The sequence below is a fragment of the Pseudomonas sp. PK-RTE-24 genome, assembly GCF_054052265.1.
Genome location: NZ_CM133224.1, coordinates 4130643 through 4361328 on the forward strand (window position 1 = coordinate 4130643; position 230686 = coordinate 4361328).

The window sequence follows — 230686 nt, forward strand, 5'->3', positions numbered from 1 at the left end:
CCGTCTCGACATCGACCCGCTGCTGCTGGAAAAAGAAGTGGTTCAGGCCTGCCGCAGCTGGCAGGACGATTACGCCGCACTGACCGTCGAAAGCTTCGGCGAAGCCCACGGCACCAACGTGCTGGCCGACTTCCCGAAAGGCTTCCCGGCCGGTTACCGCGAGCGTTTTGCCGCGCATTCGGCCGTGGTCGACATGCAGCACCTGCTGAGCCTCAACGAAAAAAATCCGCTGGTGATGAGCTTCTATCAGCCGCTCGGTCAGGTCTCCGGCCAGCGCGAGCTGCATTGCAAGCTGTATCACGCCGACACGCCGCTGGCGCTGTCCGACGTCCTGCCGATTCTGGAAAACCTCGGCCTGCGCGTACTGGGTGAATTCCCGTATCGCCTGCGCCACACCAACGGCCGCGAATTCTGGATTCACGATTTCGCATTCACCGCCGCTGAAGGTCTCGACCTCGACATCCAGCAACTCAACGACACCCTGCAGGACGCGTTCGTGCACATCGTGCGCGGCGATGCCGAGAACGATGCGTTCAACCGTCTGGTGCTGACCGCCGGTCTGCCATGGCGCGACGTGGCGCTGCTGCGTGCCTACGCCCGCTACCTGAAGCAGATTCGTCTGGGCTTCGATCTGGGTTACATCGCCAGCACTTTGAACAACCACACCGACATCGCTCGCGAACTGACCCGGTTGTTCAAGACCCGTTTCTACCTGGCGCGCAAGCTCGGCAGCGACGATCTGGAAGACAAGCAACTGCGTCTGGAACAAGCGATTCTGACTGCACTGGACGATGTTCAGGTGCTCAACGAAGACCGCATCCTGCGTCGTTACCTCGACCTGATCAAAGCCACCCTGCGCACCAACTTCTATCAGACGGATGCCAACGGCCAGAACAAGTCGTACTTCAGCTTCAAGTTCAACCCGCATGCGATCCCTGAGCTGCCAAAGCCAGTGCCGAAGTTTGAAATCTTCGTTTACTCGCCACGCGTCGAAGGCGTGCACCTGCGCTTCGGCAACGTTGCTCGTGGTGGCCTGCGCTGGTCCGACCGTGAAGAAGACTTCCGTACCGAAGTGCTCGGCCTGGTAAAAGCCCAGCAAGTGAAAAACTCGGTCATCGTGCCGGTGGGTGCGAAGGGCGGCTTCCTGCCGCGTCGCCTGCCACTGGGCGGCAGCCGAGACGAAATCGCGGCCGAGGGCATCGCCTGCTACCGCATCTTCATTTCCGGCCTGTTGGACATCACCGACAACCTGAAGGACGGCGCCCTGGTGCCGCCGGTCAACGTCGTGCGTCATGACGATGATGACCCGTACCTGGTGGTCGCGGCGGACAAGGGCACTGCGACCTTCTCCGACATCGCCAACGGCATCGCCATCGACTACGGCTTCTGGCTGGGTGACGCGTTCGCCTCCGGTGGTTCGGCCGGTTACGACCACAAGAAAATGGGCATCACCGCCAAGGGCGCGTGGGTCGGCGTACAGCGCCACTTCCGCGAGCGCGGCATCAATGTCCAGGAAGACAGCATCACCGTGGTTGGCGTCGGCGACATGGCCGGCGACGTGTTCGGTAACGGCCTGTTGATGTCCGACAAGCTGCAACTGGTCGCGGCATTCAACCACATGCACATCTTCATCGACCCTAACCCGAACCCGGCGACCAGTTTCGTCGAGCGTCAGCGTCTGTTCGACCTGCCGCGTTCGGCCTGGACCGACTACGACACCAGCATCATGTCCGAAGGTGGCGGTATCTTCTCGCGCAGCGCGAAGAGCATCGCGATCTCGCCGCAGATGAAAGAACGCTTCGACATCCAGGCTGACAAGCTGACCCCGACCGAACTGCTCAATGCCTTGCTCAAGGCGCCTGTGGATCTGTTATGGAACGGCGGCATCGGCACCTACGTCAAGGCCAGCACCGAAAGCCACGCCGATGTCGGCGACAAGGCCAACGATGCACTGCGCGTCAACGGCAACGAGCTGCGCTGCAAAGTCGTGGGCGAGGGCGGTAACCTCGGCATGACCCAACTGGGTCGTGTGGAATTCGGCTTGAATGGCGGCGGTTCCAATACCGACTTCATCGACAACGCCGGTGGCGTGGACTGCTCCGACCACGAAGTGAACATCAAGATCCTGCTGAACGAAGTGGTTCAGGCCGGTGACATGACCGACAAGCAACGCAACCAGTTGCTCGCGAGCATGACCGACGAAGTCGGCAATCTGGTGTTGGGCAACAACTACAAGCAGACTCAGGCCCTGTCCCTGGCGGCGCGCCGTGCTTACGCGCGCATCGCTGAGTACAAGCGTCTGATGAGCGATCTGGAAGGCCGTGGCAAGCTGGACCGTGCCATCGAGTTCCTGCCGACCGAAGAGCAACTGACCGAGCGCGTCGCTGAGGGCCACGGCCTGACCCGTCCTGAGCTGTCGGTGCTGATTTCCTACAGCAAGATCGACCTCAAAGAGCAGCTGCTGGGCTCGCTGGTGCCGGACGACGACTACCTGACACGCGACATGGAAACGGCGTTCCCGCCGACCCTGGTCAGCAAGTTCTCCGAAGCCATGCGTCGCCACCGTCTGAAGCGCGAGATCGTCAGCACGCAGATCGCCAACGATCTGGTCAACCACATGGGCATCACCTTCGTGCAGCGACTCAAAGAGTCGACCGGCATGAGCCCGGCGAACGTGGCTGGCGCTTACGTGATCGTGCGCGACATCTTCCACCTCCCGCACTGGTTCCGTCAGATCGAAGCGCTGGACTACCAGGTTTCCGCTGACGTGCAGCTGGAGCTGATGGACGAGCTGATGCGTCTGGGCCGTCGCGCCACGCGCTGGTTCCTGCGTGCCCGCCGCAACGAGCAGAACGCTGCCCGTGACGTCGCGCATTTCGGTCCGCACCTGAAAGAACTGGGTCTGAAACTCGACGAACTGCTCAGCGGCGAAATCCGCGAGAACTGGCAGTCGCGCTATCAGGCGTACGTCGAAGCCGGTGTGCCGGAATTGCTGGCGCGTATGGTTGCGGGTACTTCGCACCTGTACACGCTGCTGCCGATCATCGAAGCCGCCGACGTCACCGGGCAGAACCCGGCCGAAGTGGCCAAGGCCTACTTCGCCGTCGGCTCTGCGCTGGACATCACCTGGTACCTGCAACAGATCAGCGCTCTGCCGGTAGAAAACAACTGGCAGGCTCTGGCCCGTGAAGCGTTCCGTGATGACGTCGACTGGCAGCAACGGGCGATCACCATCTCCGTCCTGCAACAGGGCGACGGCTCCCAGGACGTTGAAGCACGCCTGGCGCTGTGGATGGCCCAGCACGAAAGCATGATCGAACGCTGGCGCGCCATGCTGGTGGAGATCCGTGCTGCGAGCGGTACGGACTACGCCATGTACGCGGTGGCCAACCGTGAGCTGCTGGATCTGGCGTTGAGTGGGCAAGCGATCGTGCCTGCGATCACTGCGAACGCCGAGCTTGAACTGGCGTAAGTAGTGGCTGAATGAAGAAGCCCCGCTCTCGAAAGAGGCGGGGCTTTTTCTTGTCTGTCATTCAGAACGTATCGGCGCAGCGAAAGGCGAAGCTACCGACGCCGTCCGTACGGGGCAGGGATGTTCCGGCTACGACAAGCTGATTGTTCTGAATGGCAAGGCCTCCCGCCATGTCGAGCACGGCGGTCAGATTGATGACCAGCACACCGTCGTCGGCAAAATCGCGATCTGGATAGCCGTCCGATTTGAACTGGGCAATGACGATTTCCGAGTCTTGTTCGCCGTGGGTGCTGGAAAGCACGACGATGTGTCCGTCCCTCAGCGTGCCAGCAGTCCATTGGATGCCCAAAAGGGCTTTCGGATAGGACGTCAGGACTGGCCTCCCTTCATTGAAATCGATGGCGTATTTCCCATGCCTGTCGACGCATACCAGGAGGCCCCTGTTAACGAAATCAATGGAGCGGGCGCTACCTATGCCAAGGATGTTGCCGCCTGGCATTTCGACCAGTTGGTTGATCTGACTGAGCTTGTCCAGGCGGTCGAACAGGGCAAAACCGTTATCGCCAAAGCTGCTGACAGGTTTACCTGCGGCGTCGAAGAGGGCGATCATTGCGCGGTAGCCGACATTGCTTGAGACGCTGCCTGCGATGGCGAATTTGCCGTCCTGGAGCCGGATCAGTGAGCCAGCCCACGTGAAGTTGGCCAGGTATCGAATCACGACGTAACCCTTTCCCTGGCCAAACGCAGTGTCCAGAGCCCCGTTGCTTTGCAGTCTGATCAAAAGACCGCATTGGTCATTGGGGGAATATCGATGGTTGCTCAATACCATCAGTTTTCCGTCGTCCAGTTCAATGGCATGGCCACTGTAATCGGATGCCGTAGTGCGTTTTTGCCCAAGTTCGATCTCGGACGACGTGAGCGCGGGCACCGGAATCGGATCAACGAAGACTACGCCGTTGACGCCAAATGCGGTCTCGGGCGTTCCGTCATTGCGAAACATTGCCAGGCAGCGTTGTGGCTGTGCGTATTCGTGTAGATAAAAGGCACCCTGAAGCAACAGATTTCCGTTCTTGAGGATGCTGATGCTGCCACCCGTGGATTTATAGCCCGGAGCGAAAACCCCGCTGGCCACGCCATCCCGGGCAAACGAAGTGTCCTGTGTGCCATCAGTCTTCAATCGCACAATGGCGAACTTGTTGCCCGGACTTGCGGCGATCAGCAGCTTGCCGTCCGCCGCGACGGCAACTGCGTTGGCGAAGCCGTTTTCCTGATCGGGATATTTAAACCAGGTGAGGCCATTTTTGTCGGGGCCGAAAGTGGGGTCCAGGTTATGCACAGCGGTGTCTTTTACTTCAGTCATGGTCTGCTCCTCGAATACGCTGTTTTTGCGTAAAGCGATCAGTCGATAGGGACCGGCAAATCAACGCAGTGCTGGTATTTGGGGAGCTTTCGGTCGCGCTGTCCACTGTCAGACCTGACAGTGGACAGCGGCGGATGATTGTGGATTTGGAAGACGGGATGGCCTGTCTTGCCGGGGATTTAATGTCTGAGGGATTTTGTGGTGTCCGGTCTGGCGCCTTCGCGAGCAGGCTCGCTCCCACGGTTGATCGCATTCCAAATGTGATCAGGCAGCCATCAGTTTTCCAGCGGGATCAGCACCTGCTCGTTCGGGGCCATCACCATGAACACCAGCAACCTGGCAGGCTTGGTTGAGCTGGCATTTTTCGACACCAGATGCTCGGAGCCGGCCGGCTCGTACCAGAACTGGCCCTTTTTGTAAGTGATCGCCTGTTCGCCTTTGACTTGGGAAATCACTTCGCCGTCGAGCACGTAAGCCATCGCCGTGCCTTCGTGCTTATGGGCGATCGAGGATTGCCCGGGCTGGTAGTCGACTTCGATCATCATGGCTTTCTTGCCGGGGGCGTTTTTCAGCAGTTGTTCCTGCAGGACGGTGATTTTTTCGGATGGATCGTGGGCCATTGCCGAAGCGGAGAAGGTGAAGGCGAGGGCTGCGGCGACGAGGTGCAGGGCTTTCATGGCGGGTTACCTGTGATGGTGGGGGTGTGCTCACAGTAGGCCGCAATGTGGCCGGTTCAAACGGCCAATATTCGCGAAGATCAGGTGACCAATTCTGGTTCAAAAGCAAAGATCGCAGCCTTCGGCAGCTCCTACAGGGGAACGCATTCCAGAGTAGGAGCTGCCGAAGGCTGCGATCTTTTGATCTTGCTTTTAGACGATAGGGAAGCTGTTGAAATCGACGCTATTGGCCAGGCGGCTATCGATCAGGTCGATAAACCCCTGTGCCTCGGGCCGGTTGAAATGCGCCTGCATCGCCGCTTCCGACTGCCAGCGCGCGCTGACCGTCCAGCGGTGGCTGTCCTCGGGGCAGCGGTCGACCAGGTAGGAATCGCAGCCCGGGGTTTCGCGCAGGGTGTCGACGATCTTCTGCAATTGCTTGCCGAGCTCTTCCGAGCGGCCCGCAACAGCCTTCACCTGAACCGTGTTGATCACTTCGTTGGACATTGCTCACACTCCTGAATCAGGCCGGACGAATCCTGCTCACTGAGGGATAACGCCTGTGCAGAATAGGCCTGCCGCCGTGAATCACCAATAACCAATCGGCGGTAAAAGCCTTATACCAACGGCTCATGACAGCTGTTCGAGGATGTCGCGCAGGCGATCGAGGGCGATGTCGATGTCGAGGGTTTCGATGGCGCCGAAACCGAAGTAAAGGCCTTCTTTCGCCGGCTGCTGGTAGTAGAAACAACTGATCGCATAGAGACCGACCTCGACCTTTTTCGCCAGCTCGATGACCAGCGGCAAGTCGACCTGCACCTTGCAGAGCACCGCCATGTGAAAACCGGCGCTGGCCGGCACGGCTTGCAGCCACGGTGCAAGGTCGGTCGCCATGCGCGCCAGGATCCGCTCGCGGCGTTGCGCGTAGATCGTGTGGCATCGGCGGATGTGCTTGAGCAGGCAACCCTCGGCGATGAACTTGGCCAGCGCCCATTGCGGCAGAGTCGAGGCGTGCAGATCGGTGAGCTGTTTGGCGCGGATCACCGCCTCGATGATCGACGGCGGCAGGATCGCATAGCCCAGGCGCAACTCCGGCAGCAGGGTTTTCGAGAAGGTGCCGACGTAGGCGACGATGCCGCGCTGATCGAGGTTGTACAGCGAATCGGTGGGTCGGCCCTCGTAGCGGAATTCGCTGTCGTAGTCGTCCTCGATGATGATCGCGCCGAGCTCGTGGGCACGGACGAGCAGGGCCTCGCGGCGCGCCTGACTCATCGCCATGCCCAGCGGAAACTGATGCGATGGCGTCACATAGATGAGCCGGGTGCCATCGGGAATGTGCTCGACCTGAATGCCCTCGGCATCCACCGGCACCCCGACCACCTCCGCGCCATGCGTGCCGAACAACAAGCGCGCGGGCGGATAGCCGGGGTCTTCCATGGCCACCAGACTGCCGGGACGGGTCAATACGCGGGCAATCAGGTCCAGCGCCTGCTGCGCGCCGTTGCATACGACGATGTCCTCGTCCTGACAGTTGATGCCACGGGAAAACGCGATGTGCCGAGCGATCGCATTGCGCAGCGCCGGCAAGCCTTCGGCGACGCTGTAGAAACCTTTCGACTGCGCCATCTGCCGCATCGCGTGGGCGACGCAGCGGCGCCAGTCGTCGTGGGGGAACTGGCCTTTGCTGGTGGCGCCGCCGATGAAGTCGTAGCGCAGCGAACCTTGCAGCGTCGGGTGACGGAGGAACACCGGCAGATTGCGCCAGCTCTCGATCACCTCGGCACTGGCCAGCTCGGTGTGGCTCTGCTTGCGCTGCACCTGTGCCGGGCGGGCGTTGACGTAGGTGCCTTTGCCGATCACGCCGGTGAGGAAGTTTTCGTAGGTCAGCTGCGCATAAGTGTCGGAAATGGTCTTGCGCGAAATGCCCAATTGCTCGGCCAGCAAGCGGCTCGGCGGTAACTGCGTACCCGCCGCCAACCGCCCGGATTCAATCGCCGCGCGCAGCTGCTGATACAACTGACCGGCAAGATCCTTGCGGCCGTTGATCACGACATGAAGTTCCATACCGACGAGGCTCCCGGGTGTTGAGTGAAGTGTCGGTCAGATTAGCGTTGTTGGGCTTTTGGCAGTAGTTGCGTGGAGTAAAAACCGCAAATTGGCGCAAGTCCCTGTGGGAGCGAGCCTGCTCGCGAAGGCGGTGTGTCATTGAACAGATTCGTTGTCTGACACTCCGCTATCGCTGGCAAGCCAGCTCCCACAGTTTTTGCGGCGTGCACAAATCGTGTGAACGACGTTAAACCTTGTGGGAGCTGGCTTGCCAGCGATGGCGGTGGTGCAGTGGATGAATATTTGTCTGGGAAACCGCTTTCGCGAGCAGGCTCGCTCCCACAGGTATTGCGTTTGGCCGAGGTTCATTGGTGTAGCCGGAATTCATGGAATTGGGGCTGTAACACAGCCTGCACAGCCCTTACTGTGAAACTCATCATTCCGCCTGCCGAGAGCCGCGCCATGTCCCTGCGTCTGGATTACTACAACGCTTCGCCCAAGGCGATGAAAGCGATGATTGCCATGGAGGCGCTGACCACACACTTGAGCATCGAAGCGCCGCTTCTGCAATTGATCCGGATCCGCGCTTCGCAACTCAACGGCTGCGCATTCTGCACTGACATGCATTCGGTGGACGCGCGGCGGGCCGGGGAGAGCGATCGGCGCCTTTACGCGATCGCGGTGTGGCGCGACAGCAACTTCTTCAATCCCCGCGAACGGGCGGCGCTGGCCTGGGCCGAGGCAGTGACGCTGTTGGCCGAAAGCCACGTGCCGGATGACGTCTACCAGCAAGCGCGCGAGCAATTCGATGAAGGCGAACTGGTGGACCTGACGGTTGCAGTCAGCACCATCAACAGCTGGAATCGTTTGGCTGTCAGCTTCCGTCAGACCCCGAGTGACTGAAAGCACCCATCCCTGTGGCGAGGGGATCTGATCGTTCCCACGCTCCGCGTGGGAATGCAGCCCGGGACGCTCTGCGTCCCATTGGAACGCGGAGCGTCCCTTGAGGCATTCCCACGCGGAGCGTGGGAACGATCGAAAGACCTTGCCTAATTCGGCGGCCGCTGCGGTTTCACCGAGGTGCCAAACGTATTCCCCATCCGCGTACTGGTCGCAGCCGGGGTCGCCAGCCCGACCTGATTCGGCGCGCGCTTGTGCACCGGCACGTTCAACGCTTCCATGTTCTTCTGCGCCGCCGCCGCGCCGTCGGGATTGTTGCCCATCTGCTGGCTCAGGCAATCGTAATTCGGCGCCTTGTAACCGCCGACCGTGACCTCGACACAGCCCAGCGGCTCTTCGGCCTGCGCCGCGCCCACCGTCATCAGCAAGACCCACATACACCGCGTTTTCATGTCCGCCTCCTGGCCCGCCCGAATGGGCCGCTCTGGCTTTGAGTCTAGTGCAAGCGCGGCGCAAAACCCGTGATGGTTTTTTTGCACCGCCCGTCATACCAGAGTCATAAATGCCCCGCAGGATAGCGATTTTCAGGGGTGCGCCAGTCGTGCAGCGAGGCAGTTCGCGGATCAGTCTTCAGCGCTCGGCGACGCTTGTGCGCCGCGCGGGTCTGGGGTGGCTGCTCGGTCTGCTGGCCAACGCGGCCAATGCAGATCCAGCAGCGGCGGATATGCGCCTGACCTTGCACATCCCGGCGCAGGAACTCGCTCGGGCGCTGGATCAATACAGCCGCGCCACGGGCGTCGCGGTGCTGGTCGACAGCCAGTTGAGCCGGGGCCGCCGCTCCCTCGCCGTGGATGGCGAATTCACCGCCGCCGATGCCTTGCGCCATTTGCTCGGCGGCACCGGGTTGATGGCGCGCTATGCCCGCGCCGACGCGTTCACCTTGCAAGTGGCGCAGGTGGAAGATCTGCCGGTGCCGACGGACAAACCCACGCCGGCCGCTGTCGCGGTCAACCGCAGTTACGCGACGGCGGTGCAAGCGGCGATCGAGCGCAAGCTGTGCCGCTCGCCGCTGACACGGCCGGGCAGTTATCGCGCGGTGTTGCAGGTGTGGGTCGGGCGCGACGGCGTGGTGCAGCACAACCGGTTGGTCACTTCGACCGGCGATGTACGGCGCGATAACGCGCTGGTGGAAAGTTTTCGCAACCTCACAATCGATCGGCCGACGCCCAGCGCCTTGCGCCAGCCGGTCACGTTGCTGTTGTTACCGGAGTCGTCAGGGAAGCGCATGGAATGCACGAGATGGGAAGGAGTTTCCGGGGGATGAAAGACGCCGGACAAAGCGTGATGGGCCAGCTGTTCCTCAGCTCCTACGAGGACTTTCGCGTGCGCCTGCGCCGCCGCCTCGGTTCCGAGGATCTGGCCAATGACGTGCTGCACGAAACCTGGCTGCGGGTCGATCGCATGGAGACCCCGCCGAACCTGCTCAAGCCCAACGCCTACCTGTATCGCATGGCCCTGAACATCGCCGCCGACCGCCGTCAGGCCGATGCGCGGCTGCTCACCGGTACTGAGGTCGAAGAGCTGCTGCAACTGGGCGACGAAGCGCTCGACCCGGCGCGGGTGGTCGGCGGGCAAAAGGAAATGCAGGCCCTGCTCAGCGCCTTGTACGAACTGCCCGCACGACGTCGGCGGATCTTCATCGCCGCGCGGCTGGAAGAAGCGCCGCACCTGGAAATCTCCCAGCGTTTCGGCATTTCCACGCGCATGGTCGAGAAGGAAATCAAAGCCGCGCTGGGCTTCTGCGCAGCAAAACTGGAAAGAAAAGTGTTTCAGCGGTTCGGTCGCGGGGCCGGAAAACCGTCTAGCGAATAGTGACCCGATTAATCCGTTGAGAATTTGCGCGTTTGAACATCTTTCGACTGAAACCCGCCGAGCCTTCGGCCACCGAGTCTCTGCACAGCGAAGCCCAAGATTGGCTGATCCTGCTGACCTCGGGCCGCGCCACCGTCGCCGACGCCCGCGCCCTGCGCGAATGGTGCGCGCAGAGTGGCGAACACGCCCGGGCCTTCGAAGAGGCCAAGCGGCTGTGGCATCACCTGCAACCGGCCGCCGAAGCCGTGCAGGGCCGACGCAGCTTCGGTCGACGGGCATTTCTCGGCGGCGCGATTGCCGCATCCGCCGCATTCCTGCTGGTGCGCGGCACGATTCCCGGCGGCTTCGAAGGCTTGGGCGCCGACTACATCACCGAAGTCGGCCAACAGCGCCGAGTCGAACCGGCGCAAGGCGTCAGCCTCGAGCTCAACACCCAGACCCGCATCAACCAGCGCAGCGTCGAAAACGGCGTGCAGGGCTTCGAACTGGTCAGCGGCGAAGTCGAAGTGCAAACCGCACGCCTGCCGCTGGCGATGCAGGCCGGAGCAGGGTGGTTGCGCGCCAGCCAGGCCCGCTTCAACCTGCGTAACACCGACCAGCAAGTCTGCGTGACCTGCCTCGACGGCACGGTCGACGTCGCCATCGAAGGCCGCAACCTGCGCCTCGAAGCGGGCCAGCAAGTCACCTACGACGCACGGCAAATCGGCAACGTACAAACTGTCGACACCGCCGCCGTGATGAACTGGCGCCAACAAGTGCTGGTGTTCAACGGCGCCACCCTCAGCCAGATGATCGACGAAATCAACCGCTACCGCCCCGGCATGCTCCTGCTGCTCAACCGCGAACTCGGCCAACGCCGCGTCCAGGCCCGCTTCAACCTCGACCAACTCGCCGGCGTCGCCTTGCTGATCCGCGACGCCTACGGCGTCAAATGCACCGAACTCCCCGGTGGCGTGGTCGTTCTCAGCTAACCAAAGCCCAGCGCGATCCAAATGTAGGAGCTGCCGGAAGGCTGCGATCTTCTGATCTTGATCCTGCCTTCTGTGGGAGCTGGCTTGCCAGCGATGACGGCCTAACAGCCACCCAATCCCCAACTGCCTACACCCAATCCAACTGTAGGAGCTGCCGAAGGCCGCGATCTTCTGATCTTGCTTTTGCTTTCTGTGGGAGCGAGCCTGCTCGCGAAAGCAGTTTCCCAGCTGACCAATATCTTCCGGTCGCACTCGAACCCTGTGGGAGCTGGCTTGCCAGCGATGACGGCCTAACAGCCAACCAAGCTAAACCTGACTGCCCCCAATTCAATTGTGGGAGCGAGCCTGCTCGCGAAAGCGGTCTACCATCTGACCAATATCTTCCGGTCGCACTCGACCCCTGTGGGAGCTGGCTTGCCAGCGATGACGGCCTAACAGCCAACCAACCTGCAACTGACCGCCCCCAACCCAATTGTGGGAGCGAGCCTGCTCGCGAAAGCGGTCTACCAGCAACAACAATATTGACTGACCCACCGCAATCGCGAGCGGGCTCACTCCTACAAAAAACTGCGGTGACCCCAGCTATTGCAACAACCCAATCACCTGCCGATACCGCTCAACCCCCTGCGCCGTCTGCCGACTCAAACGAATCTCCAACCCCAACGGATCCTCCCGCCGATTCCCGCTCAACTGCCGCCATCCCTTATCCACCTCCCAAACCCGAACCTGCACATCACTCACCTCACTCAACACCGCCACCCCATTCCCAGGCGCCGGCAACGGATAGCGACTGCGCGCCTCAGCCACCGCCCGATACAACGTATCCCCCTTGACCCACCAGCGAACCCGCTGCAACGCCCCCGGCTGATCCGCCGCGCTACGAATAATGTCCAGCCGAAACCCCTTGCTATCACTACTGCGCACCGTCACCGCCGGCGGCGCGGTCGGCGCCTCATCCTCAGCCCCGACCTTGCGCGGCTCGCTCAACTCCACCCCCGCGCGCAGGTCCACATCCCGCTGCAACTGATTCAACACCCGCAACAACCCATCGCTCTGCTCACTGCTCGCCTGCAAATGACTGTCCGCCCGCGTCACGCTGTCCAGCCCGCGCCAGGCAATCAGACTCACCACCGCCATCAGCAGAATCGCGACCATCACCTCAATCAGAGTGAACCCTTGCTGAGTCTTCATTGAATACTGATCCGCCCACTGCCATCGCGCAGCACACTCAGCCGATTGGCCCCATCAGACAAAATCAGCCGCAACGGCGGATTGATCCACTCGGCATTCAGCACCACCGTCTGCCGCGGCTCCACCCGCACCTCCACCTTCGGGCTCTGCCACGCACGCGGGCGCAACTGCGCATCCTCCTTGAACGACTCAAACCCCACGCCATCATCCCCACGCCGGCCAAACCGAAACCCCTTGGCATCCGCCACCCACACAATCGGCCGCCCATCGGTGCGAGCCTCCGCCTGCGCCACCTGCAACAACTGCGCAACCCGCTCGGCATCCTTGCGCAACAACTGCAACGGATCGGGCCTGATACTCAAACTGATCGCCGCACTGGCAATGCCAATAATCACCAGCACCACCATCAACTCGATCAACGTAAAACCCTGCTGCCTGCTCATCACCCGCGCGCTCCTTGGCGTCCCACCCCATCGTGCCCGGCGAACATGTAAGGCATGTGAAATAAAACGGAGAGAATTGCCGCGTAGGCTGGCAACAGGGACAACAAGGAGCGACAACCCATGAAATTCACCACACGGATTACCCCGGCACAAACCGTCCAGGCCCTGGCACTGCTCGCCGCCCTGGTGGGCGTCGCGACATGGTCGTCGCTGCTGCTGACCACGGCGGAATCCCACACACCCGCAGCCGCCCCGCAAGTGCTCGCGGCGAGGAGCGATAGCCCGGCGTTGCAGTGGTTCTCCAATGAGACCGCACCGGTGGATATCAAGGTGAGCGGGGTGATCGCGGGCGGGAGTGGGACGGTGGCGATATTGAGTTTGAACGATGGCGCGCCGAGGAGTTTTTTGGTGGGGGAGAAGGTTGGGGTTGGGGTGAAGTTGGTGGGGGTTGAGGGGGATGGGGTGGTGATTGAGCGGGGTGGGGAGAGGGTGAGGTTGGGGGTGGAGAGGTTGGGGGAGGGGGTGGTTTTGCCTAGGTTGGTGAGGCCTTGAATTGAAAGATCGAGTCAGCCATTTTGCTGCTGCCCCTCTTGGCCTGCCCGTTCAAGCGGCTCGACGAGAGAGTAAGGTGAATAAACAAAGCATTTGATTGCTTTCGGCAAGAGCAATCATGTCACGACGTACCGCTATCCTACAGAAAAGCAATCTACTCATTGATGGGACCTTGAAGGCAGTCCTACATGCGTTTTAGCAGCCATTTTCTTAGTAGAACATCCTTGAAGGGTTGGAGGAACGCGTAGTGGAAAACTTTAATGTGCGCCAAAAAGCAGGCTACATTTGTAATGAGATAGACGTATTTTTCATTTTTCTGTTCGTAGATTACAGGGTAAAGGGGAGAGGGAATGTCGATAAAGACCGGTGAAGCAATAAGTGGGGTTTACAGTGACGCAAATAACTTTCTGATAATTGGCCTGACGGGGCGTACTGGTTCAGGATGCTCTACGGCCGCTAGCAAGCTGGGCGGCACAAGTTTCGAATTTCCTGCGGACGGCTATGAAGGGCTCACGGAGAACGAGTTAAAAAAACATAAAATAATTCATAAGTACTTAAAGGGTAATGACTGGACTTCTTTTTATAAGATCGAGGTGCGATCCTTAATTACATATCACCTATTGCTTTTAGAAAGAGAACCGTTTGTCTCGTACTTAGTAGGGGTCTCGGGTGCAGGCATTAAGCAAGAGTCCGCAACAGCGATTTATGATGACTCAAATAAGGTGCGAGAGGAAATTCTCCGGCTTCATTCGTTTAATGGGAAGGTTGATCCTAGCGAGTTAGAGTCATGGATAGAGCTTTATTTTTCAACCTTGCCGCGTGTTGCTGAGAGTTTAAGGGAAAGCTTAGGTGGGGCTGGTTTTACCAAGCTTTACCAAAACTCTGGTGACAATATTAGATCCTCAGGTCTTGCAAATAGTAATATCTTTGATGCCGGCAAGATATTTAATTTTCCAAAGCATTTAAATTTTTTGATTAAGCTTGTTCGAAAATCCACAATAGCAAAAGGAGTTCCGTGCAGGGTTGTTATAGATGCGATTAGAAATCCGTATGAGGCATTCTTTTTAAAAAGGAGGTATGCAAACTTCTATCTGATATCCGTGAATACGCCTAATTCGAAAAGATTGAGTAGTTTGCATGAATATAGAAAGCTTTCAATAAGGGAGATTTCGGATCTCGATAACAAGGAGTATCCTGGAAAACTTTCCGGGGCGAATAAATTTATCGCGCAAAATATTCAGGCTTGTATCGAGATTGCTGATATTCATATTCACAACTCCAAAACTAGCGAGTTCAATCAAAATGACTTGGTGAGTCAGCTAGCATGGTACCTAGCGCTTATGATGCATCCTGGGTTAGTGATGCCGACGTCAGTTGAAAACTGTATGCAAATAGCTTATACGGTCAAGCAAAGCTCTGGCTGTATTTCGCGACAGGTTGGGGCTGTGGTAACAGATACTGGTTACAGTGTAAAGAGTGTCGGCTGGAACAGCACTCCCCAAGGACAAACTCCATGCCTGTTAAGAAGTGCCGAGGACTTACTGAGCGGAATTAATGGTGCCGATTATAGTGAGTATGAAAAAAACGATAATGTGTTCCGCAAAGCTTTAAGTGATAAGTATTTTGATTTGATAAGAACTGGCGCCACTCAAAAACGAAATATCCCGTTTTGCTTCAAAGCGCTACAAAATGAAATTGAGGGTGAAAAGAATCAAGTTCACACGAGATCACTTCATGCAGAAGAAAATGCTTTTTTGCAAATTGCAAAATTTGGTGGGCAAAAACTTATAGGGGGTGTTTTGTTTACTACCGCTAGCCCCTGTGAACTTTGTGCAAAAAAAGCGTATCAACTGGGTGTCACTAAAATAATATACATCGATCCCTATCCAGGTATTGCTACTGATCATATTCTTTCTGTCGGCGCAAGGAAGCCAATACTTGAACTATTTCGAGGAGCAGTAGGGCGTGCTTTTTATCAACTTTATCAGCCTTTGATGCCTTATAAGGATGAGTTGGAGTTGTTGTGTGATATTCCTTCTTATCATAACCCTGAGAGTCCATCGAAAAGCTTCCTAGTGAATGAGAATGAAAGGTTGCACGCTCAGGTCGATGCTTTAAAAAATGAATTACGCAAATCAAAAGAAAATTAGAAGGTTGGAGCGGATTTGCTCTCTGGAAGCAAATCCAAGACCTTTCGCGTTGGCGTCAATTTATTTGCCGAAAAGTGAACGCCTGTAAATTGATTTGCACATTTTTTATTGTGTTGTCCGTTTTAGAGGCAAAATATTTTTTGAATCCATTCTTCATCCTTTCCAAGTTTGGAGAAAGGGCCATGAATTGAGGCCGCGCAACCTCTTAGCGGAACGTTGCGATCTTTAATGTCTGAAATAATCCAGTCAACATAGATTCTCCATTCGGAAATATCTACGTCTTTAACTTTCCCTATTGCAAGGATTGCCATTTCTGATGATCCTTTCCCTAGTAAGCGTTTGACTGCAATACGATCACCTGTCTTTACGTGCGTAAATCGTTCTTGTTGATTTTTTATGGAGTTTCCTACTCCGGCCTCCTCATTCTCGAATTTATTTGCATCCCAGCAATACCAGTATCCCCGTTGTAAAAATTTAGGTAGGACGTCTTTTGATCCTCCCCATGTAGCACCTACAAGCCAGTAATTTGTCGTCATTTTGTACTCGGATCTAGAGTTTGGGAGGAAATGTGACGTGTCTGGAGATTTTTATACTGAGACTTTTCTATCGGGAACGGAGGCTGACTTGTTGTCTGGTAATATATCAGTCCCCTTGGAGTGCTCTTCTTGTTTGCATAATCTTAAATGTGATGGGCGCGCTTCAGTTCACGCAAGTTAGCGCGTGAGCGTTTTTTTATATACAACTCACTACGAATTGTTTTTACTTTACCGCAGAAGCAATCCGCGAAAGCTAAAAGCTAGCAAATAAATCAGAATGGAATATCTGTGTCGAAATTAACTGTACCTACTTTTTTATTTGCCTTGTGGAGCAGCTCCTCATTTTCAAGAAGATAATCTATCCCGTCGGCAGTTATTGAGAATGCATAATATTCAGAGCCGTTATACTCTTCGTCGATAGCGATGCTCTTATCTAGAAAGCCTACTCTTTCTAGCTTAATCGCCGCTAAACTCAGTATCCCTTGCTCAACACCTTTCAGGTCGTTGAATGTACTCCATACAGATACGCCATTCGGTGAGCTGGCGTAACTTTCAAGAACTTTTGCCAAAAGGCGATGTTCCACGTCACCCAGTTTATAATTGTATCCAGCCTTTCTGCGCGGCTTTTTCTGAATATTTAGATCTTGTGAAAGCAAGCTTAAATTTGCAACTTCCTTCTTGATTAGTACGCACGGGTGATTTACAGCGGCCTCCAAATTTCCATCAGACCTTTCGCCATTGTAATCCGCGGGTGTAAGTCCCAAAAGATCAGTCGGGAAATGCAACTCGGTGTCTCTAGGTTTAACGATGAAGCATCTCTCTTTACCTAGCGTACCGACAAATAGGCCAAGTTCAAAAAGCACATTATCTCGTACGATGTGCTTTTTTTGGTCTCTGATTTCTGCGATATCATCTGGTGTAAAAATAAAAATTGCGAAATCCACGGATTCCGCCATTTTTACCAGAGAGTCAATAGTGTTCTGAGAAAGGTTAAAACCATGCTTCCAAACCGTTACCTCTGCCTGATGATCTAGGTTTACGTTGAACGCATCAGCCACATCCAAGCTCTCTACTGCTGAAGCTATAAATATTCTTGGCTTTCTCATATGACTTCCTTAAAAACTCGACCTAGGCTGACCGCAAATTTTGAGCTAACCAGCAGAAAAAAGCGCAGCTTTTGGGCGTCCAGTGAGCGATTTTTATCCGCATTGTCACACGTTGACCTTGCCAAGAATAAACGCAAGCGCTCCATGAAGTATACATACCGCTAGGTGGGGTCCTGGTTTACGCATGGCCTCCACCCTTGACGCTTCGAGCGACCTGGCTAACCAGATTTTTATCAGGCCTTTTAAGTCGAATCCGGTCGATACAGACTACGCACCTCGGCTAGCAATTCGCCGGCCTAAGTGCAGCGCCGCTTAGCCTAGCCCAGCTCTGAGTTGAACGAGAGGCCGTACGTCTTGCTGGACTTTAGGAATTACGCGGCGCTTCTACGATTGCAAGGGTGGCGGTGGCGGAGGGGCTGGCACAAGTCCCATCAGATCAACAATTTGACTTGCGAGATCAGGCTCAACAGCTGTTAGAAACTCGTTCGCTAGCTTCACATAAAAGTCATAAACATCGTCATCGGAAATTATCCACCCCACTTGAGCGTTTTCTAAGGCCGCATTGAAAAGCTTAGTTGCGTCGGACACATCAAAATATCCAAAATATTGGGAAAGTTTAGAGATGGCCATATGAGTTGTAGAGAAGCTGCCACTTTCTTTTAGGTATTCAATCGCTTCATTTTTCTGATTAATAACAGCTAAATGCTCTGGGCTTTGTAATTGGTCCAGCGCTCTCTGTAGTTCACCAGCCGCTGCCAATCCATGCACCGGAGGCGGAGGTGGAACAGGGATTGGGATTGTTGGCGGCGGTGCGTCAAGTTCCACCGGCGGCGGCTCTGGGAGCTCAGGCTGTTGTACTAGTTTTTTATAATGTGCAATCACAGACTTGATATTTGTATAGATATGGAGAGATCCATCTTCTTTTTTCTTTGACCACTCCTCGGCAAGGTAGCGCTTGGCTTTGACTGTCCTTTTGTCTAGGTTTGCGAGAGGTGATGCATAGTCACCGTCCTTAGAGACGATATGTAGATCTCCCGCTGGCACATGCTTAAGTAAAACCTCCCAATTGTATCTGTCGCCAACGCTTTCTCCTTTGCCCGGAGGATTGCCTCGTTGGGAGCGCTCAATCGCAAGTTTAAAGCTGGCATCATCTTCGCCGTATTTTTGTGATTTACTGAAAATTTCGGTTATTTTTTTGTCGACAGGTAAGTCATTCTGCAGTGCTAAACCTGTGGCGTTCGCTATTAAAGTCTTCTTCGCCGACTCTGCAATTTTTATAGCTTCCTGATAATTTCGCGCGACCTCCGTTCCTCGCATGTGGTTTGGAACCGCATTAGGGAACTTGCTACTCTGGAATTCTGTAACAGCACCATGAAGCTTTGACTCTCGGTTTCGCTCAAATTCATTTTCTACCTGTTTTGGAAGATGCAAAACTATCTTGTTCGGACCGATATTCTCTAATAATTCATCTATGACTCCGTCGTCGTCGTCGGGGTAGGTATAGAAATTCAAGAAAATATTTGTATCTATGAACAAATGCATCACAGGCATAAGCAGTCCCTTCGCTTGGAGTATCAGTCGATAGCTTCGATCATTTCACAGCACTTCCCATCTGACTACGGGGTTTAGGCGTTCTGCAGCATACCAACAACGACCGGGTTGTCTCGCTGAACCTCGTCCCGTAGCGCTGGTGGATCATGTTGCCGTTGTGTCCCTAGTGATCCAGCCGTAACCAATCTTCAATATATATACATAGAATCCACACGGCGTGAGCTTGCAGAAGGGCGTACGGTCGAGACCTGAACGTCCGCTTTTGGCCGAAAGCTATCGTCGTTTTCATCCGTTGAAGGTGGCTCAGAGGGTGGGATACGGGATGGATTTATCCGGTGTGTACGCGACGCAATGGCGCCTATAAACACAAATGTTTAAAAAGACATCTCCAAACACTCTCTCAGGCTACACATCCTTGCGCCTTTGCCTACAGCTACGCCAGAATCCGCCGGCTTGTGTGCCTAGTGGCCGGGTTCTATTGTGGTCGGGTCGCTGACGAATCAGCGATCGGGTTTGGTAGCCCGGTTTAGACTTGGCGCATAGCGTCACCCGATTCAGTCCTTTTTGGGGCTGTGTCTTTATGGTGGCCATGCGCAGGGCGTCTTCGGGCGCGCCGGTTTTCCAAGTCACCGGTCTACCAACCTTCGTATGGCCACCACCCCTTCGTTTGGTAGCGAAAAGATGATGGCTCCTTTTCTATGATTTGGAGATTCACTCATGATCAAACCAACACCCAACCCACCCGAAACCGATCCCACGTCTCCCTACGAATCCCTCGATTCCAACAAACTTCACGAAGCCGCCGACCGCGCGCTCGATCATTACCTGTCACCAAACAATCTCCTGCCTCCGCCGCGCAAGGCGCGTGGGATGTATGCGGTGACGGCGGATACCAAGAATGAAGAACTGCTGGCTGATGCGAGTGAAACGCTTGCTTCGGCGAAGACGATTGCTCAAGACATTTCCAGTTTGTTGCCGGCGCCGCAGCGGCGGGCGTTGTTGGGGGTTGCTCAACTGATCATGCTGGGGGAGCTGGCGGTGAATCGGGTGATGGATAATTTGGAGGTGGCGGGGTGATGTCGTTGGCCTTGTTCCGGCGCTGGGCCTTGGGATTTTAGGTGCGGCAGAAAAGCCCCTCACCCCAGCCCTCTCCCGGAGGGAGAGGGAGCCGACCGAGGTGTTTTGCGTTGTGCATCGACCTGGACGAGCGTGTTGATTATGGATTTTTGATGCTTATGCACCGCAGCAGAAGAGCCCCTCACCCCAGCCCTCTCCCGGAGGGAGAGGGAGCCGACCGAGGTGTCTTGCGTTGTGCATCGACCTGGACGAGCGTGTTGATTATGGATTTTTGATGCTTATGCACCGCAGCAGAAGAGCCCCTCACCCCAGCCCTCTCCCGGAGGGAGAGGGAGCCGACCGAGGTGTTTTGCGTTATACATCGACCTGGAAGACCTTAGCGACTATGGCTTTGCTGGGCTTCAGCGATGCTGGATTCAGAGCGATACGTTCAGGTCGGCGTATCTCTCGAATATCCCCGTATCGGTTCCCTCTCCCTCGGGAGAGGGCTAGGGTGAGGGGCTTCCTGGCCGTGACAACAGGGTCTCCAGTCTGGCCAACGGCGGCGCATCCTGGTTGCGGTCGAATACTTGAATTCCAACCTTGAGCAGTCGTCCATTCTCTGCGCTGGCGATTACCTGTTCACAGCGCAACATAAGCCGTCCTTGATCACATTCAACAGCCTTCACCCCATTCGGCAATCGACCTTCCAGCCGTAGCTCAGCCATCCGGCTCTGCGCGGCAATCAGCGCGATCGATCGATCCCGCAACACCCCATTACTCTGCGTCATCAACCCCGCGACGCGCACGGCGGCGGACATGGCGACGGCGATGATCGCCAGTGCCACCAGCACTTCAATCAGGGTGAATCCTTCCTCTCGCGTTTGCGCGCGCATACATGGCCCAAAACCAAAACCCAGCCCTCGACGCTAACCCCCGTCCTTGACGGCTTGACGACGGAAACACCCGAGGATTTTCAACATCCCTGACATATCTTCTTGCAACACTGCGCGTCGAATTCGGATCAAGCCAGGGAATGTCGAGATGGATATCGCACCTTTTAAAACGCTCAGTCAGTCGCCGCGCATGCCGCGTGGGCAGCAGGGTTTTACCTTGATCGAGATCATGGTGGTGGTGGTGATTCTGGGGATTCTGGCGGCGATGGTGGTGCCCAAGGTGCTCGACCGGCCGGATCAGGCGCGGGCGACGGCGGCGAAGCAGGATATTGGTGGGTTGATGCAGGCGTTGAAGTTGTATCGCCTCGATCACGGCACGTATCCGAGCATGAATCAGGGGCTGAAGGTGTTGGTCGAGCGGCCGGCGGATGCGAAGAACAGCAACTGGCGTTCGTATCTGGAGCGTTTGCCGAATGACCCGTGGGGCCGGCCTTATCAGTACCTCAACCCGGGCGCGAACGGTGAGGTCGATATCTTTTCCCTCGGCGCCGATGGCCAGCCGGACGGCGATGGCGTGAATGCCGATATCGGTTCCTGGCAGTTGTAAGGCCGGCCGTGAACACAGGTTCGCTCAACGGGGCGAAGCAACGGGGCATGGCGATTATCAGCGCGTTGTTGATTGCCGCCGTGGTGGCGGTGATTGCGGCGGGGATGTTAACGCGTCAGAGCGTAGCGACCCGGGCGCTGGGGGCCGATCAGCAGCGGGTGCAGGGGCGTTGGGTGGCGCAGGGTGGTCTGGAGATCAGCCGGCAGTTGCTCTGGGATGCGCGCCTGCGTGATCCGTTGACCCGGCGTGATCAGCCTTGGGCGCAGCCGTTGCTGGCGGCGGGTTTTGCCGGGCGGCTGGAGGACGAGCAGGGCAAGTTCAACCTGCGCAATCTGGTCGCCAATGAGCGAATCGATGAGGCGCAGGTGCAGGCGTTCGAGCGGTTGTGCGAGTTGATCGGTGTGAGCGCCGTTGTCGGCCAGCGCATCCGCCAACGGGTGATTGCCGGTTACCCGCATCTGCTGAATGCGCAGATTGGTGCGACGGGCAAAGCAGGTTTCGACAGTGGCCGCGCGACTTCGCCCGATGCCGATCACAAACCGCCACCGCCGAAGGTGCCGATGCTGCGCACACTCGATGACTTGCGCAGCGTCGAAGGCGTGACCGATGCGCTGATCGGCCAACTGGCGCTGTACGTGACGGTGATTCCGGCGACGACGTGGATCAACGGCAACACCGCCACGGCGCAGGTGCTGGCGGCGTATGTGCCGGGGCTTTCGCTGGAGCGGGCGACGGCGTTGATTGCCGAGCGTGACGCGGGGCGCTGGTTTATCAATCGCGGCGATTTTGTGAACCGCTTGCGCATGCCGCAGTTGGAAGTGAGCAGCGTCAAGGTCGGCATCACCAGTGACTGGTTTCGTTTACGTGGTGAGGCGCGGCGGGATCAGCGCCGGGTCAGCCTTGATGCTTTGTTGCATCGCAGCGAGGATCGGCTGCCGCAGGTGATCTGGTCGCGGGTGGGCGCATGAGCCAGTTGCGCGTCGCGTTGCCACCGCTGGCGGAGCTGGAGTTGCACAGCGAAGTGAGCTGCGCCTGGCAGGATCGTCAGGGGCAGGTCATTCGTGAGGAACGGCTCACTTTGAGTCAGTTGGGGCAACGGCCGAAGCAACCACCGCTGCTGTGTTTTCTGCATCCGGCCGACAGCCTGCTCGCCAGCATTGATCTGCCGCCGCTGCCCGCGAACAAAACGGCGGCCGCTGTGCAGTGTGCGGCGCAGGCGTTGATGCTCGGTGACAGCAGCCAAATGCATATCGGCCACAGCCCTCGTGATGCGAGTGGGCAGGTGCAAATCGCCTGGGTGGCGCGGCAGCACTTGCAGCGTCTGGCTGCGGTGCTCAAGCAGGCAGGTTTGAGTCTGCGCGGCTTGTATCCGGCGCCGTATAGCCTGCCAGTGGCGCCCGGTGTTGTCGCTTGCGTGGCGGACGGTCATTTGCTCCGGCGCGAGAGTTCGAACAGTGCGCAGGTTGAGCCGTTGCTCGGTGACGAAGTTGATGAGGCATCGTTTGAAGCCGGATCAGCACAACGCTGGATCGGCCCCTTGCCAGGTTGGGGTTTGCACGGAGGTCTGCAACAAACCGGCGGCGAGCAACGCGGCTGGGGGCGCGCTGTCGGGTGTGTGGCTTTGGCCGTGGCAGTCTGGGTGATCGGGCTGAATATGTACGCCGCCCGCGAAGCGCGGCAGGGCCAGCAACTCAAGGCGCAGATGAGTCAGCGGGTGAAGCAGGCCTTCCCCGAATTGCCGGTGATTCTCAACCCGCTGCAACAGGCGCGTCAGCAACTCGAGCAGCGGCAAAAAGGCGCGGTCGATGACCCGGCGCAAAATTTCAATCGACTGGTGTTGCAGGCCGGCACCGGCATGCCGTTCATGGCTGGCAGTGTCGAGCGTCTGACCTATCGCGACGGCGTCTTGCAGCTGGCCTTGCTAAGCGATGCAAACCGTGGCGGCAACGACAAGGACTGGCAAAGCACCTTGGCCCAGGCCGGCATCAGCGTCACTGCCGATGACGCAGGCTGGACCTTGCGCCCGAGCGATGAATCCAGCGCCAACACCAACGCAGACGACGACAGCGGAACAGACGATGAGTAGGGCGACGCTGGCGATTTACCGTGGACGCTGGCAGCGCTTCAGCAGTCAGTTGCAGGCGCGTTGGCAGCCGTTGGCGTTGCGTGAAAAACGCATGGTCGGCGGCATGGCGCTGGTGCTTGTCGGTCTGCTGATCTGGCTGACGCTGGTCAAGCCGCCGCTGGCCAGGATCACTTTCTGGCAGAGCGAGACGCCCAAGTTGCGCGCGCAAACCGAGGCGCTGGAAGTGCTGTTGCGCAGCGTCAATGTGCGGCCACAGGGGCAGAGCGTTGACCAGTCGCTGGAGCAAAGTCTGCAAGCGGCGGGGCTCACCGGGCATTACCAATTACAAGCGGCGGAGGGCGGTGCGTGGCAGTTGAATGTCGACGCCGCGCCGGCCGATGCGCTGCTCGACTGGCTGCTCAGCCAGCCATCACAACTTTCTCTGCAGGTGGTCGAGGCGCAGTTGCAACGCGCAAGCGCGGCCTCGACCGATGTCACCGCCGGCACTTTGTCAGGCACCGTTCGCATGGATCAGGCGCAGGGCGCTAAGGAAGCTTCATGAAGGAGTCACGCTGCAAACCGGCACGTCTGGCGCTGCCGTTGTTGCTGATGGCATTGAGCGCGTGCAACAGCACTACGGCGCCGCAGAATCAGCCGCCGCTATTGGTCGACAGCGAACTCGGGCGGCCGCTGGCCAACACCCAGCGCAGCGGCGATGCGGTGGCCGATCGCGAACGGGCGCAGGCTCAGGCGCGGCCGGTGCCAAAGCAATTGCACAACATCAGTCAGCGTGGGCGCAGTGCTGGCGCGGCGCCGAGCAATGCGATCCCGCGCAATCCGTTGGGTGAGCAACCGGTGACGCTGAATTTTGTCGAGGCAGATATTCAGGCGGTGGTGCGGGCGCTGTCGCGGGCCACCGGGCAGCAGTTTCTCGTCGATCCACGGGTCAAGGGCAATCTGACCTTGGTCTCGGAAGGTCAGGTGCCGGCCCGCCAGGCTTACGACATGCTGCTCGCGGCGTTGCGCATGCAAGGCTTCAGCGTGGTCGATGTCGGCGGCGTGGCGCAGGTGGTTCCCGAGGCCGACGCGAAACTGCTCGGCGGGCCGATCTACAGCGCTGACAAACCGGCCGGCAACGGCATGCTCACGCGCACGTTTCGCCTGCAATACGAAAACGCGGTGAATCTGATCCCGGTGCTGCGCCCGATCGTTTCGCCGAACAATCCGATCAACGCCTACCCGGGCAACAACACCGTGGTCATCACCGATTACGCCGAGAACCTCACCCGTGTCGCGCAGTTGATCGAGAGCATCGACACGCCGAGCGCGATCGACACCGATGTGGTGCAGATCCAGAATGGCATCGCCGCCGATATCGCGCCGATGGTGGCCGACTTGCTCGACGCGCCGGGCAATGATCCGACGCAGAAAATCGCCGTGATCGGCGACCCGCGCTCCAACACCATCATCATCCGCGCCGGCAGCCCCGAGCGTACCGAGCTGGCGCGCAACCTGATCTACAAACTCGACAACGCGCAGAGCAATCCGAGCAATCTGCACGTGGTTTATCTGCGCAACGCCCAAGCGGCGAAACTGGCGCAGGCGCTGCGCGGTTTGCTCACCGGCGAAAGTGATAGCGGCAGCAGCGACGCGGCGCGGTCGGTGCTCAGCGCGATGGGCAGCAGCACCGGCGGCAATGCCGGGCAGAACGGCCAGAGCAGCACGCCGAGCACTGGCACTTCAACGACGACTGGCAGCGGCGCAACCGGCGGTAGCTATGCGCAGGGCAGTGGCGGCGGCAGCAGCAGTGGCGGTACGCAGAGCAGCGAACAGAACGTTGCTTTCAGCGCTGGCGGTGTGACGATTCAGGCTGACGCCACCACCAACACACTGCTGATTTCCGCGCCGGAACCGCTGTATCGCAACCTGCGTGAGGTTATCGATCTGCTCGACCAGCGCCGTGCGCAAGTGGTGATCGAGAGCCTGATCGTCGAGGTTGGCGAGGACGATGCTAGCGAATTCGGTGTGCAATGGCAGACCGGCAATCTTGGCGGCAAGGGCGTGATCGGTGGCGCCAATCTGGGTGGCGCGGGTCTCAATACGGGAGCTAAGAACAGCATCGACGTACTGCCGCAGGGTTTGAACCTCGGCTACGTCAACGGCACGGTCGACATCCCCGGCATCGGCAAGATTCTCGACCTGAAAGTGCTGGCGCGGGCGCTGAAGAGCAAGGGCGGTACCAACGTGCTGTCGACGCCGAACCTGCTGACCCTGGACAACGAAGCGGCGAGCATTTTTGTCGGCCAGACCATCCCGTTTGTCAGCGGCAGCTACGTCACCGGCGGCGGGGGCACCAGCAACAACCCGTTCCAGACCGTGACCCGCGAAGAGGTCGGCCTCAAGCTCAACGTGCGCCCGCAGATTTCCGAGGGCGGCACGGTGAAGCTGGATATCTATCAGGAAGTCAGCAGCATCGATGAGCGCGCATCCAACAGCGTGACCGCCGCCGGCATCGTCACCAACAAACGGGCGATCGACACCAGCATTCTGCTCGACGATGGGCAGATCATGGTTCTCGGCGGGTTGCTCCAGGACGGTTACAGCCAGAGCAGTGATGCAGTGCCGTGGCTGGGCAGCCTGCCGGGCATCGGCGCGCTGTTTCGCAACGAACGCCGGGCGATCACCAAGACCAACCTGATGGTGTTCCTGCGCCCGTACATCATCCGCGACAGCGAAGCAGGGCGCAGCATCACCCTCAACCGCTACGACTTCATGCGCCGCGCCCAGGGCGGCTTGCAGCCGGAACGCAGCTGGGCGATGCCCGACATGCAGGCGCCGCAATTGCCGAGCGCTGCGCAAGGCGTGCCGGCGCCGGGGGCGGGGCCGGGGCCGACATCAGGCCCACGCGCCACGATCAAAGCCGTACCTATTGAAGGGAGCACCCGGTTTTGACTGAGATGATGACTGTGGTAAGGGGATTTATCCCCGCTCGGCTGCGCAGCAGTCGTAAAACCGGTATACGGGATTTGCCTGTAGAAACCGGTTCTCAAGGTTTGGGTCTGCTGCGCAGCCCAACGGGGATAAATCCCCTCGCCACAGGGGATCGCATTGCTACAGGGGATCTCATTGCCACGGTACCGATCGAAGGGAGCACCCGGTTTTGACTGGAATGATGACGGTGGCGAGGGGATTTATCCCCGCTCGGCTGCGCAGCAGCCGTAAAACCGGTACACGCGATTTGCCTGGAGAAACTGGTTCTCAAGGTTTGGGGCTGCTTCGCAGCCCAACGGGGATAGATCCCCTCGCCACAGGGGGGCTCATTGCCCCAGAGGATTTCATTGCCCCAGAGGATCCCATTGCCACAAGGGATCCCATTGCCACGGTTTCGATTGAAGGGAGCACCCGGTTTTGACTGAGAGGATGACGGTGGCGAGGGGATTTATCCCCGCTCGGCTGCGCAGCAGTCGTAAAACCGGTACACGCGACTTGCTTGTAGAAACCGGTTCTCAAGTTTTGGGTCTGCTTCGCAGCCCAACGGGGATAAATCCCCTCGCCACAGGGAATCGCATTGCCCCAGAGAATCTAATTGCCACAGAAGATCGCATTGTCACTGAGGATCCCATTGCCACGGTACCGATCGAAGGGAGCACCCGGTTTTGACTGAGATGATGACTGTGGCGAGGGGATTCATCCCCGCTCGGCTGCGCAGCAGTCGTAAACCGGGCACATGCGATTTGCCTGGAGAAACCGGTTCTCAAGTTTTGGGTCTGCTTCGCAGCCCAACGGGGATGAATCCCCTCGCCACAAGGGATCTCATTGCCACAGAGGATCGCATTGTCACTGAGGATTCCATTGCCACGGTACCGATCGAAGGGAGCACCCGGTTTTGACTGGGATGATGACGGTGGCGAGGGGATTTATCCCCGCTCGGCTGCGCAGCAGTCGTAAACCGGGCACATGCGATTTGCCTGGAGAAACCGGTTCTCAGGTTTTGGGTCTGCTTCGCAGCCCAACGGGGATAAATCCCCTCGCCACAGAGGTTCCCATTGCCAGAGGGGATCTCATTGCCACTGAGGATCGCATTGCCTCAGAGGCTCCCATTGCCACGGTACCGATTGAAGAGAGCACCCGGTTTTGACTGAGATGATGACTGTGGCGAGGGGATTCATCCCCGCTCGGCTGCGCAGCAGCCGTAAAACCGGTACACGCGATTTGCCTGGAGAAACTGGTTCTCAAGGTTTGGGGCTGCTTCGCAGCCCAACGGGGATAAATCCCCTCGCCACAGGGGATCGCATTGCCACAAGGGATCTCATTGCCACAAGGGCTCCCATTGCCACGGTACCGATTGAAGGGAGCACCCGGTTTTGACTGAGATGATGACTGTGGCGAGGGGATTTATCCCCGCTCGGCTGCGCAGCAGTCGTAAATCGGGCACACGCGATTTGCCTGGAGAAACCGGTTCTCAAGTTTTGGGTCTGCTTCGCAGCCCAACGGGGATAAATCCCCTCGCCACAGGGGATCGCATTGCCCCAGAGAATCTCATTGCCCCAGAGGATCCCATTGCCACGGTCTCGATTGAAGGGAGCACCCGGTTTTGACTGAGATGATGACTGTGGCGAGGGGATTTATCCCCGCTCGGCTGCGCAGCAGTCGTAAACCGGGCACACGCGATTTGCCTGTAGAAACCGGTTCTCGAGTTTTGGGTCTGCTTCGCAGCCCAACGGGGATAAATCCCCTCGCCACAGAGGTTCCCATTGCCACAAGGGATCTCATTGCCACGGTGGATTCTGGGGAGGATGGACGATGAGTGTATTGCCGTACGCCTGGGCCAAGGCGCAGCGCATTCTTTTGCGCGATGGCGTGTTGACGGTGTGCCCGTCGACGCCCGGCTGGTCGATCAGCGAAGTGCGTCGGCAGTTCGGTGCGACGCGGATCGAGCGGGTGCGCGATGACGAGCTCGACGGGCTGCTCGCCAGTGCTTACGCCGATACCGGCAGTGCGGCGGCGGTGGTCGGCGCGGCGGAAAACGAAGTCGACCTCGATCGGCTGATGCAGGACATGCCGGAAATCACCGACCTGCTCGACACCCAGGACGGCGCGCCGGTGATTCGCATGATCAACGCCTTGCTCACCCAGGCCGCGCGCGATGAAGCCAGCGACATTCATATCGAGCCGTTCGAAACCCATTCGGTGGTGCGCTACCGGGTCGACGGCACCCTGCGTGATGTGGTCTCGCCGCGCAAGGCGTTGCACGGTGCGCTGGTGTCGCGGATCAAGATCATGGCTCAGCTCGACATCGCCGAAAAACGCTTGCCGCAGGACGGTCGCATTGCCTTGCGCGTAGCGGGGCGGCCGATCGATATTCGTGTGTCGACGGTGCCCACCGGCCACGGCGAGCGCGTGGTGATGCGCCTGCTCGACAAACAGGCCGGGCGCTTGCATCTGGAAACCTTGGGCATGGATGCGCAGGTGTTGGCCAAACTCGACCATTTGATTCGCCAGCCCCACGGCATCGTGCTGGTCACCGGGCCGACCGGCAGCGGCAAAACCACCAGCCTCTACGCGGCGCTGGCGCGGCTGGATGCGAGCACCAGCAACATCCTCACCGTGGAAGATCCGGTGGAATACGATTTGCCGGGGATCAGCCAGATTCAGGTCAACGCCAAGATCGACATGACCTTTGCCCTCGCGCTGCGGGCGATTCTGCGGCAGGACCCGGACATCATCATGATCGGTGAGATCCGCGATCTCGAGACTGCGCAAATCGCCGTGCAGGCCTCTCTTACCGGGCATCTGGTGCTAGCGACGCTGCACACCAACGACGCAGTGTCGGCGGTCAATCGCCTGGTCGACATGGGTGTAGAGCCGTTCTTGCTCGCGTCATCGATGCTCGGCGTCCTTGCGCAACGCCTGGTGCGGCGCCTGTGCAATCAATGCAAACAGGAAGACCCGGCCACGCCCGGCACCTGGCGCCCGGTCGGTTGCGCTGCGTGCAATCACACCGGTTACAGCGGCCGCACCGGCATCCACGAATTGTTCTGCATCGACGACGACATCCGCACGCTGATTCACCAAGGGGCAGGGGAGCAGGCCCTGCGCGCGGCGGCGTCGAAAGCGGGGATGTTCAGCTTGCGTGAGGACGGTGAGCGCTGGATTCGCAGCGGTGCCACCGCGCCGGAAGAAATCCTTCGTGTGACACGGGACGCCTGATGAATCGCTATCGCTTTGAAGCGGCGGATGCCACCGGGAAAATCGAGTCCGGGCACCTTGAGGCGGACAGCCAGAGCGCGGCGTTCAGTGCCTTGCGCGGGCGTGGCCTGACGGCGCTGTCGGTGCACGAGGAAAGCAATGTCGCCCGACACGGTGGCGGCGGTTTGTTCAGCGCCAGACTCTCCGACAACGACCTCGCCTGGGCCACCCGGCAACTGGCGAGCCTGCTCGGCGCCAGTCTGCCATTGGAAGCAGCACTGAGCGCCACGGTCGAGCAGGCCGAGAAAAAGCACATCGCCCAGACCCTTAGCGCCGTGCGCGCCGATGTGCGCAGCGGCATGCGTCTGGCGGAATCGCTGGCGTCGCGGCCAAGGGATTTTCCCGAGATTTACCGCGCGCTGATTGCCGCTGGCGAAGAGTCCGGCGATCTGGCCCAGGTGATGGAACGGTTGGCCGATTACATCGAGGAACGCAACAACCTGCGCGGCAAGATTCTTACCGCGTTCATCTATCCGGGCGTGGTCGGGCTGGTGTCGATCGGCATTGTGATTTTCCTGCTCAGCTACGTGGTGCCGCAGGTGGTCAGCGCGTTCTCTCAAGCGCGGCAGGATTTGCCGGGGTTGACCCTGGCGATGCTCACCGCCAGTGATTTCATTCGCGCGTGGGGTTGGTTGTGTGCGGCGCTCATGGCCGGGGCGTTCTGGAGTTGGCGTTTGTATTTGCGCAATCCGGCGGCGCGCTTGAGCTGGCATCACCGGGTGCTGAAGTTGCCGCTGTTCGGGCGTTTCATTCTCGGCCTGAACACCGCGCGATTCGCGTCCACGCTGGCGATCCTCGGCGGCGCCGGGGTGCCGTTGTTGCGTGCGCTGGAAGCAGCGCGGCAGACCTTGTCCAACGACCGCTTGAGCCTGAGCGTCAGCGAGGCCACGGCAAAGGTGCGCGAAGGCGTCAACCTCGCCGCCGCGCTGCGGGTGGAGAATGTGTTTCCGCCGGTGCTGATTCACCTGATCGCCAGCGGCGAGAAAACCGGTTCGCTGCCGCCGATGCTCGAGCGCGCGGCGCAGACGCTTTCCCGGGACATTGAACGACGGGCGATGGGCATGACCGCGCTGCTGGAGCCGCTGATGATTGTGGTGATGGGCGGGGTGGTTCTGGTGATTGTGATGGCGGTGTTGTTGCCGATTATTGAGATCAATCAGTTGGTGCAGTAGCCCAGTCTGATGTTGTCTGATCGGGCCTCATCGCTGGCAAGCCAGCTCCCACAGGGAGCAACACAAATCCTGTGGGAGCTGGCTTGCCAGCGATGAGGCCGGTCAGGGCAATAAATCATTCAGTTTTTTTTCACCAGTCTCAGCACCACCCGAGCCCCAATCCGCCCATCCTCGGGTTCTCCATTCTGTCATCTGCAACCACCCGCCAACGGCTCCAGCCCGATTCAGCCAAACCCCCGATCCAGACGCGCCGCAACCCACCGCAAACACCCGAGAAATCCGCACCAAAATCCCCGCGCAGCTCCCGAGGTTTTTTCCTTTATCTGTCACCGGAAGCTGCGAATTTCTCCCTGCGGCTCCACTGCGGTGGACCCTCCCGGTGTCATGCAAGCCTTCCGAAACCTGTGTTCCAAACCAAGTTGAAAAGGAGATTCTTCATGTTCAAGCGCACTCTGATCGCCGCCTCACTGACCGTCGCCGCTCTGGCTTCCGCCCAGGCCATGGCCGTAACCGGTGGTGGCGCCTCGCTGCCTGCCGCGCTGTACAAAGGTTCTGCCAACAGCATCCTGCCAGCCAACTTCAGCTACGCCGTAACCGGTAGCGGCATTGGCAAAAGCGCTTTCCTGACCAACAACGCTGCCCAGTTCAGCACCACCGGTACTGTGCACTTCGCCGCTAGCGACTCGATCCTCAGCGCTTCAGAACTCAGCACCTACACCAGCAACTTCGGTGCTTCGTACGGCCCGCTGATCCAGCTGCCATCGGTGGCCACTTCGGTTGCCATTCCGTACAAAAAATCCGGTCAGACCGCGCTCAACCTGACCAGCGCTCAACTGTGCGATGCGCTGTCGGGCACCGCCACCACTTGGGGCGCTCTGCTGGGTAACGCCGACAGCACGCCGATCCGTGTGGTTTACCGCAGCGTGTCCAGTGGCACCACTGAGATCCTCAGTCGCCACCTGAACGCTGTTTGCCCAGGCAAATTCGCCGTCAACTCCACCTTCACCAACGCTCGTTTGCCGGCCGGTTCCGCGCTGCCATCGACTTGGGTCGGCGTAGCCAACACCGCTGATGTGGCCACTGCGGTGAACGCCGTGGACGGTTCGATCGGCTATGTGGGTCCGGACGGCGTGAACGCCACCAGCAACGCTGTGGTTGCCCGCGTCAATGGCGTCCAGCCAACCAACGCTAACGTGACGCTGGCGCTGAGCACTGCACCGGTGCCAAGCGCACCTGCCAACCCGGCTGGCTGGGCCCCGGTCGTGCCTAACCCGGCAAGCGGTTACCCGATTGTGGCTTACACCAACTTCATCTTCGGCCAGTGCTACAAAGATGCAGCCGTGGCCACCGCCGTGCGCAACTTCCTGACCACCCACTACAGCAACCCGGGCAACAACGTCGCCACCGTCGCCCACAGCTTCACGCCGGTTCCCAACAACTGGAAAACCGCTGTGACCGCCAACTTCATCACCAACACCTCGGGCAATAACCTGGACATCAACAACGCCAACGCCTGCAACGGCATTGGTCGTCCTTTGTAAGCCTTGTCTCAACTGCAATGAAACGGCAGCAGCCTTCGGGCTGCTGTTTTTTTTTGCCGATTTACTCCTCGAACATGAAGTTTGTGTGACATCCGTTCGGTCGTGAGGCTCGCCAACTGCCTATGTCGTAACAGCAGGGCTGATCCGACCTGCCACCCAAAAGGACCTGTAGTGATGCTTGCTCGCACCTCCCGTCACAATAACCGTATCCGGCCGATCAAACGTGGCGCGGGCGATCCCGCACAGTGGCTGCTCAAGCCATTGGCGCAAGCCGTCGCCTTGTGTCTGGTGGCGGGCAGTGCCGAGGCGGCGACAGCGTTCAGTTCCACCTGGTTTGCCGCGAAGGGCTCAGCGCAGCAGGCTTCGGCGTCGCGTCCGGGTGGTAGCGGTCTGCCGGGGATGACCCCACCGCTGGCACAGCAGCAACGGGCCAGCCAGCAGTTGCAGCGCTCTTTGCAGACACTCAATAACACCGTGGCAGCGATTGCCGCTCAGCAGGCCGCACAAGCCGCTGGACGTGCCGCCGCATTGGGCAGTGTGCAAGTGGTTCCGGACGGATTGGGCGAGGGCGGCCTGAAGGTCGATAACAGCCTGAGCCAGGGCTGGATGAACGCCAAAGGCCCGCAACAAACCCAGGCCGACGGCAAGACCACGGTGAAGATCGAGCAGACCGCCGACAAGGCGATTCTCAATTGGGAAACGTTCAACGTCGGCCGCAATACCACAGTGGAATTTGCCCAGCAGGCCAACTGGGCGGTGCTCAATCGCGTCAACGATCCGAGCGCACGGGCCAGCCAGATTCAGGGGCAGATCAAAGCGGACGGCACGGTGATGCTGATCAACCGCAACGGCATCGTCTTCAGCGGTGGCAGCCAGGTCAATGTGCGAAATCTGGTAGCGGCAGCCGCGAACATGACCGATGCACAATTTCGCGATCGGGGTCTGTATTTCGACAGCACCGGCAGTCAGCCAACCTTTACCGACGCTGCTGGCAAAGTCCTGGTGGAGCGTGGCGCAGCCATACAAACGCATCAACCTGCGCTCTCCACCGACGCCGGCGGCTATTCCTTGCTGCTCGGCCAGGACGTGCAGAACGACGGCTCGATCAGTACGGCCAAGGGTCAGACGGTGCTGGGTGCGGGGGACCGTTTCTATATCCGCAAGGGTTCGGGCACCGACGGCAATGGTTATTCAACCACCTTCGGCAGTGAGGTCATTCCCGGTTTCAAGGCTGACAGCTCGGGCAAAGTCAGCAACACCGGCCTGATCCAGGCATCCACCGGCGACATCACCCTGACCGGCCGCGATGTTGTGCAAAACGGTGTGCTGCTGGCGAGCACTTCGGTGGCGACGCGCGGCACCGTGCATTTGCTCAATCCGGCCAGCGATGCCCAAGGCCGTGTGACCCTGGGCGAAAATGGCGTCAGTGCGATTCTGCTCGACAGCAGTGATCTCACCGCCCTGGACAGCCAGCGCGAGGCCGCGCTGACCGGCGTCAATGCCAACAACCGGATCCGCAGCGATCAGTCACGCATCGACATCGGCAGTGGCGGCACCGTCGAATTCAAAAGCGGCTCGATCACCCTTGCCACCGGTGGGCAGGTGGCAGTTGCCGCCGGACAGCGCAGTCTATTGCGCGAGGGGGCGGTGATCGACGTGTCCGGCGCCCTCGGCGTCAAAGTGGCGATGGCAAACAACAACATCAAGATCAACGTCCAGGGCAACGAGCAGCGTGATGCGCCGGTCAATCGCGAGAACGGCGCGCTCAACAGTAACGACATCTGGGTCGATGTCCGTGAGCTGGTATTCGTGCCGGCGGGCACCAACGGTTACGCCACCGACCGCTGGTACACCGCCGGTGGGTTGTTGGAGGTCGGCGGATACCTCGGCACTCAGGGCCATGGCGTTGGTGAATGGATGGCGCAGGGCGGTGAGGTGCGGTTTTCCGGAAAGGACGTGATCAGCGAAAAAGGTTCGCTGATCAATGTGTCCGGCGGCACGCTTGATGTGCAGGGCGGCGAGATTCGCCAGAGCTGGCTGCGCGGTGCGGACGGGCGGTTATACGAAGTGTCGCGTGCGCCGGGCGATATTCTCTACAACGGCCTTTACAAAGGTTACGAAAGTCACAGCGAGCGCTGGGGCCAGACGGATTATTTCTATAGCCCGCTGATCGCGCCGACGCGTCGCCAGGAAGCGGGTTACACCGTTGGCCGGGATGCCGGCCAGTTGGTGATCGCCACGGGCAACGCCGTGCTGGAAGGCCAGCTGTTGGGTGAGGTGTTTCAGGGCGAACGGCAAATCCAGGCACCGCGGGCAAGTCTGGACGGCTATGCCCAGACCCAGACCGCCCGGGCGCGGCGAGGGCAGTTGGTGGTTGGCAGTTACGATGCTGCTTATGTCGCTGCCAGTGCCGGCCTGCTCTATCAACTCGACCCGTTGCTCGATCAGGTGCAAGTGGGGGGCGCGCATGCCAGCGTAGCGAACGCAGGGCTGACCGATGCGGTCGCGGCAGAACGCGCAGGCAAACTGTTCCTCGATGCCGGGCTGCTCAATGGTTTCGCGCTGGGCGCGCTGAAGATTTCGGCGAAAAACACGATTGAAGTCAATGAAGGCGTGACGGTGGATCACGGTGGCAACATCACCCTGTTCAGCCCTGACGTGCAGGTCAATGCCGATCTGATTGCGCAAGGCGGCAGCCTGCAATTGGGCAACGTTTTGAACCAGCTCGCCACCGATCGGCGTGATGACACCAGTCTCCAGGTTTCAGCAGGCAAGCAAGCGCGGGTGACGGTTGCGCAGGGTGTGCAGCTGCAGACACGCGGTCTGTGGCGCAACCTGTCGAGTAACCCGGACGACGCGGGCGGCCTGGCGTACCTCAATGGCGGGACGGTGTCGATCCGCAGTACCGGCGACATTCTGCTGGCCAGTGGCAGTCTGGTCGATGTTTCGTCGGGCGGTGCGGTATTGGCCAACGGCAAGACGCGTGGCGGCAAGGGTGGCGACGTGACGCTTGAATCCAGCGCCAACAGTGCGCCAGGCCAGTCGCGCATGGTGCTCGATGGCGAGGTGCAGGGCTATGGCGTGAACGGCGGCGGCACCTTGACCGTGCAGGCCAGCAAGGTGCGGATCGGCGCTTCCGGCGAAGTGTCCGAAGAACAGACCCTGCGCCTGACGCCGGAGCTGTTCCGCACGGGGTTCAGCGCCTACAACATCATCGGTCTGAAGGGGCTGGAGGTCGCCGCGCAAAGCGCGATCGATGTGCAGATGCCGGTCTATCGATTTGGCGAATCCGCCTCGACCATTGTGTCCGGTATGTCGCCGCGCGCTGCGCTGGAGCTATGGACGCCCGCGTTATTTCAGGAAGACCCGCTCAAGGGCGTCTTGACGCAAAGGGCCGGCGCTTCTGTCGCATTGCAGGCCGGCGCGACGCTTGCTGGCTTGATAGATCCCGCCAGCAGTCCGTTGTCGATTGGCGAAGGCGCACGGATCAGTGTCGATCCCGGCCAGCGCATCGGTTTGCGCGGGGCAGGCCAGATCACGCTTGATGGTGAACTCAACGCCTGGGGCGGTATTGTCGATATCCGTCAACAGCAGTTCGGCGCGATTGATGTGGCGACGTCCTTGCAAGAGGCCGATCCGACCCCGCACAACCGTTCGATCTGGATCGGTGAACATGCCTTGATCGATGTCGCCGGTCGGGCAGCGACCGCTGTCGATGCGCTGGGCCGCGTCTACGGCCAGGTTGGCAAGGGTGGCTCGATCATTGTCGGTGGCGAGATTGATGTGAAGAAAATCACGGCGACCGCTGCCGATGCTTACGTCATCATCCGCCAAGGTGCGCGACTGGAAGCGTCCGGTGCGCAAGCCGTGCTCGATAGCGGTGGGCAAGGCCCCGCTCGTGTGGCCACCGATGGCGGACGGATCACCCTGAGTTCCTACAATGGTCTGTTCATCGAGGGCAGTCTGCAGGCCAGTGCTGGCGGTGCAGGTGCGGCGGGCGGGCGTCTGGAGATCGCTCTGGATACACCGGCGTACGGTCCCGCGAACTTGAGCAATGCGGTGCGCGTGCCACGTGAAATGATCATTGGCCAAGAGCCAGCGCCGGCACTGCCGCAGCCGCTGCGAGCCGGTGAGGCTTCGCCACTTTTACGCTACGGGCGTACACGCTTGAGTGCCGATCAGCTGATGAGCGGTGGCTTCGGCAGCGTGAGTCTGCTGAGCAACGGTCTGATGACGTTCGACGGCGATGTCGACCTGCATATGGGGCAGGGCCTGAGCCTGTTCGCCGGTTCTCTTTCATTGGCCGAGTCGGCGAGTGACAGCGCCCGGGTCAACCTCAGCGCACCTTACCTGCGCCTGTCAGGGCTGGGCACCTATTTGAGCTCGGAAGTCAAAGTGCGTCCGCGGGTGATGAGCAATCCGACAGCGCAGTTGTCCGGCGCGCAATTCACCGCCAGCGCGAACCTGCTGGACGTGGGCAACTCGCTTTCATTCGGCACCGAAGGGACTCTTGTGCAATCGGCCGCACCGGCGCTGGCGGTCAGCCGCCGTGGCTTTGGTCTGGTCACGCTCGACAGCCAGGGCGACTTGCGCTTCCTCGCGCCAACCGATGAACAGCAGCGCAGCCGTCTGTGGACTGCGGGTGACATGCACATGCGGGCTGCGCAGATCTACCCGGCCAGTGGCGTCTCGGCTGAGGTGCGAGTGGGCTATCAAAGTATGGCCGGATCGGTGCCGGAGCATACGTTGCGTATCGGCAATCATGGGGCGGCGCCGACCGCTTTGCCTTACTCGGTGTTCGGCAGCCTGACACTCAGTGCGGGACAGATCGAGCAGGGCGGCGTCATTCGTGCGCCTTTGGGGCTGATATCCCTGGGTGATGACGTCATTGTCAAAACCCGTGAACTTCACCTTCTGCCGGGCAGCGTGACTTCAGTCAGCGCCGCCGGACTGGTCATGCCCTATGGAGGAACCACCGACGGTATCGACTATCGGTACAACGGTAAGTCGGTGATGTTGAATGGCATCGCCGGAGCGACCTCCGGGGTCATCCTTGATGCGCAATACACCAATGTGCAGGCCGGGGCGGTGATCGACCTTTCGGGCGGCGGCGATTTGCGCGGTGCCGGTTTTGTCTCCGGACGAGGTGGCTCCACCGATGCGCGTTTCAATCCGCTGGTACGCAATGCCACTGATGGCACCTTCAGTTTGCCGGGGCTGGCCAGCAACCCCGTGTATGCAATCGTGGCCGGTGACCAGAGCCGCTATGCGCCGATGCTGGCCGAGGCCGGCGCGGTCGACCCGCGTATCGGCCAGCAGATCACCCTCGGGACCGGCGTTGCCGGACTGGCACCCGGCACCTACACCTTGTTGCCATCGACCTTTGCCTTGTTACCGGGCGCCTTCCGGGTCGAAATCAATGGTCAAGCGATTGCGGGGTCGATGGACAGTGCGTTGAAGTTGCGCAATGGCTCGTGGACCACGGCCGGACAGCTGTCGATTGCCAACACCGGTATCCGCGACAGTTTGCCCAGCCAGGTCATCGTGACGTCTGCCGATGTGCTGCGGCGCTATTCACAGTACAACGAAACCGGGTTCAGCCAATTCGTGCTCAACGATGCTGCCCGCCGCGGTCTGCCGCGCGCCCGCACACCGCTGGACGGCAACACGCTGCACCTGCGCATGGTCAGTGGCGGCGAGCACGACTCAGCCCTGGATTTCAACGGGCAGGTGCTGTTCAAACCTGCCAGCGGCGGGGTCATTGGTACGGCGGTCGTTCAGGGCGGTTATACCGGCGCAGAGTTTGAAATTCTCGGTGCCGGGCATACGCGAACGCCAGGGTTCGACGGTGTATCGCTGTACGCCGACACCCTCAACCGCTTGAATGCCGGACGTTTGACCATCGGTGGCACCCCAACCGTGTATTACGGTTCGGAGGGCGGCTCGATCAAGGTGATCGGCAATACCTCGGCGATTCGTCTGCGCGAGGGCGCGATCCTCTCGGCGCCAGAGGTTGTGCTGAGCAGTAACAGCGCCAATGGCGGCATCACCATCGATGCGGGAGCGGGCGTCAATACCTTGGGGCGAGGTAACGTTCCGTATGATGCCGCAGCCGGTTTCGTCTACGAACCGGGGCGCTCCAGCCTGCTGGTGGTGTCCAACGGCTGGACGCCGGTGCTTGCGCCCACCGATGGCGGGGGCGGGAGCATTCGTATCGGCAACTGTCCGACGGCCGATTGCACCGCTGCGGCGTTGCTGTACTCCAACGGCAGCATCATCGCCGCCACTGACAAAGACTTCGAACTGGGCGAAAGCGTGCGCTTTGGCACTCGCCAACTCGGGCTTTCGGTCGGTGTGGTCAATGCCGGCAGTCCGCAAGCACTGGCCGCAGCCAGCGGCCGCACACCCGCGGGCCTGACGCTTAACCAGAACGTGCTGGATCGCCTGTTGCAGGGCGACACGCAATCTGGCGCCCCCGCCCTGGAAACCCTGAGTCTGGTGGCCCGCGATGCGTTCAACTTTTTCGGCAGCGTGACCCTCGACACCATTGATCCGCAGACCGGCCAGAGCCGTTTGCAGAATCTGGTGTTGGGTAGCCCGGCTATCTACGGCTCGGGCGCTGCCACCGATGTCGCGACGATCCGCACCCGCAATCTGATCTGGAACGGGGCGACTCAGGCCCCGGGTACGGTGGTCAACGACGGCGCCGGCAACGGGCACGGCACGCTGGATATTCAGGCGCAGCGGATCGAATTGGGTTATGGCCCGAACCCGCAGCCCAATGGCCTGGATCGCAATAACCGACTGGCCCTGGGGTTTGCCAACGTCAACTTCAACGCCAGCGAGCGCATCACCGCCAACCACAAGGGCAGTCTGGCGGTGTACGAATCCCAAGGAGCTTATGACGCGGTCAAGGGGTTCAGCTACAGCGGCGGCAATCTCAATCTGCGCACGCCATTGCTGACCGGCGAGGCCGCCTCGGTCAGTGAACTCAAGGCGGGCAACAACCTGACTCTGAGTGGTAGCGCCACAACGGCTGCCGCGGATGCCCTCGGTGCGCAACTGAGCCTGACGGCACGCAGTGTTGTGCTCGACAGTCGCATCGTCCTCGCCAGCGGCAAGCTGCTGGTCAATGCCGAGGATGATCTGCTGCTTGGCAGCGGCGCGCAGGTGGACATGGCGGGCCGGGTTCTGCCGTTCAATGATGTGCAGAAATACAGCTGGGGCGGCGACGTGTCGTTGCAGAGCAACAACGGCAATATTCGTCAGTTGGCGGGCTCGCGAATCGATCTGTCCGCCGTCAACAATCAGGCCGGCCAATTGAGCGTTGTGGCCCTGGCCACTGACGCTGGACAGGTTGATCTGCAAGGGCAGATTGTCGGCAGCAGCAGTGGCTATTACGACGCGGGCGGTACGTGGGTGCCGTACAAGGCCGGTGGCGTGGACATTCGCGCCCAGCGCCTGGCGGGTGATTTGAGCCAGGCCTTTGCCAGCCTTAACCTGCGCTTGAATGCCGGCGGGGTAGTGGGCAGTCGAAGCTTCCAGTTCAAGCAGGGCAATCTGCGTATCGGTAACGAACTCAAAGCGGGCGAAGTCAATGTCTCGGTGGACAACGGCAACCTGACCGTGGACGGGGTGATCGATGCCAGTGGTGAACGGGTCGGCAGCATTCGCCTTGCCGGCAAAAACGGTTTGAACCTGACGGGCAACGCGCTGCTCGATGCCCATGGCCGCGTACTGCGCGTCGACAGCTACGGCAAAATCATCGACGCACCGAACCGCGCCATGGTTGAACTCAATTCAGGTGACGGCGTGCTGACGCTGGCCGCTGGTGCACGGATTGATCTGCGTCACGGCACCGATGCCGTGCCTGGAAACCAGGCGGGACAACGCGATGACGTATTGCGTGGGACGCTGGAGCTGAATGCACCGCGCCTGGGCGGCGGTGACATTGCGGTGGATGCCAGCGGTACGTTGAGTATTCAAGGTGCGCGCTCCATCGGGCTGAATGCCGTGCGAAGTTACAGTGATGCTGCCGATGGCACCGATCCGGCGGCCAGCGGTCGCCCGTATCAAGTGATCGATCAAGCCTACCTGGATCGCATTCACTCAGACAGCAGCGGCTTTATCGATGCGGCGCTGGGTAACAGTGATCTGCTACAACGCAAACTGGCCGGCCTCAACAATGCGACCTATGCCGATGCGTTTCATCTGCGCCCGGGGGTGGAAATCGTCAGCAAAACCGCTGACGGCGATCTGGTGGTGCAGGGCGATCTCGACTTGTCCGGCTACCGTTACGCCAGCCTCAACCCGCACACTCGCCGGACCTCGGTGTATGGCAGCGGGGAAGCGGGCAGCCTGTTGATCCGTGCCGGTGGCAACCTCGATATCTACGGCAGCATCAACGACGGTTTCGCACCGCCGCCGGAAACCGTGGACGACGCTGGCTGGAAACTGTTGCCGGGGATACAGCCTTTCGGCGGTGACCTGATCGTACCGGGCAGTGGTGTCAGCCTTGCCGAAGGGACGCTCTTTCCGGTTGGCGCCACCTTGAATTACGACCTGCCGATTCAAGCCGCCACACTGGCTGCGGGCACGGTGTTGCCGGTTCAGAGCACTTTGGCCGCACCTTACGTGTTACAGGGTGGAACGGTGCTGGCCGGCGATGTGCATGACGCGGCGGGTAACCTGATGTATGCCGCCGGTACGTTGCTCGACAACGCTGTGACCCTGCCGGCCGGCAGTCGTTTGGGTGCAGGTATTCGCTTGAACAACGCCACCGCACTGCAGGCCCTGCTCTGGCCCCAAGGCGTGCCACTGCCGGGTGCGGTTGATGCCGACAATAAAACGGTGGGTGTTGTGTTGAACGGAACGTTGGCGCTGTTGCGGGGTTCGCTGATCCCCTCCATGACCAACGTGAAGCTCGCCGATGGCACGGTATTCCTCGACCTGCGTCCTGCCAATGGAAACCAGCAAGGTCGAAACTGGGCGATCGCCAGCATGCTGCCGGCGGGCAGTGCGTCGTGGTCGATGCGCATGGTGGCAGGGGCCGATCTGACCGCGGCCGACAGCCGTAGCGTGAAACCTCAGGCCAGCGTCGGCAACTTGCAGATGGCCGACACTCACTATGGTGTGAGCATGATCGAGGTGGCCGGCAAACTGGTCTGGGCGGTGGATAACGAGTATGGCTTTACACCGTACGAACCGGTTCCCGAGGAATACCTTGTGCTCTGTGATATCGCTCCCGGTTCTTGCGCGCCCATGGCGCGCAGTGTGTGGGCGCCTGGCAACTGGATGGGCATGCCGGATTACACACCGATGAACGATGACGAATTGTTCTGGTGCTCCATCGACCCGGCACTGTGCATTGAAAACAATCCGAGCAAGAGCGCCCAGGCCCACACGCAGATGTTCAGCGTTTTGCGTACTGGCACCGGCGACCTGGATTTGATGGCGGCCGGTAACCTCAGCATGGCCTCACCTTTCGGCGTCTACACCGCCGGCACCCAATCTGCAGACGTCGATGCGCGTTATAACCAGCCCCGCGGAAGGCTGTCGGCTGATGGCTCGGTATTGGGCAGCGCTGGCAGCGATTACGAAAAATGGGTCGATGGCGGCAGTGCCAGCCTCTATCAGGCCTGGTATCCGCAGATGGGCGGTAACCTGACGATCAATTCCGGCGGGTCTGTGCACGGTGACGTGCTTGGCCGTCGTTCGGTCGCCACGGGCGACGGTACGCGGGAGCAGGTGCCGAGTGTGGCGGTGGGCAATTGGCTCTGGCGCCAAGGTACCGGCAACAACGATGTACCGACTGCCTGGTGGATCAATTTCGGCAGCTACGCTGCGCAGCCATTGCCAGCGCTGGGCGAGGAAAGCAGACCTTATCTGGTGGGCTTTACCGGGTTCGGTACGCTGGGCGGCGGCAACATCAGTCTGAGCGCCGGCGGGGATGCTGGCATGCTCAAGACCATGGGCGACGACAGGTATGCGTCGTACCCTCGCAGTCAGGGGTTGATCGTGGCTGTCGGCAGTACGGGCCGCGTGGACAGTGACGGGAACCTGCAACTGACCGGTGGCGGAGACCTGGATATTCGTCTGGGCGGTGTCCTTAATCCGTCTCTGCAGGCACGTGCCGGCCTGGCGGGTACCGGCACGCCGACGCACGACTTGCAGGGCGCGCTTATCAACCTGCGCGGTGCGGCGCAACTGACGGGCGCCGCGTTGGGCGGTATCAATCTGCAGTACGGCGCCTCGGCGCTGTTTCATGACCCACGGGAAACGCGCGCCTTCGACCCGTTCAACTCGACGGCCAGTAATGCCAGTGGTGGGCTGGTGCTGATTCCCGGTGACTCCGGCATGCGCCTCAACACCCGCGGCGATCTGGTGTTGGGTGGCGCCGCCGATCCGGGCCGCGTGAGGTTGCAGAACTCCACACCGTTTACCACGGCGGATGGCATTTACCATGCCGGTGGCGGTTTGAGTGGTTTCTCGCTGTGGACCGATCACACGGCCATCGATTTGTTCTCGGCCGGCGGCAACCTGACGCCCAGCACCCAGTTGATGGAAACCACCGGGCAGGACCCCGTCGCCGGGCTTAACGGGTCACCGACCGATGACCGCTTCGTCTTTCCTTCGATATTGCGTGCCGTGGCCGGCCAGGGCTCGATTTATGCGGGACCATCAGCGGCCTACGGCATAGGCAACCCGGCGCCGGCTCTGGCCTGGTCATTGCTGTTGGCACCTTCCAGCGCGGGGCAGCTTGAACTGATCGCTGGGGATTCGATCTATGCCGGCGGCTACGCCATCAACCAGTCAGGGGCCAGCCCGGCGGCGCTCGCCACACCGTTTGCACCCGCGTTCAATGGCTACGGCAACAACCAGTCCGCTCGGCCGATCACGACCAACGCCGGCAGCGATGGTGTGCTGGCGCAAACCAATTCGCGCTATCCACTGTTTGCCTTTGGTCCCGATAGCTACTCGGGGTTGAGCAGTGTTCAGGGGCCGGCGCGCTTCTATGCACTGACCGGTGACCTGGTAGGAATTCGCACGGGCGAAACGCTGGCGTTCGCGACCACGAAGCGCACCTGGTATGAATCGGCAGGCCCGGTGTGGATGGTGGCGGGGCGTGACATCGTGGCGTCCGGCACCAATTTGGGGCAACCCACGTTTGCGCCCGTTGGGGGCATGGGTCGCAATAACGAACAGATCGCGTCTACCGGCAATCTGTTCGTGCATAACGATGCGCGCGACATTTCGCGGATTTCGGCCGGGCGAGACATTCTCTACAGCAGCTTCGACATTGCCGGCCCGGGTGTTCTGGACGTCAATGCCGGGCGCAATATCCTGATGGAAGATCGCGCCAGCATCACCAGCCTCGGCCCTGTCGTGGCAGGTGATCAGCGCCCCGGTGCGAACATCGTAATGCAAGCGGGCGCGGGCGCGCAGGGGCCGGATTACTCACGGTTCATTGCGCGTTATCTGAACCCGCAAAACGTCGCGGATTCAGCGGTGGCCCTGAGCGCGCAACCGGGCAAAGTGGTCAAGACCTACGTCGAAGAACTGCAGAGCTGGCTGAGCCTGGGTTATGGCTTCAAGGGTAGCGACGAACAGGCGCAAGCCTTCTTCGCCGCACTTCCGAGTAACGAGCAAGCGATCTTCGCCCGCCAGGTGTACTTCGCCGAATTGCGTGCCGGTGGCCTGGAATACACCGATGCCGATGGTCCACGCACTGGCAGTTACCTGCGCGGTCGCAACGCCATTGCGGCGCTGTTCCCGACCACTGATGTCGCCGGCAATCCGATTCGCTACGACGGCGATATCACGATGTACGGCGGCGCCGGGGTCAAGACGCTGTTTGGCGGCGATATCCAGATGCTCACGCCGGGCGGTGGTCAGGTGTTCGGTATTGAAGGCGCGGCGCCGCCGTCGACGGCGGGGATCATCACCCAAGGTTCGGGCGACATTCAGTTGTACTCGCAAGGCAGCATTCTGCTCGGCCAGAGCCGGATCATGACCACGTTCGGCGGCTCGATTCTCGGCTGGTCCGCCGAGGGCGACATCAACGCCGGTCGCGGCTCGAAAACCACCGTGGTCTACACGCCGCCAAAACGTGTCTACGACATCTGGGGCAACGTCACGCTGTCGCCGTCGGTGCCGAGTACCGGCGCCGGTATCGCCACGCTCAATCCGATCGCCGAAGTGGCACCGGGCAACATCGACCTGATTGCGCCACTGGGCACCATCGATGCCGGCGAGGCGGGGATTCGCGTGTCAGGCAACGTCAACATCGCCGCGCTGACGGTGGTCAACGCCGCGAACATTTCGGTGCAGGGCAAGGCAACCGGCGTGCCGGTGGTGTCGGCGGTGAATACCGGCGCGATCACCTCGGCCAGTTCGGCGGCATCCTCCGCTACGCAAGCGGCGGAAGACGTCGCCCGGCAGCAACAGGCAGCGGCGCGGCAGAACCAGGCCTCGGTGTTCACTGTGCAGGTGCTCAGTTTCGGCAACGAGCAACTGGCACCAACGCGCGATGGTGCCAGTCGCGCGCCAGCGACGGGTTATAACCCGGACAGCCCGGTGCAGGTGCTCGGTGCCGGGGCGCTGGATGAACAGGCGAAGCAGCAGCTGACCGAGGAAGAGCGTGGGCAGCTGACGTTGTAAAAGACTCTCGTGCAGTACGTTTGGGCGGCCGGTTGGCCGCCTTTTTTTATGAATGGTTATGGATATTTTTTTCGGGCGTGCAGCACGGTCAGAATTTTGATGTGGTCTGTCACCTGATAGACCAGTAAATAATTCGAGTTGATGACCATTTCGCGAGTGCCCGGTATTCGGCCGGAGCGGAAACCATGCGGTATCCAGGAAAGCCTTCGCGCTGCGGCGCTGAGCCTTTGGTGCAGTGCAACTGAAGCGACAGTGTTGCGTTGTTCTACGTATTCGATGATGTCAGCCAGGTCTCCAAGAGCCGGTTTACTCCAGCTAACCGGCAGCGCGTCGATTCTTGCGTCTCTCTTCCAGCATCTGACCTAGCAGCACCATTGCCTCATCGTGGGGGATAGGCGGACGTGGATCATCAAGTGCGGCTTGTACCTTGGCGCGATACCAAAGATCGTAATCCGCAGCCTCTTCTTCGGTTTCGAAGTCTGAAACGATAAGTGAAAGTTCAGCGCTCATCATGACCTCCATGATCAATGTGAAGCAGTCTAAGGGGATGTGGGCTCGTTGTCGTCACTGGCGGGACGAGGGAGGCATCATCCGCAAACAGACGATGCAAATCTGTCAGACGCTTCGCTTGTGATGCACGTGAAGTCGATCAGCTGTGTAGTTCAATTCTGTAGGAAATCAGCTTTTGGTCATCGGGCTGACAGCCGCCGCTCAACGCCGCGGCCACAGCCACGCTGCACTCAGTTACCGTCTGCAACCTTACGCTCGATCTCATCGACTTTGCGCTGTAGCTCTTCAGCTTCCTGCTCTTTGACCCGAGTGGAAGACGGCGTGATGATTTTGTCCACGCCTTCGGTTTTGCCGTCGCGGTCCTGCAGATCGCGCTCGACCACGTTCACCGGTTTGCCGCTGGCATCGGTGGGTGGGGCGTTGGGGGTTTTGTCGTCGTTGGGGTTCATGGCGCTGGCCTCCTGTGGGTGTACACATTGGAGACAGCGCGGCGGCAGACGTTCGAAATTTTTCAGCTGCGAGGCCCTCTCACGCAGGAGAGGGCACTGCGGCTTTTTTCAGTCCTTGAGAATGTCGCGATCCTTGGTTTCCGGCAGGAAGAACGTGCCGAGTATTGCCGTCGCCACTGCAATGACGATCGGGTACCAGAGCCCGTAGTAGATGTCACCGGTGGCGGCGACCATGGCGAACGCCACGGTCGGCAGGAAGCCGCCGAACCAGCCGTTGCCGATGTGGTAGGGCAGCGACATCGAGGTGTAGCGGATGCGCGTCGGGAACAGCTCGACCAGCCACGCGGCTATCGGGCCGTAGACCATGGTCACGTAGATCACCAGCACGGTGAGCAGGAGCAGCATCATCGGGTAATTGATTTTCGCCGGGTCGGCTTTTTCCGGGTAACCGGCGTCTTTCAACGCCGCGCCGAGGTTGGCGGTGAAGGCGTCGTTGCGGGCCTTGAAGTCGGCGGCGGTGAGGGCGCTGCCTTCGAAGCTCTCGACAACGCGGTCACCTATGCGCACCTGCGCGACCGTGTTCGGTTCGGCAGCGACGTTCTCATAAGGGATCGCGCGTTTCGCCAGCAACGTTTTCGCCAGGTCACAGGAGCTGGTGAATCTGGCCTTGCCCACCGGATCGAACTGGAACGAACACTGATCAGGATTGGCGATCACCTTGACCGGATTTTTTTCCTGAGCAACGAACACGTCCGGGTTGCCGTACTGGGTCAGCGCAGTAAAGATCGGAAAGTAGGTCAAAGCAGCCAGAATGCACCCGGCCATGATGATCGGTTTGCGCCCGATGCGATCGGACAGGCTGCCGAAAATCACGAAGAACGGTGTGCCGATCAGTAGCGATCCGGCGATCAGCAGGTTGGCGGTCTGCGCGTCGATCTTCAATGTTTGCAACAGGAAGAACAGCGCATAGAACTGCCCGGTGTACCAGACCACTGCTTGCCCGGCGGTGCCTCCGAGCAGCGACATGATCACCACTTTGAGATTGTCCCAGCGCGCAAAGGATTCGGTCAGCGGCGCTTTCGAGGCCTTGCCTTCGTCCTTCATTTTCTGGAATACCGGCGACTCGCTCAGTTGCAGGCGGATGTACACCGACACGGCCAGCAGAATGATCGACAGCAGAAACGGAATCCGCCAGCCCCACGCTTCGAACGCCTCGTTACCCAGCGCCGTGCGGCAGGCGAGAATCACCAGCAAGGACATGAACAGACCGAGGGTGGCGGTGGTTTGAATCCACGAAGTGAAAAAGCCACGACGGTTGCGTGGCGCGTGCTCGGCCACGTAGGTCGCTGCGCCACCGTATTCGCCACCCAGCGCCAGGCCTTGCAGCAGACGCAGGGTGATCAGAATCACCGGGGCAGCCACGCCAATGGTGGCGTAGCCGGGCAGCAAGCCGACGATTGCTGTGGACACGCCCATGATCACGATGGTGATCAGAAACGTGTGTTTGCGCCCGATCATGTCACCCAGACGCCCGAAGACGATGGCGCCGAACGGCCGCACCGCAAACCCGGCGGCGAAGGCCAGCAGGGCAAAGATGAATGCGGTGGTTTCGTTGACGCCGGCGAAGAAGTGTTTGGCGATGATCGCCGCCAGCGAGCCGTAGAGGTAAAAGTCGTACCACTCGAAAACCGTGCCCAGCGAGGAAGCGAAGATGACCTTGCGCTCCTCCTTCGTGATACCGCCGCTGCGCGGTGGCGTGCCGGTGGATGCTGTGTCGATTGTGGCCATGGGTGTTCTCCGTCGTGCTTATTGTTGTAGGCCGGAGTCCCCCGTTACTGCCTGTCGCACTCTGGCCCGTTGGCATCTGCCGCCGTTGCTCTAGCGTGAAGCTTGCACAGTCTGACCGCCTCGCAGGGCTGCAAGGTTTCCTGAAGCATAATCAGCTTTTGCCAGATATCCACTCGGCCTACGCTTTGACCCAACGCTGCCGGCTCCAGGCGCTCAACCAATCGACCAGAAACACCAGCAACAGCATCGCCAGAATCACCGTACTGGCCTGGGCTTCCTGGAACAGACTCAAGCTGACATACAGCATCTGGCCCAGGCCGCCAGCACCGACAAAGCCCAGCACGCTGGCCATGCGGATGTTGTTTTCCCAGCGATACAGGCAGTAGGCGAGCAGTTGCGGGGCAAGGTTAGGCAGGGTGCCGTAGCAGAACGCGAGGATCGGATTGCCGCCCTGCAAACGGATCGCCTCGGCCGGTTGTGGCGGAGTGTTTTCCAATGCTTCGGCAAATAGCCGACCGAGCACCCCAGTGGTGTGCAGGGCAAGGGCGAGGGTGCCGGCGTTCGGTCCGAGACCGGCGGCAAGCACCATCAGCGCCGCCCAAACCAGCTCTGGAATCGCCCGCAAGCCGTTGAGCAGCAGGCGCGCCGCACTTTGCAGCTGCCAGCCGAAACGCCCGGCAGCGGGCAGCGCGAGAACGATGCCGAACAGTGCCGCAAGCAGGGTGCCGAGGGCTGACATAGCGAGAGTTTCCAGCGAACCGTGGGCAATGGCTTTCAGGTAACCGGCGCTCAAGTCGGGACTTAGAAAACGCTGCACATAACTGCCCATCTGCTTGAGGCTGTTGGCGCTGCCGAGTTCGGCGAGATCCAGTTCCAGATAGGCAAAAGAGGCGACCACCGCGACCGCAATGGCGGCGAGCAGCAGCAGGTTGATCAGGCGCCTCATGCCAGCCTCCAGCGCAGCAAGCGGCTGAGTTGATCGGCGCACAGCACCAGCAGCAGGAACGTCAGCAACATGCTGGCGACTTCACCGCCGGCGAACATGCGGATCGACAGGTCGATCTGTTGCCCCAGCCCACCGGCACCGACAAAGCCCATCACCACTGAGGCACGGATCGCGCACTCCCAGCGATACACCGTGTACGAGAGCAGTTCGGCGGCGACATTCGGCAGCGTGCCGTAGGCAAACGCCGCCAGTCGACCGCTGCCGGCCTGCAACAATGCGTGCGCCGGGCGTTGGTCGGTGGATTCGAAAATTTCTGCGTAGACCTTGCCGAGCATGCCGCTGTAGGTGATGGCGATGGCCAACACGCCAGCCGCCGGGCCGAGGCCGACCGCGCGCACGAACAACAGCGCCCAGACGATCTCCGGCACGCTGCGCAAAAAGATCAGCAAGCCGCGTACCGGCCAGCGCAGCAAGCGCCCGGGCAGGCTCGGCACGCCGCCCCGTGACGCCGCCGAGAGCGACAACGCGCGACTGGCGATCAGGCTCGCCGGCACCGCCAGCAGCAACGCCAAGGCCATGCCCGCCGTGGCAATCGCCAGGGTTTGCAGGGTGGCTTTGAGCAGCAGTTGCAGGAACGCTTGATCATGCGCGGGTGGCCAGAATGCCGAAACGAAACGGCCCATTTCGTTCTGGCTATCGGCCTGAAACAGCACGCCCAGGTCCAGCTCGCTGAGCTGAATGCCCGGCCACAGCAGGGCCAGCGCCAGCAGCGTCAGCAACAATCGCGGCCACGCCGCCGGGTCCCGTGAATCGGCTTTCAGCATCGCGGAATCTGCACAATCAAAGGCGCGACCGCCGGCGCTGGCGATTGCAGTTGTTCATTGGCGTACAGCGCATCGAGCTTGTCGCGGCTAACTTGATCGGATGGGCAATCAAAAAGAATCTGCCCGTCGCGCAAACCGATGATCCGTGGAAAGTGTTCCAGCGCCAGATCCACCGCGTGCAGGCTCGCCACCAGCGTGACGTTGTGCTCGCGGGCATGGCGCGAAAGGATCGACAGCGTATGGCCGGCAAGCACCGGGTCCATGGCCGAGACAGGTTCGTCGGCAAGCAATATTTCCGGCGCCTGATACAGCACTCGCGCAATGCCGACGCGCTGCAATTGCCCGCCGGACAACTGCTGGCAATGGGCGAACAGTTTGTCGCCCAGATCCAGCCGCGCCAACGCCGCGCGAGCGCCCGCCACATCCAGTGGATGCAGCAGGTTCAGCAGACTTTTGCCCAGACTCCACTGACCGAGCTTGCCGGCCAGCACCGCCGTAATGACCCGCTGACGCGGCGGAATCGGCGGCGCCTGATGCACCAGGCCGATGCGCGCACGCAGGCGCTGCCGCTGGTGCGCCGACAAGTGCCAGGCGCGTTCGCCAAGCACTTCGATGTCGCCACTGCTGGGCTTGAGCGCGGTGGCCAGCAGATTGAGCAGGCTCGACTTGCCAGCGCCGGACGGGCCGATGATTGCGACCTGTTCGCCAGCGCCAATCTGCACGTCGATGTTACGAAGGGCATCGACGCCATTGGCATGGCGCAGGCTGCCCTGGGTGAGGCGTAGGGTCATTTCAGCAGTTCGGCGGCGCGGGCGGCTTCCTCGATGCCCTTGTAGTTCTCGGGCTTGGTCTCGATGAAGCGACTGGCGGCCTGCAGATCGAGGATCTTCTTCTGCTCAGGATTGGCCGGGTCGAGGTCGAGGAAGGCTTGCTTGATCTTCGCGGCCAGCTTCGGATCAAGGGTGCCGCGCACGGTCCAGTTGTAATCGAAGTAGGTCGGCGTGGTGGCGAAGACTTTGACCTTGTTGGTGTCGACCTTGCCGGCGTCGACCAGTTTCTGCCAGACGCTGGCGTTCAATACACCAGCGTCGACCTTGCCGGCCTGCACCCAGGCAACGGTGGCGTCATGCGCGCCGGAGTAGGCGACACGGCTGAAATAGCCTTCAGGCTTGATGCCGTCGTTCTTCAGCATGAAGTAACGCGGCATCAGACTGCCCGAGGTGGACGACACCGAACCGAAGGCGAAGGTCTTGCCCTTCAGGTCGGCGAGGCTTTTCACGTTCGGGTCGGCGGTGATGAATTTGCTGGTGAACTGCGCATCCTGTTCGCGCTGCACCAGCGGGATCACTGGTGTAGTGGCGTCGGTCTTCAAACGAGCCTGCACAAAAGTGAAACCGCCGAGCCAGGCCATGTCGAGGCGATCGGTGGCCAGCGCTTCAACCACCGCCGGGTAGTCGGCGACAGGCACAAACTGCACCTTCATGCCCAACTGCTGCTCAAGATAGGCACCCAGTGGTTCGAACTTGCGCAGCAGCTCGGTCGGGGCTTCGTCGGGAATCGCGCTGACGCGCAGGACATCAGCGGCTTGCGTCATCAGGGCAGAAAAGGACAGCGCCAGACCGGCGGTGAGGGCGAGGGTACGCTTGAACATAGAATTCTCCGTTTCGTAAGCGTCAACATTCGAAGGGCAGCCGCTACCGGGCGGCGCGCCACGTCAGGGTAGACGAAACGGCGAGGTTATACGCATTCGCGAGGAGATTGGCCAGCCTCCGTGCCGGCGCGGTGTGTCTGTTTGTGTACGGTTGTGGTCAAGCCGCCTCGGGCAGTTTGGCAATCACCTTGATCTCGAAATCGAAACCCGCCAGCCAGGTCACGCCGACAGCGGTGATGGTCGGAAACGGCGCTTCGCCCCAAAACTCCGGCACCACAGTCCAGATCGTTTCGAACGTCGAGTGCGGATCGACCATGAACACGGTGACATCCACCGCATCATCGAAGCTGCAACCGGCCGCAGCGAGGATCGCGTTGAGGTTGTGGAAGGCGGTGCGCACCTGATCGCGCAGATTGGCCTCGGGCGAGCCATCCTCACGGCTGCCGACTTGTCCGGAGACAAACAGGAAACCGTTGGAGCGAATCGCCGGCGAGTAACGGTGACGTTCATACAGGGCGTGGCGGGCAGGTGGAAAAACTACATCGCGCTTGGACATGGGGCTGACTCCATCAGTGGTTGATGGGGTGACTTTAGGTGTTTGCAGCTGCTGGATAAACGCGCAAGCTTGGCGTTCACTGTTTGCAAATTCCAAACAATCGAGGGGCGCGGATGGACCGGTTCGATGCGATGCAGGCCTTTGCCCGGGTGGTCGAGGCGGGCAGTTTCACCAAAGCTGCCGAAACCCTGCACATGAGCAAGACCACGGTGACGCAACTGGTGCAGCAGCTGGAGGCGCGGCTGCGGGTCAAGCTGCTCAATCGCACTACGCGCAAGGTCAACGTCACCGCCGATGGTGCGGCGTATTACGAGCGGGTGATCAAGTTGCTGGCCGACATGGACGACGCCGAAACCAGCCTGCCCGGTGCCGCCGCACGGCCACGGGGGCGCTTGCGCATCGACGTGCCGAGCCCGTTCGCGCGGCACATTCTGGTGCCGGCGTTGCCGGAGTTTCATGCGCGCTACCCGGACATCCAGATCGACATGGGCGTCAGCGACCGCATCGTCGACATCATCGATGAGAACGTCGATTGCGTGGTGCGCGGCGGCGAATTGCTCGATCAATCGCTGATGGCGCGCAAGCTCGCCGATCTACCATTGGGGGTATTTGCCGCGCCGGCTTATCTGGCTCGCGAAGGTACGCCCGACCATCCACGCGAACTGGAAGACTCCCATCATCGGGTGGTCGCGTTTCTTTGGGCTCGCACTGGTAAACCTCTTCCGTACACGTTGCACAACGGCACCGAGCGCTTGCAGATCAAGGGCCGGCATGTGCTTGCGGTAGATGACGGCAATGCCTATCTAGCGGCGGGACTGGCGGGCATGGGGGTGTTGTGGTTGCCGACGTATATGGCCGATGCGCATGTCGCGCGCGGCGAGCTCGTGCCGTTGTTTGAGGGCTGGCGCCTGGAAAGCATGCCGCTTTACGTCGCGTATCCGCCGAACCGGCATGTCAGCTTGAAATTGCGGGTGTTTATCGACTGGATTGTGGCGTTAATGGCGTAGGGCTCTGGTGCGCTTATTGCTTTACGTGAAGGCAAGTCGTCAGAAAAACAACCAGCCCGGCGACCCGAACGTGCTCGTGATGAGAGGCGCACGTTCGACCCAAGGAGCTATGCGCGTAATGAATATGTACATCGATATCGTCGGCGCCTGCAATCTGAGCTGCCCGTCATGCCCGATGGGTAATTCGGAAAATGCCAATTTCAAGAAAGCCATGCAGCTCGATATGTTCACGCAGATTGTCGATAAGGCACGGCGTGAAGGGGTCAAGGCGATCTTTTTGTACAACTGGACCGAGCCGTTGATTCACCCGCGCATCGGTGAGTTCGTCGAAATCATTAACGCTGCAGGTCTGCAAAGCGGCATCAGCTCCAACTTGAACCTGGCCAAGAACATTGAAAGCGCGATGCTCGCCAATCCCTGGTTCTTCCGTGTCTCCCTGTCCGGGTTCCACCAGGACACCTACCGCCAAGGGCATGTCGGCGGCGACATCGAAGTGGTCAAGCAGAACATGATCAAGCTGCATGACCTCAAGCAGCGTCACGGCCTGAATACGCTTATCGAGGTCTATTACCACCGCTATCTGGATAACCTCGAAGAAGAGGGGCTGGTGCGCGAGTTCAGCGAGCGCCTGGGTTTCAATTTCTCCACCGGCTACTCGGTGATGATGCCGCTGGAAAAAACCTTCGCCATCGTCGAAGACGCTGCCTCGGTCACCGACACGGACCGGGAAACCCTCAAGCGCCTGGCGTTGCCACCGTATGCAGACCTGGTCAATCTGGTCAAGCAATACCCCAAACAGGCGTGCACCCTGAAAGATGATTGGCTGGTACTCGATTGCAATGGCAATACCGTGCTGTGCTGCACGATTTTCAATCAGGCGGAATACAGCGTCGGCAAGTATCTGGACATGCCGGTGCAGGAATTGATGAGTCGCAAATCCACGCAAAAGAACTGCGTGGACTTGTGCAACCGCTGCGCGAAGAACGGTCTGCACATCTACTCCGCATCGCCCAACAAGGGGCCGCTGGAAAGTCATGCGGTCAATCGCATCATCGACTTTCAACGACGCACGATTCTCGAACAGCCGATCGATAGCGAACGTCTGGGCCGTACAGGTGAAGTCAGCGCCGAGCACTTCGATGAGGAGCAATATTTGCGCCTCAATGCCGACGTAAAGACTGCAATCGCCACAGGCGCCTTCTCCAGTGGCTATCAACACTACGTCCTGTTTGGGCGTCTCGAAGGGCGGCTCGGGGCGGGGTTGAATACGATCGTTTGAGATACCCGGGGCGACGGCCATGGGTTGTTTGAAGGTGTGGCCCGATGACGTGATTGACTCTTTACCGGTTCCGGCCAACTATCGGCGCACAACAATGTGACCGATGGATTGAAACTTGACCGAACGACGCCAATTCAGCGGAGGCATGAAGGGGAAAAACCTCCGCTATCTGAATGAGCAAAGCGATAACGCGCAGTTGACGCGCACCGGTTTTCTGCTGCTCGAACACTTTTCGCTACCGGCCTTTACGCAGACGCTGGACGCCGTGGTGACTACCAATCTGTTGCGCCCGGGGCTGTTTACCTCGCGCACCTTCGGGCTGGGTGAGGGCGAGGTCATCAGCGACCTGGGGCTGGTGATCCGCCCCGATGCGCGTCTGGACTCAGCAGCGCTCGAGGAATTGGATCTGCTGGTGGTCTGCGGCGGTTATCGCACTGAACTGCGAGCGAGCGATGGGTTTGTGCACTTGCTCAAACTCGCGGCGGAGCGGGGCGTCAGTCTGGCCGGGTTGTGGAACGGTTCGTGGTTTCTCGGGCGTGCCGGGTTGCTCGACGGCTACCGTTGCGCGATTCACCCGGAACATCGCCCCGCGTTGACGGAAATTGCCAAGGCTACGCACGTCAGCAGCGAGCCTTATGTGATCGACCGCGACCGGCTCACCGCGTCGAGCCCATCGGGGGCTTTCCACATGGCGCTGGACTGGATCAAAGGCCTGCACGGCAAGGCGCTGGTCGAGGGTGTCGAGGACATTTTGGCGTTCGAGGAATCGCGCTACCGGCGAATCAAACCGGATGAAAACATCTGCGTCAGCGCGCCGTTGCGGGAAGTGATCAAGCTGATGGACGCCAACCTCGAAGAACCGCTGGAGCTGGAACAACTGGCGGTCTACGCCGGCCGCTCACGGCGCCAGCTCGAGCGCTTGTTCAAGGAGCAACTGGGCACCACGCCGCAGCGCTATTACCTGGAACTGCGCATCACCGAAGCACGGCGCCTGCTGCAACACACCGAGCTGTCGCAGGTGGAAGTGCTGGTGGCGTGTGGTTTTGTCTCGCCGAGCCATTTCAGCAAGTGCTACAGCTCGTACTTTGGTTATCGGCCTTCGAAGGAAAAACGGCTGGTTAAATAGATCGACCGGTGCAATCCCCAAAAACCCTCACCCCAGCCCTCTCCCAGAGGGAGAGGGAGCCGACCGAGGTATCTTGCGCTGTACATCGACCTGAAAGATGGACGTCGACTTTGGATTCAATACAGCGCTTTCAGGTCGGCGTAAATCTCGAATATCCCCCAATCAGTTCCCTCTCCCTCCGGGAGAGGGCTAGGGTGAGGGGTATTGAGGGCGGGTCTGTCAGAGACGATCAGCATCGATTACAGCTTGCGCAAACGCCGCCGGGCTTTCCTGGGGCAAATTGTGCCCAACCCCACCCTCAATCAACCGGAACTGATATTTCCCGGTAAAACGCTTGGCATAGTCCTCAGGCTTGGGATGTGGCGCACCATTGGCATCGCCTTCCAGGGTAATCGTCGGCACGCTGATCGACGGGGCAGTCGCAAGCTTCTCTTCCAGCGCGGCATATTTCGCTTCACCCTGCACCAGGCCCAGACGCCAGCGGTAGTTGAATACGGTGATCTCGACGTGATCGGGGTTCTGCAATGCCTTGGCGCTGCGGTCGAAGGTGGCGTCGTCGAACTTCCACTGTGGCGAAGCCAGCTGCCAGATCAGTTTGGCGAAGTCGTGGGTGTTTTTTTCATAGCCGGCACGGCCGCGTTCGGTGGCGAAGTAGAACTGGTACCACCACTGCAATTCGGCTTTCGGCGGCAGCGGGTTTTGCCCGGCGGCCTGATTGCCGATCAGGTAGCCGCTGACCGCCACCAACGCCTTGACGCGCTCTGGCCATAGCGCTGCGACGATGTCCGCCGAACGCGCGCCCCAGTCGTAGCCGCCCAGCACTGCTTGTTTGATTTTCAGCGCGTCCATGAAGTCGATCACGTCGCTGGCCAGCGCCGCCGGTTGGCCGTTGCGCAGGGTGTTTTTGGACAGGAACTGCGTGTCGCCATAACCCCGTGCATACGGCATCAGCACGCGGTAACCCTTGGCCGCGAGCAGTGGTGCGACATCGTCGTAGCTGTGAATGTCGTAGGGCCAGCCGTGCAGCAGGATCACCACCGGGCCATCGGCAGGACCGGTTTCGGCGTAGGCTACGTCGAGCAAGCCAGCCTTGATGTGCTTCAGCGGGCCGAAAGGCGAGGGCGCCGAATAGCTGACGGCGGCCGGTTCAGTGGTTTGCGCCTGAGCGCTGCCGACGGCGCCGAACAGTGACAGCGCCAGGACTGACAAGCCGAGCGCGGCGGTGATTTTAGAGGTGTGCAGAGCCTGTTTCATGCTGACGTCTCCTTTGCGTGCCTGTGGCCAAGGGGCTGGATGAACCCTTGAAACCCTGGGTGCATTGAAGCGTGGCGAGGTATCTGCTCTGTGTCGCCAGAGAGCGTTTTTGCATTGGGTTGTGTAGCAGCGGGGCGCGTACACAGTGTGATACATGGCGATGAAACGGTGAGTTTTCGCGCGAAAATAATAAGTGGCTGTTTTAAAACAAAAAAAAATTTATTTCGGGCTTCCCAAATGAAATGAATGTTGTTAAATTGCGCCCCGTTCTCACAGTGATCCTAACGGAGCCGCTGATCAGAGCTACAGGGGCGTCGCCAAGCGGTAAGGCAGCAGGTTTTGATCCTGCCATGCGTTGGTTCGAATCCAGCCGCCCCTGCCATCTACGAAAAAACGCCAACTTCGCAAGAAGTTGGCGTTTTTTTATGCCTGCGATTTACCGCGTTTGGAGCCAAGCAGGCGTGCGCGATGCCGAAGCACCGCGCACGCCGGCCACTTAGTGCGGTGCGCGCGGGATGGTTTTCATCAGGTCTTCAGGGCTGATGTGGCCGACCACGCTGCCCGGCTGCGGCAGGTTGAGGATGTGGCCTTTCATCTTGCCGATGATGTGCATCTCGCACGGCTTGCAATCGAACTTCAACGTAAGCACTTCATCGCCGTGGATCAACTGCATCGGCGCGACCTTGGTGCGCACGCCGGTCACGCCTTTGGCCTGTTTCGGGCACAGGTTGAAGGAGAAACGCAGGCAGTGCTTGGTGATCATCACCGGCACCTCGCCTGGCTCTTCGTGAGCTTCGTACGCCGCGTCGATCAACTTGACGCCGTGACGGTGGTAGAAGTCGCGGGCCTTCTGGTTGTAGACGTTGGCGAGGAAGGTCAGGTGCGAATCCGGGTACACCGGCGGCGGTGTGGTTTCGGCCTTGCGGCTGCCACGCGGATGCGCGGTGACACGCGCCGCAGTCAGCGCTTCGATCACTTCGCGACGCAGGGACTTGAGCTGCGAGTTGGGAATGAAGAACGCTTGCGGCGCATCCAGCTTGATGTCGGTGGCGTGATACTGCGTGGTGCCGAGCTGGCCGAGCAGGTCGCGCAATTGCTCCAGCGCTTGTTCAGGCTTGTTGGCGACACCAAACGGCCCGTTGAGGGTGACGCTGGCGCTGATGCCTTCTTCGCTGGTCGCGGTCACTTCCAGCTGTTCTTCGCGCAGGCGGGCGAACCAGCTCAGGGCTACGCGACGTTCCGAAGAAGTTTTCTGCAACGCCTGCTGCCAGTTGTGATCAAGGTTGCGATTGAGCGGGTGGCTTGGACGCAGCTTGAACAGGCCCTCGGGCATTTCGTTCGGCTCGACGCGGTAGCGGTAGCGCTTCTCGCCGTCTTCTTCGAACTCGCCTTTGGCCTCGGCGATGTTGGCGCGGAAGCCGACCACTTCGCGCTTGACCAGCACGTTCAGGCCGTCGCCGTTGGACAGCGGCTCGTGAGTGACAACCTGCATGTCACGCTTGCCGACTTTTTCCACCGTGCCGACCGGCAGCCCGGTGAAGGTTGGCGAATCGAAGGCGCCGATGTCGATCTTGCGATCGGTGACGAAATAGTCGGTGCTGCCACGGTGGAAGGTCTTTTCCGGGTCGGGCAGGAAGAAATGCACGGTGCGGCCGCTGGAGGCGCGGGCCAGGTCAGGGCGGTCTTCGAGCACGTCGTCCAGACGCTGGCGGTAATAGGCGGTGATGTTCTTCACATAGCCCATGTCCTTGTAGCGACCTTCGATCTTGAACGAACGCACGCCTGCTTCGACCAGCGCGCGGATGTTGGCGCTCTGGTTGTTGTCTTTCATCGACAGCAGGTGTTTTTCGTAAGCGATCACGCCACCCTTTTCGTCTTTCAAGGTGTACGGCAAGCGGCAAGCCTGGGAGCAGTCGCCTCGGTTGGCACTGCGGCCGGTTTGCGCGTGGGAAATATTGCACTGGCCGGAGAAGGCCACGCACAGCGCGCCGTGGATGAAGAACTCGATGGCCGCGTCGGTTTCATCGGCGATGGCACGGATTTCCTGCAGGTTCAGCTCACGGGCCAACACCAACTGCGAGAAACCGGCCTGATCGAGGAACTTCGCTCGCTCAAGGGTGCGGATGTCGGTCTGGGTCGAGGCGTGCAGCTCTATCGGCGGAATGTCCAGCTCCATCACGCCCAGGTCCTGAACGATCAGCGCATCGACGCCGGCGTCGTACAACTGATGGATCAGCTTGCGCGCCGGCTCCAGTTCGTTGTCGTGCAGGATGGTGTTGATGGTGGTGAAGATGCGCGCGTGGTAACGGCGGGCGAACTCGACCAGTTCGGCGATTTCGCTGACTTCGTTGCAGGCGTTGTGGCGTGCGCCGAAGCTCGGGCCGCCGATGTACACGGCGTCAGCGCCATGCAGGATGGCCTCGCGGGCAATGGCGACATCGCGGGCAGGGCTGAGCAATTCCAGGTGATGCTTGGGCAAGGACATAGTTTTTTTAGTCAGGCGGTCACGGGCAAGGGGCGCATTGTACCTGTGAAACACCTGGGCGGCATCAGCGTGCCGATATCAGGTACGAAGGAACTAGCACAATACGAGGCAATGCATAACTGTAAAGTCTGTCAGTTGTCCGCCCGCGTCCAAAGCGTGAACATCAGGTGGGAGCGGGAAAGTCGCTCTGGCCTATATCACGCAAGACATTGGAGATTAATATCATGAAAGGTAATAACGCCTTCGCGACGATTGGTATCTCGGATTTCGCGTCGTTTAAACCGCGTCCTCGCAAGACGGCCGAAGTGTATTACAAAGCGGTCGTTTCACCCGATCATCCGGGCATAGGCAAGCCAATATTCTCCGCTACTCGGCATCTCTATTTCGGCACAAAGGAGACGTTCAGCGTTATTGGTCAATATTTTACGGACGAGGTGGGTGAGATTATTTCATTTGTGATAGATCGCTCCCTTGCGGACGGTAGACATGAAGTTGGCGGGTTCGGAAGCCCTGTGGCGGGATTGATGACTATGTCGCATGAAATTTTATATGCGAAAACAGGAACAATAGAGTTTGCTCGCAAACACGAAGAAGGCATCGATTCGATTACGGCAACATTCAATTTTGAAATCGAGCACCGCGGGCAAACATACCGGGTATCAGAAGGTAAACTGTTTGTTATAGCTAGTGGTCCCCTTTAAGTTTTGTGAATAGACCGTTGACGCCAATTCGCTCAACGAGCGAGCCAGCGCATGCCAAACGGCCGCATCCTGGTGGCTGCTGTGTTTGGCGCGCGCCCTTGAGTATTTCACTGCGTACGCCGCAACCGGAATCGTGGCGGCAGCCTACGCAGTATTTTCGCAAATCAGCCCTTGGCCGCCATCGCCGTCACCTCCACACGCATCCCTTCAACCGCCAGCGAGGCGACGCCCACCGCTGCCCGCACTGGCCAAGGCTTGGCGAAATAGCGTTTGTACACTTCATTGAAAGCCCCGCGATCGCCCATGTCGGTGAGGTAAATGGTCAGGTGCAGCACCCGGTCCATCGAACTGCCAGCACGTTCCAAGGCGACTTTCAGCGCTTGCAGGGTGCACTCGCTTTGCTCGGTGATGCCGCCGAGTTCCAGGCTGCCATCGGCGCGGGTTGGAATCTGCGTGGAAACCATGATCCCGCCAAAGGTGGCGACGTCGGAAGAAATCGAATCGGTGTCCGGATCAGGCGTGAAGATGATGTCTTGATTGGTCATGGGCATCTCTTGTTTGAGTGAATGAAGATTGCGGCAGTTTACAGATTCTTTCCCACCATGGCCCGGACGGGGACCGCGACACGTTTGTATAAGCGTGTATCACCGCTCAGCCGATACACACGGCAACACCAAACTGCGCCTTCGAGACACATCCGCCCTACATGCCGAGCCCAAAGTAGCCCTCACACCAACACTACGTTCAAGAGGGCACCACCATGTACCGTCCACTGTTTCTGGCTTCTGCCGTTGTCTTCGCCTCCCTTGCCGGTTTCGCCCATGCGGCAGATGCGCCGGCGACGAGCTGGCAGAAAGGTCTGAGCCGTACTGATCTGGTTCGCCAGGATCTCGGCGCTGACAATCGCGAGGTGATTCAGGCGCGTATCGATTTCGACGCTGGCGTCACCTCGCCTCGGCATGCTCATCCCGGCGTGGAAGTGGCCTATGTCATCAGCGGCACGTTCGAGTATCAGCTCGAAGGGCGGGCGCCGGTAATACTAAAGGCCGGTGATTCGTTGTTCATTCCGGCGGGCGTGGCGCATGTGGCGAAAAACATTGGCAGCGAAAAGGGCGTGGAACTGGCCACTTACGTCGTGCCGAAAGGCGAGCCGCTGCTGATCCTCAAACCATGACCTGCCAGGCTGCTATTTCGAGCGCGGCTTGCTCATTGCGCGCTTGATGCGCATCCAGTCCTGATAGGCCGCCGTTCGCTTGGCGTCGGCCAAGGCTTTTGCTTCGCTGAAGCGAGCCCAAGACTCAGGGCTGTCGGCGTCATGCTCAATGATTCTGTAGGCCGCCTCTTCCAGCAGGTCGGCCTCGCGGAACATCGCGGCGTTTTCTGCCATCTCGTCATCCCACGATCGGCCGAAACCGAATCTCAACGTGCGCTCATTCATTTTGCGTGATCCTCCTCCCACACCAGAGGCACCGACTCGCGCCATTGCACCCCGGTCACGCCAAAGCGCTCCGCCATCGGTTTGGAAAAACGTTTCAACGGAGGCCGACCGGGGCGCGGGATGGGCGCGATTCCTGCGTCGCAACTTGCCCACTGCCACGCTTCGGCGTTGTTCATGTTTTTTGTGCGAATGACGAATGACCTGGGCTTTCCATGTAACAGGTACTCGATCACGTACAAGTCCACTGCGCTCATACATTTCCTCCGGCTGTTAAAAAGAGGGATGTCTGGCGAAATGAATAATTCAGAGAAAATTCTTTTGGCTGGGATGACCGGCATACGCCGCTTGTTTTGCGTTATACCGCCCGTTGGGGCGTGTACAAGTTGAGGCGCCAATGCACTACATGATCTTGTAATGTCGCCGCTCAGAGTGGCGATCTGAATAGAATGAAACGCATCTAAAGCGACGCGTTATTCAGGAGGGGCTTCAGGAGTAAATGCATGAGCAGATAAAGTCTGCGTGAATCTCGGTGTCTTCAACCGCTGTGATCAGCCCGGCATGCAAAGCTTCTTCAGGATTGATAATGCGCGGAGCCGCTGTCAGGTATTTTTCTGTCTCCAACGCATTTTTCCCGTTACTGGTACGCTCGGCGACAATCTGCGCGTACAGATGCAAGTCGTAATCCAGGCTCATGGCATATTCCGACATGCGCGAATGATCAACCGCTCCCTGCAAGTGCCAATGAAAAGGGTGAAACAGAAACTTGCTATGAGTGCACGCTGTGCGGCGCTGGCCGGCGAGGAAAACGATATTGCCCATCGACTCGACCGTTCCCAGGTTATGCGTGTGTACCGGCACGGGCAGCGCCATCAGAAAGTTGTACATCGTGAAACCGTAACTGCATTCGCCACCCATGGTAGCGATGTTCAGAATCAACCTGGGGGCATCTTCCTTTACCGCACGCGAGGCTCTATCAATCAGCTGACCGCAGGTTGAAGCATTGATCGGGCCGGTAAAGTTAATCACGTGAACAGGCATGGCAATTTCCTCGACGGGCCGGGGCTCTGCAAACGGGCTCTTTGCGCAAGGACTGGTGCTCGTCAGTCAGGAGCTGCGTTCGTACGTTGGCGTCGTTTGCGTTTCTCGAGAGTTTTCAGAGTCAACGAGCAACTGCCTGCGCTCGTAACATTCATGTTGGGCACGATCGCTGTGCTGCGGGTGGCCAGGTTTTCTTTCAATGCACGGAGACACAGCGTTGTCCGGCAGTTTCTCCGGGGAGCTGCGCGTCGCTTCTGCTACAACTTCAGCGCCTTCGTGTTGGTGTAACTGGCTTGGAGGCGTATGTGTGGAGGTGTTCATCTTTGCGCTCCGTCGAATATTACAAGGGCAGCGAGGCTGCCCTTGTACCGCTCATTTACGACTTGCGACCTCCACTGTGGCTGGATTGTCCGCCTTTGCGACCAGCCTCGGATGCTTTTTCACGATCGTTGGCGAAGTTGCCGCCAGACTGTCCGCCTTTTTTTCCGGACTCTTGCATCTTGTCACGATCGTTGCCGGCGTTACCTGTATTTTTATTTCCGGTGGTCATGATAGCTCTCCGATATCTATTAACGTTTCGCTAGTGATGTCCGTTTTCGTCATGGACACCTACTTCGATTACATATCGGTTCACGGTGTTTTGATTTTTTTTAATTGATCCGATGAGCGGTGCCTGCACTTTCAACTTGTATCGGCCAGTAGTGCACATATAACTAAAAGGGCTACGCTCAATCGCATTGGATAATAAAGAAAAACACTTACACCGATGCCGAGCCGGTTGTTGAAGTTAATTGAACCTCGACTATCTGAATCGTGGCAACGGCCGATCAATTGGCTTGAGCGTCGAAAGCGTATCGCGAATCAGCGGCGTATCTTTCTCGATGTCGTGCAGTCGATCGCGAATGCGCAAAGCTGTCGGATGCCCGCCTTGATGATCAACCCAGTCGGCGATCTCTTTGCAGGCGGCTGCCAGGCGCGCCTGGCGGGCGTCGAGCAGGGTGAGGAGGGTGGTGATGGACTCTTTCTCGGACATGAAACACCTCCGTTCGCTGAAACGGCTGAGTTGCAACAAAAAGCCCGCATGGCGCGAACCTTCAGATCAACTATAGAAGCCCTGCGCGATCGTGCAAAAAATACCCAGCTCAGCTCATCGGCAAATCTTGTAGGAGTGAGCCTACAGGGGGGTTGTGCGACTCAGGACGCCTCGCTCACCTCACACATCCGCTCGAGAAACATCGCCAAGGCTACTTCCTCAGCGCGCAGGCCTTTGCGCACGCGCGGGCGGGGCAGTTCGGCGAGCGCGCCGAGCATGAAATGTTCGAGCACCGCAGGGTGGATGTAGCACTTGCGGCACACCGCCGGCGTGTTGCCCAGCTGTTTGGCGACGTTCTTCACCGCTTCGACCACATGGCGCTTGGCCTCGGTTTCCGACTCATGCTGCAACTCGCGCAGCACTGCCAAAGCCAATGCGCTGCCCGCCCAGGTGCGGTAGTCCTTGGCGGTAAATTCAGCGCCGGTAAGCTTTTGCAGATAGGAGTTGACGTCGGAGGAGGTGACGGTGTGCCGTTCGCCATTTTCATCAAGATACTGAAACAGGTTCTGCCCGGGGATCTCCAGGCAGCGCTTGATGATTCGCGCCAGACGCCGATCCTTGACGGTGATCTGGTGTTCGATGCCGCTCTTGCCGCGGAACTGGAACAGGATCGCGCTGCCATTGACCTCGACGTGGCGGCTGCGCAGCGTGGTCAGGCCATAAGAGCGATTGTCCCGCGCATATTGGGTATTGCCGACGCGGATCAGCGTGGCGTCGAGCAAGGTGATGACCGTGGCCATGACCTTGTCGCGGCTGAAGCCCGGGGCGTCGAGCAGCGCCTCAAGCTGGCGCCGCAGTTTGGGCAGGGCCAGGCCGAATTCGCGAAGGCGCGAGTATTTGTCGGCGTCGCGCACTTCGCGCCAGCGCGGGTGATAACGGTACTGCTTGCGCCCGCGCGCATCGCGGCCGGTGGCTTGCAGATGACCGCGCGGGTCGGCGCAGATCCACACATCGGTGTAAGCCGGCGGCACCGCGAGGGCGTTGATGCGTTTGATTTCGTCCGGGTCGGTGATGCGCTGGCCCGACGGTTCGAAATAGACGAACTTGCCGCGCAGTTTTTTCCGGGTGATACCAGGCTGAGTGTCATCGACGTAATGCAGATCGGCGGGCAGGGCATCTGTCAGCACGGTATCGGGCATGGCGGTTTCCTTCGGTCATACGGCAGTCTGTAACTGATTGACCGCAGGCGCTGGCCGTCGTGCCGAATGATTTACGCGAGCACCGCCACCGCCTTGATCTGCGCCCACAGCCGCTGGCCCGGGTGCACGCCCAATTGGTCACGCGAGAAGCGGGTGATCCGCGCCAGCAGCGGCGTGCCGCCGGCATCGAGGCGGATCAGCACATGGGCACTGTTGTCAGCGGCCTGTTCGCTGATGACGGTAACGGGCAGACGATTGAGAATGCTGCTGGCTGCATCGTTGTTCAGCGCCAGGCTGATGTCGCGGGCGTGCACCTTGCAGCGCAGGGCCTGACCCACGGCCATGTGCGCATGGGTGACGCGAATATTCATGTCCGTGGCCGGCAGTTGCAGGCTAAGCAATTGATAGGTGGCGTCGTAGGCGCTGACCTGACCTTCGATGATCACCCCGGCGTCATCGCCCAGCGCCAAAGGCAGATCCAGACGCGCCAGGGTCTCGCCGATCGGGCCGCTGGCGAGGGTTTTGCCATCGCTCAGCAACACCAGATGATCGGCCAGACGCGCGACTTCATCCTGGGCATGGCTGACGTACAGCAGCGGAATATCCAGTTCGTCATGCAGGCGTTGCAGGTATGGGAGGATTTCGCTCTTGCGCCGGCTGTCGAGAGCCGCCAGTGGTTCGTCCATCAGCAGCAGTTTCGGGCTGGTCAGCAGGGCGCGGGCGATGCCGACGCGCTGCCGCTCGCCGCCGGACAGATGCTGCGGATGGCGCTCGAGCAAATGGCCGATGCCGAGCAGTTCGGTCGCTTGGTTGATATCGACCCGGCGTTGCGACTTGGCGATGCGTTTGAGACCAAACTCCAGATTGGCCAGCACCGACAGATGCGGGAACAGGCTGGCTTCCTGAAACACGTAGCCGAGCGCACGTTTATGCGGCGGTACGAAGATGCCGTTGGCGCTGTCCTGCCAGATCTCGTCATTGATCTGCACAAAGCCCTGCTCGGCGCGCTCCAGCCCGGCGATGCAGCGCAGGCAAGTGGTTTTGCCCGAGCCGGAATCGCCAAACAGCGAAGTGACGCCCCGGCCCGGCACTTGCAGATCAACATCCAGTTCGAACCCCGGATAAGTGCGTTTCAGGCGTACATCAATCATCGATCAGCTCCAGCCTGCGCGGGTTTTGCGGCTGGAATACAGCGCCAGCAACACCAGAAACGAGAACACCAGCATCGCCCCGGACAGCCAGTGCGCCTGGGCATATTCCAGTGCTTCGACGTGGTCGTAAATCTGCACCGAGACCACGCGGGTCTTGTCGGGAATGTTGCCGCCGATCATCAGCACCACGCCGAATTCACCGACGGTGTGGGCGAAGCCGAGAATCGCTGCGGTGATGAAGCCGGGGCGCGCCAGCGGCAGGATCACGCTGAAGAACGTGTCCCAGGGATTGGCGCGCAACGTCGCGGCGACTTCCAGCGGGCGGGTGCCGATTGCCGAGAAAGCGTTTTGCAGCGGTTGCACCACGAACGGCATGGAGTAGATCACCGAGCCGATGACCAGCCCGGTGAAACTGAACGTCAGCGTGCCCAGCCCCAGCCATTGAGTGAACTGGCCGAGAAAACCGTGCGGCCCCAGCGCCAGCAACAGATAAAAGCCGATCACCGTCGGCGGCAGCACCAGCGGCAGGGCGACGATGGCGCCAATCGGGCCGCGCAACCAAGACGAGGTGCGCGACAGCCATAACGCGATCGGTGTGCCGATTATCAGCAAGATCACGGTGGTCAGCGACGCCAGTTTCAGGGTCAGCCAGATCGCGGCGAAGTCGGCACTGGTCAGCGACATTTACAGTTCATATCCGAAGGACTTGATCACCGCAGCGGCTTTCGGCCCTTTGAGATAATCGACCAGGGCCTTGGCAGCAGCGCTGTCCTTGCCTTTGTTCAAGATCACCGCGTCCTGTTTGATCGGATCATGCAGGGTGGCCGGAACAATCCATGCCGAGCCGCTGCTGATTTTGCCGTTCTTGAAGATTTGCGACAGCGCCACAAAGCCCAGTTCGGCGTTGCCGGTGGAGACGAACTGGTAGGCCTGAGTAATGTTCTGGCCTTCGACGATTTTGCTTTTCGTGGCTTCGCTCAACTGGAGTTTTTCCAGCACTTGGGTGGCGGCGAGACCGTATGGCGCGGCTTTCGGGTTGGCGATGGACAAGTGCTGGTATTGGTTGGTTTTCAGCACGTCACCCTGCGCATCGACATAACCTTCTTTTGCCGACCACAGCGCCAGGGTGCCGATGGCATAGGTGAAGCGCGAGCCTTTGACGGTTTCGCCTTCCTGCTCAAGCTTTGCCGGGGTGCTGTCGTCAGCTGCGAGAAAAACTTGGAAGGGCGCGCCGTTTTTGATCTGGGTGTAGAACTGGCCGGTTGCACCATAGGCGGCGACCAGTTTGTGCCCGGTGTCTTTTTCGAAGTCGGCAGCGATGGCCTGGATTGGCGCGGTGAAATTGGCGGCGACCGCCACTTGCACTTCGTCAGCCTGCGCGGCACCGATGCTGAAAAATGCGAGGAATGAGGCGAGACAGGCAGGGGCGAGGCGTGTGGCAGCAAGTGTCATGTAAAGGCTCCGTGATCGGCGGTAAATGCTTTGCTTTGGATAACGCCGATACACGGGCGCAATCGCTGTATACGGAAATATATAGCGATACGCCGCCAAGTGGCGAGGGAATAAATCCGCTCGCCGCGTAAATTCAATGACGGTTGAGTTTCGCCAATGCGCCCTCGGCGAGTTGCCGGGTCAGTTCAGCGCTGCCGATATCCTTGCCCAACGTCAGCGCCTGACCGGCCCACAGATTGGCAAAATCGGCGTCATCCTTGGCTCGCAGCGGCATCAGCGCGCCGCCGGCCAACGGAAAGGCTGGCGCTTGCGCTGACATCGGGCCGAGTTCGCGCATCGCCCGATTGACAATGCCCCGCGCCGGACGTCCGGTGAAGATGTTGGTGATGGCGGTCTGGCTTTCCTTGGCGGTGCGCAGGGCCTTGTGGTGCGAGGCGCTGACCTTCGCCTCCGGGGTAAACAGAAACGCCGTGCCGACTTGCACCGCCGAGGCTCCGAGCATCAACGCGGCTGCAACGCCTCGGGCATCGCTAATCGCACCCGCCGCAATCACCGGCACTTTCACCGCGTCGACCACCTGCGGCACCAGTGCAAAGGTGCCGACCTGGCTGCTCAGATCATCGCTGAGAAACATCCCGCGATGCCCGCCCGCCTCATAACCCATGGCGATGATCGCATCGCAGCCGTGTTGCTCCAGCCAGATCGCTTCTTCGACCGTGGTGGCAGACGAAAGGATTTTCGCCCCGGTTGCCTTGACCCGATCGAGCAGATTTTTCTCCGGCAACCCGAAATGAAAACTCACCACTTCGGGGCGGAATTCTTCGAGCACGGCACACGCAGTCTCGTCGAAAGGAGCACGGTTGGACACCGGCGTCGGCGCCTCGAAATCGGCACCGAGTTCGCGGTAGTAAGGTTCGAGCAGATTTTTCCAGTCCCGGGCTCGCTGCTCATCAGGCGCCGGTGGCTGATGGCAGAAGAAATTGACGTTGAACGGCTTGGTGGTGTGCTGGCGAATCGTCTTCAGTTCTTCGCGCAGTTGCTCGATGCTCAGCATCGCTGCCGGCTTTGAACCGAGGCCGCCGGCATTGCACACGGCAATCACCATCGAAGAATTGGTCGCACCGGCCATCGGGCCTTGGATAATCGGCAGTTCGATACCGAGAAGATCAAGGATACGGGTGTCTGGCCACTGGCTCATAAAGCAATTCTCCGAACGATGAAACGGGCAGGGACGGCAAGCGGTTTTAGCAGCAAAACCGGCTGCGGGGCCAGTCTGAAATTCTGAACATTACGTGCAGTTTTTCAGCGTCGGTGCGGGTGGCTTAGCGAAAGTCGAGTGTGGCAATGTGTTGCGATGTGTTATTTCAGGGCACGCTTTCTTCCCATTATTTTCGAGGGGCCGTCATGTTCAATGCCATTCTGATCGACAAAGACGACAGCGGTTATCGCGCCAATCTGCAGCAAATCGATGAGCAGCAACTGCCCGAAGGCAACGTCAGCGTGAGCGTCGCGTACAGCACCCTGAATTTCAAAGACGGCCTGGCGATCACCGGCAGCAGCCCGGTGGTACGCAAGTTTCCCATGGTGCCGGGGATCGATCTGGCGGGGACTGTCGAGTCCAGTTCGCATGCCGATTTCAAGGCGGGCGATCGGGTGCTGCTCAACGGTTGGGGCGTCGGTGAAAGCCACTGGGGCGGACTGGCGCAAAAGGCTCGGCTCAACGGTGACTGGCTGATTCCACTGCCCGAAGCTTTCACCCCGGCGCAAGCCATGGCCATCGGCACCGCAGGTTACACGGCAATGCTGTGCATTCTGGCGCTGGAGCGCCATGGCCTGACACCGGATCACGGCGAAGTGCTGGTCACCGGCGCCAATGGCGGGGTCGGCAGCTTTGCCATCGCCTTGCTCAGCAAGTTGGGATACCGCGTGGTGGCATCCACCGGCCGTGTATCCGAGCATGAATACCTGCAGCAATTGGGTGCTGCCGAAATCATCGATCGAGCCACCTTGTCCGAACCGGGCAAGCCGTTGGCGAAAGAGCGCTGGGCGGCGGTGGTCGATTCGGTCGGTAGTCATACGCTGGCGAATGCTTGCGCCAGCACACGCTCGGAAGGCGTGGTCGCGGCATGCGGGTTGGCGCAAGGCATGGATTTCCCGGCCTCGGTAGCACCGTTCATTCTGCGCGGCGTAACGCTGGCCGGGATCAACAGCGTGACCCAGCCCAAGGCGCGCCGTATCGAGGTCTGGGGCCGACTGGCCAAGGATCTGGATTTCTCGTTATTGCAATTGATCAGTCACGAAATCAGCTTGAGCGAAGCCCTTGAGGCCGCGCCCAGATTACTCGCCGGGCAACTGCGGGGCAGGGTGGTGGTCGACGTCAATCGTTGAGTTCGCGCTCAAGCAGTTGGCGTTTGCGCTCGACGCCCCAGCGGTAGCCGGAAAGATTGCCGTCACTGCGCACCACGCGGTGGCAGGGAATCGCCACCGCCAAACGGTTGGCCCCGCAAGCCTGGGCCACGGCGCGCATCGAAGTCGGCGCGCTGATGCGTTGCGCGATTTCGGCGTAACTTGCGGTGCTGCCTGCGGGGATCTCACGCAGCGCCTGCCAGACGCGCTCCTGAAACGCTGTGCCGCGTATATCCAGCGGCAAGTTCAGGCCCGTCGCGGGCGCTTCGACAAAGCCGACGACGCTGGCGATCAACTGTTCAAATTCGCGGTCGGCGCCGATCAGGTTGGCCTTGCGAAACTGATCCTGCAGGTTGCAGACCAGCTGATGCGGATCGTCGCCGAGCAGAATCGCGCAGATCCCACGTTCGCTTTGCGCCACCAGAATCGCCCCCAGCGAGCATTGGCCAACGGCAAAGCGAATGTCGTTGTTCTGCCCGGCAGCGCGATAGTCGGTGGGCTTCATGCCCAGCAGTTGATCGGCTGATTCGTAAAAGCGGCTGTTGGAATTGAAGCCAGCGTCATACAGCGCGTCGGTCACCGAGCCGCCGTCCGCCAGGCGCGCACGCAGTTTGCGTGAGCGATGCGCCGTGGCGTAAGCCTTGGGCGTCAGGCCGGTCGCGGCTTTGAATACTCGATGAAAATGGAAAGGGCTAAGGCCGGCGCTGGCGGCGAGGCTGTCGAGCGCGGGCAATGTCTCGCACGCTTCGATTTGCCGGCATGCCGCTGCGATGATCGCCGCGTGCTGCGCATCATTCTGGTCCTTGCTGGCGCGTTTGCTCGGCCGGTATCCGGCAGCTTCGGCCAGTTCGGCGGTGTCGAAAAACTCGACGTTCTGCGGTTTCGGCAGGCGCGCCAGACTGCTCGGTCTGCAGTAGATGCCAGTGGTTTTGACCGCATAGACAAATTGCCCGTCGGCACGCGGATCGCGCGCCACCACAGCGGCCCAGCGGGGATCGTGTTCAATGCTGATTGTCTTCGAAAGCTTGTCCATGAGAGGGGATCCGTTGACCTGTTTGAGTCAGGTTAACCAGCATCGTAACCCGCAACACTCCGCGCCTTGCGGTCAAACTTTTATTGATCGCCAGCAACGCGGAAGGTGATGTTGATGCGCCGTTCGCCCAAGAGCGGGTGATGGCCGGGTTTGATTGGCAGCACGCCGTGATAGCGCAGGCGGTCCACGCCGCCCCAGACCACCATGTCGCCATGCAGCAGCGGGATGCGCTGGGTTTTATCGCTGCGTTCGAAGCCGCCAAACAGAAATATCGCCGGCAAACCTAGCGACAGCGAAACGATGGGCGCGGCATAACCTTTTTCGTCTTTGTCCTGATGCAGCGACATCTTGGCGCCGGGGACGTATCGGTTGATCAGGCAGGAGTCGGCTTGAAAATCCGTAAACCCGGCGCGTTCCGCCGCCTCGTGCGCCAGATCGGCAAACACCGCCGGCATCGACGGCCACGGCAAGCCGCTGAGTGGATCGACGCTGGAATAACGGTAACCGCTGCGATCGGTGATCCAACCCAGCTGTCCGCAACTGCTGGTGCCGACCGACATGCTGAAACCGCCGGGCGTGACCATGTGGCGTAGCGGGGCGGCGGCAAGAATGGCGTCGAGCTCGGTCAGCAGTTGCTCGACCTGCGGCAAGGCGAACCCGCGCAGCACCCACGATTGTTCGCCGATCTGCTCGGCGCGGGGCTGCTGTACGGGTTCGTTGTCGGCGAACAGGTCAAACGTGGTCGGTTGCATGACTCGGTTACAGCGCTTTGCTGACCTTGATGTCACTGAGTTCTTCGTCAGCGTGCATTTTCTTCAGCGCCGCTTTCGCTTCCTCGTCAGTGCCGGTTTCCAGTTCAGCGAATTCGAAACGCTGTTCACCGTCCAGTTTGTACTTGATCACGTATTTGGTTTTTTGCGCCACGGTCATGTTTCCCTTGCAGAATAGGCTGCGCGTCTCAGCTCAGTTTAGTGCTGGAGCGACGGATGATCTTGATCGAGTGGGTCAGCGTCGGCTTGCGCGTCACGCTGATTGCGCGGCGGTTGACGGTGTCGATGGTGATGTTCCAGAAGCCGGTGCTCGGTGCGGTGATGCGTGCCGGGAACGTGTCGAACGCGCCGCCGTGATAGGTGTGACGGCCGCCGTTTTTGAAGCTGCGGAAGTTGGCGTCGTTCATCAAACGGATGTTGCACATCTGCGAGCATTGAATGACGACGATGTCGTCTTCGTTGAGGTGCTCGCGTTGGTGAATGAATTTCATGGGCGCCTCCAGAAGGGCTTTTTCTACTAAATCAAAACGATAGCTTGTCGATGGGCGCAGTTTATCAGCCCGCACGGGTTATTATCTGGCCGTCGGGCGTTGCTTTGACAAATTTTGAACAGAACTTCGCCATGGCGGGCGGGTTAAATGCACAAGGCCCCGGAGAAAAGCGGCATTTGTGCTGTCGGACGGTCTTTAACGGAGGATTTATATGAAGTGGGGTGTGGTGTGTGTGCCGTTGATTCTGGCGATGGCCGGTTGTGCAAATGTTTCCGAAATCAATGAAACGCTGCCGACCATGAGCGTGATCTCCGGCAAAAAGCCCCAGGAGTATGCGCAGTGTCTGACCGACAAGCTCGCTGACAGTCGTGGTGCGTTGCAAGTCCAGCCGCAGAAGGACGGTGTACGAGTCATCGTTCCCGGCAAACTTTCGTCAGGCCCGGCAGCCGTGTTTGATATCGAAGATCGCGCCGGCGGCAGCAGCATCAAGCTGCATGAGCGCATGTCCAACGTGCCGGTTCGCCCTCGCGATGTACAGAAAGCTGCGAACGCCTGTATTTCCGGCTGATAGACTATCGAACATCAGCACCCGATGCCGTCACAGTCCTGCTGTGGCGGCATTGTCATTTATGGAGTCGCAATGAAGCGAGAGCACGTGCGGGAGCGCCACGCAGAGGGCCTTATCTCTGCCACTCATGTCATCCAGAACCCGGCGAATCCAGGTGAATGGATCGTGTTTTTCAAGAAGAGTGCAGGGCGCAGCTACTTTTTGGTGGATGACAATGATGAAGTCGAGTCCTTCAATCGGCTCGACGACCTGATCGAGGTCGTCCGTGGCCTCGGGATCAAATTCGCCGAAATCCACATGTAAGGCTTACTTGCAGACGACCACGACGTTGCGCGTCTTGTAGTTGCCAACGTCAACGCCCAGGGTTTTGTCATCTTCCTTGGGCGCCGGTGTGCCATCAGTGCCGACGATGCGATAGCCGGTGCCGGCGCAGGATGCATCGGCCTTTTCGTAGCACATGGCCCATGAGTTGGCTTCGCCGGAACAGTCGATGCTCAGACCCTGTTCGCCATTGTTCAGATAGGTGGGCTGCGAAGTGGCACAGCCGCTCAGTACCAATACCGCGAAAAGCGGCTGCAGTTTGTTCAGGTTCATGGTTGCGAGGTCTTCAAGTGGGGGACTGGTTGCTCTGACAGCGCCGCGATGAAAAGGTTATAGCGATTGGCCACTTGTTTGCCAACAAAGCACAAAAAGCCCTGCATGCTGGCAGGGCTTGGCGCAAGTGCTAAAAGGATCAGTCCTGATCTTTGCCTCGGCGCTTGGAAGAAGCAGGCGTATCAGTGAACACCGAGGCCACATCTGTCGCCATCTGCTCGCTGTCGAAAGGCCCGGCGATATGTTCGCCATTGGTAGTGGTCAGCGTCCACTTGCCGTCTTTCTTGTCGATCACATACCCGTTGATGATTTTTACCGCAGCCATCTAGTCTGTCTCATTCGCTGGTTCAAAGGCGCCATGATAGCGGCAAATGCTCGCAATGGGGGCTGATAAGCGTATGGTGATCCTGTTTGCCCGGATCTTGAGCTACGCTGACTCCGCCGCTGAAATACCCGGATGGAACTATCCGCGCGAATATTTCTCTATGTTGGCATCGGTTAGCCAGCGCGGGGCATTGTAAGGCGCACGCCGCCTGATTAGACTGCCTCGAAACTCGTACACACAGCCTTTTCAAGGACTTATATGATCAAGAAATGCTTGTTTCCAGCAGCCGGTTACGGCACTCGCTTCCTCCCAGCGACCAAAGCCATGCCTAAAGAAATGCTGCCGGTGGTAAACAAGCCACTGATCCAGTACGGCGTTGAAGAAGCACTGGACGCGGGCCTGACGGAAATCTCCATCGTCACCGGCCGTGGCAAGCGTGCTCTGGAAGACCACTTCGACATCAGTTACGAGCTGGAAAACCAGATCAAGGGCACCGACAAGGAAAAGTACCTGGTCGGTATCCGCAAGCTGTTGGACGAGTGCTCGTTCTCCTACACCCGTCAGACCGAAATGAAAGGTCTGGGCCACGCGATCCTGACTGGCCGCCCTCTGATCGGTGACGAACCGTTCGCCGTGGTCCTGGCGGACGACCTGTGCGTGAACATCGATGGCGACGGCGTGCTGACCCAGATGGTCAAGCTGTACAAGCAGTTCCGTTGCTCGATCGTCGCCATTCAGGAAGTCGATCCGCAGGAAACCAACAAGTACGGTGTCATCGCTGGCGAAATGATCCGCGACGACATCTACCGCGTGCACAGCATGGTCGAGAAGCCAAAGCCGGAAGACGCGCCGTCGAACCTGGCGATCATCGGTCGTTACATCCTGACCCCGGACATCTTCGATCTGATCGAGCAGACCGAACCAGGCAAGGGTGGCGAAATCCAGATCACCGACGCCCTGATGAAGCAGGCCCAGAACGGCTGCGTCATGGCCTACAAGTTCAAGGGCAAGCGTTTCGACTGCGGTGGTGCTGAAGGCTACATCGACGCGACCAACTTCTGCTTCGAAAACTTCTACAAGACTGGCAAGGCTTACTAATAGTCTTCGCCGCGTCTGCAAAAGAAAGCCACCTTCGGGTGGCTTTTTCATTTTCCGCCCTTATATGGATGGCAGTGCTTGCCCAATGAATGGCTGCGGGTATGCTGATGGCCTGCCGAGGAGATAGAAATGGCCTACGATTTTGACCTTTATGTGATTGGTGCCGGTTCCGGCGGTGTGCGGGCTGCGCGGTTTGCCGCAGGCTTCGGGGCGAAAGTGGCGGTGGCCGAAAGCCGTTACCTGGGCGGCACCTGCGTCAACGTCGGCTGCGTGCCGAAAAAGCTGCTGGTCTACGGCGCGCACTTTGCCGAGGACTTCGAGCAGGCGTCCGGTTTCGGCTGGAACCTGGGCGAAGCCAACTTCGACTGGGCCACGCTGATCGCCAACAAGGACCGTGAGATCAATCGCCTTAACGGCATTTATCGCAATCTGCTGGTCAACAGCGGCGTGACCCTGCACGAGGCGCACGCGAAAATCGTCGGGCCGCACGAGGTCGAGGTTAATGGCGAGCGCTTCACCGCGAAAAACATTCTGATCGCCACCGGCGGCTGGCCGCAGATCCCTGAAATTCCGGGGCATGAGCATGCGATCGGTTCGAATGAAGCGTTCTTCCTCAAAGAGCTGCCCAAGCGTGTGCTGGTGGTCGGCGGCGGTTATATTGCCGTCGAGTTCGCCGGAATTTTCCATGGCCTCGGCGCCAACACCACGCTGCTGTATCGCGGCGATCTGTTCCTGCGTGGTTTCGACGGGTCGGTGCGCAAGCACCTGCAAGAGGAATTGACCAAGCGTGGCCTCGATCTGCAATTCAATGCCGACATTGCGCGCATCGACAAGCAGGCCGACGGTAGCTTGAAGGCGACGCTCAAGGATGGTCGCGTACTCGAAGCCGACTGCGTGTTCTACGCCACCGGCCGGCGTCCGATGCTGGACAATCTGGGCCTGGAAAACACCGATGTTCAGCTCGACGACAAGGGCTTCATCAAGGTCGACGACGAGTATCAAACCACCGAGCCGTCGATTCTGGCGCTGGGCGACGTCATTGGTCGCGTGCAACTGACCCCGGTCGCTCTGGCCGAAGGTATGGCTGTGGCGCGGCGTCTGTTCAAGCCGGAGCAATACCGTCCGGTGGACTACAAGATGATTCCGACCGCCGTGTTCAGCCTGCCGAACATCGGTACGGTCGGTTTGAGCGAAGAAGAAGCGCGCGAATGCGGCCACGAGGTGGTTATTTTCGAGAGCCGCTTCCGGCCGATGAAGCTGACCCTGACTGACTGTCAGGAGAAAACCCTGATGAAGCTGGTGGTCGACGCCAAAACCGACAAGGTGCTTGGCTGCCACATGGTCGGCCCGGACGCTGGCGAGATCGTGCAAGGTCTGGCGATCGCCTTGAAGGCCGGCGCGACCAAGCGCGACTTCGACGACACCATCGGGGTGCACCCGACGGCCGCCGAAGAGTTCGTCACCATGCGTACGCCGGTCAGCGCTTAAGCGTCTGTCGCTTTGGCCGAGTCTGGCGCTGCCGCAACGGTAGCCGCCAGACGCTGGCTGTCCTCAAGGCTTGCCTGAACCTTGAGCAATTCCTTCTCCAGTGACTGATTGAGCTGCGTCTGCTCGTCGACGCTCTGTTTGAGCGCCTGGCTTTCCAGTGCCGCCACGCGCAGACGTTCCTGGAGGAGGGTGCGCTCGCTGTCCATGCGCGTGGCCTGCTCGAGCAACTGATCCTGACGCTGATTGCTGTGCTTGAGCTGATCCTGCACCAGGTTCAGCTCGCGCTGAGTGCCACGGTTTTCGGTGAGCAAGCGTTCGTTGTCACGGTGCAACTGTGTGATCTCATCCTGACGCACCAACGCGCTCTGCTGGGCTTGACGCAATTCTGCCTGTATCTGCTGAAGTTGCCCTTCATGGCGGGCCTGCTCCTGCTCGCGCTGTTCCTTGGTTGCGTTACGGTAATGCTCAAGCGCATCGCGGGCGTGCAGGTGTTTTTCTTCCAGTGAGCGGATCTGTTCGTCCTTGTCCTGCAAGCGCAATTCAAAGTCGGCCAATGCCTGGTTGAGGCCGGCGTTGCGCGTCTGTTCGGTTTGCAGCATCGAGCGGGTGTTGCTCAGCGCCTCGGATTCGCGTTGCAGTGCGGAGCCTTGAATGTCGTGATCGTGCTCGAGTTTTTCCAGCGCCTGGCGAACCTGTTTCAGCTCGGTTTCCAGTGCTTCGCGTTGCTCCTCGAACTGTTCGCGGGCTTGCTCAATGGGCTCCTGCGCCTGTTCTTTCAGACGCTGGGCGAGTCGAGAGACGAGGGCGGTGAGCTCATCATCGATCGGTTCTGCTGACGCCTCATTCGGCTGGGCACCGTCGTCCAGTTCTTTCAGATAGCGATGGATCGTGGTTTTCGAGCCGGTGTTGCCCATTTCAATGCGTACTGCATCGATGCTTGGGTGTTCGCCGCGAGCGAGGATCGCTGTGCGTGCGATTTGCACCAATGCTTTGGTAATGCCGCCACGGGCCATGTGAACTCCTACGTTTACGTACTGTGGTACATGCCACTAAAGTACGCAGTGTACCATGCTGAAAATATAGGTAAATCTTTGAGATAAAACAGGCGGGATATACTGGTATTACCCAATGTCAGGGGGCAAAATGCGCATCTGCATGCCTGAACCCGTACGCCAGCGAGAAAACTGCCCATGAGCGACATTGATCGATATCTGCAAGCCGCCACCCGGGACAACACTCGCCGCAGCTATCGCATGGCGATCGAGCACTTCGAGGTGACGTGGGGCGGATTTCTGCCGGCTACTGCCGACAGCGTTGCGCGCTATCTGGTGGCGCACGCTGGCGTGCTATCGATCAACACGCTGAAGCTGCGTCTGTCGGCGCTGGCGCAGTGGCACAACAGTCAGGGTTTTGCCGATCCGACCAAGGCGCCAGTGGTGCGCAAGGTGTTCAAGGGCATTCGCGCTTTGCACCCGGCGCAGGAAAAACAGGCTGAGCCGCTGCAATTGCAGGATCTGCAGCGCGTGATCGATTGGCTTGAACAGGAGGCGCAGACGGCCCGGGAAGAACAGGACCGCCCGACCTTGCTCAAGGCGTATCGGGATCGCGCGCTGATTCTGTTGGGCTTCTGGCGCGGCTTTCGCAGCGACGAATTGTGCCGTTTGCAAATCGAGCATGTGCAGGCGAGCGCTGGCAAGGGCATCACTCTGTATCTGCCGCGCAGCAAGGGCGACCGGGAGAACCTCGGGCAGACCTACCAGGCCCCGGCGCTGCTGAAGCTGTGCCCGGTGCAGGCCTATATCGATTGGATTACAGAGGCTGCGCTGGTACGCGGCGCGGTGTTCCGCAGCATTGATCGCTGGGGCAATCTGAGCGAAGAGGGCCTGCACGCCAACAGCATCATTCCGCTGCTCCGCCAGGCGTTGCAGCGCGCCGGGATTGCCGCCGCCAACTACACCAGCCATTCACTGCGGCGTGGTTTTGCCACATGGGCGCATCAAAGCGGCTGGGACCTGAAATCGCTGATGAGCTACGTTGGCTGGAAGGACATGAAATCCGCCATGCGCTATGTTGAGGTCAGCCCATTCCAGGGAATGGCTCGGATTATGGATAAGCCGGATCAGCCGTAGAGATCGTTTTCTTCTATTAATACTGTCAGCTAATAGCGAAAACAAATCAGCAGTATCAGGTTTGCCAATGAGCCTTCCGTCGAGTGAGTGGGTAGGATTCACCCATCAACTTCATAACCCCTGACGGAGAGTCATCGATGCCTATCATCAACAGCCAAGTAAAACCGTTCAAAGCTACCGCGTTCAAAAACGGCGACTTCGTTCAAGTCTCGGATGCTGACTTGAAAGGCAAGTGGTCCGTAGTGTTCTTCTACCCAGCCGACTTCACCTTCGTGTGCCCAACCGAGCTGGAAGACCTGGCTGACAACTACGCTGAGTTCAAGAAGCTGGGCGTGGAAATCTACAGCGTTTCGACCGACACCCACTTTGCTCACGCTGCCTGGCACAACACTTCGCCAGCCATCGGCAAAATCGAATACACCATGATCGGCGACCCTACCCACGTCATCTCGCGCAACTTCGACGTGCTGATCGAAGAAGCTGGTCTGGCTGACCGTGGCACCTTCGTGATCAACCCTGAAGGCCAGATCAAAATCGTTGAACTGAACGATGGCGGCGTTGGCCGTGACGCTTCCGAGCTGCTGCGCAAAATCAAGGCTGCTCAGTATGTCGCTGCACACCCAGGCGAAGTTTGCCCGGCCAAGTGGAAAGAAGGCGAGGCCACTCTGGCTCCGTCGCTGGACCTGGTCGGCAAGATCTAAGTCTGTGACATGCAACGCAGGGCGGCACGCCGCACCTTCTTAAGTTAGCTGCACCGCCCAATAAAAATGCCCGGGCGAGATTCGCTCGGGCTTTTTTTCGCCTCAAATAAAGGAAATCGCCCGTATGTTGGACGCCAATCTTAAAGCCCAGTTGAAATCGTACCTGGAACGGGTCACCCAACCGATCGAGATCGTTGCATCCCTCGACGACGGTGCGAAATCCCGTGAAATGCTGGACCTGCTGAAAGACGTTGCCAGTCTTTCGAGCCTAATTACCCTGATCGACAGCGGTGACGATGCCCGCAAGCCATCGTTCTCGATCAATCGCCCTGGAGCCGACATCAGTCTGCGTTTCGCCGGCATTCCAATGGGCCACGAATTCACCTCGCTGGTGTTGGCTCTGCTGCAAGTCGGTGGCCACCCGTCGAAGGCCAGCGTTGAAGTGATCGAGCAGATCCGCTCGCTCAAAGGCGAGTTCAGCTTCGAGACTTACTTCTCGCTGTCTTGCCAGAATTGCCCGGACGTCGTTCAGGCGCTGAACCTGATGGCCGTGCTCAACCCGAATATCCGCCACGTCGCCATCGACGGCGCGCTGTTCCAGGACGAAGTCAACGATCGCAAGATCATGGCTGTGCCGAGCATCTACCTCAACGGCGAAAACTTCGGTCAGGGCCGCATGGGCCTGGAGGAAATTCTCGCCAAACTCGACACCGGCGCTATTGAGCGTCAGGCCGAGAAGATCAGCGCCAAAGAAGCCTTTGACGTGCTGGTCGTCGGCGGTGGCCCGGCCGGTGCTTCGGCCGCTATCTACGCCGCACGTAAAGGCATCCGCACCGGTGTCGCGGCTGAGCGCTTCGGCGGTCAGGTGCTGGATACCATGGCCATCGAGAACTTCATTTCCGTGCAGGAAACCGAAGGGCCGAAACTGGCCACGGCGCTGGAAGAACACGTCAAGCAGTACGACGTCGACATCATGAATCTGCAACGCGCTGACAAGCTGATCCCGGGCAAGAATGGCGAGCTGCATGAAGTCCACTTCGCCAGCGGTGCAACCCTGAAAGCCAAGAGCGTGATTCTCGCGACCGGCGCACGCTGGCGCGAAATGAACGTTCCGGGCGAGCAGGAATACCGCAACAAAGGCGTGGCGTATTGCCCGCACTGCGACGGCCCGCTGTTCAAGGGCAAGCGCGTAGCGGTGATCGGCGGCGGTAACTCCGGCGTTGAAGCGGCGATCGATCTGGCGGGTATCGTGGCGCACGTAACGCTGCTGGAATTCGACGTGCAACTGCGTGCCGACGCCGTGCTGCAGCGCAAGCTGCACAGCCTGCCGAACGTTACCGTGATCACCAGTGCGCAAACCACTGAAGTCACCGGCAATGGCGAGAAGGTCAACGGCCTGCGCTACAAGGACCGCACTACCGATGAACTGCGCACGGTTGAGCTGGAAGGCATTTTCGTGCAAATCGGTCTGCTGCCGAACACCGATTGGCTGAAGGGCACCATCGAGCTGTCGCCGCGTGGCGAGATCATTGTCGATAATCGTGGCGAGACTTCCATTGCGGGGATCTTTGCAGCGGGTGACGTGACGACTGTGCCGTACAAGCAGATCGTGATTGCAGTGGGCGAGGGCGCCAAGGCTTCGCTGAGTGCGTTCGATCACCTGATCCGGACTTCGGCCCCGGCGTAACTGCCAGGTCGAAAACGAAAAAACCCATGAGCGATCATGGGTTTTTTATTGCGCGTGGAAAGCCACCCCTCACCCCAGCCCTCTCCCGAGGGAGAGGGCTGGGGTGAGGTGTCTGAAGTCATCCATCGACCTGAGAGAGCCGGTCGATTTTGGATTCACCGCCAATCGTTCAAGTCGGCGTAATTCTCCAACATCCCGCAATCAGTCCCCTCTCCTTCTGGGAGAGGGCTAGGGTGAGGGGCTTTCAGCTTTTACAGCGGCGCAGGCTGAATGATCTCGACCCAGTAGCCATCCGGGTCCTTGATGAACGCCAGGCTCTTCATCCGGCCGTCGGTCAGGCGCTTCTGGAAATCGCAACCCAGCTCTTCAAAGCGTGCACACGCTGCGACGATGTCCGGCACCGAAATGCAGATGTGACCAAAGCCACGCGGATCGGTGTTGCCATTGTGATAGGCGAAGTCGGCATCGTTTTCGGTACCGTGGTTGTGGGTCAATTCGAGAATGCCTGGAATCGATTTCATCCATTCGGTACGCGCAGCAGCATCGGCCGGGATCTGCGCTTTATCGACCAGCGCAAGGAAGTACAGGCTGAATTCGGCTTCCGGAAAATCACGCTTCTCGACCAGCGAGAAACCCAGGACGCGGGTGTAGAAATCCAGCGACTTGGTGATGTCCTTCACGCGCAGCATGGTGTGGTTGAACACGAAGTTGCGGGTTGCGCTGTCTGGCGTGGCTGTCACACCGGGGAAAGTGTTCAGTTCGTTGAGGCTCATGGGCCCTCCAATAACAATGGGCGAGTGAATGGGCGCAATGATACGCATGCCGGCCGGCATCGCCAAATGCAAGGCGGGCTTGCCCTGCGCGAGGGCGGGGCTCAGACTTTGCTCTCTACCTTCGAGTGCGTCCGGCAATGATCCGACTGTTCAAATCCGTGTTTGTTTTTTTTGCTTTGTCATTGGCCGTGGTTTTCCCGGCCATGGCCGAACCGAGCATCACCTGGCCGGCGGGCTGGAAGGTTGAAATGTTGCCGGATACCGCGCCGCCAGTCTCGCGGCAAAGGGCGGTGAAGCTCGATGCCGACGGCAATCAGGTGATGGTGATGGAGTTGACCATGACGCAAGTGGAGGCGGGGCATCAGGTCAATTTGCAAGGCGTGTTGCTGGAGATGCGCAAGTCCATCCAGAAGGATTTCTTCCGCAGTGGTTATCAGAGCGTCTGCAACCGAATCCATCCGGCTGCGCTCGGATCATTGACCGGGCTGGAGACGACCTGCACGATCACCGAGAACGGCCGGCACGTATTATCACAAACGCTGGTGGCTGCCGTGGAAACAGACAAGGCTTATGTACTTTCATATGCCGGTCAGGCTGAGGTTTATAAGGCGAGCGCCGACGACATAGAGGCGGCACGTAACAGCCTGAAATTATAAACGTCCGTACTAACTCGCGGTGTTTTGAATGCCGGAAAGGATTAAGCACAAAGTTTGATTCATCGTTTGCAGCAACATCGCGCAGCAAAATGTTTAGCGTGATGACTCAGTAACGTTACACAATTTTCCAACTTGTTCGATGAAAATCATTTCATTTGTTAGATATTGTCAATAAAAAAGCCCTGCATCGCGCAGGGCTTTTTGTTGGCGTCAGATTAACCGCGCAACCATGAATCCACGGTGGCCGCACCGTACTGTTCTTTCCAGGCTTTCAGGCCGCGATGGTTGCCGCCCTTGGTTTCGATCAGCTCGCCAGTGTGCGGGTTCTGGTAAACCTTGACGACGCGGGCGCGGCGGGTCTTCGGCGCTGGGGCGGCCTGCAGACCGGACTTCGCCGGGTTCGGGTCGAGGATAGCGATGATATCTTTCAGGCCTTTGCCATAGGTTTTCATCAGTCCCTGGAGCTTTTCTTCGAATTCGATTTCTTTCTTGAGCCCGGCGTCATTCTTCAGCGATTCCAGCTGTTTGAGCTGTTCCTGAAGGGCCTTTTCAGCTGCGCGAAATTCAGCGAGTCTGGACAATATCTTTACTCCAATAGTGTGTTTGGCTGATACCAACCGCAAACAAAGCTATAAGCCAAGAGCCTGGAAGCGACTCGGTGATAATTGGCTCACCTGTCAGTCTGGCTCAGGTTGAAAAAATTGTAGTAGTTAATGCGACAAGAGTAAATCCTGATGTTGTCGCCATGTAACAACAATGACTTTTTGTATCAATTTGGTGCGGTTGTTGGACGGGCTATGCTAATGAGTTAACGATCACTTAATGCGCTGATGAAATCCGCTGCCGGCATCGGTTTGGCAAACAAATAGCCTTGCATGAAATCTACCTGATGCTCCGTCAGGTAATCGGCTTGGGCCTGTGTTTCGACACCTTCGGCAACAATGGCCAGATCCAGCTTTGCCGACAGTTCAATGATGGAGTCGAGAATATGCCGTGATAGCGCATCGATGCCGATCATGGCGACAAAGCTCTGATCGATCTTGAGAAAGTCGACCTTGAAGGCGCGCAAGTAGCCGAGGCTTGAGTGGCCTGTACCAAAATCGTCGATCGCGATTTTCACTCCAAGTGCGTGCAATTGCTCAAGCAGTTGCAGGGTCATGTCGTTCGGTTCGATCAGCTCGCGCTCCGTCAATTCCAGCACCAGCTCGACGCTGCCGGGCGCAAACGCCGCCAGGAGGTCGCGACAGTCTTCGACCAGTTCCAGATCCTTGCAATGGCTGGCAGTGATGTTGATGCCGATATGGAAAGGTTTGGCGAAGACCGCAGAATGCGGTCCCAGCAGGGCGGCAGTCTGTTGCATCAGCGCGCGGGTCATCGGCACGATCAAGCCTGAATGCTCGGCAAATGGAATGAACAGATCCGGGCGTACGAGGCCCTCTTTCGGGTGATTCCAGCGCATCAGCACTTCAGCGCCGGACCACTGCTTGCTGTCACCGTGAACCACCGGCTGGAAATAAGGAATGAATTCCCCGGCCTCGAGTGCGCGAAGCATTTCGTGACTGGGCGAGTTCGAGCGTTTCTGCACGACATGGCCGATGGCGCCCGAGATCACGCCGAAAAATATCAGCAGGCTGAACAACGGCGGATAATTGGCCGCCATGTAACGCCAGGTTTCTCCCTCGGGGAAACCCGCCGACACGTTGAAACCGTATCGTTCGGATTCGAGCATGCTATGCGCGACCGGCAAAGCGGGCAGGGGCCCTTGATGCACTCTGCCGTCGGCGGACAGCCAGTTATCGCCCACTTGCAACATCAGTAATGTCTGGCGGCCGATCAGGCGCAGGATGTTGCTCAGGTGATAACCATCAAGCGTGGTCAGCGCGCCGCCACGACCGTCGCTGAGGCGGTAGATCAACAATGCCGTGTCGGGGGTGACGGGATTGCCGTTCATCAACCACAATTTGCCTTGATGATAGTCCCCGGCATTGACCGCTTCCTTGAACTGCCCGAACAGTGAGCTGCAGTAGAGAATGTTGTCCCAGACCAGATTGGTCGAGCGCACGAAGGGGCGGCGGGTCACTTGTTCGCGCAGGGCCAGTTTCACCTCTTCGCAATTTTTCCCGGCCAGAGGCAGCAGAACCCGGGCGGCTTCTGCCGTGTTGTCGAGCATCAGATCGAACTGTTGCAACGCTTGTACGGCCGTTTCCCCGGCACTTTGCTCCAGCGTTCGTTTTGCCTGCATATAAAGAATCCCACTGCCCAGCACGATTGGCAGCAGACCGCTGAGCAAAGTCACGGCGATTCGGGTGCTGCGTTTGCGGCGGGATCGGTGGGTCAGTGGCATGGACACATCCTGTGGTTTAGAAATCCGACCCGATAAACAATTGAGCCAGAGAGGAGAATAGATGGCAGATGGCGCTTGCGCCGTAGGTAAAAAAGCGGATTTTATACAGAGGGCAGACAGGCTCGGTTACGCTGTGTAGAATCGGTTTACGCATACAATAATAATCGTCTTCTGGCAGCAGAAGCCTCGCCCGCAAGAGCCTTGGGTCGACAATGAAGATATTCGGGTTTCAACTGATCTACGGAGACTTCCTCGCGCGCAGCGTGCGTGGCATCTCCTGCGCGCCGCCCTCCACATCACTTTCCTGACAAATAACCCTGGTTAATTGATAAGAAATGATGAGGCGTCACCATGGCAGATTTATACGAAAACCCAATGGGCCTGATGGGCTTTGAATTCATCGAGTTCGCAGCGCCGACTCCTGGCACACTGGAGCCGATCTTCGAGATCATGGGCTTCACCAAAGTCGCGACCCACCGTTCCAAGAACGTGCACCTGTATCGTCAGGGCGCAATCAACCTGATCCTCAATAACGAACCCAACAGCGTCGCCTCGTACTTCGCCGCCGAACACGGCCCGTCCGTTTGCGGCATGGCGTTTCGCGTGAAGGATTCGCAGAAGGCCTACTCGCGCGCGCTGGAGCTCGGCGCCCAGCCGATTCACATCGAGACCGGTCCGATGGAGCTGAACCTGCCGGCAATCAAGGGTATTGGCGGTGCGCCGCTGTACCTGATCGACCGTTTCGGTGAAGGCAGCTCGATCTACGACATCGACTTCGTGTTCATCGAAGGTGTTGATCGCAACCCGGTTGGCGCTGGCCTGAAGATCATCGACCACCTGACCCACAACGTCTATCGCGGTCGCATGGCCTATTGGGCGAACTTCTACGAGAAGCTGTTCAACTTCCGGGAAATCCGTTACTTCGACATCAAAGGCGAGTACACCGGCCTGACCTCGAAGGCCATGACCGCACCGGATGGCATGATCCGCATTCCGCTCAACGAAGAGTCGTCGAAGGGCGCCGGGCAGATCGAAGAGTTCCTGATGCAGTTCAACGGTGAGGGTATCCAGCACGTCGCGTTCCTCACCGACGACCTGATCAAGACCTGGGATCAACTGAAGAAAATCGGCATGCGCTTCATGACCGCGCCGCCGGATACCTACTACGAAATGCTCGAAGGTCGCCTGCCGAATCACGGCGAGCCGGTCGATCAGCTGCAATCGCGCGGCATCCTGCTCGATGGCGCATCGGAGCAGGGCGACAAGCGTCTGCTGCTGCAGATTTTCTCGGAAACCCTGATGGGGCCGGTGTTCTTCGAATTCATCCAGCGCAAGGGCGACGATGGTTTCGGCGAGGGCAACTTCAAGGCCTTGTTCGAATCGATCGAGCGTGACCAGGTGCGTCGTGGTGTGTTGACCACCGAGTAATCTGAAATGAAAAAATCCCGGCCTGAAGAAATGCAGGGCCGGGATTTTTTTGCTTCATACAAAACCTGTGGGAGCGAGCCTGCTCGCGAATGCGGACTTTCATTCAACAGTCATGTTGACTGGTCTGACGACTTCGCGAGCAGGCTCGCTCCCACATTTGTCTTGTGTTGCATTCAAGAGCGGCGTTGGCGCGTCAAGTGTTTGAAACCCTCGAAAACCAGCACCACAACCGCCAGCCAGATCGGGATGTAAGTCAGCCACTCGCCCGACTTGATGCTCTCTCCCAGCAACAATGCCACCGCGAGCAACAGCACCGGTTCGACATAACTCAACAACCCAAACAGACTGAACGGCAGCAAGCGGCTGGCGATGATATACACCACCAGCGCGGACGCACTGATCAGGCCGAGCAGTGGAATCAGCCACATCAGTCCCGGATATTGATCGAACACGGCCAGACCCTGTTCGCCGCCCTGCACAAACCAGTAGGCGACCGGCAGCATCAGGGTCATGTCGACCCACAGGCCACCGAGGTTGTCGGTTTTCAGGTATTTGCGCAGCACGAAATACAGCGGATAACCGACCACGACCACCAGCGTCGCCCAGGAAAATCCGCCAACCTGATACAGCTCGTTCAACACGCCAAGACTGGCGAAAAATACCGCGATTTTCTGCAGGTAAGACAGGCTCTCGCCATAGGCAATCCGCCCGGTCAGCACCATCGCCAGTGGCAACAGGAAATAGCCCAGTGATACATCCAGGCTGTAATCATTGAGCGGTGCCCACATGAACAGCCACAGCTGAACCCCGAGCAGGGCGGAAGAAACCAGCAGCCCGGCGATCAGCTTCGGCCTGGCGGCCATCAATCGGAACAGCTCCAGCACCCGCCGCCATTCCCCGGAAACCAGCATGAACACCGTCATGCACGGCACGGTCAGAAGCATGCGCCAGCCGAAGATTTCCACGCCGCTCAGAGGGGTCAGCAGCGACGTGTAGTAATACATGACGGCAAACAGCACGGAGGCTGAAACCGATAGAGCGATACCTTTAGACAAACTGTCCTCGCGACGTGATGGTTGAACGGGGCGCGCAGGATACGTGGTTTTTGTGCTGAATATTGAGCGGATGCTCATTATTTCCCACATCCAGGAGCCACAAATCCTGTGGAAGCGAGCCTGCTCGCGAAGAGGCCGGCAGATTCAGCATAGATGTTGCGTCGGCTGGCGCTATGCATGATTGCATCGCTTAAACGCAAAAGATCGCAGCCTTCGGCAGCTCCTACAGGGAACGCATTCCAGAGTAGGAGCTGCCGAAGGCTGCGATCTTTTGATCTGCGCGTCTGATTAGGCCCGCAACGTCCGAGTCATCCGCAACGCCAGCAGACTCCCGCCGACGATCACCGCCGCCAGCACGTACAACGCTGCATCCGTCGAACCCGTGCTGTCCTTGACCCAACCCACCAGGTACGGGCTGAGGAACCCGGCCATCTGCCCCATCGAGTTGATCAGCGCCAGCCCACCAGCCGCTGCGCCCGCGCTCAGCATGGCGGTCGGCACCGGCCAGAACATCGGCAGGCCGGTCAGTGCGCCCATGGTCGCGATGGTCAGGCCGAGAATCGCAATCGCCGGATTGGCCGCGAAATTCACTGCGATCACCAGCCCGACAGCGCCCATCAGCATCGGTACCACCAAGTGCCAGCGGCGCTCCTTGCGCAAGTCCGCCGAGCGGCCGACGACCAGCATGAACACCGCCGCGAGCAGGTACGGAATCGCACTCAGCCAGCCGATCACCAGGTTGTCGCTGAAGCCGAGGTTCTTGATGATCGACGGCAGCCAGAAGTTGATCGCGTACACGCCGCTCTGGATGCAGAAATAGATCAGGCCGAAGGCCCAGATCGCTGGGTTCTTGAACACCGCGAGCAGCGAGTCGGTGGCGGTTTTCGGTTTGTTGGCGAGGTCTTCGGCGTGGTCGGCTTCGAGCACCGAACGTTCATGGGCGGTCAGCCATTTGGCATTGGCGAAGCTGTCGCTCAACAGGAAATACGCCAGTGCGCCGAGGATCACCGTCGGAATGCCTTGCAGGAGGAACATCCACTGCCAGCCGGCCAGGCCACCCTGGCCAGCGGCGAAGTGGTTGAGAATCCAGCCGGAAAACGGGCTGCCGAGCAAACCGGAGACCGGGATTGCCGACATGAACAACGCCATGATCCGGCCACGGCGGAAGGTAGGGAACCACTGCGAGAGATACAGCACGACGCCCGGGAAGAACCCGGCTTCAGCGGCACCGGTGAAAAAGCGCAGGGTGTAGAACTCGGTCGGGGTGGTGACGAACAACAGGCAGGTCGACAGCGTGCCCCAGGTGATCATCATCAAGGCAATCCAGCGCCGAGGACCGAAGCGGGTCAATGCCAGGTTGCTCGGCACGCCGCACAGCACATAACCGATGAAGAAAATCCCGGCGCCGAGGCCGTACACCGTTTCGCTGAATTTCAGTGCGTCAAGCATCTGCAATTTGGCGAAGCCGACGTTGACCCGGTCGAGGTAGTTGAACAGGTAGCAGATGAAAATGAAGGGAATCAAACGCAGGGTGATGCGTTTGTAGACGGCGTTTTTACCGTCGTCGATGGTCTGGGTAGCTGCGGCGCTCTGCGACATAGCGGCTCTCTCTTTATTATGATTTTTTGCGATGCAAAGGGTAACGTTGATCGCCCTGAGAGTCTCGGCCACCTTTGGCCGGATTGTCTTTGTGCCTGAGCACAGGGTTTGCCGCCAGACCCTGTGCGGCTGAACAACCGTTCGTGCCTGAAATGAAGGATTGCCGCCGTTATGTTCGAACTCGATCACGACCTTGCCCAGGACATCGTCGACCGGGCCATGGCCATTTTGCCGTACAACGTCAACGTCATGGACAGCCAGGGCCTGATCCTCGGCAGCGGCGAACCGGAACGCATCAACACCCGTCATGAAGGCGCGCAACTGGTGCTGGCCAACGGGCGTGTGGTGGAAATCGACGCGCAGACGGCGGTGCATCTCAAAGGTGTGCAACCGGGGATCAATCTGCCGCTGCTGCTCGATCAGCGCTTGATCGGCGTGCTCGGCATCACCGGCGAGCCGGAGCAATTGCGCACCTACGCCGAGCTGGTGCGCATGACCGCTGAAATGCTGGTCGGCCAGCGCAACCAGCAGGCCGAGCAACAATGGCGACGGCAGCGTTGCGATGATCTGCTGGCGTTGCTGCTGAGCGAAGCGGGGGATTCGCCGCGTCTGATCGATGAGGCGCAGCAGCTTGGGCTCAAGCCGCAATTGACCCGGGTGCCGTATCTGTTTGAACTGGGGCTCGAGCACGGCCCGGGGCAAACCGTCGAGGCACTGAGTGCGTGGCTGACCTCGCGTTATCCGGACAGTTGGTGCGTGAGTTCGGCGAAGTCTTCGTTGTTGTGGTGTCGCCCGGCGAGCCAGAACGTCGAGCACGATCGCCTGCTGGAAAAACTTGATGGCCTCGGCTGGAAGATTTTGCGCATCGCCGTCGGCGGGCAGGCGGATGGTCTGGCAGGGTTGCGTCGCTGTTACCGACGAGTCGGCGATTTGCTTGCTTATGGTCGTGACGTGCTGCCGAATTCGAGACTGCTGACGCTCAATCGTTATCGCTTGCCGGTCATGCTGTGGCGTCATCGCAACGATGATGCGCTGGACGAACTGCTCAAGCCGCTGCGCCAGGTCATCGCCAAGGACAGCAACGGCCAGTTGCTGGCGACCCTGCGCAGTTGGTGCGAGCACGACGGGCAGAGCCAGGCCTGTGCCGAGGCGTTGGGCATTCATCGCAATAGTCTGCGTTATCGCATGGAGCGGATTGCCGAGTTGAGCGGGGTTGATCCGTTGAAGCTGGACGGGATGCTGGCGTTGTATCTTGGGGTGCAGCTGCTGCCGCAGACTGATCCATTGCCATGAGTTGTCCTTGAGGCCGCCATCGCTGGCAAGCCAGCTCCCACAGGTCAGAAGGCGTTCATAACTTCCATAGTCACCGCAGAACCCTGTGGGAGCTGGCTTGCCAGCGATGAGGCCGGTACGACCAACACATATCTTTTGTGGAAATGAACAATAAACGTCGACGCCACTTGTGCACTCGACCGGCGTCAAGGCGCAGGCCGACTGGCAGCATGAATGCCACTGCAACCGGAGAATTCCCATGAAAATCGTCATCGCCCCCGACTCGTTCAAGGACAGCCTGAGTGCCCAAGGCGTTGCCGAAGCCATTGCCCTCGGACTGGCACAGGTCTGGCCGCAGGCGACGCTGATCAAATGCCCGATGGCCGATGGCGGCGAAGGTACGGTCGAGTCGATACTCGCAGCCTGCGAAGGTGAGTTACGCCGCACCCGCGTGCGCGGTCCACTGGGCGCGCCGGTCGAAGCCGCATGGGGCTGGCTGCCGCACAACCTTACCGCGATCATCGAAATGGCCGAGGCCAGCGGTCTGCAACTGGTCCCGCCGGGACAGCGCGATGCCTGCATCAGCAGCACGTTTGGCACCGGTGAATTGATCCGTGCTGCGCTGGATGCCGGTGCGCAACGGGTGATTCTGGCGATTGGCGGCAGCGCGACCAATGACGCCGGCGCCGGGGCGATGCAGGCGCTGGGGGTGAAGTTGCTGGATGCGCAGAATCAGTCGCTGGTGCCCGGCGGCCTGGCCTTGGCGCAACTGGCGCGATTGGATCTGAGTGGGCTTGATCGACGTCTGGCCGATGTGCGTTTCGACATCGCCGCCGATGTCAACAATCCGCTCTGCGGCCCGCATGGTGCCTCGGCCATTTTCGGCCCTCAGAAGGGCGCGTCGCCTGCGCAGGTTGAGCAACTTGATCAGGCGCTGGGGCACTTTGCCAAACTCTGCGCGCAAGCATTGGGCAGAGACGTGCGCGATGAACCGGGCAGCGGCGCGGCGGGTGGTCTGGGGTTTGCCGCCAAGGCTTTTCTCGGTGCGCAGTTTCAGGCTGGCGTCGAGGTGGTAGCGGAACTGGTCGGGCTCGCTGACGCGGTCAGGGGTGCGGATCTGGTGATTACCGGAGAAGGCCGCTTCGATGCGCAAACCCTTCGCGGCAAAACGCCGTTCGGTGTTGCGCGAGTTGCCAAACAACACGCTGTGCCGGTGATTGTGATCGCCGGGACCTTGGGCGAGGGCTACCAGGAACTCTATCAACACGGCATCGACGCTGCATTCGCCGTGACCAGCGGACCGATGACACTCGAACAAGCCTGCGCCGAAGCACCGCGCCTGCTGCGTGAGCGCGCGACCGATATTGCTCGGGTCTGGCAACTCGCCGCCCAACGCTGATCGGCTTGCCTATGTAGGAGCTGTCGAGTGCAACGAGGCTGCGATCTTTTGACTTTTAAAAGCAGGATCAAAAGATCGCAGCCTCGTTGCACTCGACAGCTCCTACCAAGGGCAGCGGAGCAGTTTTTGATTGTTGCCACGTCCTGAAAAATATTTACCGCAGACCCGAAACCTTCCTCAAGCCTGGCCGATACAACGGTCAGGCGCACACAAAACCACAATTCAGTGCCGCCGGACTGTCGCCCGCTATGGGCCAGTGCTCACGGCATGGACGCTCGTAGTTTCTTTCTTTCGAGAGTCCGACCATGTCCCTGCGTAACCTGAATATCGCGCCACGTGCTTTCCTCGGTTTTGCCTTTATCGCCTTGCTGGTGATTGTCCTCGGCGTGTTCGCGGTCAGCCGCATGACGGTCATTCGTCAGGCGTCGGTCGACATGGACACCAACCAATTGCCAAGCGTGACCCACCTCAGTGTGGTCACGGAAAACGTCCTGCGCATGCGCATTCTCTCGTTCCGTGTGCTGGTCAATCGCGAACCGGCGAGCCTGCAAGAGGCAGAAACCCGCATCGCGGTGCTGGTCGACAAGGTGCGCAAAGCTCAGGCCAGCTACGCTGCGTTGCCGGCAGGTCCTGAAGAGCACGCCGTTTTCCAGACGTTTTCGACCACCCTCGATAACTATCTGCAAGCGCAGAACCGGATGCTTGAGCTGTCGCGCCAGGGCGATCTGGAAGCAATGCGTGCCTTGATCAACACCCGTATCAAGGAAGGCACCGATCAGATGGGCGAGCAGCTCAACAAGTTGATCGGCATGAATACGGCGGGGGCGAAAGCAGCGGCGACGCAAGCCAGTGAAAACTATGACAGCGCCATTACCGGGATCATCATCGTCGCCGTGATTGCGGCGCTGGCCACCGTGTTGCTCGCCTGGTTGCTGACCCGCAGCATCGTCACGCCGCTCAACCGCGCCGTGCTCGCCGCGCAAACCATTGCCGGCGGTGACCTCAGCAAAGCCATCGAAGTCGACGGCAAGGATGAACCGGCGCGCTTGCTCGAAGCCTTGGCCACGATGCAGACCAACCTGCGCAAAACCATCGAGCAGATCGCCGGTTCCGCCACACAACTGGGCGCCGCTGCGGAAGAACTCAGCGCCGTCACCGAAGAAGCCTCCCGTGGCCTGCAGCAGCAGAACAACGAAATCGAACAAGCCGCCACGGCCGTCAACGAGATGACCGCTGCGGTGGAAGAAGTGGCGCGCAATGCCGTGTCGACTTCCGAAGCTTCCAATCAGTCGACCCACGCCGCCCGCGAAGGTCGCGATCAAGTGGTGAAAACCGTCGACGCGATCCAGACCATGACCCACGACGTGCAGAACACTGCGCAGATGATCGAAGGCCTCGCCGCGCAAGGTCGTGACATTGGCAAGGTGCTGGACGTGATTCGGGCCATCGCCGAGCAGACCAACCTCTTGGCGCTCAACGCTGCAATTGAAGCGGCGCGTGCCGGCGAGGCTGGCCGTGGCTTTGCCGTGGTGGCTGACGAAGTGCGCGCCTTGGCCCATCGCACCGCGCAGTCGACCCAAGAAATCGAGAAAATGGTTGCCGGCATCCAGAACGGTACCGGTGAAGCGGTCTCCTCGATGCAGCAAAGCAACCAGCGTACCCAGTCCACACTGGAAATGGCCCGCGCGGCGGGCGTGGCACTGGAGCAGATCACTCAATCGATTCACCAGATCAACGAACGCAACCTGGTCATCGCCAGCGCGTCGGAAGAGCAGGCGCAAGTCTCCCGTGAGGTCGATCGCAACCTGGTCAATATTCGCGACCTCGCCACGCAATCGGCCGCCGGCGCCAATCAGACCAGTGCCGCGACCCACGAACTGTCGCGACTGGCAGTGGATTTGAACGCCATGGTGGCGCGTTTCGTGATTTGAGATACGGTGAAGGCTGGAAACCGCGCTAACAGGAGACGTACATGCGCTATTCAGCCTTGACCCAACGAATCGCCGGGGAGGGTGCCGCTGCCTGGCAGATTCACGACCGAGCGCTGGAACTGCGCGCCGAGGGCGTTGATGTTTTGTTGTTGAGCGTCGGCGATCCGGATTTCGATACGCCGTTGCCGATCGTCCATGGCGCGATCGATAGCCTGTTGGCCGGCGATACCCATTACGCCGATGTGCGTGGGCGGTTTGAGCTGCGCAGGCTGATTGCCGAGCGTCATCGCCAGCGCAGTGGTCAACGGGTTGATCCTGATCAGGTGATTGTCCTGCCCGGCGCACAATGCGCGGTGTACTCGGTGGCGCAGTGTCTGCTCGATCCGGGCGATGAAGTGATCGTCGCCGAGCCGATGTACGTCACTTACGAAGGTGTGTTTGGCGCCTGCGGTGCCAAGGTGATTGCGGTGCCGGTGCGCCCCGATAACGGTTTCCGTGTCGACCCGGCCGATGTTGCCGCGCGCATTACCCCGCGAACGCGCGCCATGCTGCTCAACAGTCCGAACAACCCCAGCGGCGCGAGTTTGCCCTTGCTGATCTGGCAGGAACTGGCAGCGCTGTGCATTCGCCATGACCTGTGGCTGATCAGCGATGAGGTGTACAGCGAGCTGTTATATGAAGGCGAGCACATCAGCCCGGCGAGCCTGCCGGGCATGGCCGAGCGCACCGCGACGATCAACAGTCTGTCGAAATCCCATGCGATGACCGGTTGGCGTATCGGCTGGATGATCGGCCCGAAACCCTTGGCCGAGCATCTGGTGAATTTGTCGCTGAGCATGCTCTTCGGTCTGCCGGATTTCGTACAGAAAGCCGCGCAAGTAGCGCTGCAAAGTGATCTGCCGGAAGTCTCTCAGATGCGCGAGGAATACCGCTTGCGGCGCGATCTGGTGTGCGAGCGTTTGCACGGTTGCCCTGGGTTGCAGCCGATTCGCCCGGATGGCGGCATGTTCGTGATGGTCGATGTGCGCCAGACTGGCCTCGGCGCCCAGGCATTTGCCGAGCGCTTGCTGGAAGGTTACGGGGTATCAGTGTTGGCCGGTGAAGCGTTCGGGCCGAGCGCGGCGGGGCATATTCGCATCGGGCTGGTGGTGGATCGGGTCAAACTGGCGGATGCCTGCGCGCGGATTGCGTTGTGTGCGGTGCAGCTGTTGCAGGCGCGCAGTGCCTGAGGGTCTTGCATTGCCTGAACCGGCGCCTTGCTGATCGTTCCCACGCTCCGCGTGGGAATGCCTCTAGGGACGCTCCGCGTTCCAACTTTCGGAAGGGACGCGGAGCGTCCCGGGCTGCATTCCCACGCTGAGCGTGGGAACGATCAGCATCAAGGATTCACCAGATTCGCCGGCCGCTGTCCATTCAACGCCGCCAACAGATTCTCCACCGCACACCGCGCCATTGCCTCACGCGTTTCATGAGTCGCCGAGCCCATGTGCGGCGTCGCCACCACGTTGCTCAACTGCAACAACGGCGAGTCATGATTCAACGGCTCGCGCTCGAACACATCCAGCCCCGCCGCGCGAATCCGCTTGCTGCGCAACGCCTCGATCATCGCCGCCTCATCAACCACCTTTCCCCGCGAGATATTGATGAAAATGCTTTCCGGCCGCATGAGCGCAAATTGCTCGGCGCCGATCAAACGTTCGGTCTGCGCCGTCAGCGGCAAGGTCAGGCAAATGAAATCGGCCTGCTGGAGCAACTCTTCGAGGCTGCGATATTGTGCGTCGAAACGCTCCTCGACCGCCGGTTTGCGCGACTGGCTGTGGTAGATCACCGGCATGCCGAAACCGAAATGCCCGCGCTGGGCCAAGGCTTCGCCGATTCGGCCCATGCCGATGATGCCCAGCGTCTTGCCGTGCACATCGGTGCCGAAATGCGCCGGGCCGATGTTGCGGCTCCACTGCCCGCCACGGACCATGTTCGCCAGTTCGACCACCCGCCGCGCGGCAGCGAGGATCAGGGCGAAACCGGTGTCGGCGGTGGTTTCGGTGAGCACGTCGGGGGTGTTGGTCAGCAGAACCTTGCGCCGATTCAGATACTCGATGTCGTAGTTGTCAACACCCACCGAGACGCTGGCAATCGCCTCCAGCTGCGGCGCCAGATCCAGCAGCGCGGCATCTAGTTTCAGGCTGGCCCCGAGCAAACCGTGGGCGCGGGGCAGGGCATCGCGCAGCTGCATGAGGCCGTCGGCGTCGAGGCTTTCGATCAGCGTTACGTCAAACTGCTCTTGCAGGCGCGCCATCAGCGCGGGCGAAAGTTTCTTGTACAGCACGACCTGTTTTTTCATGGCAAAAGTCCTTTCAGGAATGCGCCGGCACACGCGGCGTGGCGACGGCTTTGGCGACGACGCGATCACTGGCGCCGGGCTTGAGGAAAATGGTCAACACCACCGACAGCAACAGCGCGCCGCTCATCAGCAGATAGGAAGCGCCGGGCGAACCGGTGGAGCTGTTCAGATAACCGACCAGATACGAGCCGCCAAAAGAACCGAGCGCGCCCATGCTGTTGATCAGCGCCATGGCGCCGCCGGCGACGTTCGCCGGCAGGATCTCCGGGACGATGGCGAAGAACGGCCCGTATGGCGCGTACATGCAGGCGCCGGCAATCACCAGCAGCGTGTACGACCACCAGAAATGCTCGGCGCCCAAGGCGTAAGAGCCATAAAACGCAATCGAAGCGATCAGCAGCGGTGGCCAGACGAAGCGTTTGCGCTTCTGCAACTTGTCCGAACCCCACGACACCGCGAGCATGCCCAGCACGGCCGCCAGATACGGCAGCGCCGAGAGCCAGCCAGCCTCGATCATGTCCATTTGCGCGCCGGCCTTGAGGATCGATGGCAGCCACAACACGAAACCGTAGACGCCGATGCTCCAGCAGAAAAACTGCAGCGCCAGGATTATCACCTTCGGCGAGCGGAACGCCTCGGCGTAGTTCTTCACCGCTTTGATCCCGACCTGCTCAGCGGCCAGCGCGCTTTCCAGATCGTGTTTTTCCTGCTCATTGAGCCACTTGGCCTGGGCCGGGCGGTCGTCGGCCAGACGCCACCAGATAAACGCCCACAGCACCGCCGGCAGACCTTCAATGATGAACATCCAGCGCCAGCTGAAATGCTGCACCAGATAGCCCGACACCACCGACATCCACAGCATCGTCACCGGGTTACCGAGGATCAAAAAGGTGTTGGCCCGCGAACGTTCGGCACGGGTGAACCAATGGCACAGATACACCAGCATCGCCGGCATCACCGCCGCTTCGACCACGCCGAGCATGAAGCGAATGACGATCAGCCAATAGGCGTTGGACACCACGCCGGTCAACGTGGCCAGACCACCCCAGAGGATCAGGCTGACGAAAATCAGCTTCTTGACGCTGTGCTTTTGCGCGTAGATCGCGCCGGGAACCTGGAAGAAAAAGTAACCGAGAAAGAACAGCGCACCGAGCAGCGAGGACAGACCCGGTGTAATCATCAGGTCTTCGGCCATGCCCGACGCGGCGGCAAAACCGTAGTTGGCGCGATCAAGATAGGCCAAGCTGTATGTGATGAACACAATCGGCATGATGTACCACCAGCGGCGGGTGGCGAGGGTTGCAGTTTTCATCGGTGTGACTCCTGAGCTTGTTGTTTTTGTCGCAGCAGGTTCATTGATTTGCGGTGATCAGGCGGGCCTCTTCGCGAGCAGGCTCGCTCCCACAGAGGATTGCATTCCAAATGTGGGAGCGAGCCTGCTCGCGAAGGCGGATTCAAATTCAACCGATAACTCTTGGCGAGTCGGCAACCCCTCCATGTCGCCACGACTCTGCACCGCGCGACTGCCAATCCAGTTCGCCCGCTGCACGGCCTCGGCAAAACTCTGGTGCTCGAGCAGGGCGCTGATCATGCCGACCGCAAAGCCATCTCCGGCACCCACGGTATCGACCACGTTGCTCACCGGCACGCCGGCAACGAAGCCCTGATCCAGCTGCGTGCGGTAGTAAGCACCCGCAGGCCCGAGCTTGATCGCCACGGCCTCGGCGCCCTGATCCAGATAGAACGCAGCAATGTCGGCCGGGTCGTCGAAACCGGTGAGCAAGCGACCTTCACTCAACCCCGGCAGGACCCAGTGGGCAAGGGCGGCGAGGCGGTTGATCTGGCGGATCATCTCGCCCTCGCTGGCCCACAGGCTCGGGCGCAGATTCGGGTCGAATGACACGCTGCGCCCGGCGTTGCGCATCCGGGTCATCAGCTCGAAGGACATTTCCCGGCTGGAGCCTGACAGCGCCGGCGGAATACCGGTGGCGTGCAAATGGCGGGCGCTCAGCAGGTTGTCGCTGATGGAGTTCGGCGACAAATGACTGGCCGCCGAACCGCGCCGGAAATATTCGACCTGCGGGTCGCTGCCATCGTCGTTGCGCGATTTGAACTGGAAACCCGTTGGCTGGTTTTGATCGACTTCGACGTGGCTGCAATCCAGACCTTCCTTGATCAGCGTCTCGACCACAAAGCGTCCGAGCGAATCGTTACCGACCCGGCTCAGCCACGCGACGTTGAAACCCAAGCGCGACAAGCCGATCGCGACGTTGCTGTCGGCCCCGGCAATCCGTTTGTGAAACTGCTCGACCTTGGCCAGATCGCCGGTCTGCTCGGCGACGAGCATTGCCATGGTTTCACCGAAAGAAAGAATATCGATCTCAGACATGAGCTGGCTCCAGGCGCGATTGACCGAGGCGGGCGAGGGCGGCGACGTGTTCGCGGGTCAGTTGCACCAGATCATCGCCTTGCAGCGGGTACTCGGCGGCGCGCATAACGCCTTGGTCCATGTGTCGCAGCAGTTGTTCCCACAGATGCAGGTCGCTGATGGCGGGTGGTACGGCAACCAGTTTGCCGTCGGCGCGGCGCGCAACGGCTTTGCAATGCACATAACCGACGTGACGGCCGAGCGCGCGTGCGGCGCTGGCGGCGGACTGGTCCTGCCAGTGCCAGTTGCCAATGTCGAAGGTCATCTTGATCGGCAGGTTGTACTGCTCGACGGCGGCAAAGAAACGCTGGAACGGCTCGATACGTCCGCCGTGTAAGGTCTGGTCGTTCTCCACCAGCAGTTGCACCGGGCTTTGCTTGAGTCGCTCGGCCAGTGCCTGCAAGTCAGAGGTGTCGGTGAAATAACCGAGGGACACTTTCAGCCATTTCGAGCCGAATGCCTGGGCCTGTTGCAGCGCGGTAATCAGTTCGGGATTTGGCTGCGCTTGCCCTGCGAGCCAGAGTTCGGTGGGTGAGGAATAAATGCTTTGCAGGCCCTGCGCCTGGGTAGCCTGAGCCAGTTGCGCCGGGTCTTCACGGGTCAGCAGCTCTTCACGCCACTCGATGCGATTCGCCCCGGCTGCCGCGAGGATGTCGATAAAACAATCCTGCCCACGCTGGCGCACGAGCTCGGCACCGTAGCTGGACAGACTGATGGAAACGGCGGGTTTATTCATTGTTATTGACCTCTGAAACCGGTTTCATTTTTGTTCAAAAAAAATCAGGTGATTCTGTAGTGTTTGTGCAGGCCCTTTCGCGAGCAGGCTCGCCCCCACATTTGCAACACGGTCACCTGTGGGAGCGAGCCCGCTCGCGAAAGCGCCAGATCAGACGCCGCCAATCCCTCGGGTCGAACCCCGCTCAATCAGCACCGGCGCAAAATCCACAATTCGCGCCACCTCATCATCCCCGCGCAAGCGCTTGAGCAGACACTCAAACGCCCGCGCGCCTATCTCTTGCGTCGGCTGTGCCAGCGCGGTAATCCCGCTGCCCACCAACGGATACCAATCCAGATCATCCAGGGCGATCAGCCCGACATCCTCGAACAAGCGCACACCGAGTGCGCGCAACGCGTGAGTCGCCGCCAGCGCCGCCACGCCATTGGCGCAAAACAGTGCTTTCGGACCGTCAACGTGGGTGTTTAAAAAAGTTTGAAGTTGCGCCTTCAGATCATCGCCGGTTTCCAGCACCGCCCCGGTCAGGGCCGAGCGTTGGGCAATCTGCGCTTGAAAACTGCTGACCCGTTCGATCCGCGAACTGGTGCCATCAAACGGTTCGGTTACCAGCAATAAATCCTGATATCCGCGCTGCTCAAGGTGTGTGAGTGCCATTTCAACCGCTTGCGGGTTATTCAGTCCGACCATGTCGCTGTCCAGCCCGTCGACCTTGCGGTCCACCAGCACCAGCGGCATCTCGCGGCGCAGCTCATGCAGTTCGTCCCGGTGATGGCCCAGCGTGTTCACGATCAGCCCTTCGATGTTGTAAGAGCGCAACAGCGCCAGATGCTGGCGTTCCTGCTCGTCATCGCGGTCGGTGTTGCACACCACCAGGCTGTAGCCGTGCGCACGGCAGGCGGTTTCCACCCCGTGCATCACGGCAATCGAATAGGGGTTACGGATATCGGCGACGAGCATGCCGATCAGCCGAGTGCGCCCGCGTTTCAGGCCGCGGGCCATTTGGTTGGGGCGGTAACCGAGTTCATCAATCGCCTGCTCGATGCGCCGGGCAATGGCATCGGAGAGCAGCGCGCGGTCTTCGCCGATGAAGCGCGAGACGCTGGCCTTGGATACACCAGCGCGTTCGGCAACATCAAGCATGGTCACGCGGCTGCGCTGGGCGGCGGAGAAGTCGTTCAATGGGTCAGACCTTATTTTTGAAATGTAGCGTTTTAACGGCATGGATACCGCTGAAACCGGTTTCAGAAGACACTATCTGACCTTGAGCCGTCAACCTTCAAATGCAGCGGAAGCAGTCACGGCAAAATGGATTTCCGACAAACGGTTGCTTTACCTGTCAGATCTGACAGTAGGCATCTTTCCAATACCAGCGCTTAATTTCTTTCAGGCCTAGATGACCAGCCAGTGAGAAATTCCATGCCGATCGAAACGCCGACTACCTCCAGCAATCCATTGAATCCCGGCGTGCTTCTGAGCCTGCCACGAGTGGAAGGCGTCGATCCGCTTGACCCGGCCGGAACATTGCCGCCGGACGCAAAACAGGTGGGCATCGTTTGTATTATTGACCGCTGGCCGAACTTTCCTGTTTCAGGCGTGAATAAAGATCGTGTTGAAATTTTCATTGTTGGTAACCCTGATTTCGTCGCCTTTGGCGAGTATGGGGCCGCGGACGATGCGCCGGAGTTTCGTATTCCAGTAGCTCCCGAGAAACTTCCGGATGTGGCTTCGTTTGAGCTTTTCTACACAGTACGTTCGATCAACCCTACTACGTCACCTTCACGACGCCTGACTTTTGCGATAGTTAAGCCGCCGCAACTTTTGAAGGAGGTTACTTTTCCCGATGCGGATGCTTGGGGATATATCGGATGTTACAAGAACCATCCCGGCGATCCGGAAGCCTTGTTTATCTGGGAAGGGGTACGTATCGAAATTCCTTTCGATGACTTGTTTCAGCTTGCGGATGTCCTCAGCCTGGATTGGCAGGCATGGGATTCTTTAAACGGGTCGGGAAACCCTTTGACACAGGTGTTTAACTTTACTGAGGTTGTGACAGATGTTGTGACCAAGGAGCCAGTCAAGATCGTAATCAGACCATTTGCTTCACATATAGAACCCATGGAGGAAAACGATTCGGCCTTAGTTAATTACCAGCTATTGCGCGACGGTGTACCTATCTTTCGCTCGTTTACCGGGCTGGTGAAGGTAGACAGGAAAATTCCGGGAGAAAACAAGTATTGCTCGGATGCAAGTTGGATGAAGTGATCAGGCCGCAACAGTAGCAGCGATATTACGACTGCAGTTGGCGACATTCGCCATTGTCGAAGATGCATGGATCAAAAAACATTTTCTACGCAATGGAGAAGGCACATGACAAGTATTCAAACTGCGGAGTCAGGCACACCCTTGGGCGTTCTGGTCGCACCTACCCCCGAATTGCCAGACGGGCGCGGCACGAACAAGGACATCATTCCGATAGCTGCGATACCTGTGGGCGCCGCGCTGACACTTATGGTCAAGACCAATGTGTGGTCGAATCCTAACAGCAGAGATCAGATCGCCCTTGACGTTACGCGAACCCAGCCTCCTGCCAATCCGCTGCCGACAGACTTCACGCGGTTAAACAGGGTAAACCTCGGCGACGTGGCCAGCCGTCCTGTAGATTTTCCGATCACAGTGCCTACCGAATTTCTGGGTGAGGATGCAACCCCGGTGGGGCCGACGCCGATCTGGGTGCGTAGCGTGCTGTATGAGCGGGGGCTCAACCCGCTGACCGGTCCTGTGATGAAGTTTTTTATCGACCGTACTGGTGCCTGGCAAGCGAAACCTGCACAAACAGGTACAAATCCAGGACAGGTTCCAGGCGCCAGAACAATTCCGCCAGCCACGTTTCCAAATGCCCCCGGGGATCTGGATGACACATGGGCGGGTCAGCCAGGTAACGAAGGGGGATTGCAGGTACAAATTGATACAGGCTACGCCAACGTTCAGCCGGATGACACGTTGACCCTGTACGTGGCAGGTACACGTACCAACCCTCCGCAGGTGCCCCCTTTTTTCAACGGACCGATGCCCACCGATGGCAAGCTGTCCATCCCGACCGCAGAGCTACGCAAGGTAACGAGCGGCCGGGCCTTCATCTGGTTCATCATTACTGACGCTGCTGGCAACCAGAGCGCATGGGGCGTGTATTTCAAAAACGTGCGTTTTCTGCCACTTCCCAAACTGGGCGTCATTACCGTCCCGGCAAACGAAGACGGTCTGATCGATTTAAAAGATGCGCGTGCAGGTGTGAAGGTAAAAGTCAGCCGGTTGGTAGATACAATCGGCACCGACGTAGTGAGCCTGACATACGGCGCTCAACCAGCCCAGGATCTGCCATTCAACGCACTCACGGAGCTGGAGTTCACCATTCCTTGGTCGAGTCTGAGCAAACAATACTTTGATAACCAGACGGGTACGAATTTCGAATTGGACGTGGTCGTCAAAGCTGACTTGATGCGTGGCGGCTTATCCATCGACGATGGAACAACAACTGTAAAAACAGATTTCTCGACGCATCCGCCTTATACCGTCGACCCGACGACCCCGCCCCCTGAGGTTAATCCCGAATTCCGGAAACTGATCGTCCGCGGACAGCCACCTGTCACGGATAACTTACTGGGCCCTCAGGATGTCGACCAGACTGCCAAGGCTCACATCGATGTCTCGCCTGTCACCGCCGGGACGACGTTTCCCGATCCCGAACCGGGCGATCTGGTTACTTTGAAGTATCTCGGGGATCAAGGCGAAATTATCGTCAACTCCATTCAAATGACTCCGTCGAATATCAATACAGTCATTCAGGTAGATTTGCCATATACCGTTGTCGGTCCGGGTGGTATCGGGCTTAAAGAGGCTTGGTGGACATATGAAAACCCCGCCCGGAATAATACTCAAGACTCGGCAAAGGAGACGGTAACTGTCAATACTGTAGTCATTGTTCTCGATAAGCCGGAATTCCAACGTCCACCGACAGATGGCACCGAAGATCCATACATTATTTGCGAGAGCTTGACGGGGGATGATCACGTTGCGACGTTCAAGATCAAACCTAATGATCATTTCACCGATGGAATGAACATCACATTCAATTGGCAAGGCTGGCATGACGATAAATACACCATAGACGCACCGTCGGATACGGTTTTTTCCGGTACTCGTGCGATCACTGCGCTCGAGCTAACGGAGGGGATGCTTTGGGAAGTGCCATATGCACCTTTTATCCGTAATCTTCCTCGTCCACCTGCTACCACGCCTGATCCGACCGACTTTTACGCAGGTTATGTAAAAATCTGGTATTCGACGCCAATTGTAACCACGTCAGAAGTTCAGGAAATGATTGTCTACTTGCTCAATGCTGACTTCTTGTACTGCGAATCGGAACCGGGCTGGGATCCTGCGCCTGCTCCATAAACGGCATTCGCGATCATTGCATTGCCGGAGAGCCAGCCTCTTCAGGCAATGCAATTTTATTTGCGGAGTAAGAAACATCTCGAAATGTCGCGAGTGGGCGATTAAGCCCACCTATTAAGAGGATTAGTCCTACAGAGAAAGTCCGGACTAGCAGGTATTCTCCAGCGCCGTCTACAACGGTCGTCTGATGGAATATGTACGTCTGAACCGTCTTTCTTCCGTCCCGATAAAACTCAACGAGAAGTGAATATGACGTTTGAAAATTGCTTGGGACCGACAGTTTCAAAACTCGCTGGCACGCTCTCTTGCGCAGCATTGCTGATTGCAATATCCGAGACGGCCTTTTCCCGAAATCTCAATCCTGGTGAAGTCGAAACCGTATCCGGCGGTGCTACGCCAGAAGCCTGGTTCATCCCTGTCACCGCCACGCTCAACGTCAATGGCGGTGATACGCTGAACATCGTTGTCGGCGGTGGGACGTTAAACGCGATTTCCGCCAGCACTTCACAGATTGAAGCCTCCGCAGACGCCCGAGTGTCTCTGGACGCGGCAACGGTGACGGCTAGCAATTTTGACACTGCGCTGAGCTTGACCGACAGCTCGGCAGTGGTATCCGGCAGTACGCTGTCCAGCGATGGCAGAGCAATGTCGCTTGCGCGCGACCTGAATATACCCGTTGGCTCAACAGCGACCGTCACTGGCAGTAGTTTGACAGGCGGTTTTTCGGGTGCAGCGGTGACATCCCTCAGTACGTTGAATCTGGTGGACAGCCGGGTTGAAGGGACAGACGCCGATGGTGTTGGTCTCGAACTCTATGGCGGCAACGCCAATGTCAGTGCAGCCAGCGAGGTCACCGGGGAACTGAATGGGATCATCTTTGGCGAGGATACTGTCCTGAACCCGAGCGATGTCACCGCACAGAGTGTACTGAAGATTGATGGGTCAACCGTGCAGGGCCGCACCGGCGCAGCGATCAAAGTCGATTTTGCGACGCCGGACGATCAACCGGTATTGATCGAGATAGCTAACCGTTCGAATCTGATCGGCGGCAACGGTAATATCCTCGAGGTCATGGATGGCGCAGCAGCGCGCTTTCAAATCGACGACAGCCAGTTGACCGGCAATGTAGCGGTTGCTGACGGCGGGACCGCCGCGGTTTTCTTGCAAAACAATGCCAGCCTTGACGGCGATTTGACCAACGTCGATTCTGTTTCGCTTGATACCCGAAGCATACTCACCGGTAACATTCAGGGCTCCGGGGCTGGCGTCGTGATGCTGGATAACGACTCGATCCTGCACGGTTCGGTTACTGGCGTCAGCGCTATGTCCATCGGGCGTGGCGCTGAATGGAACCTGGATGGCAGCAATTCGTTATCGAATCTCGAAATGCAGGGCGGGAACGTCAGATTCGGCACGCCCGCCGAGTTCGTCCGTCTGGATGTTGCCAACCTGTCAGGCAACGGCCGGTTTTTTTTGGATGCTGACGTGTCCACCGGTGAAACGGACTTTCTCAATGTCACGGAATCAGCCAGTGGCCGTCACGAGCTGGTAGTTGGTGCAAGCGCCAGCGAACCTGTCACCGGTGCACCGCTTCAAGTGGCTAACATCGCTGGCGGGGATGCTGAGTTCGATCTGAGAAACGGTCAGGTTGATCGTGGTGCTTTGGCGTACAAACTGGTGCGAGAGGGCGAAGGTATTTTCCTGCGGCCTGATGGGACAACGCCGAGTACAGGTTCACAAACAGCATTGGCTATTGCCGGTACCGCTCCTACGGTTATCTATTCGGAAATGACCACTCTCAATACTCGCCTCGGCGACCGTCGCATGGCCGGCACTCAGCCGCGATCGCGATCGATTGCGGCACTGGACTCAGATAATCAAAACGCGACCAGCGGCCTGTGGATACGCACTCATGCCAATCAGTACAACGTCAAGAATGCCTACGGTGATGGTTATAAACAGAATCAGACTGGCGTCTCATTGGGGGTGGACACGCCACTACCGATAGGTGATGGCCAATGGTTGATCGGGGTTTTTGGTGGCTACAGCACCACTCGCCTTAACCTGGCCCGCGGCAGCGCCGGCACGATCAACAGCACCTATGGCGGGATGTATCTGTCCTGGTATGACGAAACGACCGGGTATTACGTGGATACCGTTGGCAAAATCAACCGTTTCAGTAATGACGTCAAAGTCACCTTGAGCGATGACACTCGAACAAAGGGTGACTTCGATAATCTCGGCATCAGTGGAACCGTCGAAGTAGGTAAGCATATAGTCTTTAACCGAGGTTACTTCATCGAGCCCTCTGCTCAGGTTGGTGTTGCGACGGTAAAAGGCAAGGACTACAAGTTGGACAACGGACTGCAGGTAGACAGCAACGAGACCCGCTCATTGCTCGGCAAGGTCGGAATGACCGTTGGTCGCGAGGTGGTGCTGAACAATGGCGGAAAATTGCAACCCAGGCTGCACGCGGCGTTAAGTCATGAATTCGTCAACAATAATCGTGTCAGCGTGAATGACACTGGATTCAACAACGATTTGTCCAGCACCAGCCTCGAACTGACCGGGGGCCTCAATTGGGTTCCGGCCAATAACAAATGGCAACTGTATGGCGAGATAGGGACCAGCAGGGGCAGCAAAGCTGACCAGGAGCTAGGAGGGAGTGTTGGGCTGAGCTTCAGTTTCTGATTGCATCAGCATTAAAAAAAGGAAGCCTCGCAGCTTCCTTTTTGTCGTAGTCAGTAAGCGTTTTTTCTCTTGCTCAGGTCTGCGTTAGCGACAAACTCCCCAGTGATCGGAAACTCTTCGTTGCCGCTCTCTCCACCATGGTCATATGTGCCCGACCAAGTGCCACTCAGGGTTTTTTTAATGTCGTCATATTTCAATGTCAGGCTCCCGCTCACAGAGACGTGCAGATCACCCGTCGCAGGATTGGAATAGTAGGTACTTCTGACATCATCGCTATCTTTGGAGAGGTCATAGGTCGACGATTGGGGTTTAAAAGGGAACACAAACTCAAGCGTACGCGTCACACCATCCTTAGTGTGTCCAGCTGTCAGAACGTAACGCAGGCCTTCCGGGTAGGGCTTCGGCCCGAAGGAAGGTACAGAGGTAGATCGAAACTCCATGAATTGAGGGATTTTGACAAACCTGTAGTTTGGGTTGGCATCGCCGTTGATAGTGGCTGACAAATAGGTCGGCGCTAAAACCGGAGAGATCGTCGTGTAGGCTCGGGCTGCATAGCTCATGAGTTTTATCTCCATACAATATGGTTGGGGACATCCAAAGACTGACCCGTCCTACTTCTGGATGTTGTATGGAAGCGTGAATACAGTACGCCTGTAAACTGTCAGTGTTGACAGTTTACAGGCGTACGTTTTTGTGAGCTTTGAACTGCCAGAACAAGCCGTGTTTTTCAGCCGAACAATCCTGCTGCAATGTTGATCGAGAACCCGAGGATCGCCGTATTGAACACAAAACCGATCAACGACTGCGCCAGCACAATCTTTCGAATATCCCGCGTTGCAACACCCACATCCGAAGTCTGCACAGCCACGCCGATGGTGAACGAGAAGTACAGAAAATCCCAGTAATTGGGGGTGGTCAGTCCTTCAGCAAAACGCAGCGCCGGCTCTTTGCCGTCCCAGGTGTAAAACAATCTGGCGTAGTGCACACAGAAGATCACACCTATCAGCAGCCATGAGCCGGTCACTGTCAGCGCTGTGAACCCGTAGTGCATGAGTTTGCGTGAGGTTTCCAGGTCTTTGCTGCCGGCCAGTTCAAGGGTGATGGTGGCGAGACTGGCCAACGCGGCAATGCACACCACAAACAGCACCAGCCCGGCGTTCTCGTCTTCGACTTCGGCGATGCGTCGCACGTCCGGGGCCTTGGCGCGTATGGTCAGCCAGAACATCAGGATCAGGTAAGTCCAGACACCGACGTTCCAGCCAATGAGGATTTTGCTGAGGATGGAATCGGCCGGGACCAACAGGCCCGTTGCGATGCCTAACAGGGCGGCGCCGGAAAGGCGAGGATGCGTACGGGCGAGGAAGCGCATGGTGACTCACGTCGGTGAACTGTCAGTGCACCATAGCGCAGGCGATCCGGCTTTTGTAGGAGCCGCCGAAGGCTCGGGCCGCGATCGGACGATCTTTCGACTTTAGCTTTTCAAGATCAAAAGATCGCAGCCTCGTTGCACTCGAGAGCTCCTACATTTGGATCAGTGGGGTTTGGTGAATCGTTGTACGAGTTTCATCACTACGACGAAGAAGACTGGCACGAAGATCACCGCCAGCGTCGCCGTAATCATCCCGCCGATCACGCCAGTGCCGATCGCCTGTTGGCTGGCCGAACTGGCGCCGGTGGCGATGGCCAACGGCACCACGCCGAGAATGAACGCCAGCGATGTCATCACGATCGGCCGCAGACGCAAACGCGCGGCCTGCAACGTCGCATCGATGAGATCGTGACCTTCGTCATACAAGCTCTTGGCGAACTCGATGATCAGGATCGCGTTTTTCGCCGACAGACCAATGATGGTGATCAGTCCGACCTTGAAGAACACGTCGTTGGGCATGCCGCGCATCGTCACCGCCAGCACCGCGCCGAGTACACCCAGCGGCACCACCAGCAATACCGAGGTCGGAATCGACCAGCTCTCATACAGCGCCGCCAGACACAGGAACACCACCAGCAGCGACAAACCGAGCAGAATCGGCGCCTGATTGCCGGACAGACGCTCCTGCAACGACAAACCGGTCCACTCTTGACCCAGACCTTTCGGCCCCAGCGCAACCAGTCGTTCGATTTCCGCCATGGCCTCGCCGGTACTGTGCCCGGTTGACGGTTCACCAGATATCGCGATCGCTGGATAGCCGTTGTAACGAGTCAACTGCGCCGGGCCTTGAATCCAGTTGGCCTGGACGAATGCGGACAGCGGCACCATGTTTCCAGCATTGTTGCGCACATGCATTTTCAGCAAATCATCCACCTGACTGCGCTGATCACCTTCGGCTTGCACGACCACCCGCTGCATACGGCCCTGATTGGGGAAGTCATTGATGTAACTCGAACCCACGGCAGTGGACAGCACGTTGCCAATGTCGGCGAACGATACGCCCAAGGCATTCGCCTGCTTGCGGTCGACGATCAGCTGCACCTGCGGTGCTTCGGCCAGCGCGCTTTCACGGACGTTCATCAATACCGGACTTTTCTCGGCGGCGGCGAGCAGTTCCGTACGCGCCTGCATCAACGTCGCATGGCCCAGACCACCGCGATCCTGCAAGCGGAACTCGAAACCGCTGGACGTGCCAAGGCCATCCACCGGCGGCGGCAGCACCGAGAAGGCCATGGCGTCCTTGATCTGGCTCAGCGCCGCGTTGGCGCGATCGGCGATCGAGCTGGCAGCATCGTCACTGCCACGATCCGACCAATCCTTGAGCGTCGAAAACGCCAGCGCTGCGTTCTGCCCGCTACCGGAGAAACTGAAACCCAGGATCACCACACTGTCACTGATTCCCGGCTCACCGGCGTTGTGCGCTTCGAGCTGTTCGGCCACTTGTACAGTACGGTTCTTCGTTGCGCCGGGTGGCAGCTGAATATCGGTGATGGTGTAGCCCTGATCCTCGGTCGGCAGAAACGAAGAGGGAAGGCGCGCAAAACAGATTCCGAGTCCAATCAGCAGGACCACGTAGATCATCAGGTAGCGACCCGTACGCTTGAGCGCATAGCCGACCCAACCCTGATAGCGGTCGGTCAATTGCTCAAAGCGACGATTGAACCAGCCGAAAAATCCGGACTTCTCGTGGTGCTCGCCCTTGGCAACAGGCTTGAGCAAGGTCGCGCACAATGCCGGGGTCAACGTCAGAGCAAGGAACGCCGAGAATAGAATCGAGGTGGCCATGGACAGCGAGAACTGTTGATAGATCACCCCTACCGAACCCTGCATGAACGCCATCGGAATAAACACCGCGACCAGCACCAGAGTAATGCCGATGATCGCCCCGGTGATCTGCGTCATCGCCTTGCGCGTGGCTTCCTTGGGCGACAGGCCCTCGCTGGCCATGATCCGCTCGACGTTCTCCACCACGACGATGGCGTCGTCCACCAGAATGCCGATGGCCAGCACCATGCCGAACATGGTCAGCACGTTGATCGAGAACCCCAGCGCCAGCATGGTCGCGAAAGTGCCCATCAACGCCACCGGCACCACCAGTGTCGGGATCAGCGTGTAGCGCACGTTTTGCAGGAACAGGAACATCACCGCAAACACCAGCAGCATCGCTTCGCCAAGGGTGTAGATCACTTTGGTGATCGAGACTTTGACGAAGGGCGAGGTGTCGTACGGAATCTTGTACTCCACGCCGGCCGGGAAGTAGCGCGCCAGTTCATCCATCTTCGCCCGCACCAGCGTCGCGGTGTTCAGTGCGTTGGCGCCGGGAGACAGCTGCACGCCGACGGCGGTGGACGGCTTGCCGTTCAGGCGTGTACCGAACTGATATTCCTGACTGCCGATTTCGACGCGCGCGACATCACCGATGCGCACCGTGGAGCCGTCGCGATTGGCCTTGAGCACGATGTCGGCGAACTCCTGCGGCGTCGACAATTGGCCCTTGACCAGAATTGTCGCGGTGATTTCCTGCGTCGAAGGTGACGGCAGATCACCGATGCTACCCGCTGAAACCTGGGCGTTTTGCGCAACAATGGCTTCGTTGACATCGGCCGGCGTCAGGTTGAACGCGATGAGCTTCTGCGGGTCGATCCAGATCCGCATCGCACGTTCGGCGCCGTACAACTGCGCCTTGCCGACACCGTCCAGACGCTTGATCTCGTTCATCACGTTGCGCGCCAGATAATCGCTGAGCGCCACGTCATCGAGCTTGCCGTCGCTCGAGGTCAAAGTGATCAGCAAGAGGAAACCGGAAGAGACCTTCTCCACCTGCAACCCCTGCTGATTGACCGCTTGCGGCAGGCGCGACTCGACCACCTTGAGGCGGTTTTGCACATCGACCTGCGCCAGCTCGGGATTGGTGCCCGGCTGAAAGGTTGCCTTGATCGTCGCGCTGCCCAGGCTGCTTTGCGATTCGAAATAGAGCAGGTGATCGGCACCGTTGAGCTCTTCCTCGATCAGGCTGACCACGCTTTCATCGACGGTTTGCGCCGAGGCGCCAGGGTAGACGGCGTAAATCTCGATTTGCGGCGGGGCGACGTCGGGGTATTGCGCCACCGGCAACTGCGGAATGGCCAGCGCACCGGCCAACAGGATGAACAGGGCGACCACCCAGGCAAACACCGGGCGGTCGATAAAGAACTGCGGCATATAGAAGCGTCCTGCTTACTGACCAGTGGTCTGGGCAAGTGGAAGTGGGGTTTCGTCGATCTGCACCTTTTCCCCGGGACGGGCGTGTTGCAGGCCTTCGATGACAACACGGTCGCCGGGCTTCAGGCCGCCGGTGACAATCCAGCGATTGTTCTGCACCGCACCCAGTTGCACCGGTTGCTGCGCCACGCGCATCTGTTCATCGACAGTCAGCACCTGGGCAATGCCGGCACTGTCACGCTGCACCGCGCGTTGCGGCACGGTGATGCCGTTCTGGATGGTTGCCTGCTCAAGGCGTACGCGGATGAAGCTGCCCGGCAGCAAGTCGAGATCCGGATTGGGAAACTCGCTGCGCACAATGATCTGCCCGGTGCCGGGATCGACCGTGATGTCGCTGAACAGCAGCTTGCCGGGCAACGGATACACGCTACCGTCATCCTGAATCAGCGTGGCCTTCGCTTGATCCTGACCGACTTCCTGCAACTGCCCGGAGCGCAATGCCCGGCGCAGTTCATTGAGCTCGCGGGTCGACTGGGTGAGGTCGGCATGGATCGGGTTGAGTTGCTGAATCAACGCCAGCGGCGTGGTTTCGTTCTGCCCGACCAGCGCACCTTCGGTGACCAGCGCGCGGCCAATGCGGCCGGAAATCGGCGCGGTCACGGTGGCATAACCGAGGTTCAGTTTCGCCCGTTCAAGCGCCGCTTTGCTGGCCGCGACATCAGCTGCCGTCTGCCGGGCAGCGGCGCGGGCGTTGTCGTAGTCCTGACCGCTGATGGCCTGGTCCTCGATCAACTGCGCATAGCGTTGTTCTTGCAATCTGGCCTGAAAGGCGTTGGCCTCGGCTTTGCGCAGCGCGGCTTCGGCACTGTCCAGATCCGCCTTGAAAGGTGCCGGGTCGATGCGGAACAGCACATCGCCTTTTTTCACGTCACTACCTTCGCGGTAGGTGCGTTGCAACACTACGCCGGCCACTCGCGCACGCACTTCGGCAATCCGTGGCGCGGCGATGCGGCCGCTCAGTTCGCTGCTGATCGACAATGGCTGGGTTTTGATGGTCTCGATGCGCACGGTGGCTGGTGGTGCTTGCTCTTCGGCGTTCGAGGATGAGTCACAGGCGCTCAGCGTCAGCGCCAATGCGATCAGGCCGAGCCCGGCCAGCAGTTTTCCAGACATGTACAACCCCCAATATTGAAGGCCGCATCCTACGGCCAGACGGGGAGGTTAGCGGTGAAGCTTTGTAGCTGCTGTGTGAAATTGTGTAAGGGTTTTGCTCGGTGGTGCGCGAGGGCGTATATCCTGCAGGCCTTGAAATTTATTGCGACAGTTCGATCGCTTTCGCGAGCAGGCTCGCTCCCACAGGAGATCGCATTTCAATGTGCGAGCGAATGAGTCCCGACTGTCGCCACAGCATTCTCTGGAACACCCCATGCCCAACATTCTCCTGGTCGAAGACGACACCGCCCTCGCCGAACTGATTTCCAGCTACCTGGAGCGCAACGGTTATTCCGTCAGCGTCATCGGCCGTGGCGACCATGTGCGCGAGCGGGCGCGGATCAGTCCGCCGGATCTGGTGATCCTCGACCTCATGCTGCCGGGCCTCGACGGCTTGCAGGTGTGCCGTTTGCTGCGTGCCGATTCGGCGACACTGCCGATCCTCATGCTCACGGCCCGCGATGACAGTCATGATCAGGTACTGGGCCTGGAAATGGGCGCTGACGACTACGTCACCAAACCCTGCGAGCCACGAGTGCTGCTGGCGCGAGTGCGCACGTTGTTGCGGCGCAGCAGCCTCGGCGAACCGCTGGCGGTCAACGATCGGATCGTCATGGGCAATCTGTGCATCGATCTGTCCGAGCGCACCGTGACCTGGCGTGATCAAGCGGTTGAACTGTCCAGCGGCGAATACAATTTGCTGGTGGTGCTGGCCCGACATGCCGGCGAAGTGCTGAGTCGCGATCAGATTCTTCAGCGGCTGCGCGGTATTGAATTCAATGGCACTGACCGCTCGGTGGACGTGGCGATTTCCAAGCTGCGGCGCAAATTCGATGATCACGCCGGCGAGGCGCGCAAGATCAAGACCGTGTGGGGCAAGGGCTATCTGTTCAGCCGGTCCGAATGGGAATGTTGAGCTGATGTTTCGCATTCTGTTTCGCCTGTATCTGGTGACGATCGTCTCCTATAGTGCGGCGATCTATCTGGTGCCGGATCTGGTGGTCATGGCCTTTCGGGATCGCTTCGTCACCTACAATCTGGAATTCTCCCGAGGTCTGCAATCGCTGATCACCAAGCAGTTTCATGCTGCGCCGCAAGAGCAATGGCCGGCGATTGCGGCGGCGATGGACAAGGAGTTTCAGCCGCTGCACATCGTCCTGACGCCAATCGACGACCCAGTGTTCACGCCCATCGAGCAGGAACGTTTGCACCGTGGTGAGAACGTGGTGCGCATCGGCGATTGGGGCTGGCGAACTTTGGCAGTCACTCCGCTGAATGCGGACATGGCCGTGCGTATGGTCGTACCGCCGGATCCGGTCGACGTCGATCTGTTGTACTGGAGCATTAATGTGCTCATCGGCGCCATGTTGCTCGGCTGCCTGCTGCTCTGGTTGCGCCCGCACTGGCGCGATCTTGAACGTTTGAAGGGCACTGCCGAACGCTTCGGCAAGGGGCATTTGAGCGAGCGAACCAGAATCGCCCCTAGTTCGAACATCGGCAGCCTCGCCAACGTGTTCGACACCATGGCCGGCGATATCGAAAACCTTCTCAACCAGCAACGTGATCTGCTCAACGCCGTTTCCCATGAGCTACGTACGCCGTTGACGCGTCTGGATTTCGGCCTGGCGCTGGCATTGTCAGAAGACTTGCCGGCTGCCAGCCGCGAGCGCCTGCAGAGTTTGGTCGCCCATATTCGTGAGCTGGATGAATTGGTGCTGGAGTTGCTTTCCTACAGCCGTTTGCAGAATCCGGCGCAGTCGCCTGAGCGCATCGAGGTGTCGCTGGACGAATTCATCGACAGCATTCTCGGCAGCGTCGATGAGGAGTTGGAGTCGCCAGACATCGTGATTGACGTTCTGCTGCACGGTCAACTCGAACGCTTCGCGCTGGATCCGCGCCTGACCGCCCGGGCCATCCAGAACCTTCTGCGCAATGCCATGCGCTATTGCGAAAAGCGCATTCAGATTGGCGTGCAGGTCATTGCCGGCGGGTGTGAGATATGGGTTGACGACGATGGCATCGGCATTCCCGACGATGAGCGCGAGCGGATTTTCGAACCGTTCTATCGGCTCGACCGCAGCCGTGATCGCGCGACGGGTGGGTTCGGCCTCGGTTTGGCGATAAGCCGCCGAGCGCTCGTAGCGCAGGGCGGCACACTTACCGTTGAGAGTTCGCCGCTGGGTGGGGCGCGATTCAGGCTGTGGTTGCCGGCCATGGCCTGAACCGTATGACGAATTTCAGGGCTGCGTTGTGCCGCTGGTCTGCAACACACATTGCTGGGTTTTACTGTCCCACACCTGGCCTTTCGGACATTCGGGCTTTTTCACGGCGTCGCTTTCATCGACGGCGAAAGCAGCAGGGCTGGACAGGGCGGCGACCAGCAGCGGGACGGCGAACAGCATTTGGCGGATATTCATGGTCGATCTCCACTTTCATCGGCTTGGAGCAGAAGTTGTTGTTCTCCTTTGCAGTGACTGCTCAGTTCTGCGGAAGATTCAAAGTTCTGCAGCGGGCCATTGACTTGTCATCCAACGGCAGGCTAATTTCCAGTCCATGACTTTCACCGTATCGCGCTGCCAGCCAAGCATTATTACCGCCATTCCTTATTTGGCGGGCTAGCTCACGACTGCAGCACCCAACCCGCCCTAGAGGCGGGTTTTTACTTTCTGTCTCCGGGGTTCTGAAAAATGTCAGGAGACGACCATGCCGCACAGCCCCGACCAGCAATCCCTGCTCGAGCACTATGTAAAGAAAATCCTGGCCGCGCCGGTGTACGACATTGCGGTGCGTACCCCGTTGCAGCCTGCGCCGGCATTGTCGCAAGCATTGGGCAATCGGGTCCTGCTCAAGCGCGAAGATCTGCAACCGACGTTCTCTTTCAAGATCCGTGGTGCTTACAACAAACTCGTGCAACTGAGCGATGATCAGCGAGCGCGGGGAGTGATCACTGCATCGGCGGGTAATCACGCGCAGGGTGTAGCGCTGGCGGCACGGGAATTGGGCATTGCCGCGACGATCGTCATGCCGTCTACCACCCCTGAGCTCAAGGTGCTCGGCGTGCGCAGTCGCGGTGCCGACGCATTGCTGCACGGTGATAGTTTCCCCTTTGCTTTGGCCCATGCGTTGCACTTGGCCGAGCAGACCGGATGCACGTTTGTTTCACCGTTCGATGATCCTGACGTGATCGCCGGACAAGGCACCGTGGCAATGGAAATCCTGCGCCAGCATCAAGGCGCGCTGGACGCCATCTTCATCCCGGTCGGGGGCGGAGGTTTGATCGCCGGTATCGCGGCCTACGTCAAATACCTGCGCCCGGAAGTGCGGATCATCGGCGTCGAATCCGAACATTCGGCGTGCCTGCAAGCGGCTTTAAATGCGGACGAGCGGGTGGTTCTACCTAGCGTCGGCACCTTCGCCGACGGCGTAGCGGTTGCGCAGATTGGCGCGTATGGCTTTGAGGTTTGCCGCTTCTGCGTAGATGAAGTGATCACGGTCAGCAATGACGAACTCTGCGCCGCGATCAAGAATATCTACGACGATACCCGTTCGATCACTGAACCGTCGGGGGCGCTGGCCGTTGCGGGGATCAAGCAGTACGTGGCGCGCAGTGGGGTTCGCGATCAGACATTCGTCGCCATCGACTCCGGGGCCAACATCAACTTCGACAGCCTGCGCCATGTCGCCGAACGCGCCGCTGCTTGCGGCGTGCCGGCGTAACAAGCGCTCGGGTTATTCCTGCAGGGCGGTGCCGACTTTGTCCGACGTCGACCAGATGCGATAGCGCACTTCGACGTCCGAAGGGGCGTACACCACGACTGGCAGCTTGCTGTTGTAGCGCAACATGAAGCCATCGCCGACGACCGGAACGAAAGCGCGCTTTTTCTGGCTGCCAGGCGGGCAGGCCATCATCGTGCTCATCGGGCCGATGACTTTTTCCAGGCGATAGAACGGATAGCCCCAGCCTTGCAGATTCTTTTCATCGAGCACACCGCCCAGACGCTGGCGATTGCAATCCACTTCCAGAGTTTTGCCGGCGAGAATTTCTACCTGGAAATTCTCTTCCTGCTCTTGCTTGGGCAGATGGATGACTTGTCGGGTAAACCCTGCTTCGGCTTTGGGATACGGCGCGATGTCTTCGAGCTTGGCGGCGTGGGCGAGGGTGGAAAGGTTGGCGATCAACAGGCCGGTGATCGCGCAAACGCTTAAAGAATTCATGGAGGCCTCCGTGCGGGTTGAATTGCAATGGGAGACATTCTTGCCGTCATAGTCTGCGAACGCAAATTTGCCCGGAGATTGCAGATTGCAGTGGACGGGTGGTCGATTCATGCAATTTGCAAATAGCAGGATACTGGCCACATTTCCAAGTGCTTGATTTTGAAGGGAGCAAAACGAACCGATCAAAGGCACGTTTTATGCGTTCTTTTGGTGAGGCGCACAGGATTTGGGCGCCTACACTCCAATGGGCATTTCGCAGTACCACCACTTGCCGCACCAGGGAAACAGCGGGGGCACACCCGTGAAGGCGCAGCAGAGGGTCAGCGTGAATACTTGATTGGCAATCGCACAGAAAGGAGAGGGTTCGCCATGTTTTTATCTGCCTTGGAATTACGCAACATCATTGAAAGCAGCTTCCTGCCGAAACGCTGCCAGTGCACGTTGACACCAGACTTGTCGATGTCCGTCAAAGTATTTGGCGACCATCGAACCGACCAGGCCGATCTCTATGTCAGTGGAATCGACGCCAGCCGCCTGAACAGCTGCCGTGAAATCAACAACCTGGTCGCTGGCCTGCGTTCCGACCTCGCGCAACAGACCACAACACATCAAACCAGCGCTCGTTCTCGAGCCGTTTAACCCACCGTCTCACCCAGTTCGACCGTCACGCGCCGGGCCTGCACAAAACCAAGGCCCAGCGCGAACTCGACCAGCACCGCGAGCAAAATCCCGGGGCCGGCATGGCCATTGAGCCATTCGCCAAAACCCAACGCCGCCAAACCGAAACAGCCGACGATAAAACCATTGCTCAGTGCACTGCGTGCCACTGACGGCGGAGCATTGCGCAGCAAACAAAACATCACCGCCAACGCCGCAAACAGCACCGCGCTGCGCCTTGCGACTACGCCAGTGCCTTCCGAATAGCCAATACTCCAGATCGCCAGCAACACCTCCGGAAAAAATCCCCAGACCAGCGCCAGCAGAAAACACAGGATTGAAGTGAAGCTCGACAACGTGCGGAACGACAACTGCATGGCCAATCCTTGCGGCAGTAGGGAAGGCCCCGAGCATACCCGCCGAAACCACCGCACGCCTATGGCCAAGCGGAAAATCAGAAGCGTCTGTCAGTTCTGTTGACTGCATGCGTCAGATAATTTCCTGTAACTGATTTGTGCGGGCTTGCCGGTGTTGTCGATGTATTTCATGTCGGCGGTGATGACTTTGCATTCCGAGGTCGGCGGCTCGGTTAGCGAAAGCACCTTCGCCACGTGTAGTGGCATGCCGTATTGGTAGGGTGTTTGATTCGATGTGGCGGAGGTGACGTTGGCTTGGGCCAGTGCGGCGTATGAGCTGCAGGCGAGGGTGGCAGTGAGCAGGAAGGGACGAATGTTCATGAGAGGACTCCAGCGTTGCGGGTAGGCGCCCGGCACGAAGCCGGGCGAGCCTGCCGCACTGGGCGTCAGCGGGGGAAAGCTGAGGGTGTGCGGTGATATGGAGTCTCTGACTGTGGCGTTAAGGCTGAGTTAACCGATGTGAACATGAGCTGAGTTATTTACGGTTGCTTTTCCCTTGTCTCGGGCATTTGTCGTTTGCGATATGAATCATTAGGGTACAGGCTTTGACGTGCTCGAAAAAAATTAATGATAAGGCTGTGCTGCTAAATTTCAGTACCCTAACTTATCTGGAAAAAACGAGAGCGGTGGGTGAGTGGCCTTCCACGTTTTTGCGAGTTCTTTTGCTTTTTCTAGTTGCTCTTTTGACAGCTTTTTTTCTACTTCCGGCAATACGTCGTTAACGTTGTTTATTACGTTTCCACCACCATCAAGCTCCAGTAGATTCGACAATAGTGCGTATGACTTTACCGGGTCTGATTCGAACCCGTATTTTGGTTCAGCTTCGCCAATATATGACGCGTAACCAAAAACTGCAGATGCATAGCCTGAGGCTGCAGCTTTTTCATTCCATTTTCTAAATGATGACAAATCGGCTTTTTCAATCCTGGTAGCGGCAAATCCCATCATGGCTGGTGGATAACCATTCTCTGCAGCGGCTTTCATCCATTTTTCGATTTCATCTGATCTGCTAGAGGGTAGTAGGAACATGCCTCCCCCCTCTTGATACTTGGTCGCTAAACGAAATTGAGCTAATGCAAAACCTTTTTCTGCGGACATTTCAAGCCATTCATCGTTTCCTGTTATCTCCCATAGTAGGTACATCGACTCAGCGTCACCATGAGATGCCTGATCTGTAGCAAGGTTTTTGGCTTTGTTCATCCAATCTTTAGGGGATTGCTCAGAGGAAGAACAATTGTTCATAGTTACGCACAAATCTTGATCCGCGCCACCGAGCCGAATCATAGAGTAAATATTGCCTTTTTTTGCTGATTCCTCGTAAGCCTTTCGCGCTTCTTGAGTCATGTATCTGTTGTTTTTTCTTATAGATTCTCCCAAATAGTAAAGTGCTTCATCATCACCGCCTTAGGCTGCTATTTGTAATGTTTCAATTGCGGAGATGGCTTTGTGTTGATTGTATAGTTCAATGCCCTTGATTTTTGCCTGAGATTGTTCGTTCGTAAGCGCGTTTGACTGGGCTGATACTAGGCTTAAAAATGTTAACGCAGTGGCCAGCAGTTTCATTGAAGTCTTTGCCTATTCAGTCGTTCATCAAGGGCAGTGGCGATAATTTATCTAGATGGAATTTGGGTGCGGACAACCTAAAAATATACTCAATTACTCAGCTTGTCGGGGAAGAAAGACAGCGGTGGGTGATTGGTTTTCCATTCTTCAGCGACGATTTTTGATTCTTCAATTTGTTCTGGTGTCATCTTTTCAGAAATTTTTTCGATCTTACGGTCGACATAATCTTGCACGCCACCGGCGTCACCGAGTTCTTTTAACAAAGAGAAAATAGCGTAGCCTTTGACTAAATCCAAAGAGTAACCTACTTTATCTGGCGTATGTGAAATGTACGCACCATAGTTACTCATTGCAGCTTGTTCGCCTGTTGCGGCAGCCTTCTCGAGCCAATGTCGAATGCTCGCCATGTCTCCTTGCTTATAAAGCGTCTCTAGATATTGCATCATAGCTTTAGGGTTGCCACCTTCCGCAGAGAGTAGCAGCCATTTTTTGACCGACGCTTCACGTCCTCCAGGAGTAAAGAAGTAACCCTCTCCCTGCCTTTCGCTGATCGCCATCCAATATTGCGCGAGCGGATAGCCTGCATTAGCAGATTTTTCTAACCAATGGTGATCCAGCGTGATTTCGTACATCAAGTATAAAGATTCAGGATCGCCATCATTTGCCTTAGGTAACGTTATTTTTTTTGCCTCTACGAACCATTCTGCTTGAGTTTTTTTTGACGACGGGCAATTTCCCATCGTTGCGCAAAGATCTTTTTTTGCTCGACCCAACTGAATCATTGCGTATATGTTTTTTTTCTCTGCTGCCGATTCATACCAAAATTGGGCTTCGGGAGTCATGTATCCATTTTTCTTTCGAAGAGCTTCGGCAAGATAATACTGTGATTCTATTACGCCGTCTTTTGCCTCTCGCTCTAGCTGTGGAATGGCCGCATCTATTTTCATCTGGTTGTAAAGAATGATTCCGCTTGGTCCACTTTGCTGAGGGACTGCGGATGCATTGGTAAAATTGGCGCTATACGGCGACACTGAAATCAAACCTAAGCTGAACATTAGAATAATCTGATTTAATTTGATTTTTATAAGTCTGTTCATTGGTAGCCTTTTAAATCGGGTGTCGCCCCACTCAGCGAGTAGGTTGGTGATGGGACATAATTTTGTTGACAATAATCAGCCAGATTTGCGCCAAGTAATTTTGCGTGCGATTTATAGTTTTTACGTACTTCAAAAATTGTATCGTCAAAGAGGCTTTGAACGCTTTCCGGCATGAAACTATCCAGTGACATGCGATTTTTGCAATACTCTTGTTCTCCCGCTTACTCCTTTATACCAAACGGAAATGGCCCCTGGTGAGGGTCGGTTCATCACCTTTGCCTTCGGCGAGCTTGTAGTCGCTGCGATGGCGTTCCAGCGCGCGTCGAGAGCAACTTGCCGCGCTCGCGAGTCGTGAAACGGCCGGGGTAATCGTAGTCTTCCAGGTCCGTGGCGAATTCGGATTTGACCGTCCCTAGCTAGATTTTTGCTCAATGCCATTATTTTATCCATCCGATTTTCAGGCATAACGGATCTTGAGTCGTCGGACAAACTTGTTGGGCTAGGATTTATACTTCATTTGGTCCATATAGTCAGGTGCCAAACCTTTTGTTTTATTTAGACTAGGGATGTCGAACTCTCGGATGCGGAAATATTTTGGTATTGGTGCGCCCGTGCCTATAGGAATTTGTTGAATCATGAATTGATCATTTATGTAATACTCAAGTAAGTCTTCAACATCGGGGCTGAGTCCCTTCGGTGATGTGACGAACCATTCATCCAAAAGAGCTTTAACAGAAGCACTGGGGAAGCTGACTTTTAACCTTTGCGCTTCTCGATCAATATCTTCAAGCCAACTCAGTTCGGCGCGAAGGGCTGCCTTGTTTTTTTGCGTTTGTTTAATGGCTCGCTCGCGTTTGGCTACCTCTACTTCGCTCTCGCTGCTAATTCCTAGTGCGCGTGCAATTGGACCATCCTTGTTCAACATAGGGCGTTGGAGGCGCTCTTCCTCATCATCATAAGCTTTATGCTGTCCCCGATATAGTTCCCATAAGTTGCGCAAGCGTTGGATATATAAGCGTCGATGAGCAAGGAATCCTTCAGTAGACAGTTTCTTATTTCCTGCTTTATTCATGTAGTTAGCGCTTGCACCGATGGCGCTGATACCATTTATATGGTCATTCAAAGTGAAAAGCTTGGCGACGCTAGTGTCGGTGCGTTTTATTTCGTCAAGAGTTGGGAACGGTACACCCGCACGGATTGCAGCTTCATACATCTCGTGGAGGCATGCTAAGTGCAGTTCAGTACTATGTGGCACATCTTGTTTACCCAAGCCACCCCCTACGTCATAAGATGTTCCAGGAACCAAGCGCTCCTCCCACCTAGGGGTTAGTGGTCCCGTACCGATCAATCTGGATCGGCGAGCATCTTGGCACTCATGTGCTGCAACGAGGTGTAAAGCTGACTTAACTGGGCCTGGAAGGCACTCTCCGTCGTCGACGACGTTTACGAACGGGATCAAATACTCCATAACAATGGAGTTTTCGCCACTACGGTCGACAGAGTCGAAAAGGCCAACGAAACTTACTTCGAGCTTCGCACCTTTAAAAATGGTCGTCGCTGGATCACATTCCTCGAATAATTTATGAGCGAAAGCGCGAGCTAGTGTGGCCCCATAGTCAAAGCCATAAACAGAAACCGAGATTTTTTTTACAAGCGCTCCGGATTCGCCTTTGATTTTAGTGAGCACGTCTTCCAAAACACTGAATGCGGCTTCTAGCCTCGTATCAACTCCCGTTTTGAAAAAGGTTGCCGTAATTTCGTTGTCGCGCGTGACTGAAAACACATCCAGGGTTGCTGGGGCTGCGGCTTTAGCCAAACTGGACAAAAGACTCCCGGGTTTTAGATTACTGTATGCGCTCTCCCACCATTTTTTTCCCGTAACGACGTCTTTTATCGCGTCAAGCGGGCTATTTTTTATCGTGTCTTCGGGAGTTTTGATAGCGCTGTCTTTGGCCCTGTTTAATGCTCCGTCTAGCCCAGTATTGCTAAGCTGCGCACTACCGCCCAAGGATTCATCAAAAGTTTTCCCTAAGCCGGAAATGTAAAATCTTCGATAGTGTGCCTCCGGCTGAGCTTCTAAGTTTTTAGTATCACCTGGATAAGCTAAAAACAAACGGGCGACATTTGTAAGGCGATTTTCTTTAAGATCTTCGACTAGGTTGCGTCCAAAGCCGTCAAAAAAGAACCCAATGTATAGCGTAGCTTCGCAAGGCAGAACAGATTTTCTCTCGGTTGCATTAAGACAAGTTTTTGCAGAAATTGATTGAGCACGATCAAGGTTTGTCGCGTTCATCATAAACCTCCTTGTTTTTCAATTGGCTGCTGATGGATTGGTATCAAAAGGACTGTCGAGGTTCGGGCTCCACATTATTTGAACAGAGTTATTTTCCAGAAAACGTACATGGAGATATCGATCAGTTCGACGCTGCTCCGGAAGAGTCAAAGTCGTTTCGTGAGTTTCTTGTTTCAAGCCCCTCTTTTCTTGCTCTTCTGTCGTGCTTAGTATCCAAGTTATCTTTACAGTAGGTCCCTTTATCGCTTGGCAGCATGTGATCCCGCCGCTACCCATCGCACTTAAGTTGCCGCCCCAAAAATCGTTCACCCAAAAACTGAAAATTGGTCTTTTCATATAGTTTTCAGAAGTCAACATCGCACCCGGCGTACGAAACTGGTTATAAAGATACGATCCAATGAAAGGCAGCAGTAAAACGAATACCCCGATGACAAGGTTGCGGCGACGCCAGGTTTTTTGCCGTTGAGTATTCATGCTTATGAACATTTACCTAAATTCCTTATCCAGCAATGTATCTTGAATATCCAGAAAGCTATAAGACAGAAAGTTCTGATCAGTATGTTCATCATGAAACTCACGCCGACAACTCTCGCATCACCACACCAAGCGGCAACTTCTCTCCAATTGCCCGTTCTTTCGCCTTCTCCCACATCGGCCAGTTCGACGGAAATTCGCGGTCCATCAATTGCAGGCTGGCAAATAGGGTGACGTCTTCCGGTTCGGTCAAGCCTTCATCGCGGCCAGCGTCCAGCGCTTCTTTCACTTGTTTCAAACGGGCACCGTGACAACTGCTGGTGAAGACCTCAGGCGCTTCTTTTTCCAGTTCAGTGGTGAGGCTGTAGGGTAGAGGATCGATCTCCATGTCCGTCCACAGCTTTCCGTCAAGAAAGATAGGCTCGTATCTTCCGGGCTTTTCAAGGTTGAGTCCCTTCAGACAGTGCCATTGATCTTCTTCTGCTGGCACCCACCACTCCTGCACTGGGCCAAACAGCCACGCATGCCAAGGCAGATCATCGCGTGCGTGCAGCATCGGCACGACTTCTGGCGCGTAGCTACGGATCATCAGGACTTCGCCAGCTTCATTTTTTGCCAGCAACGCATCACTCAGGTGAGCGGCGAGCTTGTCGGCTGGGCAGTCGGTACGAATCCAACTGGCCATCGCGGTGCAGCCGGTGAAGTGTTCGTGAGCGAGAAAGGCCTCGAATTCCATGTGGCTAACGTCGACCAGCCACGGGCCGTAGTTGCGCAGTTCGGCGAATTCCGGTTGCACCATCAACGGCCGTCGTGACGGGTCAACTCTGACGAACTGCAATCGAGCGGGTTCCGGCAACAGGCCGATCTCAACGATCGCGAATATCGACTGAGCGTTCTTTTGCGCTTCGCTCCAGGCTTTCGCTGCGTCACTCTTTGTCATCAATTGGCCCCCGATTGCAGGGCGAGTTTTTCACGCATGGCTTTTTTCAGGCATTCGACGCAGATGCCGGTAGGTGCTTTGAGTTTCGGCGTCACGGCGAGGGATTCCGCCTGCATCATCTGGTTAGCGCGCGTTTGCATCAGGCGTCCGGCGTTATCAATGGCTGCGAGTCCCGGAATGAATGGGGCGAGGATCTGAATGCCGGTGCCGGCTCCCGGACCACCACCCGAATTCACCTTCACCTCAGCGCCGCTAATCGTGACACCACCCGCATCAACCTTCACAAAACTCCCACCAGCCTTGGCGGTGAGTTCCATGCCACCCTCAACCACCACCTTGTCACCAGCGTGATAGTGAATCTCCGTCCCAGCCTCAACAAACTGCCCAGTCCCAACCTTCACATGCTGCGTCACACCCACTGTCAGGTGATCATCCGCGCGCATTTCGCTGATGCGGTCCAGGTGGGTGATCCGGTGTTCTTCGACCTTGAACTCGCTCAATACGTTGGCTTCAACAGTGTCATGCCGTTCGTTGCCGACGCGGATTTTCTGGTCGTGTTCGATGTTTTCGTCCCAGTCGCGCTGGGCGTGGATGTAGATCTGTTCGGCGCCTTTCTTGTCTTCGATGCGGAATTCGTTGTAGCCCTTGCCGCCCGGGGAGCTGAGGGTTTTGAAGGTGCTGCGGGTTTTGTTGGCCGGCAGGTCGTAGGGGACGACGTTTTCCTTGTGGTACAGGCAGCCGGTGACGAGGGGCTGGTCGGGGTCGCCTTCGAGGAAGGTGACGAGGACTTCCATGCCGATGCGCGGGATGGCAATGCCGCCGTAAGCTGCGCCGGCCCAGCCGCTGGCGACGCGCATCCAGCAGGTGGTTTTATCGTCGGACTGGCCGTCGCGGTCCCAGTGGAATTGGACTTTGATGCGGCCGTATTGATCGCAGTGGATTTCTTCACCGGCAGGACCCGTGACGACGGCGGTCTGGCTGCCGAGGACTTTCGGTTTCGGGTGTTCGAGGGCAGGGCGGTAGTGCGCGTCCCACGGGGTGGCGAGGAAGCTGTTGCGGTAGCCCTGGTGGAAATCGCTCTTGTTATCGGTGATGTCGCTGGTGACGTTTTCGCCGAGCACTTGCGGCTGTTTGCCTTCGTGGAAGACTTCCAGCAGCAGCCACAGGTCGTTCCACTCGGCGCGCGGGTGTTCGGCGAGCGTGAGGAAATGGCCGCTGGTCAGCGTCGGTTCATCACCTTTGCCTTCGGCGAGTTTGTAGTCGCTGCGATGGCGTTCGAGGGCGCGGGTCGAGAGGAACTTGCCGCGCTCGCGGGTGGTGAAACGGCCGGGGTAATCGTAGTCTTCCAGGTCCGGGGCAAATTCGGATTTGACCGCGCCTTCGGGCAGCAGCTTGGGTTTTTCGAAATCGTAGTCGCGACGGCTGACGCGGGTGGTGCGGGTTTCCAGGCGCAGGTTGAAGCGCTTGATCACCGGTTTCTCGGCGGCCATGCCGGAGTCCTGCTGGTAGCTGACCGGCTTCAGTTTGCGGAATACGGTCTGGTCGTCGCCGAACACCAGTTTGTGGCCGCTGCTGCTGTGCTGGAAGTGGAAGTGAATGCCTTCTTCTTCGCACAGGCGCTGGATGAAATGCAGGTCGGACTCGTCGTATTGCACGCAATACTCACGCTCCGGGTACTCGGCGCCGAGCTGGAAGCTGTAGGCGTCAGAGAGAATGCCGCGATCTTCCAACACCTGGGCGATGATTTTCGGCACCGTCAGTTGCTGGAAGATCTGCTGATCATGGTTGTGCTGCAGATAGGCCAGTTGCGGCATCAGGCTGATGCTGTAGCGGGTCAGGGTCTTGCCGGAGTCGCCCTGCTCGATGCGATAGACCTGGCCGTGAATCTTGCCTTCTCCGGTGGCGCCGAACGTCAGGCACGCGCGCTTGTGCAGCAGCTCTTCGAGCTTCAGGTCGGGGCGGGCGCTGACCAGTTCGAGGTCGAAACGGAACGGTTCGTTGAGGGCTTCGCGACCGCTGAAGCTGAGGACTTGCAGGTCGGCGTTGGCGTCTTCGATCGAGAGGGTGATGTGGGTTGCATTGGCGTCCAGCATGCCTTGAATTCCGTCCGTTGAATAAGCAGGTGATGGATGTTGCAGGATTAGACGGCCTCATTCAAGGCGCAAATGGCGTAGGTGTGGCGCGTCAGTGCCATAGGGAAAACCCTTAGGAGGGCGGTTTGGGTCAGTGAAATCGGGCCTTTCATAGACTTTGATGGTGTTTGAGAGATTGCCATCGCGGGCAAGCCCGCTCCCACAGGTTTCTCGGGTGTACACAAAATCGGCGTTCACTAAGGTCTTGTGGGAGCGAGCCTGCTCGCGAAGGGCTTCTACAACCAATGCCAGAACCGGCTCCAGAACCCGCGATTGAGGTCTTCCTTGCAGCCGGCATATTGCTGCGCATACAGATCCGAACGGTTCTGCACCTTGCGTGCGGTCGGCGGTAGCCAGGCTTTGCTCGCGTAGGTCTTGTTGCGGAAGCCGCCCCAACCTTCGTGGTAATTCAGGTACTGGTTATAGGCGTCGTATTTGTACACGCCGTTGATCGAGGTGGTCTTGTCCATGTACCAGCCGACGAAGTCGATGGCGTCGTCGAAGTCTTCACGATCGGCCCAGTTGCGACCGGTGCTTTTCTGGTAGTCGGCCCAGACTTCGTCCTTGGCCTGCGCATAACCGGAAGCGGTTGAGACGCGGCCCCACGGGATCACCCAGAGCAGGTATTTGCGAGGCGTCTTGGCGTCGTAGCGGTAGCCGGATTCCTGATACATGATCGCGAACGGCACCTGGATCGGCACGCCCCAGCGTTTCTGCGTGACTTGCGCAGCGTCGTACCAATCGCTTTTCTCGCGGAAGATTGCGCAGATGTCTTCCGGGGAGCGGGGCGGCGAGGTGCCGCAACCGCTCAGCAGGGTGGCCAGGGTCAGGAGGGCGAGGGTGTGCCTGTGATTCAAGAGCTGTTTTCCGTCGTGCGCAAAAAGGCCGACAGTCTACGCGCTCAGCTCAATTGATGACGATAGGGCAGATCCGGACCGGTTTTGCTGCAGGTCAGTGCGGCAGCTTGTACGGCGAACCTGAGCATGCCGTCGATTTGCTCGCGACTGAGCTGCTGCACGCCTTCGACCGAGTCCAGCGAATGTTCGGTCAGCCAGGTGATCAGCGCCGCCTGGAAGGTGTCGCCGGCGCCTACCGTATCGGCGATCTGAATCTGATTGGCCGGTACCGACCACGAGCCATGGGCGCGACTGAATACCGTTGCGCCGTCGCCACCGCGCGTCAGGAAGACGATCTGGCAGCGATGTTCGAGCCAGCCTTCAATCACGTTTTGCGGATCCTGCTCGGGATAGAGCAGGCTCAGATCCTCGTCGCTGACTTTGATCAGATCGGCCAGGCGCACCAGCGTGGCGATGCGTTCGCGCCATAGATCGATGTTCGGCTCGGGATTGAGGCGCACGTTGGGGTCGAGGCTGATCAGGCGTTTGCCGCTTTCGCGCTGAACCAGCTTAAGCAAGGTGTCGCCAATCGGCTGTACCACCAGCGAAAACGAGCCAATGTGCAGGCCGCGCACCTCGTCGCCAAGTGTTGGCAGATGCGCCTCGCTCAGTTGCCGGTCGGCACAGCCTTCGCCACGGAAGCTGTAGTGCGGCGAGCCATTGGCGCCTACCGCGACCATCGCCAGGGTGGTCGGCGCGGCAATATCCACCAGATAATCCGGGCGCACGCCTTCGTCCTGCAGCACTTGCTGCAAGCGTCGGCCGAGGTAGTCGGTGGACAGCCCACCGAAGAGCGCCGAGTCCACGCCCAAGCGGCGCAGACCGACGGCGACGTTGAACGGCGAGCCGCCGGCAATCGCCTTGAAATTGACTTTCGAGGCCAGACCGCTGGCATCGTTTTCGCTGAAGAAATCAAACAGGGCTTCGCCACACACCAGGTACATAGTTGTTTGCTCGTTATAGGGTTGCGACATGCTGTTGATAGCGTTCATAGGCCTGCTGGAACGCCGCGACATTGGCGGCGATCGGCAGGGTTTCGCTGCCTGCGTCGAGTTTCACGCAGCGCTCGCACAGCTCGGCCAGGGAGACATCATCGCCGTGAGAGCGCGACGCGCACCACGCCGCTTGAATCGCCGCACCCAGTGCGGCGGCTTCGCTTTGTTCGGTGCAGATGACCGGGGCGTTCATGATATCGGCGACGATCTGTCGCCACACCGCGCTCTTCGAGCCGCCGCCGATCAGGCAGATGCGCCGGCTTTGTAAACCATTCTGGCGGAGCAAATCCAGCCCGTAGCGCAAACCGAAGGTGGTGCCTTCGACGGTCGCGCGGCACAGATTGGCCTGGGTCAGGTTGTCCATGGTCAGGCCATGCAGGCTGCCGGTGGCGTGGGGCAGCGCGGGGACGCGCTCACCGTTGAGAAACGGCAACATGCTCACGCCTTCGGCACCGATCGGCGATTGCGCGACCAGTTGGTTGAAGGTCGGCAGATCGAGCTTGAACAGTTCGCGAATCGCACCGGTGGCGTTGGTCAAATTCATTGTGCAGATCAGCGGCAGCCAGCCGCCGCTGGAGGAACAGAACGTGGCAACCGAGGCATCGGCGCTGACGTTTGGCTCCTCCGAATAGGCGTAGACCGTGCCGGACGAACCGAGGCTCATGGTGATCGCGCCGGGCTGGATATTGCCGGTGCCGATGGCGCCCATCATGTTGTCGCCACCGCCGCTGGAAACCACGGCGTTGGGGTTGATCCCGAGTTGCTCGGCGATTGACGGGAGAAGGGTGCCGACGGCGGCGTGCGCGTCGATCAACTCCGGCAGCGCGGTTTGCAAACGGCCGCTGGCGTCGATGTCGCGCAGGATCTGCAAATCCCACTGCCGCGTGCGCACGTTGAAATAGCCGGTGCCGGAGGCGTCGCCGTATTCGCTGCAGGCGCGGCCGGTGAGCCAGTAATTGAGGTAGTCGTGGGGCAACAGAATCCGGGCGATGCGTGAGAACACGTCGGGATGCTGCTCTTTGGTCCAGAGCAGTTTCGACACCGTGTAGCCCGGCGCAATGACCACGCCGAGGCGTTCCAGCGAACCTTGCTCGCCGCCCAGTTGCGCGAGCAAGCGCTCGTTTTCCGGCGTGGTTTCGGTGTCGCACCAGAGCTTGGCCGGGCGCAGCACTGCGCCTTGCTCATCGAGCAGCACCAGGCCGTGTTGCTGGCCGGAGACGCCAACGCCGAGGATCGCTTGGCCGTCGACGTTTGCCGCTTGCAAGGCCTGGCGGGTGGCGCTGACGAATGCATCGAGCCATTGCTGAACGTCTTGTTCGCGGCGGCCGTTGGCGCCGCTGATCATCGTGTGCGGCGCCGCGCCCAGACCGAGCACCTGACCGCTGTCGGCATCGAGGATGATCGCTTTGGTGCCTTGGGTGCCGCAGTCGATACCCAGGAAGAGCTTTGTTGTTGTCATGTATGGGCCTGTCAGATTGCGCTGAAGATCAAGAGCTACCCCCTCACCCCAGCCCTCTCCCCCAAGGGGGCGAGGGGGAAAGGGAGCAGATTTTCATGCCTTTCACACTCTGTATTCGACTCGGAATTTCAGGTCGATGAATAACGGAAGAACCACGCGGTCGGTTCCCTCTCCCTCCGGGAGAGGGCTAGGGTGAGGGGCTTTTCAGCCGAGCACCCGTTCCAGAGTCCCCGAAACCCCAACCTCGCGCAAACTCTGGCAGCACCACTCGAACGCTGCAACAAACTCCGCCGACTTCGGTATCGCTGTGCCGAAAATCTCTTCAACAGCCAGCAACCGCTCCGTGATCAACCCATCGTCCGCCACCAGCCCCTGGCAAAACGCCGCTCGCGGGTCCGGAATCGAATACGTATCGCCATTCTCATCCACGCCCTTCAAATACAGCCCCCACGCCGCCACGACCAGCGCTGCACGTTTGGTCTCGCGGCCATCGGCGATCAGCCGATTGATCGTCGGCACGGTGAACTTGGGAAACTTCGATGAGCCATCCGAACACACGCGCTCCAGCTGATCGGCAATCGCCTGATTGGAGAATCGCGCGACCAGCGTGTCCTTGTATTCGCTCAAATCAATGCCCGGCACCGGGGCCAGCTGCGGCGTGACATCCAGATCCATATAAGCGCGCATGTAACGCACGAACAGCGGATCGTTCATGGTCTCGTGGACGAAGCGATAACCCTTGAGAAAGCCCAGATAAGTGAGCGCCAGGTGACTGCCGTTGAGCAGTTTGATTTTCATCTCTTCGTACGGTGATACGTCATCGGTGAACTGCACGCCGACCTTTTCCCACGCCGGGCGGCCGTTGACGAATTTGTCTTCCAGCACCCACTGCACAAACGGTTCGCAGACCACCGGCCAGGCATCGTCGACGCCGTGTTTGTCGGCGAGTTGCAGGCGATGCGCGGTGCTGGTCATCGGCGTGATGCGGTCGACCATGGCGTTGGGGAAGCTGACGTTCTGGTCGATCCAGTCACGCAATTGCGGATCACGCAGCGAGGCGAACGCCAGCAGCGCCTTGCGCGCGACCGCGCCGTTGTGCGGCAGGTTATCGCAGGACATCACAGTGAATGCCGGAACGCCCGCAGCACGGCGTTTGGCCAATGCGGCGCAAAGGAAGCCGAACACGGTGCCCGGCGTTTCGGGATGGGCGAGGTCGTGTTGAATCTGCGGCAGATGCGCCATGAATTCGCCGCTGCTGTCGTCGATGCAGTAACCGCCCTCGGTGATGGTCAGCGAGACGATACGGATCTGCGGTTCGGCGAGTTTGTCGATCAGCGTCTGGGCGCCATCTTCGGCCAGCAGCATGTCGCGGATCGCGCCGATGACGCGCACTTCGGTGTCATCGCTGTCGCCCAGTTCAAACAAAGTGAACAGGTAATCCTGCTCGCGCAGATCATCGCGAGCGCGGCGATCTTCCGGGCGCAGGCCGACGCCGCAGATTGCCCAGTCCAGTGCTTCGCCAGTGTTCATCAAGGCATCGGTGTAATACGCCTGATGCGCACGATGGAAACCACCGACGCCGATGTGGGCGATGCCCTGGCGTGTGGCGCCGAGGTCGTAGCCCGGCAGCTGCACTTGGGCGGCGAGGCGATTGAGGTTTTGTTGGTTGAGTTTCATCGGATAGTCTCGAAATCAGGCCGCAGCGCGCAGTGGACGGGTCAGCGCCACACCTTCAGCGTCGAACAGGTGGCAGTGAGTCGGGTCCAGACGCAGGCTCAATTGCTCGCCGTAACGGCTGGCCAGATCGCCGCGCACGCGCATGGTCAGGGCTTCGCCAGCGCTGGTGGTGACGTGGCAGAAGGTGTCGCTGCCAAGGCGTTCGCTGACGTCGGCAGTCACCTGCAACGTGCAGTCGCCGGGTTGCGCCAGCTCCAAGTGTTCAGGGCGAATGCCCAACGTCACTGCGCCTCCGACACTGAGGTTGGCGGCGTTGAACGGCAGGGTGATGCGCGTGCCGGCGTCCAGCGAAACTTCGCAACTGACGCCGTCGATGCGGGCAATCTTGCCTTTGAGGAAACCCATTTTCGGCGTGCCGAGAAAGCCTGCGACAAACAGGTTGGCCGGGTTGTGATACAGGTCCAGCGGCGAGCCGACCTGCTCGATCCTGCCGCCATTGAGCACCACGACTTTGTCGGCCATGGTCATCGCTTCGACCTGATCGTGGGTCACATAAATCATCGTCGCTTGCAGGTCTTTATGCAGGCGCAGCAGTTCCAGACGCATCTGCACGCGCAACGCCGCGTCGAGGTTGGACAGCGGCTCATCGAAGAGGAAAATCTTCGGGTTGCGCACGATGGCGCGGCCGATCGCCACGCGCTGACGCTGACCGCCGGACAGCTGTTTGGGTTTGCGCTCGAGCATCGGCCCGAGTTCAAGAATACGTGCCGCTTCGCCGACCTTGCGCTCGACTTCGGCTTTCGGCACGCCGGCCAGATCGAGGGCGAACGACATGTTCTTTTTCACCGTCATGTGCGGGTACAGCGCGTAGGTCTGGAACACCATCGCCAGATCGCGCTTGGCCGGGCTGACTTCGGTGATATCGCGGCCATCGAGTTCGATGGTGCCGCCGCTGACCTCTTCCAGACCGGCGATCAAGCGCAGCAGGGTGGATTTGCCGCAGCCCGACGGGCCGACGAAGACCACGAATTCCTTGTCGTTCACTTCAAGGTCGATGCCCTTGATGATGGAAAAGCCTTCGAAGCCTTTTTGCAGATTCTTGATTTTCAGGTTGGCCATGAGATGGGCCTCCGCAATTTATTATTGGGTTAAACCAGATCGGCTTTTCTGTGGGAGCGAGCCTGCTCGCGAAGGGGCCGTTTCAGTCGACATCAGGGTTGAATGACACTCCGCTTTCGCGAGCAGGCTCGCTCCCACAGGGGATAGGGTTGGATTCGGGATGTTCATTTCACGGCACCGAAGGAGAGGCCGCGCACCAGTTGCTTCTGGCTGATCCAGCCAAAGATCAGAATCGGCGCACAGGCCAGGGTCGATACGGCCGACAACTTGGCCCAGAACAGCCCTTCGGGACTTGAATACGAGGCGATCAGCGCGGTCAGCGGTGCGGCATTCGAAGAGGTCAGGTTCAGCGACCAGAACGCCTCGTTCCAGCACAGGATCAGCGACAGCAGCACGGTCGAGGCGAGGCCGCCCTTGGCGATCGGCAGCAGCACGCGAACCATCTCCTGCCACAGCGTCGCGCCGTCGAGGCGGGCGGCTTCGAGGATGTCTTTGGGGATGTCCTTGAAGTAGGTGTAAACCATCCAGACCACGATCGGCAGGTTGATCAGCGTGTAGATCACGATCAGCGCGATGCGCGTGTCGAGCAGGCCGAAACTCTTGGCCAGCAGGTAGATCGGCATCAGCACGCCCACCGGCGGCAGCATCTTGGTCGAGAGCATCCACAGCAGCGTGCCTTTGGTGCGCTGGGTTTCATAGAACGCCATCGAGTACGCCGCCGGTACCGCGATCAACAGACACAGGGCGGTGGCGCTGAAGGAGATCACCACCGAGTTCCAGGCGAAGCTGAAGTAGTCGCTGCGCTCGTTGATATGCAGATAGTTCTCCAGCGTTGGCGTGAAGATGAACTGCGGCGGCGTGGCGAAAGCGTCGATTTCGCTCTTGAAACTGGTCATCACCATCCAGAAGATCGGGAAGAAAATCACGATCGCGATGGCCCAGGCCAGCGTGCCGAGCAGCAGGCTTTGCAGGCGACGGGATTGTTGGAGGGTCATGGCAGGCCTCACGCTTTGTCAGTCAGGTTTTTGCCGATCATTCGCACCAGAATGATCGCGGCGATGTTGGCGATGACCACGGCAATCAGACCGCCCGCCGAAGCCATGCCGACGTCGAACTGCACCAGCGCCTGGTTGTAGATCAGGTAGGCGAGGTTGGTCGAGGCGTAGCCGGGGCCACCGTTGGTGGTGGTGAAGATTTCGGCGAACACCGAGAGCAGGAAGATTGTTTCGATCATCACCACCACAGCAATCGGCCGCGCCAGGTGCGGCAGGGTCAGGTGCCAGAAAATCGCGATCGGGCCGGCACCGTCCAGGCGTGCAGCTTCTTTCTGTTCCTGATCCAGTGACTGCATGGCGGTCATCAGAATCAGGATCGCGAAGGGCAGCCATTGCCACGAAACAATGATGATGATCGACAGCAGCGGGTAGTGCGCCAGCCAGTCCACCGGTTGCGCACCGAACAGCTTCCAGATGTAGGCGAGGATCCCCGAGACCGGGTGGAAAATCAGGTTTTTCCAGATCAACGCGCCGACGGTGGGCATGATGAAAAACGGCGAGATCAGCATGACCCGCACCAGGCCGCGCCCAAGGAATTCGCTGGCCTCCAGCAACGCGCTGATCAACACACCGAAGACCACGCTGATCAGCAACACGCTGCCAACCAGCAGCAATGTATTGGTCGCGCCGGGCATGAAACCCGAATCAGTGAGGAAATAGGTGAAGTTCTCCAGCCCGACGAATTCGTTTTCGCCGGGATAGAGCAAGTTGTAGCGGATCATCGAAAAGTACAGGGTCATGCCCAGCGGCACGATCATCCACAGCAGCAACAGCGCCACCGAAGGACTGACCAGAAACCAGCCGGGATTGCGCACGCGCAGCTTGCGCTGCGGTGGCGACAGGTCGATGTGGGCTTTGGCAGTTGAAGTATTCATGGCATTCACAACCGAGTCATACAGACCTATGGAGATCCCCATGTGGGAGCGAGCCTGCTCGCGAAAGCGCTGGGTCAGTGTCATGTGTGTTGGCTGACACGACGCCTTCGCGAGCAGGCTCGCTCCCACAAGAGGCAGGAGCAAGGCATTCAGCGGTTACTTGGGATAACCGGCGCGCTTCATCTCGCGTTCCGTGGTCTGCTGCGCCGCCGCCAGCGCCTGATCCACCGTGGTCTGGCCGATCAGCGCTGCCGAGAACAGCTTGCCGACCTGGGTGCCGACTGCCTGGAATTCAGGAATGGTCACCAGTTGAATGCCGATGTACGGCACCGGTTTCAGCGTCGGTTTGCTCGGGTCAGCGGCTTTCAGCGATTCCAGCGTCACTTTGGCAAACGGCGCGGCGCTCATGTAAGCATCGCTGTAGGTCGAAGCGCGGGTGCCCGGCGGCACGTTAGCGATGCCATCGGTCTTGGCAACCAGTTCGCCGTACTCTTTGGACGTGGCCCAGGCGCTGAAGGTTTTTGCTGCGTCCTTGGCCTTGGAGCTGGTCGGAATCGCCAGCGCCCACGAATACAGCCACGCCGAGCCTTTATCCGTGACTTGATGCGGAGCGAAAGTGAAACCGACGTGATCGGCGACCTTGCTCTGGGTCTTGTCGGTGACAAACGAGCCGGCGACGCTGGCATCGACCCAGATCGCGCATTTGCCGCTGTTGAACAGGGCGAGGTTTTCATTGAAACCGTTGCTGGATGCGCCCGGCGGGCCGGATTTCTTCATGGTGTTGACGTAGAAATTCAGCGCGTTTTTCCACTCCGGGCCGCTGAATTCCGGTTTCCATTGCTCATCGAACCAGCGCGCGCCATAAGCATTGGCGACCGTGGTGACCAGCGCCATGTTCTCGCCCCAACCAGCCTTGCCGCGCAAGCAGATACCGTACTGCTCTTTGTCTTTGTGGGTGAGCTTTTCGGCAAACCCGGCGATCTCTTCCCAGGTCGGCCGCTCCGGCATGGTCAGCCCGGCTTCCTTGAACAGGTCGGTGCGGTAATAGGTGATCGAACTCTCCGCGTAAAACGGCAGCGCATACAGCGAACCCTTCACCGACAGGCCTTCGCGCACCGACGGAAAGACATCGTCGAGGGCGTAACTGGCCGGCAGGTCCCTCATCGGCTCCAGCCAACCCTTGCCGCCCCAGAGTGCGGCTTCGTACATGCCGATGGTCAACACGTCGAACTGGCCGCCCTGAGTGGCGATGTCGGTGGTCAGGCGCTGACGCAGGACGTTTTCTTCCAGCACCACCCAATTGAGCTTGATGTCCGGATGCTCGCTCTCGAAGGTTTTCGAGAGTTTCTGCATGCGGATCATGTCGCTGTTGTTGACGGTGGCGATGGTCAGGGTCTGGGCGCCAAGGCTGACGCTGCTGAGGGTCATGCAGGTGAGAGCGAGCAGAGCTTTTGCAGTGGGTTGCATCGTGCACTCCTTTTCTGACACCCGACGGGGCAGAAGGACAGTTATTGTTTTTGTGTCTTCCGAATGCAGGAAGAATCTGCGCTGATTACAGCCTTCCACGGCGGAGCTGACAAATCATCCCTAGCACTTTTGTTGATACTTTTTTGCACTGGGGTTTGGGCGGGGGAACGCAGGGAAGGGGTTTTGCGCGAGGGACCGTTAGCGAATGCGTACAGATTTCGCCAGCCGGGGCACGGTTTTTTGTGGGAGCGAGCCTGCTCGCGAAGATGGTGTGTCAGCCACAGGATTTTTCACTGACAGACCGCTTTCGCGAGCAGGCTCGCTCCCACAGGTGGCGTGTCGTCAGAGATGGTTCTGTTCAGTCAGCCGCTGCACCGCCAGCCGTCGATAGTGCGACGGCGTCATGCCCTTGAGTTGCTGGAAGCGTCGATTGAAGTTGGAAATATTGTTGAAGCCCGACTCGAAGCACACCTCGGTCACCGGTTTGTCACCATCGGCCAGCAGCTCACAGGATTTGCTGATGCGCAGGCGATTGACGAATTCGATGAAGTTGCGCCCGGTGGCCTGTTTGAATACCCGGCTGAAATAGGTCGGTGTCATGCCCAGGTGCTCGGCCACTTCTTCCAGTGAGATGTCCCGCGCGTAGTGGCTGAAGATGTAGTCGACCGCGCGGTTGGTGCGGTCGATGTTGTGTTCGTCGGCCAGTTGCGGCGTGGTGGCGCCGGACAACAACTGGAAGTCATCACTGGCCGCGAGCAATTCCATCAGGATGAAAAAATGCCCGAGGCGAGTGATGCCGGTGCTGTCGGCGATCCGCTGCATCAGTGTCATGGCCTGACGGATCGTGCGCTTGCAACGAAATTCGATGCCGTACTGCGCACGCTCAAGCAGTGGCGCCAGGGATTTCAGCTCAGCGAACACCTGGTGCCCGCTCTCGAACAATTCGTCGGTGAAGTTGACCAGCATGTCGCGCTTCTCCACCACTTCATCCTCGGCGACCTGGCTGATCCAGTTGTGCGGCAGGTTGGGACCGGTCAAAAACAAAGTCTCTGGATAGAAGTTGCCGATGTAATCGCCGATGAACACCTTGCCGGAGCTGGCCACGATCAGGTGCAGCTCGTACTCCTTGTGGAAATGCCAGCGCACCAGCGGGCAGGGGAAGCCGTGCTGGCGGTAGATGATGGACAAACCGTTATGGTCGTCCATCAACTCGTAGGAAGGGTCGGTCACGCGAGCGGTTCGGGTCATGACGGGGCACTTTTTTATTATCGCTGCGCGATCATGCCTCGTTTTTTGCCATTTGTGCCACTTACGACCGGCCGTCCGTGGTGACCGCTCAGCTGAGCTTGTCGCGTGCCTTTTGCAGGTTGGCCATTTGGCAGAAACGCACGATGTTGGAATTTTTGATGAAGTCGAAATTGATAATGTTGCACTTGCGCGCCCAATCGGATTTTTCCGGGTCGAACCACTCGTCCAGACTGTCGAGGATCCGCTGTGGGCCGCCGAGTGTGTAACTGGTTGCCGACAGCGACCATGGGCGAAGCGTACTGACAGGTGTGCTCAGTACGTTGTCTATGTAGCCATAAAGATCCGAGGTGCTGACCTGTGATTTGCCGATCCACTTGTGATTGATTGGTCTGTAGAAACGAAAGTCTTCGCTTTCCCAGGTCATCGGCGCGGCCACCATAATGCGTTGCAATGGATTGATGGCTTTGAGTTGGCCAATTGTCAGATGCAGATTGTCGGTGGGAATGATCCGTTCCCCAAGGTGCTCCAGCAAAGCTGTTTTGAATTCCTCATGGTTGAATGGATCTGTAGCGCTGGAAAGTTCATGAAAGTCCAGAATGATAAACTCATTCGGGCTTCTTTCATAAAACCCCTTAAGGTCCCTGATCAGGTCTTCAAGCGTTCGCGAAGAGTTGAATCCATTGTGGTGGAAACGGAATCTCGCCAGTTGTTTCGCCTTGCTGTTGTAAACAAGGCGTACATCAAGTGCGCGAGCGCCGCGATTCAACTGCGAATAAAAGGAAACGTCCTGGCAGGCAAGCCAGTTTTTCCCGGGAATAAGGGCGTAAGACGCTTCCCAGTCACAACCGGCGTTATGCGCGCCGGGCAGGGTCATTTCAAATAACGAAAGATTATCGATTTGTGGTGAATAAGCCATCCATTGATGGGTTGGTATATCGTCGAAGTTTTCCATGTTGCACATCCTGCGAAGTGGTTAGTAGTTGCGCGCAGGATGTTTATAAGCATGTTCGTGTTATTGCGAAAGTTGGCTTTTAATGCAAGTCATGTAATTGATGTAATCAGCGCTCTGTTGGGCTCAATTGGTTTTTGGCTTCGATCCATTGAGCCATGTATTGAGTGCTTTTGAGTGTGTGATGTCGCAACATAGCGCCGGTGAAGTTGTCGTTTCTAAGTTGTGCCAAGTGTTGTCGGCAATCATCTATCCGGTTGATCAGACGCGGGCCATGTACGCTGCGCTGATAACGCTGCTGCAAAAGTGCCGAACCCTGAATCTGCGCCTGCTGCCAGCGCGCCGGATTTTCGTACAGTTGCACCGCCTGTTCGGCAAAGGTGTTTGCGTCGAGGGCGACGGCTCCCGGCCACGGAGCTTCGCCGTGCATGGCTTCGGCGCCGATCGGTGTGGTCACACTCGGCGTGCCACAGAGCATGGCATCGAGCAGTTTGCCCTTGATTCCCGCGCCGAAGCGCAATGGCGCAAGGCAGACTCGCGCTGCCGACATCACTTCAAGTGCATCTTCGGCCCAGTCCATGATGTGAAAGCCTTGGGCCGGGTTATGCAGTGCGGTGGCTTTGGGCGGCGTATAGGCGCCATAGATATGCAGTTGCGCGCGAGGCAAGCGCGCGCGGATCAGCGGCCAGAGGGTGGTCTTCATCCAGAGCACGGCATCCCAGTTCGGCGCGTGACGGAAGTTGCCAATGCTGAGGAAATGCTCCCGCTCTTCGAAACCTGGCGGGGCGGTGTCCGGAAGATCAATCATCAACGGACACCAATGCAGGATTTGCCGAGGCAGGCCAAATTCCTCCACCAGCAGGTCGATCTCGACTTCGGAAATCATCAGGTTCAAGTCGCACCGATACAGCGCAGCGATTTCCCGTTTGGCCAGATCGGTGCCGGCCATCAGCTGGAATTCTTCGTGCAATGCCGGTGCAAACAGCCCGGTGAAATCAGTCTGCTCGTCGTTGCTTTTCAGCCGGTCTTTCAGGCGCTGATGACGCGCATGCCGCAGGCTTTGCAGGTCGGAAGTTTCCAGGAGGCGCAGGGCGTCCGGACAGTGTTTCTCCACCCGCCAGCCAAACTGTTCTTCCATCATGAACTGATCGAACAGCACGATATCCGGCGCCAACTCGCTGATGAACGTGTCGAAACTGCTGTTGTTGAGCTCGATCGATACTTCGCGAATGCCCAGCGCCGTCAGATCAGCCTTGTGTTCACCCGGGCCGGCCGGGCTGCTGAAAGTGATGTCCCATCCCTGATCGAGAAATGTCTCGAGGATCTGCATGACATGCCCGCTGGCCGCCGATGAGCGCGGTTCTGGCCAGACGTAGCCGATGACCAGAACTTTGGTGGTACGCGAATGGCTCACGACTGATCCTCTGACCCATGGAAGAAAAAAGGGCGCAATTAAACCACAGCGAAGTGATTGAAATGCACCCTGTCCACCGACCAGCCGTTTCAGCGTTTAAATGACCGGTTTGGCGAGGTTGAGCAGCAGCGGCCCTTGTAGAAACTTGCCTGCAGCGGTGTTGCGCACGGCATCGTCGATGGTCTTCACATTGAAGCTCAATATGGCCGGACGCGTTTGTGCTTGATCGAGCAGCGATACCGCAAGCATGTATGACTCAGCGTTGGCCAGCGCCGGATGGTCCTGGACCAGTTTCGGCAGACTGGTTTTTACCTGGTTGAACTCGACGAATCCCGGTCGGTGCGCCAGAGCGTGATGTGGATTGATCAGGTTGTCCGGATGCGCCTTGCGCGCGTCCCGAGCCAGCTCCAGCAGTCCGACCGCATCGAACTCCGCCTGATGCAACTCCGGGTAGACCTTGCCGTAGTACAGGTCGAGGGTGTCCGGGCCACCGTGGGACATTTCGTGAATCAGCACGTCGGCGACGCTGCCGTCGTCGTAACGCGACAACTTGTAAAACTCATCGAGATTGTCCGGGTAGATCGACAGAAACCGGCCTGCGGACTCATCGATTTTTTCGCCGGTGCGCAGCGCTGTCTGCCAGCGCTTATAGGCCGGTGGCGAAAGCGAGGCGATCACGCCGGGTTGATGCGGGCGGAACGTCACATTGCTGAAGCTGATCGACTCGAGATCCTTGCGCATCGCGCTGAGATGTTTCGACACGTGCTGTGCCACTTCATCGGAATCGTTACCGAACACATGCTTGAGCACCGCGCGAATGTCGTCGTTGGAAGACAGTTGCGACAGCGCGTTGATGGAGTTGTCCAGCTTGGTCCGGGCGCGGGGAATGGCTTTTTTCAGATAACCGCGGGTGTAACTGAATGGCTTGAAGCGGCCGAACAGGCGCTTCAACGGGGCGAAGTTACCCAGGTCGAGCAGTTTCAGGCGCGGGCCCCAGGCACCGCCGGTGCGGATGCTCAGCGCGTGCCAGTCCTGGTTGCGTTCCAGCACTGCGATGTCGATCGCCTCGCCAAGCGCGTCGGCGCCTCGCCAGGTCGCCTGACGCACATCGCCGGTGTGGGAGAGCCTGAGCCAGTCCCGACTCTCGACACCATGGATCAACCTTTTCAATTGCACGCTGGCGGTGTGCGCGGCGTCGAGCGCGGTTTCGCCGGCAAAGACCACGCCGCGTTTGACCAGACGAAAACCTTTGCGGGCGAGGGCGGGCAAACCGTCGAGCGGGTTGATCAGCGACACGGCCGCTCGGGCCACGGCTTTGGCGACTTTCAGCAATTTGAGCGTGGTCGACCCGGTCTTGGCGATGATGCTCGCTGCCGACGCGCCAAGACCGACCAGCAGGCCGATGACCGACAGGCCATCCAGAATGCAGCCACCAATGCCTTCGGCGACACGGTCGGTGCGTCCGGAACGAATGTCTTCAATGCACTGTTTGAACGGCACGATGACGTTGATTGCCAGATTCTCGACGATCTCCCTGGTGTCGCGCCATTCTTCCAGGCCGTTGCGCACATCCAGTGCGGCATACAACTCTTCGCGGCGGGCGACAGGATGGTTGTCCAGTACGCATTGGGCGATCTCATCCAGTTGCGCAGAAAAGAACAGCGGAACCGCGCGCACATCAGTCTCTTGCAGTTGCAACTGCCAGAGCTTCTCCACCACTACTTTGGAAGTCATGCCCTGGCGTGGTTCGCTGCCTTCGCGGTAGGCGGCGTAATCGAGGGGCCACTCGCTGGCTTTGTTCTTGTCCTGAAAATCGTACTTGCTGCCAGTGTATGAAAGGGTCGGCCGTTGATGAATGAGACCGGTGTCTTGCAGCTTGAGCGCCAGATCCGGACGCTCGTAGCAGACGCCGCGCAGCGTGAACAGTTCGTAAGCGCGCAGCCGATCACCGTCGTCGCAGCAAAGAATTATCCCGTAACGCCCATTGGCCTCATCTCGCTGGATTTGCGTTTCTTGCTGCGGATTCAGTGGGTTGACCTCCTTCCTGACGGTGTAGAAGGTCATTTTGCCGCTGGTCAAGGCCTGACGATCATGCTCTGGCATCTGTGTGATCGCCATTTTGATCAGGGACGATAGACCCTCGCGCACGTTCCGGTAGTAACGATCAAACGCCTGATCAAACAGTTGCGACGGCGATTGCAGTTCGGCCAGGCGGGTGAAGGCATCGGCCGGGGGGTGGAAGTTGTCGCGGGTCTTGAATTTGTCCGAAAGTTGTCCGTCTTCAACCAGATCGCCGGAAAGATACAGATCGAGAATCGACAGGCGTAGGCGCAACAGGCCGTTGATCGCGTATTGGTTGTTGTCAGTGGCGCTGGCGAGGAAATTCCAGAACTCGGTAAGAATCCCCGCCGGATGCGCAGCCTTCAACCCTTCGAGCCAGCTACGTTCGCCGAAGCTGTCCAGGTACTTTATTTCGAAGGCCGGCTGTTCGAGATAGGCGCCGGCGGGCATCACTTGCTCCAGCGCACGCAAAGCGATTTTGCGCCGGTCCGGTGGCGCGGTGGACAAGCCTGTTTCAGACTGGGCCAGAGCCTCCATGTAACGCGAGAAATACGCGCTGGCCTTGATCACCGTGGTCTTGTCGTAGTCTTTGTCGCTGCGGTAAGGGATGACTCCGTTGAGTACCGCCCAGTCCACCACCGCCGGGATCGCCGCCGCTTCGTACAACTTGTCGAGCTCACCGGAAACCGGGGTCAGCTCGGAAAACGCCTTGAGTTGTGCAAACGTCATTGCACGCGAGCTGCCAGGTGCGGCGTGCTCGACCACGGCAGCGCTCTGGCGCGCAGTTACCCAGCCTGGCTTGTCCAGCGTGAGCCCGGGCGGGATCTGGTCGATCAGCAACTCCGGTGCTGCACCCGCGATCAATAGATGCGCTGCCAGTGGCGCGTTGTGCGCTTCGCTCAGGCCCAGATCAACCAGATGCTGTTCGAACAGGACGCGTACTTCGGCAGCGCTGAGTGTGGAATTCGCCGGTTGATAGAAGTCATAGCCGGCGACAAGAGGCTGATCGGAGCGCAATTGCATGTCGATGATCAGCGCAGCGATGACTAACTCATTGACCTGGCGTTCGCGCACGTCCGCGTTATTGGCTTCCAGATGCCAGCCAAGGCGTGCATGCAGGGTTTCTCCCAGGGCGCGAGCGGTTTTTCGCCTCAGGAAGTTGTGCAGGAACTTGTCCGCGTTGTCGCGTATGTCCTGTGCCGGAATCAGGTTGAAGTTGGCGAACGCCAGTACCTGCAACAGGCTTGTCGCACCTTGGGTCAGCTCATGCACTGTCTGGGTTATGACTTTGCGGTTCGCTATCGATAAATGAAACGGTGACGACTCATCGGCGTGGAGCAATTCGTGGTAGTCGCCCAAGGCGGGTGGCTCGGGCAGTTCGAAGGTCAGCCATTCAATCAGTGCCCGGGTTTCGGCAATGTTCGTCGGCAAGTCATAACCGTTGAACTTCAACCATTGCACTATGCCAATCACTTGGCCGGAATAAACGACGCCGCCGATGTTCTTCGCCAAATCGGCGAGCATATCGAGTTCTTCGGAAAACACCGAAACTTCAGCATTGTCCAGTGCAATGCTGAAACGATGGGATTCGAACTCTGAGTCATAAACAACGAGAACTCCGGCGTTGGTATCCACTGCTAGGTTAATATCAGCTGAAAAAGAATGGTTGCGTAACAGCTGCGCAAACTCCGGGGTTGCAATTAAATTTTTCAAGGCATTGCGTGCTGGTTCACAGCGTTCGTCAAAACTGCTGCCGATGACCCGGGGTATGAAGCGATCTTGCACATTGAATACAGTGGCGACCGGCAGCGAGGCGCTTGCCGAGTAACTGTCGGCCGAGACTTCAAACTCAGTTGCCTTAAGGGCTTCAACAAGTAACTGAACAATAAGCGCGCGTTCCTGTTTGTCGGAAGCGGAGCAATCGACGGCGGCAGGCACGTCGGAAGAAATGAACTGCATGGGCTCTATCCTGAATGAGTATCGAAAGTTCCCTGGCTGTACTTCGTTATTTATTAACGCCGCCAAAGATGATTCAGGATAGAGCTGGCAGGTTAAGCAATGGCAGTGTTAGTTAGTTGCTGATTGTTTTCGGATGTGACAAGTTGCATCTGCGACGGGCATTTATCAGATTTAGTTCAGAATACTTTTAACTTTGTCGCGCAATTGATCGATGGAGAAGGGCTTGCCGATGACATGCATGCCATCGGGTACTTCGAGACTCTCGGCATAGCCGCTGGCGAACAGGATGGGCAGAGCAGGGCGCAGCTGACGGGCCTTTTGAGAGAGTTCGCGGCCATTCATGCCAGGCAGGCCGTAGTCGGTCATCATCAAATCGATGGCTTTGCCAGGATCCGCAAGGATTTCGAGTGCCGCGTTGCCGTCATCAGCCTCCAATACCGTGTATTCCAGCTCCTCCAGTACATCGACGATAAGCATGCGCACGATGGAGTCGTCTTCAACGACCAGGATAGTGGATGGAGTGGCAGACATGGCAGGACTCTCAAAAATTGAAATCGGGGGATACCGGGCAAGCGAATTTGCCGGACTCTTGCATGAGTAAGTGGCGCATAGCCACAAGTTCCCGAGCTGATACAAAAAAGAACAGGTCAGTGCGGTGAGGCAAGGATAACCGTTGGCGTCGTCCAATGCGCAGGTGTGCGTAGGAAAATGCCATCATTTGTGTGAGAAAAATGGATCCATGGCGGGGTTTTGGGGCAAACTCTCGGGTTTTCAACAGTTCGACAAGGCTGCCCCATGTCCTCTCCGTCCTCGGTTGATGAACAACGGTTCCGCAAACTTCTGAGTCGCAACGTCAGCCTGCCGCTGGGCGTTGGCGTGCTCAGCGCCGTGTTCTTCGTCTCGCTGATCACTTATTTGCTGTCGGTCATCCAATGGGTCGAGCACACCGACCGGGTGATCAATAACGCCAATGAAGCGGTGAAGCTCACCGTTGATCTGGAAACCGGCATGCGCGGCTATCTGCTCAGCGGTGACGAGCACTTTCTCGACCCGTACGAAGTTGCCAAGCCGCGTATCGAGGTCGCTCTCAATACGTTGCTGGAGCTGACCGCCGATAATCCGGTGCAGACCGATCGCCTGCGCCGTTTGCAAGCCTTGCAGGTGGAGTGGGCCAATTACGCGCAGTCTATGATCGATCTGCAGCGCAGCAGTGGCGACTATCGCGGTGCGGTCAAGGCCGGGCGGGGCAAGCGCCTGACCGATGAAATCCGCAAGCAATTCGAGGACGTCATCGAGACCGAGCAGGTGCTGCGCGCCACGCGCAATGAGGATGTGCGCCGCACGACGATCTGGAGCATCACCCTTTACCTGATCTTCATCGTTGGCATCAGCGGTTTGCTGGCCTACATCGGCCGCCGTGATCTGCTAAACCTGTCGACCAACTACAGCGCCAACCTCGCCGCCCAACTGGCCAGCGCCGAACGCCTGGAGAAACAGGCGTGGCTGCGCAACGGCCAGACGCAACTGGCCGAGCAGGTGTTGGGTCAACTGACGCTGAACCTGCTGGGGCGCAACATTCTGCAATTCTGCGCGCAATACCTTGGCACTGCCGTCGCCGCGCTTTATGTGCGTGAAGAACATGGCGGCCTCAAGCGCGTGGCGACTTATGGTTTCTCCCGCGAGCAGGAAGAGCTCAATCAAACGATCTACAGCGGCGAAGGCATCGTCGGCCAAGTGGCAGAACAGGCACGCCTGATCCGTCTCGACGCGGTCCCGGGCGACTATTTCAAAGTCAGCTCCGGGCTCGGTGCAGGTCTGCCGCACAGTGTGCTGGTGGTGCCGACCAGCGATGACGATCGGGTCAATGGCGTGATCGAGCTGGGTTTCCTGCGTCCGCTGTCCGAGCGCGACATCGAACTGCTGGAATTGATTGCCGGCAACATCGGCACCTCGATCGAAGCGGCGCGTTACCGTCAGCGCTTGCAGGAAGTGCTCGCCGAAACCCAGCAGCTCAATGAAGAGCTGCAAGTGCAGCAGGAAGAGCTGAAGACCGCCAACGAAGAGCTGGAAGAACAGTCGCGGATTCTCAAGGAATCCCAGGCGCATCTGGAAACCCAGCAGGTTGAGCTGGAGCAGACCAACGAGCAGCTCGCCGAGCAGCGCGATGCGATGGACAAGAAAAACACCGAGCTGAATCAGGCGCAGATCCAGCTTGAAGAGCGTGCCGAAGAGCTGCAACGCTCGAGCAAGTACAAGTCCGAATTCCTCGCCAACATGTCCCACGAACTGCGCACGCCGCTCAACAGTTCGCTGATTCTGGCCAAACTGCTGGCGGAAAACCCGCAGCAGAATCTGTCGGCGGAACAGGTCAAGTTCGCCGAATCGATCTATTCGGCCGGCAACGATCTGCTCAACCTGATCAACGACATTCTCGACATTTCCAAGGTCGAGGCCGGCAAACTTGAAGTGATTGCCGAAAACACCCGCGTCGATCGTCTGGTCGACGGCTTGCGCTCGATGTTCGAACCGTTGGCTGCCGACAAGCACCTTGCGTTCACCGTCGAGGTCCAGCCGGACGCACCGGGCTTGCTGTTCACTGATCGTCAGCGTCTGGAGCAGGTGATCAAGAACCTGCTGTCCAACGCGATCAAGTTCACCGAGCACGGCGCCGTCAGCCTGAGCATCACCGCGCAGCCGAATGATCACATCGCCTTCAGCGTCAAGGATTCCGGGATTGGTATCGCTGCGGATCAGCAGGAAAGTATCTTCGAAGCGTTCCGTCAGGCGGATGGCACCACCAACCGCAAGTACGGCGGTACCGGCCTCGGCCTGTCGATCTCGCGGGATCTGGCAACGTTGCTGGGCGGCTCGATCAGCGTCGACAGCGTACCGGGGCAGGGCAGCACGTTCACCCTGGTGTTGCCGCGTCAGTATCACGAATTCGGCGAAACGCCGGCCGCGCCGCTGACTTTTCATACCGCGCCTGCGGTGGCTACACCAGTGGCCGTTGCGGCACCGCTGGCGTTAGCGATTCCGGCTGTCATCCCGCGCTTCGCCGACGATCGCGACAAGGCGCCGTTCGCCACGCGCTGCATTCTGGTGGTGGAGGACGAGCCGAACTTCGCCCGTATCCTCTATGACCTGGCCCATGAGTTGGGTTACATGTGTCTGGTCGCCCACGGCGCCGACGAGGGTTACGACCTGGCCCGCGAATTCGTGCCGGATGCGATCCTGCTCGACATGCGCTTGCCGGATCACTCCGGCCTGACCGTGCTGCAACGTCTGAAAGAACGCGCCGAAACCCGGCACATTCCGGTGCACGTGATTTCCGTGGAAGACCGCGTCGAAGCCGCTATGCACATGGGCGCCATCGGCTACGCAGTGAAGCCGACCACCCGCGAAGAGCTCAAGGATGTGTTCGCCCGTCTCGAAGCCAAGCTGACGCAGAAGGTCAAACGCGTGCTGCTGGTCGAAGACGACGATCTGCAACGTGAAAGCATCGCGCGGCTGATTGGCGACGAAGACATTGAAATCACGGCGGTCGGCCTGGCCCAGGACGCTCTGGAATTGCTGCGCACGACCATCTACGACTGCATGGTCATCGACCTCAAGCTGCCGGACATGCTCGGCAACGATTTGCTCAAGCGCATGTCCACCGAGGACATCTGCTCGTTCCCGCCGGTCATTGTCTACACCGGCCGCAACCTGACCCGCGATGAAGAGGCCGAGCTGCGCAAGTATTCACGCTCGATCATCATCAAGGGCGCGCGCTCCCCGGAGCGGTTGCTCGACGAGGTCACACTCTTTCTGCACAAAGTCGAATCGCAGCTGTCCCATGAACGGCAGAAGATGCTCAAGACCGCGCGCAGCCGCGACAAGGTCTTTGAAGGTCGCAAAGTGCTGCTGGTGGACGACGATGTGCGCAACATCTTCGCCCTGACCAGTGCACTGGAACACAAAGGCGCAGTCGTGGTGATCGGCCGTAATGGCCGCGAAGCGATTGAGAAACTTCATGAAGTCGAGGACATCGATCTGGTGCTGATGGACGTGATGATGCCGGAAATGGATGGCTTCGAAGCCACCATGGAAATCCGCAAGGATCCGCGCTGGCGCAAGTTGCCAATCATCGCGGTAACGGCCAAGGCCATGAAGGACGATCAGGAGCGCTGCCTGCAAGCGGGCGCCAACGATTACCTGGCCAAGCCCATCGACCTTGATCGTCTGTTCTCGCTGATACGTGTGTGGTTACCGAAAATGGAACGCATCTAGTGGAACGCAGCAGTTCAGCCGAGCGCAACAGCGAAATCGAATTACGCTTGTTGATCGAGGCGATTTACCTGAAGTACAGCTATGACTTTCGCGACTACTCCGGCGCTTCGATCAAGCGCCGGGTGCAGCACGCGCTGAGTCAGTTCGAGTGCGCGACCATCTCGGCCCTGCAAGAAAAAGTCCTGCACGACCCGACGGCGTTCATGCAGCTGCTGCAACTGCTGACGATCCCGGTCAGCGAGATGTTCCGTGATCCTTCGCACTTCCTGGCGATCCGCAACGAAGTGGTGCCGCTGCTGCGCACCTATCCGTCGCTGAAAATCTGGATTGCCGGCTGCAGCACGGGCGAGGAGGTCTATTCGATGGCGATTCTGCTGCGCGAAGAAGGCCTGCTCGACCGCACGATCATCTACGCCACCGACATCAACCCGCGCTCGCTGGAGAAGGCCAAGCAAGGGATTTTCTCCATGGAAAACGTCCGCGCCTACACTGCCAACTATCAGCAGGCCGGCGGTCAGCGTTCGTTTGCCGATTACTACACCGCAGCCTACGGCTACGCGATTTTCGACAAGAGCCTGTGCGAGAACGTGACGTTCGCCGACCACAGCCTGGCCACCGACAGCGTGTTTTCCGAAACCCAGTTGATTTCCTGCCGCAATGTGCTGATCTACTTCAACAAGAAGCTGCAGGACCGGGCGTTCGGGCTGTTCCATGAATCGTTGTCGCATCGCGGCTTTCTGGTGTTGGGCAGCAAGGAAACCCTGGATTTTTCCAACTATTCGAACCAGTTCGAGGCGTTGGTCAAACAAGAACGGATCTACCGCAAATCATGAACGACACCCCGAGCCTGCCTCGTATCGAGGCTGTCGTGATCGGCGCCTCTGCGGGCGGTGTCGAGGCGTTGTTGACCCTGCTCGGGCCGTTGCGCAAAGGCTATGTGCTGCCGATCATCATCGTTCTGCATCTGCCGGAAGAACGCCGCAGTCATCTGGCCGAAGTGTTCTCCCGCCGTGTTGCGATGCCGGTCAAGGAAGCTGAAGACAAGCAGGACATTGAAGCCGGCACGGTGTATTTCGCCACGCCCGGTTATCACTTGTCGGTCGAAGCGGATCGCAGCTTGTCACTGAGCCTGGAGGACCGCGTACATCATTCGCGGCCTTCAATCGATTACCTGTTTGAATCCGCCGCTGACGTTTACGGCGAGACACTCGCCGCTGTCCTGCTGACCGGCGCCAATCACGATGGCGCGCGCGGGCTCGCTTACGTCAAGCGTTGCGCCGGCCTGACCATTGTTCAAGACCCCGAGGATGCACAAGTCGCCACCATGCCCCAGGCTGCACTGAACGTTCTGCAGCCGGATCATGTCCTACCCATTCACGGCATCGGCCGTCTGCTAGTCGAGCTGGAACGAATCGCATGCTGAGTAATATCCAAGCCAAACTGTTGATCGTTGACGATCTGCCAGAAAACCTGCTGGCGCTGGAAGCGCTGATCAAGCGCGAGGATCGCACGGTCTATAAGGCTCTGTCGGCGGACGAAGCACTATCGCTGTTGCTGCAGCACGAATTCGCCATGGCCATTCTCGACGTGCAGATGCCCGGCATGAACGGCTTCGAACTCGCCGAGCTGATGCGCGGTACAGAGAAGACCAAGAACATTCCGATCATCTTTGTCAGCGCTGCCGGCCGAGAACTCAACTACGCGTTCAAAGGCTATGAAAGCGGTGCGGTGGACTTCCTGCACAAGCCGCTGGATATCCATGCGGTGAAGAGCAAGGTCAACGTTTTCGTCGATCTGTATCGCCAGAGCAAAGCGATGAAGCAGCAGGTCGAGGCGTTGGAGCAGGCCCGTCGTGAGCAGGAAGCGCTGCTGCAACAGCTGCAAAGCACCCAGCTGGAGCTGGAGCAAGCGGTGCGCATGCGTGATGACTTCATGTCCATCGTCGCCCACGAGGTGCGTACGCCGCTCAATGGCCTGATTCTCGAAACCCAGTTGCGTAAAATGCATCTGGCGCGAGACAACGCCTCAGCGTTCACCCTCGACAAGATGCAGGCGATGGTCGACCGCGATGAGCGGCAGATCAAAAGCCTGATTCGCCTGATCGAAGACATGCTCGATGTCTCGCGAATCCGCACCGGCAAACTGTCGATCCGACCGAGTCGTTTCGATCTGGTGCAACTGGTCAGCAATCTCCTGCAGAATTTTGCCTCGCAAATGGAAGCGGCAGAAACCAGCGTTTCCTTCGAGGCATCGGCGCCGGTAGAAGGTTGCTGGGACGAGTTCCGCATCGAGCAAGTGGTGTCCAATCTGCTGACCAATGCCTTGCGTTACGGTGGTCGCAGCCCGATTCAGGTGCGCGTCTATCGCGAAGATGACGAGGCCCGGGTCGAGGTACAAGACCACGGCATCGGCATCAGCGCCGAGAACCAGAAGCGTATTTTTCAGCAGTTCGAACGGGTGTCCGCCAAGACGGTGGTGGCCGGGCTCGGGCTGGGTCTGTTCATTTCCGAGCAGATCGTCGCCGCCCATGGCGGCTCCATCGTCGTCGAGAGTGAAATCAACGAGGGCGCCCTGTTTCGCGTTTGTCTGCCGATCCAGGAAAACGGCATATCCGACGCAACCTCTGAGTGACCACACGGTCGTATCAGCAGCTATTGACCGAACAAAGGCTTCCCATGAGCGTAGATGCGCAAGATGTAGTACTCGTCGTCGAAGACGAACCGGTTATCTTGATGGTCCTGACGGATTACCTGTCGGGGCAGGGCTATCGCGTGTTGCAAGCGGAAAATGGCGAGCAGGCTTTCGAGATCCTCGCCAGCAAACCTCATCTCGACATACTGATTACCGATTTCCGCCTGCCGGGCGGGATCTCCGGCGTGCAGATTGCCGATCCGGCGGTGAAATTGCGACCGGACCTCAAAGTGATTTTCATCAGCGGCTATCCGCAGGAAATCCGTGAGACCGGCAGCCCGATTACCAACAGCGCACCGATTCTGGAAAAACCGTTTGATCTGGATGTGTTGCAGGAAAAGATTCAGGAATTGCTGGCCTGATATGTAGGAGCTGCCGTCGGCAGCTCCTATCGATTCAGCTATTGATCATCTCCCGCACCTTGGCGGTGAGCAGATCAAAGGTGAATGGCTTGGTGATCATCTGCATTCCCGAGTCGAGGAAGCCACCGCGCACCGCCGCGTGCTCGGCATAACCGGTGATGAACAACACTTTCAGACCTGGGCGATATTGCCGACCAACCTCCGCCAGTTGACGACCGTTCATCCCCGGCAGACCAACGTCACTGATGAGCAAATCAATACGTTGCGTCGAATTTAGAATCGGCATGGCGCCGTCGGCATCACCGGCCTCGACGAACGCATAACCCAACTCACTGAGCACGGCGCTGACCAATACGCGCACCGCAGGGTCGTCTTCAACGATGAGTACGGTTTCGCCATCCATCGCATACGGAGCCTGCTGCGAATCCGAGACGGGAATTTCTACTTCCTCACCCCGGAAACGCGGCAGATAGAGTTTTACCGTGGTGCCTTCATCGATTTCACTGTCGATCGACACATGCCCGCGCGACTGCTTGCTGAAGCCATAGATCATCGACAGCCCGAGGCCGGTGCCCTGGCCGATCGGCTTGGTGGTAAAAAACGGATCGAACGCACGGCTGACCACACTCTGCGGCATGCCGCTACCGTTGTCAGTGACGCTGAGCATCACGTAATCGCCCGGCTCCAGATTGCTGTAAGCGGCGGTGAAGTCGCTATGCAGGACCTGATTGCTGGTTTCCACCACCAGTTTGCCGCCCTCGGGCATCGCATCGCGGGCATTGATGACCAGGTTGAGCAGGGCGCTCTCGAGTTGATTGGGATCGGCCTCGGCAACCCAGAGGTTGTCGTCCAGGCGCATTTCCAGATGAATGCTTTCATTGAGGCTGCGTTGCAGCAGCTCGCCCATCGACAGCACCAGCGTGTTCATCTGCACGGCTTTCGGGTCGAGGGATTGCCGGCGCGAGAACGCCAACAAGCGGTGAGTCAGGCCGGCGGCGCGGTTGGCGGAGGTCACGCCTAGATCGATCAGGCTGTCGAGGTCTTCCGTGCGGCCTCGGGCCAGACGTCGACGCAGCAATTCAAGACTGCCGATGATGCCAGTGAGCATGTTGTTGAAGTCGTGAGCGATGCCGCCAGTGAGTTGGCCGACCGCTTCCATTTTCTGCGATTGGCGCAGGGCTTCTTCGTTGTGGCGGAGTTGTGCGGTGCGCTCTTCGACTTGCTGCTCGAGGGTCTCCAGAGTCGATTGCAGGCGTCGTTCGCTTTCACTCAGGTCGATCAGCCGATCGCGCGCTTCATATTGTCGTCGTCGCCCACGGAGCGCGGCGGAGACCAGGCTGACCAGCGTCGCGGGATGGAAGGGGCGCTCGAGAAACGTCACGTTGCCCAGCAGGGTGCTGAGGCGCGACGGAGGGCCTTGTTCATCGCCGCCATGATGAGTCAGCAGGACAATTGGCATGTCCGACCACGCGGGCTGCTGGTCAAGGTAGGCGATTAGCCCTTCCAGTTCAGGTCCGCGCAGCGCTTCAGCAGCAATCACCAGCAGTCCGGCACCGACCTCCAGCTCGGTGCACAGAGCGCCGAGATTCGGCGCCACCATGCCGCCGTAGCCGGCTTCGTTGAGGATCATCAAAGCGATCTGGCTGTCGCGACCCATGGGCGCCAGCACCAGCACTCGCTCGGCCAACGGCGTGTTGACCGTCACAAGCTTTCATCCTCAAGCAATGGATTGCTCGCTCCCATGTAGGTCGGCACGCCACGCAGCACGCCCTGGAAGGATTCCAGCGGTTGGCCGATGGTCATGCCATGCGAGGAGATCCGGTATTCACGGATGGTCGACTCGTGGTTGCCGGTACGTTTCTTGATAATCGAGATCGCCCGGCGGACTTTGCCGAGGGCTTCGAAGTAGCGCAACAGAATCACCGTGTCGGCCAGGTAAGTGATATCGACCGGCGCCTGCATATCGCCCACCAGGCCGTGCTGGGCGACCGTCATGAAAGTCGCCGCGCCTTTGCGGTTCAGGTACAGCAACAGCTCGTGCATGTGCAGCACCAGCGCGTTTTCTTCCGGCATCGCCGCTTGATAGCCGTTGATGCTGTCGATTACCACGGTTTTGATACCCAGCTCATCGACGCAACGCCGCACGCGATGGGACAACTCACCGGGAGACAATTCGGCGGCGTCTACTTGTTCGATCAGCAGATTACCGGTGGCCTGCAAGGCTTTGAGGTCGATACCGAGATGACGCATGCGTTCGAACAGCAGGCCCAGCTCTTCATCGAAAATGAACAGCGCGGCTTTTTCGCCTCGAGCCACCGCTGCGGCGGCGAAGATCATTGAGATCAGCGATTTACCGGTACCGGCCGGGCCGAGAATCAGCGTGCTTGAGCCGGTCTCGATGCCGCCGCCGAGCAGGGCGTCCATTTGCGGGATGCCGCTGGACAGCTGCAGACGTGGGTAGTCACCGCGATGTTCCGCCGCTACCAAGCGTGGAAAAACATGGACGCCGTCGCCCATGATGGTGAAGTCGTGGAAACCGCCACGGTATTTCTGCCCGCGATACTTGACCACTCGAACGCGCCGACGCTCAGCGCCGTAGCTCGGTGTCAGCTCTTCAAGACGAATCACGCCGTGGGCGACACTGTGCACGGTCTTGTCGAGGGACTCGGTGGTCAGGTCGTCGAGCAGCAGGACGGTGGCGTCGTAGCGCACGAAGTAATGCTTGATCGCCAGAATCTGCCGACGATAGCGCAACGAGCTCTGCGCCAGCAGACGGATCTCCGAGAGACTGTCGAGCACAACGCGAGTCGGCTTGAAACGTTCGACCACTTCGAAAATCTGCCTGGTCGCCTCACCCAGTTCAAGGTCCGAGGAATACAGCAGACTTTGCTGGTGTTCGGCATTGAGCAGGCTTTCGGGCGGTGTCAGCTCGAAGATCTTGATGTTTTCGTTCAGCTCCCAACCGTGGGAGAGCGCACCTTGACGCAGTTCTTTCTCGGTTTCCGAGAGAGTGATGTACAGGCAGCGTTCCCCGGCCAGCGCACCGGCGCGCAGGAAATGCAACGCCACGGTGGTTTTGCCGGTCCCGGGTTCCCCCTCGAGCAAAAACACATGGCCGCGAGACAAGCCACCGGCAAGGATGTCATCCAGACCTACAATGCCGACGGCGGCCTTTGCACTGATCAACTCGTTTGATGTAGTCAAAAAACGCCCTCTTATGACTAGGGTAATCCGGCGGCTGGCTAGAGTGAGCCGCCTGAGTAACTTGACCTCACGGCGTGTTCACGGTTCCGCTTTTTCTTGGACGGGCGGCCAATTGAGTCCGCCCTGACTGGATTAAAGACCTTGTTGCAAGGCCGGGTCGTCCGGATTCAGCTGCTCCAGTTGCGCCAACAGGATCTGCACATTCTGCAGTTGGCCGCTTTCCTTCCAGTAGTTGATCAGCAACACCCGCGCCTTGCGGTCGGCGGGATGGCGCTGGACGATTTCCTGCAGCTGTTTTTGCGCCGCTTCCAGTTCTTCCGCGCTGTGCAGAGTAGTGGCGAGGTCGTAGCGATAATCCTTGTTGTCCGGCTCCAGCTCGACCGCTTTGGACAGCCCGAGCAGTGCGTATTCGCGCTGGCCGTGGTGCAGCAGCCACAGGCCGAGGGCATGTTGCAGATAGGCCGAATCTGGTTGCGCCTTCAGCTGGCGGGCAAGCAACTGGCGAGCGGCATCGCTCTGGCCCTGGCGGTCAAGCACATCGATCTGCATGACCAGCGCCGCCAGGTTGCCCGGTTCCAGACGCAAGGTATTGTCCAACGCCTGTTGGGCCTGTTTGTATTCGGCGTTGTGGATATAAAGACGGGCCAGTTGCGCATAGTTGGCGGCGCTTTCCGGCTGGCTTTCCAGTGTCTGCTGCCAGCCATCAATAGCCTGCTGCAGCGGTGCGAAGTACAAACCCAATTCATCCGGGCTCAGGCCGAGCAGGGCATTGATCGCGGCGAACCGCACGGTTTGTTCTGCGTCGTCGAGCAACGGTCCGAGCAGCAGACTGCGTTGCCCACCGGGCACCAGACCGACGATGCTTTTGATCGCGGCGACGCGCACTTGCGGCGCTTCGTGATGCAGGTCGATGTCAGCCAGTTTCAAGGCCTGCGGGCTGGGGTAGTTGGGCAGCTCGCCGTGCAGCCAGACCCGGCGTTTGACCGAGATGTCCGGGCGGCCCAATTGCTGGTACAACTGGCGCGCCGCTCCGGGTTCACCAGTGCGCGCGGCGTTCAGCGCTTCGCTGTAGCCATGTTTGATAGCATCGGGGATGGTCGGTGTGCTGCTGCGCCATGACAGCCAGACGACGCCGAGGATCAGTACGAGGCCTAGGCCGATCAGCAGGTTGCGGCGGGACTGAGTCATGCGGGGTTTCCGAAAGCTTCGAACTTGAGCAGAGCGGCAAGCTTCGTTCAGCTTGGCGCGTGAGTCAAACCGTTGCCAGCGAATCGTCCTACAACACGTGTCGACTGTGAAATCCGTCAGGCTTTTGCTGGAATGTCTACGCTTGCAGAAGTCGTTTTAAAGAGAGTGCCCATGTCTGCGCTGTACACCTATTTCAAGGCTTTGATCCATCCCGGTCAGGCTGTTCTGCTGTTTGCCCTGCGGACCATCGCCGCCGGGCTGTTGACGCTTTATCTGGCGTTCATTTTCGATCTCGAACAACCGAAGTGGTCGATCATGGCTGTGGTGATTGTCAGTCAGCCATTGGCAGGGATGGCACTGGCGCGCAGTTTCGGCCAGGTGATCGGCACCACCGTGGGTGCCGCGGTGGCGGTGCTGATCATGGCGATTTTTCCTCAGGCGCCGCTGCCGTTCATCACGACATTGGCGTTGTGGCTGGCGCTGTGCACAGCGGGCGGCACCTTGCTGCGCTACACCAGTTCCCAGGCGTTCGTGCTCAGTGGCTACACCGCGGTGGTGGTGGCCTTGCTGGCGATCCCGGACCAGGAAGGGACGTTTTTGCTAGCGGTCACCCGCGTCACCGAAACCCTGCTGGCCGTTGCCTGCGTGTGCGTGGTGAGCCTGCTCACAGCCCGGCCTGAAGCAGTGGCCAAAGGTTATTTCGCCAAAATCGATCAGGTGATCAAACTGGCCGCCAGCCACGCCGCCGAAGTGCTTCGCACGGAAGAAAGCGAAGCCGATTTTCAGCGTCGGCAGATGCAACTGCTCGGCGAGATCAGCGCATTGGAGGGGTTGCGGCGCCATTTGTATTTCGATGCCCCACGTTTGCGCGATGCCGACAATCTGGTGTTGCTGCTCGGCAATCAACTGATGCTGCTGACGTCGCGACTGACCGCGCTACGGCATCAGCGCGAATTGCTCATCGAACGCTGGGAGGGCGATCTGCCGCTGGAGGTGCAGCAACTGCGGGCCGAGGAACTGACGTTGCTTGAGCAACTGGCGCAACAGGGTCGTGCGCTGTCTGGCGCGGACCGGCAACGTTTCGTCACCTTGCAGCAACAGTTCGAAGCGTTGGCGTACAAGGCCGAGCAGCAGACCGAGAACATGAGTGCGGCCCTGCGTTCACTGGCCTGGGCGCTGCGTTGGGAGCAGGCGCGCCTGCTGCAGCAACTGGAGCAGATTCTCGAACTGAGCGACGCCATTCAGGAAGGGCGCCCGGCCAGTTGCCTCTATCGCGGCCAGAGCAGTCCGTTGCATCTGGATTTCACCCTGGCCTCGATGAACGCCATTCGCGCCTTTACCGCGCTGTTGGTCAGCGGATTGATCTGGATCGAAACGGCGTGGGATGGCGCGCGCGGCGGAATGATTCTGGTGGGAATTCTCTGCTCGCTGATGGCGACTTTTCCGCGTCCGCTGATGGCTGCGCAAAGCTATGCGCGAGGCTTGGGTCTGGCGCTGGTAGTGTCGGCGTTCTATCAATTCATGCTGGTGCCCGCGATCAGTGATTTCGAGCTACTGGCCTTGCTGCTGGCGCCGCTGCTGTATGCCATTGCTGTGGGCATTTCCAGTCCGGCCACCGCCGGCATCGGCATGGGCCTGGGGCTGTCGAGTTTTCTCATGCTCGGGCCGCAAAACACCGGCACTGGGCAGAATACGGCGATCCAATGGTTCGAATTCGCCGGCGCCTACGTCAGTGCAGCGATGCTGGCCCTGATCGTTTATGCGCTGATCTTCCCGTTCCGCCCGGCCTTGCGCATCCGGCGCCTGTACGGCGAAGCGCGGGAGCAGGTGTACCAACTGAGCAAAATGCCGGCCACCGATGAACAACAATTCGCCTTCGAGAGTCGGATGACCGATCGCCTGACCAGCATGCTCGGCCTGCTGCCAGCGGCAAACGATCGCGCCATGCAACGCTTGTATGAAATCAGCCTGGCTTGCGTAGCCCTGGGCGTGGCCATGCATCAGCTGAGGCAGCAGGCGCAGAACAACGCGTTACTCACCGATGCGTTCAGCCAGCGCCTGGCATCGGCGTTACGCAAGACCGGTCGCCTGGTCGCCGGACGCGCGGATGTGCAGCTCCCGGCGCTGCTGGCGACGTTGCACCAACTCGGAGATGAGCTGGACGAGCTGCACGCCGCCAGTCATGAACATTTATGGTCGGTTTTTCGCATGCGTGTGGCGCTGCTGATTGTGGTGTCGTTCCTCGAGCGCCACGGCGAATATTTGCAACCTCAAGGTCTGGAAGGAGAACCGCAACTTGCCCATTGATTTCGAAATTGGCGGGGTTTATCTGCCGCCGATTGCCCAGGCTCTGTTACTGGCGATCCCGATTTTCATGTTGCTGGACTGGTGCTTGCGCCGCCTGGGCGTACTGCGCCTGGTCTGGCATGAAGCGCTGTTCGAAGGCGCCCTGTACGCCTGTGTCTGCGCCACGCTGATTCTGTTGATGGGAGCCTGATGTCTTGAAAGCACTAGTTGCACGAATGATGACCGTGGCAGTGGTGATCCTGGCGATCGTCCTCGGCTGGTTTGCCTGGGAGTATTACACCCGCGCGCCGTGGACACGGGATGCTCGGGTGAGGGCGGATGTGGTAACGCTGTCGGCGGATGTTTCGGGGCGTATCGTCAAACTGGCGGTGCAGGACAACCAGCATGTCGACAAGGGCCAGTTGTTGCTGGAGATCGATCCGGCGCGCTATCAACTGGCGGTCGAGCATGCCCGACGCTCGGTGGAGGTGTCCAAGGCCTCGCTGGGGCAATCGCAAGCGGCAATCGTCGCCAGTGAAGCGTTGCTCAAGCAACGTCAGAGCGAGGAGCGCCGGCGACGTACGCTGAAGCAAGGCTTCGCCATTTCCGGTGAGGAATGGGAGAAGGCCAGTACCGACGTGGCGGTTGCCCAGGCGGATCTGTTGCGCAATCAGGCCAACCTCGGCTTGGCCGAAGCCAATGTGCAACTGGCAATTGCCGCGCTGACCCAGGCTGAACTGGATTTGCAGCGCACCCGTGTCGAATCGCCGGTCAGCGGTTATGTCACCAACCTGCTTACCCGCCAGGGTGATTACGCACAGGCGGGCGGGGCACTGCTGGCGTTGGTCGACAGCGATTCGTTCTACGTCAGCGGCTATTTCGAAGAAACCAAGCTGCCGCGAATCGCGGAGGGTGATCGGGTACGCATTCAATTGATGAGTGGTGAGCGCTTCGGCGGCACAGTGGAAAGCATCGCCTTCGCCATCGCCGACCGCGAAAACGCGCCCGGCAGCCGATTGCTGGCAAACATCAACCCGAGTTACACCTGGGTGAAGCTCGCGCAACGGGTGCCGGTGCGCATTGGGATTGATGGTGACTTTGCCGGCAAGAATCGCCTGCGCGCCGGTACAACCGCCACCGTGACGGTACTGGAACCCTGATCCCCCTGTAGGAGCTGTCGAGTGCAACGAGGCTGCGATCTTTTGATCTTGGGACGCAGAGCGTCCCCGGCTACATTCCCATCAAGGATCGCAGCCTCGTTGCACTCGACAGCTCCTACACGGGATTGGTGATTCAGTGGCATAAAAAAAACCCGCGACCGAATGATACGCGGGGCAAAAAATTTGGTTGGTTGCGGCCAACCAAAGGAGCTCTTTAACAACCTTTACTTGCTGGCGACCGTCTCCGGTTGCCAGCCACCGCCGAGGGCCTTGTAGATCGCGACGATGCCGCGATACAGCTCGACTTCGGCCTGTGCCTGACTGTCTTCGGCGTTCAGGCGCTCACGTTGAGCGTCGAGCAGGACGAGGAAATCGGTGGTGCCTTCGCGGTAGCGGATTTCCGCCAGATCAGCGGCCTTGCGACTCGATTCGCTCTGACGGATCAGCGAGATCAAACGTTGCTGACGCTTGCCGTAATCGCTGAAGGCGTTTTCCGATTCTTCCAGAGCCAGCAGCACCTGTTGCTCGTAGTTGGCCAGCGCGCCTTCGGCGTCAGCATTGGCACCGCGCAAACGGGCGCGGACGCTGCCGAGGTCAAACGCAGCCCAGGTGATGCTCGGGCCGAGTGCCCAGGCGTTGGCTGCCGAGGAACCGATCTGCGAGCCACGTCCGGCGGTCCAGCCGAGGAAGCCGCTGAGGCTGACCCGTGGGAACAGGTCGGCTTTGGCCACGCCGATGCGCGCAGTGGCCGAAGCCAATTGCCGTTCGGCGCTGAGAATGTCCGGACGACGTTGCAGCAGTTCACCCGGATCACCGATCGGCAGCGCCTTGGCGATGGCCGGCAGATCTTTCGGGCTCAGGTCGACGGTCAGTTTGTCCGGGCGCTCACCGAGCAGGGTAGCGATACGGTTTTTCTGCCGAACCTGTTCCGCCTGCAACTGCGGCACCGTGGCTTCGACGTTGGCCAGACGCGCATCGGCGCGTTCGACATCGAGCTGATCACCGACACCGGCGTCACGCAGGCTGATGGTGATCTTGCGCGATTCCTGGTGGTTGTTGAGGTTGGCCACGGCGATTTTTTCCCGCAGCTGGGCGCCGCGCAGTTGACCGTAGGCGTCGACCAGTTCGGCAATCATGGTGACTTGCAGCTGGTAAAGATCGGCTTCGGCGGCCTGCTGGTCGGCGTCACTGGCTTCCAGATTGCGCTGGATGCGGCCGAACAGATCCAGCTCCCAGGCCATGTCCAGGCCGAGGTCATAGCGTTCGCTATTGACCCGGTCGGTGGTCTGGCCGGGAATCTGGCCCTTGCCCAAGTCGCTGCTGGCGCGGCTGGTGATGGTCGGCATCGCGTCATTGCTGGCGTCGTCGCGGATCGCCCGGGCGGCTTTCCAGCGGGCGAACGCCACGCGCAGTTCACGGTTGCCTTGCAGCGATTGCGTCACCAACTGGTTGAGTGTCGGATCATCGAATTGCTGCCACCAGATGCCTTCGAATTTCGAACGGTCGAAGTTCTTTTGCCCGGCGGCGCCGTCGGTGGCGGTCGTGATGTTGGCCGCCTCCGTAGCTGGGGTCTTGTAGTCGGGGCCGACGGCGCAGGCGCTGAGGGCCAGCACCAGCAGACTCGGCAGGAAGACTTTCAGACTCATTGTTGCGCCTCCAGTGGCTTTTGAAGAGTGTGCGCCTTGGCTGCTTTGCGCTGCTCGCCGCGTTCGACAAAGTTACGGATCAGTACATAGAACACTGGCGTCAGCAGCAGACCGAAGAAGGTCACCCCGAGCATCCCGGAGAACACCGCCACACCCATGGCGTGACGCATTTCGGCACCGGCGCCGCTGGAGAACACCAGTGGCACCACACCCATGATGAACGCGAAGGAGGTCATCAGGATCGGCCGCAGACGCAGGCGGCAGGCTTCCAGCACCGCAGCGAGCGGATCGAGGCCTTCTTCCTGTTTGTCCTTGGCGAACTCGACGATCAGAATCGCGTTTTTACAGGCAAGTCCCACCAGTACGATCAAGCCGATCTGGGTGAAGATGTTGTTGTCACCGCCGGAAATGATCACACCGGTGATGGCCGACAGCAGGGTCATCGGTACGATCAGGATCACCGCCAGTGGCAGGCTCCAGCTTTCGTATTGGGCGGCGAGCACCAGGAACGCCAGCAGTACGCAGAGCGGGAACACGAACAGCGCGGTGTTGCCGGACAGAATCTGCTGGTAGGTCAGGTCGGTCCACTCATAGGTCATGCCGTTCGGAAGTTCTTCCTTGAGCAGTTTCTCGATGGCTTTTTCCGCCTGGCCAGAGCTGTAGCCCGGGGCTGCGGCACCGTTGATTTCAGCGGTGATGAAGCCGTTGTAGTGCATCACCCGATCCGGTCCCGAGGTGTCGCTGACCTTGATGAAGGTCGCCAGCGGGATCATTTCGCCTTTGTTGTTGCGTACTTTCAGCTGACCGATCTGGTCGGATTCAAGGCGGAACTGTTGTTCGGCCTGAACGTTGACCTGGTAGGTGCGCCCGAAGCGGTTGAAGTCGTTGGCATACAGCGAACCCAAATAGATCTGCAGGGTGTCGAAGATATCGCTGACGGCCACGCCGTGGGTCTTGGCTTTTTCACGGTCGATGGCGGCATCGACCTGCGGCACGTTCACCGTGTAGCTGGTGAACAGACCGGCCAGTTCCGGCACGTTGTGGCTTTTGTTGATGATGTTCATGGTTTCTTTGTACAGCTCGTCGTAGCCCAGGTTGCCCCGGTCTTCGATTTGCAGGCGGAAACCACCAATGGTGCCCAGACCTTGTACCGGCGGTGGCGGGAAAATCGCCATGTAAGCTTCCTGAATGTTCGCGTACTGGCCGTTCAAGGCGCCGGCAATCGCGCCGGCGGACATGCTCGGGTCTTTACGCTCGTCGAACGGTTTCAGCGTCACGAAGACGATGCCGGCGTTCGGGCTGTTGGTGAAACCGTTGATCGACAGGCCCGGGAACGCTACGGCGCTTTCCACGCCCGGCTGTTTCAGCGCGAGGTCGGACATGCGCTTGATCACGTCTTCGGTGCGATCCAGGCTCGCGGCATCCGGCAATTGCGCGAAGGCCACCAGGTATTGCTTGTCCTGGCCGGGTACGAAACCGGTCGGCGTGCTGGAGAAACCGAAGAAGGTCAGTACCATCAGGCCTGCATACACGAGCAGGGCGATGCCGCTGCTACGGATAACCCGGCGCACGGTGCCGACGTAGCCATGACTGGCACGGTCGAAGAAACGGTTGAATGGACGGAACAGCCAGCCACCGAAGATCTTGTCGAGCACTTTCGAGAAGCGGTCTTTCGGCGCATCGTGGCTTTTCAGCAACACAGCAGCCAGCGCTGGCGACAGGGTCAGCGAGTTGAACGCCGAGATCACTGTCGAGATCGCGATGGTCAGTGCGAACTGTTTGTAGAACTGCCCGGTGAGGCCGGAAATGAACGCCGCTGGAATGAACACCGCACACAGCACCAGTGCGGTGGCCACGATCGGCCCGGTCACTTCCCGCATGGCGCGCTTGGTCGCTTCGACCGGCGTCAGGCCGAGTTCGATGTTCCGTTCGACGTTTTCCACCACGACGATGGCGTCATCCACCACGATACCGATGGCCAGTACCAGGCCGAACAGCGACAAGGCGTTGAGCGAGAAGCCGAACAGGTGCATGACCGCAAACGTACCGATCAACGATACCGGCACCGCCACCAACGGAATGATCGAGGCGCGCCAGGTCTGCAGGAACAGAATCACCACCAGCACCACGAGGATCAGCGCTTCGAACAGGGTGTGCACCACCGCCTCGATCGAGCCACGAACGAAGATCGTCGGGTCATACACGATGCTGTAGTCCATGCCCTGCGGGAAGCCTTTCTTCAGCTCTTCCATCTTGCCGCGCACTTCGTTGGAAATGTCGATGGCGTTGGAACCGGGACGCTGGAAGATCGGGATCGCCACCGCCGGCTGATTGTTCAGCAGCGAGCGTAAGGCGTATTGGCTGGAACCCAGTTCAATGCGTGCGATGTCCTTCAGGCGAGTGATCTCACCGTCGTCGCCTGCGCGAATGACGATGTTCTCGAACTCTTCTTCGGAAACCAGACGGCCTTGAGTGTTGACCGACAGCTGGAAACTTTGCGCGGTCGGGGCAGGGGGCGCGCCCAGTTGACCGGCGGCGACCTGACGGTTCTGCTCGCGAATCGCGGTCACCACATCGGTGGCGGTCAGATTGCGCGAAGCGGTCTTGTTCGGGTCAAGCCAGACACGCAGCGAGTAGTCGCCCATACCGAACAACTGCACGTCACCGACACCACCGAGGCGAGCAAGCTCATCCTTGATGTTGAGGATCGCGTAGTTGGACAGGTACAGCATGTCGTAGCGCTTGTCCGGTGAGGTCAAGTGCACAACCATGGTCAGGTCGGGCGATGCCTTGTCGACGGTGATACCGATGCGCGTTACTTCCTCGGGAAGCTTCGGCTCTGTCCGGGTCACCCGGTTCTGCACCTGCACCTGCGCGTTGTCCAGGTCAGTGCCCAGGGCAAAGGTGATGGTCAGGGTGATCTTGCCGTCGGCGGTCGACTGCGAGGACATGTACAGCATGTTCTCGACGCCGGTGATGGCCTGCTCCAGCGGAGCGGCCACGGTTTCACCGATGACTTTGGGGTTGGCGCCCGGGAAGTTGGCGCGCACGACCACGGTCGGCGGCACGACTTCCGGGTATTCGCTGATCGGCAACTGGAACAGCGAGATCGCACCGGCGATCAGGATCAACAGCGACAGCACCGCTGCGAAGATCGGCCGGGAAATGAAGAATTGGGAAAAATTCATCGGAGTTGTCGTCCCTTAACCGCGTGGGGTCGTAGCAGCCAGCTTCGCAGCCGAACCCGATGCATCCTTGGCAGGGGCAACTTTGGGCAGGTTGCTGGCTTCCAGCGCTTGACGTTGTTGAGCGAGGGCGGCGAGGGTCTGCTCGCTGGCCATCGGAATCACTTCAGGGGTGACCGGTGAGCCAGGACGAACCCGTTGCAGACCCTTGACGATGATGGTGTCGTCCTTGTTCAGACCGTTGCGGACGATGCGCAGGCCTTCGATTTTCGGACCGAGTTCAACGGCGCGGTAGGCGGTCTTGTTGTCGCCATCCATCACCAGCACGAACTTCTTGCCCAGGTCAGTGCCCACGGCTTCGTCGTTTATCAGCATGGCGTTGTAGGTGCCGCTGCCGACCAGCTTCAAGCGAGCGTAAAGGCCAGGGGTGTAGGTGCCGTCAGCGTTGTCGAAGACTGCGCGACCACGGATGGTGCCGGTTTTCGGATTGACCTGGTTGTCGACGAAGTTCATCTGGCCGAGGTGCGGGTTGCCGTCTTCGTTGGACAGGCCCATGTACACCGGCGTAGTGGCGCCACGCTGGCCGTTGCGGGCCAGTTGGGTGTATTTGAGGAATACGCGTTCGTCGGCGTCAAAATAGGCGTAGACCTTGTCGGTGGAGACGACGCTGGTCAGTGCGGTGGTGTCGGCGGTCACCAGGTTGCCGGCAGTGATTTCGGCGCGGCTGACGCGGCCGCTGATCGGTGCGGTCACGCGGGTGAAGCTCAGATTCAGTTTGGCCAGGTCCAGTTGTGCCTGCAGAGCACCGACGGCAGCGCGGGCCTCTTGGGCAGCGCTGGTGCGCGAGTCGGCCAGTTCAGCGGAAATGGCGTTGCTGGTACGCAGACGTTCACCGCGAGCGGCTTCGTTTTCGCTGCGAGTGGCGGTGGCGCGGGCTTGAGCAACCAGAGCTTCGAGGCGGCGTACCTCGGCCTGGAACGGACGCGGATCGATCTGGAACAGCAGGTCGCCTTTCTTGACCAGCGCGCCTTCGGTGAACGCGACCTGATCGATCTGGCCCGATACCCGTGGGCGGATTTCAACGGTTTCCGGCGCTTCGAGGCGCCCGGTAAATTCGTCCCACTCGTTGACCGGTTGTTCCAGCACCTTGGCTACGCTGACTTTGGCAGCGGGCGGGGCGCCAGCAGTCTCCGGAGTTTTGCCGCAGGCGCTCATCACCAGTACGGCCAGCATGGCCAACGGGAAGCGCAAATGTTTGAGTGATTGTTCCATGGATGCAATCCGCCGAAGTATTGAAGATGGGCGGATGATGCTCGGCGCGGGTGTGATGGCACGAATCGAATGAAGCAAAGGTAACTATCATTCGGAATGATATAAGCGCAGAGGCAGCCCTCTAGCATGCACCTTTCGTTAGGAGGCTAACAATCGGCCTGAAAGCAATTCTGTGTTGCTTGATCTGCAATGATTGCGACCGACGCTGCGCGCGGAGGATTATCCGGCGATTAAATACCTCGCTGTTACCAGCACCTCGCCCACTTGCCGGAGCAATACGCCAATATCGCGGAACGGGCAACCAAGGGAGTTTCGCTCTAACATGAGCGTAACCTCATGCTCTGACATTTACCGTCCCCGGATCATATTTATGCGCGACCTGCCCCCGACCGCGACCCTGCGGGCTTTCGAAGTGGCCACCCGGCACCCGACGTTCACCGCTGCCGCTCAAGAACTGCACGTGACCCAGAGCGCCGTCAGTCACCAGCTCCGGCACCTCGAAGAACTTTGGGGCTTGCAATTGTTCGAGCGCGGCAAGGCGTTACGCCTTACAACAGCGGGGGCGACGCTGGCGCCGATCGTGCGCGAGTTTTTCATCAGCCTTGAAGCAACGCTGGAGGATCTGCGCGAGCAAAAGGACAGGGTTCGCCTGACTGTCAGCACCACCTATTCGTTCGCGTTGAAGTGGCTGCTGCCACGCTTGCCGAACCTGTCACGCCAACACCCGGAGCTGTTGGTGTCGCTGGATACCACGGACAAGATCATCCACTTCGCCAATGGCGAAGCCGATGTCGCAATCCGCTTGGGCAAGGGCAATTACCCCGGTCTGTATTCAGAGTTCCTGTTCGGCGAACAGGTGTTTCCCGTGGCCAGCCCCGAACTGCTGCAGCGCGTCGGCAGGCCGGGCAGTCCCGCGGAGTTGCTGCAGATGCCGTTACTCATTCGCGACGGCGCCGAGTTGGCGCCGAAATGGGAGGTGTGGTTTCAGTCCGTCGGGCTGGAGTTTTTACCGCTGCGCGAAGGCGTCAGGTTTGGTGATACCAACATGACGGTGGAAGCTGCGTTGCTCGGCCAGGGCGTTGCATTGGTGCGCAGCGGCCATGTCGAAAACGAAATCGCCGATGGCCGTCTGGTGAGGCTGTTCGATGTGCCGTTCACTTCGCCGCTTGCTTATTATTTCGTCTGCCCCAAAGGCATCGAAGCCCAGCCGCACATCCTCAGATTTCGTCAATGGTTGCTCAGTGAAGCGTTGAAGGTGCAGAGCGCACAGCGCTGAAGTATGAGCAATTGCTCACGGTGTAATGAGGAGACTTCACTGTAAGGCCGATGTCAGAGATGTCTAGAATGCGGCATGCCAATCCATCTCGTACTCCTCGTTCTGTTCGCCGCGCTCCTGCACGCCAGCTGGAACGCGCTGCTGCGCGGTGGCGCCGATCGGCTCTGGTCGATGACGATGATGTGCGTGGCCATCGCCATCGTCTGCCTCATCGCCACCTTTTTCATGGCCGCGCCTGCACCTGAGAGCTGGGGGTATGCGCTGCTCTCGGCACTGCTGCATGTCGGCTACAACCTGTTTCTGGTGCGCAGCTATCGGGTCGGCGATCTAGGGCAGATCTATCCGATTTCCCGTGGGTCGTCGCCAGCGCTGATCACCCTCGGCGCCGCGCTGTTTGCCGGCGAAACCATAACCCCCGGCGAACTGCTCGGCATTGGTCTGGTGTCCGGGGGGATCATTTCGTTGGCGTTCCGAGGGCGCAGCCTGTCGGTGCCGAGCCTGCCGTATGCGCTGGGCACCGGTTGTTTCATCGCCGCCTACAGCGTCGTCGATGGCATTGGCGCCAGGCTGTCCGGTGCGCCGCTCGCGTACACGGTGTGGATGAGCGCCCTGTGGGGTGTGTTGATGCCATTGGTGTATATCGGCCTGCGCGACGCCCGCAGTCTGTTTTCCGTACGGCCCGGCATGCTCGCCGCTGTGGGCGGCGGACTGGTTTCCTTACTGGCTTACGCAATCGTTATCTACGCGATGAACGAAGCGCCACTGGGCGCGGTGTCGGCCCTGCGTGAAACCAGCGTGCTGTTCGCGGCATTGCTCGGCTATTTGTTCCTCGGTGAAAAGCTCACCGTCCGCAGGATGCTGGCATGCGTGGTCATCGCCAGCGGCGCCATCATCATCGGCTGACATAGGCCAACTGCTCAGGAGAACGTCGCATGGATAAAGTCTCGCAAGCACCGCTGATTCTGATCACCGGCGGCAGTCGCGGAGTCGGCGCCGCCACCGCCCGACTCGCCGCCGCGCAAGGCTATGACGTTGCCATCAGCTACGTTGCCAACGAGTCTGCCGCGATGGCGGTGGTGGCGGATATCGAAGCGTTGGGGCGAAAGGCGCTGGCGGTGCGTGCTGACAGCGCTGACCCTGAGCAGGTCGCTGAGCTGTTCTCGGCCATCGATCGTACATTCGGGCGTATCGACGTTCTGGTCAATAACGCTGGCGTGCTGGCGAAGCAGTCACGCATGGAGAACCTGAGCTTCGAACGCATGCAACGCATCTTCGCGGTCAATGCTCTGGGACCGATCCTGTGCGCGCAGCAAGCGGTGAAGCGCATGGCTTATCGGCACGGCGGCACAGGTGGCGCAGTGATCAACGTTTCTTCTGCCTCGGCGCGCCTGGGCAGCCCGAATGAATACGTCGACTACGCAGCATCGAAAGGCGCGCTGGAAACTTTCACCATCGGCTTTGCCAAGGAAGTCGCGCGCGAGGGGATTCGGGTCAACTGCATTCGCCCGGGGCACATCTATACCGACATGCACGCCAGCGGCGGCGAACCGGGGCGGGTGGATCGCGTGAAGGAGTCGATCCCGATGGGCCGGGGCGGTCAGCCGGAAGAGGTGGCGCGGGCCATCTTGTGGCTGGCCAGCGCGGAGGCTTCGTTTGTCACCGGGACTTTTCTGGATGTGACGGGTGGCAAGTAGTTCCTAAAGACTATCCGGATCTCCAAAAAACATCTGAATCCGCGACCTCAACCACCGCTCTCCCGGGTCGTTATCCTGCGACCCACGCCATGCCATGTGCAATTCAAAGGTCCGCGTCGGCAGCGGTGGATCTTCAGCACGAAGCCCTCCAGCTGCCGTCAGTGCCTCAGCCGTGTAATCCGGCACGGTCGCGACGATATCGGTGCCTGCCAGCAGCGTGCCCAATCCGTTGAACTGCGGTACCGCCAGCACTACGTGCCGTTTGCGTCCGAGTTTTTCCAGTTCTTCATCGACAAAACCACTGAGGTCGCCAGCGAACGACACCAGTGCATGCGGTCGGGCGCAGTAGTCGTCCAGGCTCAGCGGCCCCGGCACGGTGTCGGCGCGCAGCAGCTTCGGTGCGCTGCGGCGCAGGACCTTGCGCTTGGCGTTGGCCGGTAGGTCGGTGGTGTAGCTGACGCCGATCGAAATCTCGCCGGAGGCCAGCAGGCCCGGCATCAGGATGTAATTGACCCGCCGTACCACGAGGACAATGCCCGGTGCTTCGGCGCGCAGACGCTTGAGCAGCATGGGCAGCAGCGCGAATTCGACGTCGTCGGACAAACCGATGCGAAACACCGAGGTGCTGGTCGCCGGATCAAAATCGGCGGCACGACTGACGGCGGTCGAGATCGAATCAAGGGCAGGCGAGAGCAGGGCGAAGATTTCCACCGCGCGCGCGGAAGGTTCCATGCTGCGACCAGTGCGGACAAACAAGGGATCGTCAAACAGGCTGCGCAGGCGCGACAGCGCCGCACTGATAGCCGGTTGGCCGAGGAACAATTTTTCCGCGGCCCGAGTCACACTGCGTTCGTGCATCAATGTTTCGAACACGATCAGCAGGTTCAGGTCGACACGACGCAGGTCATTACGATTCATCTGGAGTCCTGGCAGAGTCATCAAACTTGACGAGGGCGGCCATATGAGAACAATGGCCGGCATGAATCTTACGGGGAAAGGCTGGTACTCTGCACCGGAAAATTCAGCTTTACTGCGACGGTGGCAGGCCTTTTTTCATGGATTTTGCCAATGCCGCCCTTGATGCGGAATCAATGACAGGCATGTCGACTATTAATAGCCACTGATGGTCTTGGGTCCAAAGCCCAGATAGAGTTCATGGCATTAGAGGTTACTTTGACGAGGTTTGCGATGTCCCGCACGATCCGTTTTCACAAGTTTGGTCCGGCCGAGGTGCTCAAATGCGAAGAGCATGCGGCTGCTCAGCCAGGTCCTGGCGAAGTGCAGGTGCGTGTCGAGGCAATCGGCATCAGTTGGTACGACACCCTGTGGCGCCAGAATCTGGCGTCGTCCCAGGCACGTCTGCCTTCGGGCCTCGGTCATGAAATGGCTGGCGTGGTCACTGCGGTGGGCGCTGATGTTGACGACCTGTCCGTCGGCGACAAAGTGGCCAGTTTTCCGGCGGAAAGCCCGAACGACTATCCGGTTTACGGCGAGTCGATCGTCCTGCCGCGCACCGCGCTGACCCGTTATCCCGATGTGCTCAGCCCGATCGAAGCGAGCGTGCATTACACGCCGCTGCTGATCGCCTACTTCGCTTATGCCGATCTGGCGCGGGTCAAACCCGGTCAATTTGCGCTGGTGACTGACGCCAGCCACTGCGCCGGCCCGTCGTTTGTGCAATTGGGCAAGGCGCTGGGTGTGCGAGTGATCGCCGCGACCAAATCGGCGGAGGAGCGGGAGTACCTGCTGTCCCTCGGTGCGGAGAAGGTCATCGTCACCGAAGAGGAAGATCTGTTGATGCGTATCAACAAGATCACCGACAACCGCGGCGTCGATGTGGTGTTCGATGGTCTTGGCGGCCCGCAGATGTCGTTGCTCGGCGATGTGCTGGCGCCACGCGGCAGTCTGGTGCTGTACGGGCTGCAAGGTGGTAACCAGACCCCGTTCCCGGCGTGTGCAGCGTTCCAGAAAAACATTCAGTTCTTTGTGCACTGCATCGGCAACTTCACCGGCAAGCCGGAGCTGGGCATTGTCCAGGACCACGTCGCTCTGCAGCGTGCTTTGCGTGACATCAACCAGTTGACCGCTGACCGCGTGCTTTTGCCGCTCAAGACTCGTGTATTCCCGTTCAACGAGTTCGTCGAAGCACATCGCTACATGGACGAATGCCCATGCCGCGAGCGAGTGGCCCTGCAAGTGGAAACCGCGTAAATCCGCTCATCAGAGTCCGTGGCCGCCACGGACTCTTTTCTGTTTATACCCTCGCTGTCAGTAAACCCTCCCCAATATCGAAGCATTGGCCTTTTCAGCAACTGAACTGGTTTTTGCCGTTCATCTGTATCTTCTAATCACACTATAAGCACTGATAATTGAATGATTACTTTCATCTCAAGGAATGAGCTATGGCTGTGCATTCAATTTGTCCGAGGCAATATCAAATGGCTGGCTCAGCTGGCTTCGTCAATTTCTGTTTAATTGCTGTAGGGCGATTCGGAAGTTGCTTCTCTTTTTCTTGTAATGATTTGGCGTGGGACGTTGTGGGAAGTTTCCTCAGAACATTGTTGAGTGGCGAAAGGCCAATGAATACGGGTGGTTGAGCGTCAAGCCTGGCATCTGGAAGGCTTTGTTCAGGTGAAGTGTTTCAAATAACTACAACTTTGTAAGTGTTAGCATTTCAGCGTCTATTACTTATTGATCCAATTGCCGCGCGCCTACTGTCATGTCTGCGCGGCATGAAACTTTTGATACCGGGTAAATACCGATGAGCACGATCCATGATCAGGCAATGAACTATGTCTATCAGCAAGTATTGCAGCGTTTGCTGAGTTTCTTTTCCCGAGCCGAGCGCACGGCATTGCAATTGCTGATACAGCGCCTGGTGGTGGCCGCAGGCGGCATGGAAAACATCGGGCAATTCAAGGTGCTGGTGCCTCAGTCCGGCCTGCGGGACGGCTGCTATACCCTGGCCTTGCTCCGGGCCGCTCAGTTGACCATTGCCGGCCGTGCTCCGGCGACCTTTCAGCTGCGCGTGGCTTCCCTGCGCTGGAATGGCGACAGCCCGCTCGCCCTGCAAAACCTGCATCGCAGCTACAGTGCGCTATTCCTTTATGACGATCCGCGGGTCGAGGTGCTGATGGTGGATAACCGCGAGGTCCTGCCGTTCGACCATCGCACGCCTGTCAGCAATGAAGGGCGCGAGGCCAGCCGGGTCAATCTGCTGCTGGTGGGGCACTGCCGCACCTGGCTTGAAACACCTGAATTATGGGATGACGCCTACCTGGCGACGGCCGAGTACTACAGCCAGATCGCGCGCTGGAACAACGGCGTCGACGCCATGATCAGCACCGAAACCAAAGGCAGTCAGCAGCATTTCCTCGAAGGCCTGAACCGCGCGATGCAGCGAGTGGCAATACCGGCTCCAGGCCTGGTCAATGCCGGATTCGAAACGCTTTTTCCTCTGCTCGACGAGCTCGGTGATGACTTTTACCGGGAACTGCGTGCCGATGATGACCGGACCGTGTGGCGGCCGGAAGGTGAATTCGAAGCCTGCCGGCGCACCAGTTTTATCGACATCAACGACATGATGGTCGGCAAGCTCGAGGACCGCTGGCCGCTGTTGGGCGAGTTTCTCGGTTATGAACCTGATGATCTGGCGCTGTACCAAGGCGAAGCGGTGTTTGCTGATCCTCTGATCTCGGCACACGTGCGAGGGTTGTATGCACGGTTCATCGAAGGGCGCGCCTATGAGGCGGGCATCGACGATTACTTCCGGCACACGCTGGCCGACATGCGGCGAAAGCAGGTTGCCGAAACCGTCTGCGAGCACTTGCTGGCCAGCTACGACAACGCCGGCGGGCCAGAACAACTGCGGATGCTTGCCGAGGATTACCTCAGCAATGGTTTCGGATTGAACGAAACGCAGTTGGCGTGCCTGCTGTTTGCGCCGTTCATCGACAACGGCAAAGGTCTCGAACGCTTCCTGCGCAATTGTCATCCCGGCATGCTGGTCGCCATGCCGGACCTGCACCGCGCCATGCAGGGTCTGCACGCACCTGAGCAGGTGATGAAGTGGCTGACGGAAGTCAGCGGCTTGCCAGTCAGGCTGTTGAACCGCCTGTATGCGATGGGTCCTGTGCAGATTGATGCACCTGCGCAATTCTCCTCGGAGAGTTCGGGTTCGGACGAGGCGCGTTCGGCTGCGCCGTTCGAGCGGTCGACGGAACGCTGACGGTGAGCCAGAGCCTGGATTGTGAACCAATATCTACGGAAATGAGGGTGTGAAGGGCGCGCGGGACAACGACTTTGTTTATCAGGCAGTTTATCGATATCTGACAACGTTGATTGATGCTGCCGGGGGTGGTGCGGCGGTACGCATGCCTTCCTTGCGACAACTGGCGGACCGGCTGAATGTCTCCATCTCAACGGTGCAATACGCCTATTCGCTTCTGGAAAAGGAAGGCCGGGTCTATTCGATCGCCAAGTCAGGGTATTACGCGCAAGCGCAGTTCAGCATGGATGCACCCGGCAACGGCAATGACCTGCTGGAGACCCTGTACGTCAACGCCAGGCGTCCCGGGATGTGTGTGTTGAGTGCTGACGAACCGGCCTCGCTGCAACCGTTGGACAGTCCGTTGCTGACCTCGGAACGTGAGCTTTTGCGTCAATACCCGCGTCAGTTGCAGACATTCGTGCAGCCTTGCGGTGAACTGGAACTGCGGGTTGCGCTGGCGGCGCGGTATACCAGCTCGACAGAGCACTTCTGGCACGCCGATGACATTTATGTCGGGGCTGATCTGCGCGGGGTCCTGGAAATTCTGATTTCGGTGCTTGGATTGCGTCAGGCCACCGTGATTGTCGAATCACCGTGCGACTGGGTCATCCTGCGCCTGCTTGAGTCGTGCGGGGTGCGCGTGATCGAGTGGCCATTGCTTGCCCGAGGCGTGCTCGATCTGTCGTCACTCGAATCACTGCTGAAGAACGAGCCGGTTCGTTTGATCCTGCTGTCTTCCGTACTGAGCATGCCCCAAGGCAACGGTTTCACTCGCGAGTGTCAGCAGGCCACGGCGCAGTTGCTCAATCATCATGGCGTCTGGGTACTGGAAAACGACTGCTACAGCGAGCTTGACGAGCGCAATGATTCGCAGCGTTTGCGCAGTTGGCTCGATCCTGATCGTCTGCTGGTGTTTTCCACTTTCGAGAAATTCATCGGCGCCGAAGCACCATTCGGCTTTGTCTTGTCGCGTCACTGGCGCGAGGAATTGCAGCGCCATTTTCTGCTGCGGGCGTTTCGCTTGTCGCCCATTCGCCAAAAGGCGATTGCGCGGCTGTTGAATGGCGGACGGCTTGATCAGCATTTATTCGTGTTGCGGCGAATGCTGGGTGAGCGGCGAGCCGTGTTGATCCAGACACTGCGCGAACGCCTGGGCGATACCCTGCAGATTGGCGAGCCGCCGGGCGGGGCGACGGTGTGGGTACGTTCGTTACGCCCGGTCGACATGGCAAGCGTCTTTCACCGCCTGCTCAAGCAACAGATCATCGTCGCACCGGGCGAGCTGTTCAGTCTGCAGGGCTTGCATGCGGATCATCTGCGTTTGAGCGCGCTGAACCATGGCGAGCGGGATTTGCCGAGTGTCATCGGCTTGCTCGGCGATGCCTTGCGCCTGTCGCCCGGCCAATAACGTTAAAAAACATCGGGCGAGTTTCGGATACATCCCGTCGCACAGTGGTCAAACTGCCAGTAAACTGCGCTGCATTTCCTGAACCACTCCGATTTCAGAGGTTTTTGCATGACACTCAGTCCTTTTGCGGGCAAACCGGCACCGGCAGAACTGTTGGTCGACATCCCGCGACTGGTTACGGCCTATTACACCGGCCAGCCTGATGCATCGATTTCTACCCAGCGAGTGGCGTTCGGCACGTCCGGCCACCGCGGCAGTTCGTTCGATTTAAGTTTCAACGAATGGCACGTTCTGGCCATCAGCCAGGCGATCTGCCTGTATCGCGAAGCCCAGGGCATCACCGGCCCGCTGTTCGTCGGCATCGACACCCATGCATTGTCGACCCCGGCCGGCGCCAGCGCACTGGAAGTCCTCGCCGCCAATGGCGTCACCGTGATGATCGCCGAAGGCGATGAGTACACGCCGACCCCGGCAGTTTCCCACGCCATTCTCTGCTACAACCGCGGCCGTACCTCCGGCCTGGCTGACGGTATCGTCATCACGCCGTCGCATAACCCGCCACAGAGCGGTGGCTACAAATACAACCCAACCAACGGTGGCCCGGCCGATACCCACATCACCAAGTGGATCGAAGCCAAGGCTAACGAACTGCTGGCGAACAAACTGGCCGGGGTCAAACGCATCAGCTACGAGCAGGCGCTCAAGGCCAGCACGACCCATCGCCACGATTACCTGAACACCTATGTCGCCGACCTGATCAACGTCATCGACTTCGATGCCATCCGCGACGCCAAGCTGCGTCTCGGTGTCGATCCGCTGGGCGGAGCAGGGGTGCGCTATTGGTCGGCCATTGCCGAACACTACCGTCTCGACCTGGAAGTGGTGAATAAACAGGTCGATTCAACGTTCCGTTTCATGACCGTCGACTGGGACGGCCAAATCCGTATGGATCCGTCGTCCAGCCACGCGATGCAGGGCCTGATCGGCCTCAAAGAGCGCTTCGACGTGGCGTTTGCCTGCGACCCGGACCACGACCGCCACGGCATCGTCACGCCGTCCGGTGGTTTGCTCGCGCCGAACAACTATCTGGCGGTATCCATCGACTACCTGTTCCAGAATCGTCCGCAATGGCGCGCTGATGCCGCCGTGGGCAAAACCGTGGTCAGCAGCGGTCTGATCGACCGCGTGGCCAAGCGCCTGGGCCGTCGCCTGTACGAAGTGCCGGTCGGGTTCAAGTGGTTCGCCGACGGTCTGTTCGATGGTTCGCTGGGTTTTGGCGGTGAAGAGAGCGCTGGCGCCTCGTTCCTGCGCAAGGATGGCGGTGTATGGAGCACCGACAAGGACGGTCTGATTCCAGCCTTGCTCGCCGCCGAAATGACGGCGCGCACCGGGCGCGATCCAAGTCAGGCCTACCGAGCGCTGACCGACGAACTGGGCGAGCCGTTCTCGGTACGCGTCGACGCCAAGGCCAACCCTGAGCAGAAGGCACTGCTGAGCAAGCTGGCGCCGGAACAGGTCACCTCGACCGAGCTGGCAGGCGAGAAGATCCAGAGCATCCTCAGCCATGCACCGGGCAACGATCAAGCCATTGGCGGTCTGAAAGTCATGACCGAAAACGGCTGGTTCGCCGCGCGTCCTTCGGGCACTGAAGACATCTACAAGATCTACGCCGAAAGCTTCCTCGGCGACGACCACCTCAAGCAACTGGTGGCCGAGGCGCAAACTTTGGTAGACGGCGCCATTTCCAGCAAATGATGCGCACATGAAAAAGGGCAACCGTAATGGTTGCCCTTTTTTATTGCCTTGCCGATCAAGCCAGGTCGACCAGTACGATCTCGCTGTCCTCGATCGCCGTGACCGTCAGCACTTGCTCATGGGCTACCGCCACACCGTCACGCGCTTGGGCACGCAAGCCATTGACCTCGATCACGCCAGTGGCCGGAACCAGATAGGCGCGCCGTCCTTCATCCAGTCGATATTCTGCGGTTTCACCGGCCTTGATGTTCGCCGCCACCAGGCGCGCATTGGCGCGAATGTGCAGGCTCTCATCGTCGCCGTCCTTGCCGCTGGCCAAGGTGACAAAACCTTCGCGCTCGCCTTTGGGAAACGGCTTGGCTCCCCACGAAGGCGGCGCACCGGTTTCGGTCGGCAGAATCCAGATCTGGAAGATCTTGGTTTCCTTGTCTTCGAGGTTGTACTCGCTGTGGGCGATGCCGGTGCCGGCACTCATCACTTGTACATCACCGGCTTCGGTGCGGCCCTTGTTACCCAAATTGTCCTGGTGCGTGATGGCACCTTCACGCACGTAAGTGATGATTTCCATGTCGCGGTGCGGATGCTGCGGGAAACCGGTGCCTGCAGCGATGATGTCGTCGTTCCACACGCGCAAGTTGCCCCAGCTCATCCGCTGCGGATCGTAGTATTCGGCAAACGAAAAGTGGTGATGCGCGTCCAGCCAGCCATGATGGGCGCCGCCCAGCGAGCTGAAGGGTCTGAGTTCAAGCATGATCGTCTCCTTAAATTAGGTTCGTCAGGGGGCGGGCCCCGTGGTTGATGACGACGATCATCTATCAGGTAAACATCGATAAAAAGCGCAAAAACTGCCGCATCATGATCAGTTTATTTGATGGGAATGTGCCTCGAAATCGTCTTATCCGACTTTCAATTCGTCGCCTAAACCGATGACCTGTAAGCATTTCGCTAGAACTCATCAGCAAATCCAGACACCATAGCCGCCACAGCCTCACACCCTGGAGTCCGTCAGCGTGGCGCAACACACCCCCGATCTTCCCCCTGAACTTCGTCCACTGGCCGAGATGCCCTGGTTCAAGCGTCTGGCCGCGCGATTCTTTGGTCACGGTCTGACCAAGCTGCGCGCGCAGCACCGGGCATCGTGGCTGCACGGGCAAGCTGACGGATTTCGCAGTGGCCACACAGCCGGCGTCGAATATGGTTTCAAGGAGGGCAAGCTTGAGGGTCTGGAGGAAGGCCGCCAGGTTCTGCTGATTCGCGACAGCCGCAACACCGAGCATCGGCCGCCCAGCGTCGATAACCACCTGTTCGATGACTGGCGCCTGCCGCTCACCGCCGAATTGAAAAAACGCATCAAGGCTGACGTCGCTCGTTTGCTCCCGGCCCACGCCCAGCCCAGCGCCGCGCAATGGAAAATGATCTTCAGCGATACGCCGTCCACCTCGGTGGTCGCCGGTGCGGGCGCCGGCAAGTCGACCACATTGGTGCTGCGCATTCTGTTACTCAGCCATTATCTGGGTTTTGAGCTGGATTCGATGACCGTGGTGACCTTCACCCGTGAATCGCGCAAGGACTTCATCAACAAGCTCATCGAAATATTCACGCTGTGGGGTCAGCCGTTGAACCTCAAGCAGGCGCGCGAACTGGTGCGAACCTTCCACTCGCGCATCCTGCCGATGGTTCGCAGCCTGCCGGGTTTCGAGCGCTTGCAGGCCTTCGAGAACCTCAGCGACCGCCCGCAAAGTGGCGCAGAGGAGGTCGACAGCAATCCGTTTGACCTGCGGATCAACGACGCGCAACGACAGCAACTCAATGCCTGCTACCACCGCTTGTTCAACGAGGATGAGCGTTTCCGCCAATTGATCCAGCCGCTGTCCCGCGCGGGTTTGCAATTAAAGGAACTGGATCGCGATCATCCCGATGTGCAGAAACGCATGGCGGTCACCGAACTGGCGGCCAAGCGCGATGAAGAGCTCTGCGATGTGATTGAAGATTTATGGTTTCGTGCAGGGGCGTGGCCCATTAAAGGCATCGAGCCGAATCGGCAGGCCTTCGAAATCAATGGCTCGAAGTTCCACGCTCATGGCTATATTCCCAGCCTAGATGCCTGGGTGGTGCTCGGCTTTGATCCCAGGGAAAACGCCCAGCTGACCCGACCCAACGCCAAGCTGAGTGTCCGTGCAGAGTGGGCGGTCAAGCGCACCCTATTTCAAGCTTTCTGCCGTAAGCCATTGATATGGCTGGATAGTTACGAGTCATCCAGGCGCGTTCTTGCGACGTTGGCCGGAGATGCCAGCGCCGGTCCCGGCTTTGATTACAAGGTCAAAGGCGAGCTGGCATCCGCGCCATTGCTGGACTGTTTTGTCGCCGCGGCGGGCTTCATCGAAAACCTCGGCCTAAATGTGCCGGACGCGGTCAGCCGGATGAGCTTCGCCAAGGACGATCCTGATCGTTTTTTCTTTGAGGCCCTGAGCCTGTTCTGGCGCGCATTTGAAGATCACCTGCTGGATCAGAAACCGCCAGTCATGACCTACAACCGCATGTTCGCGTTGTTCAGCGAACACTCGCCGGAAAACCTCAAGCTGCTCAGCGATGAGTTGCTGCGGCCGATGGCGCATTTGATGATCGACGAATTCCAGGACGTATCGCCGCAGATCGTTTCGTGGATTCGCGCCAGCCTCAATGAAATCCGCAGCCGTGGCCCGGCCATGCACATCGGGCGAGGGGCACAGCGTTCATCGCTGCTGTGTGTCGGTGATGACTGGCAGTCGATTTACGGCTGGCGCGGCAGTTCTCCGAGCTACTTCATGGAGTTCAACAAGGAATTTCCTTCCCCGAGCACCACGAGAGTGATGCTCAGTGACAACTATCGCAGCCATCAGCACATCATCGACGCAGCCGAACACATTGTCCGTGCAGCGCCGGCGATCGCAGGCAAGAAGGCCAAGGCCAGTGGTGAGCCGAAGCCGCTTCACCCGGTCAACGTGCTTGAGCGTGACGATGAAGCGTTGGGGCAGCGTCTGGCCGAGCATTACCGGCGGGGTGATTCAATCCTGATGCTTTATCGAAAAAGCAGCGATAAGTTATTGATTGAGCAGCATATTCAGCCTGTAATTAATGTGGATTCGAGCTTGCCCTATGATGCGCGGCGGCTGAAACAGCTGACCTATCACAGCGCCAAAGGCTTGCAGGCTGATGCGGTATTCCTGCTGGGTGATTGCCAGCATCTGACCAGTTCTCCGTACAAGAACCAGGTGTATCGCATGGCGGGATTGGGCAAAAGTGGCGATAGCGAGCCGTACGACAATGCGCAAAAAGACGAAATCCTGCGCCTTGCCTACGTTGGTATCACGCGCGCCGTCAGCCATTGCTACTGGTACGTCGAACCGCAGGAAACCCAAGCGGTAAACATGCCGAGGGCATCGGATCGAGTTGCCAAGGGCAAGCCGTTCTTCGTCGATCATCGAACCGAGAAGGCCAGCGCCTGATCAATAAAAAAGCCCGCATCGCTGCGGGCTTTTTGTTTTAAATCAGGCGGTTATGCGTAGTTCTTGAGAGATTCCGGAGGAGTGAAAGCTTCCAGCTCATCTTCGATGGCCTCGATGATGCGCTCGACGTCCGCCGCGTTCATCACCGTTGCGCAGGGAATGCCGGCAATGGCGATCATGGTTTCGCCGCTGGCACGATCAAACAGACGGGCGATCAGGCTGCCCGGCGCATCCATCGTCGCCTCGAAACCCATGGGATGAAAATGCCAGCGCATCAGCTGGCAAGCATTTGGAAAGGTGACTTTGCTGAACCCTTTATTCATGGTGTTGCCCGCCTGCTTCATCGAGCGCTTCCTTTTGCTCATGTTAGGTGGGAAGAGCCTTCATTGGCTCAACCAGTGCTTGAGCTTTAAAAGTAGCATCCGTGTGTGAAAAAACTGTGAGTTTTTTCAGTCCGTTTAGCGATTGATTCGCATTTTTTGATGTAAGTCACTGGCTCATCGATTATCGCCAAAACGCCACCATGGATTTTCCATTGAAGCGGCAGAGGAAGTTGGGCAAGCTCGGTTCTTTTTTGCCGAGCCGCTTATGCACGCCGATGACGACGGCCCAGAACAGACCCAGGCCACGGCCGCCACGGTCATGCGCTATCACCTGAGCTGGAAACACCGGGATCTGGACAGCGTCATGGCGCTTTATCACGCCGATATCCAGTACAGCGATTTCTTTCAGAATCGCGTACTCAGACTGGATGAGTTACGCGACTACGTGCGCGTGAGCATGCCGCGAGAATCCGACGAACTGCTCGAGCATTGCGACCGCATCCGGGTGGATGGCAACACCGCGTTCATTCAGTACGAGGTGACCTTGCGTGGCGGCGATGGCCTGGTGTCGTTTCGTTCCAGCGAAGCGATCACGGTCAAGGACGGCCTGATATGGCGCGTCAATGAATACGCCTCGCTGGTGCGTACCCAAACCGACGGCAGTTCGGCACCGAGCCGTCCGGCGGTCAGTCGTCTCGGTCTGTCACCGCGCCAACTGAGCTTCATGGCCGAAGACCTGCAGCAGTATTTCGAAAAGCAGCAGCCCTATCTGGACCCTGAGCTTGACCTGCAACGGGTGGCGAAGGAGTGCGGGTACAGCCGCAATCAGATTTCCTATCTGCTCAATCAGGTACTCGGGCAAAGCTTTTATCGCTACGTCAACCAGGCGCGCCTGCAGCATTTGCTGCGTGCACTGGACAGCGCCGCACCGCCATTGCGCGTCGACGAGCTGGCGTTTGCCGCCGGTTTCAATTCGCTGTCGGCGTTTTACAAATGCTTTCGCGAGCACACCGGTCAGTCGCCCAAAGCCTACGCCAAACAAATTTCTCTGCGGGCACGCGCGCAAGACATCCACTGAAGGCAGCCACTAGGATCGACGCCATCGAAGGTTTTCAGTGGCGGAGTCTGGCATGTCGGCGTGGCGCACGATCAGTTTGTGGATGGATCAGCTCGATGAGCCGCTGCTGGCGCGCCCTGCGTTGGAGCGGGATCTGGATGTCGACGTGGCGATCATCGGCGCCGGTTACACCGGACTGTGGACGGCGTACTACCTGAAAAAACAGGCGCCCGGCCTGGATATCGCCATCATCGAGGCGCAAACCGCCGGGTTCGGTGCGTCCGGACGCAATGGCGGCTGGCTGATGGGGAATTTGCTGGGCGAGGATCGCTTGCTCGCAGGCTTATCGCCGCAGCAACGGCGGGCGTCGTTTGATCTGCTGCACAGCATTCCTGATGAAGTAGAGATCGTCGTTGAACGCGAAGGCATCGACTGCGATTACCGCAAGGGCGGGGTGCTTTATTGTGCTGCGCGCTACCCAGAGCAGGAAACCGTTCTGCGCGATTACCTGAGCAAGCTGCATGCCCAAGGTCTGACTGACGACGATTACCGCTGGCTGAGTCCCGAGCAACTGGCTCAGCAGATCCGCGTAGCCGAGCCCTACGGCGGCATCTTCGCTCCCCATGTCGCGACCATTCACCCGGCGAAACTGGTCCGTGGCCTGGCGCGGACCGTGCAGCAGATGGGCGTGAAAATCTACGAAAACAGCCCGGTTACCCACTGGCAATCCGGCAGTTTGCGCACCGCCAAGGCCAGCGTGCGCAGCCGCTGGATCGTCCCGGCCGTAGAAGGCTATTCGGTGACGTTGCCGCCGCTGGGCCGCTATCAGCTGCCGGTGCAAAGCCTGATCGTCGCCACCGAGCCGCTGTCCGCCGCGACCTGGGACGAAATCGGCCTGAATCGTGGGCAAGCCTTCAGTGAGTTCAGCCGTCAAGTCACCTATGGCCAGCGCAGTGCCGACAACCGCCTGATTTTCGGCGCCCGTGGCGGTTATCAGTTCGCCGGCAAGCTACGCCATGACTTCAACCTCACCCGCGATGAAGTCGAGTTGCGCCGCTATCTGTTCGGCGAACTGTTCCCGCAGCTGAAAAATGTGCAAATCACCCACGCCTGGGGCGGCAACCTCGGCATGTCGCGGAATTTCAAGCCGCACATGCTTTGCGACCGCGGCAACGGCATCGCGCTATCGGGCGGTTATGGCGGGGAGGGCGTCGGTGCCAGCAATCTCGGCGGCCGGACGCTGGCCGATTTGATTCTTGAGCGCGACAGCGAGCTGACCCAACAACCGTGGGTCCTGCCCGACGGTGGCATTCACGCGCTGCGTGCCTGGGAGCCAGAGCCATGCCGCTGGCTCGGCTACAACGCGATCATCAAAAGTTTCGTGCATGAAGACCAGACGCTGGCCAATCCGGCGACCGCGCCCTGGCGGCGCAAGCTCGCCAGCCAAGTCGCCGGGTTCATGGAAGGTTTCATGCACTAAACGCCGTTTCCCTCAACAAACAGGTCACGCCATGAGCATCACCCAATTCAAGAACACCGCCGCGCTCGAACTCGAGGAGTCCAACCCGGTCGCCGTGCCCCTCGGCGAACCTGTCGCAATTGCCTCGACCACCAGCGTCGAGCGCGACAACGGCGTCGAAACCGGCGTCTGGGAATGCACCCCGGGCCGCTGGCGGCGGCAGATCACCGCGCAGGAGTTCTGCCATTTCATTTCCGGGCGCTGCACCTTCACCCCCGACGGTGGTGGCGAAACCCTGCACATACAAGGCGGCGACGCACTGATGTTGCCAGCCAACACGCTCGGGATCTGGGATATCCAGGAAACCGTGCGCAAGAGCTACGTGCTGATTTTCTGATTGTTCGATCCTTTGATTGCCTGCCAACAAAAAAAGCCCATACAGGAATCGCCCCATGATCCAGAAAACCCTCGCATTGGCGCCGCTGCTGCTGGCCGCTTCCGTCAGTCACGCGGCCGAGACGGTCAAGGTCTACAACTGGTCCGACTACATCGCCCCGGACACCACAAAGAATTTCCAGAAAGACACGGGCATCGGCGTGACCTACGACGTCTACGACAGCAACGAAACCCTCGACGGCAAATTGATGACCGGCAAATCCGGTTACGACGTGGTCTTCCCGTCGAACCACTTCATGGCGCGGCAGATTCAGGGTGGGGCGCTGAAGAAACTCGACAAGAGTCAGTTGCCGAACTGGAAGAACCTCAACCCGGCACTGCTCAAAGCCTTGCAGACCAACGACCCGAACAACGAGCACGGTTTCCCTTATCTGTGGGGCAGCACCGGCATCGGCTACAACATCGCCAAGGTCAAAGCGGTGCTGGGCGACGACGCGCCGGTGGATTCCTGGGATCTGATCTTCAAACCCGAATACATGGAAAAACTGCAAAAGTGCGGCGTGGCGATCCTCGATAACGGCCCGGAACTGCTCCCGGCGGCGCTCAACTACCTGGGCCTGCCGCACCACAGCAAGAATCCCGAAGACTACAGAAAAGCCGAAGCTTTGCTGATGAAAGTGCGGCCCTACGTCAGCTACTTCCATTCCTCGAAGTACACCAGTGACCTGGCCAACGGCGACATCTGCGTAGCAGTCGGCTTTTCCGGCGACATCCTGCAAGCGGAGAACCGCGCCAAGGAGGCCAAGAACGGCGTCGAGATCGGTTATGCGATTCCCAAGGAAGGCGCGGCCATCTGGTTCGACATGGTCGCCATGCCCGCCGACGCACCGGACGAAAAGGCCGGCTACGCCTTCATGAATTACCTGCTGCGCCCCGATGTCATGGCGGGCATCACCAACTACGTGCACTACGCCAATGGCAACGAACAGGCGGACACGCTCATCGATCCGGCGATCAAGAACGACACCAAGGTTTACCCGAGCGCGGAAATGATGGGCAAGCTGTTTGCGCTGGAAGCGATGCCGCTGAATATCGACCGGATCCGTACGCGGGTCTGGAACAAGATTCGTACCGGTAGCTGAGTTTTTTCAGGCCAACGTACAAGACCCCTGTGGGAGCGAGCCTGCTCGCGAAGCGGTTTGTCATTCGACTCTTATGTTGACTGGCTTGGCGCCTTCGCGAGCAGGCTCGCTCCCACATTTGTTATTCAATGAATCAGCATAGTTGATATCAAAGCACTGGCACCGCTGACTGAAAGTGTGACTTGCCCAACAAATTCAAACTTAGCGATATTTAATATTTAAATAGAAAATCGTCAGACAATTTCCGCCCTCATCGCAACTAAAAACAATCTTTCCTCCCCGCACCTTTGTTTACGGCAGTTTCCTGATACCACCAAATTGGATCGCAAAAAAATCCTTTACGACAGATTTCCAATTGTGTCAGGTTCGTTACGCCTTCATTGGGCGAGTGATAGGACGATCTCGCCAAAGATCGTCCTGTCGGACAAAAACTGTTCCATTGCTAAACAAGGAAGTGTGTTTATGTCGAAAGTTAAAACCAATGCTGTTGATTCCGCCGAACAGGCTTTCCAGCTGGCTGCCTTCAGCTCGGCGTACAACCAGATCAATAGCTTCAGCCATCAGTATGACCGTGGCGGCAACCTCACGGTCAATGGCAAACCCTCGTACTCCGTCGACCAGGCGGCTACGCAATTGCTGCGTGACGGCGCTGCCTACCAGGACAAGGACGGCAGCGGCAAGATCGAACTCACCTATACGTTCCTGACCTCGGCCTCGAACAGCACGATGAACAAGCACGGGATCACCGGGTTCAGTCAGTTCAGCGCGCAGCAACAGGCGCAGGCCAAGCTCGCCATGCAGTCCTGGGCCGATGTGGCCAATGTCACCTTCACCGAGAGAGCCTCGGGCGGCGACGGGCACATGACCTTCGGTAATTACAGCGGTGGCCAGGATGGCGCTGCGGCGTTTGCCTATCTGCCGGGGACCGGCGCCGGTTATGACGGCACCTCGTGGTACTTGATCAACAGCGGTTACACGCAGAACAAGAACCCGGATCTGAACAACTACGGTCGTCAGACCCTGACCCACGAAATCGGCCATACCCTGGGCCTTGCTCACCCTGGCGACTACAACGCCGGCAACGGCAACCCGACCTACAACGACGCGACCTACGGCCAGGACACCCGTGGCTACAGCGTCATGAGTTACTGGAGCGAGAGCAACACCAACCAGAACTTCAGCAAGGGCGGCGTCGAAGCCTATTCGTCCGGCCCGCTGATGGACGACATCGCAGCCATCCAGAAACTCTACGGCGCCAACACCACCACCCGCACCGGCGACACCACCTACGGCTTCAACTCCAATACCGGCCGCGATTTCCTCAGCGCGTCGTCGTCGAGCGACAAAGTGGTGTTCTCGGTGTGGGATGCCGGCGGCAAGGACACCCTGGATTTCTCCGGTTTCACCCAGAACCAGAAGATCAACCTCAACAGCGCTTCGTTCTCCGACGTTGGCGGCATGGTCGGTAACGTGTCGATCGCCAAGGGCGCGGTCATCGAGAACGCGATTGGCGGTTCCGGCAGCGATCTGTTGATCGGCAACAGCGTGGCCAACGAGCTGAAGGGCGGTGCCGGTAACGACATCCTGTACGGCGCTGGCGGTGCCGACAAGCTGTGGGGCGGCGCCGGTTCGGACACTTTCGTGTTCGCCGCCAGCTCGGACTCCAAGCCAGGTGCGATCGATCAGATCCTCGATTTCGTCAGCGGTCTGGACAAAATCGACCTGACCGGCATCACCAACGGTGCGGGCCTGCACTTCGTCAACAGCTTCACCGGTTCGGCCGGCGACGCAGTGTTGACCTCGTCGGGCGGCAATAGCCTGTTGTCGGTGGATTTCTCCGGGCATGGCGTGGCTGACTTCATCGTCAGCACCGTGGGCCAGGCTGCGACCAGCGACATCGTGGCGTGATGTGAAAGGAAAGCGGCGCCTCGTGCGTCGCTTTCTTCGCTTGCATCGGCCTGATCCCCGAGCAAGGCTACGAGCGGAAGTGAAATTTCCTATGACTCGATACGTTTTAACTGACACGACGATGGCATGGCTGATGGCAGTCACGCTGATGATGACCGGAGCGACAAGCATGGCAAGCAGCCTCAGACTCGAAGAACCCTCGGCATTCGCCGGGCGCTGGCAGGCCACATTGACCGGTCACAACGACACACCCGAAACGTGGTCGTTGCAAGACAAGCCGTCGAACACATGCGTTGTCGATCTTGCGCCAAACAAGACCTTGGGCGAGGGCGCCGATTGTCTGGGCGCATGGTTGAGCGAAGCCCCGATTGGTTGGTTTCCAGAACCCGATGGCATTGCCATCACTGGCAAGGAGGGTTCGAAAATCGCCTTTTTCAGCCGCCGGGGGGATGGCTCTTACGCAAGCAGGTTGAGTTCGCAATTGCTTATCTTGCTCGAACGCATCGGGCACTAAGCGGTGGCTGGGTAGTTGCGCGAAGTTGATGTACTGCAATAACCGAGCGTTATAACCGCGAAGCCGATCAACTTGTTATGAAATTGTAAGCACTACTTGCAAATGATCTTTGGCAGGTACGCGAAATATCAATGGAATGCTCGTCCGCACCGACGAGACTATGAACTCAGGAAGAATCAATGAAGATGGCGAAGTCTCCGGCCGCTCCGTTAATCAAGGCATTGGGCGACTATAAAAGCATTCTGATCAGCGTCGGTTGTTTCACTGTGTTGATCAACGTGCTGATGCTGGTGCCGTCGATCTACATGCTGCAAGTTTACGATCGGGTGCTGTCGTCACAGAACGAAACCACTCTGGCGATGCTGTCGTTGATGGTGGTCGGGTTCTTCGCCTTCATCGGCCTGCTGGAAGTGATCCGCAGCTTTATCGTCATCCGCATCGGCAGCCAGCTGGAGCGGCGCTTCAATCTCCGGGTCTATCAGGCCGCGTTCGAGCGCAACCTGTTCAAGGGTGAGGGTAACGCCGGGCAGTCGCTGGGCGACCTGACCCACATTCGCCAGTTCGTCACCGGACCGGCGCTGTTCGCCTTCTTCGATGCGCCGTGGTTTCCGGTCTATCTGTTTGTCATTTACCTGTTCAACGTCTGGCTTGGCGTGCTGGCCACGGCAGGCGCGTTGCTGCTGATCGCACTGGCGTGCCTCAACGAATACATGACCAAAAAACCGCTGGGCGAAGCCGCCGGTTTTTCCCAGCAGTCCAGTCAGTTGGCTACCAGCCACTTGCACAACGCCGAAACCATTCAGGCGATGGGTATGCTCGGCTCGCTGCGCAAGCGCTGGTTCGGGGTGCATTCGCGCTTTCTCGGCTTGCAGAACCAGGCCAGCGACACCGGTGCGGTGATCAGTTCGCTGAGCAAGACCCTGCGCCTGTGCCTGCAATCGTTGGTGCTGGGCCTGGGCGCGTTGCTGGTGATCAAGGGTGACATGACTGCGGGGATGATGATCGCCGGTTCGATCCTGATGGGTCGCGTACTGAGCCCGATCGATCAGTTGATCGCCGTTTGGAAGCAGTGGAGTGGGGCGAAGCTGGCTTACCGGCGCCTTGATGCGTTGTTGCAGGCGTTTCCGCCTAGCGACGAGGCGATGGCACTGCCGGCACCGAAAGGCCAGATCAGCTTCGAGCAAGTCAGCGCCGGCCCGCCGGGGCAGCGTGCGGCCACTTTGCACATGGTCAATTTCACGCTGGCCGCTGGCGAAGTGCTCGGCGTGCTCGGCGCGTCTGGTTCCGGCAAGTCGACGCTGGCTCGAGTGCTGGTCGGCGTGTGGCCGGTTCTGGGCGGCACCGTGCGCCTCGACGGCGCTGATATTCACCGCTGGAACCGCGACCAGCTCGGCCCCTACATTGGTTATTTGCCGCAAGACATCGAGTTGTTCAGCGGCTCCATTGCCGAAAACATCGCGCGCTTCAGCGAAGCCGACCCGCAAAAAGTCGTCACCGCCGCGCAACAGGCCGGCGTTCACGAAATGATCCTGCGTTTGCCGCAAGGTTACGACACGCAACTGGGCGAGGACGGCAGCGGCTTGTCCGGTGGCCAGAAGCAACGCGTGGCCCTGGCCCGTGCGCTGTACGGCACGCCGAGTCTGGTGGTGCTCGATGAACCCAATTCCAACCTCGACACCGTCGGCGAAGCGGCATTGGCCAGCGCCATTGCGCAACTCAAGGCGCAAGGCACCACGGTGATTCTGGTGACGCACCGTTCTTCGGTGCTGGCTCAGGCTGACAAATTGCTCGTGCTCAACGATGGCCGTTTGCAGGCGTTCGGCCCGAGTCAGAATGTGCTCAAGGCACTTTCCGGTCAGCACGAACAGCAACGCGAAAAAGCCGCACAAGCACCGGGCGGGCTCAGCATGAGCCGGCAGTATCAGCCCACGACAAGGAATTCGGGTGTATGAGCAGCGCCAGCATGAACACTGAAAACGAAGCGAACATGGAACACGCCTACCTCACCGAACGTCCGGAGCGTGATGCGAAATTCTTCGCGCGCCTGGGCTGGATTCTGGCCATCGTCGGCGCTGGCAGTTTCTTCACTTGGGCCGCACTGGCGCCGCTGGATCAGGGCATTCCAGTGCAGGGCACCGTGGTGGTCTCGGGCAAACGCAAGGCTGTGCAGTCGATGAGCAGCGGCGTGGTCAGCCGGATTCTGGTGCGCGAAGGCCAGATCGTGAAGCAGGGCCAGCCGCTGTTCCGCCTCGATCAGACGCAGGTCGCCGCCGATGTGCAATCGCTGCAGGCGCAGTACCGCATGGCTTGGGCCAGCCTCGCGCGCTGGCAGGCCGAGCGCGACAACCTCAAGCAAGTGACCTTTCCGGCCGAACTGAGCAACGACCCGGACCCGCGCCTGGCCTTGGTGCTGGAAGGCCAGCGGCAACTGTTCAGCAGCCGCCGCGAAGCGTTCTCCCGGGAACAAGCGGCACTGCGCGCCAATATCGAAGGCGCCACTGCACAACTGGCCGGCATGCGCCGCGCGCGCAGCGACCTCAATGCCCAGGCCAGTTCCTTGCAGCAACAGTTGAGCAACCTGCAACCGCTGGCCGACAACGGCTACATCCCGCGCAACCGCTTGATGGACTACCAGCGGCAACTGTCGCAAGTGCAGCAGCAACTGGCGGAAAACACCGGCGAAAGCGGGCGCGTGGAGCAGGGCATCCTTGAATCGCGCCTGAAGTTGCAGCAGCACGGCGAGGAATACCAGAAGGAAGTGCGTACGCAACTGGCCGATGCGCAGTTGAAAAGCGTAACCCTGTCCGAGCAATTGACCTCCGCCGGTTTCGACCTGCAACACAGCGAGATCCTCGCCACCGCCGATGGCGTGGCAGTCAACCTCGGCGTGCACACCGAAGGCGCTGTGGTGCGTCAGGGCGAAACCCTGCTGGAGATCGTTCCGCAAGGCACCACCCTGGAAGTGGAAGGGCATTTGCCGATCAACCTGATCGACAAGGTCGGCACGCATTTGCCGGTGGACATTCTGTTTACCGCGTTCAACCAGAGCAAAACCCCGCGCGTGCCCGGCGAAGTCAGCCTGATCTCCGCCGACCAGATGGTCGATGAGAAAACCGGCGTGCCGTATTACGTGTTGCGCAGCAGCGTCAGCGATCAGGCCATGGAAAAGCTCAACGGCCTGGTGATCAAGCCCGGTATGCCGGCGGAAATGTTCGTGCGCACCGGTGAGCGTTCACTCCTCAACTATTTGTTCAAACCGCTGCTCGATCGCGCCGGTTCCGCGTTGACCGAGGAATAAGGATGTTCGGCTGTATGAAAAAGCTTTGCATGCTGGGGGCCGCAATGACGCTGCTCGCGAGTCACTCGGCAGTCGCGGCCATGGGGCCGTTTGAGATCTACGAGCAGGCATTGCGCAACGATCCGGTGTTTCTCGGTGCAATCAAGGAGCGCGATGCAGGCCTGGAAAACCGCGCGATTGGCCGCGCCGGGCTGCTGCCACGGATCGGCTACACCTACAACAAGGGCCGCAACTCGTCCAAGGCGACGTCTCTGGATGATCGCGCGCGCAACCGCACCGATGAGCGCAACTACAACAGTTACGGCTCGGCGCTGACGGTGCAGCAACCGCTACTCGATTACGAAGCTTACGCGGCGTATCGCAAAGGCGTGGCGCAGTCGTTGTTTGCCGACGAAGCCTTTCGCGGCAAGAGTCAGGAACTGTTGGTGCGAGTGCTGGATAACTACACCAAAGCCTTGTTCGCCCAGGACCAGATCGACATCGCACAGGCGAAGAAGAAGGCCTACGAGCAACAGTTCCAGCAGAACGAACACATGTTCAAGCAGGGCGAGGGCACGCGCACCGATATTCTCGAAGCCGAGTCGCGCTATGAGCTGGCGACTGCCGAGGAAATCGAAGCGCGCAACGAGCAGGATGCCGCCTTGCGTGAGCTCGGGGCGCTGGTCGGCGTGCCGGCGGTGGATATCGGTGATCTGGCGCCGCTTGGTCAGCAATTCCAGACCTTCACCCTGCAACCGGCCAACTTCGACACCTGGCATGAACTGGCGATCAGCAACAACCCGAACCTCGCTTCGCAGCGTCAGGCCGTGGAAGTGGCGCGCTATGAAGTCGAACGCAACCGCGCCGGGCATCTGCCGAAAGTAAGCGCCTATGCCTCGATGCGCGACAACGAGTCGGAAAGCGGCAACACCTATAACCAGCGCTACGAAACCAACACCATCGGCCTGGAAGTCAGCGTGCCGCTGTACGCCGGCGGCGGGGTGTCGGCCTCCACACGGCAGGCCAGCCGCACCATGGAACAGGCCGAGTACGAGCTGGATGGCAAAACCCGCGAAACCCTGATCGAACTGCGCCGACAGTTCAGCGCGTGCCTGTCCGGAGTGAGCAAATTGCGTGCTTATCAGAAGGCTTTGAAGTCGGCGGAAGCACTGGTGGTCTCGACCCGACAAAGCATTCTGGGCGGCGAACGCACCAATCTCGATGCGTTGAATGCCGAGCAGCAACTGTTCACCACCCGCCGGGATTTGGCCCAGGCACGCTACGACTACCTGATGGCCTGGACCAAATTGCATTACTACGCCGGGACGCTGAATGAGCAGGATCTGGCGCGGGTGGACGAAGCATTTGTGGTCGCGCAACAGCCCTCACCCTAACCCTCTCCCAGAGGGAGAGGGGACCGATCCGGGGAGATTGGCGAGATGCACCGACTTGAACGAGCTGTGCTGAATCCGTAATCGACTGGTTTTCCAGGTCGCTGAATAACTGAGGACAACACGGTCGGCTCCCTCTCCCTTTGGGAGAGGGCTGGGGTGAGGGAAACGGGCGACACCGCAGGATCTGAGGCTTTGCACCGAGACGTTAATGAGCAGGATCTGGTGCGGGTGGACGAAGCATTTATGGTCGCGCAACAGCCCTCACCCTAACCCTCTCCCAGGGGGAGAGGGGACCGATCCGGGGAGATTGGCGAGATGCACCGACTTGAACGAGCTGTGCTGAATCCGTAATCGACTGGTTTTCCAGGTCGCTGAATAACTGAAGACAACACGGTCGGCTCCCTCTCCCTTTGGGAGAGGGCTGGGGTGAGGGGACCGATCCGGGGAGATTGGCGAGATGCACCGATTTGAACGAGCTGTGCTGAATCCGTAATCGACTGGTTTTCCAGGTCGCTGAATAACTGAAGACAACACGGTCGGCTCCCTCTCCCTTTGGGAGAGGGCTGGGGTGAGGGGAACAGGCGACACCGCAATTCAGCCCTGAACAAAACAACAAAAAAGAGAATGATGACCATGGACGTACGCATCAAACCGATTTCGCTCGGCACGCTATTGCTGGTGACCTCGGCAACGCAGGCGCAATACCTGGAACCCGGCCAGCCCGGCAATCCGGCCAGTTGGCGCAGTGCCGAGTTCCTGCGCGACTGGGGCCTGGAACGCATGCAGGCCGATCAGGCCTACGCAGCCGGCATCACCGGCAAGGGCGTGAAAATCGGCGCGCTCGATTCCGGTTTCGATGCCGCCCACCCCGAATTCTCCGCCGACCGTTATCACCCGGTAACCGCCAGCGGCAGCTACGTCGATGGCTCAGCGTTCAACGTCGACGGCACGCTCAACCCGAACAACGATTCCCACGGCACCCACGTGGTCGGCACCATGGGCGCCGCCCGTGATGGCAGCGGCATGCACGGGGTGGCGTACAACGCGCAAATCTACGTCGGCAACACCAACAAGAACGACAGCTTCCTCTTCGGCCCCAGCCCTGATCCGCGTTATTTCAAAGCGGTCTACGACAGCCTCGCCAATGCCGGGGTGCGGGCGATCAACAACAGTTGGGGCAGTCAGCCGCCGGATGTCAGTTACCGCACTCTCGCGGATCTGCACGCCGCCTACGCGCAGCACTGGAACAAGGGCACTTGGCTCGACGCCGCTGCCGATGTTTCCCGGCGCGGCGTGATCAATGTCTTCAGCGCCGGCAACAGCGGCTACCCGAATGCCAGCGTACGTTCGGCGCTGCCGTACTTTCAGCCGGATCTGGAAGGTCACTGGCTGGCGGTGTCCGGGCTCGATCAGAGCAATCAGCAGAAATACAACCAGTGCGGCATCGCCAAATACTGGTGCATCACCACACCGGGGGCGAAGATCGACAGCACCATTCCCGGTGGCGGTTATGCGATCAAGTCCGGTACCTCGATGGCGGCGCCGCACGCGACCGGCGCCCTGGCGCTGGTGATGGAACGTTATCCGTACATGAACAATCAGCAGGCGCTCGAGGTGCTGCTGACCACCGCCACCCAGCTCGATGGCTCGGTCACCGACGCACCGAACGAGCGGGTCGGCTGGGGCGTCGCCAATCTCAATCGGGCGATGCGCGGGCCGGGGCAATTGCTCGGTGCGTTCGACGCGAATCTGGGGGCAGGGCAGCGCGATGTCTGGAGCAATGACATCTCCGACAAGGCGCTGCTCCAGCGTCAAAACGAAGACCTCGCCGAGCACAGCGCCTGGCAGCAAACCCTACAGGACAAAGGCTGGGAGAACGGTGTCCCGGCCGGCGCCAGTCAGCAGGAGCAGACCGATTACGCGGTCGGCATGCTGCGTGATGCGGCAGCGGCAAACCGGGTGTATGAGGGCAGCCTGATCAAGTCCGGCGCCGGGCAATTGCTGCTCAGTGGCGCAAACACCTATCGCGGTCCGACTACCGTCGACGGCGGTCTGCTGACCGTCAACGGTTCGCTGACCTCAGCGGTCACCGTCAACGACAGCGGCACCCTCGGCGGCTCCGGACGCATCGGCGCGTTGACCGCCAACAGCGGCGGCCGTGTCGCACCGGGCAATTCCATCGGCACCTTGAACGTCGCTGGTGATGTGACACTCGCCCCGGGCTCGACTTACGCCGTTGAGCTGTCGCCCACCAGCAGTGACCGCATCGTCGCCGGCGGCACGGCAACCGTCAGCGGCGCCAGCGTCAGCCTGGCGCTGGAAAACAGCCCGACCTTGCTCAGCAGCGCCGAAGCGCAAAGCCTGCTCGGTCGCCAGTACAACATCCTGCAAGCGGCCGGCGGCGTGCAGGGGCAGTTCGCTGCAGTAGTGCCGAACTACCTGTTCATCGGCGGCGCCCTCGACTACGCCGCAACCGGCATTCAGCTGAATATCCAGCGCAATGCCACCAGCTTCGCCAGCGTCGGGCAAACGCCGAACCAGCGTTCGGTGGCCGCTGCAGTTGAAGGTCTGGGCGCCGGCAATTCGGTTTACGAAAGTGTGCTTCGTGCACCGACTCAGGCCTCGGCGCAGCAAGCCTTCCAGCAACTGAGCGGCGAGATTTATCCGGCGCTGGGGACGATGCTGATCAACGACAGCCGCCAGTTACGTGATGCGGTTGGCGAGCGGCTGCACGATGACTCGGCGACCCGCAGCAACGGCTGGATCAAAGCACTCGGCGCTTGGGGCAGTACCGATTCCAGCCACGACACGACCGGCTACAACACCTCGATCGGCGGCCTGCTGGCGGGGGTCGACGGCGCGCTGGACGAGCAGACCCGCATCGGTCTGGTCACCGGTTACAGCGACAGCTCGTTGAACATGGGCTCGGGCACCCATTCTTCGGCGAAAGTCGACAGCTATCACCTCGGCACTTACGCCGCACACGACCTCGGCGCCTGGCGCTTGAGCACTGGCGCGGCCTACAGCTGGCATCGCGGCGATGTGAAGCGCGATCTGCAATACGACGAGGTCAGCGCCAAGCAGAAAGCCAAAGTTGACGCGACCACCACCCAAGTCTTCGGCGAAGCGGCGTATCGCTTGCAGCTGCAAGCGCTGGCGCTGGAACCGTTCGCCAACCTGACCTACCTGCATCTGGACACCGAAGGCTTCACCGAAAAGGGCGATGCCGCTGCGCTGAAAAGCTCGGGCGATCAGCGCGATGTGGTGCTGAGCACTCTGGGCGTGCGGGCGAGCAAAACCTTCAACCTTTCCAGCCAGCAAGCGCTGGACGTCAGCGCGCGTCTCGGCTGGCAGCACAGCCTCAGCGATATCGAATCAGAGCAGCATTTGCGTTTTGCCAGCGGCGGCACGCCGTATTCCGTGGAGAGCTCAGCGCTGGTACGCGATGCCGCACTGGTCGGCGTGCAGGCCAGTCTGGCCTTGAGCAAGGACGTGCGGGTCAACCTCGATTACAACGGCCAACTGGCCAGCCGCGAGAAGCTGCATGGCGTTGGCCTGAGCCTGAACTGGCAGTTCTGATTGCATGTGTTTGAGTCACCGTGGCGAGGGGATTTATCCCCGCTCGACTGCGCAGCAGTCGCAAAACCTGATCGTTCCCACGTGCAGCAAGGGAATTGATCGTTCCCACGCTCTGCGTGGGAACGCCTCCAGGGACGCTCCGCGTTCCAATGGGACGCGGAGCGTCCCGGGCTGCATTCCCACGCGGAGCGTGGGAACGATCAAGGCAACCGGATTTTTCGCAACATCACTAAGGAAGGTCGTGGATGGATAACAACAATACCCCCGCGCAATCGGGTGGCCGCTTTGCCCTGAAAACCCTGACAGTCGCCATGCTCTGTGCCAGTGCGATGGCACAGGCAGCGCCTTACGTTGAAAACGGCCGCAGCGGCGATCCGTCGAGCTGGCGCAGCAATGAATTCAAGGCTGACTGGGGCTTGGGCGCGATCGGCGCGGATTACGCCTACGCCGCCGGCTACACCGGCAAAGGCGTGAAGCTGGGCATCTTCGATCAGCCGGTCTACGCCGCACATCCGGAGTTCTCCGGCAGCAACAAAGTCGTCACCCTGGTCACCAGCGGCATTCGCGAATACACCGACCCTTACATCCCGGTAAAGGCCGGCGATGCGTTCCTCTATGACGGTTCACCCTCGGTCGGCTCCAACGGCAAGCTCGGCGCCCATGGCACGCACGTCGGCGGCATCGCGGCGGGCAGTCGCGACGGCGGGGTGATGCACGGTGTTGCATTCGGTGCGCAGATCATCAGCGCCGATAACGGCGACCCAGGCCCGGAAGACGGCATCGTGCGCGGCAACGACGGCGCGGTGTACAAGGCCGGTTGGGATGCGCTGATCGCCAGCGGGGCGCGGATCATCAACAACAGCTGGGGCATCGGCATCACCGACCGCTTCGACCTCGGCGGCCGCGATCCGGCGTATCCGCATTTCACCGTCAACGACGCGCAATTGCAGTTCAACGAAATCCGCACGCTGCTCGGCACCAAACCCGGCGGCGCTTACGACGGCGCCATTGCCGCCGCACGCAGCGGCATCGTCACCATTTTTGCCGCCGGCAACGATTACAACCTGAACAATCCCGACGCCATTGCCGGCCTGGGTTATTTCGTCCCGGACATCGCGCCGAACTGGATCACCGTCGCCGCGTTGCAGCAGAACCCGGACACCGCCAGCGCCAATCCGTACGTGATCAGCACGTTCTCCTCGCGCTGCGGCTATACGGCGAGTTACTGCGTCTCGGCGCCGGGCACCAAGATCTACAGCTCGATCATCGAAGGCACCAACGCCGGCAACCTGACCACCAGCTACGCCAATTACAACGGCACCTCGATGGCGGCGCCGCATGTCGCTGGTTCCATTGCCGTACTGATGGAGCGTTTTCCGTACATGAGCGGCGACCAAGTCGCCAGCGTGTTGCGCACCACCGCCACCGACCTCGGCGCACCGGGCATCGACGCCTTGTACGGTTGGGGCATGATCAACCTGCGCAAGGCCATCGATGGCCCGGCGATGTTCGTGACCGAGCAGGACATTCCCGAGGAATTCCGCGTGCAGGGCGCTTACGGTTCCGGCCAGTTTGTCGCTGACTTGCCGGGCATCGGCGCGATCATCGATCAGGGCAAACCCACCGAACGCGTGTGCAGCGACATCACGTGCGGCCTCGACACCTGGCGCAACGACATCGGCGGCCACGGCGGTCTGACCAAGCAAGGCATCGGCACCCTGGTGCTGACCGGCAACAACTCTTACAGCGGTCCGACTCTGGTCAATCAGGGTCGACTGGCCATCAACGGTTCGCTGCAATCGGCGGTCACCGTCAACAATGGCGGCATCCTCGGCGGCAATGGCCGCATCGGCGCGCTGGCAGTGAACAGCGGCGGTACAGTGGCGCCGGGCAACTCCATCGGCACCCTGAACGTCGCCGGTGACGTGACCTTCGCGCCGGGTTCGACCTACGCCGTAGAGCTGTCGCCAACCAGCAGCGATCAGATCGTTGCGGGCGGCAAAGCCATCATCGACGGCGCCACGGTGAGCCTGTCGCTGGAAAACAGCCCGACCTTGCTCAGCACCGGCGAAGTGCAAAGCCTGCTCGGCACTCGCTACAACATCCTGCAAGCGGCGGGCGGCATTGAAGGGCGCTTCGGTCAGGTCTTGCCGAATTACGCCTTCCTTGGCGGCACCCTGGATTACTCGGCGGGCGGCATTCAGCTGGCGGTGGGGCGCAATGAGGCATCGTTCGCCAGCGTCGGTCTGACGCCGAACCAGCGCGCCGTTGGTGCGGCCGCCGAACGTCTGGGGGCGGGCAATGCGCTGTTCGAAACCCTGTTGCTGTCGCCCAACCCGGCGTCGGCGCAGCAGGCCTTTCAACAGTTGTCCGGCGAGATTCACCCGGCCATCGGCACGCTGCTGATCAACGACAGCCGCTACCTGCGCGAAGCCGTCGGCGAGCGCCTGCGTGAGCGTGATCTGTTCAACGCCGATGCGCCGACTGATGATCGCAGCAACGTCTGGGTCAAGGTCCTCGGCTCGTGGGGCGAGAGTGACGGCGGACACGACAATGCCGATTCCAACAGCTCCATCGGTGGGCTGCTGGCCGGTGTCGACGGTCTGATTGCTGAAGATACCCGTCTCGGTTTCGTCACAGGTTACAGCGACAGTTCGTTGAGCATGGGCAGCGGCACGCATTCGTCGGCGTCGGTCGACAGCTACCACTTGGGTGCGTATCTGGGCCATGAAATCGACGCGTTGCGCCTGACCGTCGGCGGCGCCTACAGCTGGCATCGCATCGACGTCAAACGTGATCTGCAGTTCGGCGACGTCAGCGGCAAACAGAAAACCAAACGTGACGCGACCACCGCGCAAGTGTTCACCGAGGCCGCATACGATCTGGGCCTGCAACCGATGAACCTGGAGCCGTTCGCCAATCTGTCCTACGTGCACCTCAACACCGACAGCTTCACCGAGAAGGGTGACGCTGCCGCGCTCAAGGGTGGTGAAGACAATCGCGACGTGGTGCTGTCGACCCTCGGCGTGCGCGCCAAGCGCAGCTTCGCTGTGTCGGACAAGCATCAGCTGGAACTGGGCGCAAGCCTCGGCTGGCAGCACAACCTGAGCAGCGTCGATGCCGACAGCCATCTGGCCTTCGCCAACGGCAACAGCGCGTTCACCGTGCAGAGCGTGTCGATGGATCGTGACGCCGCTGTGGTGGGCGTGCGCGCCGGGCTGGCGCTCAATCGCGACGTGCGGGTCAACCTCGACTACAACGGCCTGATCGGCTCGAACGAGAAAGATCACGGCGTCGGTCTGACTCTCGACTGGCAGTTCTGAGGCGTAACCGGCAGCGCTTCTCGGGCTGCCGGTTTTTCAAGGAAAAGGAGCGCTGCACATGGGATTGTTCGATTACAAAAATGCCGACGGCAAAGGGTTGTACAGCGACGCCATCGCACTGACGCTGTATGCCTACACGCCCACCGGCAAACCGTTGCCGGCCACCGCGTGGGCACCGGTCGCCGCGACGGCGCTGGGCTATCAGGGCAAGGTCGGCGTGCAAGGCACGTTCTTCGGGGAACAGGATGGCTTCACCAGCGCCGAGGCGGAAGTGCTCGGCAAGTACGACGCCGCTGGCAAATTGATCGGCCTCGGCATTGCCTTTCGCGGCACCGGCGGGCTGGGTTACAGCGACACTTTCGGCGATCTGAAAAACAATCTGCTCGCGGCGGTCGGGCCATCGGATTACGCGAGCAATTACGCCAAAAACGCGTTCGACAATCTGCTCAAGGCCGTCGCCGCTTTCGCGATCGCCAACGGCATTGCCGCCAAGGACGTGCTGATCAGCGGCCATAGCCTCGGTGGGCTCGGGGTTAATAGCGTTGCTGAATTGAGCGCGGACAACTGGGGCGGCTTCTACAAGGATGCCAATTACATCGCCTTCGCCTCGCCGACCCAGAGCAGCACCGGCCCCCAGGTGCTCAACATCGGTTTCGAAAATGATCCGGTGTTTCGCGTACTCGATGGCACCACGTTCAGCACGGCGTCGATGGGCAAGCACGACAAGCCTCACGAATCGACCACCGACAACCTCGTCAATTTCACCGACAACTACGCCTCCACGGCGCAGAACCTGGTGCCGTTCAGCATCGCCAACCCGCTGAACTGGTCGGCGCACAGTTCACTGGGCTACGCCGATGGCTTGAATCGGGTGATCGATTCGGCGTTCTACAACCTGACCGAGCGCGACTCGACAATCATCGTTGCCAATCTCGAAGAGGCATCGCGGAGCAAGACCTGGGTCGAGGACCTGGGCCGCAGCGGCGAGCCGCACAGCGGCAGCACCTTCATCATCGGCACGCAGAGCAGCGACTGGCTCAAGGGCGGGGCGGGTAACGATTTCCTTGAAGGACTGGGTGGCGATGATCGTTTCCGCGATGACGGTGGCTACAACGTCATTTTTGGCGGCCAGGGCCATAACACCTTCGAACTGCAGAAACCGTTGCAGAACTTCAGCTTCGCTAACGACGGCGACGGCACGCTGTACGTGCGCGACGCCTACGGCGGCATCAGCCTGACCCGTGACATCGGCGCGCTGGTCAGTAAAGAGGCCGGTTCGTGGTGGGGCAGCAAGGAAATCACCTGGGGCGTCACCGCCAAGGGCCTGAGCAACGGCAGCGAACTGACCCAGTACAACCATTCGCTCAGCGGTGATGGCTACGGCAATGCCTTGCATGCCACGGCCGATGGCGACTGGCTGTTCGGGCTTGGTGGCGATGATCAACTGATCAGTGACAAGTCGCAGGTGACTTTCGTGGGTGGCGCCGGCAACGACGTGATGACGGCGGTGGGTGGCGGCAACACCTTCCTGTTCAGCGGCGCGTTCGGTTTCGATGCGATCAATGGTTATCAAGGCAGCGACAAACTGCTGTTCATGGGCGTCGCGGGCGCGGGACAGGGTTATGACTACAAGCAGCATGCCGCGCAGTCCGGCGCTGATACCGTGCTGAAAGTCGGCGATTTTGCCGTGACGCTGATTGGCGTCGGCGTGACTGACCTGACGGATTCGAGTTTCGTCTTTGCCTGATTCCGAAGGTGCAGGAGATCTCATTGTGGGAGCGAGCTTGCTCGCGAAAACGGTGGGTCAGGCGATTGTGATGTTGAATGTGCTGCCGCCTTCGCGAGCAGGCTCGCTCCCACAGGTGCGGCGTACACATGAACGTTCCCACGCTCTGTGTGGGAATGCAGCCGGGGGCGCTCTGCGTCCCAAAAGAACGCAGCCTTCGGCAGCTCCTACAGAGGATGTGCAAGATGTAACGAATGCTCCAGAGCCCCGCGCTCTGGCTGTGAGCTATCTCTGACAATTCCAACAACAAGAGAGGCAATGGCAATGGGTGTATACGACTACAAGAACTTCGGCACAGCCGATTCCGCGGCGCTGTTCAGCGATGCCATGGCGATCACGCTGTATTCCTATCACAACCTCGATAACGGCTTCGCCGCCGGTTATCAGCACAACGGCTTCGGCCTGGGCCTGCCGGCAACGCTGGTCACCGCACTGATTGGCGGCACCGATTCGCAAGGGGTGATCCCCGGTATCCCGTGGAATCCCGACTCGGAAAAACTCGCCCTCGATGCCGTGCAAAAGGCCGGCTGGACGCCCATCACCGCTGCGCAATTGGGCTACGACGGCAAGACCGATGCACGTGGGACGTTCTTCGGCGAGAAGGCCGGCTACACCAGCGCGCAAGTGGAAATCCTCGGCAAGTACGATGTCCAGGGTCACCTCACCGAACTGGGTATCGCCTTTCGCGGCACCAGCGGCCCGCGCGAAATCCTCATTGGTGATTCGATTGGCGACGTGATCAACGATCTGCTCGCAGCGTTCGGCCCGGCCGATTACGCAAAAAACTACGTCGGCGAAGCTTTCGGCAATCTGCTCAACGATGTTGTCGTATTCGCCCGGGCCAACGGCCTCAGCGGCAAGGACGTGCTGGTCAGCGGCCACAGCCTGGGCGGTCTGGCGGTGAACAGCATGGCTGACTTGAGCGCTGGCAAGTGGGGCGGTTTCTTCGCCGATTCCAACTACATCGCCTACGCCTCGCCGACCCAGAGCAGCGGCGACAAGGTGCTGAATATCGGCTACGAAAACGACCCGGTGTTTCGCGCCCTCGACGGTTCGACCTTCAGCAGTGCCTCGGTGGGTGTGCACGATGCGCCGCACACATCCACCACCGACAACCTCGTCAGCTTCAACGATCACTACGCCTCGAACGCCTGGAACGTGCTGCCGTATTCGATCCTGAATATCCCGACCTGGATTTCGCACCTGCCCACTGGCTACGGCGACGGCATGACCCGCGTGCTGGAATCGAAGTTCTACGACCTGACCAGCCGCGACTCGACGATCATCGTCGCCAACCTCTCCGACCCGGCGCGGGCAAACACTTGGGTACAGGACCTCAACCGTAACGCCGAAACCCACAAGGGCAGCACGTTCATTATTGGCAGTGACGGCAGTGACCTGATTCAGGGCGGCAGCGGCAATGACTATCTGGAGGGCGGCGCCGGCAACGACAGCTTCCGCGACAACGGCGGCTACAACGTCATTCTGGGCGGGCAGGGCAACAACACGCTCGACTTGCAGCAAACAGTGAAGAACTTTGATTTCGCCAACGACGGTGCCGGCAACCTGTACATCCGCGATGCCAACGGCGGGATCAGCATTACCCGCGACATCGGCAGCATTGTCAGCAAAGAGCCGGGGTTTCTCTGGGGCGTGTTCAAGGACGACGTGTTGCACAGCGTCACGGCCACGGGGCTGAAAGTCGGCAGCAACCTCACCGCTTATGAGTCGAGCATGAAAGGCACGGCTGCCAATGACACGCTCAAGGCGCATGCGGGCGGTGATTGGCTGTTTGGCCTTGAGGGCAATGATCATTTGCTCGGCGGCGCGGGCAATGATGTGTTTGTCGGCGGCGCTGGCAATGACCTGCTGGAATCGGGCGGCGGGGCGGATACGTTTCTGTTCCACGGCGCGTTCGGCCAGGATCGGGTCGTTGGCTATACGGCCGATGACAAACTGGTGTTTCTCGGCGTACAGGGTGTGTTGCCGGGGGATGATTTGCGCGCCCGTGCGTCGGCGGTCGGGCAGGATACTGTGCTGACGTTTGGTGGGGATTCGGTGACGTTGGTGGGGGTGGCGCTGGGGAGTTTGAGCGACGACGGGGTGGTTATCGCCTGAGGTTGATGCGGGGCCTGTGCCGGCCCCTTCGCGAGCAGGCTCGCTCCCACAGGGGATTTGTGAACGACGCAGATCCAGTGTGTGATCGTTCCCACGCTCCGCGTGGGAATGCAGCCCGGGACGCTCTGCGTCCCACTCAAGAACCGAACGCGGAGCGTCCGTGGAGGCATTCCTTTGCTGCGCATGGGAACGATCATTCAGGCCAAGTCAGTCTTCCTTGCGCACGGTCGCGACTTCATCGGCGCGAACCTTGACCTTGGCGCCAGAGATGTCTTCGAATTCGTAAAAACCATCTTCGGTCTCGGTCTTCGGCATGTCCTCAGTCAGGTACTGGGTGCCGTTCTGCAGCGTCACCACGGTCTGGGTCGAACAGCCGCCCAGCGCCAACAGGGCTGCGACTGCTACAGGAATACCCAGCATCTTGATTTTCATACCCACCTCTGACTCCTTGCTTGAATGTGATTGCGGGCATTGTCGGCCCTGTAACGCGGTTGGTGCCAGCAGCGGCGGAAAAGTTCGATGGCGGCGCGAAAAAATGCCATTGATCTTTTTCCGTTTGCGCCGGGCGGGGCTGAGCTGGTATCTGTACGCATAACCAGTATTCGCTTGCCGTGGCTTTGAATTCCCGTGACCTCCAACCCTCTCGACGATCCGTTCTATTACCTCAACAACTTCCGGCAAGTGCTTGATTGGCTTGGGCTTCGCTATGCCGATGTGATGAGCACAAGCGAGCACGGCTTCATCCGCGACTTCAACACGCTGCCGCAAGCCTCGCAGGGATTGCTGGTGCGCATGGTCATGCGCAAGGGCATTCACTTTCGCGCGAGCAAACTCAATTATCTGGAAATCGGCGACATCGCTGAGGCGGCGCAGCCGTTGCTTGATCGCGGCTGGCTCGATGAACACGCTGCGCTGACCCTGGCAGAGCTGTTTGATGTCCTGCTCAAGGCCGAGCTGCTGCAAGCGTTCGGCACCTTTATCGATCAACCGAAAGGGCGCAAGGACGAATGGCTGCCCGTGCTGGCCGAACAGTTCAGCGAGGCGCAAACGCTGCGCGCCTGGGCGCCGCAATTGGCTGACCGGCTGTTCAGCCTGACCCTGATGGACCTGTGCGATCGCCTGCGGCTGATGTTCTTCGGCAACCTTTATCAAGACTGGTCGGAGTTCGTGCTGGCCGACCTCGGCATCTTCACTTATGAAAAAGTCGAGTTCTGCGCTGACTCCCGAGGCCTGCGCAGTCGCGAAGACGTCGACGCCTGCCTGTTCCTGCATCAATGCCAGTTGCGCTTCGAAGCCGGTGAAGCGCTGGACGAGATCGTCGAACAGATCAACGCCGTGCAATTCGACAACCCGTGGCTGCGCCGCCGACAAGCCAAGGCGTTGTTCCAGATCGGCCAGTACGCCGAGCGCATCGGCGACTTTGCCCTGGCCCTGAGTGTTTACCGCGACTGCGCTTATCCGGGCGCACGGCTGCGCATGATCCGTGTGCTTGAACGTTGCGGCGAATATGCATTGGCGCTGGAACTCGGCACGCTGGCCGAACAGGCGCCGCAAAGTGCCGCCGAGCAGCAAGGCTTGCAGCGCATCGTCCCGCGTCTGCGGCGTAAACTCGGTGGCCCGCCGCTCAAGCGTGCCAAGGCCAGAGAGGTCGAGCGCCTCGATTTGCATTTGCCGCGCAGCGATCCGGCGCGGTCGGTGGAATTTCACGTACAAGCGCACTTGCACGCCGATGACGGCCCGGTGCATTACGTCGAGAACAGCCTGATCAATTCACTGTTCGGCCTGTTGTGCTGGCCGGCGATCTTCGCGCCGTTGCCGGGCGCGTTCTTCCACCCGTTCCAGCGCGGCCCGGTGGATCTGCTCAGCGAAGACTTCCTCGAGCGCCGCGCCGAGCTGTTCCAGGCCTGCCTGGGCGAACTCGATGACGGCCGCTACGCCGAGACCATCCGCCAGCGCTTCGTCGACAAGTGGGGCATCCAGTCGCCGTTCGTGTTCTGGGGCGCGCTCAACGAAGACTTGCTGGAACAGGCGCTGGCCTGTCTGCCCGCCGAACACCTCAAACACTGGTGCAATCGTCTATTGCTCGACATCAAGGCCAACCGCGCTGGCATGCCGGACCTGATCCAGTTCTGGCCGCAGCACAAGACCTACCGGATGATCGAAGTCAAAGGCCCCGGCGACCGCTTGCAGGACAATCAACTGCGCTGGCTGGAGTTCTGCCACGAGCACCAGATGCCGGTGGCGGTGTGTTACGTGCAATGGGCGGAGCAGAGCGCTTGAGTTACAGCGTTGCCGTGCGTGCACTGTGCGAGTTCACCGCCAAGACCGGTGATCTCGACCTGCGCTTCACCCCGTCACCAACGGCGCTCGAAGGCATCGTCGGCCATCGCACCGTGGCGTCGCGGCGCAGTGAGCAGTACCAGAGCGAAGTGGCTCTGCAAGGCGAATTCGGCGAGCTGAAGGTCAAGGGCAGGGCGGATGGCTACGACCCGGCGCAAAACTGCCTGGAAGAAGTCAAAACCTATCGCGGCGACCTGAGCAGGCAACCGGCCAATCACCGCCAGTTGCACTGGGCGCAGGCGAAAATCTACGGCTGGTTGATGTGCCAGAAACTGCAATTGCAGCAGATCAATCTGGCGCTGGTGTATTTCGACGTCGTCAGCGAAAAGGAAACCTGCCTGGTCGAATCCCACAGCGCCGAGTCACTCCAGACGTTTTTCACGCAGCAGTGCGGCTTGTTCCTGCAATGGGCCGAGCAGGAAATGGCCCATCGCGAAGCGCGCAATCTGGCCGCGCAGCAACTGGCGTTCCCGCATGCGGATTTTCGTCCCGGCCAACGGCATCTGGCCGAATCAGTGTTCAAAGCCGTCAGCACCGGCCGCTGTCTGATGGCCCAGGCACCGACCGGGATTGGCAAAACCCTTGGCACGCTGTTTCCGATGCTCAAGGCCCTGGCGCCGCAGCAACTGGACAAGGTGTTCTTTCTCACCGCCAAGACTCCCGGACGCAAACTGGCGCTCGATGCCAGTCAAGTGTTGTTCAGGCAAGCGCCGGACTTGCCGCTGCGAGTGATGGAAATGGTTGCTCGCGACAAGGCCTGCGAACATCCGGACAAAGCCTGCCACGGTGAATCCTGTCCGTTGGCCCAGGGTTTTTATGATCGCCTGCCGGCTGCCCGCGAATCTGCCAGCCATATCAATCTGCTGGATCAGGCGGCGATGCGTGAAGTTGCCGCGCAGCACAGCGTATGCCCGTATTACCTGAGTCAGGAAATGGCCCGTTGGGCGGATGTGGTGGTTGCCGACTACAACTATTACTTCGACTTCAGCGCGCTGCTGTCCGGCCTGGCCCAGCTCAATCAATGGAAAGTCGCGGTGCTGGCCGACGAGGCGCACAACCTGGTCGAACGCGGCCGGCAAATGTACAGCGCCAGTCTCGACCAGTTCACCCTCGCCAGCGTGCGCAAAACCGCGCCGGCAGCGCTGAAGAATTCCCTGCAACGGGTCAACCGCGAATGGAACGCGCTGCATGCGCCGCAACTGGCGGCGTATCAGGCGTACGACAAGGCGCCGGACAAGCTCCTGCACGCCATCTCGCTGTGTTGCGCGGCCATTGGTGATTACCTCAACGAGCATCCGCAAGGCCTCGACAGCGGCCTGCAGAATTTCTATTTCGACCTGCTGCAATTTGCCCGGGTCGCCGAGCTGTACGACGCGCATTACCTGTTCGATATCAGCAAACGCGACCTCGACCGCAAACGTCCACTGTCGCAACTGTGCCTGCGCAACGTGGTGCCGGCGGCGTTCATCGGCCCGCGCCTGAGCGCGGCGCGCAGCAGCGTGCTGTTCTCGGCCACGCTGAGCCCGCGCAATTATTACGCCGACCTGCTCGGCACGCCCGCCGACACGGTGTGCATCGACGTCGAATCGCCGTTCAGCGCCGAGCAGTTGCAGGTGCACATCGTCAGCCAGATCTCCACCCGTTTTAACCATCGCCAGGCCTCGCTGGAGCCTATCGTCGAGCTGATCGCGCGCCAGTTCAGCGAGCGCCCGGGCAATTACCTGGCGTTCTTCAGCAGTTTCGATTACCTGCAACAGGTCGCGACCTTATTGGCCGAGCGCCATCCGCACATCACCCAGTGGCTGCAATCGCGGGGCATGGCCGAGGGCGCGCGGCAGGCGTTTCTCGACCAGTTCAGCGCCGACAGCCAGGGCGTCGGGTTTGCGGTGCTGGGCGGGGCGTTTGGCGAGGGCATCGATTTGCCCGGCGCGCGGCTGATCGGCGCGTTCATCGCCACGCTGGGGCTGGCGCAGCTCAACCCGGTCAACGAGCAGATGAAGCGGCGCATGGCGGCGATTTTTGGCGCCGGCTACGATTACACATATCTGTACCCGGGCATGCAAAAAGTCGTACAAGCCGCCGGGCGGGTGATTCGCACCCGTGAGGATCGCGGCACGGTCATGCTCATTGATGACCGCTTTGCCGAAAGCCGCATCCAGCAACTGCTGCCGCAGTGGTGGGCAATCAAAAGCGAGCCGGCACTTTCCAAATCAGTGGATTCACGCATACTTCAGCCCATGACAGTGGCTGGTGAGTGTGATGAGTGAAAACAACAGAACCGCAGCGATCGAAGACAGCCGTTTCCGGCTGCTGATCGACGCGGTTGTCGACTACGCGATCTACATGATCGACCCCGACGGTACCATCACCAGTTGGAACTCCGGCGCCAAACGCTTCAAGGGCTACGAAGAAGCGGAAATCATCGGCGAGCATTTCTCGCGCTTCTATACCCCTGAAGACCGCGCCAACGGCATGCCGCAACGGGCGCTGGACACAGCGATCCGTGAAGGTCGCTTCGAAGGCGAGGGCTGGCGCGTGCGCAAGGACGGCACGCACTTCTGGTCGCACGTGGTGATCGACCCGATCATCGACCCCAACGGCAAGCTGCTCGGTTTCGCCAAGATCACCCGCGACCTCACCGACCGCAAAATGGCCGAGGAAACCCTCAAGCAAAGCGAACAGCAGTTCCGCCTGCTGGTGCAGGGCGTCACCGACTACGCGATCTACATGCTCAGCCCCGAAGGCTGCGTCAGCAACTGGAACCAGGGCGCGCAGCGCATCAAGGGTTACCTGCCGGAAGAAATCATCGGCCAGCATTTTTCGATTTTCTACACTCCCGAAGACCGCGAACTCGGCGAGCCGCAGCGCTCGCTGGAGATTGCCACCCGCGAAGGCCGGTTCGAGAGCCGCAGTTGGCGGATGCGCAAGGACGGCACGCGGTTTCTTGCCCACGTGGTCGTCGATGCGATTCGCGGCGACACCGGCACGCTGCTCGGCTTTGCCAAGATCACCCGTGATGTGACCGAGGCGCACGAGGCGCAGCAGGCCCTGGAAAAGACCCGCGAGGCGTTGTTCCAGGCGCAGAAGATGCAGGCGATCGGCCAACTCAGCGGCGGCATCGCCCATGACTTCAACAACCTGCTGACGGTGATTCTCGGCAATCTCGAGATCGTGCAGAAACGCATCGGCGACGCGCCGAAAATCGCTCGACTGCTGGAGAACGCCACCCAAGGGGCCTTGCGCGGTGTCTCGCTGACCCAGCGCATGCTGGCCTTCGCCCGGCGTCAGGAACTGAAGACCGAATCGGTGGATATCCCGCAACTGGTGCAAGGCATCACCGGGCTGCTGCGCAGTTCGCTCGGACCGGGCATTCGTATCGAAACACGCTTTCCCGACGACCTGCAGCCAGTGCTGGCCGATAGCAATCAGCTGGAACTGGCGATCCTCAATCTCGCCACCAATGCCCGCGATGCCATGCCCGAGGGCGGCACGGTGATCATTCAGGCACAAGCGGAAGTGGTGCTGGAACAAATCCATTCGACATTGGCGGCAGGCCGATACGTCTGTCTGAGCCTGATCGATAGCGGCGAAGGCATGGACGAAGCCACGCTGGCCTGCGCCCGCGACCCGTTCTTCACCACCAAAGGCCTGGGCAAAGGCACCGGGCTCGGTTTGTCGATGGTGCATGGCTTTATCGAGCAGTTGGGCGGGCGCTTTATTCTGAAAAGCGAGAAGGGCCACGGCACGGCGGCCGAACTGTGGATTCCGGTGGCGCTAGAGCAGACGGCCAGTCGCCCGGCGTACAGCAACGCCGCGCCCATTGCGGTCCCAAGGCTCAGCGTGTTGGTGGTCGATGACGATTCGCTGGTGCTGACCAGCACCAGCCTGCTGCTCGAAGACCTCGGCCACCGCGTCATCGGCGCGACCTCCGGCGCCCAGGCGCTGGCGCTGTTCGATCAGGGCGAAGTCATCGATCTGGTGATCACCGACATGGCCATGCCAAAAATGAGCGGCGCGCAACTGGCTCACGCCTTGCGTATGCTCAAGCCGGATCTGCCGATCATTCTCGCCACTGGATACGCCGAACGTTTGGAAGGCTTCGCCGCCGATCTGCCGCGCCTGCCGAAACCGTTCACCCAGTTGAATCTGGTCCAGATCATCGCCCAGTCGATGAAGTGACGCGCTGGTCGATCCGGCTGAACTAGTGCTGACGCGTGCCTTTCCAAAAGTCTTGTTCACTTTTGGAGGGCACGTCTCTTGTCTCGCATATTGACCCAGCCAAGCGCTGTTGAAGAAGCCTTGGCCGAACACGACGCCAAGATGTTTGGCTCACCCAAGGAGCGCCTGGATTTCTATCGCCGGGAAATCCAGTACGAAACCAGCATCCTCGCCAACCGCACCGACGCCTATCTGGCGGCGCAGTCGTTTCTGGTCATTGCTTTCGCCTCGTGCATGGCCAACCTCAATCCCGAGTGGGGCAAGATGTTCACCCTTGTCGTGCCGCCGTTTCTGGCGCTGCTTGGTGTGCTCAGTTCGCTGAATGCCTGGCCGGGGATTCGTGCGGCGTACGACATCATCGATCACTGGCACTTCAAACAGAGCCAGTTGCTGCACAGCGAGCCGGTGATGGGCGCGGCGTATGACGAGTCTCCACTGTTCAGCGAAATGGAATCGAGCCACAAGGGCTATCGCAAGTCGCTGCTGTTTTCAGTGCGCACGCCTTGGATTTTTGCGACGTTCTGGGTGATGTTGGGGGTGTATGCGGTGTTTATTCAGGTGACCAATCCTTGAGGTGGATTGGTCGGGGGCAGGGGACAGGTGCTGGATTTTGTGGTGTCTGTGAGATCTTACCCCTCACCCCAGCCCTCTCCCCCAAGGGGGCGAGGGGGAAAGGGAGCAGATCTTCATGCTTTTAAAAATCTACATTCGGCGCGGTATGCCAGGTCGGTGTAGCACGTGAGAACACCTCGGTCAGTCCCCTCTCCCTCGGGGAGAGGGCTAGGGTGAGGGGCTTTTGACTTTTATCACGCGGTTTCCAGCTCACGTCGCGGCGTAACAGCATTCTGCACCGCTGCCGGAATCGGCGGAAAATCCTCATTCAGCACACACAGATGATCAATCGCATCTTCAAATTTCGCATCGGCTTTCTTGCGCAGTGCCCGGTATTGCTCAAAGCGTTCGAAGTCGGTCGGGGTCTGTTCCAGCAGCGCGTTGGCCGCTCGGTTCAGTTCGTGGGCTTCTTCGAACAGTTGACGATTGCGTTCCAGAGCCAGTGCTCTGCAAGCCTTGATTTGCGCAGGAGTCGAGCATTCGTTCATGACTGTGACCTTGTTTGTGTCGGGGTTCCGTTTGATAGGCTGTTCACCGCAGGGGAACCGAACCTGCCGGGTCGCGCTGGATGGTTGGCGCGGTTAAAGGTGTGACCCTTGGGTCGCGCCCGGCGATCCATTTTTTTGTAGAAAAATCTTCGATGATTTTCGGCAAAGCGCAGCGGTTGAAGAATCAGCTTTTTCGTTGCTTCAGACTTTCATAGCGCGCCAGCATCGGCTGTGTGCTGATGCCATGCAGCAGGATGCTCAGGGCCACCACCGACAACGTGATGTCGGTACAAACCTTGGCCACGTCGGAATCGAGGCCATGGTTCAGGGCGAAGAACAGGTAGAACAGGCTGCCGATGCCGCGAATGCCAAACCAGCCGATCAACAAACGCTGCGGCCAGCTGAGCAGAGTGCCCCATGGCATCAGCGCCACGCTCAGCGGACGAATCAGACAGAACAGCACGGCGCCGATCCACAACGCCCGCCAGTCCCAATGCGCAATCAGTACGACGCCGAGCAGGGTCACCAGAAACACTTCCATCGCCCGCTCGACCAGACTGCCGAATGCGAGCATGTCGCCCATCATGATTCCCGCCGCGACCTGGCTGTCTTCCAACTGCTCCGTGTCGCCGTGCACGGCGTTCTGTGGTTCGACGTTCTGATGACCGACCACCGGCTGCACCAGATGCTCGGCAGGTGCCTGGGTGATGCCCGTGGATTTGACTTCCTCCTGACGCAGACCCAGGCCAGCAGCGAAGACCGCAAGAAAGCCGTAGCCGCCAATGGCGTCGGCCACCACGTAGGACAGTGCGATCAGCGCGAGGGTCAGGTAATCGTTCGGGCCGAGGGTGCTGTCCTCGTTGTGAATGCGTAGTAACAGAGCGATGCGGCCAATGCCGCGCCCCATCCAGTAACCGGTGAGCAAACCCGCCGGCACCGCCCACAACAGACTGCGAAGCACCCAGTGCTGCCATTCGCCAGCGCTGCCGTCACCGTGCAGCAACAGCAGACCGAGAATCACGAAAGGGAAAGCCACGCCATCATTGAGCCCGGCTTCACCGGAGAGGCCGAAGCGCACGCTGTCGACGTCCTGCGCATCATTGACCTGCACCAGTGCGGCGAGCACCGGGTCGGTCGGGGCCAGAATCGCGCCGATCAGCAACGACGGTCCCCACGGCAATTGCAGGCCCCAATGCAATAGCAGGCACACGCCGATAATCGTCAGAATCATTACCGGCCCGGCCAGACCAAAAGCGATACGCCAGGTCTTGTGGGCCAACGGCAACCGCAGCTTCAGACCGCAGACGAACAAGGAAAAGAGCACCGCGACTTCAGTCAGGTGCTCCATCCACAATGATGATTCTTCCAGCGGCAATTGCAGCAGGTCGAGGCCGCTGGGGCCGATGGCAATGCCCAGCAGCAGGCACACCGCCGAGGTGGTGACCGGCATCCAGCGCAACCAAGACGACGTCAGGGCCAGCGTCAGCAGCACGGCGCCGAGCACCGCGACCCATACGCCGAAACTCATGACCGCTCACTTCGGTGAATTCTCGAGGACAGGCGCACCGGGTCAGCTCACGGTCGTGCGCAGGTACTCGGGGATGAGCACGTTGAACCACAGCAGGATCATCGACACCAGCATGGTCACCAGCACCAGCAGGCCAACGCCCCACACGCACGCCGAATACAGCAGGCCTTGCTCCTTGCGCTCATGCATGAAGGTCGGCAGGCCGACGAACAGCAAAAACGTCGAATAGATTGACGCCGCGCCGAGCACCAGAATCGCCAGCCAGCGGCTCGGGTACAGCCCGGCGATCCCGGCGAGGAAAAACGGCGTCACCGTGTAAGCGGCAAAACCGATGCATTGATTCAGCGTTGGTCGCGCATCGAATGAACGCGACATCCATCTGATAAACCCGCCGATAACCGCCACACCGGCGACAATCGTCACGTACAGCAGCACGCTCAATTGCAGGGCGCTGGCCGTGCTCAGGCGCACGTTCTCACCCGCGGCGAGGCTCCAGCCGACTTGAGTGGTGCCGATGAACAGGCACACGGCCGGAATCAGCGCGAGCAGCAGCAAATGCGCGAGGTAATGGCGGGGATGGGTTTCTTCTTCGCGGCGGATATCGGTCCAGGCGAAGTTGGGTTGGGTGAAGAGTCTGACGAGGGGGGCGGACATGACAACCTCCTGTTCCTGTTGGCCCGTAGGCGCTTACAGGTATGGAGAGATGCCATGCCGCTCGGGTTCAGTTTTTCTGCTGCACGGTTACAGCATCGGTTTGCCGCCGGTCACGCCGTAGCGCTGGCCGGTGATATAGCTGGCTTCGTCGGAGGCCAGTAGTACATAAATCGGTGCGACTTCTACCGGTTGGCCCGGACGGCCGAGCGGGGTGCTGCCGCCGAAGTTCTGTACTTCTTCGTCGGGCATGGTCGAAACGATCAGCGGTGTCCAGATCGGGCCTGGGGCGACGCTGTTGACGCGAATCTCCTTCGGCCCGAGCATCTGCGCCAGGCCACCGGTGAAGTTGGCGATCGCGCCTTTGGTGGTGGCGTAGGCCAGCAGGGTCGGTTTGGGCATGTCCGAGTTGACCGAGCTGGTGTTGATGATCGACGAGCCTGGGCGCATGTGCTTGATCGCCGCCTGGCAGATCCTGAACATGGCGGTGATGTTGACGTCGAAGGTCATCACCCATTCGTCATCGGGGATTTCTTCGAAGTTTTCGTGGGTCATCTGGAACGCGGCGTTGTTGACCAGAATGTCGATGCGGCCAAAGCGCTCGACGGTCTTGTCGACCAGCGCCTGGCACTGAGCCTTCTCGGCGATATCGCCCGGCAGCAGGATGCACTGACGCCCGGCCTGCTCGACCCAGCGTGCGGTTTCCTTGGCGTCTTCGTGTTCATTCAGGTAAGCCACGGCGACGTCGGCGCCTTCACGGGCGAAGGCAATCGCCACCGCGCGACCGATGCCGCTGTCGGCACCGGTGATCAGCGCGATCTTGCCGGCGAGGCGGCCGGAACCGACGTAACTTTGCTCGCCGCAGTCTGGATACGGTTCCATCTTGCGTTGCGAGCCGGGCACCGGTTGGGCTTGTTTCGGGAAGGGTGGTTTTGGATAGTCAGTCATCGCAGGGTCTCCTGATTTCAAGTCCAGTGTTCCGGGTTGACCCGGTGGCTTTGCCTTGAGTTCGATCGGATTTGCGCTGGATTCTGGTTGGCGATGCAAAACCAATGTGGGAGCGAGCCTGCTCGCGAAAGCGGTCTGTCAGACGATAAATATGTCGACTGACACTGCGCTTTCGCGAGCAGGCTCGCTCCCACAGGGGGTCATTTATACAGGGGAATACCGGGCAAGGATCAGCGTTTTCGGCTGGCCAGCGCCCGCTCCATCCGCGCAATCCCTTCTTCGAGCAACGCCCTCGGGCAACCGAAGTTCAAGCGCACGAACTGCTGATGCCGGTCGCCAAAATCCAGCCCGGCACTCAGCCCGACCTTGCCTTGTTCGAGGAAGAACCGCTGCGGATCCGGCAGGTCCAGCGCGGTGCAATCGAGCCACGCCAGATACGTGCCCTGCGGCACATTGATGGTCACGCCCGGCAGGCGCGTGCGCACTGCGTCAACCAGCCAGTCGCGGTTGGCCTGCAGGTAGATTTTCAATTCCGCGAGCCAAGGCCCGGCTTCGCTGTAGGCGACGCGGGTGGCTTCCATGCCCAGCGGGTTGACGCTGTCGACCATGCCGCAGCGGGCGTGGTTGACGCGTTCGCGCAGGGCGGCGTCCTGAATGATCATGAACGAGGTCTTCAGACCGGCGATGTTGTAGGCCTTGCTCGCCGACATCAGGGTGATCGTGCGTTTGGAAGTCTCGGGGCTCAGCGATGCGGTGGGAATGTGCACGCGGCCGTCGAAGCACAGTTCGGCGTGGATCTCGTCGGAAATGATCCACGCGTCCTGCGCTGCGCAGATGTCCGCGACTGCCTGCAATTCTTCGCGGGCGAAGACCTTGCCGAGCGGGTTGTGCGGGTTGCTCAACAGCAGGGCGCCGCCGCCTTCGAGCGACTCACGCAAAGATTCCAGCGGCGTGGCGTAAGTGCCATCGGCCTGGGCGTTGAATTCCAGCTCGACCTTGTTCAGGCCCCAGTGCCCCGGCGCGTGGCGCAGCGGCGGATAGTTCGGCACTTGCACGACGACATTCTGCTGCGCCTGCACCAAAGCCTTGAGGGCCATGTTGAAGCCCGATTCCACACCCGGCAGGAAAATCAGCTCCTGCGGTTTGACCTGCCATGAATACTTGTTCCACAGGTCGGCGACGATGGCTTCACGCAGGTTGTCCTGGGCCACGCTGTAACCGAGCAGCGGGTGCAGCAGGCGCTGTTGCAAGGCTTGAACGATGACCGGCGGCGCGGCGAAATCCATGTCAGCGACCCACATCGGCAACACATCGGCCGGGTAGCGGCTCCACTTGGTGCTGCCAGTGTGGTGGCGGTCGAACAGTTGATCAAAATCGAAAGTCATGCGCGGTCTCGTCGAGGCGGATTTGGTTCTGCCGGACATTCTATGCGCAACGCGACCTGTGTGGGAGCGAGCCTGCTCGCGATAGCAGTGTGTCAGTCAACCAATATGTCCCTGATTGATCGTTCCCACGCTCTGCGTGGGAATGCCTCAAGGGACGCTCCGCGTTCCAATGGGACGCAGAGCGTCCCGGGCTGCGTTCCCACGCGGAGCGTGGGAACGATCAATACCTCGAGATTGCAGATGAAACACCCGACGGTCGGTTTTCACACAATCGGCAAGGTCTTTGTCTACAGTGAAAAAGTCGGCGCCAAGGCGTCGCAACCGTGATTGTCCAGATAAAGCCCGGCGCAAGTACCGGGTTCCACCTGATCAGGAGTGCACGATGGATCTCAGCCGTCGTCAGTTCTTCAAGGTCGCCGGTATCGGCCTTGCAGGCTCAGGCCTGGGCGCGTTGGGCATGGCCCCGACGGCGGCCTTCGCCGAGCAGGTGCGTCACTTCAAGCTCGCCCACACCCGTGAAACCCGCAACACCTGCCCGTATTGCTCGGTCGGTTGCGGTTTGATCATGTACAGCCAGGGCGATGCCGGCAAGAACGTGGCGCAAAACATCATTCATATCGAAGGCGATGCCGACCACCCGGTCAATCGCGGCACGCTGTGCCCGAAAGGCGCGGGCCTGCTCGACTTCATTCACAGCCCCGGCCGCTTGCAGTACCCGCAAGTGCGCAAGCCCGGCAGCAATGAATGGACGCGCATCGGCTGGGACGAAGCCCTCGATCGCATCGCCGACCTGATGAAGGCCGACCGCGACGCCAACTTCATCGAGAAAAATGTTGACGGGCAAACGGTGAATCGCTGGCTGACCACCGGTTTTCTCGCGGCATCGGCGGCATCCAACGAAGCCGGCTACATCACTCAGAAGGTGATTCGCAGCCTCGGTCTGCTGGGGTTCGATAACCAGGCGCGTGTCTGACACGGCCCGACGGTGGCAAGTCTTGCCCCGACGTACGGCCGTGGTGCCATGACCAACACCTGGACCGATATCGCCAACGCGAATCTGATCCTGGTGATGGGTGGCAACGCAGCAGAAGCGCATCCGTGCGGCTTCAAATGGGTGACCGAGGCCAAGGCGCACAACTCCGCGCGGCTGATCGTGGTCGATCCGCGTTTTACCCGGACCGCTTCGGTGGCCGACTATTACGCGCCGATCCGCACCGGTACCGACATCGCCTTCATGGGCGGGTTGATCAATTACCTGCTGACCGAGGACAAGATCCAGCACGAATACGTGCGCAATTACACCGACGTGTCGTTCATCGTCAAAGCCGGTTATGGCTTCGAAGACGGCCTGTTCAGCGGCTATGACGCGGAAAAACGCAGCTATACCGACAAGTCCGGCTGGGGTTACGAATTCGCCGAGGACGGTTTCGTCCGCGTCGACCCGACCCTGCAAGACCCGCGCTGCGTCTATCAACTGATGAAGCAGCATTACAGCCGCTACAACATCGACCTGGCCAGCCAGATCTGCGGCATGCCCGTCGACGCCATGCAGAAAATCTGGGAAGAGATCGCCACCTGCTCGACACCGGGCAAGACCATGACGATTCTCTACGCGCTCGGCTGGACGCAGCACTCGATTGGCGCGCAGATCATTCGCAGCGCGGCGATGGTGCAATTGCTGCTGGGCAACGTCGGCATGCCCGGCGGTGGCGTCAATGCGCTGCGCGGGCACTCGAACATCCAGGGTCTGACCGATCTCGGCCTGCTGTCCAACGCCTTGCCCGGCTACCTCACGCTGCCCAGCGACAGCGAGCAGGACTACGGTCAGTTCATCTTCAAACGCACACAGGTTCCGCTAAGACCGGGGCAGCTTTCGTACTGGCAGAACTACAGCAAATTCCACGTCAGCCTGATGAAATCCTGGTACGGCGCCAACGCCACCGCCGAGAACAACTGGCTGTTCGACCATTTGCCGAAGCTCGACATCCCCAACTACGACGTGCTGAAAATGTTCGACCTGATGAGCCAGGGCAAGGTCAACGGCTACTTCTGCCAAGGCTTCAATCCGATCGCCGCGTTGCCGGACAAGAACCGCGTGATGGGCGCATTGGCCAAACTCAAGTGGCTGGTGGTGATGGACCCCCTCGCCACGGAAACCTCGGAGTTCTGGCAGAACGTCGGGCCGTACAACGACGTGAAAACCGCCGAAATCCAGACCGAAGTCATTCGCCTGCCAACCACCTGTTTTGCCGAGGAAGACGGCTCGCTGGTCAACAGCAGCCGCTGGCTGCAATGGCACTGGAAAGGCGCCGACGGCCCCGGCGAAGCGCAGACTGACATTCGCATCATGAGCGAACTGTTCCTGCGCCTGCGCCAGCGTTATCAGACCGAAGGCGGCAAGTTTCCTGATCCGCTGCTGAAACTGTCGTGGCCGTACAAGATCCCCGACGAGCCTTCGCCGGAAGAACTGGCGCGGGAAATCAACGGCACCGCTGTCAGCGATTTCACCGATGCTAGCGGCGTCACGGTCAAGGCCGGTACGCAGCTGGCCGGCTTCGGTTTGCTCAAGGATGACGGCAGCACCGCGTCCGGTTGCTGGATTTTCGCCGGCAGCTGGACCGAGGCCGGTAACCAGATGGCCCGGCGCGATAACGCCGACCCATTCGGCATGCACCAGCATCAGGGCTGGGCGTGGGCCTGGCCGGCCAATCGGCGGATTCTCTACAACCGCGCCTCGGCGGACCCGGCGGGCAAACCGTGGGACCCGAAAAAACGACTGGTGTGGTGGAACGGCAAGGCCTGGACCGGCACCGATGTGCCGGACTACAAGGCCGACGTGCCGCCGGAAGCCGGGATGAATCCGTTCATCATGAACCCCGAAGGCGTGGCCCGGTTCTTCGCCGTGGACAAGATGAACGAAGGGCCATTCCCTGAGCACTACGAGCCCTTCGAAACGCCGATCGGCATCAACCCGCTGCACCCGCAAAACAAGAAGGCCACCAGCAACCCGGCGGCGCGGATCTTCGATTCGGTCTGGGAAACCCTCGGCGAAGCCAAGGACTTCCCGTACGCCGGCACCAGTTACCGGCTTACCGAGCATTTCCATTTCTGGAGCAAGCACTGCAAGTTGAATGCGATTGCTCAGCCCGAGCAGTTCGTGGAAATCGGTGAGGTGCTGGCGAACGAGAAGGGCATCGCTGCCGGTGATCGCGTGCGTGTCAGCTGCAAGCGCGGGTTTATCGAAGCGGTGGCGGTGGTGACGAAACGGATCCGGCCGCTGCAGGTCAACGGCCAGGTCGTGCATCAGATCGGCATCCCGCTGCACTGGGGTTTCACCGGCCTGACGCGCCACGGTTACCTGACCAACACCCTGGTGCCGTTCCTCGGCGATGGCAACACTCAGACCCCGGAATCCAAGTCATTCCTGGTCAACGTGGAGAAACTGTAAATGGCCAGCCAAGACATCATTGCCCGCTCGGCCACCACCACCGTGCCGCCGTCGGTGAGGACTCAGCAAGGCGTTGCCAAGCTGATCGACACGACCAAGTGCATCGGCTGCAAGGCCTGCCAGGTCGCCTGCTCGGAATGGAACGAGCTGCGCGACGAGGTCGGCCACAACCACGGCACCTACGACAATCCGCAGGATTTGACGGCGGATTCGTGGACGCTGATGCGCTTCACCGAGCACGAAACCGACGCCGGTAACCTTGAGTGGCTGATCCGCAAGGACGGCTGCATGCACTGCGCCGAGCCCGGTTGTCTGGCCGCGTGCCCGAGCCCCGGGGCGATCATTCAGCATGCCAACGGCATCGTCGATTTCGATCAGGACCACTGCATCGGTTGTGGCTATTGCATCACCGGTTGCCCGTTCAACATTCCGCGCATTTCGCAGAAGGATCACAAGGCCTACAAATGCACACTGTGTTCCGACCGGGTGGCGGTGGGGCTGGAGCCGGCCTGCGTGAAAACCTGCCCGACCGGCGCGATCGTCTTCGGCACCAAGGAAGACATGAAAGAACACGCCGCCGAACGCATCGTCGATCTGAAAAGCCGTGGTTTTGAAAACGCCGGTCTGTACGACCCGGCAGGCGTCGGCGGCACCCACGTGATGTACGTGCTGCATCACGCCGACACGCCAAAAATCTATGCAGGTTTGCCGGACCATCCGGCGATCAGTCCGCTGGTGGGCTTGTGGAAAGGCATCAGCAAACCCCTCGGGCTGCTGGCGATGGGCGCGGCGGTGCTGGCCGGGTTCTTCCACTATGTGCGCATCGGGCCGAATCGTGTCGAAGAGGATGAACACCCGACGCCACCCGATACGTCGGTGCACGTGGTCGACCCGGCGGTGCACACCTTCGATCCACGCGGGGAGGAGCGGCCATGAGCAACAAGACGATCTTGCGTTACAGCGCCAACCAGCGCACCAATCACTGGCTGGTGGCGATTCTGTTTTTCATGGCCGGGTTGTCCGGGCTGGCGTTGTTTCATCCGTCGCTGTTCTGGCTCAGTAACCTGTTCGGCGGCGGCACCTGGACGCGGATCCTGCACCCGTACATGGGCATCGCCATGTTCGTGCTGTTTCTCGGCCTGGTGTTCAGCTTCTGGCGTACCAATTTCTTCATCGCCAATGACCGCCAGTGGCTGCGGCGGATCAACCGGGTGATGGTCAACGACGAAGAAAGCGTGCCGCCGGTGGGCAAATACAACGCCGGGCAGAAGTTGCTGTTCTGGACTTTACTGCTGTGCATGCTCGCGTTGCTGTTCACCGGGCTGGTGATCTGGCGCGCGTGGTTCAGCGCGTACTTCGGCATCACCACGATCCGCTGGGCCATGCTGCTGCATGCGCTGGCTGGATTCGTGCTGGTGCTGAGCATCATCGTGCACATCTACGCCGGCTTGTGGATCAAAGGTTCGGTCGACGCCATGTTGCATGGCTGGGTCAGCCGGCCGTGGGCGAGAAAACACCATGAACTGTGGTACCGCGAGGTGACCCGCGACGAACAGCCTCGGGACGTGCCCGAGCGACCGCTGACAAAAAAGGGCTGACTTTTGCCAAGCATTCTTGAACCTGGGGAAATCGAGGCGGCGGCCAGTTCGCCGCCGTTTCTGCATCTGCCGCCACGTAACCTGTTTGCCCTGCGCGCTGAGCGCCTCGAGCGTCTGGCCGAGGGCAATGGGTTGGCGGATTATCTGCGGCTGATGGCCGAGTTGTGCCGGGCGCAGCAGCAGGTCTTCGACGATCCGCCGCTCACCGCGCCGTTTGATGCGCAGCGTTTCGAAGCCTGTCAGCAACACGGTCTGCCACCATTCGCGGCAGATGCCCTGGTGCGCGAAGATGCCTGGCAGCCGTGGCTTGACGCCTTGCTGCAGCGCTATGCGCCAGCGGATCAACCTGCAGTGATCGACGCGCTGGACACTCTGCGCGGCGCCAGTTCCGGCCAGCTGCGCGCGTGGGCGGTGGCGCTGGTCAGTGGGCAGTATTCGCTGGTGCCGGCGGCGCTGGTGCCGTTTCTCGGCGCCGCCCTGCAAACCGCCTGGAGCCACTGGCTGCTCAGTGTGCCAAATCTGCAACTCAAGCCTGGCGACAGCCTCAGCCAATGCCCGGCCTGTGGTTCGCCGGCCATGGCCGGGGTGATTCGCCATCGCGGCAAGCACAACGGTTTGCGCTATCTGGTGTGTTCGCTGTGCGCCTGCGAATGGCATGTGGTGCGGGTCAAGTGCGTGTATTGCGAGCAGAGCAAGGGCCTTGAGTATCTGAGCCAGGAAGACGACCGGCACAGCGCCGAACAGGCGCCGCTGCGCGCCGAAGTCTGCCCGAGTTGCAACAGCTACCTGAAATTGCTCTATCTGGAGAACGACGCCGAAGCCGAGGCGTTGTCGGCGGATCTCGGCAGTTTGCTGCTGGACATGCGCCTGGCCCAGGACGGCTATCAGCGTCTGGCGCCCAATCTGTTGCTGGCGCCGGGGGACGAATGACGAGAGCAAAACTGTGGAAGGGGGTGTGCTCCCACAGTTTTTTGTGGTGACCAACAATGTTCATTCAACCCCGAATCCCTGTGGGAGCTGGCTTGCCAGCGATTGGTCGGCACATCCACCACCTTCTTTGACGGACCCACCGCAATCGCTGGCAAGCCAGCTCCCACAAGTCTATGTGCCGAATCACAAAGCCCGGTCAGCCCCGGGTTTCTCTGTGGGAGCGAGCCTGCTCGCGAAGGCGTCAGGTCAGCCACATCCACATTGACTGACACACCGCATTCGCGAGCAGGCTAGCTCCGGCAGTGCGTCTACACTTCTGAAACCCTTTTGGGAGCAAGCTTGCTCCCAAAAGGGATTGTTTCAGTGAAATCAGGAGTGGCTGATGTCTTCCAGCGTTGCCCTGCGGTTGCCGTCCATTGATGGGTTGTTGCGTCATCCGGCGTGCGCGCCGTTGGCCGAGCGTTACGGCCGGGATTTGTTGCTGACTGGTCTGCGTCAGTTGCTCGATGAGCTAAGGCCTGACGTGTTAAGCGGGCAATTGGCGGCCGTGGAAATTGGCCCCGAAGTGCTCGCCGGCCGCGTCGGCGAACGCTTGGCGCAACAGCAGCGCAGTCAGGTGCGCCGGGTGTTCAACCTGACCGGCACGGTGCTGCACACCAATCTCGGCCGCGCCCTGCTGCCCGAAGAAGCCATCGAAGCAGTGCAAACGGCTGCACGCTATCCGCTCAATCTCGAGTTCGATCTGGCGAGCGGCAAGCGCGGTGATCGTGACGACCTGATCGAAGGCCTGATCCGCGAACTGACCGGCGCCGAAGCCGTCACCGTGGTCAACAACAATGCCGCCGCCGTGCTGCTGACCCTCAACAGCCTCGGCGCGCGCAAGGAAGGCATCATTTCCCGTGGCGAGCTGATCGAAATCGGCGGCGCTTTCCGCATCCCCGACATCATGGCCCGGGCCGGCGTGCGCCTGCACGAAGTCGGCACCACCAACCGCACCCATGCCCGGGATTACCAAGCGGCAATCGGTCCGCGCAGCGGGTTGATCATGCGCGTGCATGCCAGCAACTACAGCATCGAAGGCTTCACCGCGCGGGTGGCGACTGCGGAACTGGCCGAGTTGGCACACGCTCATGGCTTGCCGTTGCTGGAAGATCTGGGCAGCGGCAGTCTGCTCGACCTGACGCGCTGGGGCCTGCCGGCGGAACCGACGGTGCGTCAGGCATTGCTCGATGGCGCCGACATCGTCACCTTCAGCGGCGACAAATTGCTCGGCGGGCCGCAGGCCGGGTTGATCGTCGGGCGCAAAGAACTGATCGCGAAGATCAAGAAGAATCCACTGAAGCGCGCACTGCGGGTCGATAAATTGACCTTGGCCGCGCTGGAGGCGGTGCTCGGTCTGTACCGCGATCCGGATCGCCTCGCCGAGCGTCTGCCGAGTCTGCGTCTGCTGACCCGGCCGCAGGCCGAGATTCATGCTCAGGCTCTGCGTTTGCAACCGTTGCTCGCCGATGTGTTGGGCGAGGTCTGGCAGGTCAGCGCGGTCGAGGCGTTGGGCATGATCGGCAGCGGCAGCCAACCGGTGGCGCGCTTGCCGAGTGCAGCGCTGTGTTGCCGCCCGCAAGTGTCCAAGCGCTGGCGCGGGCGTTATCTGCTCAATCTCGAAGCAGCGTTGCGCGGTTTGCCGATCCCGGTGCTCGGGCGAATCGGCGACGATGCGCTGTGGCTCGATCTACGCCAGCTCGACGATGAGCCAGGGTGGCTGGCGCAGTTGCCGCAATTGCAGGTCGACCGGTGATCGTCGGCACGGCGGGGCACATCGACCACGGCAAGACTTCGCTGTTGCAGGCGCTGACCGGGCAAACCGGCGACCGCCGCCCGCAGGAGCGCGAACGCGGCATGACCATCGATCTCGGTTATCTCTACGCCGAACTCGCAGCGGGCTCCGGGCTGACCGGCTTCATCGACGTGCCCGGCCACGAAAAATTCACCCACAACATGCTCGCTGGTGCGCAGGGAATCGATCTGGTGCTGCTGGTGGTCGCGGCCGACGACGGCGTGATGCCGCAGACCCGCGAGCATTTGGCAATCGTCGAACTGCTCGGCATTCCCCGCGCGCTGGTGGCGATCACTAAATGCGACCGGGCGGGAGCGGGCAGGGTGGAAGAGGTGCAGCGCCAGGTCCTGGACCTGCTCGCGCCCGGACCATTTGCTGATGCGCCGATTTTTACCGTGTCGAGTGTGAGCGGGCAGGGCGTCGATGGATTGCGCGCGGCGTTGTTGCAGGTGCGGAGCGAGGTGCAGGCGCGCGGTTGCGAAGGCGGCTTTCGTCTGGCGATTGATCGGGCTTTCAGCGTCGCGGGTGCGGGGATTGTGGTCACGGGCACGGCGCTATCGGGCACGGTTGCAGTGGGCGACAAACTGGTTCTGGCGCCTGCCGGCAAATCGGTACGCATCCGGGGTTTGCACGCGCAAAACCAGGCCGCTGAGCAGGCCTTCGCCGGTCAGCGCGTGGCGCTGAACCTCAGCGGCGAACGTCTGGAACTGACGCAGATCCACCGTGGCCAATGGTTGTTGGCGGACTGGCTGCATGCCCCAACCCAGCGCATCGACATCGACTTTCATCTGTTGCCGGGCGAGCGCACCTTTGAACACTTCCACCCGGTGCATCTGCACCTCGGCACCCAAGATGTCATCGCCCGCGTCGCCTTGCTGCAAGGCCCGCGCCTGAGCCCCGGCGAGCGCATGTTCGCGCAACTGCTGATCAACGCGCCGGTGCACGCAGTGAAAGGCGATCGATTGATCCTGCGCGACGCCAGCGCCCAGCGCACATTGGGCGGCGGTGTTGTGCTCGACCCATTCGCTCCGGCACGCCAACGCCGCAGCCTGGAACGCCTCGCGCAACTGCAAACCCTCGGCCTCAGCGTCAGCCTCGAACAGGCCCTGCCGGCACTGCTCAATCACAGCCCCGGCGGCCTCGACCCGCAACGCCTCGAACGCCAGTTCAACCGCCCGCGCGCGCAGTGGACGCTGGCGGACAACATCCGTCTGATCGACACCCGCCAAGGCCCGCTGCTGTTCAACGTGCAGCGCTGGGGCCAGTTGAAATTCACCTTGCTCGAGCAACTGGCGCGATTCCACGAACAGGAACCCGACCAGATGGGGCCGGACCGCGATCGCCTGCGCCGCTTCAGCGCTCTGACGCTGGAACGCTCGACTTTCATCAGCCTGCTCGACGAACTGCTCTATGCCGGCTCGATCCTCGCCAGCGGCCCTTGGCTGCACCTGCCCGACCATCAGGTGCGCCTGAATGCCGACGACGAAATCCTCTGGCAGCAATTACAGCCGTTGTTCGAACAGGCCGGTTTCGACCCGCCGTGGGTACGCGACGCCGCGAAAATGCTCGGCGAAGACGACGCCAGCGTCCGCCTGCTGCTGCGCAAACTCGCACGGCTGGGCCTGATGCACCAGGTGGTGCGCGACCTGTTTATCAGCGACATCGTCCTGCGGCAAATGGCGGCGCTACTGCTGAAACTCGCCGAAGAAAATCCAGCGATTGAGGTGACAACTTTCCGTGATGCGCTAGGCTTGGGACGCAAACGCTGTATTCAGTATCTGGAATATTTCGACCGACTCGGCCTGACCCGCCGGCTCGGCGAATCCCGCCAGATCCGCCCCGACAACGCGCTGGCTGACGCTTGCGCACCCTGAGTTCAGGAAGACAATCGCGCCCGGTGGCGCGGCCGGGCTTCAAACCCGGTTGGGGACGGCATCCGTTCCCGGGCAGGTTCGACTCCGGCTGTCTTCCGCCAGTCTCCCAAAAGCAAAGATCGCAGCCTTCGGCAGCTCTTACATCGATTTGTAGGAGCTGCCGAAGGCTGCGATCTTTTGATTCTGAATGCAGAAGAAACGTAGTCTGGCCCGTTTGGTTCGCCAGTTATTCAGAGACAGCCGCGAACTTATGTGGGAGCGAGCCTGCTCGCGAAAACGGTATAACAGTCGACATCTCAGGGATTGACCCACCGCATTCGCGAGCAGGCTCGCTCCCCCATTTGGAAAGCATTCCCCTGTTGGAGTGAGCTTGCTCGCGAAAGGGCATTCCCGGCCAGCAGAAAAACCTCAATTACGCCCTGATAAGTCATGAGCGAAAGTATATAAAGCGTATTGCACATTCATGGCGATGAGACCAAGGCAACGATACTATCTCGGCAATGTCCTTAATCGAATGTTATCAATTTTGATTACTGCGCTGCTCTGACTTGAAATAGTGAGAGCGGAGTAAGCGCTGGTTCCTGGTAATCCCATATAGAACTTGATTCCGACATCCTTCCAAGCGCCTATTGTTGTAAACATTATGGGGGGAAGTGTTATGGGATATGATTGTTCTATGCCAAGACTAACTCTACAACCTGATGCTTTCGTAACCAAATAGTCAAAGCTCAAGCTGCAAGGTTCGCCGCTTTTTACATTGTCATACGTTTTTCGCATGACTAAATCCTGCTCTTCGTACACAAAGCGAGACATGGCGTAGAACTCTCCACCTTCATTTCCTATTACTCCCGCCGCACCGCCAAAGCTCCATCCATTCATGTCATGGTTAGTGAAGGTGGTTAGGTCGTCGAATGCCTTCTCTATCTTATAAATTTTCTTTGGAAAAGATATGTAGCTACTTCCAGTTTTATCAAACGAAACCTTCACCTCAATCTCAAGTGTCGAGTCTTCTTCCAACATCAGCAACTTGTCTAGTGGTACTGGATGGCGTATTCCGACCAATTCCTCAGCCGTCACCTCTTTCCCTTTATAAGCCTCTTCAACAATTCCCGTACTGCCATCACTCTTGATTTCGGTATACGTCAGCCAGATCCTTTGCCCCAAGGCAATGAATGGCCAAGCCGCCGTCCGCGTATGATCCGTCGGCAACAAATCCGCCGGATCCAGCACATCTCCCGTCACCCGATCAATCGCCGGCGTGGGCAATCCGGGGTGGCCGTCGGCAATGTCCTGCATGCTCAGTGTCAGCGGCAGGGAATCCCGTGTTTCAGATCCGGTTGTCTTGCTGTATTCCACAGTGACGTTCCTGCCGAAACTGTACGCAAGCACTTTGTTGTCCAGCGCAATCTCTTGCGTCCCCAGCGCTTTGACCACGTGAGGCGGCGAGGTATCGGAGCCATCGGCGGGAACGCCTGGAGCGGCGGTCCAGCGCACGACGAGTACATCATTGAGTTGAATGGAAGGATCGAAGACCAGCGCGGTCAGCGCATCTTTCGCCGCAAACGGATCCAGGCTGTTGCCTGGCGCTTGTTTGATTTTTGGCGATAGCAGATCCGGCGCCGCTTCGCCAATGATCTCGGCCTCAGCCGTTCCGGAATGACCAATGACGTTGCCCGCTGGCCGTTCCAGTTCAAACCGCACCTGCAAGCGTGCGCCGGAAGTCAGCTGATCGTTGGGTAGTTCCAGAATGCAGGGTTGCAGTACCCCGAACCTGTCGGTGATCACGCCCGGTTGAGTCGATTTCTCGGCCGCTTCGTTCAGTCGATAAAACGCCTTGACCGTGTCGCCCTTTTGAAAATGCGAGGTAGTGGGAGAAATGACGATCAATAGCGGCCGACCGTCGAGTTTTTCGAGGTCCACAAGCGCGGGATCGTCCATGTCATCGTCCGCAATTTCGCGCAAGAGTGGCTTGGGCAGAAATGTGCGCACAAGATCAATGTTGGCAAAAATGAACTTCGACCAGCGGCTTTGGTGGGTCGGATTTTTCAGTTGATCAATCACGGTGTAGGAGAACGGACAGTTGTTGATACTGCCGATTTCTTTCAACCTGTCGGAATCAATCAGCACCGAGAACGGCTTGCCGGCTTCTTCCGGCGTCACCCTGTGAGTGAAACGCTGGCGATTGATCTCGTATTCCACCGCATCGTAGGCTCGGCAATAAGGGTAATCGAACGTCAGGAGTACGCCTTTCTCAGCCTGATCCTTGTCAATCACTGCCGGATTTCCAAGTTCTTCGGGCAGGCTGATCAGCAGATCCGGATGATCACCGGTCCCAGGCACATCATTGCCGCCGGGCGACGTGTCGTTGTAGAGCGCCCACGCTTCGATGGATTTGTTTTCATTGCCGGCGATGCTTTTCAGCATGTATTGGATTTTGTTGATGACCCCGTCGCGAAACTCCCTCTGGAACACGGAGAAGGTCATTCTCTCGTTGACGACTTGCTGTGGAATGCCGCTCTGCACACCGTTGATGTAGAGCCGGATGTCGACATATTGACCAACGTCCACAGGTGGATCGACCACTACCTGCACACCAGCGGCATTGACTCCATCGCGTGTGAGTTCCCTGAATATCCGCAATGGCAAGCCATACGCGTGTATGGGGGGTATGGCTGGCGGGTCGCTGATCACGCCCTCGATCGCCAGGTATATTTTCACGGGATGCAGTGTCATGACGTCGTTGTCGGATTGAGCATTGTCCATCGCACACCTTCCTGATGAGACGGCCACGGAGGGCTGGCCGGGATGGAGATATCAGATACCGGGTGGGGGAAGTTGGCTACTGTCAGATCTGACAGGTGAAGGTGGGTTTGCGACGGGCGGTAGGTCTGCGCTCGTAGAAGCGTAGGCCCACGCCGACGCACAATCAGAGGCGCGGTCGGGCTTCAAACCCGGTTGGAGACGGCATCCGTTCCCGGGCAGGTTCGACTCCGGCTTTCTTCCGCCAGTTTCCCAAAAGCAAAAGATCGCAGCCTTCGGCAGCTCTTACATCGATTTGTAGGAGCTGCCGAAGGCTACGATCTTTGATCGTTCCCATGCTCTGCGTGGGAATGCAGCCCGGGACGCTCCGCGTCCCTTCCAAAGCCCCGAACGCGGGGCGTCCGTTGAGGCATTCCTATGCTGCGCGCGGGAACGATCGTCGCAGGAGGCGCTACTGCGGCAACTCCAGATTATCCAGCACCCGATTCACCGCCAATTCCCCGAGCATGATCAGTTGCGCAATCCCCATCAGCGTCCGGCGCTGCGATGGCTTGACCAGCCCGGCGAATTCCTGGGCGATGGTTTTGGCCGAGGCGAGGGTTTCGCAGGCATTGGCCAGCAAGTCTTCGTTTTTGGTGTCGGCGGTGACGGCGTACATGGCGCGGGGGCTGAGGGGTGGTGGGGTTGAGCCGGGAGGGCAGAGGTAGTGGTCGAGGGCGCGGTCGGCGGCTTGGTGAAGTTTTTTCGAATCGAGGGATTCGTAGGGGGAGGTGGGATCGGTTTCGGGTGGGTTGGGTGTTGGTTTGATCATGGTGAGACTCCGTGGTTGATTTAGCCGCCACGGCTCATCGCTAAACAAGTAAAGGTGGCGGCTGTACGCAGGTTAGCGATCCGGGTCACAGAAACCCCGGGTAGACTCGAAGGTCTCCCACGCACAGCCACCATGACATCAAGTGCAGATCGAAAAATGCAATCGAGGCTGGGCATTGCTGCGTCTGTAAAGTGTCGGATCGCTAAACCCGATCGCTGATTCGTCAGCGACCGCACCACAATAGAATCCGCCCCCTAGACGCACAAGCCGGCGGATTCTGGCGTAGCTGTAGGCAATGGCGCAAGGATTTGTAGCCTTGAGACCGTGTCAGCAGGTGTCTTTTAAACAGTATTGTTTAAGTCGACGAATTCCGTTGGTTCTCATAGCCCCTTCGCGAGCAGGCTCGCTCCCACATTTGGAGATGCGTGCCACTGCTATCTTTGGTTTGGACTTGTTAACTAAATCGGGACCCTTTTTTATAAGAGTTCGGGAAGACGATCGTCCCCGGTGGCGCGGCCTCGCTTCAAAACAGGTTGGGAACGGCATCCGCTCCCGCGAAGGCTGGACGTTGGCTGCCTTCAACCAGTTAATCCTTGTCGCACACCATCTTTGGCGCAAATCTAAAGAACTAAGATTCGATCAAAACCTAATTCTATTTATTTATTGGAAGAGGTACTTTTTGGCATTGATTTATTAACTCCTCGGACGGTAGCCAATCAAGGCATGGGTGTGGCTTACCTCATTCGAACCTCTGTTAACGAGGCCTGAAACAAAGGGCAAGCTGGTCCATTGGGCCGGTTGTCCAGTTGCCATCAGTATTTCCGAGAGATTCATGCTCCCATGGTAAATGTAGGAGGTATACCAATAATTCGTTGTTATAGATGCATTAATTTTTTGAAAGCCAAATATTGCAGCTCTAGCCAAAGGGTCACTTGTATCACTGTAGATTTGTTCTGGAAATAGCTGGGCGCCAATGGATGGCATCCACGAAATGGCCTGTGCGTGGTTACGCGGCTGGGAAGAGTAAACTAGCTCATAAACATTTTTGCATGTGACTTCGTAACTCGAATTACCTCCGTTCATATCACTTACATTGATACGCGCGATACCGTTTCGAATGGAGACTACATGTCCGGTATCCTTATCAACTGAAGCAACTTCAGTATCGGATGAGCTGTATTGATAAGGAGGAACACCGCCCCGAGCTTCTCGGGTTCGATGCGCGTTATCGTCTAAATAGGCCGTCGCATCGAAGGGTGGGGCATACGGCGCGGGTGCTGGAAAGAAATGGGGACCGTCCAGCACCATCGGCGTCGTATCAATCTCCAATGCCTTGGCCACACTCACCGTATAAGTGCGCACCCGAAGCGGTACCGCTTTTGTCTTGTCCTTAACCCCATCAAGATTGACCGCACAAACCACTTTCAACTGGCTTCCATCTTTCAGTTTTTTCAACCACTCGACCTGCGCCAGTAACGAAATTCTGTCAGCCAATTCACTGCGCCCGCCTGACGAGATTTCGTTGGTTACCGGGTTCCCATCCGCGTCAACGCCTTCAAAATCAACCCAAACCGGGTGGGTTTGTTGCATCAGTGGAATTATTTCCGAGAGCACCCGCGCATCACTCGGTAGTTCCGGAACATTGAGTTGCTGTCCGGTTTCCCCTGCAATATTCGGTGTCGGCAACCGCGGGTCATCCAACGCGATTTTATCGATGACCACCTCCAGAGGAGGGGATTCGCCGCTGGGCAAGCCATCACGAATCAATACCCACAACACCTGGATCGTTTTACCTTGATGAGCGAGAAGGAATGCCACACTGAATGTGAAATTGGCGCGTTTGTTGGTGTTGAATACCACTTGCGGAAATGGTGATCCCGGTACGCCACCGACAATTTTCAGAGTCGCCTTGTCGTTTGTCAAAGCGGCGTTGAACTCGGCTCGCACCCTCACTCCGCCTTCACTTGCCAGCACGTCGATGGGAGAGGTGGCGTTTACAAGTGTTGGTGGAACGAGAGAGATCTTGTCCAGATCCACTTCCACGAACACGGCATCGGACCAGGTTGGAGGGCCGGACGGGTTGGTCAGGTAGTCGACAACGCGATATTTGATTTCGAAGGTTTTATCGTTGCCACCCTCGATCAGCTTTTCTTTCGGGATGTCGATAACGACACTTTTTGGCACGGGAGGCAGGGGCGACGCACTGCCGGGTATGAGTTGGTATGGGTGATGCGCGCCATTGCAAAACACAAAAATCCGGTCATACCACTGCAGGTTATCGTAGGTGACAGTCACCTTGAACTTGTCAGCTTCCGCCTCGTTGATGACCTTGTGGCTGACAGTGAGATTCAATGCCGGTGGTAAATCACCGGGCGGAGAGGTTCGATGGTAGAGCACCAGCTCAGGTGTGAGTTCATCATTCCCGGACGTGCGCTCAATGTGAATTTTGATGCGGTTAAGGCCTTTTTGCAGTAAGCCGGCAGGCAGGCGCAGAGGTGTATCGTCGCTTTCCTTGCCCTCAGCGATGGTGGTGCTAGGCCCTTTGTTGTCGTTGACCAGCAGGATGAGCTTATCGTTCTTGGTCTGATTCAAGTAAGCCAGCATGAGGACCAACAAGCCCTCGGTTTCATTGGCTTTCACAATGGTCACGCCGCCATGGACGTCTGCCATTGCAGGTTCCAGCTCAACCATTTCGGGGGCGTACGGGCGCGTCAGTGCAAAAGGTTCAACCAAGTTACGGATGCGGCTCATCGCATTCTCCTTGCGTGACATAGGATCGCTCTTGCTGCATCTAATGCGAGATGGGCCACATCGTCACCTGTCAACTCTGACAGGTATGAGTGGTTTTGCGACGGACGGTAAGGGGCTATAGGTACGAAACTCATGTAGCTGCCTGCAAGCGAACGCATCCGTCAGTTGACAGTTCAGTGACTGAGCCAACGCTTTCGCGAGCAGGCTCGCTCCCACAGGGTTTGTGTTTCGGCATTTAGGGTTTGCGGGGGAGGTCAGTCCTGCAGTCGAGCTTGCAATTCCAGGACCTTCAACATTCTGAATTTGATTGTTTCGGCATCGAAGGTCTGAGGTTTTCCGCTGGGTTCGCCTTCTTTGAGCCCGGCGCGGATGGTTTCCAACTCAGCGTTTTGTTTTTGCTCAAGATGAGTCGAATCCTCGCTGCACTGGTTGCCATCCGCATCGCGATCCGCTTCGACCTGAGGTTTTAGCCGGCCTGCTGTTCAGTTGCGCTGCTGATTTTTCGTACGGTAGTCATGATCGGGCCTGATGATTGCGGAGCATTAACCCTCATACCTTAAATCAAAAGATCGCAGCCTTCGGCAGCTCCTACAAAACGAGGTAGGAGTTGCCGAAGGCTGCGATCTTTTGACCTTGTGTGCGTCAGACCCGCAAACGAATCTGCCACCCGAGCACATCCATCGGGTTAAATAATCCGTCCCCTTTGTGATCGCGAGCAGGCTCGCTACCACAGGTTCCTTCAGTGGTCGCAAAGTTTGCGTCCGACCAGGATCAATGTGGGAGCGGGCCTGCTCGCGAAGAGGCCGGCACGGGCATCGCATAACTCAGCCGGCCCGCATTACCCCGGCAACTCCAGATTATCCAGCACCCGATTCACCGCCAACTCTCCGAGCATGATCAGCTGCGCAATCCCCATCAGCGTTCGGCGCTGCGATGGTTTGACCAGCCCGGCGAATTCCTGGGCGATGGTTTTGGCCGAGGCGAGGGTTTCGCAGGCGTTGGCCAGGAGGTCTTCGTTTTTGGTGTCGGCGGTGACGGCGTACATGGCGCGGGGGCTGAACGGTGGTGGGGTCGAGCCGGGTGGGCAGAGGTAGTGGTCGAGGGCGCGGTCGGCGGCTTGGTGGAGTTTTTTTGAATCGAGGGATTCGTAGGGGGAGGTGGGGTCGGTTTCGGGTGGGTTGGGTGTGGGTTTGATCATGGTAAAGCTCCTTGAGAAATGGAGCCGTCAGCCTTCGCTGCTAAACGAAGAGGGTGGCGGCTTTACGCGGGTTAGCAGACCAGGCTCAAGGATCCCGGCGCACCGAAGTGCCCCACGCAAGCCGCCATAAAAAGATAGGCGGAGCCAGCGTGCCTTGAAAATTTGCCGGGCTGCTAAACCCGATCACTGAACAGTCAGCGACCGCACCACAATAGAACCCGCCCCCAAGGCGCACAAGCCGGCGGATTCTGGCTTGGCCGTAGGCAATGGCGCAAGGATTTGTAGTCTTGAGACCGTGTCTGGAGGTGTCTTTTAAACAACGTCGTTTAAATCTCAGAATTGCGCCGCACATGATGGCCTCTTCGCGAGCAGGCTCGCTCCCACACTTGGGATCATGTTTTCAGCAAGAGCTGAGTGGGTAGTTCAGAAACCCAGCGGGTACTGGATGACCACGTAAATCCGGTCAATATCATCACCAGCCTGTGCTTCGTTGGCGCGGTGGGTGACGTGGGATAGTTGCACCGACAGATCCTTCGCGGTGCCGGACTGCACTACATACTTCAGGTCGATATCGCGTTCCCAGTGTTTGCCGCCGCTGCCTTGTTGCGGTTGATAGTCGCCGCTGTCGGCGTCGAACGGGTTGTAGGCGCCGCCCTTGGGCGCGTGCGTACCGTCGATGTGGCTGCCGCTGACGTAGCGGGTCATGAAGTTCAGGCCGGGGATGCCGAAGGCGCCGAGGTCGAGGTCGTAGCGGGCTTGCCAGGAGCGTTCGTTGGCGCCGTTGAAGTCGGCGTATTTGATCGAGTTGGCGAGGTAGATCGAGTCGCCGCCGACGAAATCGAACGGCGTGTCGCCATTGATCCGCTGCCAGCCGAGCATCACCGCATGCGGGCCGAAGCTGTATTTGCCGGAGAGGCTGAAGGCGGTGTTGTCGATCTCGCCGGCCACTGCGCGGCCGGTGTCGCGGGTGTGGTAGAGGTTGGCGTCGAGCAGCACGCCGGACTGTTTGAAATGCAGGTTGCCGTAATACTGATGCCAGGTGTCGCTCAGTTCTGAGGCGTAGAGTGCGCCGCCGACCGGGCTGCTGCCGAACAGATCGGCGCCGACGAAACTGATGCCGCCTGCTTCGGTGTTGGCGCCGTAACCGTAGAAGTCGCCTTGGCCGGAGGAGCTGTCCTGATTCTTGAACGCGGTGAAATGCCCGGCGACCAGATTGACGTTGTCGAACTCGGCGCTGTCGAACTCGGCGCTGTTGAGCAAAAAGCCTGTGGCGTATTCCGGTTGCAGGCGTTTGTCGGAAGTGTCGAAGACCGGGGTTTCCACGGTCATTTCGCCGAAGGCCAAAGTGGTGCGCGAGACCTTGAGCTTGAACGCACCGCCAGCGCTGGAATAGTTGTTTTCACTGCGACCATCGCTGTCGACGGGCAGCAGACCAGTACCGGAGTGGCCCTTGCCGCCGTCGAGTTTCAGGCCGGCGAAAGCGTGGGCGTCGATGCCGAAACCGACTGTGCCCTCGGTGAAACCGGATGAGAAGTTGCCGATAAAGCCCTGTGCCCATTCCTGTTTGTAGTTTTTTCCGGAGGGCGTGGGCGAGCGGTAGTCGTTGCTGAGGTAGAAGTTGCGCAGCAGAACATCGCTTTTGGCGTCGTCGAAAAAGCCGCTGGCATGGGCGGTGCCGGTCAGACCGCAGAGCATGGCAAGCAGGGTGAGGCGGGAGGGCGCGCGGTTGATCATGGTCAGGGCCGGTG

General features: G+C 59.2%; 178 protein-coding genes, 2 tRNA genes and 3 pseudogenes (1 of these 183 running past the window's edge). 84 read left to right on the plus strand and 99 right to left on the minus strand.

Going from position 1 to position 230686, the window contains the following annotated elements; translation table 11 throughout:
• On the plus strand, positions 1–3472 hold the 3' portion of the coding sequence (locus ACV8MC_RS18640) for an NAD-glutamate dehydrogenase (RefSeq protein ID WP_095180183.1). It extends 1424 nt beyond the left edge of the window; the window shows 3472 of its 4896 coding nt (coding positions 1425–4896); the start codon falls outside the window, past its left edge; the stop codon is at positions 3470–3472.
• A gap of 61 nt (positions 3473–3533) precedes the next feature.
• On the opposite strand, the gene ACV8MC_RS18645 is transcribed toward ACV8MC_RS18640, so the two are convergent.
• From ACV8MC_RS18645 to pdxR, 4 genes are all read right to left on the minus strand, one after another.
• Positions 3534–4832, minus strand: a complete 1299-nt coding sequence (locus ACV8MC_RS18645) for a hypothetical protein (protein WP_457262937.1) — start codon at positions 4830–4832, stop codon at positions 3534–3536.
• 275 nt (positions 4833–5107) lie between these two features.
• Positions 5108–5509, minus strand: coding sequence for a cupin domain-containing protein (locus ACV8MC_RS18650; RefSeq protein WP_095180181.1), 402 nt, complete (start codon positions 5507–5509; stop codon positions 5108–5110).
• A gap of 192 nt (positions 5510–5701) precedes the next feature.
• The gene (locus ACV8MC_RS18655) at positions 5702–5995 is read right to left on the minus strand and encodes an antibiotic biosynthesis monooxygenase family protein (RefSeq protein ID WP_064363423.1); all 294 of its coding nucleotides are present in this window, start codon (positions 5993–5995) and stop codon (positions 5702–5704) included.
• Between the two features lie 123 nt (positions 5996–6118).
• Positions 6119–7552 carry a MocR-like pyridoxine biosynthesis transcription factor PdxR gene (gene pdxR, locus ACV8MC_RS18660; protein WP_457262940.1) on the minus strand — a complete coding sequence of 478 codons (1434 nt, stop codon included), beginning with the start codon at positions 7550–7552 and terminating at the stop codon, positions 6119–6121.
• A 444-nt stretch (positions 7553–7996) separates the two neighbouring features.
• Between pdxR and ACV8MC_RS18665 the strand changes: the two genes are divergently transcribed.
• Positions 7997–8437 carry a carboxymuconolactone decarboxylase family protein gene (locus ACV8MC_RS18665; RefSeq protein WP_252882157.1) on the plus strand — a complete coding sequence of 147 codons (441 nt, stop codon included), beginning with the start codon at positions 7997–7999 and terminating at the stop codon, positions 8435–8437.
• 146 nt (positions 8438–8583) lie between these two features.
• Here the strand turns inward: ACV8MC_RS18665 and ACV8MC_RS18670 are convergent, their stop codons facing one another.
• Positions 8584–8871 (minus strand): hypothetical protein, encoded by a 288-nt coding sequence (locus tag ACV8MC_RS18670; RefSeq protein ID WP_241001781.1) that lies wholly within the window; start codon positions 8869–8871, stop codon positions 8584–8586.
• A gap of 164 nt (positions 8872–9035) precedes the next feature.
• Between ACV8MC_RS18670 and ACV8MC_RS18675 the strand changes: the two genes are divergently transcribed.
• The 3 genes from ACV8MC_RS18675 to ACV8MC_RS18685 are packed head-to-tail and all read left to right on the plus strand — an operon-like array spanning position 9036 to position 11277.
• The gene (locus ACV8MC_RS18675; protein ID WP_191636969.1) at positions 9036–9758 is read left to right on the plus strand and encodes a secretin and TonB N-terminal domain-containing protein; all 723 of its coding nucleotides are present in this window, start codon (positions 9036–9038) and stop codon (positions 9756–9758) included.
• Entirely contained in the window at positions 9755–10306 is a 552-nt protein-coding gene (locus tag ACV8MC_RS18680) for an RNA polymerase sigma factor (RefSeq protein WP_122698125.1), read from the plus strand. The genes ACV8MC_RS18675 and ACV8MC_RS18680 overlap by 4 nt, the downstream gene beginning before the upstream one ends.
• Before the next feature lie 32 nt (positions 10307–10338).
• Positions 10339–11277 carry a FecR family protein gene (locus ACV8MC_RS18685; RefSeq protein ID WP_252886325.1) on the plus strand — a complete coding sequence of 313 codons (939 nt, stop codon included), beginning with the start codon at positions 10339–10341 and terminating at the stop codon, positions 11275–11277.
• A 582-nt stretch (positions 11278–11859) separates the two neighbouring features.
• Here the strand turns inward: ACV8MC_RS18685 and ACV8MC_RS18690 are convergent.
• Together ACV8MC_RS18690 and ACV8MC_RS18695 are read right to left on the minus strand one after the other, a co-directional pair.
• Entirely contained in the window at positions 11860–12468 is a 609-nt protein-coding gene (locus tag ACV8MC_RS18690) for a prepilin-type N-terminal cleavage/methylation domain-containing protein (protein WP_252886324.1), read from the minus strand.
• On the minus strand, positions 12465–12911 hold the full coding sequence (locus ACV8MC_RS18695) for a GspH/FimT family pseudopilin (protein WP_122698127.1): 447 nt from the start codon (positions 12909–12911) through the stop codon (positions 12465–12467). Before ACV8MC_RS18695 ends, ACV8MC_RS18690 begins: the two co-directional genes overlap by 4 nt.
• A 120-nt stretch (positions 12912–13031) precedes the next feature.
• Here ACV8MC_RS18695 and ACV8MC_RS18700 point away from each other — a divergent pair, with 120 nt between their 5' ends.
• A complete protein-coding gene (locus ACV8MC_RS18700; RefSeq protein ID WP_457262943.1) occupies positions 13032–13463 on the plus strand; it encodes a type II secretion system protein N in 432 nt (143 codons plus the stop codon).
• A gap of 350 nt (positions 13464–13813) precedes the next feature.
• On the plus strand, positions 13814–15613 hold the full coding sequence (locus tag ACV8MC_RS18705) for a hypothetical protein (RefSeq protein WP_457262945.1): 1800 nt from the start codon (positions 13814–13816) through the stop codon (positions 15611–15613).
• A 122-nt stretch (positions 15614–15735) separates the two neighbouring features.
• On the opposite strand, the gene ACV8MC_RS18710 is transcribed toward ACV8MC_RS18705, so the two are convergent.
• The 3 genes from ACV8MC_RS18710 to ACV8MC_RS18720 form a co-directional block, all read right to left on the minus strand.
• The gene (locus ACV8MC_RS18710; RefSeq protein WP_123442311.1) at positions 15736–16149 is read right to left on the minus strand and encodes a glycyl-tRNA synthetase subunit alpha; all 414 of its coding nucleotides are present in this window, start codon (positions 16147–16149) and stop codon (positions 15736–15738) included.
• Between the two features lie 272 nt (positions 16150–16421).
• Positions 16422–17255 carry a TIR domain-containing protein gene (locus tag ACV8MC_RS18715; protein WP_123442312.1) on the minus strand — a complete coding sequence of 278 codons (834 nt, stop codon included), beginning with the start codon at positions 17253–17255 and terminating at the stop codon, positions 16422–16424.
• A 384-nt stretch (positions 17256–17639) separates the two neighbouring features.
• Positions 17640–18806 carry a PIN domain-containing protein gene (locus ACV8MC_RS18720; RefSeq protein WP_457262947.1) on the minus strand — a complete coding sequence of 389 codons (1167 nt, stop codon included), beginning with the start codon at positions 18804–18806 and terminating at the stop codon, positions 17640–17642.
• A gap of 717 nt (positions 18807–19523) precedes the next feature.
• Here ACV8MC_RS18720 and ACV8MC_RS18725 point away from each other — a divergent pair.
• Complete coding sequence (locus ACV8MC_RS18725; RefSeq protein ID WP_016774969.1) at positions 19524–19883, plus strand: DUF6124 family protein; 360 nt, start codon at positions 19524–19526, stop codon at positions 19881–19883.
• A 488-nt stretch (positions 19884–20371) separates the two neighbouring features.
• Here ACV8MC_RS18725 and gspI read toward each other — a convergent pair whose 3' ends face one another.
• Entirely contained in the window at positions 20372–20758 is a 387-nt protein-coding gene (gene gspI, locus ACV8MC_RS18730) for a type II secretion system minor pseudopilin GspI (protein WP_457262948.1), read from the minus strand.
• Between the two features lie 148 nt (positions 20759–20906).
• On the opposite strand from gspI, the gene gspG reads away from it, so the two are divergent.
• The 9 genes from gspG to ACV8MC_RS18775 all read left to right on the plus strand — a co-directional run bounded on the left by gspG (position 20907) and on the right by ACV8MC_RS18775 (position 45052).
• On the plus strand, positions 20907–21365 hold the full coding sequence (gene gspG / locus ACV8MC_RS18735) for a type II secretion system major pseudopilin GspG (protein WP_073471085.1): 459 nt from the start codon (positions 20907–20909) through the stop codon (positions 21363–21365).
• 47 nt (positions 21366–21412) lie between these two features.
• Complete coding sequence (gene gspK, locus ACV8MC_RS18740) at positions 21413–22333, plus strand: type II secretion system minor pseudopilin GspK (RefSeq protein WP_457262950.1); 921 nt, start codon at positions 21413–21415, stop codon at positions 22331–22333.
• Positions 22330–23451: a type II secretion system protein GspL gene (gene gspL / locus ACV8MC_RS18745; RefSeq protein WP_457262951.1), complete on the plus strand. Its 1122-nt coding sequence runs from the start codon at positions 22330–22332 to the stop codon at positions 23449–23451. Before gspK ends, gspL begins: the two co-directional genes overlap by 4 nt.
• Entirely contained in the window at positions 23444–23992 is a 549-nt protein-coding gene (gspM, locus tag ACV8MC_RS18750) for a type II secretion system protein GspM (RefSeq protein WP_457262953.1), read from the plus strand. Before gspL ends, gspM begins: the two co-directional genes overlap by 8 nt.
• Positions 23989–26382: a type II secretion system secretin GspD gene (gene gspD / locus ACV8MC_RS18755; RefSeq protein WP_457262955.1), complete on the plus strand. Its 2394-nt coding sequence runs from the start codon at positions 23989–23991 to the stop codon at positions 26380–26382. Before gspM ends, gspD begins: the two co-directional genes overlap by 4 nt.
• A gap of 1851 nt (positions 26383–28233) precedes the next feature.
• Entirely contained in the window at positions 28234–29640 is a 1407-nt protein-coding gene (gene gspE / locus ACV8MC_RS18760; RefSeq protein ID WP_457262957.1) for a type II secretion system ATPase GspE, read from the plus strand.
• On the plus strand, positions 29640–30851 hold the full coding sequence (gspF, locus tag ACV8MC_RS18765; protein WP_041480124.1) for a type II secretion system inner membrane protein GspF: 1212 nt from the start codon (positions 29640–29642) through the stop codon (positions 30849–30851). The genes gspE and gspF overlap by 1 nt, the downstream gene beginning before the upstream one ends.
• 437 nt (positions 30852–31288) lie before the next feature.
• Positions 31289–32392, plus strand: a complete 1104-nt coding sequence (locus ACV8MC_RS18770; protein ID WP_150740966.1) for a substrate-binding domain-containing protein — start codon at positions 31289–31291, stop codon at positions 32390–32392.
• 174 nt (positions 32393–32566) lie between these two features.
• Positions 32567–45052: a filamentous haemagglutinin family protein gene (locus ACV8MC_RS18775; protein WP_457262959.1), complete on the plus strand. Its 12486-nt coding sequence runs from the start codon at positions 32567–32569 to the stop codon at positions 45050–45052.
• A 56-nt stretch (positions 45053–45108) separates the two neighbouring features.
• Here the strand turns inward: ACV8MC_RS18775 and ACV8MC_RS18780 are convergent, their stop codons facing one another.
• The 9 genes from ACV8MC_RS18780 to ACV8MC_RS18820 all read right to left on the minus strand — a co-directional run bounded on the left by ACV8MC_RS18780 (position 45109) and on the right by ACV8MC_RS18820 (position 51776).
• Entirely contained in the window at positions 45109–45387 is a 279-nt protein-coding gene (locus ACV8MC_RS18780; protein WP_353187844.1) for a type II toxin-antitoxin system RelE/ParE family toxin, read from the minus strand.
• Positions 45368–45562, minus strand: coding sequence for a type II toxin-antitoxin system RelB family antitoxin (gene relB, locus ACV8MC_RS18785; RefSeq protein WP_056789559.1), 195 nt, complete (start codon positions 45560–45562; stop codon positions 45368–45370). The genes ACV8MC_RS18780 and relB overlap by 20 nt, the downstream gene beginning before the upstream one ends.
• A gap of 230 nt (positions 45563–45792) precedes the next feature.
• Positions 45793–46011, minus strand: a complete 219-nt coding sequence (locus ACV8MC_RS18790) for a hypothetical protein (protein WP_056789562.1) — start codon at positions 46009–46011, stop codon at positions 45793–45795.
• 108 nt (positions 46012–46119) lie between these two features.
• Positions 46120–47799: an MFS transporter gene (locus ACV8MC_RS18795; protein WP_038861763.1), complete on the minus strand. Its 1680-nt coding sequence runs from the start codon at positions 47797–47799 to the stop codon at positions 46120–46122.
• Between the two features lie 178 nt (positions 47800–47977).
• On the minus strand, positions 47978–48745 hold the full coding sequence (gene phnE, locus ACV8MC_RS18800; protein ID WP_457262962.1) for a phosphonate ABC transporter, permease protein PhnE: 768 nt from the start codon (positions 48743–48745) through the stop codon (positions 47978–47980).
• Positions 48742–49569, minus strand: coding sequence for a PhnE/PtxC family ABC transporter permease (locus ACV8MC_RS18805; protein ID WP_150635119.1), 828 nt, complete (start codon positions 49567–49569; stop codon positions 48742–48744). Before ACV8MC_RS18805 ends, phnE begins: the two co-directional genes overlap by 4 nt.
• Positions 49563–50360: a phosphonate ABC transporter ATP-binding protein gene (locus ACV8MC_RS18810; protein WP_252876410.1), complete on the minus strand. Its 798-nt coding sequence runs from the start codon at positions 50358–50360 to the stop codon at positions 49563–49565. Before ACV8MC_RS18810 ends, ACV8MC_RS18805 begins: the two co-directional genes overlap by 7 nt.
• A complete protein-coding gene (locus ACV8MC_RS18815; protein ID WP_041480134.1) occupies positions 50357–51220 on the minus strand; it encodes a putative selenate ABC transporter substrate-binding protein in 864 nt (287 codons plus the stop codon). Before ACV8MC_RS18815 ends, ACV8MC_RS18810 begins: the two co-directional genes overlap by 4 nt.
• Before the next feature lie 157 nt (positions 51221–51377).
• Positions 51378–51776: a RidA family protein gene (locus tag ACV8MC_RS18820; RefSeq protein ID WP_252886310.1), complete on the minus strand. Its 399-nt coding sequence runs from the start codon at positions 51774–51776 to the stop codon at positions 51378–51380.
• Between the two features lie 113 nt (positions 51777–51889).
• On the opposite strand from ACV8MC_RS18820, the gene ACV8MC_RS18825 reads away from it, so the two are divergent.
• The 3 genes from ACV8MC_RS18825 (at position 51890) to ACV8MC_RS18835 (ending at position 55188) form a co-directional block, all read left to right on the plus strand.
• Positions 51890–52783, plus strand: coding sequence for a LysR family transcriptional regulator (locus ACV8MC_RS18825; protein ID WP_056789579.1), 894 nt, complete (start codon positions 51890–51892; stop codon positions 52781–52783).
• A 118-nt stretch (positions 52784–52901) separates the two neighbouring features.
• Positions 52902–54062: a radical SAM protein gene (locus ACV8MC_RS18830; protein WP_457262965.1), complete on the plus strand. Its 1161-nt coding sequence runs from the start codon at positions 52902–52904 to the stop codon at positions 54060–54062.
• A gap of 115 nt (positions 54063–54177) precedes the next feature.
• A complete protein-coding gene (locus tag ACV8MC_RS18835; RefSeq protein ID WP_177342730.1) occupies positions 54178–55188 on the plus strand; it encodes a GlxA family transcriptional regulator in 1011 nt (336 codons plus the stop codon).
• 219 nt (positions 55189–55407) lie between these two features.
• Here ACV8MC_RS18835 and ACV8MC_RS18840 read toward each other — a convergent pair whose 3' ends face one another.
• Entirely contained in the window at positions 55408–56442 is a 1035-nt protein-coding gene (locus ACV8MC_RS18840) for an alpha/beta fold hydrolase (protein ID WP_252882140.1), read from the minus strand.
• Positions 56443–56749: 307 nt separating this feature from the next.
• Between ACV8MC_RS18840 and ACV8MC_RS18845 the strand changes: the two genes are divergently transcribed.
• Positions 56750–56824 (plus strand) — tRNA-Gln (locus ACV8MC_RS18845).
• A 114-nt stretch (positions 56825–56938) separates the two neighbouring features.
• On the opposite strand, the gene ACV8MC_RS18850 is transcribed toward ACV8MC_RS18845, so the two are convergent.
• Positions 56939–58927, minus strand: a complete 1989-nt coding sequence (locus ACV8MC_RS18850) for a peptidase U32 family protein (protein ID WP_457262967.1) — start codon at positions 58925–58927, stop codon at positions 56939–56941.
• A 224-nt stretch (positions 58928–59151) separates the two neighbouring features.
• On the opposite strand from ACV8MC_RS18850, the gene ACV8MC_RS18855 reads away from it, so the two are divergent.
• Positions 59152–59628: a hypothetical protein gene (locus tag ACV8MC_RS18855; protein ID WP_252886308.1), complete on the plus strand. Its 477-nt coding sequence runs from the start codon at positions 59152–59154 to the stop codon at positions 59626–59628.
• A 164-nt stretch (positions 59629–59792) separates the two neighbouring features.
• Here the strand turns inward: ACV8MC_RS18855 and ACV8MC_RS18860 are convergent, their stop codons facing one another.
• Positions 59793–60173 (minus strand): RidA family protein, encoded by a 381-nt coding sequence (locus ACV8MC_RS18860; protein WP_252867700.1) that lies wholly within the window; start codon positions 60171–60173, stop codon positions 59793–59795.
• Between the two features lie 215 nt (positions 60174–60388).
• On the opposite strand from ACV8MC_RS18860, the gene ACV8MC_RS18865 reads away from it, so the two are divergent.
• Positions 60389–60802 (plus strand): cupin domain-containing protein, encoded by a 414-nt coding sequence (locus ACV8MC_RS18865; protein WP_056789598.1) that lies wholly within the window; start codon positions 60389–60391, stop codon positions 60800–60802.
• A 12-nt stretch (positions 60803–60814) separates the two neighbouring features.
• Here ACV8MC_RS18865 and ACV8MC_RS18870 read toward each other — a convergent pair whose 3' ends face one another.
• The 10 genes and pseudogenes from ACV8MC_RS18870 to ACV8MC_RS18915 form a co-directional block, all read right to left on the minus strand.
• Positions 60815–61066 (minus strand): hypothetical protein, encoded by a 252-nt coding sequence (locus tag ACV8MC_RS18870; RefSeq protein WP_423662077.1) that lies wholly within the window; start codon positions 61064–61066, stop codon positions 60815–60817.
• Complete coding sequence (locus ACV8MC_RS18875) at positions 61063–61320, minus strand: DUF6555 family protein (protein ID WP_056789607.1); 258 nt, start codon at positions 61318–61320, stop codon at positions 61063–61065. The genes ACV8MC_RS18870 and ACV8MC_RS18875 overlap by 4 nt, the downstream gene beginning before the upstream one ends.
• A 232-nt stretch (positions 61321–61552) precedes the next feature.
• The gene (locus ACV8MC_RS18880; RefSeq protein WP_150635128.1) at positions 61553–62104 is read right to left on the minus strand and encodes an ATP-dependent Clp protease proteolytic subunit; all 552 of its coding nucleotides are present in this window, start codon (positions 62102–62104) and stop codon (positions 61553–61555) included.
• Positions 62105–62480: 376 nt separating this feature from the next.
• Positions 62481–62597: pseudogene (locus ACV8MC_RS18885) on the minus strand (general stress protein); the annotation flags it as partial.
• 309 nt (positions 62598–62906) lie between these two features.
• Positions 62907–63137 carry a hypothetical protein gene (locus ACV8MC_RS18890; RefSeq protein ID WP_076562638.1) on the minus strand — a complete coding sequence of 77 codons (231 nt, stop codon included), beginning with the start codon at positions 63135–63137 and terminating at the stop codon, positions 62907–62909.
• 161 nt (positions 63138–63298) lie between these two features.
• On the minus strand, positions 63299–64336 hold the full coding sequence (locus ACV8MC_RS18895) for a DNA topoisomerase IB (protein ID WP_457262971.1): 1038 nt from the start codon (positions 64334–64336) through the stop codon (positions 63299–63301).
• A gap of 71 nt (positions 64337–64407) precedes the next feature.
• Positions 64408–65487 carry a molybdenum ABC transporter ATP-binding protein gene (modC, locus tag ACV8MC_RS18900; RefSeq protein WP_423519486.1) on the minus strand — a complete coding sequence of 360 codons (1080 nt, stop codon included), beginning with the start codon at positions 65485–65487 and terminating at the stop codon, positions 64408–64410.
• Between the two features lie 3 nt (positions 65488–65490).
• The gene (modB, locus tag ACV8MC_RS18905) at positions 65491–66171 is read right to left on the minus strand and encodes a molybdate ABC transporter permease subunit (protein ID WP_457262973.1); all 681 of its coding nucleotides are present in this window, start codon (positions 66169–66171) and stop codon (positions 65491–65493) included.
• A complete protein-coding gene (gene modA / locus ACV8MC_RS18910) occupies positions 66172–66939 on the minus strand; it encodes a molybdate ABC transporter substrate-binding protein (RefSeq protein ID WP_457262975.1) in 768 nt (255 codons plus the stop codon).
• Positions 66940–67072: 133 nt separating this feature from the next.
• On the minus strand, positions 67073–68137 hold the full coding sequence (locus tag ACV8MC_RS18915; RefSeq protein ID WP_457262977.1) for an NAD(P)H-dependent flavin oxidoreductase: 1065 nt from the start codon (positions 68135–68137) through the stop codon (positions 67073–67075).
• A 206-nt stretch (positions 68138–68343) separates the two neighbouring features.
• Between ACV8MC_RS18915 and acuI the strand changes: the two genes are divergently transcribed.
• Positions 68344–69327, plus strand: a complete 984-nt coding sequence (acuI, locus tag ACV8MC_RS18920) for an acrylyl-CoA reductase (NADPH) (RefSeq protein WP_457262979.1) — start codon at positions 68344–68346, stop codon at positions 69325–69327.
• On the opposite strand, the gene ada is transcribed toward acuI, so the two are convergent.
• From ada to ACV8MC_RS18940, 4 genes are all read right to left on the minus strand, one after another.
• Complete coding sequence (gene ada, locus ACV8MC_RS18925; RefSeq protein ID WP_457262980.1) at positions 69317–70378, minus strand: bifunctional DNA-binding transcriptional regulator/O6-methylguanine-DNA methyltransferase Ada; 1062 nt, start codon at positions 70376–70378, stop codon at positions 69317–69319. The genes acuI and ada overlap by 11 nt on opposite strands.
• Before the next feature lie 80 nt (positions 70379–70458).
• Positions 70459–71130 carry a DNA oxidative demethylase AlkB gene (gene alkB, locus ACV8MC_RS18930; protein WP_457262982.1) on the minus strand — a complete coding sequence of 224 codons (672 nt, stop codon included), beginning with the start codon at positions 71128–71130 and terminating at the stop codon, positions 70459–70461.
• A gap of 7 nt (positions 71131–71137) precedes the next feature.
• Complete coding sequence (locus ACV8MC_RS18935; protein WP_016774926.1) at positions 71138–71308, minus strand: hypothetical protein; 171 nt, start codon at positions 71306–71308, stop codon at positions 71138–71140.
• A 28-nt stretch (positions 71309–71336) separates the two neighbouring features.
• Positions 71337–71639, minus strand: a complete 303-nt coding sequence (locus ACV8MC_RS18940) for a DUF1883 domain-containing protein (protein ID WP_007912251.1) — start codon at positions 71637–71639, stop codon at positions 71337–71339.
• A gap of 211 nt (positions 71640–71850) precedes the next feature.
• On the opposite strand from ACV8MC_RS18940, the gene ACV8MC_RS18945 reads away from it, so the two are divergent.
• Positions 71851–72207 (plus strand): hypothetical protein, encoded by a 357-nt coding sequence (locus ACV8MC_RS18945; RefSeq protein WP_016774925.1) that lies wholly within the window; start codon positions 71851–71853, stop codon positions 72205–72207.
• Between the two features lie 72 nt (positions 72208–72279).
• Positions 72280–72510 carry a hypothetical protein gene (locus ACV8MC_RS18950; protein WP_016774924.1) on the plus strand — a complete coding sequence of 77 codons (231 nt, stop codon included), beginning with the start codon at positions 72280–72282 and terminating at the stop codon, positions 72508–72510.
• A gap of 3 nt (positions 72511–72513) precedes the next feature.
• On the opposite strand, the gene ACV8MC_RS18955 is transcribed toward ACV8MC_RS18950, so the two are convergent.
• Both ACV8MC_RS18955 and ACV8MC_RS18960 read right to left on the minus strand, forming a co-directional pair.
• On the minus strand, positions 72514–72801 hold the full coding sequence (locus ACV8MC_RS18955) for a hypothetical protein (RefSeq protein WP_016774923.1): 288 nt from the start codon (positions 72799–72801) through the stop codon (positions 72514–72516).
• Between the two features lie 139 nt (positions 72802–72940).
• A complete protein-coding gene (locus ACV8MC_RS18960; protein ID WP_016774922.1) occupies positions 72941–73126 on the minus strand; it encodes a hypothetical protein in 186 nt (61 codons plus the stop codon).
• 258 nt (positions 73127–73384) lie between these two features.
• Here ACV8MC_RS18960 and galU point away from each other — a divergent pair, with 258 nt between their 5' ends.
• Together galU and gorA are read left to right on the plus strand one after the other, a co-directional pair.
• Positions 73385–74224 carry a UTP--glucose-1-phosphate uridylyltransferase GalU gene (galU, locus tag ACV8MC_RS18965; protein ID WP_024013124.1) on the plus strand — a complete coding sequence of 280 codons (840 nt, stop codon included), beginning with the start codon at positions 73385–73387 and terminating at the stop codon, positions 74222–74224.
• Positions 74225–74353: 129 nt separating this feature from the next.
• A complete protein-coding gene (gene gorA, locus ACV8MC_RS18970) occupies positions 74354–75712 on the plus strand; it encodes a glutathione-disulfide reductase (protein WP_076562656.1) in 1359 nt (452 codons plus the stop codon).
• Here gorA and ACV8MC_RS18975 read toward each other — a convergent pair.
• Complete coding sequence (locus ACV8MC_RS18975) at positions 75709–76725, minus strand: DNA-binding protein (RefSeq protein WP_423519473.1); 1017 nt, start codon at positions 76723–76725, stop codon at positions 75709–75711. The two genes, gorA and ACV8MC_RS18975, sit on opposite strands and share 4 nt — an antisense overlap.
• Before the next feature lie 177 nt (positions 76726–76902).
• On the opposite strand from ACV8MC_RS18975, the gene ACV8MC_RS18980 reads away from it, so the two are divergent.
• The 3 genes from ACV8MC_RS18980 to ahpF all read left to right on the plus strand — a co-directional run bounded on the left by ACV8MC_RS18980 (position 76903) and on the right by ahpF (position 80229).
• Positions 76903–77841 carry a site-specific integrase gene (locus ACV8MC_RS18980; protein WP_150635134.1) on the plus strand — a complete coding sequence of 313 codons (939 nt, stop codon included), beginning with the start codon at positions 76903–76905 and terminating at the stop codon, positions 77839–77841.
• 137 nt (positions 77842–77978) lie between these two features.
• On the plus strand, positions 77979–78542 hold the full coding sequence (gene ahpC / locus ACV8MC_RS18985; RefSeq protein WP_016774916.1) for an alkyl hydroperoxide reductase subunit C: 564 nt from the start codon (positions 77979–77981) through the stop codon (positions 78540–78542).
• 124 nt (positions 78543–78666) lie between these two features.
• Positions 78667–80229 (plus strand): alkyl hydroperoxide reductase subunit F, encoded by a 1563-nt coding sequence (ahpF, locus tag ACV8MC_RS18990; RefSeq protein WP_353187841.1) that lies wholly within the window; start codon positions 78667–78669, stop codon positions 80227–80229.
• Between the two features lie 251 nt (positions 80230–80480).
• Here the strand turns inward: ahpF and gloA are convergent, their stop codons facing one another.
• Positions 80481–81002, minus strand: coding sequence for a lactoylglutathione lyase (gene gloA, locus ACV8MC_RS18995; RefSeq protein ID WP_039762746.1), 522 nt, complete (start codon positions 81000–81002; stop codon positions 80481–80483).
• Positions 81003–81139: 137 nt separating this feature from the next.
• Between gloA and ACV8MC_RS19000 the strand changes: the two genes are divergently transcribed.
• Positions 81140–81658 carry a DUF4946 domain-containing protein gene (locus tag ACV8MC_RS19000; RefSeq protein ID WP_236169079.1) on the plus strand — a complete coding sequence of 173 codons (519 nt, stop codon included), beginning with the start codon at positions 81140–81142 and terminating at the stop codon, positions 81656–81658.
• 215 nt (positions 81659–81873) lie between these two features.
• Here ACV8MC_RS19000 and ACV8MC_RS19005 read toward each other — a convergent pair whose 3' ends face one another.
• Positions 81874–82239: a histone-like nucleoid-structuring protein, MvaT/MvaU family gene (locus ACV8MC_RS19005; protein ID WP_041480175.1), complete on the minus strand. Its 366-nt coding sequence runs from the start codon at positions 82237–82239 to the stop codon at positions 81874–81876.
• A 227-nt stretch (positions 82240–82466) separates the two neighbouring features.
• Entirely contained in the window at positions 82467–84002 is a 1536-nt protein-coding gene (locus ACV8MC_RS19010) for an EAL domain-containing protein (protein WP_457262988.1), read from the minus strand.
• A 351-nt stretch (positions 84003–84353) separates the two neighbouring features.
• Here ACV8MC_RS19010 and hppD point away from each other — a divergent pair, with 351 nt between their 5' ends.
• Positions 84354–85430: a 4-hydroxyphenylpyruvate dioxygenase gene (gene hppD, locus ACV8MC_RS19015; RefSeq protein ID WP_016774910.1), complete on the plus strand. Its 1077-nt coding sequence runs from the start codon at positions 84354–84356 to the stop codon at positions 85428–85430.
• Positions 85431–85603: 173 nt separating this feature from the next.
• Here hppD and rarD read toward each other — a convergent pair whose 3' ends face one another.
• Positions 85604–86485, minus strand: a complete 882-nt coding sequence (gene rarD, locus ACV8MC_RS19020; protein ID WP_071172591.1) for an EamA family transporter RarD — start codon at positions 86483–86485, stop codon at positions 85604–85606.
• Positions 86486–86773: 288 nt separating this feature from the next.
• Positions 86774–88084 (minus strand): MFS transporter, encoded by a 1311-nt coding sequence (locus tag ACV8MC_RS19025; protein WP_039762752.1) that lies wholly within the window; start codon positions 88082–88084, stop codon positions 86774–86776.
• Between the two features lie 171 nt (positions 88085–88255).
• On the opposite strand from ACV8MC_RS19025, the gene ACV8MC_RS19030 reads away from it, so the two are divergent.
• The 4 genes from ACV8MC_RS19030 (at position 88256) to ACV8MC_RS19045 (ending at position 93915) form a co-directional block, all read left to right on the plus strand.
• Entirely contained in the window at positions 88256–89377 is a 1122-nt protein-coding gene (locus tag ACV8MC_RS19030) for a sugar diacid recognition domain-containing protein (RefSeq protein ID WP_150635138.1), read from the plus strand.
• 238 nt (positions 89378–89615) lie between these two features.
• Positions 89616–90755, plus strand: a complete 1140-nt coding sequence (locus tag ACV8MC_RS19035; RefSeq protein ID WP_256810019.1) for a glycerate kinase — start codon at positions 89616–89618, stop codon at positions 90753–90755.
• Between the two features lie 305 nt (positions 90756–91060).
• Positions 91061–92686, plus strand: a complete 1626-nt coding sequence (locus ACV8MC_RS19040; protein WP_457262991.1) for a methyl-accepting chemotaxis protein — start codon at positions 91061–91063, stop codon at positions 92684–92686.
• 41 nt (positions 92687–92727) lie between these two features.
• Positions 92728–93915 (plus strand): pyridoxal phosphate-dependent aminotransferase, encoded by a 1188-nt coding sequence (locus ACV8MC_RS19045; protein ID WP_041480186.1) that lies wholly within the window; start codon positions 92728–92730, stop codon positions 93913–93915.
• Positions 93916–94064: 149 nt separating this feature from the next.
• Here ACV8MC_RS19045 and ACV8MC_RS19050 read toward each other — a convergent pair whose 3' ends face one another.
• The 5 genes from ACV8MC_RS19050 to ACV8MC_RS19070 form a co-directional block, all read right to left on the minus strand.
• The gene (locus ACV8MC_RS19050) at positions 94065–95027 is read right to left on the minus strand and encodes a 2-hydroxyacid dehydrogenase (RefSeq protein ID WP_252886298.1); all 963 of its coding nucleotides are present in this window, start codon (positions 95025–95027) and stop codon (positions 94065–94067) included.
• Positions 95028–95040: 13 nt separating this feature from the next.
• Positions 95041–96339: an MFS transporter gene (locus ACV8MC_RS19055; RefSeq protein ID WP_076562678.1), complete on the minus strand. Its 1299-nt coding sequence runs from the start codon at positions 96337–96339 to the stop codon at positions 95041–95043.
• A 57-nt stretch (positions 96340–96396) separates the two neighbouring features.
• On the minus strand, positions 96397–97416 hold the full coding sequence (locus ACV8MC_RS19060) for a sugar kinase (RefSeq protein WP_457262993.1): 1020 nt from the start codon (positions 97414–97416) through the stop codon (positions 96397–96399).
• Positions 97409–98191, minus strand: coding sequence for a sugar phosphate isomerase/epimerase family protein (locus ACV8MC_RS19065; protein WP_056789681.1), 783 nt, complete (start codon positions 98189–98191; stop codon positions 97409–97411). Before ACV8MC_RS19065 ends, ACV8MC_RS19060 begins: the two co-directional genes overlap by 8 nt.
• A 150-nt stretch (positions 98192–98341) precedes the next feature.
• Positions 98342–99370: a LacI family DNA-binding transcriptional regulator gene (locus ACV8MC_RS19070; RefSeq protein ID WP_457262995.1), complete on the minus strand. Its 1029-nt coding sequence runs from the start codon at positions 99368–99370 to the stop codon at positions 98342–98344.
• Positions 99371–99607: 237 nt separating this feature from the next.
• On the opposite strand from ACV8MC_RS19070, the gene ACV8MC_RS19075 reads away from it, so the two are divergent.
• From ACV8MC_RS19075 to ACV8MC_RS19085, 3 genes are all read left to right on the plus strand, one after another.
• Positions 99608–100453: a hypothetical protein gene (locus ACV8MC_RS19075; RefSeq protein ID WP_457262997.1), complete on the plus strand. Its 846-nt coding sequence runs from the start codon at positions 99608–99610 to the stop codon at positions 100451–100453.
• 105 nt (positions 100454–100558) lie between these two features.
• Positions 100559–102643 carry a hypothetical protein gene (locus tag ACV8MC_RS19080; RefSeq protein ID WP_457262999.1) on the plus strand — a complete coding sequence of 695 codons (2085 nt, stop codon included), beginning with the start codon at positions 100559–100561 and terminating at the stop codon, positions 102641–102643.
• A 249-nt stretch (positions 102644–102892) separates the two neighbouring features.
• A complete protein-coding gene (locus ACV8MC_RS19085; protein ID WP_457263001.1) occupies positions 102893–105334 on the plus strand; it encodes an autotransporter outer membrane beta-barrel domain-containing protein in 2442 nt (813 codons plus the stop codon).
• A gap of 50 nt (positions 105335–105384) precedes the next feature.
• Here the strand turns inward: ACV8MC_RS19085 and ACV8MC_RS19090 are convergent, their stop codons facing one another.
• The 4 genes from ACV8MC_RS19090 to ACV8MC_RS19105 all read right to left on the minus strand — a co-directional run bounded on the left by ACV8MC_RS19090 (position 105385) and on the right by ACV8MC_RS19105 (position 111137).
• A complete protein-coding gene (locus ACV8MC_RS19090; protein WP_056789698.1) occupies positions 105385–105894 on the minus strand; it encodes a hypothetical protein in 510 nt (169 codons plus the stop codon).
• Between the two features lie 167 nt (positions 105895–106061).
• Positions 106062–106703, minus strand: coding sequence for a DUF1345 domain-containing protein (locus tag ACV8MC_RS19095; RefSeq protein ID WP_457263003.1), 642 nt, complete (start codon positions 106701–106703; stop codon positions 106062–106064).
• 162 nt (positions 106704–106865) lie between these two features.
• The gene (locus tag ACV8MC_RS19100) at positions 106866–109964 is read right to left on the minus strand and encodes a multidrug efflux RND transporter permease subunit (RefSeq protein ID WP_457263004.1); all 3099 of its coding nucleotides are present in this window, start codon (positions 109962–109964) and stop codon (positions 106866–106868) included.
• A 15-nt stretch (positions 109965–109979) separates the two neighbouring features.
• Positions 109980–111137 (minus strand): efflux RND transporter periplasmic adaptor subunit, encoded by a 1158-nt coding sequence (locus tag ACV8MC_RS19105; RefSeq protein WP_041480213.1) that lies wholly within the window; start codon positions 111135–111137, stop codon positions 109980–109982.
• Positions 111138–111390: 253 nt separating this feature from the next.
• Here ACV8MC_RS19105 and ACV8MC_RS19110 point away from each other — a divergent pair, with 253 nt between their 5' ends.
• On the plus strand, positions 111391–112092 hold the full coding sequence (locus tag ACV8MC_RS19110) for a response regulator transcription factor (RefSeq protein WP_016774890.1): 702 nt from the start codon (positions 111391–111393) through the stop codon (positions 112090–112092).
• A 4-nt stretch (positions 112093–112096) separates the two neighbouring features.
• Complete coding sequence (locus tag ACV8MC_RS19115; RefSeq protein ID WP_252878281.1) at positions 112097–113398, plus strand: ATP-binding protein; 1302 nt, start codon at positions 112097–112099, stop codon at positions 113396–113398.
• A 15-nt stretch (positions 113399–113413) separates the two neighbouring features.
• On the opposite strand, the gene ACV8MC_RS19120 is transcribed toward ACV8MC_RS19115, so the two are convergent.
• On the minus strand, positions 113414–113593 hold the full coding sequence (locus ACV8MC_RS19120) for a hypothetical protein (RefSeq protein ID WP_252876388.1): 180 nt from the start codon (positions 113591–113593) through the stop codon (positions 113414–113416).
• Between the two features lie 286 nt (positions 113594–113879).
• Between ACV8MC_RS19120 and ilvA the strand changes: the two are divergent.
• Positions 113880–114869 (plus strand): annotated as a pseudogene (gene ilvA / locus ACV8MC_RS19125) (threonine ammonia-lyase, biosynthetic); the annotation flags it as partial.
• 36 nt (positions 114870–114905) lie between these two features.
• Here ilvA and eco read toward each other — a convergent pair.
• The gene (gene eco, locus ACV8MC_RS19130; protein WP_457263007.1) at positions 114906–115391 is read right to left on the minus strand and encodes a serine protease inhibitor ecotin; all 486 of its coding nucleotides are present in this window, start codon (positions 115389–115391) and stop codon (positions 114906–114908) included.
• A gap of 369 nt (positions 115392–115760) precedes the next feature.
• On the opposite strand from eco, the gene ACV8MC_RS19135 reads away from it, so the two are divergent.
• On the plus strand, positions 115761–116030 hold the full coding sequence (locus tag ACV8MC_RS19135; RefSeq protein ID WP_041480220.1) for a DUF1652 domain-containing protein: 270 nt from the start codon (positions 115761–115763) through the stop codon (positions 116028–116030).
• On the opposite strand, the gene ACV8MC_RS19140 is transcribed toward ACV8MC_RS19135, so the two are convergent.
• From ACV8MC_RS19140 to ACV8MC_RS19250, 23 genes and pseudogenes are all read right to left on the minus strand, one after another.
• A complete protein-coding gene (locus tag ACV8MC_RS19140) occupies positions 116027–116425 on the minus strand; it encodes a hypothetical protein (RefSeq protein ID WP_076562707.1) in 399 nt (132 codons plus the stop codon). The genes ACV8MC_RS19135 and ACV8MC_RS19140 overlap by 4 nt on opposite strands.
• A gap of 90 nt (positions 116426–116515) precedes the next feature.
• Positions 116516–116785 (minus strand): DUF2790 domain-containing protein, encoded by a 270-nt coding sequence (locus tag ACV8MC_RS19145; RefSeq protein ID WP_095180120.1) that lies wholly within the window; start codon positions 116783–116785, stop codon positions 116516–116518.
• Between the two features lie 270 nt (positions 116786–117055).
• Complete coding sequence (locus tag ACV8MC_RS19150; RefSeq protein WP_457263010.1) at positions 117056–117808, minus strand: sel1 repeat family protein; 753 nt, start codon at positions 117806–117808, stop codon at positions 117056–117058.
• A 308-nt stretch (positions 117809–118116) separates the two neighbouring features.
• Positions 118117–119124: a tetratricopeptide repeat protein gene (locus tag ACV8MC_RS19155; protein ID WP_236169066.1), complete on the minus strand. Its 1008-nt coding sequence runs from the start codon at positions 119122–119124 to the stop codon at positions 118117–118119.
• On the minus strand, positions 119121–119297 hold the full coding sequence (locus ACV8MC_RS19160; RefSeq protein ID WP_252867685.1) for a hypothetical protein: 177 nt from the start codon (positions 119295–119297) through the stop codon (positions 119121–119123). Before ACV8MC_RS19160 ends, ACV8MC_RS19155 begins: the two co-directional genes overlap by 4 nt.
• Positions 119298–119365: 68 nt before the next feature.
• Positions 119366–119510: pseudogene (locus ACV8MC_RS19165) on the minus strand (type VI secretion system tip protein TssI/VgrG); the annotation flags it as partial.
• A gap of 113 nt (positions 119511–119623) precedes the next feature.
• Positions 119624–121417, minus strand: coding sequence for a DUF2235 domain-containing protein (locus ACV8MC_RS19170; RefSeq protein ID WP_236169064.1), 1794 nt, complete (start codon positions 121415–121417; stop codon positions 119624–119626).
• An 18-nt stretch (positions 121418–121435) separates the two neighbouring features.
• On the minus strand, positions 121436–121903 hold the full coding sequence (locus tag ACV8MC_RS19175) for a DUF3304 domain-containing protein (RefSeq protein WP_236169063.1): 468 nt from the start codon (positions 121901–121903) through the stop codon (positions 121436–121438).
• Between the two features lie 88 nt (positions 121904–121991).
• A complete protein-coding gene (locus ACV8MC_RS19180) occupies positions 121992–122831 on the minus strand; it encodes a DUF4123 domain-containing protein (protein WP_236169062.1) in 840 nt (279 codons plus the stop codon).
• Positions 122831–124924, minus strand: coding sequence for a type VI secretion system Vgr family protein (locus ACV8MC_RS19185; protein WP_457263013.1), 2094 nt, complete (start codon positions 124922–124924; stop codon positions 122831–122833). The genes ACV8MC_RS19180 and ACV8MC_RS19185 overlap by 1 nt, the downstream gene beginning before the upstream one ends.
• Before the next feature lie 275 nt (positions 124925–125199).
• Positions 125200–125820: a transglycosylase SLT domain-containing protein gene (locus ACV8MC_RS19190; RefSeq protein WP_076562717.1), complete on the minus strand. Its 621-nt coding sequence runs from the start codon at positions 125818–125820 to the stop codon at positions 125200–125202.
• 44 nt (positions 125821–125864) lie between these two features.
• Positions 125865–126803, minus strand: a complete 939-nt coding sequence (locus ACV8MC_RS19195) for a carbohydrate kinase family protein (RefSeq protein WP_457265572.1) — start codon at positions 126801–126803, stop codon at positions 125865–125867.
• Positions 126804–126816: 13 nt separating this feature from the next.
• Positions 126817–128313, minus strand: a complete 1497-nt coding sequence (xylB, locus tag ACV8MC_RS19200) for a xylulokinase (RefSeq protein ID WP_457263015.1) — start codon at positions 128311–128313, stop codon at positions 126817–126819.
• 204 nt (positions 128314–128517) lie between these two features.
• Positions 128518–129990, minus strand: coding sequence for a mannitol dehydrogenase family protein (locus tag ACV8MC_RS19205; RefSeq protein WP_457263016.1), 1473 nt, complete (start codon positions 129988–129990; stop codon positions 128518–128520).
• Between the two features lie 15 nt (positions 129991–130005).
• Positions 130006–131109 (minus strand): ABC transporter ATP-binding protein, encoded by a 1104-nt coding sequence (locus tag ACV8MC_RS19210; RefSeq protein ID WP_457263018.1) that lies wholly within the window; start codon positions 131107–131109, stop codon positions 130006–130008.
• A gap of 164 nt (positions 131110–131273) precedes the next feature.
• Positions 131274–132104 (minus strand): carbohydrate ABC transporter permease, encoded by an 831-nt coding sequence (locus ACV8MC_RS19215; RefSeq protein ID WP_016774872.1) that lies wholly within the window; start codon positions 132102–132104, stop codon positions 131274–131276.
• A gap of 8 nt (positions 132105–132112) precedes the next feature.
• Positions 132113–133039: a carbohydrate ABC transporter permease gene (locus ACV8MC_RS19220; RefSeq protein ID WP_041480415.1), complete on the minus strand. Its 927-nt coding sequence runs from the start codon at positions 133037–133039 to the stop codon at positions 132113–132115.
• Positions 133040–133195: 156 nt separating this feature from the next.
• The gene (locus ACV8MC_RS19225; protein WP_353188267.1) at positions 133196–134506 is read right to left on the minus strand and encodes an ABC transporter substrate-binding protein; all 1311 of its coding nucleotides are present in this window, start codon (positions 134504–134506) and stop codon (positions 133196–133198) included.
• Between the two features lie 342 nt (positions 134507–134848).
• Positions 134849–135754 (minus strand): AraC family transcriptional regulator, encoded by a 906-nt coding sequence (locus ACV8MC_RS19230; RefSeq protein WP_056789758.1) that lies wholly within the window; start codon positions 135752–135754, stop codon positions 134849–134851.
• An 88-nt stretch (positions 135755–135842) separates the two neighbouring features.
• Positions 135843–136706 carry a PI-PLC domain-containing protein gene (locus tag ACV8MC_RS19235; RefSeq protein ID WP_315435115.1) on the minus strand — a complete coding sequence of 288 codons (864 nt, stop codon included), beginning with the start codon at positions 136704–136706 and terminating at the stop codon, positions 135843–135845.
• Positions 136707–136812: 106 nt separating this feature from the next.
• Positions 136813–138117 (minus strand): glycosyltransferase, encoded by a 1305-nt coding sequence (locus ACV8MC_RS19240; protein WP_457263021.1) that lies wholly within the window; start codon positions 138115–138117, stop codon positions 136813–136815.
• 96 nt (positions 138118–138213) lie between these two features.
• Complete coding sequence (locus ACV8MC_RS19245; protein WP_457263022.1) at positions 138214–141702, minus strand: hypothetical protein; 3489 nt, start codon at positions 141700–141702, stop codon at positions 138214–138216.
• A 606-nt stretch (positions 141703–142308) separates the two neighbouring features.
• Complete coding sequence (locus tag ACV8MC_RS19250; RefSeq protein WP_323620238.1) at positions 142309–142668, minus strand: response regulator; 360 nt, start codon at positions 142666–142668, stop codon at positions 142309–142311.
• 264 nt (positions 142669–142932) lie between these two features.
• Between ACV8MC_RS19250 and ACV8MC_RS19255 the strand changes: the two genes are divergently transcribed.
• From ACV8MC_RS19255 to ACV8MC_RS19275, 5 genes are read left to right on the plus strand one after another with little or no spacing between them, the layout of a single operon-like run.
• Entirely contained in the window at positions 142933–146406 is a 3474-nt protein-coding gene (locus ACV8MC_RS19255) for a response regulator (RefSeq protein WP_457263024.1), read from the plus strand.
• Entirely contained in the window at positions 146406–147239 is an 834-nt protein-coding gene (locus ACV8MC_RS19260) for a CheR family methyltransferase (protein WP_016774863.1), read from the plus strand. The genes ACV8MC_RS19255 and ACV8MC_RS19260 overlap by 1 nt, the downstream gene beginning before the upstream one ends.
• Positions 147236–147829 (plus strand): chemotaxis protein CheB, encoded by a 594-nt coding sequence (locus tag ACV8MC_RS19265; RefSeq protein WP_041480259.1) that lies wholly within the window; start codon positions 147236–147238, stop codon positions 147827–147829. The genes ACV8MC_RS19260 and ACV8MC_RS19265 overlap by 4 nt, the downstream gene beginning before the upstream one ends.
• Positions 147823–149037, plus strand: a complete 1215-nt coding sequence (locus ACV8MC_RS19270; RefSeq protein ID WP_041480260.1) for a hybrid sensor histidine kinase/response regulator — start codon at positions 147823–147825, stop codon at positions 149035–149037. The genes ACV8MC_RS19265 and ACV8MC_RS19270 overlap by 7 nt, the downstream gene beginning before the upstream one ends.
• Positions 149038–149081: 44 nt before the next feature.
• A complete protein-coding gene (locus tag ACV8MC_RS19275; protein ID WP_056789776.1) occupies positions 149082–149459 on the plus strand; it encodes a response regulator in 378 nt (125 codons plus the stop codon).
• A 34-nt stretch (positions 149460–149493) separates the two neighbouring features.
• Here the strand turns inward: ACV8MC_RS19275 and ACV8MC_RS19280 are convergent, their stop codons facing one another.
• The 3 genes from ACV8MC_RS19280 to ACV8MC_RS19290 all read right to left on the minus strand — a co-directional run bounded on the left by ACV8MC_RS19280 (position 149494) and on the right by ACV8MC_RS19290 (position 153851).
• Entirely contained in the window at positions 149494–151164 is a 1671-nt protein-coding gene (locus ACV8MC_RS19280; protein WP_457263027.1) for an ATP-binding protein, read from the minus strand.
• The gene (locus tag ACV8MC_RS19285; protein WP_056789781.1) at positions 151161–152663 is read right to left on the minus strand and encodes an ATPase domain-containing protein; all 1503 of its coding nucleotides are present in this window, start codon (positions 152661–152663) and stop codon (positions 151161–151163) included. The genes ACV8MC_RS19280 and ACV8MC_RS19285 overlap by 4 nt, the downstream gene beginning before the upstream one ends.
• A gap of 132 nt (positions 152664–152795) precedes the next feature.
• On the minus strand, positions 152796–153851 hold the full coding sequence (locus ACV8MC_RS19290; protein ID WP_252882100.1) for a tetratricopeptide repeat protein: 1056 nt from the start codon (positions 153849–153851) through the stop codon (positions 152796–152798).
• 171 nt (positions 153852–154022) lie between these two features.
• On the opposite strand from ACV8MC_RS19290, the gene ACV8MC_RS19295 reads away from it, so the two are divergent.
• From ACV8MC_RS19295 to ACV8MC_RS19305, 3 genes are read left to right on the plus strand one after another with little or no spacing between them, the layout of a single operon-like run.
• Positions 154023–156158 (plus strand): FUSC family protein, encoded by a 2136-nt coding sequence (locus tag ACV8MC_RS19295; protein WP_457263029.1) that lies wholly within the window; start codon positions 154023–154025, stop codon positions 156156–156158.
• A complete protein-coding gene (locus ACV8MC_RS19300) occupies positions 156148–156348 on the plus strand; it encodes a DUF1656 domain-containing protein (RefSeq protein ID WP_016774855.1) in 201 nt (66 codons plus the stop codon). The genes ACV8MC_RS19295 and ACV8MC_RS19300 overlap by 11 nt, the downstream gene beginning before the upstream one ends.
• A 25-nt stretch (positions 156349–156373) precedes the next feature.
• Positions 156374–157297, plus strand: a complete 924-nt coding sequence (locus ACV8MC_RS19305; RefSeq protein WP_435406089.1) for a biotin/lipoyl-binding protein — start codon at positions 156374–156376, stop codon at positions 157295–157297.
• 224 nt (positions 157298–157521) lie between these two features.
• On the opposite strand, the gene ACV8MC_RS19310 is transcribed toward ACV8MC_RS19305, so the two are convergent.
• Genes ACV8MC_RS19310 through mexE form a run of 3 tightly spaced genes read right to left on the minus strand, consistent with a single transcriptional unit; the run spans position 157522 to position 163400 of the window.
• Positions 157522–158943 carry an efflux transporter outer membrane subunit gene (locus tag ACV8MC_RS19310; RefSeq protein WP_457263031.1) on the minus strand — a complete coding sequence of 474 codons (1422 nt, stop codon included), beginning with the start codon at positions 158941–158943 and terminating at the stop codon, positions 157522–157524.
• Complete coding sequence (locus tag ACV8MC_RS19315) at positions 158940–162131, minus strand: efflux RND transporter permease subunit (RefSeq protein ID WP_041480270.1); 3192 nt, start codon at positions 162129–162131, stop codon at positions 158940–158942. The genes ACV8MC_RS19310 and ACV8MC_RS19315 overlap by 4 nt, the downstream gene beginning before the upstream one ends.
• A 15-nt stretch (positions 162132–162146) precedes the next feature.
• Positions 162147–163400, minus strand: a complete 1254-nt coding sequence (mexE, locus tag ACV8MC_RS19320) for a multidrug efflux RND transporter periplasmic adaptor subunit MexE (RefSeq protein WP_457263033.1) — start codon at positions 163398–163400, stop codon at positions 162147–162149.
• A gap of 370 nt (positions 163401–163770) precedes the next feature.
• Here mexE and gcvA point away from each other — a divergent pair, with 370 nt between their 5' ends.
• From gcvA to ACV8MC_RS19335, 3 genes are all read left to right on the plus strand, one after another.
• The gene (gene gcvA, locus ACV8MC_RS19325) at positions 163771–164676 is read left to right on the plus strand and encodes a transcriptional regulator GcvA (protein ID WP_252878262.1); all 906 of its coding nucleotides are present in this window, start codon (positions 163771–163773) and stop codon (positions 164674–164676) included.
• A 75-nt stretch (positions 164677–164751) separates the two neighbouring features.
• Positions 164752–165579, plus strand: a complete 828-nt coding sequence (locus ACV8MC_RS19330; RefSeq protein ID WP_041480272.1) for a DMT family transporter — start codon at positions 164752–164754, stop codon at positions 165577–165579.
• A 29-nt stretch (positions 165580–165608) separates the two neighbouring features.
• Complete coding sequence (locus tag ACV8MC_RS19335) at positions 165609–166370, plus strand: SDR family oxidoreductase (RefSeq protein WP_258706753.1); 762 nt, start codon at positions 165609–165611, stop codon at positions 166368–166370.
• A gap of 3 nt (positions 166371–166373) precedes the next feature.
• On the opposite strand, the gene ACV8MC_RS19340 is transcribed toward ACV8MC_RS19335, so the two are convergent.
• Positions 166374–167288 carry a LysR family transcriptional regulator gene (locus ACV8MC_RS19340; protein WP_016774850.1) on the minus strand — a complete coding sequence of 305 codons (915 nt, stop codon included), beginning with the start codon at positions 167286–167288 and terminating at the stop codon, positions 166374–166376.
• A gap of 270 nt (positions 167289–167558) precedes the next feature.
• On the opposite strand from ACV8MC_RS19340, the gene ACV8MC_RS19345 reads away from it, so the two are divergent.
• The 4 genes from ACV8MC_RS19345 to pgm all read left to right on the plus strand — a co-directional run bounded on the left by ACV8MC_RS19345 (position 167559) and on the right by pgm (position 173803).
• Positions 167559–168581, plus strand: coding sequence for a zinc-dependent alcohol dehydrogenase family protein (locus ACV8MC_RS19345; protein ID WP_041480274.1), 1023 nt, complete (start codon positions 167559–167561; stop codon positions 168579–168581).
• 550 nt (positions 168582–169131) lie between these two features.
• Entirely contained in the window at positions 169132–170598 is a 1467-nt protein-coding gene (locus ACV8MC_RS19350; protein ID WP_258706752.1) for a hypothetical protein, read from the plus strand.
• A 49-nt stretch (positions 170599–170647) separates the two neighbouring features.
• Positions 170648–172048 carry an aminotransferase-like domain-containing protein gene (locus tag ACV8MC_RS19355; protein ID WP_457263037.1) on the plus strand — a complete coding sequence of 467 codons (1401 nt, stop codon included), beginning with the start codon at positions 170648–170650 and terminating at the stop codon, positions 172046–172048.
• Between the two features lie 108 nt (positions 172049–172156).
• The gene (pgm, locus tag ACV8MC_RS19360) at positions 172157–173803 is read left to right on the plus strand and encodes a phosphoglucomutase (alpha-D-glucose-1,6-bisphosphate-dependent) (RefSeq protein ID WP_095180093.1); all 1647 of its coding nucleotides are present in this window, start codon (positions 172157–172159) and stop codon (positions 173801–173803) included.
• Positions 173804–173858: 55 nt separating this feature from the next.
• Here the strand turns inward: pgm and ACV8MC_RS19365 are convergent, their stop codons facing one another.
• Positions 173859–174554: a pirin family protein gene (locus ACV8MC_RS19365; protein ID WP_016774845.1), complete on the minus strand. Its 696-nt coding sequence runs from the start codon at positions 174552–174554 to the stop codon at positions 173859–173861.
• A gap of 259 nt (positions 174555–174813) precedes the next feature.
• Between ACV8MC_RS19365 and ACV8MC_RS19370 the strand changes: the two genes are divergently transcribed.
• Positions 174814–177288 carry a UvrD-helicase domain-containing protein gene (locus ACV8MC_RS19370; RefSeq protein ID WP_457263040.1) on the plus strand — a complete coding sequence of 825 codons (2475 nt, stop codon included), beginning with the start codon at positions 174814–174816 and terminating at the stop codon, positions 177286–177288.
• Positions 177289–177338: 50 nt separating this feature from the next.
• On the opposite strand, the gene ACV8MC_RS19375 is transcribed toward ACV8MC_RS19370, so the two are convergent.
• Positions 177339–177611: a DUF1652 domain-containing protein gene (locus tag ACV8MC_RS19375; protein ID WP_041480416.1), complete on the minus strand. Its 273-nt coding sequence runs from the start codon at positions 177609–177611 to the stop codon at positions 177339–177341.
• 265 nt (positions 177612–177876) lie between these two features.
• On the opposite strand from ACV8MC_RS19375, the gene ACV8MC_RS19380 reads away from it, so the two are divergent.
• From ACV8MC_RS19380 to ACV8MC_RS19440, 13 genes are all read left to right on the plus strand, one after another.
• Positions 177877–178689: an AraC family transcriptional regulator gene (locus ACV8MC_RS19380; protein ID WP_095180091.1), complete on the plus strand. Its 813-nt coding sequence runs from the start codon at positions 177877–177879 to the stop codon at positions 178687–178689.
• 52 nt (positions 178690–178741) lie between these two features.
• Positions 178742–180148 carry an NAD(P)/FAD-dependent oxidoreductase gene (locus tag ACV8MC_RS19385; protein ID WP_457263042.1) on the plus strand — a complete coding sequence of 469 codons (1407 nt, stop codon included), beginning with the start codon at positions 178742–178744 and terminating at the stop codon, positions 180146–180148.
• Positions 180149–180179: 31 nt separating this feature from the next.
• Positions 180180–180524 carry a cupin domain-containing protein gene (locus ACV8MC_RS19390; protein ID WP_256809967.1) on the plus strand — a complete coding sequence of 115 codons (345 nt, stop codon included), beginning with the start codon at positions 180180–180182 and terminating at the stop codon, positions 180522–180524.
• A 55-nt stretch (positions 180525–180579) separates the two neighbouring features.
• Positions 180580–181665 carry a polyamine ABC transporter substrate-binding protein gene (locus ACV8MC_RS19395; RefSeq protein WP_457263044.1) on the plus strand — a complete coding sequence of 362 codons (1086 nt, stop codon included), beginning with the start codon at positions 180580–180582 and terminating at the stop codon, positions 181663–181665.
• Positions 181666–182127: 462 nt separating this feature from the next.
• Positions 182128–183573 carry a serralysin family metalloprotease gene (locus ACV8MC_RS19400; protein ID WP_041480283.1) on the plus strand — a complete coding sequence of 482 codons (1446 nt, stop codon included), beginning with the start codon at positions 182128–182130 and terminating at the stop codon, positions 183571–183573.
• A gap of 91 nt (positions 183574–183664) precedes the next feature.
• A complete protein-coding gene (locus ACV8MC_RS19405) occupies positions 183665–184087 on the plus strand; it encodes an AprI/Inh family metalloprotease inhibitor (protein WP_457263047.1) in 423 nt (140 codons plus the stop codon).
• A 179-nt stretch (positions 184088–184266) separates the two neighbouring features.
• Positions 184267–186039, plus strand: coding sequence for a type I secretion system permease/ATPase (locus ACV8MC_RS19410; protein ID WP_457263049.1), 1773 nt, complete (start codon positions 184267–184269; stop codon positions 186037–186039).
• Complete coding sequence (locus ACV8MC_RS19415; protein WP_071172536.1) at positions 186036–187385, plus strand: HlyD family type I secretion periplasmic adaptor subunit; 1350 nt, start codon at positions 186036–186038, stop codon at positions 187383–187385. Before ACV8MC_RS19410 ends, ACV8MC_RS19415 begins: the two co-directional genes overlap by 4 nt.
• Positions 187386–187387: 2 nt before the next feature.
• Positions 187388–188758 carry a TolC family outer membrane protein gene (locus ACV8MC_RS19420; RefSeq protein ID WP_252882087.1) on the plus strand — a complete coding sequence of 457 codons (1371 nt, stop codon included), beginning with the start codon at positions 187388–187390 and terminating at the stop codon, positions 188756–188758.
• A 633-nt stretch (positions 188759–189391) separates the two neighbouring features.
• Entirely contained in the window at positions 189392–192337 is a 2946-nt protein-coding gene (eprS, locus tag ACV8MC_RS19425; RefSeq protein ID WP_457263052.1) for an autotransporter serine peptidase EprS, read from the plus strand.
• A 245-nt stretch (positions 192338–192582) separates the two neighbouring features.
• The gene (locus ACV8MC_RS19430; protein ID WP_457263054.1) at positions 192583–195660 is read left to right on the plus strand and encodes an autotransporter domain-containing protein; all 3078 of its coding nucleotides are present in this window, start codon (positions 192583–192585) and stop codon (positions 195658–195660) included.
• A gap of 58 nt (positions 195661–195718) precedes the next feature.
• Positions 195719–197407 (plus strand): polyurethane esterase, encoded by a 1689-nt coding sequence (locus ACV8MC_RS19435; RefSeq protein ID WP_457263055.1) that lies wholly within the window; start codon positions 195719–195721, stop codon positions 197405–197407.
• Positions 197408–197710: 303 nt separating this feature from the next.
• On the plus strand, positions 197711–199564 hold the full coding sequence (locus tag ACV8MC_RS19440; RefSeq protein ID WP_457265575.1) for a polyurethane esterase: 1854 nt from the start codon (positions 197711–197713) through the stop codon (positions 199562–199564).
• Between the two features lie 207 nt (positions 199565–199771).
• Here the strand turns inward: ACV8MC_RS19440 and ACV8MC_RS19445 are convergent, their stop codons facing one another.
• Positions 199772–199996 carry a YgdI/YgdR family lipoprotein gene (locus ACV8MC_RS19445; protein ID WP_016774830.1) on the minus strand — a complete coding sequence of 75 codons (225 nt, stop codon included), beginning with the start codon at positions 199994–199996 and terminating at the stop codon, positions 199772–199774.
• 195 nt (positions 199997–200191) lie between these two features.
• On the opposite strand from ACV8MC_RS19445, the gene ACV8MC_RS19450 reads away from it, so the two are divergent.
• The 4 genes from ACV8MC_RS19450 (at position 200192) to ACV8MC_RS19465 (ending at position 206695) form a co-directional block, all read left to right on the plus strand.
• On the plus strand, positions 200192–201844 hold the full coding sequence (locus ACV8MC_RS19450; protein ID WP_457263058.1) for a VRR-NUC domain-containing protein: 1653 nt from the start codon (positions 200192–200194) through the stop codon (positions 201842–201844).
• Positions 201841–204171, plus strand: coding sequence for a helicase C-terminal domain-containing protein (locus ACV8MC_RS19455; protein WP_457263059.1), 2331 nt, complete (start codon positions 201841–201843; stop codon positions 204169–204171). Before ACV8MC_RS19450 ends, ACV8MC_RS19455 begins: the two co-directional genes overlap by 4 nt.
• The gene (locus tag ACV8MC_RS19460) at positions 204164–206083 is read left to right on the plus strand and encodes a PAS domain S-box protein (RefSeq protein WP_457263060.1); all 1920 of its coding nucleotides are present in this window, start codon (positions 204164–204166) and stop codon (positions 206081–206083) included. Before ACV8MC_RS19455 ends, ACV8MC_RS19460 begins: the two co-directional genes overlap by 8 nt.
• Positions 206084–206161: 78 nt before the next feature.
• Positions 206162–206695 carry a hypothetical protein gene (locus ACV8MC_RS19465; RefSeq protein WP_016774826.1) on the plus strand — a complete coding sequence of 178 codons (534 nt, stop codon included), beginning with the start codon at positions 206162–206164 and terminating at the stop codon, positions 206693–206695.
• Between the two features lie 233 nt (positions 206696–206928).
• Here ACV8MC_RS19465 and ACV8MC_RS19470 read toward each other — a convergent pair whose 3' ends face one another.
• From ACV8MC_RS19470 to ACV8MC_RS19490, 5 genes are all read right to left on the minus strand, one after another.
• Positions 206929–207222, minus strand: coding sequence for a hypothetical protein (locus tag ACV8MC_RS19470; RefSeq protein WP_039761510.1), 294 nt, complete (start codon positions 207220–207222; stop codon positions 206929–206931).
• A gap of 184 nt (positions 207223–207406) precedes the next feature.
• A complete protein-coding gene (locus ACV8MC_RS19475) occupies positions 207407–208750 on the minus strand; it encodes a cation:proton antiporter (protein ID WP_457263062.1) in 1344 nt (447 codons plus the stop codon).
• A gap of 42 nt (positions 208751–208792) precedes the next feature.
• Entirely contained in the window at positions 208793–209404 is a 612-nt protein-coding gene (locus tag ACV8MC_RS19480; RefSeq protein WP_056786193.1) for a Yip1 family protein, read from the minus strand.
• Positions 209405–209491: 87 nt separating this feature from the next.
• A complete protein-coding gene (locus ACV8MC_RS19485) occupies positions 209492–210349 on the minus strand; it encodes a glucose 1-dehydrogenase (protein ID WP_016774822.1) in 858 nt (285 codons plus the stop codon).
• Positions 210350–210579: 230 nt separating this feature from the next.
• On the minus strand, positions 210580–211734 hold the full coding sequence (locus ACV8MC_RS19490) for a MalY/PatB family protein (protein ID WP_457263064.1): 1155 nt from the start codon (positions 211732–211734) through the stop codon (positions 210580–210582).
• 382 nt (positions 211735–212116) lie between these two features.
• Here ACV8MC_RS19490 and fdnG point away from each other — a divergent pair, with 382 nt between their 5' ends.
• The 7 genes from fdnG to ACV8MC_RS19525 all read left to right on the plus strand — a co-directional run bounded on the left by fdnG (position 212117) and on the right by ACV8MC_RS19525 (position 221519).
• On the plus strand, positions 212117–215182 hold the full coding sequence (fdnG, locus tag ACV8MC_RS19495) for a formate dehydrogenase-N subunit alpha (protein ID WP_457263066.1): 3066 nt from the start codon (positions 212117–212119) through the stop codon (positions 215180–215182).
• Positions 215183–216118 (plus strand): formate dehydrogenase subunit beta, encoded by a 936-nt coding sequence (fdxH, locus tag ACV8MC_RS19500; RefSeq protein ID WP_016774818.1) that lies wholly within the window; start codon positions 215183–215185, stop codon positions 216116–216118.
• Positions 216115–216780, plus strand: a complete 666-nt coding sequence (locus ACV8MC_RS19505) for a formate dehydrogenase subunit gamma (RefSeq protein WP_041480299.1) — start codon at positions 216115–216117, stop codon at positions 216778–216780. The genes fdxH and ACV8MC_RS19505 overlap by 4 nt, the downstream gene beginning before the upstream one ends.
• A 3-nt stretch (positions 216781–216783) precedes the next feature.
• Entirely contained in the window at positions 216784–217710 is a 927-nt protein-coding gene (gene fdhE, locus ACV8MC_RS19510) for a formate dehydrogenase accessory protein FdhE (RefSeq protein WP_457263068.1), read from the plus strand.
• A 382-nt stretch (positions 217711–218092) separates the two neighbouring features.
• Entirely contained in the window at positions 218093–219505 is a 1413-nt protein-coding gene (gene selA, locus ACV8MC_RS19515; RefSeq protein ID WP_457263070.1) for an L-seryl-tRNA(Sec) selenium transferase, read from the plus strand.
• The gene (gene selB, locus ACV8MC_RS19520) at positions 219502–221418 is read left to right on the plus strand and encodes a selenocysteine-specific translation elongation factor (RefSeq protein WP_457265577.1); all 1917 of its coding nucleotides are present in this window, start codon (positions 219502–219504) and stop codon (positions 221416–221418) included. Before selA ends, selB begins: the two co-directional genes overlap by 4 nt.
• Before the next feature lie 5 nt (positions 221419–221423).
• Positions 221424–221519 (plus strand) — tRNA-Sec (locus ACV8MC_RS19525).
• Between the two features lie 388 nt (positions 221520–221907).
• Here ACV8MC_RS19525 and ACV8MC_RS19530 read toward each other — a convergent pair.
• The 5 genes from ACV8MC_RS19530 to ACV8MC_RS19550 form a co-directional block, all read right to left on the minus strand.
• Positions 221908–224181 carry a hypothetical protein gene (locus ACV8MC_RS19530; protein WP_457263072.1) on the minus strand — a complete coding sequence of 758 codons (2274 nt, stop codon included), beginning with the start codon at positions 224179–224181 and terminating at the stop codon, positions 221908–221910.
• Positions 224182–224629: 448 nt separating this feature from the next.
• Positions 224630–224989 (minus strand): DUF6124 family protein, encoded by a 360-nt coding sequence (locus ACV8MC_RS19535; protein ID WP_252886253.1) that lies wholly within the window; start codon positions 224987–224989, stop codon positions 224630–224632.
• 693 nt (positions 224990–225682) lie between these two features.
• Positions 225683–227740 carry a hypothetical protein gene (locus tag ACV8MC_RS19540; protein ID WP_256811965.1) on the minus strand — a complete coding sequence of 686 codons (2058 nt, stop codon included), beginning with the start codon at positions 227738–227740 and terminating at the stop codon, positions 225683–225685.
• Between the two features lie 838 nt (positions 227741–228578).
• Positions 228579–228938, minus strand: a complete 360-nt coding sequence (locus ACV8MC_RS19545) for a DUF6124 family protein (RefSeq protein WP_042607541.1) — start codon at positions 228936–228938, stop codon at positions 228579–228581.
• A 423-nt stretch (positions 228939–229361) separates the two neighbouring features.
• Complete coding sequence (locus tag ACV8MC_RS19550) at positions 229362–230672, minus strand: OprD family porin (RefSeq protein ID WP_457263075.1); 1311 nt, start codon at positions 230670–230672, stop codon at positions 229362–229364.
• Positions 230673–230686: the final 14 nt, after the last annotated feature.

Bases quoted from the DNA above. Each gene is read 5' to 3' on its own strand.
- ACV8MC_RS18645 (WP_457262937.1), bottom strand. From the start codon at position 4,832: ATGACTGAAGTAAAAGACACCGCTGTGCATAACCTGGACCCCACTTTC.
- ACV8MC_RS18650 (WP_095180181.1), bottom strand. From the start codon at position 5,509: ATGAAAGCCCTGCACCTCGTCGCCGCAGCCCTCGCCTTCACCTTCTCC.
- ACV8MC_RS18655 (WP_064363423.1), bottom strand. From the start codon at position 5,995: ATGTCCAACGAAGTGATCAACACGGTTCAGGTGAAGGCTGTTGCGGGC.
- pdxR (WP_457262940.1), bottom strand. From the start codon at position 7,552: ATGGAACTTCATGTCGTGATCAACGGCCGCAAGGATCTTGCCGGTCAG.
- ACV8MC_RS18665 (WP_252882157.1), top strand. From the start codon at position 7,997: ATGTCCCTGCGTCTGGATTACTACAACGCTTCGCCCAAGGCGATGAAA.
- ACV8MC_RS18670 (WP_241001781.1), bottom strand. From the start codon at position 8,871: ATGTGGGTCTTGCTGATGACGGTGGGCGCGGCGCAGGCCGAAGAGCCG.
- ACV8MC_RS18680 (WP_122698125.1), top strand. From the start codon at position 9,755: ATGAAAGACGCCGGACAAAGCGTGATGGGCCAGCTGTTCCTCAGCTCC.
- ACV8MC_RS18690 (WP_252886324.1), bottom strand. From the start codon at position 12,468: ATGAAGACTCAGCAAGGGTTCACTCTGATTGAGGTGATGGTCGCGATT.
- ACV8MC_RS18695 (WP_122698127.1), bottom strand. From the start codon at position 12,911: ATGAGCAGGCAGCAGGGTTTTACGTTGATCGAGTTGATGGTGGTGCTG.
- ACV8MC_RS18700 (WP_457262943.1), top strand. From the start codon at position 13,032: ATGAAATTCACCACACGGATTACCCCGGCACAAACCGTCCAGGCCCTG.
- ACV8MC_RS18705 (WP_457262945.1), top strand. From the start codon at position 13,814: ATGTCGATAAAGACCGGTGAAGCAATAAGTGGGGTTTACAGTGACGCA.
- ACV8MC_RS18710 (WP_123442311.1), bottom strand. From the start codon at position 16,149: ATGACGACAAATTACTGGCTTGTAGGTGCTACATGGGGAGGATCAAAA.
- ACV8MC_RS18715 (WP_123442312.1), bottom strand. From the start codon at position 17,255: ATGAGAAAGCCAAGAATATTTATAGCTTCAGCAGTAGAGAGCTTGGAT.
- ACV8MC_RS18720 (WP_457262947.1), bottom strand. From the start codon at position 18,806: ATGCCTGTGATGCATTTGTTCATAGATACAAATATTTTCTTGAATTTC.
- ACV8MC_RS18725 (WP_016774969.1), top strand. From the start codon at position 19,524: ATGATCAAACCAACACCCAACCCACCCGAAACCGATCCCACGTCTCCC.
- gspI (WP_457262948.1), bottom strand. From the start codon at position 20,758: ATGCGCGCGCAAACGCGAGAGGAAGGATTCACCCTGATTGAAGTGCTG.
- gspG (WP_073471085.1), top strand. From the start codon at position 20,907: ATGGATATCGCACCTTTTAAAACGCTCAGTCAGTCGCCGCGCATGCCG.
- gspK (WP_457262950.1), top strand. From the start codon at position 21,413: ATGGCGATTATCAGCGCGTTGTTGATTGCCGCCGTGGTGGCGGTGATT.
- gspL (WP_457262951.1), top strand. From the start codon at position 22,330: ATGAGCCAGTTGCGCGTCGCGTTGCCACCGCTGGCGGAGCTGGAGTTG.
- gspM (WP_457262953.1), top strand. From the start codon at position 23,444: ATGAGTAGGGCGACGCTGGCGATTTACCGTGGACGCTGGCAGCGCTTC.
- gspD (WP_457262955.1), top strand. From the start codon at position 23,989: ATGAAGGAGTCACGCTGCAAACCGGCACGTCTGGCGCTGCCGTTGTTG.
- gspE (WP_457262957.1), top strand. From the start codon at position 28,234: ATGAGTGTATTGCCGTACGCCTGGGCCAAGGCGCAGCGCATTCTTTTG.
- gspF (WP_041480124.1), top strand. From the start codon at position 29,640: ATGAATCGCTATCGCTTTGAAGCGGCGGATGCCACCGGGAAAATCGAG.
- ACV8MC_RS18770 (WP_150740966.1), top strand. From the start codon at position 31,289: ATGTTCAAGCGCACTCTGATCGCCGCCTCACTGACCGTCGCCGCTCTG.
- ACV8MC_RS18775 (WP_457262959.1), top strand. From the start codon at position 32,567: ATGCTTGCTCGCACCTCCCGTCACAATAACCGTATCCGGCCGATCAAA.
- relB (WP_056789559.1), bottom strand. From the start codon at position 45,562: ATGAGCGCTGAACTTTCACTTATCGTTTCAGACTTCGAAACCGAAGAA.
- ACV8MC_RS18790 (WP_056789562.1), bottom strand. From the start codon at position 46,011: ATGAACCCCAACGACGACAAAACCCCCAACGCCCCACCCACCGATGCC.
- ACV8MC_RS18795 (WP_038861763.1), bottom strand. From the start codon at position 47,799: ATGGCCACAATCGACACAGCATCCACCGGCACGCCACCGCGCAGCGGC.
- phnE (WP_457262962.1), bottom strand. From the start codon at position 48,745: ATGAGGCGCCTGATCAACCTGCTGCTGCTCGCCGCCATTGCGGTCGCG.
- ACV8MC_RS18805 (WP_150635119.1), bottom strand. From the start codon at position 49,569: ATGCTGAAAGCCGATTCACGGGACCCGGCGGCGTGGCCGCGATTGTTG.
- ACV8MC_RS18810 (WP_252876410.1), bottom strand. From the start codon at position 50,360: ATGACCCTACGCCTCACCCAGGGCAGCCTGCGCCATGCCAATGGCGTC.
- ACV8MC_RS18815 (WP_041480134.1), bottom strand. From the start codon at position 51,220: ATGTTCAAGCGTACCCTCGCCCTCACCGCCGGTCTGGCGCTGTCCTTT.
- ACV8MC_RS18820 (WP_252886310.1), bottom strand. From the start codon at position 51,776: ATGTCCAAGCGCGATGTAGTTTTTCCACCTGCCCGCCACGCCCTGTAT.
- ACV8MC_RS18825 (WP_056789579.1), top strand. From the start codon at position 51,890: ATGGACCGGTTCGATGCGATGCAGGCCTTTGCCCGGGTGGTCGAGGCG.
- ACV8MC_RS18830 (WP_457262965.1), top strand. From the start codon at position 52,902: ATGAATATGTACATCGATATCGTCGGCGCCTGCAATCTGAGCTGCCCG.
- ACV8MC_RS18840 (WP_252882140.1), bottom strand. From the start codon at position 56,442: ATGAAACAGGCTCTGCACACCTCTAAAATCACCGCCGCGCTCGGCTTG.
- ACV8MC_RS18850 (WP_457262967.1), bottom strand. From the start codon at position 58,927: ATGTCCTTGCCCAAGCATCACCTGGAATTGCTCAGCCCTGCCCGCGAT.
- ACV8MC_RS18855 (WP_252886308.1), top strand. From the start codon at position 59,152: ATGAAAGGTAATAACGCCTTCGCGACGATTGGTATCTCGGATTTCGCG.
- ACV8MC_RS18860 (WP_252867700.1), bottom strand. From the start codon at position 60,173: ATGACCAATCAAGACATCATCTTCACGCCTGATCCGGACACCGATTCG.
- ACV8MC_RS18865 (WP_056789598.1), top strand. From the start codon at position 60,389: ATGTACCGTCCACTGTTTCTGGCTTCTGCCGTTGTCTTCGCCTCCCTT.
- ACV8MC_RS18870 (WP_423662077.1), bottom strand. From the start codon at position 61,066: ATGAATGAGCGCACGTTGAGATTCGGTTTCGGCCGATCGTGGGATGAC.
- ACV8MC_RS18875 (WP_056789607.1), bottom strand. From the start codon at position 61,320: ATGAGCGCAGTGGACTTGTACGTGATCGAGTACCTGTTACATGGAAAG.
- ACV8MC_RS18880 (WP_150635128.1), bottom strand. From the start codon at position 62,104: ATGCCTGTTCACGTGATTAACTTTACCGGCCCGATCAATGCTTCAACC.
- ACV8MC_RS18890 (WP_076562638.1), bottom strand. From the start codon at position 63,137: ATGTCCGAGAAAGAGTCCATCACCACCCTCCTCACCCTGCTCGACGCC.
- ACV8MC_RS18895 (WP_457262971.1), bottom strand. From the start codon at position 64,336: ATGCCCGATACCGTGCTGACAGATGCCCTGCCCGCCGATCTGCATTAC.
- modC (WP_423519486.1), bottom strand. From the start codon at position 65,487: ATGATTGATGTACGCCTGAAACGCACTTATCCGGGGTTCGAACTGGAT.
- modB (WP_457262973.1), bottom strand. From the start codon at position 66,171: ATGTCGCTGACCAGTGCCGACTTCGCCGCGATCTGGCTGACCCTGAAA.
- modA (WP_457262975.1), bottom strand. From the start codon at position 66,939: ATGACACTTGCTGCCACACGCCTCGCCCCTGCCTGTCTCGCCTCATTC.
- ACV8MC_RS18915 (WP_457262977.1), bottom strand. From the start codon at position 68,137: ATGAGCCAGTGGCCAGACACCCGTATCCTTGATCTTCTCGGTATCGAA.
- acuI (WP_457262979.1), top strand. From the start codon at position 68,344: ATGTTCAATGCCATTCTGATCGACAAAGACGACAGCGGTTATCGCGCC.
- ada (WP_457262980.1), bottom strand. From the start codon at position 70,378: ATGGACAAGCTTTCGAAGACAATCAGCATTGAACACGATCCCCGCTGG.
- alkB (WP_457262982.1), bottom strand. From the start codon at position 71,130: ATGCAACCGACCACGTTTGACCTGTTCGCCGACAACGAACCCGTACAG.
- ACV8MC_RS18935 (WP_016774926.1), bottom strand. From the start codon at position 71,308: ATGACCGTGGCGCAAAAAACCAAATACGTGATCAAGTACAAACTGGAC.
- ACV8MC_RS18940 (WP_007912251.1), bottom strand. From the start codon at position 71,639: ATGAAATTCATTCACCAACGCGAGCACCTCAACGAAGACGACATCGTC.
- ACV8MC_RS18945 (WP_016774925.1), top strand. From the start codon at position 71,851: ATGAAGTGGGGTGTGGTGTGTGTGCCGTTGATTCTGGCGATGGCCGGT.
- ACV8MC_RS18950 (WP_016774924.1), top strand. From the start codon at position 72,280: ATGAAGCGAGAGCACGTGCGGGAGCGCCACGCAGAGGGCCTTATCTCT.
- ACV8MC_RS18955 (WP_016774923.1), bottom strand. From the start codon at position 72,801: ATGAACCTGAACAAACTGCAGCCGCTTTTCGCGGTATTGGTACTGAGC.
- ACV8MC_RS18960 (WP_016774922.1), bottom strand. From the start codon at position 73,126: ATGGCTGCGGTAAAAATCATCAACGGGTATGTGATCGACAAGAAAGAC.
- galU (WP_024013124.1), top strand. From the start codon at position 73,385: ATGATCAAGAAATGCTTGTTTCCAGCAGCCGGTTACGGCACTCGCTTC.
- gorA (WP_076562656.1), top strand. From the start codon at position 74,354: ATGGCCTACGATTTTGACCTTTATGTGATTGGTGCCGGTTCCGGCGGT.
- ACV8MC_RS18975 (WP_423519473.1), bottom strand. From the start codon at position 76,725: ATGGCCCGTGGCGGCATTACCAAAGCATTGGTGCAAATCGCACGCACA.
- ACV8MC_RS18980 (WP_150635134.1), top strand. From the start codon at position 76,903: ATGAGCGACATTGATCGATATCTGCAAGCCGCCACCCGGGACAACACT.
- ahpC (WP_016774916.1), top strand. From the start codon at position 77,979: ATGCCTATCATCAACAGCCAAGTAAAACCGTTCAAAGCTACCGCGTTC.
- ahpF (WP_353187841.1), top strand. From the start codon at position 78,667: ATGTTGGACGCCAATCTTAAAGCCCAGTTGAAATCGTACCTGGAACGG.
- gloA (WP_039762746.1), bottom strand. From the start codon at position 81,002: ATGAGCCTCAACGAACTGAACACTTTCCCCGGTGTGACAGCCACGCCA.
- ACV8MC_RS19000 (WP_236169079.1), top strand. From the start codon at position 81,140: ATGATCCGACTGTTCAAATCCGTGTTTGTTTTTTTTGCTTTGTCATTG.
- ACV8MC_RS19010 (WP_457262988.1), bottom strand. From the start codon at position 84,002: ATGCCACTGACCCACCGATCCCGCCGCAAACGCAGCACCCGAATCGCC.
- hppD (WP_016774910.1), top strand. From the start codon at position 84,354: ATGGCAGATTTATACGAAAACCCAATGGGCCTGATGGGCTTTGAATTC.
- ACV8MC_RS19025 (WP_039762752.1), bottom strand. From the start codon at position 88,084: ATGTCGCAGAGCGCCGCAGCTACCCAGACCATCGACGACGGTAAAAAC.
- ACV8MC_RS19030 (WP_150635138.1), top strand. From the start codon at position 88,256: ATGTTCGAACTCGATCACGACCTTGCCCAGGACATCGTCGACCGGGCC.
- ACV8MC_RS19035 (WP_256810019.1), top strand. From the start codon at position 89,616: ATGAAAATCGTCATCGCCCCCGACTCGTTCAAGGACAGCCTGAGTGCC.
- ACV8MC_RS19040 (WP_457262991.1), top strand. From the start codon at position 91,061: ATGTCCCTGCGTAACCTGAATATCGCGCCACGTGCTTTCCTCGGTTTT.
- ACV8MC_RS19045 (WP_041480186.1), top strand. From the start codon at position 92,728: ATGCGCTATTCAGCCTTGACCCAACGAATCGCCGGGGAGGGTGCCGCT.
- ACV8MC_RS19050 (WP_252886298.1), bottom strand. From the start codon at position 95,027: ATGAAAAAACAGGTCGTGCTGTACAAGAAACTTTCGCCCGCGCTGATG.
- ACV8MC_RS19055 (WP_076562678.1), bottom strand. From the start codon at position 96,339: ATGAAAACTGCAACCCTCGCCACCCGCCGCTGGTGGTACATCATGCCG.
- ACV8MC_RS19060 (WP_457262993.1), bottom strand. From the start codon at position 97,416: ATGTCTGAGATCGATATTCTTTCTTTCGGTGAAACCATGGCAATGCTC.
- ACV8MC_RS19065 (WP_056789681.1), bottom strand. From the start codon at position 98,191: ATGAATAAACCCGCCGTTTCCATCAGTCTGTCCAGCTACGGTGCCGAG.
- ACV8MC_RS19075 (WP_457262997.1), top strand. From the start codon at position 99,608: ATGCCGATCGAAACGCCGACTACCTCCAGCAATCCATTGAATCCCGGC.
- ACV8MC_RS19080 (WP_457262999.1), top strand. From the start codon at position 100,559: ATGACAAGTATTCAAACTGCGGAGTCAGGCACACCCTTGGGCGTTCTG.
- ACV8MC_RS19085 (WP_457263001.1), top strand. From the start codon at position 102,893: ATGACGTTTGAAAATTGCTTGGGACCGACAGTTTCAAAACTCGCTGGC.
- ACV8MC_RS19090 (WP_056789698.1), bottom strand. From the start codon at position 105,894: ATGAGCTATGCAGCCCGAGCCTACACGACGATCTCTCCGGTTTTAGCG.
- ACV8MC_RS19095 (WP_457263003.1), bottom strand. From the start codon at position 106,703: ATGCGCTTCCTCGCCCGTACGCATCCTCGCCTTTCCGGCGCCGCCCTG.
- ACV8MC_RS19100 (WP_457263004.1), bottom strand. From the start codon at position 109,964: ATGCCGCAGTTCTTTATCGACCGCCCGGTGTTTGCCTGGGTGGTCGCC.
- ACV8MC_RS19105 (WP_041480213.1), bottom strand. From the start codon at position 111,137: ATGTCTGGAAAACTGCTGGCCGGGCTCGGCCTGATCGCATTGGCGCTG.
- ACV8MC_RS19110 (WP_016774890.1), top strand. From the start codon at position 111,391: ATGCCCAACATTCTCCTGGTCGAAGACGACACCGCCCTCGCCGAACTG.
- ACV8MC_RS19115 (WP_252878281.1), top strand. From the start codon at position 112,097: ATGTTTCGCATTCTGTTTCGCCTGTATCTGGTGACGATCGTCTCCTAT.
- ACV8MC_RS19120 (WP_252876388.1), bottom strand. From the start codon at position 113,593: ATGAATATCCGCCAAATGCTGTTCGCCGTCCCGCTGCTGGTCGCCGCC.
- eco (WP_457263007.1), bottom strand. From the start codon at position 115,391: ATGAATTCTTTAAGCGTTTGCGCGATCACCGGCCTGTTGATCGCCAAC.
- ACV8MC_RS19135 (WP_041480220.1), top strand. From the start codon at position 115,761: ATGTTTTTATCTGCCTTGGAATTACGCAACATCATTGAAAGCAGCTTC.
- ACV8MC_RS19140 (WP_076562707.1), bottom strand. From the start codon at position 116,425: ATGCAGTTGTCGTTCCGCACGTTGTCGAGCTTCACTTCAATCCTGTGT.
- ACV8MC_RS19145 (WP_095180120.1), bottom strand. From the start codon at position 116,785: ATGAACATTCGTCCCTTCCTGCTCACTGCCACCCTCGCCTGCAGCTCA.
- ACV8MC_RS19150 (WP_457263010.1), bottom strand. From the start codon at position 117,808: ATGACTCAAGAAGCGCGAAAGGCTTACGAGGAATCAGCAAAAAAAGGC.
- ACV8MC_RS19155 (WP_236169066.1), bottom strand. From the start codon at position 119,124: ATGAACAGACTTATAAAAATCAAATTAAATCAGATTATTCTAATGTTC.
- ACV8MC_RS19160 (WP_252867685.1), bottom strand. From the start codon at position 119,297: ATGCCGGAAAGCGTTCAAAGCCTCTTTGACGATACAATTTTTGAAGTA.
- ACV8MC_RS19170 (WP_236169064.1), bottom strand. From the start codon at position 121,417: ATGAACGCGACAAACCTTGATCGTGCTCAATCAATTTCTGCAAAAACT.
- ACV8MC_RS19175 (WP_236169063.1), bottom strand. From the start codon at position 121,903: ATGTTCATAAGCATGAATACTCAACGGCAAAAAACCTGGCGTCGCCGC.
- ACV8MC_RS19180 (WP_236169062.1), bottom strand. From the start codon at position 122,831: ATGACAAAGAGTGACGCAGCGAAAGCCTGGAGCGAAGCGCAAAAGAAC.
- ACV8MC_RS19185 (WP_457263013.1), bottom strand. From the start codon at position 124,924: ATGCTGGACGCCAATGCAACCCACATCACCCTCTCGATCGAAGACGCC.
- ACV8MC_RS19195 (WP_457265572.1), bottom strand. From the start codon at position 126,803: ATGTACCTGGTGTGTGGCGAAGCCCTGTTTGATTTCTTCAGCGAAAAC.
- xylB (WP_457263015.1), bottom strand. From the start codon at position 128,313: ATGACAACAACAAAGCTCTTCCTGGGTATCGACTGCGGCACCCAAGGC.
- ACV8MC_RS19205 (WP_457263016.1), bottom strand. From the start codon at position 129,990: ATGAAACTCAACCAACAAAACCTCAATCGCCTCGCCGCCCAAGTGCAG.
- ACV8MC_RS19210 (WP_457263018.1), bottom strand. From the start codon at position 131,109: ATGGCCAACCTGAAAATCAAGAATCTGCAAAAAGGCTTCGAAGGCTTT.
- ACV8MC_RS19215 (WP_016774872.1), bottom strand. From the start codon at position 132,104: ATGACCCTCCAACAATCCCGTCGCCTGCAAAGCCTGCTGCTCGGCACG.
- ACV8MC_RS19220 (WP_041480415.1), bottom strand. From the start codon at position 133,039: ATGAATACTTCAACTGCCAAAGCCCACATCGACCTGTCGCCACCGCAG.
- ACV8MC_RS19225 (WP_353188267.1), bottom strand. From the start codon at position 134,506: ATGCAACCCACTGCAAAAGCTCTGCTCGCTCTCACCTGCATGACCCTC.
- ACV8MC_RS19230 (WP_056789758.1), bottom strand. From the start codon at position 135,754: ATGACCCGAACCGCTCGCGTGACCGACCCTTCCTACGAGTTGATGGAC.
- ACV8MC_RS19235 (WP_315435115.1), bottom strand. From the start codon at position 136,706: ATGGAAAACTTCGACGATATACCAACCCATCAATGGATGGCTTATTCA.
- ACV8MC_RS19245 (WP_457263022.1), bottom strand. From the start codon at position 141,702: ATGCTCGCCGATTTGGCGAAGAACATCGGCGGCGTCGTTTATTCCGGC.
- ACV8MC_RS19250 (WP_323620238.1), bottom strand. From the start codon at position 142,668: ATGTCTGCCACTCCATCCACTATCCTGGTCGTTGAAGACGACTCCATC.
- ACV8MC_RS19255 (WP_457263024.1), top strand. From the start codon at position 142,933: ATGTCCTCTCCGTCCTCGGTTGATGAACAACGGTTCCGCAAACTTCTG.
- ACV8MC_RS19265 (WP_041480259.1), top strand. From the start codon at position 147,236: ATGAACGACACCCCGAGCCTGCCTCGTATCGAGGCTGTCGTGATCGGC.
- ACV8MC_RS19270 (WP_041480260.1), top strand. From the start codon at position 147,823: ATGCTGAGTAATATCCAAGCCAAACTGTTGATCGTTGACGATCTGCCA.
- ACV8MC_RS19275 (WP_056789776.1), top strand. From the start codon at position 149,082: ATGAGCGTAGATGCGCAAGATGTAGTACTCGTCGTCGAAGACGAACCG.
- ACV8MC_RS19290 (WP_252882100.1), bottom strand. From the start codon at position 153,851: ATGACTCAGTCCCGCCGCAACCTGCTGATCGGCCTAGGCCTCGTACTG.
- ACV8MC_RS19295 (WP_457263029.1), top strand. From the start codon at position 154,023: ATGTCTGCGCTGTACACCTATTTCAAGGCTTTGATCCATCCCGGTCAG.
- ACV8MC_RS19305 (WP_435406089.1), top strand. From the start codon at position 156,374: ATGATGACCGTGGCAGTGGTGATCCTGGCGATCGTCCTCGGCTGGTTT.
- ACV8MC_RS19310 (WP_457263031.1), bottom strand. From the start codon at position 158,943: ATGAGTCTGAAAGTCTTCCTGCCGAGTCTGCTGGTGCTGGCCCTCAGC.
- ACV8MC_RS19315 (WP_041480270.1), bottom strand. From the start codon at position 162,131: ATGAATTTTTCCCAATTCTTCATTTCCCGGCCGATCTTCGCAGCGGTG.
- mexE (WP_457263033.1), bottom strand. From the start codon at position 163,400: ATGGAACAATCACTCAAACATTTGCGCTTCCCGTTGGCCATGCTGGCC.
- gcvA (WP_252878262.1), top strand. From the start codon at position 163,771: ATGCGCGACCTGCCCCCGACCGCGACCCTGCGGGCTTTCGAAGTGGCC.
- ACV8MC_RS19330 (WP_041480272.1), top strand. From the start codon at position 164,752: ATGCCAATCCATCTCGTACTCCTCGTTCTGTTCGCCGCGCTCCTGCAC.
- ACV8MC_RS19335 (WP_258706753.1), top strand. From the start codon at position 165,609: ATGGATAAAGTCTCGCAAGCACCGCTGATTCTGATCACCGGCGGCAGT.
- ACV8MC_RS19340 (WP_016774850.1), bottom strand. From the start codon at position 167,288: ATGAATCGTAATGACCTGCGTCGTGTCGACCTGAACCTGCTGATCGTG.
- ACV8MC_RS19345 (WP_041480274.1), top strand. From the start codon at position 167,559: ATGTCCCGCACGATCCGTTTTCACAAGTTTGGTCCGGCCGAGGTGCTC.
- ACV8MC_RS19350 (WP_258706752.1), top strand. From the start codon at position 169,132: ATGAGCACGATCCATGATCAGGCAATGAACTATGTCTATCAGCAAGTA.
- pgm (WP_095180093.1), top strand. From the start codon at position 172,157: ATGACACTCAGTCCTTTTGCGGGCAAACCGGCACCGGCAGAACTGTTG.
- ACV8MC_RS19365 (WP_016774845.1), bottom strand. From the start codon at position 174,554: ATGCTTGAACTCAGACCCTTCAGCTCGCTGGGCGGCGCCCATCATGGC.
- ACV8MC_RS19375 (WP_041480416.1), bottom strand. From the start codon at position 177,611: ATGAATAAAGGGTTCAGCAAAGTCACCTTTCCAAATGCTTGCCAGCTG.
- ACV8MC_RS19380 (WP_095180091.1), top strand. From the start codon at position 177,877: ATGCACGCCGATGACGACGGCCCAGAACAGACCCAGGCCACGGCCGCC.
- ACV8MC_RS19385 (WP_457263042.1), top strand. From the start codon at position 178,742: ATGTCGGCGTGGCGCACGATCAGTTTGTGGATGGATCAGCTCGATGAG.
- ACV8MC_RS19390 (WP_256809967.1), top strand. From the start codon at position 180,180: ATGAGCATCACCCAATTCAAGAACACCGCCGCGCTCGAACTCGAGGAG.
- ACV8MC_RS19395 (WP_457263044.1), top strand. From the start codon at position 180,580: ATGATCCAGAAAACCCTCGCATTGGCGCCGCTGCTGCTGGCCGCTTCC.
- ACV8MC_RS19400 (WP_041480283.1), top strand. From the start codon at position 182,128: ATGTCGAAAGTTAAAACCAATGCTGTTGATTCCGCCGAACAGGCTTTC.
- ACV8MC_RS19405 (WP_457263047.1), top strand. From the start codon at position 183,665: ATGACTCGATACGTTTTAACTGACACGACGATGGCATGGCTGATGGCA.
- ACV8MC_RS19410 (WP_457263049.1), top strand. From the start codon at position 184,267: ATGAAGATGGCGAAGTCTCCGGCCGCTCCGTTAATCAAGGCATTGGGC.
- ACV8MC_RS19415 (WP_071172536.1), top strand. From the start codon at position 186,036: ATGAGCAGCGCCAGCATGAACACTGAAAACGAAGCGAACATGGAACAC.
- ACV8MC_RS19420 (WP_252882087.1), top strand. From the start codon at position 187,388: ATGTTCGGCTGTATGAAAAAGCTTTGCATGCTGGGGGCCGCAATGACG.
- eprS (WP_457263052.1), top strand. From the start codon at position 189,392: ATGGACGTACGCATCAAACCGATTTCGCTCGGCACGCTATTGCTGGTG.
- ACV8MC_RS19430 (WP_457263054.1), top strand. From the start codon at position 192,583: ATGGATAACAACAATACCCCCGCGCAATCGGGTGGCCGCTTTGCCCTG.
- ACV8MC_RS19435 (WP_457263055.1), top strand. From the start codon at position 195,719: ATGGGATTGTTCGATTACAAAAATGCCGACGGCAAAGGGTTGTACAGC.
- ACV8MC_RS19440 (WP_457265575.1), top strand. From the start codon at position 197,711: ATGGGTGTATACGACTACAAGAACTTCGGCACAGCCGATTCCGCGGCG.
- ACV8MC_RS19445 (WP_016774830.1), bottom strand. From the start codon at position 199,996: ATGAAAATCAAGATGCTGGGTATTCCTGTAGCAGTCGCAGCCCTGTTG.
- ACV8MC_RS19460 (WP_457263060.1), top strand. From the start codon at position 204,164: ATGAGTGAAAACAACAGAACCGCAGCGATCGAAGACAGCCGTTTCCGG.
- ACV8MC_RS19470 (WP_039761510.1), bottom strand. From the start codon at position 207,222: ATGAACGAATGCTCGACTCCTGCGCAAATCAAGGCTTGCAGAGCACTG.
- ACV8MC_RS19475 (WP_457263062.1), bottom strand. From the start codon at position 208,750: ATGAGTTTCGGCGTATGGGTCGCGGTGCTCGGCGCCGTGCTGCTGACG.
- ACV8MC_RS19480 (WP_056786193.1), bottom strand. From the start codon at position 209,404: ATGTCCGCCCCCCTCGTCAGACTCTTCACCCAACCCAACTTCGCCTGG.
- ACV8MC_RS19485 (WP_016774822.1), bottom strand. From the start codon at position 210,349: ATGACTGACTATCCAAAACCACCCTTCCCGAAACAAGCCCAACCGGTG.
- ACV8MC_RS19490 (WP_457263064.1), bottom strand. From the start codon at position 211,734: ATGACTTTCGATTTTGATCAACTGTTCGACCGCCACCACACTGGCAGC.
- fdxH (WP_016774818.1), top strand. From the start codon at position 215,183: ATGGCCAGCCAAGACATCATTGCCCGCTCGGCCACCACCACCGTGCCG.
- ACV8MC_RS19505 (WP_041480299.1), top strand. From the start codon at position 216,115: ATGAGCAACAAGACGATCTTGCGTTACAGCGCCAACCAGCGCACCAAT.
- selA (WP_457263070.1), top strand. From the start codon at position 218,093: ATGTCTTCCAGCGTTGCCCTGCGGTTGCCGTCCATTGATGGGTTGTTG.
- ACV8MC_RS19530 (WP_457263072.1), bottom strand. From the start codon at position 224,181: ATGGACAATGCTCAATCCGACAACGACGTCATGACACTGCATCCCGTG.
- ACV8MC_RS19535 (WP_252886253.1), bottom strand. From the start codon at position 224,989: ATGATCAAACCAACACCCAACCCACCCGAAACCGATCCCACCTCCCCC.
- ACV8MC_RS19540 (WP_256811965.1), bottom strand. From the start codon at position 227,740: ATGAGCCGCATCCGTAACTTGGTTGAACCTTTTGCACTGACGCGCCCG.
- ACV8MC_RS19545 (WP_042607541.1), bottom strand. From the start codon at position 228,938: ATGATCAAACCCACACCCAACCCACCCGAAACCGACCCCACCTCCCCC.
- ACV8MC_RS19550 (WP_457263075.1), bottom strand. From the start codon at position 230,672: ATGATCAACCGCGCGCCCTCCCGCCTCACCCTGCTTGCCATGCTCTGC.